Annotated in this window: 151 protein-coding genes (2 of these 151 running past the window's edge); 36 read left to right on the top strand and 115 right to left on the bottom strand. The window is 71.7% G+C overall.

Going from position 1 to position 230,686, the window contains the following annotated elements; all coding sequences use genetic code 11:
* Positions 1-605, top strand: partial view of a PspC domain-containing protein gene (locus tag HFP48_RS18430; RefSeq protein WP_168579850.1) — the end only. It extends 715 nt beyond the left edge of the window; the window shows 605 of its 1,320 coding nt (coding positions 716-1,320); its start codon lies off the left edge, out of view; the stop codon is at positions 603-605.
* Complete coding sequence (locus HFP48_RS18435; protein WP_006934962.1) at positions 598-831, top strand: hypothetical protein; 234 nt, start codon at positions 598-600, stop codon at positions 829-831. The genes HFP48_RS18430 and HFP48_RS18435 overlap by 8 nt, the downstream gene beginning before the upstream one ends.
* Before the next feature lie 54 nt (positions 832-885).
* On the opposite strand, the gene guaA is transcribed toward HFP48_RS18435, so the two are convergent.
* The 4 genes from guaA to guaB form a co-directional block, all read right to left on the bottom strand.
* Positions 886-2,457, bottom strand: a complete 1,572-nt coding sequence (guaA, locus tag HFP48_RS18440; RefSeq protein ID WP_006934964.1) for a glutamine-hydrolyzing GMP synthase — start codon at positions 2,455-2,457, stop codon at positions 886-888.
* A 48-nt stretch (positions 2,458-2,505) separates the two neighbouring features.
* Complete coding sequence (locus HFP48_RS18445; RefSeq protein ID WP_029544781.1) at positions 2,506-4,239, bottom strand: GMC family oxidoreductase; 1,734 nt, start codon at positions 4,237-4,239, stop codon at positions 2,506-2,508.
* Positions 4,240-4,438: 199 nt separating this feature from the next.
* Positions 4,439-5,578 (bottom strand): GuaB3 family IMP dehydrogenase-related protein, encoded by a 1,140-nt coding sequence (locus HFP48_RS18450; protein ID WP_006934969.1) that lies wholly within the window; start codon positions 5,576-5,578, stop codon positions 4,439-4,441.
* Between the two features lie 73 nt (positions 5,579-5,651).
* Positions 5,652-7,175, bottom strand: a complete 1,524-nt coding sequence (gene guaB / locus HFP48_RS18455; protein ID WP_029544783.1) for an IMP dehydrogenase — start codon at positions 7,173-7,175, stop codon at positions 5,652-5,654.
* A 289-nt stretch (positions 7,176-7,464) separates the two neighbouring features.
* On the opposite strand from guaB, the gene HFP48_RS18460 reads away from it, so the two are divergent.
* The gene (locus tag HFP48_RS18460; RefSeq protein WP_006934975.1) at positions 7,465-7,875 is read left to right on the top strand and encodes a DUF5319 domain-containing protein; all 411 of its coding nucleotides are present in this window, start codon (positions 7,465-7,467) and stop codon (positions 7,873-7,875) included.
* 67 nt (positions 7,876-7,942) lie between these two features.
* On the opposite strand, the gene HFP48_RS18465 is transcribed toward HFP48_RS18460, so the two are convergent.
* From HFP48_RS18465 to HFP48_RS18475, 3 genes are all read right to left on the bottom strand, one after another.
* On the bottom strand, positions 7,943-9,010 hold the full coding sequence (locus HFP48_RS18465; protein ID WP_044476137.1) for an anti-sigma-D factor RsdA: 1,068 nt from the start codon (positions 9,008-9,010) through the stop codon (positions 7,943-7,945).
* The gene (locus HFP48_RS18470; RefSeq protein ID WP_029544787.1) at positions 9,003-9,581 is read right to left on the bottom strand and encodes a sigma-70 family RNA polymerase sigma factor; all 579 of its coding nucleotides are present in this window, start codon (positions 9,579-9,581) and stop codon (positions 9,003-9,005) included. The genes HFP48_RS18465 and HFP48_RS18470 overlap by 8 nt, the downstream gene beginning before the upstream one ends.
* 121 nt (positions 9,582-9,702) lie before the next feature.
* Positions 9,703-10,545, bottom strand: a complete 843-nt coding sequence (locus HFP48_RS18475; RefSeq protein WP_006940032.1) for a hypothetical protein — start codon at positions 10,543-10,545, stop codon at positions 9,703-9,705.
* 523 nt (positions 10,546-11,068) lie between these two features.
* On the opposite strand from HFP48_RS18475, the gene HFP48_RS18480 reads away from it, so the two are divergent.
* Positions 11,069-11,362: a WhiB family transcriptional regulator gene (locus tag HFP48_RS18480; protein ID WP_029544792.1), complete on the top strand. Its 294-nt coding sequence runs from the start codon at positions 11,069-11,071 to the stop codon at positions 11,360-11,362.
* Positions 11,363-11,467: 105 nt separating this feature from the next.
* On the opposite strand, the gene groL is transcribed toward HFP48_RS18480, so the two are convergent.
* Both groL and groES read right to left on the bottom strand, forming a co-directional pair.
* Entirely contained in the window at positions 11,468-13,084 is a 1,617-nt protein-coding gene (groL, locus tag HFP48_RS18485) for a chaperonin GroEL (RefSeq protein WP_006940029.1), read from the bottom strand.
* 86 nt (positions 13,085-13,170) lie between these two features.
* Positions 13,171-13,473: a co-chaperone GroES gene (groES, locus tag HFP48_RS18490; RefSeq protein ID WP_003938034.1), complete on the bottom strand. Its 303-nt coding sequence runs from the start codon at positions 13,471-13,473 to the stop codon at positions 13,171-13,173.
* A 697-nt stretch (positions 13,474-14,170) separates the two neighbouring features.
* Here groES and HFP48_RS18495 point away from each other — a divergent pair.
* The gene (locus HFP48_RS18495) at positions 14,171-15,688 is read left to right on the top strand and encodes an Hsp70 family protein (RefSeq protein WP_029544794.1); all 1,518 of its coding nucleotides are present in this window, start codon (positions 14,171-14,173) and stop codon (positions 15,686-15,688) included.
* A 31-nt stretch (positions 15,689-15,719) separates the two neighbouring features.
* On the opposite strand, the gene tsaD is transcribed toward HFP48_RS18495, so the two are convergent.
* The 8 genes from tsaD to glmS are packed head-to-tail and all read right to left on the bottom strand — an operon-like array spanning position 15,720 to position 24,109.
* Positions 15,720-16,760 carry a tRNA (adenosine(37)-N6)-threonylcarbamoyltransferase complex transferase subunit TsaD gene (tsaD, locus tag HFP48_RS18500; RefSeq protein ID WP_006940025.1) on the bottom strand — a complete coding sequence of 347 codons (1,041 nt, stop codon included), beginning with the start codon at positions 16,758-16,760 and terminating at the stop codon, positions 15,720-15,722.
* Positions 16,757-17,248 carry a ribosomal protein S18-alanine N-acetyltransferase gene (rimI, locus tag HFP48_RS18505; RefSeq protein WP_168579851.1) on the bottom strand — a complete coding sequence of 164 codons (492 nt, stop codon included), beginning with the start codon at positions 17,246-17,248 and terminating at the stop codon, positions 16,757-16,759. Before rimI ends, tsaD begins: the two co-directional genes overlap by 4 nt.
* Positions 17,245-17,919, bottom strand: coding sequence for a tRNA (adenosine(37)-N6)-threonylcarbamoyltransferase complex dimerization subunit type 1 TsaB (gene tsaB, locus HFP48_RS18510; RefSeq protein ID WP_168579852.1), 675 nt, complete (start codon positions 17,917-17,919; stop codon positions 17,245-17,247). Before tsaB ends, rimI begins: the two co-directional genes overlap by 4 nt.
* Before the next feature lie 30 nt (positions 17,920-17,949).
* Positions 17,950-18,435 (bottom strand): tRNA (adenosine(37)-N6)-threonylcarbamoyltransferase complex ATPase subunit type 1 TsaE, encoded by a 486-nt coding sequence (gene tsaE, locus HFP48_RS18515; RefSeq protein WP_006940019.1) that lies wholly within the window; start codon positions 18,433-18,435, stop codon positions 17,950-17,952.
* Positions 18,428-19,486, bottom strand: coding sequence for an alpha/beta hydrolase (locus HFP48_RS18520; RefSeq protein ID WP_029544798.1), 1,059 nt, complete (start codon positions 19,484-19,486; stop codon positions 18,428-18,430). Before HFP48_RS18520 ends, tsaE begins: the two co-directional genes overlap by 8 nt.
* The gene (alr, locus tag HFP48_RS18525) at positions 19,483-20,667 is read right to left on the bottom strand and encodes an alanine racemase (protein WP_029544801.1); all 1,185 of its coding nucleotides are present in this window, start codon (positions 20,665-20,667) and stop codon (positions 19,483-19,485) included. The genes HFP48_RS18520 and alr overlap by 4 nt, the downstream gene beginning before the upstream one ends.
* 59 nt (positions 20,668-20,726) lie before the next feature.
* Positions 20,727-22,223: an NAD(P)H-hydrate dehydratase gene (locus tag HFP48_RS18530; RefSeq protein WP_006934938.1), complete on the bottom strand. Its 1,497-nt coding sequence runs from the start codon at positions 22,221-22,223 to the stop codon at positions 20,727-20,729.
* 20 nt (positions 22,224-22,243) lie between these two features.
* Positions 22,244-24,109 carry a glutamine--fructose-6-phosphate transaminase (isomerizing) gene (glmS, locus tag HFP48_RS18535; protein WP_029544805.1) on the bottom strand — a complete coding sequence of 622 codons (1,866 nt, stop codon included), beginning with the start codon at positions 24,107-24,109 and terminating at the stop codon, positions 22,244-22,246.
* 97 nt (positions 24,110-24,206) lie between these two features.
* Between glmS and HFP48_RS18540 the strand changes: the two genes are divergently transcribed.
* Positions 24,207-25,052: a dienelactone hydrolase family protein gene (locus HFP48_RS18540; protein ID WP_029544807.1), complete on the top strand. Its 846-nt coding sequence runs from the start codon at positions 24,207-24,209 to the stop codon at positions 25,050-25,052.
* On the opposite strand, the gene HFP48_RS18545 is transcribed toward HFP48_RS18540, so the two are convergent.
* The 10 genes from HFP48_RS18545 to eccCa form a co-directional block, all read right to left on the bottom strand.
* Positions 25,025-25,195, bottom strand: coding sequence for a hypothetical protein (locus HFP48_RS18545; protein ID WP_006934931.1), 171 nt, complete (start codon positions 25,193-25,195; stop codon positions 25,025-25,027). The two genes, HFP48_RS18540 and HFP48_RS18545, sit on opposite strands and share 28 nt — an antisense overlap.
* On the bottom strand, positions 25,192-26,511 hold the full coding sequence (locus tag HFP48_RS18550) for a hypothetical protein (RefSeq protein ID WP_168579853.1): 1,320 nt from the start codon (positions 26,509-26,511) through the stop codon (positions 25,192-25,194). Before HFP48_RS18550 ends, HFP48_RS18545 begins: the two co-directional genes overlap by 4 nt.
* A gap of 13 nt (positions 26,512-26,524) precedes the next feature.
* On the bottom strand, positions 26,525-26,851 hold the full coding sequence (locus HFP48_RS18555) for a hypothetical protein (RefSeq protein ID WP_006934927.1): 327 nt from the start codon (positions 26,849-26,851) through the stop codon (positions 26,525-26,527).
* A 190-nt stretch (positions 26,852-27,041) separates the two neighbouring features.
* Positions 27,042-28,379 carry a phosphoglucosamine mutase gene (gene glmM / locus HFP48_RS18560; RefSeq protein ID WP_006934924.1) on the bottom strand — a complete coding sequence of 446 codons (1,338 nt, stop codon included), beginning with the start codon at positions 28,377-28,379 and terminating at the stop codon, positions 27,042-27,044.
* A gap of 175 nt (positions 28,380-28,554) precedes the next feature.
* Positions 28,555-29,061, bottom strand: a complete 507-nt coding sequence (gene rpsI, locus HFP48_RS18565; protein ID WP_006934923.1) for a 30S ribosomal protein S9 — start codon at positions 29,059-29,061, stop codon at positions 28,555-28,557.
* Positions 29,058-29,501 carry a 50S ribosomal protein L13 gene (gene rplM, locus HFP48_RS18570; protein WP_006934922.1) on the bottom strand — a complete coding sequence of 148 codons (444 nt, stop codon included), beginning with the start codon at positions 29,499-29,501 and terminating at the stop codon, positions 29,058-29,060. The genes rpsI and rplM overlap by 4 nt, the downstream gene beginning before the upstream one ends.
* A 223-nt stretch (positions 29,502-29,724) precedes the next feature.
* Positions 29,725-30,024, bottom strand: coding sequence for a WXG100 family type VII secretion target (locus HFP48_RS18575; RefSeq protein WP_006934921.1), 300 nt, complete (start codon positions 30,022-30,024; stop codon positions 29,725-29,727).
* 81 nt (positions 30,025-30,105) lie between these two features.
* Positions 30,106-30,447 carry a WXG100 family type VII secretion target gene (locus HFP48_RS18580; RefSeq protein ID WP_246872434.1) on the bottom strand — a complete coding sequence of 114 codons (342 nt, stop codon included), beginning with the start codon at positions 30,445-30,447 and terminating at the stop codon, positions 30,106-30,108.
* Positions 30,448-30,578: 131 nt separating this feature from the next.
* Entirely contained in the window at positions 30,579-31,919 is a 1,341-nt protein-coding gene (locus HFP48_RS18585; protein ID WP_231385919.1) for a type VII secretion-associated protein, read from the bottom strand.
* On the bottom strand, positions 31,901-35,884 hold the full coding sequence (gene eccCa, locus HFP48_RS18590; RefSeq protein WP_168579854.1) for a type VII secretion protein EccCa: 3,984 nt from the start codon (positions 35,882-35,884) through the stop codon (positions 31,901-31,903). The genes HFP48_RS18585 and eccCa overlap by 19 nt, the downstream gene beginning before the upstream one ends.
* A 219-nt stretch (positions 35,885-36,103) precedes the next feature.
* On the opposite strand from eccCa, the gene eccD reads away from it, so the two are divergent.
* On the top strand, positions 36,104-37,588 hold the full coding sequence (gene eccD, locus HFP48_RS18595) for a type VII secretion integral membrane protein EccD (RefSeq protein ID WP_168579855.1): 1,485 nt from the start codon (positions 36,104-36,106) through the stop codon (positions 37,586-37,588).
* Position 37,589: 1 nt separating this feature from the next.
* A complete protein-coding gene (gene mycP / locus HFP48_RS18600; protein WP_029544892.1) occupies positions 37,590-38,978 on the top strand; it encodes a type VII secretion-associated serine protease mycosin in 1,389 nt (462 codons plus the stop codon).
* Here mycP and eccB read toward each other — a convergent pair.
* Positions 38,945-40,399: a type VII secretion protein EccB gene (gene eccB / locus HFP48_RS18605; protein WP_168579856.1), complete on the bottom strand. Its 1,455-nt coding sequence runs from the start codon at positions 40,397-40,399 to the stop codon at positions 38,945-38,947. The two genes, mycP and eccB, sit on opposite strands and share 34 nt — an antisense overlap.
* 105 nt (positions 40,400-40,504) lie before the next feature.
* Between eccB and eccE the strand changes: the two genes are divergently transcribed.
* Positions 40,505-42,142 carry a type VII secretion protein EccE gene (gene eccE, locus HFP48_RS18610; RefSeq protein ID WP_006947202.1) on the top strand — a complete coding sequence of 546 codons (1,638 nt, stop codon included), beginning with the start codon at positions 40,505-40,507 and terminating at the stop codon, positions 42,140-42,142.
* Here the strand turns inward: eccE and HFP48_RS18615 are convergent.
* Positions 42,130-42,696 (bottom strand): NAD(P)H-dependent oxidoreductase, encoded by a 567-nt coding sequence (locus HFP48_RS18615; protein WP_029544898.1) that lies wholly within the window; start codon positions 42,694-42,696, stop codon positions 42,130-42,132. The genes eccE and HFP48_RS18615 overlap by 13 nt on opposite strands.
* Before the next feature lie 18 nt (positions 42,697-42,714).
* Positions 42,715-43,296 (bottom strand): TetR/AcrR family transcriptional regulator, encoded by a 582-nt coding sequence (locus HFP48_RS18620; protein ID WP_006947198.1) that lies wholly within the window; start codon positions 43,294-43,296, stop codon positions 42,715-42,717.
* Between the two features lie 57 nt (positions 43,297-43,353).
* On the opposite strand from HFP48_RS18620, the gene HFP48_RS18625 reads away from it, so the two are divergent.
* Both HFP48_RS18625 and HFP48_RS18630 read left to right on the top strand, forming a co-directional pair.
* Positions 43,354-44,496, top strand: a complete 1,143-nt coding sequence (locus HFP48_RS18625; RefSeq protein ID WP_006947196.1) for an acyl-CoA dehydrogenase family protein — start codon at positions 43,354-43,356, stop codon at positions 44,494-44,496.
* A 167-nt stretch (positions 44,497-44,663) separates the two neighbouring features.
* Positions 44,664-44,831, top strand: a complete 168-nt coding sequence (locus tag HFP48_RS18630; RefSeq protein WP_155948273.1) for a hypothetical protein — start codon at positions 44,664-44,666, stop codon at positions 44,829-44,831.
* A 274-nt stretch (positions 44,832-45,105) separates the two neighbouring features.
* On the opposite strand, the gene HFP48_RS18635 is transcribed toward HFP48_RS18630, so the two are convergent.
* The 9 genes from HFP48_RS18635 to infA form a co-directional block, all read right to left on the bottom strand.
* Positions 45,106-46,110, bottom strand: a complete 1,005-nt coding sequence (locus HFP48_RS18635; RefSeq protein ID WP_168579857.1) for an alpha/beta hydrolase family protein — start codon at positions 46,108-46,110, stop codon at positions 45,106-45,108.
* Positions 46,111-46,201: 91 nt separating this feature from the next.
* Positions 46,202-47,149 (bottom strand): tRNA pseudouridine(38-40) synthase TruA, encoded by a 948-nt coding sequence (truA, locus tag HFP48_RS18640; protein WP_168579858.1) that lies wholly within the window; start codon positions 47,147-47,149, stop codon positions 46,202-46,204.
* 5 nt (positions 47,150-47,154) lie between these two features.
* Entirely contained in the window at positions 47,155-47,727 is a 573-nt protein-coding gene (gene rplQ / locus HFP48_RS18645; protein WP_029544902.1) for a 50S ribosomal protein L17, read from the bottom strand.
* A 31-nt stretch (positions 47,728-47,758) separates the two neighbouring features.
* Entirely contained in the window at positions 47,759-48,820 is a 1,062-nt protein-coding gene (locus HFP48_RS18650; protein ID WP_006947180.1) for a DNA-directed RNA polymerase subunit alpha, read from the bottom strand.
* A gap of 102 nt (positions 48,821-48,922) precedes the next feature.
* Positions 48,923-49,528 (bottom strand): 30S ribosomal protein S4, encoded by a 606-nt coding sequence (rpsD, locus tag HFP48_RS18655; RefSeq protein ID WP_006947173.1) that lies wholly within the window; start codon positions 49,526-49,528, stop codon positions 48,923-48,925.
* Positions 49,529-49,549: 21 nt separating this feature from the next.
* Complete coding sequence (gene rpsK / locus HFP48_RS18660) at positions 49,550-49,963, bottom strand: 30S ribosomal protein S11 (RefSeq protein WP_003938066.1); 414 nt, start codon at positions 49,961-49,963, stop codon at positions 49,550-49,552.
* Positions 49,963-50,331, bottom strand: a complete 369-nt coding sequence (gene rpsM / locus HFP48_RS18665; RefSeq protein ID WP_003938067.1) for a 30S ribosomal protein S13 — start codon at positions 50,329-50,331, stop codon at positions 49,963-49,965. The genes rpsK and rpsM overlap by 1 nt, the downstream gene beginning before the upstream one ends.
* Before the next feature lie 244 nt (positions 50,332-50,575).
* Complete coding sequence (gene rpmJ / locus HFP48_RS18670) at positions 50,576-50,689, bottom strand: 50S ribosomal protein L36 (RefSeq protein ID WP_003938068.1); 114 nt, start codon at positions 50,687-50,689, stop codon at positions 50,576-50,578.
* A 91-nt stretch (positions 50,690-50,780) separates the two neighbouring features.
* Positions 50,781-51,002: a translation initiation factor IF-1 gene (gene infA / locus HFP48_RS18675; protein WP_003886926.1), complete on the bottom strand. Its 222-nt coding sequence runs from the start codon at positions 51,000-51,002 to the stop codon at positions 50,781-50,783.
* Between the two features lie 172 nt (positions 51,003-51,174).
* Between infA and dtd the strand changes: the two genes are divergently transcribed.
* Positions 51,175-51,612 (top strand): D-aminoacyl-tRNA deacylase, encoded by a 438-nt coding sequence (dtd, locus tag HFP48_RS18680; RefSeq protein WP_006947171.1) that lies wholly within the window; start codon positions 51,175-51,177, stop codon positions 51,610-51,612.
* A gap of 84 nt (positions 51,613-51,696) precedes the next feature.
* Here dtd and map read toward each other — a convergent pair whose 3' ends face one another.
* From map to HFP48_RS18805, 25 genes are all read right to left on the bottom strand, one after another.
* The gene (map, locus tag HFP48_RS18685) at positions 51,697-52,494 is read right to left on the bottom strand and encodes a type I methionyl aminopeptidase (protein ID WP_006947169.1); all 798 of its coding nucleotides are present in this window, start codon (positions 52,492-52,494) and stop codon (positions 51,697-51,699) included.
* Between the two features lie 18 nt (positions 52,495-52,512).
* Complete coding sequence (locus tag HFP48_RS18690; RefSeq protein WP_006947168.1) at positions 52,513-53,058, bottom strand: adenylate kinase; 546 nt, start codon at positions 53,056-53,058, stop codon at positions 52,513-52,515.
* On the bottom strand, positions 53,055-54,368 hold the full coding sequence (gene secY, locus HFP48_RS18695; RefSeq protein WP_165037754.1) for a preprotein translocase subunit SecY: 1,314 nt from the start codon (positions 54,366-54,368) through the stop codon (positions 53,055-53,057). The genes HFP48_RS18690 and secY overlap by 4 nt, the downstream gene beginning before the upstream one ends.
* Positions 54,369-54,615: 247 nt before the next feature.
* Entirely contained in the window at positions 54,616-55,059 is a 444-nt protein-coding gene (rplO, locus tag HFP48_RS18700; protein ID WP_006947166.1) for a 50S ribosomal protein L15, read from the bottom strand.
* Positions 55,056-55,256 (bottom strand): 50S ribosomal protein L30, encoded by a 201-nt coding sequence (gene rpmD / locus HFP48_RS18705; protein WP_006947165.1) that lies wholly within the window; start codon positions 55,254-55,256, stop codon positions 55,056-55,058. Before rpmD ends, rplO begins: the two co-directional genes overlap by 4 nt.
* A complete protein-coding gene (gene rpsE / locus HFP48_RS18710; RefSeq protein WP_006947163.1) occupies positions 55,256-55,906 on the bottom strand; it encodes a 30S ribosomal protein S5 in 651 nt (216 codons plus the stop codon). The genes rpmD and rpsE overlap by 1 nt, the downstream gene beginning before the upstream one ends.
* A 31-nt stretch (positions 55,907-55,937) precedes the next feature.
* Positions 55,938-56,345, bottom strand: a complete 408-nt coding sequence (gene rplR / locus HFP48_RS18715; RefSeq protein WP_029544906.1) for a 50S ribosomal protein L18 — start codon at positions 56,343-56,345, stop codon at positions 55,938-55,940.
* A gap of 2 nt (positions 56,346-56,347) precedes the next feature.
* Entirely contained in the window at positions 56,348-56,887 is a 540-nt protein-coding gene (rplF, locus tag HFP48_RS18720; protein ID WP_006947161.1) for a 50S ribosomal protein L6, read from the bottom strand.
* Between the two features lie 14 nt (positions 56,888-56,901).
* Entirely contained in the window at positions 56,902-57,300 is a 399-nt protein-coding gene (rpsH, locus tag HFP48_RS18725) for a 30S ribosomal protein S8 (RefSeq protein WP_017681442.1), read from the bottom strand.
* A gap of 178 nt (positions 57,301-57,478) precedes the next feature.
* Positions 57,479-57,664: a type Z 30S ribosomal protein S14 gene (locus HFP48_RS18730; protein WP_006947159.1), complete on the bottom strand. Its 186-nt coding sequence runs from the start codon at positions 57,662-57,664 to the stop codon at positions 57,479-57,481.
* Positions 57,665-57,668: 4 nt separating this feature from the next.
* Complete coding sequence (gene rplE, locus HFP48_RS18735; RefSeq protein WP_006947158.1) at positions 57,669-58,235, bottom strand: 50S ribosomal protein L5; 567 nt, start codon at positions 58,233-58,235, stop codon at positions 57,669-57,671.
* A 1-nt stretch (position 58,236) separates the two neighbouring features.
* A complete protein-coding gene (gene rplX / locus HFP48_RS18740) occupies positions 58,237-58,554 on the bottom strand; it encodes a 50S ribosomal protein L24 (RefSeq protein WP_006947157.1) in 318 nt (105 codons plus the stop codon).
* Positions 58,554-58,922 (bottom strand): 50S ribosomal protein L14, encoded by a 369-nt coding sequence (gene rplN, locus HFP48_RS18745; protein WP_006947156.1) that lies wholly within the window; start codon positions 58,920-58,922, stop codon positions 58,554-58,556. The genes rplX and rplN overlap by 1 nt, the downstream gene beginning before the upstream one ends.
* Before the next feature lie 206 nt (positions 58,923-59,128).
* Entirely contained in the window at positions 59,129-59,413 is a 285-nt protein-coding gene (gene rpsQ / locus HFP48_RS18750) for a 30S ribosomal protein S17 (protein WP_026137932.1), read from the bottom strand.
* A complete protein-coding gene (gene rpmC, locus HFP48_RS18755; protein WP_003938084.1) occupies positions 59,410-59,646 on the bottom strand; it encodes a 50S ribosomal protein L29 in 237 nt (78 codons plus the stop codon). The genes rpsQ and rpmC overlap by 4 nt, the downstream gene beginning before the upstream one ends.
* Positions 59,646-60,062: a 50S ribosomal protein L16 gene (gene rplP / locus HFP48_RS18760; RefSeq protein WP_006947154.1), complete on the bottom strand. Its 417-nt coding sequence runs from the start codon at positions 60,060-60,062 to the stop codon at positions 59,646-59,648. The genes rpmC and rplP overlap by 1 nt, the downstream gene beginning before the upstream one ends.
* A gap of 3 nt (positions 60,063-60,065) precedes the next feature.
* Complete coding sequence (gene rpsC, locus HFP48_RS18765; RefSeq protein ID WP_003938086.1) at positions 60,066-60,863, bottom strand: 30S ribosomal protein S3; 798 nt, start codon at positions 60,861-60,863, stop codon at positions 60,066-60,068.
* A complete protein-coding gene (gene rplV, locus HFP48_RS18770) occupies positions 60,863-61,288 on the bottom strand; it encodes a 50S ribosomal protein L22 (RefSeq protein ID WP_037201025.1) in 426 nt (141 codons plus the stop codon). Before rplV ends, rpsC begins: the two co-directional genes overlap by 1 nt.
* Positions 61,285-61,566: a 30S ribosomal protein S19 gene (gene rpsS / locus HFP48_RS18775; protein ID WP_003938088.1), complete on the bottom strand. Its 282-nt coding sequence runs from the start codon at positions 61,564-61,566 to the stop codon at positions 61,285-61,287. The genes rplV and rpsS overlap by 4 nt, the downstream gene beginning before the upstream one ends.
* A gap of 19 nt (positions 61,567-61,585) precedes the next feature.
* Entirely contained in the window at positions 61,586-62,419 is an 834-nt protein-coding gene (rplB, locus tag HFP48_RS18780; RefSeq protein WP_003938089.1) for a 50S ribosomal protein L2, read from the bottom strand.
* A gap of 37 nt (positions 62,420-62,456) precedes the next feature.
* Positions 62,457-62,762 (bottom strand): 50S ribosomal protein L23, encoded by a 306-nt coding sequence (rplW, locus tag HFP48_RS18785; RefSeq protein ID WP_003938090.1) that lies wholly within the window; start codon positions 62,760-62,762, stop codon positions 62,457-62,459.
* The gene (gene rplD / locus HFP48_RS18790) at positions 62,759-63,442 is read right to left on the bottom strand and encodes a 50S ribosomal protein L4 (protein ID WP_006947148.1); all 684 of its coding nucleotides are present in this window, start codon (positions 63,440-63,442) and stop codon (positions 62,759-62,761) included. Before rplD ends, rplW begins: the two co-directional genes overlap by 4 nt.
* A complete protein-coding gene (rplC, locus tag HFP48_RS18795) occupies positions 63,439-64,092 on the bottom strand; it encodes a 50S ribosomal protein L3 (protein WP_006947147.1) in 654 nt (217 codons plus the stop codon). The genes rplD and rplC overlap by 4 nt, the downstream gene beginning before the upstream one ends.
* A 45-nt stretch (positions 64,093-64,137) precedes the next feature.
* Entirely contained in the window at positions 64,138-64,443 is a 306-nt protein-coding gene (gene rpsJ, locus HFP48_RS18800; RefSeq protein ID WP_003938093.1) for a 30S ribosomal protein S10, read from the bottom strand.
* Positions 64,444-64,877: 434 nt separating this feature from the next.
* On the bottom strand, positions 64,878-66,542 hold the full coding sequence (locus HFP48_RS18805; RefSeq protein WP_210432765.1) for an amidase: 1,665 nt from the start codon (positions 66,540-66,542) through the stop codon (positions 64,878-64,880).
* A 142-nt stretch (positions 66,543-66,684) separates the two neighbouring features.
* Between HFP48_RS18805 and HFP48_RS18810 the strand changes: the two genes are divergently transcribed.
* From HFP48_RS18810 to HFP48_RS18830, 5 genes are all read left to right on the top strand, one after another.
* A complete protein-coding gene (locus HFP48_RS18810) occupies positions 66,685-67,380 on the top strand; it encodes a GntR family transcriptional regulator (RefSeq protein WP_006947145.1) in 696 nt (231 codons plus the stop codon).
* 131 nt (positions 67,381-67,511) lie between these two features.
* Positions 67,512-68,513 carry a daunorubicin resistance protein DrrA family ABC transporter ATP-binding protein gene (locus HFP48_RS18815; RefSeq protein WP_006947144.1) on the top strand — a complete coding sequence of 334 codons (1,002 nt, stop codon included), beginning with the start codon at positions 67,512-67,514 and terminating at the stop codon, positions 68,511-68,513.
* Positions 68,510-69,361: an ABC transporter permease gene (locus HFP48_RS18820; protein ID WP_050035539.1), complete on the top strand. Its 852-nt coding sequence runs from the start codon at positions 68,510-68,512 to the stop codon at positions 69,359-69,361. Before HFP48_RS18815 ends, HFP48_RS18820 begins: the two co-directional genes overlap by 4 nt.
* 7 nt (positions 69,362-69,368) lie before the next feature.
* Entirely contained in the window at positions 69,369-70,226 is an 858-nt protein-coding gene (locus HFP48_RS18825; protein WP_006947142.1) for an ABC transporter permease, read from the top strand.
* Positions 70,227-70,344: 118 nt separating this feature from the next.
* Positions 70,345-71,319, top strand: a complete 975-nt coding sequence (locus tag HFP48_RS18830; RefSeq protein ID WP_006947138.1) for an alpha/beta fold hydrolase — start codon at positions 70,345-70,347, stop codon at positions 71,317-71,319.
* Between the two features lie 74 nt (positions 71,320-71,393).
* On the opposite strand, the gene HFP48_RS18835 is transcribed toward HFP48_RS18830, so the two are convergent.
* From HFP48_RS18835 to HFP48_RS18905, 15 genes are all read right to left on the bottom strand, one after another.
* Positions 71,394-72,422, bottom strand: a complete 1,029-nt coding sequence (locus HFP48_RS18835) for an alpha/beta hydrolase family protein (RefSeq protein WP_044476578.1) — start codon at positions 72,420-72,422, stop codon at positions 71,394-71,396.
* A 142-nt stretch (positions 72,423-72,564) separates the two neighbouring features.
* On the bottom strand, positions 72,565-86,229 hold the full coding sequence (locus HFP48_RS18840) for a non-ribosomal peptide synthetase (protein ID WP_168579859.1): 13,665 nt from the start codon (positions 86,227-86,229) through the stop codon (positions 72,565-72,567).
* Between the two features lie 226 nt (positions 86,230-86,455).
* Positions 86,456-92,272: a non-ribosomal peptide synthetase gene (locus tag HFP48_RS18845; RefSeq protein WP_168579860.1), complete on the bottom strand. Its 5,817-nt coding sequence runs from the start codon at positions 92,270-92,272 to the stop codon at positions 86,456-86,458.
* Between the two features lie 607 nt (positions 92,273-92,879).
* The gene (locus HFP48_RS18850; RefSeq protein ID WP_246872435.1) at positions 92,880-104,990 is read right to left on the bottom strand and encodes a non-ribosomal peptide synthetase; all 12,111 of its coding nucleotides are present in this window, start codon (positions 104,988-104,990) and stop codon (positions 92,880-92,882) included.
* Between the two features lie 184 nt (positions 104,991-105,174).
* Positions 105,175-112,605, bottom strand: a complete 7,431-nt coding sequence (locus HFP48_RS18855) for a non-ribosomal peptide synthetase (protein ID WP_246872436.1) — start codon at positions 112,603-112,605, stop codon at positions 105,175-105,177.
* Positions 112,606-112,823: 218 nt separating this feature from the next.
* Positions 112,824-142,370, bottom strand: a complete 29,547-nt coding sequence (locus tag HFP48_RS18860) for a non-ribosomal peptide synthase/polyketide synthase (RefSeq protein WP_168579861.1) — start codon at positions 142,368-142,370, stop codon at positions 112,824-112,826.
* 144 nt (positions 142,371-142,514) lie between these two features.
* Complete coding sequence (locus tag HFP48_RS18865) at positions 142,515-163,304, bottom strand: non-ribosomal peptide synthase/polyketide synthase (protein WP_168579862.1); 20,790 nt, start codon at positions 163,302-163,304, stop codon at positions 142,515-142,517.
* Positions 163,305-163,594: 290 nt separating this feature from the next.
* Positions 163,595-163,942 (bottom strand): hypothetical protein, encoded by a 348-nt coding sequence (locus tag HFP48_RS18870; RefSeq protein WP_006939718.1) that lies wholly within the window; start codon positions 163,940-163,942, stop codon positions 163,595-163,597.
* Positions 163,943-164,019: 77 nt separating this feature from the next.
* Entirely contained in the window at positions 164,020-165,984 is a 1,965-nt protein-coding gene (locus HFP48_RS18875) for an acetoacetate--CoA ligase (RefSeq protein ID WP_168579863.1), read from the bottom strand.
* Complete coding sequence (locus tag HFP48_RS18880) at positions 165,981-166,823, bottom strand: CoA ester lyase (protein WP_168579864.1); 843 nt, start codon at positions 166,821-166,823, stop codon at positions 165,981-165,983. The genes HFP48_RS18875 and HFP48_RS18880 overlap by 4 nt, the downstream gene beginning before the upstream one ends.
* A 139-nt stretch (positions 166,824-166,962) precedes the next feature.
* A complete protein-coding gene (locus HFP48_RS18885) occupies positions 166,963-167,841 on the bottom strand; it encodes a CoA ester lyase (RefSeq protein ID WP_168579865.1) in 879 nt (292 codons plus the stop codon).
* Between the two features lie 9 nt (positions 167,842-167,850).
* Entirely contained in the window at positions 167,851-168,345 is a 495-nt protein-coding gene (locus tag HFP48_RS18890) for a MaoC family dehydratase (RefSeq protein WP_006947103.1), read from the bottom strand.
* Complete coding sequence (locus tag HFP48_RS18895; RefSeq protein ID WP_006947101.1) at positions 168,342-169,502, bottom strand: acyl-CoA dehydrogenase family protein; 1,161 nt, start codon at positions 169,500-169,502, stop codon at positions 168,342-168,344. The genes HFP48_RS18890 and HFP48_RS18895 overlap by 4 nt, the downstream gene beginning before the upstream one ends.
* A gap of 9 nt (positions 169,503-169,511) precedes the next feature.
* Positions 169,512-171,644: an acetyl/propionyl/methylcrotonyl-CoA carboxylase subunit alpha gene (locus tag HFP48_RS18900; protein ID WP_203330184.1), complete on the bottom strand. Its 2,133-nt coding sequence runs from the start codon at positions 171,642-171,644 to the stop codon at positions 169,512-169,514.
* Positions 171,645-171,655: 11 nt separating this feature from the next.
* Entirely contained in the window at positions 171,656-173,188 is a 1,533-nt protein-coding gene (locus HFP48_RS18905; protein WP_230304576.1) for a carboxyl transferase domain-containing protein, read from the bottom strand.
* 190 nt (positions 173,189-173,378) lie between these two features.
* Between HFP48_RS18905 and HFP48_RS18910 the strand changes: the two genes are divergently transcribed.
* Positions 173,379-174,017, top strand: a complete 639-nt coding sequence (locus HFP48_RS18910) for a TetR/AcrR family transcriptional regulator (protein ID WP_006947096.1) — start codon at positions 173,379-173,381, stop codon at positions 174,015-174,017.
* 53 nt (positions 174,018-174,070) lie between these two features.
* Here the strand turns inward: HFP48_RS18910 and HFP48_RS18915 are convergent, their stop codons facing one another.
* The 6 genes from HFP48_RS18915 to HFP48_RS18940 all read right to left on the bottom strand — a co-directional run bounded on the left by HFP48_RS18915 (position 174,071) and on the right by HFP48_RS18940 (position 182,036).
* Entirely contained in the window at positions 174,071-174,337 is a 267-nt protein-coding gene (locus tag HFP48_RS18915) for a GlsB/YeaQ/YmgE family stress response membrane protein (protein WP_006947094.1), read from the bottom strand.
* A gap of 155 nt (positions 174,338-174,492) precedes the next feature.
* A complete protein-coding gene (locus tag HFP48_RS18920; protein WP_006947092.1) occupies positions 174,493-175,605 on the bottom strand; it encodes an NDMA-dependent alcohol dehydrogenase in 1,113 nt (370 codons plus the stop codon).
* Between the two features lie 34 nt (positions 175,606-175,639).
* Positions 175,640-177,139 (bottom strand): aldehyde dehydrogenase family protein, encoded by a 1,500-nt coding sequence (locus HFP48_RS18925; protein WP_006947089.1) that lies wholly within the window; start codon positions 177,137-177,139, stop codon positions 175,640-175,642.
* Between the two features lie 100 nt (positions 177,140-177,239).
* Positions 177,240-178,883: a helix-turn-helix domain-containing protein gene (locus HFP48_RS18930; RefSeq protein WP_168579866.1), complete on the bottom strand. Its 1,644-nt coding sequence runs from the start codon at positions 178,881-178,883 to the stop codon at positions 177,240-177,242.
* Complete coding sequence (locus HFP48_RS18935; RefSeq protein ID WP_168579867.1) at positions 178,880-180,538, bottom strand: AMP-binding protein; 1,659 nt, start codon at positions 180,536-180,538, stop codon at positions 178,880-178,882. The genes HFP48_RS18930 and HFP48_RS18935 overlap by 4 nt, the downstream gene beginning before the upstream one ends.
* Before the next feature lie 166 nt (positions 180,539-180,704).
* Positions 180,705-182,036 (bottom strand): MFS transporter, encoded by a 1,332-nt coding sequence (locus HFP48_RS18940; protein WP_043800490.1) that lies wholly within the window; start codon positions 182,034-182,036, stop codon positions 180,705-180,707.
* Positions 182,037-182,317: 281 nt separating this feature from the next.
* Here HFP48_RS18940 and HFP48_RS18945 point away from each other — a divergent pair, with 281 nt between their 5' ends.
* Complete coding sequence (locus HFP48_RS18945) at positions 182,318-182,749, top strand: protein-tyrosine phosphatase family protein (protein ID WP_168579868.1); 432 nt, start codon at positions 182,318-182,320, stop codon at positions 182,747-182,749.
* A gap of 13 nt (positions 182,750-182,762) precedes the next feature.
* Here the strand turns inward: HFP48_RS18945 and HFP48_RS18950 are convergent, their stop codons facing one another.
* The 12 genes from HFP48_RS18950 to HFP48_RS31655 all read right to left on the bottom strand — a co-directional run bounded on the left by HFP48_RS18950 (position 182,763) and on the right by HFP48_RS31655 (position 195,452).
* The gene (locus HFP48_RS18950; protein WP_006930889.1) at positions 182,763-183,311 is read right to left on the bottom strand and encodes a hypothetical protein; all 549 of its coding nucleotides are present in this window, start codon (positions 183,309-183,311) and stop codon (positions 182,763-182,765) included.
* 121 nt (positions 183,312-183,432) lie between these two features.
* Positions 183,433-184,197 carry an ethanolamine ammonia-lyase subunit EutC gene (gene eutC, locus HFP48_RS18955; protein WP_029544948.1) on the bottom strand — a complete coding sequence of 255 codons (765 nt, stop codon included), beginning with the start codon at positions 184,195-184,197 and terminating at the stop codon, positions 183,433-183,435.
* Positions 184,194-185,609 carry an ethanolamine ammonia-lyase subunit EutB gene (locus tag HFP48_RS18960; protein ID WP_029544950.1) on the bottom strand — a complete coding sequence of 472 codons (1,416 nt, stop codon included), beginning with the start codon at positions 185,607-185,609 and terminating at the stop codon, positions 184,194-184,196. Before HFP48_RS18960 ends, eutC begins: the two co-directional genes overlap by 4 nt.
* Positions 185,606-187,066, bottom strand: a complete 1,461-nt coding sequence (gene eat, locus HFP48_RS18965; RefSeq protein WP_029544952.1) for an ethanolamine permease — start codon at positions 187,064-187,066, stop codon at positions 185,606-185,608. Before eat ends, HFP48_RS18960 begins: the two co-directional genes overlap by 4 nt.
* A gap of 116 nt (positions 187,067-187,182) precedes the next feature.
* Entirely contained in the window at positions 187,183-187,719 is a 537-nt protein-coding gene (locus HFP48_RS18970) for a DUF779 domain-containing protein (protein WP_168579869.1), read from the bottom strand.
* A 164-nt stretch (positions 187,720-187,883) separates the two neighbouring features.
* Positions 187,884-189,407: an aldehyde dehydrogenase family protein gene (locus HFP48_RS18975; RefSeq protein ID WP_006930896.1), complete on the bottom strand. Its 1,524-nt coding sequence runs from the start codon at positions 189,405-189,407 to the stop codon at positions 187,884-187,886.
* A gap of 101 nt (positions 189,408-189,508) precedes the next feature.
* The gene (locus HFP48_RS18980) at positions 189,509-190,810 is read right to left on the bottom strand and encodes a helix-turn-helix domain-containing protein (protein ID WP_065922335.1); all 1,302 of its coding nucleotides are present in this window, start codon (positions 190,808-190,810) and stop codon (positions 189,509-189,511) included.
* 49 nt (positions 190,811-190,859) lie between these two features.
* Complete coding sequence (mftG, locus tag HFP48_RS18985; RefSeq protein WP_168579870.1) at positions 190,860-192,347, bottom strand: mycofactocin system GMC family oxidoreductase MftG; 1,488 nt, start codon at positions 192,345-192,347, stop codon at positions 190,860-190,862.
* 18 nt (positions 192,348-192,365) lie between these two features.
* Positions 192,366-193,754 carry a mycofactocin biosynthesis glycosyltransferase MftF gene (mftF, locus tag HFP48_RS18990; RefSeq protein ID WP_029544959.1) on the bottom strand — a complete coding sequence of 463 codons (1,389 nt, stop codon included), beginning with the start codon at positions 193,752-193,754 and terminating at the stop codon, positions 192,366-192,368.
* Positions 193,751-194,437 (bottom strand): mycofactocin biosynthesis peptidyl-dipeptidase MftE, encoded by a 687-nt coding sequence (mftE, locus tag HFP48_RS18995; protein ID WP_006930905.1) that lies wholly within the window; start codon positions 194,435-194,437, stop codon positions 193,751-193,753. Before mftE ends, mftF begins: the two co-directional genes overlap by 4 nt.
* Positions 194,434-194,874 (bottom strand): SRPBCC domain-containing protein, encoded by a 441-nt coding sequence (locus HFP48_RS19000; RefSeq protein WP_029544963.1) that lies wholly within the window; start codon positions 194,872-194,874, stop codon positions 194,434-194,436. Before HFP48_RS19000 ends, mftE begins: the two co-directional genes overlap by 4 nt.
* A complete protein-coding gene (locus HFP48_RS31655) occupies positions 194,874-195,452 on the bottom strand; it encodes a CGNR zinc finger domain-containing protein (RefSeq protein ID WP_235431079.1) in 579 nt (192 codons plus the stop codon). Before HFP48_RS31655 ends, HFP48_RS19000 begins: the two co-directional genes overlap by 1 nt.
* 99 nt (positions 195,453-195,551) lie before the next feature.
* Between HFP48_RS31655 and HFP48_RS19010 the strand changes: the two genes are divergently transcribed.
* On the top strand, positions 195,552-196,094 hold the full coding sequence (locus tag HFP48_RS19010; RefSeq protein WP_072635700.1) for a dihydrofolate reductase family protein: 543 nt from the start codon (positions 195,552-195,554) through the stop codon (positions 196,092-196,094).
* Between the two features lie 5 nt (positions 196,095-196,099).
* On the opposite strand, the gene HFP48_RS19015 is transcribed toward HFP48_RS19010, so the two are convergent.
* From HFP48_RS19015 to HFP48_RS19025, 3 genes are all read right to left on the bottom strand, one after another.
* The gene (locus HFP48_RS19015) at positions 196,100-197,110 is read right to left on the bottom strand and encodes an endonuclease/exonuclease/phosphatase family protein (protein WP_043800515.1); all 1,011 of its coding nucleotides are present in this window, start codon (positions 197,108-197,110) and stop codon (positions 196,100-196,102) included.
* Between the two features lie 223 nt (positions 197,111-197,333).
* Positions 197,334-197,687 (bottom strand): YtxH domain-containing protein, encoded by a 354-nt coding sequence (locus HFP48_RS19020; protein WP_006930917.1) that lies wholly within the window; start codon positions 197,685-197,687, stop codon positions 197,334-197,336.
* 58 nt (positions 197,688-197,745) lie between these two features.
* Positions 197,746-197,973, bottom strand: a complete 228-nt coding sequence (locus tag HFP48_RS19025) for a hypothetical protein (RefSeq protein ID WP_168579871.1) — start codon at positions 197,971-197,973, stop codon at positions 197,746-197,748.
* Between the two features lie 643 nt (positions 197,974-198,616).
* Between HFP48_RS19025 and HFP48_RS19030 the strand changes: the two genes are divergently transcribed.
* From HFP48_RS19030 to mgtA, 4 genes are all read left to right on the top strand, one after another.
* Entirely contained in the window at positions 198,617-199,723 is a 1,107-nt protein-coding gene (locus tag HFP48_RS19030) for a crosslink repair DNA glycosylase YcaQ family protein (protein ID WP_168579872.1), read from the top strand.
* A gap of 154 nt (positions 199,724-199,877) precedes the next feature.
* Positions 199,878-200,222: a YciI family protein gene (locus HFP48_RS19035; RefSeq protein WP_043800623.1), complete on the top strand. Its 345-nt coding sequence runs from the start codon at positions 199,878-199,880 to the stop codon at positions 200,220-200,222.
* Positions 200,219-201,490 (top strand): DUF6596 domain-containing protein, encoded by a 1,272-nt coding sequence (locus HFP48_RS19040; protein ID WP_168579873.1) that lies wholly within the window; start codon positions 200,219-200,221, stop codon positions 201,488-201,490. Before HFP48_RS19035 ends, HFP48_RS19040 begins: the two co-directional genes overlap by 4 nt.
* Before the next feature lie 217 nt (positions 201,491-201,707).
* Complete coding sequence (gene mgtA, locus HFP48_RS19045) at positions 201,708-204,365, top strand: magnesium-translocating P-type ATPase (RefSeq protein WP_006930934.1); 2,658 nt, start codon at positions 201,708-201,710, stop codon at positions 204,363-204,365.
* 98 nt (positions 204,366-204,463) lie between these two features.
* On the opposite strand, the gene HFP48_RS19050 is transcribed toward mgtA, so the two are convergent.
* Positions 204,464-204,907, bottom strand: coding sequence for a hypothetical protein (locus tag HFP48_RS19050; protein WP_168579874.1), 444 nt, complete (start codon positions 204,905-204,907; stop codon positions 204,464-204,466).
* 97 nt (positions 204,908-205,004) lie between these two features.
* Positions 205,005-205,802, bottom strand: a complete 798-nt coding sequence (locus HFP48_RS19055; protein ID WP_168579875.1) for a hypothetical protein — start codon at positions 205,800-205,802, stop codon at positions 205,005-205,007.
* A 41-nt stretch (positions 205,803-205,843) separates the two neighbouring features.
* Between HFP48_RS19055 and HFP48_RS19060 the strand changes: the two genes are divergently transcribed.
* A complete protein-coding gene (locus HFP48_RS19060) occupies positions 205,844-206,842 on the top strand; it encodes a GNAT family N-acetyltransferase (protein ID WP_168579876.1) in 999 nt (332 codons plus the stop codon).
* Positions 206,843-206,858: 16 nt separating this feature from the next.
* On the opposite strand, the gene HFP48_RS19065 is transcribed toward HFP48_RS19060, so the two are convergent.
* Positions 206,859-207,683, bottom strand: coding sequence for an alpha/beta hydrolase (locus HFP48_RS19065; protein ID WP_168579877.1), 825 nt, complete (start codon positions 207,681-207,683; stop codon positions 206,859-206,861).
* Positions 207,684-207,798: 115 nt separating this feature from the next.
* On the opposite strand from HFP48_RS19065, the gene HFP48_RS19070 reads away from it, so the two are divergent.
* From HFP48_RS19070 to HFP48_RS19080, 3 genes are all read left to right on the top strand, one after another.
* On the top strand, positions 207,799-208,437 hold the full coding sequence (locus HFP48_RS19070; RefSeq protein WP_246872437.1) for a TetR-like C-terminal domain-containing protein: 639 nt from the start codon (positions 207,799-207,801) through the stop codon (positions 208,435-208,437).
* A gap of 66 nt (positions 208,438-208,503) precedes the next feature.
* Positions 208,504-208,857 (top strand): GntR family transcriptional regulator, encoded by a 354-nt coding sequence (locus tag HFP48_RS19075; RefSeq protein ID WP_006930948.1) that lies wholly within the window; start codon positions 208,504-208,506, stop codon positions 208,855-208,857.
* Positions 208,854-209,858, top strand: coding sequence for a DUF1648 domain-containing protein (locus tag HFP48_RS19080; RefSeq protein ID WP_168579878.1), 1,005 nt, complete (start codon positions 208,854-208,856; stop codon positions 209,856-209,858). Before HFP48_RS19075 ends, HFP48_RS19080 begins: the two co-directional genes overlap by 4 nt.
* Positions 209,859-210,011: 153 nt before the next feature.
* On the opposite strand, the gene HFP48_RS19085 is transcribed toward HFP48_RS19080, so the two are convergent.
* A complete protein-coding gene (locus tag HFP48_RS19085) occupies positions 210,012-211,394 on the bottom strand; it encodes a PLP-dependent aminotransferase family protein (protein ID WP_168579879.1) in 1,383 nt (460 codons plus the stop codon).
* A gap of 87 nt (positions 211,395-211,481) precedes the next feature.
* On the opposite strand from HFP48_RS19085, the gene HFP48_RS19090 reads away from it, so the two are divergent.
* Entirely contained in the window at positions 211,482-212,708 is a 1,227-nt protein-coding gene (locus HFP48_RS19090; RefSeq protein ID WP_246872439.1) for a benzoate/H(+) symporter BenE family transporter, read from the top strand.
* Between the two features lie 120 nt (positions 212,709-212,828).
* Positions 212,829-213,293 (top strand): GNAT family N-acetyltransferase, encoded by a 465-nt coding sequence (locus tag HFP48_RS19095; RefSeq protein WP_006930966.1) that lies wholly within the window; start codon positions 212,829-212,831, stop codon positions 213,291-213,293.
* A gap of 470 nt (positions 213,294-213,763) precedes the next feature.
* On the opposite strand, the gene HFP48_RS19100 is transcribed toward HFP48_RS19095, so the two are convergent.
* A complete protein-coding gene (locus HFP48_RS19100) occupies positions 213,764-215,332 on the bottom strand; it encodes an HD domain-containing phosphohydrolase (RefSeq protein ID WP_161996437.1) in 1,569 nt (522 codons plus the stop codon).
* Positions 215,333-215,469: 137 nt separating this feature from the next.
* Here HFP48_RS19100 and HFP48_RS19105 point away from each other — a divergent pair, with 137 nt between their 5' ends.
* Both HFP48_RS19105 and HFP48_RS19110 read left to right on the top strand, forming a co-directional pair.
* Entirely contained in the window at positions 215,470-216,201 is a 732-nt protein-coding gene (locus HFP48_RS19105; RefSeq protein WP_161996438.1) for a hypothetical protein, read from the top strand.
* 75 nt (positions 216,202-216,276) lie between these two features.
* Positions 216,277-216,684: a hypothetical protein gene (locus tag HFP48_RS19110; RefSeq protein WP_239010578.1), complete on the top strand. Its 408-nt coding sequence runs from the start codon at positions 216,277-216,279 to the stop codon at positions 216,682-216,684.
* Between the two features lie 59 nt (positions 216,685-216,743).
* Here HFP48_RS19110 and HFP48_RS19115 read toward each other — a convergent pair whose 3' ends face one another.
* Genes HFP48_RS19115 through mftA form a run of 7 tightly spaced genes read right to left on the bottom strand, consistent with a single transcriptional unit; the run spans position 216,744 to position 224,401 of the window.
* A complete protein-coding gene (locus HFP48_RS19115) occupies positions 216,744-218,714 on the bottom strand; it encodes a mycofactocin system FadH/OYE family oxidoreductase 2 (RefSeq protein ID WP_161996440.1) in 1,971 nt (656 codons plus the stop codon).
* Entirely contained in the window at positions 218,711-219,523 is an 813-nt protein-coding gene (locus HFP48_RS19120) for a mycofactocin-coupled SDR family oxidoreductase (RefSeq protein WP_050035571.1), read from the bottom strand. The genes HFP48_RS19115 and HFP48_RS19120 overlap by 4 nt, the downstream gene beginning before the upstream one ends.
* A 37-nt stretch (positions 219,524-219,560) precedes the next feature.
* On the bottom strand, positions 219,561-221,459 hold the full coding sequence (locus HFP48_RS19125) for a mycofactocin system FadH/OYE family oxidoreductase 1 (RefSeq protein WP_006930975.1): 1,899 nt from the start codon (positions 221,457-221,459) through the stop codon (positions 219,561-219,563).
* Between the two features lie 15 nt (positions 221,460-221,474).
* On the bottom strand, positions 221,475-222,650 hold the full coding sequence (gene mftD / locus HFP48_RS19130) for a pre-mycofactocin synthase MftD (protein WP_006930976.1): 1,176 nt from the start codon (positions 222,648-222,650) through the stop codon (positions 221,475-221,477).
* 35 nt (positions 222,651-222,685) lie between these two features.
* Positions 222,686-223,933 (bottom strand): mycofactocin radical SAM maturase, encoded by a 1,248-nt coding sequence (mftC, locus tag HFP48_RS19135; protein WP_006930977.1) that lies wholly within the window; start codon positions 223,931-223,933, stop codon positions 222,686-222,688.
* 52 nt (positions 223,934-223,985) lie between these two features.
* On the bottom strand, positions 223,986-224,279 hold the full coding sequence (gene mftB / locus HFP48_RS19140) for a mycofactocin biosynthesis chaperone MftB (protein ID WP_235431229.1): 294 nt from the start codon (positions 224,277-224,279) through the stop codon (positions 223,986-223,988).
* Between the two features lie 26 nt (positions 224,280-224,305).
* On the bottom strand, positions 224,306-224,401 hold the full coding sequence (mftA, locus tag HFP48_RS19145) for a mycofactocin precursor MftA (RefSeq protein ID WP_065922321.1): 96 nt from the start codon (positions 224,399-224,401) through the stop codon (positions 224,306-224,308).
* A 124-nt stretch (positions 224,402-224,525) separates the two neighbouring features.
* Between mftA and mftR the strand changes: the two genes are divergently transcribed.
* Both mftR and mftM read left to right on the top strand, forming a co-directional pair.
* Positions 224,526-225,185, top strand: coding sequence for a mycofactocin system transcriptional regulator (mftR, locus tag HFP48_RS19150; protein WP_050035573.1), 660 nt, complete (start codon positions 224,526-224,528; stop codon positions 225,183-225,185).
* Positions 225,182-225,991: a mycofactocin oligosaccharide methyltransferase MftM gene (gene mftM, locus HFP48_RS19155; protein WP_050035574.1), complete on the top strand. Its 810-nt coding sequence runs from the start codon at positions 225,182-225,184 to the stop codon at positions 225,989-225,991. The genes mftR and mftM overlap by 4 nt, the downstream gene beginning before the upstream one ends.
* An 89-nt stretch (positions 225,992-226,080) precedes the next feature.
* On the opposite strand, the gene HFP48_RS19160 is transcribed toward mftM, so the two are convergent.
* A complete protein-coding gene (locus tag HFP48_RS19160; RefSeq protein WP_168579880.1) occupies positions 226,081-227,715 on the bottom strand; it encodes an anibiotic ABC transporter in 1,635 nt (544 codons plus the stop codon).
* Positions 227,712-228,674 (bottom strand): ABC transporter ATP-binding protein, encoded by a 963-nt coding sequence (locus HFP48_RS19165; RefSeq protein ID WP_006932880.1) that lies wholly within the window; start codon positions 228,672-228,674, stop codon positions 227,712-227,714. Before HFP48_RS19165 ends, HFP48_RS19160 begins: the two co-directional genes overlap by 4 nt.
* Positions 228,675-228,829: 155 nt before the next feature.
* On the opposite strand from HFP48_RS19165, the gene HFP48_RS19170 reads away from it, so the two are divergent.
* Positions 228,830-230,047 (top strand): lipase family protein, encoded by a 1,218-nt coding sequence (locus tag HFP48_RS19170; protein WP_168579881.1) that lies wholly within the window; start codon positions 228,830-228,832, stop codon positions 230,045-230,047.
* A gap of 63 nt (positions 230,048-230,110) precedes the next feature.
* On the opposite strand, the gene HFP48_RS19175 is transcribed toward HFP48_RS19170, so the two are convergent.
* Positions 230,111-230,449 carry a helix-turn-helix domain-containing protein gene (locus tag HFP48_RS19175; RefSeq protein ID WP_231385925.1) on the bottom strand — a complete coding sequence of 113 codons (339 nt, stop codon included), beginning with the start codon at positions 230,447-230,449 and terminating at the stop codon, positions 230,111-230,113.
* Between the two features lie 140 nt (positions 230,450-230,589).
* Here HFP48_RS19175 and HFP48_RS19180 point away from each other — a divergent pair, with 140 nt between their 5' ends.
* Positions 230,590-230,686 carry the 5' portion of a RidA family protein gene (locus HFP48_RS19180; RefSeq protein WP_029545001.1) on the top strand. 311 nt of this gene lie beyond the right edge of the window, so the window shows 97 of its 408 coding nt (coding positions 1-97); the start codon lies at positions 230,590-230,592; its stop codon lies beyond the right edge, outside the window.

A 230,686-nucleotide genomic window follows, 5' to 3' on the forward strand; every position in this document is an offset into this window, starting at 1 on the left:
CGGCGCCCGCGCCGTCGGTCGTGCCGGCGAAACAGCCCCGCTCACGGCTCACCACGACGGTGCTGGGCCTGGCGGTGCTCGCCGCGGCGGCCGCCGGCGCGGTGGCCTCCGCGGGTGAGGTCGCCTGGCTCACACCGGCGCGGATCGGCGCGATCGCGCTCGCGGTGATCGGACTCGGCCTGCTGTTCGGGGCGTTCCTGCACCGCGGCTACGGACTGCTGGTGGTGACGGGCCCGCTGCTCGGGTTCGTGGTGCTGGCCTCGCTCGTCGGACCGATCGACACCTCGTCGTGGGGGGAACAGCTGTACTCGCCCCGCACCGCCGCGGAACTGCAGCCGGCGTACTCGGTGCAGATGGGTGCCCTGCAACTGGACCTGCGCGGGCTCGAACTCACCGAGGACGAGACCGTCACCGTCGAGACCCGCTTCGGTGCCACCGAGATCATGCTGCCGAAGAACCTCGACGTCGACGTCGTCTGCACCGAGCGGGCCTCGAACCCGTGCGTGATGCAAGGCCTCGACGGCGGCGACGACGGCGTCGGCGGACCCGTCCTGACCCTGAACCTCGACACCGCATTCGGCAACTCGGAGGTGCGCCGTGGCTGACTTCGACACCGACCCCACCGACCCCACGACCGGCACCCGTCGGCGGGGCCCGTCGATCCTGATGCTGCTGTCCGCGATCGCGGCGCTGGCGGTCAGCGGGTGGGCGCTGATCGGGCCGTTCTCCCTCGAGCCGCTCGCGAACGTCGAATTCCGCTGGCTGCTCGTCGCGCTCGCCGTCGTCGTCGGCGCGGCCCTGGTGTTCGCGCCGGGCAAGAAGAAGCGCTGACATCCCGGAACGCACTGCGCCCTTCGGATCGGATCCGAAGGGCGCAGCCGCGTCTCACTCCCACTCGATGGTGCCCGGCGGCTTGCTCGTGACGTCGAGGACGACGCGGTTGACGTCGGGGACCTCGTTGGTGATGCGGGTGGAGATCCGCTCGAGGGTCTCGTACGGCAAGCGGGTCCAGTCCGCGGTCATCGCGTCCTCGCTGGAGACCGGGCGCAGCACGATCGGGTGACCGTAGGTGCGGCCGTCGCCCTGCACGCCCACGCTGCGCACGTCGGCGAGCAGCACCACCGGGCACTGCCAGATCTGTCCGTCGAGGCCGGCCGCCGTGAGTTCCTCGCGGGCGATGGAGTCGGCGCGGCGCAGGATCGCGAGGCGTTCGCCTGTGACCTCACCGATGATGCGGATGCCCAGGCCCGGTCCGGGGAAGGGCTGGCGGCCGACGATCTCCTCGGGCAGGCCGAGTTCGCGGCCCACCGCCCGCACCTCGTCCTTGAACAGCAGGCGCAGCGGCTCGACCAGCGCGAACTGCAGATCCTCGGGGAGACCACCGACGTTGTGGTGGCTCTTGATGTTGGCGGTGCCGGTGCCGCCGCCGGACTCGACGACGTCCGGGTACAGGGTGCCCTGGACCAGGAACTCGACGGTCTCGCCGTGGGCGGCGTTCTCGCCGAGCACCTCCGACACGGCGCCCTCGAAGCTGCGGATGAACTCGCGGCCGATGATCTTGCGCTTGGTCTCCGGATCCGTCACGCCGGCCAATTCCCGCAGGAAGGTCTCGGCGGCGTCCACCGTGACGAGCCGGGCCCCCGTCGCGGCGACGAAGTCCTTCTCGACCTGCTGCCGCTCGCCCTCACGCATCAGGCCGTGGTCGACGAACACGCAGGTCAGGCGGTCGCCGATGGCGCGCTGCACCAGGGCCGCGGCCACCGCGGAATCCACCCCGCCGGACAGGCCGCAGATGGCACGGCCGTCACCGACCTGCTCGCGGATCTGCTCGATCAGGGCCTCGGCGATGTTCGCGGCCGTCCAGGCGGCGGGGATTCCGGCGATGTCGTGCAGGAACCGGCTGAGCACTTGCTGGCCGTGCGGGGAATGCAGCACCTCGGGGTGGTACTGCACGCCGGCGAGACGGCGCGCGCGGTCCTCGAACGCGGCGACGGGGGCGCCGGCGCTGCTGGCGGTCACTTCGAAGCCGGCCGGCGCGGCGGTGACCCCGTCGCCGTGGCTCATCCACACCGGCTGCGTCGCGGGCAGGCCGTCGTGCAGGACACCGCCGGTGACGGACATCTCGGTGCGCCCGTACTCGCGGTTGCCGGTGTGCGCGACGGTGCCGCCGAGCGCCTGGGCCATGGCCTGGAAGCCGTAGCAGATGCCGAACACCGGGACGTCCAGATCGAACAGCTTCGGGTCGAGTTGCGGCGCCCCGTCGGCGTAGACGCTGGAGGGGCCGCCGGAGAGCACCACGGCGAGCGGCTCACGGGCCGCGATCTCCTCCACCGTCGTGGTGTGCGGCACGACCTCGGAGTAGACCTTCGCTTCACGGACGCGGCGGGCGATCAGCTGCGCGTACTGGGCTCCGAAGTCGACGACGAGGACCGGCCTGGACTGCTGGGTTTGCGACACCCGAACAGTCTAGAGGCCCGGTCCTCGCCCAACGAACGGCGGTTCGGGTCAGGCGACGCCGGAGGTGGAGCCGCTGCGGACCTCGACGATCGGCAGCGACAACGCGCCCGGAGCGCCCGCGGGCACCACCGGCTTCTTCGGGGCGATCGGGTCCAGCCGGCGGTAGCCCTCGCCCTGGGCGGGGCGCAGGTCCTGCTCCCCCTTGTTCGGCCACAGCGCCGCCGCGCGCTCGGCCTGCGCGGCGATCGTCAGCGACGGGTTGACCCCGAGATTCGCCGAGACCGCGGCTCCGTCGACGACGCTCAGCGTCGGATATCCGTACACGCGGTGGTACGGGTCGATGACGCCGTGCTCGGGGTCGGTCCCGATCACGCAGCCGCCGAGGAAGTGCGCGGTGAGCGGGATGTTGAAGATCTCCCCCCAGGTGCCGCCGGGGACGCCGTCGATCTTCTCGGCGATGCGGCGGGTGGCCTCGTTGCCGACGGGAATCCACGTCGGGTTGGGGTGCCCGTGGCCCTGCCGGCTGGTGACCTTGCGGCGGCCGAGCAGGCCCTTCTTGGTGTAGGTGACGATCGAGTTGTCCAGGTTCTGCATGACCAGGGCGATGATGGTGCGCTCGCTCCAGTCCTTGACGCTGAGCATCCTCCCCATCTGGACCGGGTTCCGCGCGGCCTGGCCGAGGAACTTCAGCCACCGCGGGACACGGCCGCCGCCGTCGGTCATCAGGGTCTGCAGCAGACCCATCGCGTTGGAGCCCTTGCCGTAGCGGACGGGTTCGATGTGGGTGTCCGCGGTGGGATGGAACGACGAGGTGATCGCCACCCCGCGGGTGAGGTCGAGTTCCGGATCGACGCGCATCTTGCCGGCACCGACGATCGATTCGGAGTTGGTGCGGGTCAGGTGCCCGAGCCGGTCGGACAGCTGCGGCAGGCCGCCGGTGTCCTTGAGGTGGTGCAGCAGGTGCTGGGTGCCCCAGGTGCCGGCGGCCAGCACCACGTGCCCGGCGGTGTAGGTGCGACGGTTCTTCCGCTTCCATGCGCCGGTGCGCTCGGTGTCGACGTCCCATGTGCCGTCGGCGGCCCGGCGCAGGCCGGTGACCGTGGTGAGGGGGACGATCTCGGCGCCGGCGCGCTCGGCGAGCCCGAGGTAGTTCTTCAGCAGCGTGTTCTTGGCACCGTGCCGGCAACCGGTCATGCACTCGCCGCATTCGATGCAGCCCGTGCGGTCGGGGCCGACACCACCGAAGTACGGGTCGGCGACGGTGCGGCCGGGCTCACCGAAGAACACGCCCACCGGGGTCTGGATGAAGGTGTCCCCGACGCCCATGTCCTCGGCGACGGACTTGACGATCTCGTCGGCGGGGGTCATGTGGGGGTTCTGCACCACGCCGAGCATGCGACGGGCCTGGTCGTAGAACGGGCTGAGCTCGTCGTTCCAGTCGGTGATGTGCGCCCACTGGCTGTCCTGGAAGAACGGGGCAGGCGGCTTGTAGAGGGTGTTGGCGTAGTTGAGGGATCCGCCGCCGACGCCGGCGCCGGCGAGAATGAGGACGTCGTGCAGCAGATGGATCCGCTGGATGCCGAAGCACCCCAGCTTGGGCGCCCACAGGAAGCGCTTGAGATCCCAGCTGGTCTTGGCGAAGTCCGCGTCGGCGAAGCGCCGGCCGGCCTCGAGAATGCCGACCTTGTACCCCTTCTCCACGAGCCGCAGGGCCGTCACACTTCCGCCGAACCCCGATCCGACGATGAGGACGTCGTAGTCCGTCGCGCGCTGCTCACCCACCGAAACACCTCCATGACGCTGGTTGTTACTCACCAGTATGCACAGACTCGCTGTGACCACTGCCACAAGGGTGCCCTAACTGTAACCTCGAGTTCTAGAAACCGCAGGTGGGCGCCGAAAACGGCTGTGGCCGAATGTCACATCACGTCGATCGGATCGAAGCGATGTGACATTCGGCCACAGCGGAAGAGGGGGACGGCTACGCGCGGACGGTCAGGCCCACCTTCTGGAACTCCTTGAGATCCGAGTAGCCCGACTTCGCCATCGCGCGACGCAGGCCGCCGACCAGGTTCAGCGAGCCGAACGGGTCGTCGGACGGACCGGCGAGCACCCGGTCCAGGCCCGGGCGCTCGTCGTAGGCGACCTGCAGCAGCGCGCCCCGCGGCACGGACGGGTGCGCACTCGCCGACGGCCAGTACCAGCCGCGGCCCGGCGCCTCGGCCGAGACCGCGAGCGGGGCCCCGAGCACGGCGGCGTCGGCACCGCAGGCGATGGCCTTGGCCAGATCGCCCGAGGTCTCGATGTCGCCGTCGGCGATGACGTGCACGTACCGGCCACCGGTTTCGTCCAGGTAGTCGCGACGGGCGGCGGCGGCATCGGCGATCGCGGTCGCCATGGGCACGCCGATGCCCAGCACCTCGCTCGTGGTGGTGCCCCCGGCCGTCGAGCCGTAGCCGACGATGACGCCCGCCGCGCCCGTGCGCATCAGGTGCAGCGCGGTGCGGTGGTCGCTCACACCGCCCGCGACGACGGGCACGTCCAGCTCGGAAATGAACGTCTTGAGGTTCAGCGGCTCGCTCTCGCCGTGGGCGACGTGCTCCGCGGAGATGATGGTCCCGTGGATGACCAACAGGTCGATGCCCGCCTTCACCAGGTGCGGGGTCAGCGCCCGCGCGTTCTGCGGGCTGACCCGCACGGCCGCGGTCACGCCCGCGTCGCGCACCTGCGCGACGGCGGCGGCCAGCAGGTCGGGCTGCAGCGGGGCCGCGTGGAGCTTCTGCAGGTGGGCGATCGCCGCAGCCGGGTCCGCGTCGGACTCGGCGATGCCGACGAGCCTCTCGATCTCGGCGTCGACGTCGGCGTGCCGGCCCCACAGGCCCTCACCGTTGATGACGCCGAGACCGCCGGCCCTGCCCAGCTGCACCGCGAAGGACGGCGAGACCAGCGCGTCGGTGGGATGGGCGAGCAGCGGGATGTCGAATCGGTACGCGTCGAGCTGCCAGGCCGTCGACACCTCCTTCGAGGAGCGCGTCCGGCGGGACGGCACGATGTTGATGTCGTCCAGCTCGTAGGTGCGTCGGGCGGTCCGCCCCATGCCGATTTCAACCAGGTCGCGCACGCGCGTCCCTTTCTTCTCAGGTAGATGCCCCCGCCGGACACTCCGGCGGGGGCCCGATCGCGGACTCGGTGCTCTAGCGAACCACGTAGTTCGGTGCTTCGGCCGTGATCGTGATGTCGTGCGGGTGGCTCTCCTTGAGACCCGCCGCCGTGATCTGCACGAACTGTGCCTCCTGCAGCTGTTCGATGCTGGCGGCACCGGCGTAGCCCATCGCGGCGCGCAGACCACCGATCAGCTGGTGCGTCACCTGCTGCAGCGGACCGCGGAACGGCACGCGGCCCTCGATGCCCTCGGGCACCAGCTTGTCCTCGGAGAGCACGTCGTCCTGGAAGTAGCGGTCCTTCGAGTACGACTTGGCCGCGCCCCGGCTCTGCATCGCGCCGAGCGAACCCATCCCGCGGTAGCTCTTGAACTGCTTGCCGTTGACGAGGATCAACTCGCCGGGCGACTCGGCGGTGCCGGCCAGCAGGGAGCCGAGCATGGCCGTGGAGGCGCCGGCGGCGAGAGCCTTGGCGACGTCGCCGGAGAACTGCAGGCCGCCGTCGGCGATGACCGGGACGCCCGCGGGCTTGGCGACCGCGACGGCCTCGAGGATGGCGGTGATCTGCGGGGCGCCGACACCCGCGATGACGCGGGTGGTGCAGATGGAGCCGGGTCCGACGCCCACCTTCACGGCGTCCACGCCGGCCTCGATGAGCGCCGCGGCGCCCGCCCGGGTCGCGACGTTGCCGCCGATGATCTGGACTCGGTCGCCGACCTCGGCCTTGAGCTTGGCGATCATGCCGAGCACACCCGCCGAGTGACCGTGGGCGCTGTCGACCACGAGCACGTCCACCCCGGCGTCGGCCAAGGTCATGCCACGGGTCCACGCGTCGTCGCCCACGCCGACCGCGGCGCCGACGAGCAGGCGACCGTCACGGTCCTTGGTGGCGTTGGGGTGCTGCTCGGTCTTGACGAAGTCCTTGACGGTGATCAGGCCGGTCAGGCGGCCCTGTCCGTCGACGATCGGCAGCTTCTCGATCTTGTGGCGGCGCAGCAGCCCGAGGGCGGCCTCGGCGGTGACCCCCTCCTGCGCGGTCACCAGCGGCGCCTTGGTCATGACCTCCGAGACCGGGCGGTTCTGGTCGACCTCGAAGCGCATGTCCCGGTTGGTGATGATGCCGACGAGCTGGCCGTCGTCGTCGGTGACGGGCAGCCCCGAGATGCGGAAGCGCGCGCACATGGCGTCGACCTCGGCGAGCGTGGCGGTCGGCTTGCAGGTGACCGGATCGGTGACCATGCCGGCCTCGGACCTCTTGACGGTCTCGACCTGCGCGGCCTGCGCCTCGGCGGAGAGATTGCGGTGCAGGACGCCCATGCCGCCGACGCGGGCCATGGCGATGGCCATGCGCGACTCGGTGACGGTGTCCATCGCGGAACTGACCAGCGGAACGCGGAGGCGGATGTCCCGGGTCAGCTGGCTCGACGTGTCCACCTGGCTCGGGATCACGTCCGACGCGGCCGGAAGCAGCAGCACGTCGTCGAAGGTCAGACCCAGCATGGCGACCTTGTTGGGGTCGTCACCGCCGGTATGCACGTGCCCTCCGGTACTACTCATGCGGTTCGGACCCTCCATGACGCGTCGATACGGTGCGGGCGGGTGGGCCCCGGCCCGGCAACGGTGATTACGGAACACAATGTCGTGAAAGACAATGGCGTGAGCGGTGCGCACATTCCCCGGACGCTCCGAGCAACGATGCCCTGCTCGTGGACTATCGTATCGGTTTACCGGAACAGGCACACACGCGCATCCGCACGCGTGGATCCGCCCGCGTACACCAAGCCCCGCGGGAAGTCCACGGTGTGACGGCTGGCGCAGACCCCGTCGGACTGCGTACCGTGGAGTCGTGCGTGATCAGTTGCCTCCCGGTCTGCCACCGGACCCATTCGCTGGAGATCCCGACGATCCGTCCGCCGCACTGGACGCGATCGAGCCGGGTCAGCCACTCGACCCTGCCGAACGGCTGGCCGTCGAGGAGGATCTCGCCGACCTCGCGGTCTACGAAGCGCTGCTGTCGCCGCGCGGCATCCGCGGCCTGGTGGTGTGCTGCGAGGACTGCCACCAGGACCACTACCACGACTGGGACATGCTGCGGGCGAACCTGCTGCAGCTGCTCGTCGACGGTACGGTCCGGCCGCACGAGCCGGCCTACGATCCCTCCCCCGACGCCTACGTGACGTGGGACTACTGCCGCGGCTACGCGGACGCCTCGATGAACGAGGCGCTGCCGGTCGACCCGTACGGCCTCGACTCCTAGAAGAAGCCTCCGCACGACGGGAAGGGCCCGCCGGGACGAATGTCCTGGCGGGCCCTTCCCGTCGTGCCTACGGCGAAGGCGGGGGAACGACCGTGGAAGGCGGGGGAACGACGGTGATCGTCTGGCTGATCGACTGCTGTTCGAGTGAACTCGACGGCGCCGGCGCCGAGGCCGACGCGGTCGTCGTCGGCGAGGCCGTCGGCACGGTGGTCGGCTCCGTCGTCACCGGAGCGCTCGTCGGTCCGGTTGTCGGCTCTGTCGTGACCGGCAGCGGTTCCTGGGTGGGCACCGGCTGCGACGACGTCGGCGGCGGCAGGAGATCGACGCTGGGCTCCTCGGTGGACGTCGGCGGCACGGTTCCCGTCCCGGGCGTCGTGCCGGCGATCGTGGGATCCACCGTCGACGGGGTGGTCGCAGTGGTCGGCACCGGCGCGGGAACCACCGGCGCCGACTGGGCCGGGGGGATGGGCAGCACGGGCGGGGGCGGCGGCGGAAGGAGCTGGCTCAGCTCGGTGGTGAGCCGCTGCATCCAGTCGCCCAGCTGGTCCCGCTGGCCGGCGTCGGTGACCGACCCGGAACGCTCCTGTGCCGACTGGAGCAGTTCCTGGGCGCCTTCGGTGTCGCCGACGGCGAGCCGCTGCTCGGCCTCCTGCAGTGTCGAGGCGGTGTCGATCCGGGCGACCGTCGACTCTGCCTGCTCGCTGAAGACGACCTGCTTGACGCTCCACAGCGGGTCGCCGGGTTCGGCCTGGTAGGAGACGGCGGTCGCGCCGCCCACGGCGATGGCGATCAGGGCGGCGGCACCGGCGATGGGACGGATCAGGCGAAGCTGGGTGCGGGAGCGGGACCGGCGCTCGGCGAGCGCGTCGCGGGCACCGATCTCTCGGTTGACCGCGGCGACGATCTCGTCCAGGTCCGGTTCGGAAGGAAGAGGGTCGGCGAGGATCTCGGCACGCCAGCCCGCGAGGAGCGTGGCCAGCTCGTATTCCTCGGTCGTCTCGGTGGGCACCGGTCCGTCCCCGGAGATCGCGTCGATGAGGGCATCGTCACGGCGCACTGCCGCAATGTCCACGGGGGTGCCGTCGTCGGCGAGATCGGCGAAGAAATCGTCATCCGCGCCGTGCTTCCTACCCATTTCTCTCACCTGCTCTCGTCACTTCCTTCTTCAGTCGGGCGATGGCACGGTGCTGCGCCACTCGAATGGCCCCTGCCGTACTTCCCACCGCTGCTGCCGTTTCTTCCGCGGACAGGCCCATCACGAGCCGCAGGATCAAGATCTCCCGCTGCTTCTCCGGAAGCGTGCCCAGCAGCTTCTTCATCTGCCGGCTCGTCTCCGAGTTGAGTGCCTGCTCCTCCGGACTGTCGTCCAGCGACATCGACTCGGGTACCTCCGCGACCGGGTCCGCCCGGTTGCGGGCGGCGCTGCGGTGCGCGTCGGCGACCTTGTGTGCCGCGATCCCGTACACGAATGCCATGAAGGGGCGTCCCTGGTCCTGATACCGCGGCAACGCCGTCATCACGGCCAGGCACACCTCCTGCGCTACGTCGTCCGCGGAGAGCTGGCCACGCTCCGCGGATCCGACCCGCGCCCGGCAGTACCGGACGACCAAGGGCCGGATGGTCCTCAGAACCTGAGCGAGAGCCGTCCGATCCCCCTGCGCAGCCGCAGCGACAGCGGAGTCCAACTCCTCACCCATGACAGTCATCGATTGCGCAAGTCCTGGCGTTACAAAGTGACACGACCCCCCGGCCGGGTGTGCTTCCACTCGCAGTGGAACACCCCCAGACTAACGACACGACCGGACGGAACGGACGCACGGATGACTTCTAGGCCCGGATCGTTGCGAATCTCCCGCCGCGCCGGACGATGAGGGCGGCCGACTCGTCGCGCACGCGCCGGGCCGCATCACCGCCCCCCAGTCCGTCCCACAGCATCGAAGCAGCCCAGCGGAGCGGGACCAGACCGTGCGCGGTGCTGCGATCGAGCACGTCCAGGCACAGGTCGCGGGCGGGGGTCGGATCGGACTCGCCGGTCCACGAGGCGGCCTGCAACAGGTCGGACTTGATCAGGTGCCGGACCGAACCGCTGCGCTCGGCACCTGCCGCTGCGGCAGCGGAATGACGGCGGGCGGTGGCGAAGTCCCCGGAGGCGAGCGCGGTCTCGGCGGTGACCCAGTGCAGGCGCACGCGCTGGCGCCGGAACGCCTCGGGGTGGACGCCCCCCGCTTCGTCGAGACGTGCGGCGCAGCGGTCCAGCAGCCGGGCGGCGAGCCGGAGCCGGCCGCACCCGAGCGCGTCCGCCGCCAGGCCCGTGAGGGCGTCGCAGTGAGCCTCGACGGCCCACGGGCAGTCCGCCGGCGCGCCGGCGAGCGCCGCGACCGCCCGGCCGTCGAGGACGGATGCCTCACGATGCCGGCCGAGCTGACGCAACAGCGACGCCTCGGTGCTCGTCGCGAGGGACGCGAGCGCTCCGCCGGGGCCCGTGGCGCGGCGGAGCCGGGTCAGTTCCGCCCGGGCCGCGCTGTAGCGGCCCTGCCCGCCCAGCGCGACGGCCCGGTGCCACGACGCGACGGGATCGCCGGTGAGGGGCAGGGGGAACAGGCCGGGCCGGGCGCCGAAGGCCGCCGAGGCCAGTGCGGACGCGTCGGACGGAAGGGCGATGTCGGGCACGCCCTCATGATCGCACCGCATCTCCCCCTCCCGACGCGGAGGTGGTCCGCATTCCGGGAAATATGCACCGGGGGCGCATGAATTACTCCGCACGACACTTGTGCTGCATCCGGTTGAACATTGGGTTTACGGCCTGTTAATTGCGGACATGGCGCCTGTACGCAAACCCGCGCACGCCGGGCCCGCCGACCCCGGCATTCTTGCCCCCGAGGCCCGGACGGGTGCCCTTCCGCGCCGACTGCAGGGCATATAGTCCCTGATCCGGGCTGTTCCGGGCACCGGACGGAGCCTCGAGCGGTCGAGGCGCACAACATCAAGACACAATCACGAATCGACCCCGATGTAAATATTTCGGTGGTTAATTCTCGCGGATCGGGATATGGAAATTGCCACTCCGCGAAACTGTTGACTCCATTTCGGCGGCCCCTTTACGGTTACGAAGCCTGAATAATTGCTTTGGGGGGAAAGACCTTCCGCCCACGGTCCGCTCGCCCCAGGCGAGCACGCTGCAAAGGAGTGCCCCATGCCTGCACCGAACCACTTGCCCGGACCCAACGCGGACGTCTGGGATTGGCAGATGCACGGACTGTGCCGTGGGGTGGACTCCTCGATGTTCTTCCACCCGGACGGGGAGCGTGGCCGGGCCAGGGCGCAGCGCGAGAGCCGGGCCAAGGAGATGTGCCGGCAGTGCCCGGTGATCGTGCAGTGCCGGGAACACGCTCTGGCCGTGTCCGAGCCGTACGGCATCTGGGGCGGCATGTCCGAGACGGAGCGGGAGATGTACGCGCGGCACCGACGACGGAGGGTCGCGGTCTGACCGGCCGCGACCCCCGGGACGACGAAGCCCCGCACGGAAGTTCCGTGCGGGGCTTCGTGCCACCCGGGCCACCGTTACGCGCGGCCGGCCCGGGCGTTCGGATCCCTAGTGCGCGTGGCCGTGGCCGTGACCGGCCTCGGCCTCCTCCTCCGGCTTCTCGACGACCGCGCTCTCGGTGGTCAGCACCATCCGTGCCACCGAGGAGGCGTTGACGACCGCGGACCGGGTCACCTTCACCGGGTCCACGACACCGTCGGCGATCAGGTCGCCGTAGGTGAGGGTGGCCGCGTTGAAGCCGGATCCGGCCGGAGCCTCGCCGACCTTGTTCACCACGACCGCCCCGTCGAGGCCGGCGTTGCTGGCGATCCAGTACAGCGGGGCCGTGAGGGCCGCGCGCAGCACGGCGACACCGGTGGCCTCGTCGCCCGAGAGCGAGTTCTCGAGCGCGTCCAGCTCACGGGCGGCCTGCACCAGCGCCGAACCGCCGCCGGGCACGATGCCCTCCTCGACCGCTGCCTTGGCCGCGTTGACGGCGTCCTCGACACGGAACTTGCGCTCCTTGAGGTCGGTCTCGGTGGCAGCGCCGACCTTGATCACCGCGATGCCGCCGGAGAGCTTGGCGAGCCGCTCCTCGAGCTTCTCGCGATCCCAGTCGGAATCGGTGGCCTCGATCTCGCGGCGCAGCTGCGCGACGCGGTTCTGGATGTCCTCCTGCGTGCCGGCACCGTCCACGATGGTGGTGCTGTCCTTGGTGACCACCACGCGTCGGGCCGAACCGAGCAGGTCGAGACCGGCATCCTTCAGGGTCAACCCGATGTCGGCGTTGATGACGGTGCCGGCGGTGACGACGGCGAGATCGTCGAGGAACGCCTTGCGGCGGTCACCGAAGAACGGCGCCTTGACCGCGACGGCCTTGAGGGTCTTGCGGATGGAGTTGACCACCAGGGTGGACAGCACCTCGCCCTCGACGTCCTCGGCGATGATCAGGACCGGCTTGCCGTTCTCGGCGATCTTCTCGAGCAGCGGCAGGAAGTCGGGCAGGGAGCCGATCTTGTCGCGGTAGATCAGGATGACGGCATCCTCGAGCACCGCCTGCTGTGCGTCGATGTCGGTGATGAAGTACGGCGAGAGGAAACCCTTGTCGAACTGGACGCCCTCGGTGACGACAAGCTCGGTCTGCAGCGTCGAGGACTCCTCGACGGTGACGACGCCGTCCTTGCCGACGGTGCTCAGGGCCTCGCCGACCATGGTGCCGATCTCCTCGTCGCGCGAGGAGACGGTGGCGACCTGGGCGATGGCTTCCTTGCCCTCGACCGGGGTGGCGGCGGCGAGGAGCGCCTCCGACACCTTCTCGGCGGCCTGGGCGATGCCGCTGCCGAGCGCGATGGGGTTGGCGCCGGCCGCGACGTTCTTCAGGCCGGCCTTGATGATGGCCTGAGCGAGCACCGTGGCGGTGGTGGTGCCGTCACCGGCGACATCGTTGGTCTTGGTGGCAACGCTCTTGACCAGCTGGGCGCCGAGGTTCTCGAACGGGTCCTCCAGCTCGATCTCCCGGGCGATGCTGACACCGTCGTTGGTGACGGTCGGACCGCCGAACGCCTTGGCGAGCACCACGTGCCGCCCACGCGGGCCGAGGGTGACCTTGACGGCGTCGGCGAGCTGATCGACGCCACGCTCGAGTGCCCGCCGCGCGGTCTCGTTGAACTCGATTTGCTTGGACATGTTCTCCGACTACTCCTGGAACGAAGGATCCGGAACGGATTCCGCCCCGGGTCCGAGACGGAACTCCGGGGCGGAATGCGTGCGGCTTACTTGGCGACGACGGCCAGCACGTCGCGAGCCGACAGGATCAGGTACTCCTGGCCGGCGTACTTGATCTCGGTTCCGCCGTACTTGCTGTAGATGACGACGTCGCCTTCCTTGACATCGAGGGGGATGCGCTTCTCACCCTCGTCGTCCCAGCGGCCGGGGCCGACGGCGACGACGGTGCCCTCCTGGGGCTTCTCCTTCGCCGTGTCCGGGATGACCAGGCCGGAGGCAGTCGTCGTCTCGGCCTCGTTGGCCTGGACGAGGATCTTGTCCTCGAGCGGCTTGATGTTCACGCTCGCCACGATGAGCCCTCCACTTTCAGGGGTTCGATGGTCCGAGGCCTCTTGTCGTCCTCGGACAGGGTTTGTTCAGTCACCACGGTGACTCCGCGCGCAGTCCCGTCGTCGCGGGTGCCGGAACTCGCTCGGCGTCGACTAGCACTCTATACACGCGAGTGCCAGCGCTCAAGGGCAGCGGGTGCTGAATGTCCCCGTGTCGCCCCGGGCGCCCCATGCTGCCATCGAAGGCCCCTCGGCCCCGGGCGGCCCTCCGGTCGACCGCGCCCGCCCGGCAACGACGGCCGGAGGCCGGCCCCCGTCCGCCCATGAGCCGGGCCCGTCCGCAACCGAGGAGACCGAATCGTGACCATTCGTATCCGGGAGCTGCCCGGTCGGCCACCCCGCCGGGCAGCGGTCCCCTCACAGCCCACTCCCCCGCCACTGTGCTCGCCCTGCGAGCCGGAAGAACGCCTCCGAGCTGGCACAACAGCGGCGCTGCCGGACTCGGCCCGCCTCCGCCACCGACGTCCGGCGGCCGGTCCACGGGCGGGGTAGCCGGGCCTGCGGCGCGGCCGGACGGACGGGGATCGCCGGTTTTCGACGAGCGCTCGCGGCCACCCGTCTGTTACGTTCGGATAACGGAGACCGAACGCGTGACCATTCGGTGACATTGCGGCCTCGTCCGCGTCACTGTCCGCCGGTCACGCACGGGAGGGGAACTATGCGCACGTCGCTGGGGATTTCCACCGGCGCTTCCGGAGTGGGCTCAGCCCTCGTCGTCGAGGGGTCCGGGGATCGCACCACCGAGTACCGATTTCTCGCCGCCGATCCCGACGCAGCCGGGGATCTGGGCGACCTCGTCATCGATGCCCTCTCCCTCATGAGCACCCAGATCGACGGCCACGCCGTCCCCGACGCCGTGGCGGTGGCCTACCGCACGCCCGAGCACGCGGAGGCGATCCGCTCCGCGGCGGTGCGCGACGGCCACATCGTCCACCTGGTTCCGGAGACGACCGCCGTCTTCGCCTACCTGCACGGCACCGGCCTCGTCGACACCGCCGACACCCTCGCCGTCGCCGACCTCGGGGCATCGGGATTCACCGTCTCCGTTTTCGACCGACGGTCCGGATCGGTGCTGCGCTCGGCCCGGACCGGGGACGTCGGGGGCGACGCCGTCCGTGGCCGCGTCTACGACCACGTGCGCCGCCAGATCGGCCGCACCCGCGGCCGCATTCCGATCGACACCGCCCTGTTGACGGTGCGCTGCCAGGGCGCCCTCGAGGCCCTCGGCTCCGCGTCGGCCACCAGGGTCGAACTCGGTGACGCCGGCCCCGCGGTGCCCCTGACCCGCGCCGAACTCGACGAGATGGTGGCCGATCTCGCCGACACCGCCGCGGCGTTCACGCGACGGATCTGCGGCGGCACCGAGCCGCGGCCGCAGATGCTCGCCCTCGTCGGCGGCGCCGCGGCCATGCCGGCTCTCGCCGGAGCCGTGACCTCCGCGTTCGCGGGGACCGCCGTGACGGTGCCGGAACCGGCCACGGCAGCGGCCCACGGTGCCGCGCTGCTCGCCGCGTCGTCACGCCTCGCGTCGTATCCGCCGGTGGGCGCCTCGGCGCCGACGCCGAGCACCCCCGGGGGCAAGGTCTCCGGCGCACTCGCCGGGGCGCTGGTCGTCGGTGCGCTCGTCGCCGGCTACGCGACCGACCGGATCGCGTCCGACGACACGCCCGTCTCCCCCGCCGGCACCAGCGACCAGGCCACCACCCAGCCTGCGGCGGCGGTTCCCGACACCGGACACACGCAGATCCCCTCCGAGGATCCTCACGCCACCGTCACCACGACGGCTCCGGACAACGGTTACGCACGCACGCCCGCGCCGGACCCCTACCCCACCGGGTCGCTACCCCCGACGAGCACCTCGGCGACGACCACGCCGCCCAGCACGCCGGAGTCGACCACCACCGACCGGCCCGAGTCGCCCCCGGAGGCCCCGGGCACCGACCGGCCGTGGCAGTTCCCGGGAACCCTGCCGAGCGTTTCGTTGCCGACCGTCCCGCTGCCGACACCGCCCGGTACGACACCGCCCGAGAGCACGACACCGAGCCCGACGACGTCCGCGCCGACGACCGAGTCCGCACCCGCCGAGACGACGACCGACACCTCCTCGACCGCCGCCCCGGCGGAGGGAACGACGAGTTCGTCCCCGTTGCGCATCGAACCGTCGCCGGTCGGCTGAGCCGCACCGGCCGATCCCCCGCAGCGGACGGTCAGGCCGGCACCTGAGCGATCTCGACCGGCAGCCCGGGGTCGGTCCCGACGGTGAGCGCGGACGGCTGCGCACCTCCGGCGATCAGGTGCGCCCCCAGCGCCGCGATCATCACCCCGTTGTCGGTGCACAACCGCGGCCGCGGCACCCGCAGCGTGATCCCCGCGGCGGCGCAGCGCTCCTCGGCGAGTTCCCGCAAGCGGGAATTGGCGGTGGCCCCACCCCCGAGGACCAGGGTGTCCACGCCCACATCCTGCGCGGCCCGCACCGCCTTCATCGTCAGCACGTCGGCCACCGACTCCTGGAAACCGGCCGCCACGTCCGCGAGCGGGACGGGCTCGCCGGCGCGCTCGCGCGCCTCGACGAACCGCGCGACGGCCGTCTTGAGCCCGGAGAAGGAGAAGTCGTGCCGGGCGTCGCGCGGCCCCGTCATCCCCCGCGGGAACACCACCGCGGTGCGGTCGCCGTCCTGCGCGGCCCGGTCCAGCGCCGGACCGCCCGGAAAACCCAGCCCGAGCAAACGCGCCACCTTGTCGAAGGCCTCCCCGGCCGCGTCGTCGACCGTGGTGCCGAGCTCGACGATCGGCGTGCGGCCGAGGTCCTCGACGTGTAGCAGGTGCGTGTGCCCGCCGGAGACCAGCAGCGCCACGCACGGCGGCATCGGCCCGTGCTCGATCGTGTCCACCGCGACGTGCCCGCCGAGGTGGTTGATCGCGTAGAACGGCACGTCCCACGCCGCCGCGTAGGCCTTGGCTGCGGCGACACCGACGAGCAGCGCACCGGCGAGGCCGGGACCGATCGTCACGCACACGGCGTCGGGCTTGGCGATCCCGGCCGCGGCGAGCGCCCGTCGCATGGTCGGGACGATCGCCTCGAGGTGTGCGCGGGACGCGATCTCCGGGACGACGCCGCCGAACCGGGCGTGTTCGTCGACGCTGGAGGCCACCTCGTCGGCGAGCAGTTCGAGGGTGCCGTCGCCGACCCACCGGACGATGCCGACGCCCGTCTCGTCGCACGAGCTCTCGATGCCCATCACGATCACGACTGTGACTCCTTCCGCCGGTCCGGCCGGCACATGGTGTACGCGTCGGCGCCGCTCGGCTGGTAGTACCGCTTCCTGGTCCCGACGATCTCGAAACCCTCCCGGCGGTACAGCGCGATCGCCGCGTCGTTGTCGGTGCGCACCTCCAGGAACACGGGGCCGCCCCAGGCGTCGGCCGCCCGCAACAGCTCGGCGAGCAGCGCGCCACCGACGCCGCGGCGCCGCTGCTGCGGGTCCACACCGATGGTGTGGACCTCGGACTCCGGATGGATTCCGGTGCCGAGACGGGCGAGACCGGCGTAGCCGATCAGCCGGCCTTCGTCGCGGGCGGCGACGTAGTGGTTCTGCGGCGCCGCCAGCTCGGCGCGGAAGGCGCCGGCGCTCCACGGGTCGTCGCCGGGGAACAGGATCCGTTCCAGCTCGGCGCACCGTGCGACGTCGGACGGCTGCAGCGCGTCGACGAGGGGAAGCGGGTCGTGGGGGCTCATTTCTTCTTCCGGTCCGCCGTCTCCACCGCATCGGGCCGGCGCAGGTAGAGGGGCACCAGGGGCTCGGGCTCCACCCCGGCGAGCAGGTCCGTGACGGCGACGGCGACCAGGCCCGCCGGAGACGGTGTGGCCACCGGATGTGCGGGCAGCGCGAAAAGGTCGGTGTGCGGGCGGGACCCGGCGATCCGCAGCGACGGCTCCGCCTTCAGCTCCGCCGGCTTGCACACGCCCGGCCCCTCGACGCGGTGGCCACCGGAGTACCGCGCCCAGTACACCTCGCGGCGACGGGCGTCGGTGACGACGAGCAGATCACCGTCGCCGTCCGTGCCGTGGACGTCGGCCGCGATCGCGTCGAGGCTGCACACGCCGTGCACCGGCACGCCGAGGGCGTCGCCGAAGGCCGCGGCGGTCGCCATACCGACACGCAGGCCCGTGAACGGGCCGGGGCCGACACCGACGACGACGGCGTCGAGGTCGGCCGGCGTGTGGCCGGTGGACGACAGGCAGTCGAGGATCTGCGGAGTCAGCACCTCGGCGTGGGCGCGTGGATTGTCCGTGACCCGCACGGCCAACGTCTCGATGTCGACGCCCCCGGGTTCACCGCCGTCGTCTACCCGGACGAGACCTGCGGTGACAGCGGGGGTGGCGGTATCCACGGCGAGAACGAGCACGAGTATCCAGAGTACCGCCGAGCGCGGCGGTCACCCCACCCAGGACCAGGTGGCGGTGCGCACGTCCGAGTCCGGTTCGCGGCGCAGCCGCACCCGCAGGTGCCGCTCGGTCAGTGTCTCGACCAGCCCCTCACCCCATTCCACGACGACCACGGCGGCGGTCAGGTCGGTGTCGAGGTCCAGGGCATCGAGTTCGTCGAGGGCGTTCGGACCGTCCCCGAGGCGGTAGGCGTCGACGTGGATCATCCCCACGGGTTCGCCACCGGCGCGATCGCCGGGGCGATGCTCGCGCGCGATGACGAAGGTCGGCGAGGTGACCCGGCCCTGTACCCCCAGGCCCGCGGCGATTCCGCGGGTCAGGGCGGTCTTCCCGGCACCGAGCGGACCGTCCAGGACGACGAGATCACCCGCGTGCAGTTCGCGTGCCAGGCGGCGGCCCAACGCCTCGGTGTCCTCGACCGTGGGCAGCTCGGCATACTGCTCGGTGCGTGTGCCGGTGGAGCGATCGTCACCCAATTGCGGCGCGCCTCCTGCCGGCGTCGTGGGCGAACCCGCGCTGGATGAGCCGGTCCAGCGCACCGACGACGACCTCGGGGAACTCGAGCTGGACCAGGTGCCCGGCCCCGCGGACCCGCTTGAGCTCGACGTCCGGCAACGCCGCTGCGAGCTCCTCGGAGCCGGAGAACGGGATGATCATGTCGGCGTCCCCGCACAGCACCAGCACGGGCACCTGTCCGAGCACCGGCAACGCCGCCGACTCGTCGTGCAGTTCGAGGGTGCGCAGGAAGTTCACGATGGTCAGCACCGAGGTTTCCGCCAGCATCCGGTCGGAGAACTCCACCAGCTTCGGGCTGACCACCGTCCCGTAGGACGCGGCGCGCAGGATCGGCGCGATGATCGCCTTGGCGGCCCCACGGGCGTACTGCACGAACCCCGGCGCGGTGCGGGCCAGATGCCGGAACGCGTCGATCACCGGGTTCTCGAGGTTACGGCCGATGCCGGTCTTGGTCAGCCCGGCGGCGGTGGTGGCGAGCAGGCCCACCCCGACGATGCGTTCGTCGAACAACTCCGGGCGCTGGGCGGCCAGGGCGATGGTCGTCATCCCGCCCATCGAGTGCCCGACCACGACGACCGGGCCGGTGGGGACGACGGTGTCGATGACGGTGCCCAGATCGCGGCCGAGCTGGGCGATGGTGCAGGACTTCGACGTCGACACGGCGGATTCCCCGTGGCCGCGCTGGTCGTAGAAGACCATCCGCACGTCCTTGCCCCACCGCTCCTGCAGATGGCGCATCTGCAGATGCCAGGACTGCATGCGCAGGCAGTACCCGTGCACGAACACGATCGTCAGCGGCGCCAGGGCCGAACCCACCTCCCGGACGGCGAGGTCGACGCCGTCCTCGGTACGCACGGTGCGCTTGGGCAGCGCGAGCATCGCGTCGAAATCTTCCTCGCCGTAGATCTCGTGCGCGGGCAGGCCCGCGGTGCGCACCGCGTACAGCCCCGCGTTCGAGCCGAGCGTGGCCAGGCTCGCACCCAACAGCCCCAAACTGCCCAACAGCGTCATCGCTGCTCGCCTCCTCCGCCACCGACGTAGGTGCGGACGGTGCGCCCGCCCACGCCGGTGACCACCTCGTAATTGATGGTGTCCAGTAGGTCGGCCCAGTCCTGCGCGGCGGGCTCGCCATGGCTACCGTCACCGAAGAAGAACGCGGTATCGCCTTCTTTTACTCCGTCCCCGTCCGGTCCGAGATCGACCACGACCTGGTCCATGCACACGCGGCCGAGCTGCGGTCGGCGGCGTCCGCCGAGCTGCACCTCGAACCGGCCGCTGAGATTACGCCGGATTCCGTCGGCGTATCCCATCGGCAGCAGGGCCACGGTGGTGTCGGCGGGCGCCACCCAGCGATGCCCGTAGGACACTCCGGACCCTGCAGTCACCTTCTTCACCAGCGCCACCCTCGTTCGCAACGTCATCGCGGGCCGGAACCCGAAGTCCCCGACCTCGGGGATCGGGGACAACCCGTACATCGCTATACCCGGTCTGACCATGTCAAAACGCAGGTCGGGGCGGGTAACGGTCGCTGCCGAGTTCGACAGGTGCACCACCTCGGGCTTCATGCCGTGGCGGCTCAGGTCGGCGACGGCCTCGCGCAGCCGGTCCCGCTGGCAGTCGATCTCGGGGTGGTCGAGTTCGTCCGCGTGTGCGAGATGGGAGAAGGCGCCGCGCAGCCGGATCGCCCCCTCCGCCCGGGCCCGGCCCAGATCCCGCAGGAACGCCGGCCACTCGTCCCGTGCCACGCCGTTGCGGTTGAGGCCGGTGTCGATCTTCGCGGTGAGCACCGCGGTCACACCCGTCTCCCGAGCCGCGGCGACGATCGACGCGAGATGCCGCGTCGACGACACCCCCAGCTCGACGCCGGCGGCGATGGCGGGGGCGAAGTCGGCGTCGACGGTGTGCAGCCACGACAGCACGGGCGCGTCGATCCCCGCGCGGCGCAGCTCGAGCGCCTCGGTCAGGGTCGTCACCCCCAGCTCCCGCGCGCCGGCGGCGAGCGCGGCCCGGGCCACCGGGACGGCACCGTGGTTGTACGCGTCGGCCTTGACCACGGCCATCACCGCCGCCTCCCCTGCGTACTCCCGCAGCCGCCGCACGTTCTCGGCCACGGCGTCGAGGTCGATCAACGCCTCGGCCTGCGGCAGGTCGTGGTGGAGGTGGTTGCGGGGTCGGGGTTCGGCCGTGGTCATGAATCTCGATCCTGCCACTGCGGACGAAGTGGCCCGCAGCACGGTGGCAGGTGTCGGGATCACGATTCGGCCATGCCCCGCAGGCTCCGCACCGCCGCGGGCACCCGATCCAGGATCGCGCTCGCCGAAGTTGGGGCGGCCCAACCGGGTTCACCGCCGCGAGCGGCGAGATCGCGACCGCCGCGAGCGGCGAGATCGTGCCCGCCGCGCGCGGCGAGATCCGCGGCGGTGGAGTGGGCGCGCGCGCCCGCCGCGGCCGCGAGATCCGGAGCCATCCCCGCGGACATCAGTGCCCCGATCATCCCGGACAGCACGTCGCCCGCGCCGGCGGTGGCCGCCCACGACCCGCCCGCCTCGTTGACGAACACGTGCCCGTCCGGGTTCGCGATCAGCGTCGACCGGCCCTTGAGCAGTACGTGAACCCGCCAGTCGGCGGCCAGTGCCCGCACCGCCGCCACCCGGTCCGGCTCGGGCCGGCGTCCGGTGAGCCGCGCGAACTCCCCGGCATGCGGTGTCAGCAGGGTCGGAGCCCGCCGGCCGCGGACCAGGTCCGGCTGCCGCGACAGCAGCGTCAGCCCGTCGGCGTCGACGAGGACGGGAAGATCGGTGGCCAGCACGTCGCGCAACGTGTCGGCCGCCTGGTGATCGGTGCCGCCGCCCGGCCCGATCACCCATGCCTGGACGCGGCCCGCCTCGGCGAACGACGGCGCGGCCACCACCTCGGGGAACCGGGCCAGCACGACGGGGGCGGCGCTGCCGGCGTAGCGGACCATGCCGGACGTCGCGGCCACCGCTGCGCCGGCGCAGAGCACGCCGGCGCCCGGGAACCGGGCGCTGCCCGCGACGATGCCCACGACGCCCTGGCTGTACTTGTCGTCGTCGGCGCCCGGGACCGGCCAGATTGCTCCGATCTCGGCGGGCTCGGCCGCCACCATGCACGGCGGCGGCAGCTCGAGACCGATGTCGACGAGCTCGACCCGCCCGCACCGGGTGGGCGCGAGGGCGTGGACCGGCTTGTAGGCGCCGAATGTGACGGTCACGGCCGCGGTCACGGCCGGCCCGTCGACGGCGCCGGTGTCCGGGTCGACGCCGCTCGGGGTGTCCACGGCCACGATCGGGGCGGTGATCTGCTCGACCACCGCGGCCGCGGCCGGGCGCAGCGGGCCCCGGCCGGAGATGCCGACAACGCCGTCGAGCACGAGGTCCGGGTCACCGATCCGGTCCGGATCCGCCGGTACGGCGCGCCCGCCGGCGGCGCGCAGCGCCGCCAGTCCCGCCCGGTGCGCCCGCTCGGGGTCGAGGAGCAGCGCCGTGACCGCGACCCCGCGGCGGCGCAGGAACGCGCCCGCCCACAGGGCGTCGCCGCCGTTGTCGCCCGATCCGACGAGCAGGGTCACGCGACGACCGGCGACGGCGCCGGTGCGCGAGCGCAGTTCCGCCGCCGCGACCCGGGCGAGCCCGAACGCGGCGCGGCGCATCAGCGTGCCCTCGGGCAGGGCGGCGAGCAGCGGCGCCTCCGCCGCCCGCACCTGCTCGCACGGGTAGTAGCTGCGCATCGGGCCTCCCGCCGGGGTCGCTATTCCACCGTCACGGACTTGGCGAGGTTGCGTGGCTTGTCGACGTCGTAGCCGCGCGCCTGGGCGACCTCGGCGGCGAAGACCTGCAGCGGCACGGTCGACAGCAGCGGCTGCAGCAACGTCGGCGCGGCGGGGATCTCGATCAGGTGGTCGGCGAACGGCCGCACCGCCTCGTCGCCCTCCTCCGCGATCACCACGGTGCGGGCACCGCGGGCCTGGATCTCCCGGATGTTGCTCAGCAGCTTCGAGTGCAGCACCGCCCGGCCCTTCGGCGACGGCATCACCACGATCACCGGCAGCCCGTCCTCGATCAGCGCGATCGGACCGTGCTTGAGCTCGCCGGCGGCGAAGCCCTCGGCGTGCATGTACGCCAGCTCCTTGAGCTTGAGCGCACCCTCGAGCGCCACCGGATACCCCACGTGCCGGCCCAGGAACAGCACCGTCGACGACGCCGCCAGCTCCCGCGCCAGGCGCCGCACCGGCTCGACCGTCTCGAGCACCCGCGCGATCAGGTGCGGCATCGCGGCCAGATCGGCGTACTCGCGGGCCACCTCGTCCGGGTACTTGGTGCCGCGGGCCTGCGCCAGCGCCAACCCCACCAGGTAGTTCGCGGCGACCTGCGCCAGGAACGCCTTGGTCGAGGCCACCCCGATCTCCGGGCCGGCCCGGGTGTAGAGCACCGCGTCGGCCTCCCGGGGGATCTGCGCGCCGTTGGTGTTGCACACCGCCAGCACCCGTGCCTTCTGATCCTTCGCGTGCCGCACCGCCTCGAGGGTGTCGGCGGTTTCCCCGGACTGCGAGATCGCCACCACCAGCGTCGACCGGTCCAGCACCGGATCCCGGTACCGGAACTCGCTGGCGAGCTCGACCTCCACCGGCAACCGCGTCCAGTGCTCGATCGCGTACTTGGCCACCAGACCCGAGTGGTAGGCGCTGCCACACGCGACGACGAACACCTTGTCCACGTCGCGCAGCTCCTGATCCGACAGCCGCTGCTCGTCGAGCACGATGCGGCCCCCGGCGAAGTGCCCGAGCAGCGTGTCGGCCACCGCGGCGGGCTGCTCCTCGATCTCCTTGAGCATGAAGTAGTCGTGGCCGCCCTTCTCGGCGGCCGCCAGATCCCAGTCGATCTCGAACGGGCGGGTCACCACGTCGGTGCCGCCGTCGAAATCGGACACCTGATACCCGTCGGCGGTGATCACCACCACCTGGTCCTGGCCCAGCTCCACCGCGTGCCGGGTGTGCTCGATGAACGCGGCCACGTCCGAGGCCACGAACGTCTCGCCGTCGCCGACCCCGACGACCAGCGGCGTCGACCGGCGCGCCGCGACGATCGTGTCCGGATGGTCGGCATGGGTGAACACCAGCGTGAAGGCCCCCTCGAGCCGGCGCAGCACCGACAGCGCACTGGCCTCGAAGTCCCCCGCGGTCGGCCCGTCCGCATACGCCCGGGCCACCAGATGCACCGCCACCTCGGTGTCGGTGTCGCTGGCGAACTCCACCCCGGCCTTCTCGAGCTCCACCCGCAGCGGCGCGAAGTTCTCGATGATGCCGTTGTGCACCACCGCCACCTTCCCCGACCCGTCCCGGTGCGGATGCGCATTGCGGTCGGTGGGACGACCGTGCGTGGCCCACCGGGTGTGCCCCATGCCGGTGGTGCCGGCGAAGTGCTCCACCCCCACCTCGTCGAGCTCGGCCTCGAGATTGGCCAGCCGGCCCGCCTTGCGCTCGACGGCCAGGCCGCCCGCACCGTCCAGGACCGCCACACCGGCCGAGTCGTAGCCCCGGTACTCCATCCGCCGCAGTGCCTCCACCACGACATCGAGAGCCGGGCGATGCCCGACGTACCCCACGATTCCGCACATGGTTAGCAGGGTACTGGTCCGCGACCCGCCGGTAACAACTCGTCCACGTCCCGGCGGGTGGCACGCTCGAAGCTGATCATCGGCTAACGTTCACGCCGTGGCGGCGAAACCGAAATCCCTGGCCCAGCGGCTCTCGAAGCGCGGACCGCACACGGTGCTGCGCGGCAACCTCGCTCTCGCAGGTCAGCCGGGCATCGTCTACACCCCCGCCGAGGGCTTCGGCCTGCCCGCCGTCGCGTTCGGCCACGGCTGGATGACCGGTCTCGACAAGTACTCGGCGCTGTTCGAACACCTCGCCTCGTGGGGCATCGTCGTGGCCGCCCCGAGCACCGAACGCGGGCCGATCCCGTCGCACCTGGGCCTGGCCGCCGACCTCGGCACCACCCTCGACATCTGCGTGGGCGTGCGCCTGGGCACCGGACGGATCAGCGTGCACCCCGACCGTCTCGGCCTGGTCGGCCACGGCATGGGCGCGGGAGCTGCGGTACTTGCGGCGTCCCGGCGCGACGTGGCCGCCGTCGCCGCGCTCTACCCGGCCCCGACGTCGCCGCCGGCCTCGGTCCTGGCCGCGCGTGTGCACGCGCCCGGGCTCGTGCTCGCCGCCGAGAAGGACCTCGGCTCGATGGGCAGTGATGCCGTCGCCGTCGCCCAGGCCTGGGGCGGCGAGATGCTGATGCGGTCCGTCCACAAGGCCACCGACGACGGCATGATCGAGGGCCGCCGCCTGCTCGCCTTCCTCGGCGTCGGCGGCGCCCAGCGCAACACCCAGAAGGTCACCCGCGCGCTGCTCACCGGATATCTGCTGTACCGGCTCGCCGGCGACAAGACCTACGCGCCGTTCGCCGACCCCGAGGCCGAGCTTCCCGGCTCGGAGGTGCTCACCGAGCCCGACGCGATCGACCGCGAGCTCGGCACTCAGATCAACCAGCTGCTCGGGCGGTAGAACTCCTCTTCGACGGCCGGCGCCGGCCCGCGCGTCGCGCCGGCGGCGAGTTCACGGGGTTCCCGGAGGCGCCGCAGGTTCTCGAGCCGGCGCTCGACCGCGTCCCGGTGCTCGGCGACGATGTGTTCGAACCGTCCGGTCACAGCGGCCCCGCCTCCGCCAGGACCACGCCGTCGGCAGGCTCCTCCTCGGGGCCCGCTTCGACGCTCTCACCAGCAGGTACCGCCGACGCGGGCCGCCGCGCGGGGGTGTCCGCCCGCGTGCCGGGCATCCCGGCCGGCGCGGGACCGAGCGCTCCGCCGTCACCTGGTTCGTCCGGTCGCCGCGGCTCGTCGGGCGGTGCGGGACCGAGCGCTCCGCCGTCACCTGGTTCGTCCGGTCGCCGCGGCTCGTCGGGCGGTGCGGGCGGCGTGTCGTCGCCCACACCGGCGCCGGGTGTGTCGGGGTCCGTTCCCGTCCCTCCGGCGGCGGGGGCCGGGGTCTCGGGGGCGGGTGTGCGCGACGGCGGATGTGCCGGATCCGGCGGCGGCGACGACAGCGGACGCTCCGGCTGCGGTTGCGGCGGGCCGGCCGGCTCGACGGCCTCGGAAACCTCTTCCACCACGGTCGTGGCCAGACCGAGGACCGCGCCTGTGAGTTCGCCCACGGCCGTCGCCAGCCGCAGCCCCGCGGCCACCAGGTCCGTCGCCGCCCCACACGGCGACCACGGATCGGTCATCGGAGCCACGCTCCGCGGGCCGGGATCCGGCGGCGCCAGCGTCGCGGCGAGTTCGGCGAGTACAGCCCGCACCGCTCGGTCGGTGTCGTCGCACAGGTCGAGGAACGACTCGACGGCCGTCTCCACCCCGGGCCGGAACACCTCGTCGCGCCACCGCCCGCACCATTGCGTGACAGCCGCGCGTGCGGGGGCCGGGCCCAGCGCCGAATCCCAGGCGGCGAGCTGGGCTGTCGTCGGGCCGTCGCCGCCCGCGGCGCCGGCCAGAATCGCGTCGATCTCCTCGACGGTGCGCCCGCCGACGGTCGTGTCGGCGAACTCGGCGGCCGCCCGGGACTTCTCCTCGACGATCGCGAGCACCGCGGCCGCCGCGTCGGTCAGCGCGCGACGTGCGGCGCCGAGCCGTGCCTGCAGGTCCTCGCCGACCGCCACATGACGGTCGAGCGCGTCGGCCGCACCCACCGCCCCGCCTCCGGTCCAGGCCGCCGCCAAGGCGTCGACGTAGGAGCGCTGCCGCGCGACCTCGGCACCCAGGGCACCCTCGAGCCGGGCGAACACGTCGGCGTCCGCGAGCAGGACGGCCGGATCCGTGCCGCGCTGCTCGTCGTAGCGTTCCCGCAACTGCGCACAGGACGGCAGGCCGGGGGCGCAGCGCTCGGCGCGGGGAAGATGCTCGGCGAAGAAGCGCAACCCGACGCGGCCCCCGTCGAGCACCAGGTCGAGCCGCTGCCCGCCCCCGGTCACCGGCCTCCTCCGGTCACCGGTGCCCCGTCGGCGGCAGGTCGACGGCCCGCAGGACCGACTCGGACTCCCGCTCCAGCCACGCGTACCCCCCGGCCGCGCGCCGCAGCGCCTCCGCGCGGGCGGCCGTCGCCGCCGACCACTCCGCGACCGCCCGATGCAGCCCGTCGTAGCGCGCTCGCACGACCTCGGCCTCGGACCGGTAGCGGTCGCCGGCCGCGTCCGGACCGAAGCCGACGGCGCGGCACGCACGCGCATGCCAGTCGATCTCGGCGGCCGAGTCCGCCAGGCCCTCGGCGATCACCCGGACCGCCGCACCGTCGAGCCCCACCCCGTCACGCACCGCGCCGCCCCCTCCCTCGTCCCCCCGGGTGGTTCGACGCAGCGGGAGGCGGATCGGTTCCCCGGCGGGGCAGAGCCGACAGATGGAGGCCGACAGATGGAGGCCGACAGATGGAGGCCGACAGATGGAGGCCGACAGATGGAGGCCGACAGATGGAGGCCGACAGATGGAGGCCGTCGGATCGGTGCCGTCAGACGGAGGCGACCGCTCCCGCGAGACGATCGGCGAGAGCACGGGCCACCGCGTCGTCGGCGGCCTCGACCATCACCCGGACCAGTTGTTCGGTGCCCGACGGACGCAGCAGCACCCGCCCGGTCTCCCCCAGTTCCCGCTCCACGGCGGCAACGGCGTCCGCGACGACGGAAGCCTTGGCCACCGCGGCCTTGTCCGACACGGGCACGTTCACCAGCACCTGCGGCAGGGTGCGCATGACCGCGGCGAGCTCCGCGAGGGGCGAAGCGGTCGCGACCATCCGTTCCATAAGGCGCAGGCCGGTGAGCACCCCGTCGCCGGTGGTTCCCAGGGCCGGCAGCACGATGTGGCCGGACTGTTCGCCGCCGAGGCTGAACGAGCCGCGGCGCAGCTCCTCGAGCACGTATCGGTCGCCGACGCCGGCGGTCACGACCGTGATCCCGGCCTCGCGCATCGCCAGGTGCAGGCCGAGGTTGCTCATCACAGTGGCGACGAGCGTGTCGGCGTGCAGCTCGCCGGCCTCGCGCATCCCGAGGGCGAGGATCGCCATGATCGCGTCGCCGTCCACCACGGTGCCCGTCGCATCGACCGCGAGGCACCGGTCGGCGTCGCCGTCGTGCGCGAGACCGAGGTCGGCGCCGTGCTCGACGACCGCGGCCCGGAGGCCGTCGAGATGCGTCGAACCGCAGCCGTCGTTGATGTTGAGCCCGTCCGGGTCGGCGTGCAGCGCGACGACCGTGGCCCCGGCCGCGGCGTACGCGGCCGGCCCGACGCGCGACGCGGCGCCGTTGGCGCAGTCCACCACGACCGTCAGGCCCGTCAGCGGCATGCGCACCGCCGTCGCGAGGTGGGCGAGGTAGCGGTCGGCGGCATCGTCGGCGGTCCGCACCCGGCCGATGCCCGCGCCGGTGGGGCGGGCGACCCCGCCCGCACCGTGCAGCATGGCCTCGATACGGTCCTCGACGGCGTCGTCGAGCTTGTGACCGCCGGCCGCGAAGATCTTGATGCCGTTGTCCGGCATGGGGTTGTGCGACGCGGAGATCATCACGCCGAGGTCGGCGTCGTAGGCCCCGGTCAGGAACGCGACAGCCGGGGTGGGCAGCACCCCGACGGACAACACGTCGACGCCGGCCGCGGTCAGGCCCGCGGTCACGGCGGCCTCGAGCATCTCCCCGCTGGCACGGGGGTCGCGGCCCACCACCGCGACGGGGCGCCGGCCCTCGGCACCGCCTGCCAGCACGGTCGCGGCCGCCCCGGCGAGCCGTACCGCCAGTTCGACCGTGAGCTCGGCGTTCGCCAAGCCTCGCACGCCATCGGTGCCGAACATCCGACCCATCGAGCAAAGTCCTCCACGTCGAGAAATGCGGTCTCCGCCGTCCGCGGGCGCCGCCTGCTGTCGCAAAAAGTACGTCAATGCACGAGAGCAGGCGTCCGGTAGGGAATTCTCTACCGGCGCCTGCTCTCGTGGTCGAACAGGAGCCGAGGCTGACGAGGTCAGCGTCGGCGGCACATCAGCGCTTGGAGTACTGCGGTGCCTTACGGGCCTTCTTCAGGCCGTACTTCTTGCGCTCGGTGGCACGCGGGTCACGCGTGAGGAAGCCGGCGCGCTTGAGCGCGGGGCGATCCTCGGCGGTGACCTCGATCAGCGCGCGGGCGATGGCCAGGCGCAGGGCGCCGGCCTGACCCGACGGGCCGCCGCCGTGCAGGCGGGCATGCACGTCGAACTGCTCGGTGCGCTCGACCGTGACCAGCGGCGACTTGACGAGCTGCTGGTGCACCTTGTTCGGGAAGTAGTCCTCGATGGTGCGGCCGTTGAGCACGAAGTTGCCGGTGCCGGGCACGAGGCGGACGCGGACGACGGCCTCCTTGCGGCGGCCGACGGTCTGCACCGGGCGGTCGAACACGATCGGCGCGGGAGCCGGAGCGGCCTCCTCGGCCACGTACTCGTCCGCGGCGACCTCGACGTTCTCGGCGTCGGTGTACTCGTCGCTGTAGTTCTCGTTCACGTTCTCGGTCACTGCGCCACCTGCTTGATTTCGAACGGCACCGGCTGCTGCGCGGTGTGCGGGTGGTTCGGGCCCGCGTAGACCTTCAGCTTCTTCGCGATCGCGCGACCGAGCTTGTTCTTCGGGAGCATGCCGGTGACGGCCTTCTCCACCAGACGGTCCGGGTTCTTCTCCAGAACCTCACCGACGGTGCGGGACCGGAGGCCGCCCGGGTAGCCGGAGTGGTTGTACAGGAGCTTGTCCTGCTTCTTGTTGCCGGAGATGGCAACCTTGTCCGCGTTGATGATGACGACGAAGTCGCCACCGTCCACGTGGGGGGCAAAAGTGGGCTTGTGCTTGCCGCGGAGCAGGTTCGCCGCCTGCACCGCGAGGCGGCCGAGCACCACGTCGGTGGCGTCGATGACGTGCCACTGGCGGGTCACGTCGCCGGCCTTCGGTGTGTACGTAGACACAGATCTTCCTCGTCTATCGTTTCGCTGCTGGCCCGCGCGCCGCCGATGATCGCTTCCGGCGGCCAGTTGGGACCCGAGAAGCGACGTTCGCCGCGCACGAGGCAACGACGACGGACGACACGCCAACGGCACACGATACCGGGGAGGTGTGTGCACGGTCAAAACAGCACGACGTCCCGGCGGCCTCTCCACCACCGGGACGTCGCTCGCTACTCGTGTCGCCTCAGGCCTGCCACCTCCGTGCCAGCTCGGATTCGACGCTGCGCATCTCGTCGTTGCCCCGCGCCACGGCGACGGCGATCTGGTCGAGCAGCAGATTCAGCTCGGCGGATGCCCGATCCCACTTCTGCTGGGTGACGTGGTACTCGGACCGGGCCTGCCCGTCCCAGGTCTGCACCAGCGGCTCGACCTGTGACCTGATCCGGTCGAGCGTGTCGTTCATGCCGCGCTGCAGTCCGACGACGCGGGTGTGCAGGTCGTCGATGCCACCGAAGTCCTGCCGGATCACATCGGGTCCACTCATTCGTTCGTTCTCCTCGAGTCGTGAGTCGTGTTGTGCGCACGGGCCGATGCGCGGTTCCGCACCGGCCCGCCCGCAGCGGCGTCAGTAGGTGCCGTGGAGGCTGTCGCCGAGGACGTTCAGCGACTGCGCCTGGGCCTGGACGGTGTCCTCGTACGCCCGGCCGTTGATTCGGATGCCGGCGACGATCGCGGCCAGTGCCTCGTTGAGCTGGAGGGCGCTGCGGTCCCATCGCGACATCACGTCGGTGAACGCGATCCCCGACCGGCCCTGCCATACGTCCGGCGACGACGACACGGTGGTGCGCAGCGCACCGAGCAGTTGCTCGAGTTCTCCGTGGGAGTCCTCGATCTGCCGCGCCGCCGTCTCCATGGTCGCGACGTCGGTCGCCACCCGATTCGAACTGCCCTGCCCTGGTTGCGTCACGCCTGTCTCCTCCGTCGTCCCGCGTCCCGTATCCCTCCGGCCCACCGTGGCCGAAGCCGGTTCGCGCCTACATCCGATTGGACGCAGCGCCTGTCCGCCGGGTTCCCCTGCTCGGCGAACGGGGCGATCCGCTACTCCACCGTCACAGTGTGGACGGCCTGCTCGCATTCGTTCTTGATTCCCGCCCATTCGTCGACGAGGAATTGGCATCCGACCGCCACCTGCATGCCGGACTCGACCACGACGAACCAACGCACGAGCGAGAATTCGTCCGGCGCCTCCACGTAGGCGATCACCGGGCGGTCCGCGAAGGTGGTGTCGGGGTCGAGGTCACGGATCACCGGGGAACGTTCGTCCGCGCGCCGGGCCAGCACCTCCCCCACGCCGGCCAAGTCCATATCTTCACGAAGAAGACTGTGCACCAGCACTATTCGCCGATCCCTCCCGCCGGCGGGGACGAGTTCGACGCGCTCGGCCCCGGCAGGCACAGGGTCGCGGACCCTCCAGTCCCCCGGCAGTTCCAGCCGGACGGGCCCGAGTTCGTGACGAACCGAAGGTGGGCGCGGCATGGGCTGTCTCGTCGCCGAGGACTCATCGGCCGAGTCGCCGGCGACGGGAACCTCCGCGCCCACCGCGGGCAGGTCCGCGCCCTGTCCTGCAGTCCACACCCAGCCGGCCGTCGCGGCCACGACGGCCACGACGGCCACGACGGCCCAACGGATCCGGCGGACGGGCCGGGTCGACCGGGAGGCCGGCACGGTGTGCAGCCACTGTGGGAGCGGCTCCGTGTCCCCCGACGGGACGGCCGGGGGTTCCGGCACCGCGGCCAGCACCTCGGACGCGGCGACCGGTATCACCCGGATGCCGCGGCCGAGCCGCTCGGCGATCCGCTCGCACAGCGGAATTCCGGGCGGCTCGCCCGGAATCCCCGTCACGAGGACGACATCCGGATCGACGGAACCGCACACGTTTCGCATCAGCCGGTCCAGCCGCTCGGCTCCCGCCGGCGAGTCGAGCAGTCCCTCGTCGAGGTCGGGGTCCCGCGCGATGCGGTCGACGTCGCCGCCGTCGGGGGCGCTCAGCACCGCCATTGTCACGCCGGCGCCGTCGACCTCCGCGACCGCGCATCGCTCGCCGTCGCCCACAGGCGCGGCGCGGCGCGCGGCCACCGCGGCGGTCAGGAGGACGGCATTTCGCGCGACCTGCCGGGCGGCCGTGTGCAACTCCTCCCGCCGACGTTCGCCCCACTCGGTGGGATGGACCACCACCACCGTGTCGAGGCCGGCCGGCGCGCCTGCCGTCGCCGCGACGTACCCGAGCAGGGTCGCCAGCGGCGCATCGTCGTCCGTGGGGACACGGCCGGGAGCCGATGCGGGAATCGTCACGGTCCGATCGGACCGCCGCGCGTACACCCGACCCGGGACGACCTGCAGGTGCAGCGCGTGGACGTCGCTCATTGCGGCGGCAGCCACGCCGTCTGCACGAGCGTCTCCCCGTCGCGTTGCACGAGGATGCCCCGTCCGGGCGGCATCGGGCGCGGACGCGCGGTGCCCACGAGCGCTCCCTCCTCTCGATTGCCGCTCATCACGAGGCCGGCCGCCGACAATTCCCGCAGCCGCGCGATGACCGGCTCGAAGAGAGCCCGCCCGGCTCCCCCGGAGCGGCGCGCCAGGACGAGGTGCAGCCCGACGTCCTTGGCCTGGGGCAGATACTCCAGCAGGGGCGTCAGCGGCGACTGGCTCGCCGCGGAGACGAGGTCGTAGTCGTCGACGACGACGAACACCTCGGGTCCCGACCACCAGGAGCGCTCACGCAGTTGCTGCTGGGTGACGTCGGGACCGGGCATCCGCCGCTCGAACACCGCCGCGAGGTCGCGGGCCATCGCCGACAACGTCACCGCGGACGGCGCGTATCCGCCGAGATGCTCACCCTCGACGACGCCGAGCAGGGTGCGCCGATAGTCCCCGACGATGATGCGGGCCTGTGCGCCGGTGTGGGACTCCACGAGGCTGCGGCAGATGCCGCGCAGCACGGTCGTCTTGCCGCAACCCGAGTCACCGAAAACGAGCAGGTGAGGCTGCTCGGAGAAGTCGATCCCCACGGGGGCCAGTTCGGCTTCGTCGATGCCGACGGGCACGAAAAACCGCCGCTCCCCGGGCGCGCCACCGGCAGCCGATCGGTCCGCGAGCGCCGCGAGCACCCCGGCCCGATCGACGCGATCGGGAAGCATGCGCACGGGCGGGGCGGGGCGGCCCGGTGCGGCCGCGGCGACGGCGGCCACCGCGTCGGCCAGTCCCGCCGCGAGGTCGACGACCTCGGAGCTGCCGTCCACACGCGGCAGCGCGGACAGCACGTGCAGTCCGTGGCGGTCGATGCCCCGGCCCGGGCGGCCCTCCGGCACCGCCGCCGCCTTCTTGCGGCCGTACTCGGAATCGGCGGGGTCGCCGAGGCGCAGCTCGAGGCGGGTCCCGAGATGGTCCCGCATCGCCGGCCGCACGTCGCCCCACCGCGGTGCGGTGAGCACCACGTGGATGCCGAAGGACAACCCCTGCGCCGCCAGCACGCCGACCTGCGGCTCCAGCGCCTCGAAATCCTGCCGGATGCTGGGCCAGCCGTCGATCACGAGGAACACGTCGCCGAAGGCATCGACGTCCGCGGCCGGACCGCCGCCCTCCCGGCGGCGGCGCAGTTCGGCCATCGACTCCAGGCCCAGCGCGCCGAAACGACCCTCCCGGCGCCGCAGCAGGGCAGTCAGTTCGGCGATCGTCCGGCGCACCCGGTCGGCGTCGAGCCGGTTGGCGACCGACCCGACGTGCGGAAGGCCCGCGAGCCCGGCGAGGGATCCGCCCCCGAAGTCCAGGCAGTAGAACTGGACCTGCTCGGGAGTGTGCGTCATCGCCATCGACAGGACGAGGCTGCGGAGCACCGTCGACTTGCCGGAGCGCGGCCCTCCGACGACGACCACGTTGCCCGCCGAGCCGGCGAGATCCACCAGCAGCGGATCCCGCCGTTGCTCGAACGGGCGGTCCACGATGCCGATCGGCGTGCGCAGGGTGCTCCGCGGCAGCACGTCGCCGGTGAGCAGAGACCGCGGGACCAGTCGGTCCAGGCTCGGCGCGGCGTCGAGGGGCGGCAGCCAGACCTCGTGCGCGGGGGTGCCGTGACCCCGCACCCGGCCGATCAGGACATCGAGCACGGAGCGGCTCTCCTCCGCCGGGACCGGATCCACGCCGGGCTCGGCCGGCCCGGGACCCGGTTCGAGGTGCGCGAGGGGTACTTCGGCCGTGGTGAACAGCCGCGGCCGGGAGGTCGCCGTGCCCGGCCTGATCACCGACCGGCCCGAGCGGCGGGGCTCGTAGGGACCCGACACGTAGGCGGCCGCGAACCGCACGATCTCCGCCGAGTCGCACTTGAGGTATCCGGTGCCCGGCGACGGCGGCAGATGGTAGGCGTCGGGGACTCCGAGAACGCTTCGGGACTCGTTGGCCGAGAAGGTCTTCAAGCCGATTCGGTAGGAGAGGTGACTGTCGAGTCCGCGCAGCCGGCCCTCGTCGATCCGCTGACTGGCCAGCAGCAGATGCATGTGCAGGGATCGTCCCAGCCGTCCGATCGCGGCGAAGAGTTCCGCGAATTCCGGTTGTTGCGTGAGCAGCTCGGAGAACTCGTCCACGACGACGAACAACGCCGGCAACGGAGCCAGCGCGGCACCGCCGGCCCGGGCGCGCTCGTAGTCGCCCACATTCGCGAAGTTCCCTGCCGCGCGCAGCAGTTCCTGCCTTCGGTTCATCTCGCCCTCGAGGGCGTCCTTCATCCGGTCGACCATGGCCAGTTCGTCGGCGAGGTTGGTGATCACCGCCGCGACGTGCGCGGCCGACTCGAGCCCGAGGAAGGTTGCGCCGCCCTTGAAGTCGACGAGGACGAGATTCAGTGCATCGGGGGGATGCGTCGCGATCAGACCGAGCACCAGGGTCCGCAGCAGTTCGGACTTCCCGGACCCGGTGGCGCCGATACAGAGTCCGTGCGGCCCCATCCCGCCCTCGGCAGCCTCCTTCAGATCCAGTTCGACCGGTGCACCGTCGGTTCCGATTCCGATCGGCACGCGCAGCCGGTCGCGGCCCCGTCGCGGCGACCACGCCCGCTCCGGATCGAACTGTGCGACGTCACCGAGACCGAGCAGGTCTTCCCATGGCGCCGAACGATTCTCCCCGTTGCCGGACTCGGCGACCCGCTGGGCGGCGCGGTACGGTGCCAGGCGCCGCGCCGCCGTCTGCGCCTGCGCGACGCTCGCTCCGTCCGGGACCGCGAAGGTCTCCACGCGTTCGCCGGCGCGCGCACCCAATCGGCCCTCACCGACGACGAGTTCGAGCCCGCGGGTGGCCGACAGCCGGGGCATCGACGCGGACAGGTCCAGGACCGTGACGGAGTCGAGCCCGTCGTCGAGGATCCCCGACCCGGAGCCGGGTACGCCACCGTCGATCACGATCACCAGTTGGGGCACACCGTCGACCGGTGGGGTGTTGCGGACGAACCGGCCGCGGCCCGTCAGGCGGTCGGCGAACGCGGTCTCGAGATCCCGGACCGAGCCGAACACGGTGCGGGCGCTGCCCGCACCGTCGGCGATCTCGGGGTTCTGGGCGTGCGGCAGCCACTTGACCCACTCCCACTCCGGGGCGGTGTCCGGACCGCACACCACGGCGATCCGCAGCACGTCCGTGCTGTGGAAGGTGCACAGTTGCAGCAGCATCGCCCGCACCAGATCACGGGCCGCGGGGCGATCGCCGCCGAGCGACACCGCCGCGAACCCCCGCAACGACACCGCGGTCGGCAGGGCCGGTACGACCGAGTGCGCGCGCACGAACCGGCGCAGCGACACGGCCGCCACCGGTTCGAGGTCCTCGACGGGACCCGTGTCGGGGGCGATCAGCCGGGTTGCGAGGCGCTGGCCGCTGAGCCCGACCCGCACGTGGCAGAAGTCGGCGTCGGCTCCGTCGCGTTCCCACATGCGCACCGTTCCCGCGAGCGTCCACAGCACGGCCGGGTCGGGGTGCGTCCACTCCAGGGCCCTCCGCTGCCGGTCTGCGGTGTCGTGGACCTCCCGCCGGAGCTGATCGAGATACCGCAGGTAGTCCTTGCGGTCCTCGTCGGCCTCGGCCGCTTTCGCCCCGCCTCCGCGGCCGCCGCCGGCGAGCATGCCCACCATCGAGACGATCATCATGAGCGGGAAGACGAGCGACATCGGACTTCGCGCCATCCCCGAACCGAACATCAGCGCCACCATGCCGATCATCGCGGCGACCATCACGACGGGCAGCAGCTTCGCCAGGAGATTTCCCGGCGTCGAACGCGGAATCTCCGGCGGGGCCTGCATTCTCACCTCACCCGCCGGGACGCGTGGCACCTCGCGCCGCGGCCTGCGCACGAACCGCACCGTGCTCACACCCCACCCCCGACCCGCACCGTGCCGGCCGTCCTCACGACGGCCGTCCCCCCACGGTCGACGAAGGGTAACGCACCCCTGCGACATCGGCACGCAGGCGGGCGCGAAGACGGCCTGCGCGAAGCGATGTCGTATCGTCTCCGCGAGGTCCGGGCGACACCGGGCGGGCGAGCCCGGCCCGGACCGCAGCACGGTCGGGGGACGACGGGGGGATGGACGATGACGGCTGCGCACACCGAACCGGGGCGGATCGGCGCGCCCGAACTCTGCCGCGTGACCGTGCTGGCCCAGCACACACAGGTCGACCTCGCGTTACCCGCGGACGTCCCTGTCGCGCTGCTCGTGCCGGGGGTCGTCGATCTCGTCACCGCCCACCGGTCCCACAACGACTTCGACGCCTCCTCCGAGCGGGTCGAGCCCGAGGCGTGGGCGCTGGCCCGTCTCGGATCGTCGCGTCTCGCCGCCGCGTTGAGCCTGCACGAGCACGGCGTCCGGGACGGGGACCTGCTGGTGCTCGAGCACGCGTCGGCACCTGCGCCACCCCCGCTGTTCGACGACGTGACCCACAGCGTCGCGACGGCGGACGAGGCCGGCGCGGGCCGCTGGTCGCCGCGTGCGGCGGCCGCGGTCGCGGCGGTCGTCGCCCTGTCCGCGACGGTCGTCGGGGTGGGGGCCCTGCTGCGACTTGCCTCCCCGGACGGCCGGACGGCCGCCGGTGCCGGCTGCGCCGCGCTCGCCGCCCTGCTCCTGCTCGCCGGGATCCTGCTCGGGCGGGCCCGCGACGACCACCGCACCGCGGCGCTCCTGTGCGCCTGCGCGGTCCCGGCCGCCTTCGCCACCGGAATTCTCGTGGTGCCCGGCTCTTTCGGACCGGCGCACCCCATGCTCGGGGCGGTCCTGTCGGGGGCGGTGGCGACCCTGGTCCTGCTGCTGACCGCCGTCGGAAGGGCGCCCTTCGCCGCGGTCGCCGCCGTCGCCGCGACCGCCGCGGCCGCATTTCTCGTCGCCGCCTCGACCGGGATCTCCGCCTCCGCGGTCGGCGCCGGTGTCGTCGTCACGGCCCTGCTGACGGTGACATTCGCACCCCGCCTCGCCATGAAATTCGCCGACCTGCCGTTGCCGCCGGTGCCCGGTCCCGGGACCGGGACCGGGACCCCCGCGCCGCAGACCGAAGACGGCAGGGACGGACCGGACTCCCCGGACGGCGGGGACCGGTCACTGCCCGATCCCAGCGAGCTGGCGGCGGCCGCCGCGCGGGCACGCGACCACCTCACCGGGCTGATCGGTGCGGGAGCCGTTCTCGTCGTCGCGGGCGCGTGGTGTGCCGCGGCGCCGCTGTCCGGCGGCGGTCTCCGCTTGCCCGGCACCGCCCTCGCCGTCGCCGCGGCGGCGGTGATCATGCTGCGCGGCCGCACCTACACCGATGCGCGCCAGGCGACGTTGCTGGTGGCAGGCGGCGCAACCGTGCCGGTGGGCCTCCTCGGCGCGGCCGCGGTCGGCGGATCCGCGCCGCCCGTCGTCGTGTTCGCCCTCGCCCTTGCCGTCGCGACCGCAGCGCTGGTGTTCGGCGTGGTCGCGCCGCGACGATCGTTCACGCCGGTGCAGCGCCGCGCCGCCGAAGTGGTCGAGTACGCGGTGATCGCGACGATCGTGCCGTTGGCCTGCTGGGTCACCGGGCTCTACGCCGCCGTCCGCGGGTTCTGACGTGGCCCGCGGCGCACGCCTCGTTGTCGTCGCCCTGGTGCTGACGGCCTCGTCCTTCGGAACGGCCCCGTCCGCCGCGGCGGAACCTCCGCCCGTCGATGCCGGGCGCCTGCCCCCGCCCGGGGAACCCGGGCCCGTCGACGACACCGGGCAGCGTTCGCCGTGTACCACGGTCGACGTCGCCGGCGACAGCGCCTCGATCCCGGAACCACAGCGCGTGCTGAACTTTCCGGCCGTGTGGCCGCTGAGTCGCGGGGCGGGGCAGCTCGTGGCGGTGATCGACACCGGGGTGGGCCGCAATGCGCGGCTGCCCGGGTTGGTACCGGGGGGCGACTATGTCTCCTCGGGCGATGGGACGCAGGACTGCGACGCCCATGGGACCCTGGTGGCGGGGCTCGTCGCGGCGCAGCCGGTCCCCGGGTCGGGGTTCGCCGGTGGCGCCCCGGATGCGCGGATCCTCACCGTGCGCCAGTCCAGCCGCCACTTCTCGGCGCGACGGTCGGATCCCGCCGACCACGATGCGCGTACGTCGCCCGGCTACGGCAACGTGCGCACGATGGCGATGGCGGTGCGCCGCGCCGCGGACCTCGGCGCCACCGTCATCAACATCTCCGAGGTCGCCTGCGCGCCGGCCGCGGAGGGCCTCGACGACCCCGAACTCGGGGCGGCGGTGCGGTACGCGACCGAGGTGAAGGACGCCGTCGTCGTGGCCGCAGCCGGCAACGTGGAGGACCGCTGCCAGGGGTCGAACCCGCAGGGGCTCGATCCTCTCCGGCCGGGAGACGATCCGTGGCGCGCGGTCACGACCGTGGCCTCGCCGGCCTGGTACGACGACTACGTACTCACGGTCGGCTCGGTCGAGCCGGACGGGTCACCGTCGAGCTACAGCCTGCCGGGGCCGTGGGTGGACGTCGCCGCGCCCGGCAGCGGGGTGGTTTCCCTGCATCCCACCGCCGATGGCCTCGTCGACGCCTACCGGGGAGCCGAGGGCCCGGTGCCGGTGTCCGGCACGAGCTTCGCCGCGCCGCTGGTGGCCGCGACCGTCGCGCTGGTACGGGCGCGGTTTCCGCACCTCGATGCCCGCGCCGTGGCGATGCGGATCGAGGCCACGGCGCACGCACCGGCGGAGGGCTGGAATCCGCGGGTGGGCCACGGCGTGATCGACCCCGTCGCGGCGGTGACCGCCCCGCCGAGGGAGCGGCGTCCGCAGGAGCCGGCCTCGGTGGCCGTCGCGGCGCCGATACCGCGGACGCCGCCGGATCACCGGCCCAGGGACGTCGCGGTCGTCGTGGCGGCGGTGGTGCTCGCGGTCCTGGGGGTGGCGGCGTCGGCGACCGCGCCGCTGCGGCGCCGTCGTCAGCGGCCGGCGCCGACCGGCGCCGGGTCGTGATCCGGCGCGACACCGTCGTGGGCGACGAGTGCCTCCGCCCGCCCGAGTGCAGGTCCCGGCGCGAACAGTTCGACGATCTGCCACGGCGCGGGCACCGGTTCGGAGAATCCCAGGGCGGTCGCGGCTTCCGCGTCGACGATCCCGTAGCGCACGCCGGTGTCGGCCACGTAGAAGAGGGCGCCGCGCCGCGCGCTGTCCGGCGCGACGGAGGTGGTCTGCACGAACGCCCCCCGGCCGGGCGCGAGGTAGGCGCTGTCGGCCTCGGGCCCGGCGCCGTCCGCCTGGGCCAGAGACACGGGCACCGCGCCGTCGGGCAGCGGCAGCACGGACCCCGCCGACACCTCGACGACGGACCGCGACCGTTCGGCCGCGCCGACCCCCGGGATCCACGTCAGGCAGGCGACGGGACGGTCGCGGGCATCGACGACGGTGGGCACGGTAGCGGGAAAGGTGTCCACCGCGAGACCCCGCACGGTCGGAGCCTCGCGCAGCACGTCCGGCGCGACGGCCGGGATCTCCGCGGCGCCCTGCGAGTCGGTGAAGTGGACGATCTGCGCTGTCGCCTCGGACACCTCCTGCACACCGTCGCGCAGCACGACGTAGAACCTCTTCCCGTCGGGCACCGCGACGCGGACCACCGAACCGACGGTCAGCGATCCGATCGGATAGCCGGGTTCGCCGCCAGCACCGGGGATCCGCGGGGCCTCGAGCCGCGGCACCTCCGGGATCGCGGCGAGCAGGCCCGGCCCGACGGGACGTGCCATGCCGGCATCGATGCCGAGGACGCGGGTGAGCGCCTGGTCCGCCAGATCCACCTCGGCGCGGGAGCCTCGGTAGACCAGATGGTGCCTGCCGTCGGCCGCGACGAGCAGGGCCTCGTCGTCGGCGAGAGGCCGCACGCGCTCGCCGTAGGCCGGCTCTCCCCCGGTGACGGTCGTTGTGACGGAACGACTTCCGTCGGTCGTCACGGTGTCGCACACCGTCCACGGCAGCGGTGCCGCGACGTGTGCCAGCGCGGACGGCGCACCGGGGATACCGACGAGGGGCCCCCGGGGCCGGGTTTCGAATTCGCCGTCGGCGACGACGGCGGGGGCCTCGGGCCGCCCGAGCACCAAACGGGCGGAGGCCAGGTTGAGTACCGGGTGGAAGGCGCCGTCGATCGTGACCAGCATCGCGCCGGAATCGCGTCCCACCACGATCGCCGCGTCACCGATCCTGTCCTGCGGGCGGAGCAGAGCGAGCGCGGCACAGCCGGCGAGGCCGACACAGGCGAGGACGGCGCCCACCGCCAGGGCACGCGACTGCGACCGCATCGGGTCGTGGATCATCCGCACGTCTCGCCGCACCAGTGCATGTTCCATGCGGCGCACCAGAAATCGGTAGCCGTTGACCTGCCAGCGCGTGGTCGGCTGCGCTCCCATCGATCCTCCCCCGTACGACGCCCCCTCCGCCGCAACACAGTACAGTTCCGCCCGGGAACGTCGGGGGGGCCGGGCCGTCGCTCGGGTGGGAACGGGGGAATCGTCGTGCAGGATGGGATCTTCCGGCGGCCGCGGCGCCGCTGCGTGGTGACGGTGGTGCGGGCGCAGTGCGCGGCGGTGATCGGCGCGACGACGGCGGCGGCGACGGGCGCTCCGCTTCCCGCTGCGGTGACCGTGGCGGTACTGGCCGCGCTGGCGGTGGCGGTGCCTGTCCACGGACTCGACGCCGTCGAATGGGGGCGGCTGTGGTGGCGGTTCCGGCGCCGTTCGCTGCGGTCCGGCCCGGTGATCGTCGACGTCGCGGCGGGCGACGATCGACCGGTCGGGGTGTGCTGGGACGGCACCGCCGTCGTGGCGGTGGTCGAGCTGGTACCGACGGCCGGCGAGCTCACCCGGCTGACACGAGATCGGGCCGAACCGCTGCGCCGGCTTCCGCTGGCCGCGATCGCCGCGTGCCTCGCCACGCACGACGTCGGCCTCGACGGAATCGACGTCATCGTGCACGGCAGCCGGGTGTGCGACGAGACCGCCGCCGGTGCGGCGTACGAGCGCCTGATCGGGCCGCTGCCCGCCGCCGCGACGTGCACCGTGTGGCTCGCGCTGCGGTTCGACTCCGTCGCCTGCCCGGCCGCAGTGGCCCGCCGTGGCGGCGGCTCGGAGGGCGCGGCGCGCGCGGTGACCGCCGCGGCGCGGCGCGTCGTGCGCGCGTTGGCGGAGCAGCACCACACCGCGAGGATCCTCGGCGCGGGAGAGATCGCCGGGGCGGTGGAGTCCGTCGCCGGGTGCGCGGATCCGGCGTTGCTCGAGGAGGATCGGGGCGCAGTACGGCTTCCCGGCGGCTACAGTCGCGCCGCGGTGGTGGAGCCGGGGCACCTCGACCGGGCGATCATGACCCGGGTCTGGTCCGAGTCACTGTCGTCGGCGACGATCGCGGTTCGGCTGCGCCCCGGCGCCGAGCCGGGAGCCGTGCGGGTGGGAGCGTCGGTGCGCGGCACGAGCCGCACGCCCGAGCCGAGGATCCGGATGCCGGGCACCCGACGGCTGTGGAGCCGCGAACTGGACGGGTTGCTGGCGTCGATCCCGACGGCCGCGGTGGGGCTCGAGGATCTGATCCCGCTGCGCACCAGGCACCTCGCCGACGTCGACGCCCTGGCGCTGCCGGTGACGGGATGCGGGCAGCTGCTCGGCGCGGACGAGTCCGGTGCGGCCGTGTCCGTCCGCCTGACCGGCCGGGGGGTGCGCACCGTGTATGTCGCCGGGGAGCTGTATCTGGCGCAGCAAGTGGTGTTCCGGGCGGTGGCGACGGGCGCCCGCGTGGTGATCCACACCGATCGCGCCCGGGCCTGGCGTCCCCTGCTGGCCGCGGCGGGTCCGGACCGGTTGCGGTTGGCCGGCGACGATCGGGGCTTCGACACGATCGTGTACGACGGCGTGCGGCCGGCGACGGTCCCGGCCGGGACGACCGCGATCCACGTGCACGCACATCCGGATCGGTGGCCGCGCGAGCGCCCGGACGTGTCGATCCTGCAGCCCGGAGCGGCCGGCGATCGGGTGGTGCTGGCGGCGGGTGGCCGACGGCTGTCGCTGTCGTTGGTGAGCATCGACGCCGAGGCCGCGTACATCGGCCGTCCACGTGCCGCGCAGCCGGCGCCCGCGCTGAGCCGGGTCCCTCAGCCGGGGTAGGGCTGGGCGGCCCGCCCGGCGCGCACGGTCCGCGCCCACCAGGCGAGCTGGTTCAACATGCGCTGCGCGGCGTCGATCGCGGCGCCGTCGGTGGTGGTGCCGTCGGCGGCGAAGGCGTGCTTGACGCGGTGGAAGCTGACCGATTCGCGGACCGGGACCATGTGCACCTCGACGACGACCTGCCGGAGTTGCTCGACGGCGCGCAACCCGCCGGAGAGCCCGCCGTAGGAGACGAATCCGATCGGCTTGGTGCGCCATTCGCGTTTGACGGTGTCGATGGCGGTCTTGAGGGCGGCCGGGTACCCGTGGTTGTACTCGGAGGTGACGACGGCGAATGCGTCGGCCGCCTCGATCCGCCGGGTGAACGCCTCGGCCTCAGGGCCGCCGGAGAGATCCTGCGGCAGCGGGGTGTCGGCGAGGTCGAGCACGCCGACGTCGAACTCGGGGCGCTGCCGTGCGGTGGCGGCGAACCAGTCGGCGACGACGGGGGCGATCCGTCCGGCGCGCACGCTGGCGACGACGATCTCGAGACGAATCGGGGCTTCGGCGTCCATGGGCCGATGGTAGGCGGCTCAGGCGGTGAGGCCGTGGGTCAGGAGGGCGGCGAGTTCGCGGTAGGCCTGGGCGTCCGGCAGGCCGGTGGCCTCGGCGACGTGGCGCTGCTGGATGCGGACCATGACAGCCGCGACGACGTCGGCGACGAACGCGGCGTGCACGTCGCGCAGTTCGCCGGCGGCGACGCCGTCGGCGATGAGGTCGCGGACGCGTTCGGCGGCGAGGCGGGTGTTGCGTTCGTAGACCTCGCGGGCGGTGGGGGCGGCGGCCATGTCCTCCATGAACTGCGCGGAGGCGGGTTCGAGTTGCCGGCCGACGGCTTCGAGGTAGGCGCGGATGCGGTCGGCGGCGCCGGTGTGGCCGTCGAGTTCGGCCTCGACGCGTTCGGTGGCGCCACGGAAGAAGTGCACGGTGGCCGCGCGGACAAGGCGGTCCTTGCTCTCGGCGAGGGTGTAGAGCGTCGACTTCGAGCAGTGCAGGCGGGCGGCGATGTCGTCGAGGGTGAAGTGGGCGAAGCCCGCGGCGAGGAACAGGGCGACGAGCTGGTCGAACAGCTGCGCCTGACGTGCCGTGCCGCGTCGGATCCCCGCTCTTGTCATACTTCATACAGTACTGCAGTATCGTTCTCAGTACTATTTCCGATCGAGGAGTCTGCCGTGCCTGTCGAGCGCCTGCTGCCCACCCCCGAGGCCTACGACCTCATCGAACTGACCCGCGACGTCGCGGACAAGGTTCTCGCCCCGCGGGTCGTCGAACACGAGCGCACCGAGACGTTCCCCGAGGGGGTCTTCCCGGCCCTCGGCGCGGCGGGGTTGCTGAGCCTGCCGTACCCGGAGGAATTCGGCGGCGGCAACCAGCCGTACGAGGTGTACCTGCAGGTGCTCGAGGAGCTCGGCGCCCGCTGGGCGGCGGTTGCCGTCGCGGTGAGCGTGCACGGGCTGTCGTGCTTCGCGCTGGCCACCCACGGCACCGACGAGCAGAAGAACAAGTGGCTGCCGGACATGCTCGGCGGCGACACGATCGGCGCCTACAGCCTCTCCGAGCCGCAGGCCGGGTCCGATGCCGCGGCCCTGGCCTGCCGCGCGACGGCCGTGGACGGCGGCTACCGGATCTCCGGATCGAAGGCGTGGATCACCAACGGCGGCAAGGCGGACTTCTACACGCTGTTCGCCCGGACCTCCGACGCCGGCTCGAAGGGCATCTCCTGCTTCCTCGTGCCGGCCGGAACCGAGGGCCTGAGCTTCGGTAAGCCCGAGGAGAAGATGGGTCTGCACGCCATCCCGACCACCACCGCCCACTACGACGACGCGTTCGTACCCGGCGAGCGCCGCATCGGCGCCGAGGGCCAGGGCCTGCCGATCGCGTTCAGCGCGCTCGACTCGGGCCGGCTCGGCATCGCGGCCGTCGCGGTGGGTCTCGCGCAGGCCGCGCTCGACGAGGCCACCGCATACGCCAAGGAGCGCAAGGCGTTCGGCAAGAAGATCATCGACCACCAGGGACTCGGGTTCGTCCTCGCCGACATGGCCGCCGCGGTGGACTCGGCCCGCGCGACGTACATCGACGCCGCGCGCCGCAAGGATGCCGGCCTGCCCTACTCGCGGCAGGCGTCGGTCGCCAAGCTCGTCGCGACCGATGCGGCGATGAAGGTGACCACCGACGCCGTGCAGGTGCTCGGCGGCTACGGCTACACCCGCGACTTCCCCGTCGAACGTTTCATGCGGGACGCGAAGATCACCCAGATCTTCGAGGGCACGAACCAGATCCAGCGGCTGGTCATCGCGCGGCACCTGGCCGGCTGACGGTGTGAACTCCCGGCAGCCCCGGGGCGCGCACTCCCGGTGGCGTCGGGGCGCGCGGCCGTCCTCCCCGGCGGCTCGCGCACCCCGACACCGCCCGGATAACTCCTGCCGTGGAATCTGAAACATCCTCCTGTCAGATTTCGCGAACCACCTGCTACCGTGCGCCGGTGGACAGACGCCGTAGGCGGGGCCGCAGAGCCGCGGACCGGATGGAGTGGGCGGCCGACGCCGCCGACACGGTGGCGACACTCGCCGAGCTCGGCGTCCTGTTCCTGCGGCTCCTGTCGCTGCCGTTCCGCGCGGTGGCGGCCCTGCTCCGGATGATCGCGGACTGACCTCCGACCCCTCGCCGTTCCCCTCGGTATCCTGCGTCACATTTTCTGGGCAAAGCGGACAGCCTGTACTTAGATCTTGTTGGACGTACGTCCAGGATTTGTACATCGACATCGGAGGTAATTCCCATGCTGCTCGGCTCGCTCGGCTCCCTGATCGACCACGTGCTCTCCTTCCTCAGCTGGCTGATCTGAGAGACGCCTCGACGCGTAGCGAAGGGGGCGAGGTCATCCGACCTCGCCCCCTTGCTGTTTCCGTCACGCGTGCCGGGCCGCGCTACGCGCCGATCGCCTCCGCGAGGATCGGCCAGGACTCGTGCAGCGCGTCCTGCCAGTAACCCCACGAGTGCGTGCCCTGCGCGCCCGTGCTGAAGGTCGCCTCGATCCCGAGTTCGTCGAAGGTCCGCCGCAGCCGCTCGGTGCACTGGGCCGTGGCCGCCTCGATGGATCCGAGGACGACCAGGTCGACCGGATCCACCTGCCCGCCCCACGCCGCCTCGTGCGGGCCGGGCAGACCGCCGCCGGACGAGATGTACAGCGTCGTGCCGCGCAACTTCTCCGCGTTCAGCGCCGCATCGTTGGCGATCCACCCCGGTCCGCCGATCGGCCCCCACATGTTCTCGACGTCGCCGCCGCCGAGGGTGACGACGGCCTCCACGTAGCTGCGCCCCGGGTCGCTGCTCGTCTGTGCACACCCGCTGTAGGACGCCACCGCCTCGTACAGCCCCGGCGACTGCTGGGCGAGGGCCAGCACCGAGCTGCCCGACATCGACATCCCCGCGACGGCGTTGCGGCCGTCGGCGCCCAGCACCGCGTCGACGACCGGCGGCAACTCCGACGTCAGGAACGTCGCCCACCGGTGCCGGCCGAGCTTCGGGTCGTCGCGGATCCAGTCCGTGTAGTACGCGAAGGCGCCGCCCACGGGAGTGACGACGTTGACGTTCTTGCCGTCGAAGAACTCGCGGACGTCCGTCTGGTCCCGCCAGTTGGCGGCGTCCTCACCCCCACCGGCGCCGTTGAGCAGGTAGAACGTCGGTCGCGCCGCGGAGGTGTCCGCGGGCCGGATCACCTCGACCGGGATCACCCGGTCCATGGACGGCGAGTACACGTGCAGCACCCAGTCGCGCGCGGTCCGCTCCTCCACGTGATCGACGTAGGCACCGGCCGGGTCCGCATCCGCAGCCGGCTGGGCGAGCGCCGGTGCCGTCAGCAGCGACGTCGCGGCGAGCAGTGCCACCGCCACCGTCGCACCCCGTCGCCGGATCGCGGGCAAGTCGAGCAATGGGTGCCTCCCTCTCACACGCCGATCCCCCGGCCGGGCCGGCCGGGGGACGTGCTCGTCGGAACATATCACCGGCCGGCCCGGCCGCAGGTCAGCAGCAGCCGGGGCTGATGGGCCCGCGCATCTCGCGGGTGGCCGCGTTGCGCGCCGCGAGGTCGTCGTCGGCGGGATAGTCGACGCCGACGAGACTGAGCCCGTGCGCCGGGGCCACGGCCACCGCCGCGGCACGCTCCCGTTCGTCGAGCAGTGCGGTCATCCATTCGACACTGCGCCGCCCCTCCCCCACGGCCAGCGCCGCGCCGACGAGGCTGCGCACCATCGACCAGCAGAACGCGTCCGCGCTCACGTGCGCGGTGAGGATCACGCCGACGTCCGGACCGGCGCCCGCCGCGCGACCGCCGGACACCGTCCAGTCGAAGCGCTGCAGTTCGCGGACCGTCGTCGCCCCGTCGCGCCGCTTGCAGAAGGCCGCGAAGTCGTGCAGGCCCAGCAGCGAGGTCGACGCCGCGCGCATCGCGTCCACGTCCACCGGCTTGGGCCAGGCGACGGTGTCGCGGGCCCGCAGGGGGTCCGCCCCGTACACGGCGGTGGTGAGCCGGTACTCGTAGTGCCGGCGGATCGCCGAGAAGCGGGCGTCGAAGTGCGGCGGGGCGACGGAGATGCCGGTGATGCGGACGTCGCGGGGCAGGAACCGGGCGAGACGGCGCACCAGGCGGACGAGGTCGTCCGGAATCGCGGCGGTGGGGACGTCGACGTGCGCGACCTGACCGGAGGCGTGCACCCCGGCGTCGGTGCGGCCGGCGACGGTGAGCTGCACCGGCGCGCGCACGATCGCACCGAGCTTCTCCTCGATCTCCCCGCACACCGTCCGCCGTCCGGGCTGACGCGCCCAGCCGGAGAAGTCGGTGCCGTCGTAGGCGATGTCGAGCCGCAGCCGGGTGGTGTCCACGGCGACGGCGGAAGGGTTCTCGAAAGCAACGGGCCCGCCGCCCCCGTGGGGGGCGACGGGCTCGTTCGCTTCAGCGGATGCCGAAACCAAGTGGACTAGTCCTTCTTGGCCTCGTCGGCGTCCTTGGCGTCGGCCGCGGTGGCGTTCTCGTCCTCGATCGCGTCGACGACGGCGTCCGCGTTCTCGACCTGCGCGTCGGTGGCGTCGGCCTCGACGGCCTCGACCACATTCTCCTCGGCCGGGGCCTCGGTGGCCGGCGCGCTCTGCGAGGCGGCGACGCGCCGGGCGCGGTCGGCCTCGGACGTGACCGTCTTCTCCTTGACGAGCTCGATGATCGCCATGGGAGCGTTGTCACCCTTGCGCGGCATCGTCTTGACGATGCGGGTGTAGCCGCCGTTGCGGTCCTCGTAGAACGGGCCGATCTCCGCGAACAGCGTGTGGACGACGTCCTTGTTGCGGATGACCTTCAGCACCTCACGACGGTTGGCCAGCGTGCCGGCCTTCGCGTGCGTGACGAGCTTCTCGGCGTAGGGCCGCAGGGCCTTGGCCTTGGCCTCGGTGGTGGTGATGCGGCCGTGCTCGAAGAGCGCGGTGGCCAGGTTGGCCATCAGCGCCTTCTGGTGCGAGGCCGACCCGCCGAAGCGGGCACCCTTCTTGGGCTTGGGCATGATGAATCTCCTAGTAACGGACCGTGAGCTGCTACAGCTGCTCGGTCTCGGCGTAGTCCTCGTTCCCCTCGGCGTCGCCGAAGGAACCGGCGTCCGTGTCGCTCCAGGTACCGGTCGCGGCGTCGTAGCCGGCGACGGTGCTCGGGTCGAAGGACGCGGGGCTGTCCTTGAGGGAGAGGCCGAGCGAGTGCAGCTTGACCTTCACCTCGTCGATGGACTTCTGACCGAAGTTGCGGATGTCGAGCAGATCGGACTCCGTGCGTGCCACGAGCTCACCGACGGTGTGCACACCCTCGCGCTTGAGGCAGTTGTAGGACCGGACCGTCAGGTCGAGGTCCTCGATGGGGAGTCCGAAGGAGGCGATGTGGTCGGCCTCGGCGGGCGAGGGACCGATCTCGATGCCTTCTGCTTCGACGTTCAGCTCACGGGCCAGACCGAAGAGCTCCACCAGGGTCTTGCCCGCCGAGGCGAGCGCGTCCCGCGCGGTGATCGAGTTCTTGGTCTCCACGTCGAGAATCAACCGATCGAAGTCGGTGCGCTGCTCGACGCGGGTCGCCTCCACCTTGTAGGTCACCTTGAGCACCGGCGAATAGATCGAGTCGACCGGGATGCGGCCGATCTCGGCGCCGGATGCCTTGTTCTGAACAGCGGGGACGTAGCCGCGGCCGCGCTCGACGACGAGCTCGATCTCCAGCTTGCCCTTGTCGTTCAGGGTGGCGATGTGCAGGTCCGGGTTGTGGACGGTGACACCGGCCGGGGGCACGATGTCGCCCGCGGTCACGGTGCCGGGGCCCTGCTTGCGGACGTACATGGTGACCGGCTCGTCCTCTTCCGAGCTGACCACGAGGCCCTTGAGGTTCAGGATGATGTCGGTGACATCCTCCTTGACCCCGGGGACCGTGGTGAACTCGTGGAGCACGCCGTCGATGCGAATGCTGGTGACGGCCGCGCCCGGAATCGAGGACAGCAGGGTGCGACGAAGCGAGTTGCCGAGGGTGTACCCGAAACCGGGCTCGAGGGGTTCGATGACGAACTTCGAGCGGTCGTCGGCGATGACCTCTTCGCTGAGGGTGGGTCGCTGCGAGATGAGCATGGAGTGCCTCCTTGTGGGCGTCCGCCATATGACGCCCTGGTCGGGGTGTGGTGTCCCCCCGGACCTCGGGAGGACCGGAAGGACACCACGGCGCGAAGCGCCTTACTTCGAGTAGTACTCGACGATCAGCTGTTCCTGCAGCGGGATGTCGATCTGCGCGCGCTCGGGGAGCTGGTGGACCAGCACCCGCAGACGCGGGCCGACGACCTGCAGCCAACCCGGGATCGGGCGGTCACCCTGGGTCTCACGGGCCACCTGGAAGGGCAGCGTGCCCAGCGACTTCTCGCGGACGTCGATGATGTCGTACTGCGAGACGCGGTAGCTCGGGATGTCGACCTTCTTGCCGTTCACCAGGAAGTGGCCGTGGCTCACCAGCTGGCGGGCCTGACGGCGGGTCCGGGCGAGACCGGCACGGTAGACGACGTTGTCCAGACGCGACTCGAGGATGACCAGCAGGACCTCACCGGTCTTGCCGGGCCGGCCGGCGGCCTCCTCGTAGTAACGACGGAACTGCTTCTCCATCACGCCGTAGGAGAAGCGGGCCTTCTGCTTCTCCTGCAGCTGGAGCAGGTATTCGCTCTCCTTGATCCGCGCGCGGCCGTGCTGGCCGGGCGGGTAGGGGCGACGCTCGAACGCCTGGTCGCCTCCGACGAGGTCGACGCGCAGACGACGCGACTTACGGGTAACGGGACCGGTATAGCGAGCCATGATTCAAACCTTCCTTTCCCGTTAGACGCGACGCCGCTTGGGCGGACGGCAGCCGTTGTGCGGCTGGGGGGTGACGTCGGAGATGGTGCCGACCTCGAGGCCCGCGGCCTGGAGGGAGCGGATCGCCGTCTCGCGGCCCGAGCCCGGGCCCTTCACGAAGACGTCGACCTTCTTGACACCGTGCTCCTGCGCCTTGCGGGCAGCGTTCTCGGCGGCGAGCTGCGCGGCGAACGGGGTCGACTTGCGCGAACCCTTGAAGCCGACGTGGCCGGAGGACGCCCAGGAGATGACGTTGCCGTTCGGGTCCGTGATGGACACGATCGTGTTGTTGAAGGTGCTCTTGATGTGAGCGGCACCGTGCGGGACGTTCTTCTTGTCCCTGCGGCGCGCCTTCTGGGTCTTCTTCGGACCGGTGCTGCGTGACTTGGGAGGCATTACTTCTTCTTTCCTGCGACGGTGCGCTTCGGACCCTTGCGGGTGCGGGCGTTGGTCTTGGTGCGCTGTCCACGCACGGGCAGACCACGACGGTGTCGCAGGCCCTGGTAGCAGCCGATCTCGATCTTGCGACGGATGTCCGCCTGGACCTCGCGGCGGAGGTCACCCTCGACCTTGTAGGTCTCCTCGATGAACTCGCGCAGCTTGGCGAGATCCTCGTCGGAGAGGTCCTTGCTGCGCAGATCCGGGCTCACGCCGGTGGCCTCGAGGATCTCCTTCGAGCGGGTACGGCCGATGCCGTAGATGTAGGTCAGTGCGATCTCCATCCGCTTTTCGCGGGGAAGATCGACACCTGCGAGACGTGCCATGTGGCATTCCTATTCGGTGTGCGGAGGTCTGCTCCCAGCCCGTCCCCTGCGTCGTGAAACTGTGTGGTCCCGCGGCCCGGCCGAAGCCGGAACGCCGGTAGTCCGAAACACAGTGGGGCCCCGGCCTCCGAACCGGGGGTGTATCGCGCGGCTCCCCGACGAATCGGGAATCGTGACCGAACGACTGGTGCTGGAAGGTCTTCTCTAGCTTGTTGCCAAGCCGATCTTTCGAAGAGCGGGTGGTCTAGCCCTGGCGCTGCTTGTGGCGCAGGTTCTCGCAGATCACCATGACCCGGCCGTTACGGCGGATCACCTTGCACTTCTCGCAGATCTTCTTGACGCTCGGCTGAACCTTCACGGTGCGTCTGATCTCCTGTGTGTACGCCTGCGGCAGAGCACGAGGCATGCCGCAGACATGGTTCTCCCCGACCGTGCGGCCGGGGAAGCTCTTACTTGTAGCGGTAGACGATGCGCCCACGCGACAGGTCGTAGGGCGAGAGCTCCACGACAACCCGGTCCTCGGGCAGGATGCGAATGTAGTGCTGACGCATCTTGCCGCTGATGTGAGCCAGGACCTTGTGACCGTTCTCGAGCTCAATGCGAAACATCGCATTGGGCAGCGGCTCGATCACGCGACCCTCGACCTCGATGGCTCCGTCTTTCTTGGCCATATCCTCCGCGATCCGTGTTGTTCGGCGTGTGGTTGCATCGGTTTCCGTTACCGTGACGCTCGACGTGACCGGCCTGCGGACAACCGCGGGCCGGCGCGCAGGGCGCACCATCGATCTATGTTACGGGAACTTTCCCACCGGGGCCAAATGCCGAGATGCGAGGAGGACAGCCGTGCGGGCGTTGGTTCAGCGGGTGACGGGTGCCGCGGTCGCGGTCGACGGGCGCGAGGTCGCCCGCATCTCGCCCCGGGCCGGCGGTCACGGGCTGCTCGTGCTCGTCGGCGTGACCCACGACGACGACGCGGCGAAGGCCGCCACGCTCGCCCGGAAGGTGTGGACGTTGCGGATCCTCGAGGACGAGAAGTCCGCGTCCGATCTGGCCGCACCGATCCTCGTCGTCAGCCAGTTCACGCTCATGGCCGACACCCGCAGGAGCCGCCGTCCGTCGTGGTCGGCGGCCGCGCCACGCGCGGTGGCCGAGCCCCTGGTGGACGAGTTCACGACGGCGCTGCGCGGCCTGGGCGCCGACGTGCAGACCGGCGTCTTCGGGGAGCACATGGAGGTGAGCCTGGTGAACGACGGCCCGGTCACCCTCCTGCTCGAGGCGTGAACCGGCGGCGCCCGCGGCCCGAGCGAATGTATCGTTCAGCTCCTTCACGGCAGCGAGCGATACATTCGCTCGCCGCCACCGCCGCTACTCCGGGCGCGGGGTCAGGATGCGCGGACCGTCCTCGGTCACCGCGACGGTGTGCTCCCAGTGCGCGGCGCGGCTGCCGTCGGTCGTGACGACGGTCCACTTGTCGCCGAGCACCTCGGTCTCGTAGGTGCCGAGGGTCAGCATCGGCTCGATGGCGAGCACCGATCCCACCACGAGACGGGGGCCCTTGCCGGGCGCGCCCTCGTTCGGCAGGAACGGGTCCATGTGCATCTCGCGGCCGATGGCGTGGCCGCCGTAGCCGTCGACGATGCCGTAGCTCCGGCCGTGCGCCGACTCCGCGGCGCGGGTACCCAGCTCGATGGCGTGCGAGACGTCGGTGAGCCGGTTGTCCGGCAGCATCGCCGCTATCCCCGCCTCCATCGACAGCCGCGTCGCATCGCTGAGGTCGGCGTCGGCGGCGGAGAGCTCACCGACTCCGAAGGTCCACGCCGAGTCGCCGTGCCAGCCGTCGAGAATCGCGCCGCAGTCGATCGACACGAGATCGCCCTCGGCGAGGATCTCCGTCGCCGAGGGGATGCCGTGCACCACGCGGTCGTTCACCGACGAACAGATCGAGCCGGTGAACCCGTGGTAGCCCAGGAAGGAGGGGACGGCCCCCGCATCGCGGATGACCGCCTCCGCCACCTGGTCCAGTTCCAGGGTGCTCACGCCCGGCTTCGCCGCCTTCCGTACCGCCACGAGAGCGGCGCCGACGACGGCACCCGCCGCCGCCATCGCATCGAGTTCGCCGGCGGTGCGGAACGGAACCACCTTGCGCTTGCGCCCGAAACCCATCTTCTTGCTCCTGCGTCCTTACTTGCCGAGGGCCGCGAGGGCGCGCGCGTTGATCTCGTCGACCTCGCCGACGGCGTCGACCGTGACGAGCGAATCGGCGTAGTAGTCGAGCAGCGGCGCGGTCTCCTCGCGGTAGACCCGGAGCCGGTTGCGGATGACGTCCTCGGTGTCGTCGGCGCGGCCGCGGGCGAGCATCCGCTCCACCACCACGTCCTCGTCGATGTCGAAGGACAGGACCCCGTCGAGTTGGGTGTCGAGATCCTTCAGGATGGCCTCGAGTTCGCGGGCCTGCTCCACGCTGCGGGGGAAGCCGTCGAGCAGGAAGCCGTTGGCGGCGTCGGGCTCGGCGAGGCGGGCGCGCACCATGTTGTTGGTGATCTCGGCGGGCACGAGCTCCCCGGCGTCGATGTACTTCTTGGCTTCGAGGCCGAGCGGGGTGCCCTGCCCGATGTTGGCCCGGAAAAGATCCCCGGTGGAGATTGCGGGGACGCCGAGCTTCTCCGACAGGATGGCGGCCTGCGTGCCCTTGCCGGCACCGGGCGGACCGAGGAGTACAAGTCTCACTTGAGGAACCCTTCGTAGTTGCGCTGCATGAGTTGACTTTCGATCTGCTTGACAGTGTCCAGCGCGACACTGACGAGAATGAGCACCGCGGCGCCGCCGAAGATGCTGGTGGCGGTCTGGCTGCCCGAGAGGAAGAAGTTGGGCAGCGTCGCGATGAGACCCAGGTACAGCGAACCTGGAACCGTGATGCGGTTGAGGACGTAGCTGAGGTACTCGGCAGTGGGGCGTCCCGGCCGGATGCCGGGGATGAATCCGCCGTACTTCTTCATCTCGTCGGCCCGTTCCTCCGGGTTGAAGGTGATGGCGACGTAGAAGAAGACGAAGAAGACGATCAGCGAGAAGTAGATCGCGATGTAAACGGGGTTGTTCGGATTCACCAGGTATTCGTTGATGATCCGCTGCCACCAGCTCGGGTCGGTGGCCGAGGTGGCTCCGGTCAGCTGGGCGATGAGGTTCGGCAGGTACAGCAACGACGACGCGAAGATCACCGGGATGATGCCGGCCTGGTTGACCTTCAGGGGCAGGTAGGTCGAGGAACCGCCGTACATGCGCCGGCCCACCATGCGCTTGGCGTACTGCACCGGGATCCGCCGCTGGCCCTGCTCGACGAACACCACGCCGGTGATGACCACCAGCGCGACGACGAGGACGATGGCGAAGACCAGGCCACCGCGGGACTCGAGGATGGTGCGGCCCTCGGACGGCAGCCGCGAGGCGATGCCGGCGAAGATCAGGATCGACATGCCGTTGCCGACGCCGCGCTCGGTGATGAGCTCACCGAACCACATGACGAGTGCCGCACCGGCCGTCATGACCAGCACGATCACGACCATGCCGAAGATGCTGTCGTCGGCCAGGATCGGTTCGGTACAGCCCTGCAGCAGCTGACCACGGGCCGCGAGGGCGACGATGCCGGTGGACTGCAGCACGGCGAGCGCCACCGCGAGGTACCGCGTGTACTGCGTCATCTTGGCCTGGCCGGCCTGGCCCTCCTTGCGGAGTTCCTCGAATCGTGGAATGACCACCGTCAGCAGCTGGACGATGATGCTCGCGGTGATGAACGGCATGATGCCGATCGCGAACACCGACAGCTGTAGCAGCGCGCCACCGGAGAACAGATTGATCAGCGAGTAGATCCCGGCGGAGTCGCCGCCGCTGAGCTGATCGATGCAGGCGCGCACATTGCCGTAGTCGACGCCCGGAGACGGCAACGTCGCGCCGAGGCGGTACAGGGCCACCAACCCGAGCGCGACGAGGATCTTCCGCCTCAGGTCCGGGGTCCTGAGGGCCGAGACGAAGGCGGAAAGCAAAGATCCTCCTGGCAGGGCGAAACGGGAGACTGTGGATCGACGCGCGGGGTCCGACGGTCGACAACTCTTGAACTCTAGCAGCGCGCCCCGGACCGGTGCCGTGGCGCCGGGTCGGGGCGGCTCGCACGCGCGGCGGATGTGCTCCGCCGCGCGGCATGCGGTGGGGTGCGAACGCCGAACGGCCGCACTGCGGGACGTGCTGCAGTGCGGCCGTTCTCGAGCTGTGCGTCACGCACGAGCGAACCGGTCAGGCCAGTTCGGTCGCGGTGCCGCCGGCAGCGGCGATCTTCTCCTTGGCGGAACCGGAGAACTTGTTCGCGGTCACCTGCACGGCAACCGTGAGCTCGCCCTCGCCGAGGACCTTCACGAGCTGGTTCTTGCGAACCGCGCCCTTGGCGACGAGCTCGTCGACGCCGACCTGGCCACCCTCGGGGAACAGGCGGGCGATGTCGCCGACATTGACGACCTGGTATTCGGTGCGGAAGGCGTTCTTGAAGCCCTTGAGCTTCGGCAGCCGCATGTGCAGCGGCATCTGGCCACCCTCGAAGGCCGCCGAGACGTTCTTGCGCGCCTTGGTGCCCTTCGTACCGCGACCGGCGGTCTTGCCCTTCGAACCCTCACCGCGGCCGACGCGGGTCTTGTCCGTCTTCGCGCCCGGGGCCGGGCGCAGGTGGTGCAGCTTGATGGTCACTTGGAGGCCTCCTCAGCAGTGACTTCCTCGACAACGACGAGGTGACGCACCACGTTGATCAAGCCGCGGTTCTGCGCGTTGTCCTCGCGGACCACGGACTGGCGGATCTTCCGCAGACCGAGGGTGCGCAGGCTGTCGCGCTGGTTCGACTTGGCGCCGATGGTGCTCTTGACCTGCGTGATCTTCAGCTCTGCCATTACTTCACGCTCCCAGCAGCCTGTGCCCGGGCGCGCAGCATGCCCGCAGGTGCGACGTCCTCGAGGGGCAGACCGCGGCGAGCCGCGACTTCCTCGGGGCGCTGCAGCTGCTTGAGGGCGGCCACGGTGGCGTGCACGACGTTGATGGCGTTGTCGCTACCGAGCGACTTCGACAGGATGTCGTGGATGCCCGCGCATTCGAGCACGGCACGCACCGCGCCACCGGCGATCACACCGGTACCCGGCGAGGCCGGACGCAGCATGACGACACCCGCCGCGGCCTCACCCTGCACCGGGTGGGTGACGGTGGAGCCGATGAGCGGGACGCGGAAGAAGCCCTTGCGCGCTTCCTCGACACCCTTCTGGATGGCCGCGGGAACTTCCTTGGCCTTGCCGTAGCCGACGCCGACCAGGCCGTTGCCGTCGCCCACGATCACCAGCGCGGTGAAGCTGAAGCGACGGCCGCCCTTGACGACCTTCGACACACGGTTGATCGAGACGACACGCTCGATGTAGTTCGACTTCTCGGCGGCACCGCCGCCACGCGAGTCACGATCGCGGCGGTCGCGACCACCACGCTGGTCCCCGGTGTTGGGGCCATTCTGTCCGGCGGGGCCGTTGCCGCCGTCACGCCGCTGACGTCCCGGCATCAGGCGTTCCTTCCGTTCGAAGAGATGGTCATCAGAACTTCAACCCGCTTTCGCGAGCCGCGTCTGCGAGGGCCGCGATCCGGCCGCTGTAGGTGTGGCCGCCGCGGTCGAAGACCACGGCCTCCACGCCGGCAGCCTTGGCACGCTCGGCGAGCAGCTGACCGACCTTGGCGCCGCGCGCCTTCTTGTCGCCCTCGACCGCACGCACGTCCGGCTCGACGGTCGAGGCCGCCGCCAGGGTGGTGCCCGTCAGGTCGTCCACCAGCTGGGCGTGGATGTGGCGCGAGGACCGGTTCACGACGAGACGGGGACGCTCGGCGGTGCCGGCGACCTTCTTGCGCAGACGGAAGTGCCGACGCTGCTTCGACAGCCGACGCCGGGTGGACGCGTCCTTGCCGAGCGGAATCCGCTTGGCCTTCTGGTTCTCGGTCTGGCTCATGATCACTTACCCGTCTTTCCGACCTTGCGGCGCACCTGCTCGCCCTCGTAGCGGATGCCCTTGCCCTTGTACGGGTCGGACTTGCGCAGCCGGCGGATGTTGGCCGCGATCTGGCCGACCTTCTGCTTGTCGATGCCCGAGATCGAGAACTTCGTCGGCGACTCGACCGCGAACGTGATGCCCTCGGGGGCCTCGATCGGGACCGGGTGGCTGTAGCCGAGCGAGAACTCGAGGTCCTTGCCCTTGAGCGCGACGCGGTAACCGACGCCGTGGATCTCCATCTTCGTGGTGTACCCCTGGGTGACACCGTCGATGAGGTTCTGCACGAGGGTGCGCGACAAGCCGTGCAGCGCACGGCTGCGGCGCTCGTCGTTCGGACGGCTCACGTTGAGCGCGCCGTCCTCACCCTTGGCGATGGTGATCGGCTCGGCGATGGTCAGCGAGAGGTTGCCCTTGGGGCCCTTCACTGCGACGTCCTGGCCGTCGATGGTCACCTCGACACCCGAGGGGACGGTGACCGGAAGCTTTCCAATACGCGACATTGTGGTGGCCTCCCTTACCAGACGTAGGCGAGGACTTCCCCGCCCACTCCCTGCTTGGCCGCCTGGCGATCGGTGAGCAGGCCGGAGGACGTGGAGATGATCGCCACGCCGAGGCCGCCCAGGACCTTGGGCAGGTTGGTGGATTTCGCGTACACGCGCAGGCCGGGCTTCGACACGCGGCGCACACCGGCGAGGCTGCGCTCACGGGAAGGGCCGTACTTGAGGTCGACGACGAGGGTCTTGCCCACCTCGGCATCCTCGGTGCGGAAGTCGGCGATGTAGCCCTCACGCTTGAGGATCTCGGCGATGTTCGCCTTGATCTTCGAGTGGGGAAGCTTCACCTCGTCGTGGTACGCCGTGTTGGCGTTGCGCAGACGCGTCAAGAAGTCTGCGATGGGGTCGGTCATGGTCATGGCTGACCTGTTCACCTTTCTCGTTGCGGTTCCCATGCAACACCGGCAGTGGTGACGAATCACCGGTGCGCCGGCCGTGGGCCTACGACGAACTTGGTTTCATGCGGACCGGACGCGGATGCGACCGGCCCCTGACAGTAGTGACGGTGGGTGACCCTGCGGTCACCCACCGTTCACGTCACCAGGAGCTCTTGTGAACTCCGGGAAGCTCACCGCGGTGTGCCATCTCACGGAGGCAGACGCGGCAGAGACCGAACTTGCGGAACACCGCGTGGGGGCGCCCGCAACGCTGGCAGCGGGTGTAGGCGCGCACCGCGAACTTCGGCTTCTTGTTGGCCTTGTTGACCAGTGCCTTCTTAGCCATGGGCTCAGTTCTCCTTGAACGGGAAGCCGAGGTGCTTCAGCAGGGCACGGCCTTCTTCGTTGTTGGTGGCGGTCGTGACGACGGTGATGTCCATGCCGCGCGGGCGATCGATCTTGTCCACGTCGATCTCGTGGAACATCGACTGCTCGTTCAGGCCGAACGTGTAGTTGCCGTTGCCGTCGAACTGGTTGCCGTTGAGGCCACGGAAGTCCCGGATACGGGGCAGCGCGATGGAGACCAGGCGGTCCAGGAACTCCCACATGCGGTCGCCGCGCAGCGTGACGCGCGCACCGATCGGCATGCCCTCACGGAGCTTGAACTGCGCGATCGACTTGCGGGCCTTGCGGATCTCCGGCTTCTGGCCGGTGATCAGGGCCAGGTCGGCGACGGCGCCGTTGATCAGCTTCGCGTCGCGGGCGGCGTCACCGACACCCATGTTGACGACGACCTTCACGACGCCGGGGATCTGCATGACGTTCGCGTAGTCGAACTCCGCGTTCAGCGCGTCGCGGATCTCCTCGCGGTACCGGGTCTTCAGACGCGGTGCGGTCTTGTTCTCGGTGGTGGTCATGTCAGATGTCCTTCCCGTTCTTCCGGGAAATCCGAACGCGCTTGCCGGTTTCCTCGTCGGTCCGGTAGCCCACCCGGGTGGGGTTGCCGTCCGAGTCGATGACAGCGACGTTGGAAACGTGGATCGGGGCCTCCTGCGTCACGATGCCCCCGGAGGAGGCGCCGCGCTCGTTGGCCGAGACCGCCGTGTGCTTCTTGATCCGGTTCACGCCCTCGACGAGGACCCGGTTCTCCTTCGGGTAGGCCGCGATGACCTTGCCCTTGGCACCCTTGTCCTTGCCCGAGATGACGAGCACGGTGTCGCCCTTGTGCACCTTCATCACAGCACCTCCGGAGCGAGCGAGACGATCTTCATGAACCGCTTGTCGCGCAGCTCACGGCCGACGGGGCCGAAGATGCGGGTGCCGCGCGGGTCGTTGTCACCCTTGATGATGACGGCGGCGTTCTCGTCGAACTTGATGTACGAGCCGTCCGGCCGGCGGCGCTCCTTGGAGGTGCGCACGACGACAGCCTTGACGACGTCACCACGCTTGACGTTGCCACCGGGGATCGCGTCCTTCACGGTGGCGACGATGATGTCACCGATACCGGCGTAGCGACGGGACGAGCCACCGAGAACGCGGATGCAGAGAATCTCCTTGGCACCCGTGTTGTCGGCGACGCGCAGTCGCGACTCCTGCTGGATCACTTACTTCTCCTTGACCTGGCTGAATTCGACAGATCCGGGTGCGTGCACCCTTTTCTGTCTGCACGGCGGATTTCCGACCCGACGTGCACGGTCCGTACCCACGAAGGTGGGGCTGTCCCGGCGCTGCCTGAAGCAGGCCGCTCGAGACAACCCCACCATCGTACTGGGTCCCTTCGTCACCCCCGCGGCGGGGGGTGGAGGAGGCCTTACTTGGCCTTCTCGAGCACCTCGACCAGACGCCACCGCTTGGTCGCGGACAGCGGACGGGTCTCCATCAGCTGCACGCGGTCGCCGATGCCGGCCACGCCGTTCTCGTCGTGCGCCTTCACCTTGGTGGTACGGCGGATGATCTTGCCGTACAGCGGGTGCTTCACCCGGTCCTCGAGCTCGACCACGATCGTCTTCTCCATCTTGTCGGAGACGACGTAGCCGATGCGGACCTTGCGGCTGGCGCGCTCTTCCTTCTGGGTCACTGCCTTTTCCTCACTCATGCCGCGTCACCCGCATCCGGGCCGGAGGCCAGGCCGAGCTCGCGCTCACGCAGCACCGTGTAGATGCGAGCGATCTCGTTGCGCACGACGCGCAGCCGGCGGTTGTTGTCCAGCTGGCCGGTGGCCATCTGGAAACGAAGGTTGAACAGCTCTTCCTTCGCTTCGCGGAGCTTGGTGACCAGCTCTTCCTCGGTCAGCTCGCGGAGCTCTGTGGCGGGGGTTCCGGTAGCCATCAGAACTGCTCCTCCCTCGTCACGATCCTGCACTTGCACGGGAGCTTGTGCATCGCGCGCCGAAGGGCCTCGCGGGCAATCTCCTCGTTCGGGTAGCTCATCTCGAACATCACCCGTCCGGGCTTGACGTTCGCGACCCACCACTCGGGCGAGCCCTTACCGGAACCCATGCGGGTCTCGGCCGGCTTCTTGGTGAGGGGGCGATCCGGGAAGATGTTGATCCAGATCTTGCCGCCACGCTTGATGTGCCGGGTCATGGCGATACGAGCGGACTCGATCTGCCGGTTGGTGATGTAGGCCGGCTCGAGAGCCTGGATGCCGTAGTCACCGAAGGTCACCTGGGTCCCACCCTTGGCGGCACCCGAGCGGCTCGGGTGGTGCTGCTTGCGGTGCTTGACCCGCCGTGGGATCAACATGCGTCAGCCCTCCTGATTCTCGGTCGGAGCGGGTGCATCGGCGGAGGCGGCGCGGCCGGCGTCGGTGCTCGTCGCGGTGGTGCCCGAGGCACCGGAGCGACGGGGACGGCTCGGACGCTCGCGACGGGGGCGGTCGGCCGGGGCGGCGGCCGCAGCGGCCAGCTCACGACGGCCACCGACGATGTCGCCCTTGTAGATCCAGACCTTCACGCCGATGCGGCCGAAGGTGGTCTTCGCCTCGTACAGGCCGTAGTCGATGTCCGCGCGCAGCGTGTGCAGCGGGACCCGGCCCTCGCGGTAGAACTCCGAGCGGGACATCTCGGCGCCGCCGAGGCGGCCCGAGCACTGCACCCGGATGCCCTTGACGTTGGGCTGGCGCATGGCCGACTGGATGGCCTTGCGCATGGCGCGACGGAACGCGACGCGGTTCGAGAGCTGCTCGGCGACGCCCTGCGCCACCAGCTGAGCCTCGGACTCGGCGTTCTTGACCTCGAGGATGTTCAGCTGAACCTGCTTGCCGGTCAGCTTCTCGAGCTCGGCGCGGATGCGATCGGCCTCGGCGCCGCGACGGCCGATGACGATGCCCGGACGCGCGGTGTGGATGTCCACACGCACACGGTCGCGGGTGCGCTCGATCTCGACCTTGGCGATGCCGGCACGCTCGAGGCCGGTGGCCAGGAACTTGCGGATCGCGACGTCTTCCTTCACGTACTCCGCGTACTGCTTGTCGGCGTACCAGCGCGACTTCCAGTCGGTGGTGATGCCCAGACGGAAGCCGTGCGGGTTGATCTTCTGGCCCACTACTGAGCTCCCTTCCGGCGGTTACGGTTTCCAGCAGACGCAGGCGCCTTGCTCTCGACGATCACGGTGATGTGGCTCGTCCGCTTGCGGATGCGGAATGCACGGCCCTGGGCGCGCGGCTGGAACCGCTTGAGGGTCGCGCCCTCGTCGACGTACGCCGTCGCGACGACAAGCGTGCTCGGGTCGAGGTCGAGGTTGTTCTGCGCGTTCGCGGCGGCGCTCGCGATCACCTTGGCGACCGGCTCGGCCGCGGCCTGCGGTGCGAACTTCAGGATCGACAGAGCCTCGTCCACGGACTTGCCCCGGACGATGTCGACGACGCGGCGCGCCTTCATCGGGGTCACGCGCACGTGGCGCGCAACAGCCCGAGCGCTGTTTGCGGGTGTTTCGGTGCTCAGCTGTGCCGAGCTCTTCGCGTTGCTCATCGGCGCTTGCTCTTCCGGTCGTCCTTGATGTGGCCCTTGAACGTACGGGTCGGCGCGAACTCGCCGAGCTTGTGGCCGACCATCGACTCCGAGACGAACACCGGCACGTGCTTGCGACCGTCGTGGACGGCGAACGTGTGACCGATGAAGTCGGGCAGAATGGTGGAACGGCGCGACCAGGTCTTGATGACCTGCTTGGTGCCCTTTTCGTTCTGCGTATCGACCTTCGCCAGGAGGTGGTCGTCGACGAACGGGCCCTTCTTGAGGCTGCGTGGCATTCTCTAACTCCCTCCTTGACTAGCGCTTCTTGCCGGTACGGCGACGACGGACGATGAGCTTGTCGGACGCCTTGTTCTTGCGGGTGCGGCCCTCGGGCTTGCCCCACGGGCTGACCGGGTGGCGACCACCCGAGGTCTTGCCCTCACCACCGCCGTGCGGGTGGTCGACCGGGTTCATGACCACACCACGGACGGTCGGGCGCTTGCCCTTCCAGCGCATGCGGCCGGCCTTGCCCCAGTTGATGTTCGACTGCTCGGCGTTGCCGACCTCGCCGACGGTGGCGCGGCAGCGCACGTCGACGCGACGGATCTCACCGGAGGGCATACGCAGGGTGGCGTAGGTGCCTTCCTTACCGAGCAGCTGGATGCTGGCGCCGGCGGAGCGGGCCATCTTGGCGCCGCCGCCCGGACGCAGTTCCACCGCGTGGATGGTGGTACCGGTCGGGATGTTGCGCAGCGGCAGGTTGTTGCCGGGCTTGATGTCGGCCTGCGGGCCGGACTCGACCGGGGCGCCCTGCACCAGGCCCTTGGGGGCGATGATGTAGCGCTTCTCGCCGTCCACGTAGTGCAGCAGCGCGATGCGGGCGGTGCGGTTGGGGTCGTACTCGATGTGAGCGACCTTGGCCGGGATGCCGTCCTTGTCGTTGCGGCGGAAGTCGATCAGGCGGTAGGCACGCTTGTGTCCGCCACCCTTGTGACGGGTGGTGATGCGGCCGTGCGCGTTCCGACCACCGCGGCCGTGCAGCGGGCGAACCAGCGACTTCTCGGGCGTCGAGCGGGTGATCTCGGCGAAGTCCGAGACACTCGCGCCGCGCCGACCCGGGGTTGTCGGCTTGTACTTACGAATTGCCATGAGTCTTCTCGTCCTCTATCTCTCGAGACCCGGCCGCCTACGCGACCGGCCCTCCGAAGATCTCGATGGGCTTGCTGTCGGCCGACAGGGTCACGAGCGCGCGCTTGGTGTCCTTGCGCTTGCCGTAACCGAACCGGGTCCGCTTGCGCTTGCCCTGACGGTTGGCGGTGTTGACGCTGGTCACCTTGACGCCGAAGACCTTCTCGACGGCAATCTTGATCTGCGTCTTGTTCGAGTCCGGGTGCACCAGGAAGGTGTAGGTGCCTTCCTCCATCAGCCCGTAGGACTTCTCGGAGATGACCGGAGCCAGCAGGATGTCGCGCGGATCCGCGATCGTGCTCACTTGCTCTCCTCCTTCTCTGCCTGGGCGGACTCGGCCGGCCCGTGGATGAACGTGTCGAGCGCCTCGACGCTGAACACGACGTCGTCGCTGTAGAGCACGTCGTAGGTGTTCAGCTGGTCCGGAGCGATCGCGTGCACGTTCTGCAGGTTCTGCACGCTCTTCCACGCCGCGAGATCCTCACGGCCGACGACGAGGAGCAGGTTCCTGCGATCGGTCAGCTCCGCGAGGAAGGTGCGCGCGCCCTTGGTCGACGGCGTCTGTCCGGCCACGAGCTCGGTGATCACGTGGATGCGCTCGTTGCGGGCCCGGTCGGAGAGGGCACCGCGGAGGGCGGCGGCCTTCATCTTCTTGGGGGTGCGCTGGCTGTAGTCGCGCGGCTGCGGGCCGTGCACGGTGCCACCGCCGGCGAACTGCGGCGCGCGGGTCGAACCCTGGCGGGCGCGGCCGGTGCCCTTCTGGCGGTACGGCTTCCGGCCACCGCCGCGGACCTCGCCGCGGGTCTTGGTGGCGTGCGTGCCCTGGCGAGCCGCGGCGAGCTGCGCGACAACCACCTGGTGGAGCAGCGCGATGTTCGCGGGGGCGTCGAAGATCTCGGCGGGGAGATCGACGGTGCCGTTGGTCTGGCCGCCGGGGGCCTTGACGTCGAGCGTCAGCTTGGTTGCGGTCTCGGTGCTGGTCATGCCCGTGCACCACCCTTCACTGCGGTCTTGACGATCACGACGCCGCCCTTGCGGCCCGGGATCGCACCCTTGATCAGCAGCAGGCCGTTCTCGGCGTCCACCTTGTGGACCGAGAGGTTCTGCGTCGTGATGCGGTCGCTACCCATGCGCCCGGACATGCGGGTTCCCTTGAACACGCGGCCCGGGGTGGCGCAGCCACCGATGGAGCCCGGACGACGGTGCACAGCCTGCGCACCGTGCGAGGCGCCCTGGCCGGCGAAGCCGTGGCGCTTCATGGTGCCGGCGAAGCCCTTGCCCTTGGAGGTGCCGGTGACGTCGACGAATGCGCCGTCCTCGAAGACCTCGGCGGTCAGTTCCTGGCCGATCTCGAAGCCCTCGGTGTCGTCGACGCGAAGCTCGACGATGTGGCGGCGAGGGGTGACACCCGCCTTGGCGAACTGGCCGGCGACCGGCTTGGTGACCTTGCGCGGGTCGATCGCACCGTAGGCGAGCTGCACGGCGCTGTAGCCGTCGCGCTCCTCGGTGCGGATCTGGGTGACCACGTTCGGTCCGGCCTTGACGACGGTGACCGGAACGACCCGGTTGTTCTCGTCGAAGACCTGGGTCATGCCGAGCTTGGTGCCCAGGATTCCCTTGATCTGGTTAGTCATGTGTTGTCTCCGCTGCGTCTTCTACAAGCTCGCTGGTCTCGAAAGTCACTGAATGTTGACGTCGACGCTCGCCGGGAGGTCGATGCGCATGAGCGCGTCGACGGTCTTGGGCGTCGGGTCGAGGATGTCGATCAGCCGCTTGTGAGTCCGCATCTCGAAGTGCTCGCGCGAGTCCTTGTACTTGTGCGGCGAGCGGATGACGCAGTACACGTTCTTTTCGGTGGGCAACGGCACCGGGCCGACCACGCGGGCGCCCGTGCGGGTCACCGTCTCGACGATCTTGCGCGCAGATGCGTCGATCGCCTCATGGTCATAGGCCTTGAGCCTGATGCGGATCTTTTGTCCCGCCACGCTTAGTGTCCTTTTCTTGCCGCGTTTCGTAGTACCCGAACGAGTCGGGAACCACCTCGTCTGCACAGTTCCACCCGAACGGCGACGGCGAACAGCACTCTTCACACTTCGTGACCGGGCGCACCCGATCCGCATGCCGCTGTTCATCTGTCATTGTTCTCCGGCACACGCGGTCGGGCGTGTCGCCCTACTGCTCGCTCCGCGGCGTCGAACCAACGCTCGACACCACGGATCGACCTGCCGGATGCACCCGTACGGGTACAGGGAGGTACTGCTTCCGTCTTGCATGTGGCCGCGACCAGGCCGTCAGGCTCGATCCGCGACTGTCACTCGATCTCGTTCCGAGCCGCGGAAAACCGTGACCCGGTCAAGGCAACCCGACCAGTATGCAGGACCCGGTCGGCATTCTCAACTTCGCCCCGGCCGCGCGACCGTCACCACCCTCCGGTCGACAGCGTCGCGGGCGTCCGCACGGGCGCCGCCGCCCCGAGCGTGTTGGTCGGATCGAGACCCGGTCCCGGCGCCGCCGGCGTGGCCACCGGCAGCTCGCGCGGCGCCGGCGCCACGGGCGGCACGTCGCGCCACACCGGCAACGCCTCCTGCAGGGCCAGCCCCACCGAGATCAACGCGGCCTCCTGCCAGGGCAGCGCGCCCAGCTGGACACCGAACGGCAGCCCGGTCACCGCCGAGCGGCCGACCGGGAACGAAACGGCAGGGGCGCCGGTGTAATTGGCCCACTGGACGTCGCCGGCCACCCCGGACAGCACGCTCAGGCCCGCGAACGCGTCGCGGGGACAGCCGTCGTCGAGCGCGCCCGGCAACGCGATCACGTCGAGATCGTGGTCCCGGAACATGGCGTTGTACTGGTGCTGGTAGCGCAGCCGGTCGCGCTCGAGCCCGAAGTAGTCGGCCACCGGCAGTGCGAGCGACGCCACCGCCGCGCTCACGAGCGGTGCGAGATCGATGCGATAGTCGCCGAGCCGGTCCACGAACTGCCGGTGGTAGGCCCCCATCTCCGCCGTGTCGCCGGCCAGGAGCGAATCCGGTGGGTGCGGCATCGACACCGGTACGGTTTCGGCGCCCAGCGCACGCGCCGTCGCGAGGAACTCGTCGAACAGGCGCCGCAGCTCCGGGGCAAGCCGGTCGGTCGCCCCGTGCGGCACGCCGATACGGACGCCCGCGAGCGGCGCGGTCCCGGCGGGCGGCACCAGCGGATAGCCGCCCTCGGGCACGCCCGGACCGGCGGCCGTCACCGGATCGTCCGCCTCCGCGCCGGCGAGGACACCCAGCAGCAGCGAGGCGTCCGCGAGACTGTGCCCGATGGGGCCGGGGTGGTCCCGGGTCCAGGTGAGCGGGATCATCCCGTGCGAGGTGATCCGCCCGTACGTGGGCTTGATCGCCGAGACGCCGCACGAGCTGGCCGGCAGCCGCAGCGAGCCGCCGGTGTCGCTGCCGACCGACAGGGGGACGAACCGGGCCGCCACCGCGGCGGCGCTGCCGCCCGACGAGCCGCCCGGGGAGTACTGCGGGTTCCACGGGTTGGCCACCTGCGGGGTGACCACGCCGATCGCGAACTCGTCGGTGTGCACGTGACCGAGCAGGACCGCCCCGGCCTCCTGCAGCCGGCGCCACACCCCCGAATCCCCGGCGGCCACGTTGTCCCGCAGCACGTTGCTCGACGCGGTGAGCGGGAGCCCGCCCACCGCGAAGAGGTCCTTGAGCGCGATCGGCAGCCCGCACACGGGCGAGACGGGCTCGCCCGACGCCCGGGCGGCGCTGAGCCGGGTCGCCGCCGCGTCGGCGGCGGCATAGGCGAGGTCTGGATAGAGGTGGATCCATGCGCCGACGCCGCCGTCGTGGTCCCGGCTACGGCGCAGGCAGGCATCGAGGAGTTCGCGCGGGTGCAACTGCCCGGACTGCAGCAGGCTCGCCGCTTCGACCGCGCTCAGCAGGGCCGGATCGATGACCGGGACGGTCCCCGGATCGGGCAGCCGGGCCGCCGGCCGGGCGCCCGCGCGCGCAGGGTGCATCAGGCCGAGCCCGACGAGGCCACCGGCCATGGTTCCGAGAAAACGACGTCGTGACGTTTCGAAACTCACCGGTCCGACCATAACGGCGGGTAGCGGAGGCCGCAGCGCACGCGCATCCCGCGCCCCTCCCCCACGGCGCACGACCGGTGCGGAATAATCCGTCGAACGGAAGCGACCCGCGCCCCGGAACGCGGGACTGAAGGAGCGCCGAATGACATCCTCTGCCCAGTCCCGGTCGCCCGGGTCCCGGCCGCTGCGCCGCAGGCCCCAGCTGTCCGACGACGTGGCGGTGCACGTCCGCAATCTCATCATGTCGGGTGGGGTCCGGCCCGGCGACTTCATCCGGCTGGACGAGACCGCGGCCGAGCTCGGCGTGAGCGTCACCCCGGTGCGTGAGGCCTTGCTCACACTGCGCGGCGAGGGACTCGTGGAGCTCGTCCCGCACCGCGGCTATGTCGTGGCCCCGTTGAGCCGGGGCGACATCGACGACCTGTTCTGGCTGCAGGGGCAGATCGCGGAGGAGCTGGCGCGACGGGCGGCCGCGGTGATCACCCCAGACACCGTGGCCGAGCTGGCCGACCTCAACGAACGCCTGGCCGAAGCGGTGCGCAGCGGGGACGGGGCGCGGATCGAGGACCTCGAGTTCGCCTTCCACCGCACACTCAACCGCGCGACCGGCGCGCGCAAGCTGTCCTGGTTCCTGCTCAACGCCACGCGCTACACGCCGGTGCACTTCTACTCGTCCGACCCCGACTGGGGTGCCGCGGCGGTGGCGTCGCACAAGCGCCTCGTGGACGCCCTGCGCCGCGGCGACGGCGATTCCGCAGGCCGGGAGACCCGCCGGCACTTCACCGACGGGGCCGGCCGGCTGGTCCGGCACCTCGACGAGATCGGCGTCTGGAGCTGACGGACGCACGGCCCGGCGCTCGCGGAAGACCGGGGCCGCAGGCACCGGCCGGTAACATCGCGGCGTGACGGCGGGATCTACTCGTCGACGGGTCCGCAAGCGGCCGACCGAGAGTTCCACGGCGGAGAGTGATGCTGAGATACCACGACGAAGCGGTCCTCGTCGACGACCTGCACAAGTCGTTCGGGGACGTCCATGCCCTCAAGGGCATCACGTTCTCCGCCCCACGAGGCTCGGTCCTCGGCATTCTCGGGCCCAACGGCGCCGGCAAGACGACGACGGTGAAGATCCTGTCCACGCTGCTGCGCCCGACCGGCGGGCGCGCGGTGATCGCCGGGCACGACGTGGTCGGCGACCCCGCCGCCGTGCGCCGCTCGATCATGATGACCGGCCAGTACGCCGCCCTCGACGAGACGCTGTCGGGCCGGGAGAACCTGATCCTGTTCGGCCGTCTGATGGGCCTCGACCGCGCGGCCGCGCGCCAGCGCGCCGACGAGCTGCTCCGCGAATTCGATCTGGTGGACGCCGGTAAGCGGGCGGTGCGGCACTACTCCGGCGGCATGCGCCGGCGCGTCGACATCGCATGCGGGCTCGTCGTGCGCCCCGAGGTCGTCTTCCTCGACGAGCCGACCACCGGCCTCGATCCGCGCAGCCGGCAGGGCGTCTGGTCCCTGGTGGGTGCGCTCAAGAAGCAGGGCATCACGGTGCTGCTGACGACGCAGTACCTCGAGGAGGCCGACCTGCTCAGCGACAACATCATCGTCATCGACCGGGGCACCGTGGTGGCGGAGGGGACGGCCAACGAGCTCAAGGCCTCCACGGGAGGCAGCTACTGCGAGATCGTCCCGGTCGACCCGAACGCGCTGCCGTGGGTGGTGCACGCCCTCGGCAACCTCGTCCCGCCCGACGTGCGCGCCGAGCTGGCCACCGCGGGCAGCAACGACCGCGTCTCGATTCCAGCGCCGCACGGCCCGGCGACGCTCGCCGAGGCGCTGCGCCGGCTCGCCCCCACCCGGATCGAGCTGGCCGACATCGGCCTGCGCCGGCCCTCCCTCGACGATGTGTTCCTCAGCCTGACCGGGCACTCGGCCGGCGCCGACACGACGTCCGCGACGACGGGAGAGCCCGCGTGACCGTCCACACGAAGAGCATCAGCGCCCAGCGGGTGCGGCACGACGCGAACATCTCGCTGCCGGAGAAGCGGGTGGGCTCGCACCGCCGGGCCGACCCGACGGTGCTCAACCAGTGGAGCGCGCTCACGATGCGCACGGTCCGCACCATGGCGCGGTACGGCGAACTCGTCGTCGCGGCGATCACCCCGGTGGTGTTCGGCCTGGGCTTCTACCTGCCGCTGAAGTTCGTGATGTCGTTGCAGGGCATCGACTACGCGCAGTACCTGATGCCGATCATCGTCCTGCAGGCGATGGCGTTCACGGCCATCTCCGCGGCGCAGCTGTCCTCGGGTGAGGCGATGACGGGACTGACGACGCGGTTGCAGACCATGCCCGTGTTCAGCGCGGTCCCGCTGATCTCGCGGATGTCGAGCGCGATGCTGCGGTCCGTCGTGTCCCTGGCGGGGGCGCTCCTGTTCGGCTACGCCATCGGCTTCCGGTTCTCGGCGGGATTCGCACAGGCGGTCCTGTTCTGCGTCACCGCCCTGGCCATCAGCCTCGTCCTGTCGCTGGGCGCCGACGCGATCGGCACGCTGTCGAAGAGTCCCGAGGCCACCGCGCAGGCCCTGACGCTGCCGCAGCTGATTCTCGGCATGCTCTCGTGCGGCTTCGTCCCGGAGGAGGGCTTCCCCGAGTGGATCCGGCCGTTCGTGCGCAACCAGCCGATCTCGCAGTTCTCGTTCGCCATGCAGGACATGGCCGAGGGCGGCGTCACGTGGTCGGTCCTGTTCCCCACCGTGGCCTGGTGCGCGGGTCTCGCGCTGGTGTTCGCCCCGCTCGCCGTGTGGGCCAGCACGAGGCGGGGGTGAGCGGCAGATGAACGGACCTCCCGACATCCGTCCCGTCGACGCCAACGGCGCCGCCTTCACCTTCCCGCCGCCCGAGCACGCTCGTCCGGAGCGATCGTGGGGCGCCCTGTGGGAGCACAGCCGCATCCAGTGCCAGCGGCTCCTGCTGCGCTGGGCGCGCGATCCCGCGACGATGATCCAGGCGCTGGTCTACCCGGCGCTCACCCTGCTCATGTTCCGGGTCGTCCTGGGTAACACGGTCACCGCCGCCACCGGACAGCCCGCGATCTACGGCACGGTCCCCATGATCATCCTGGTCGGTGCCATGTTCGGGTCGGTGGTCAGCGCCGTCGGCCTGCGCACGGAGCGGCAGAGCGGCCTGCTCGGCCGCTTCTACACCCTGCCGATCCACCGGGCGGCCGGGCTGCTGGGCCGCATGCTCGCCGAGGCCGTCCGTGTGCTCGCCACGACCCTCATCATCCTGGCGGCCGGCGTCGGCCTGGGCTTCCGCTTCACCCAGGGTCTCGCCGCCGGACTCGCGATCCTCGTCATCCCCGTTCTCTTCGGCATCGGGTTCGCCCTGATGGTGACGGTCCTGGCCACCATGTCGAGCAAGCTGCCCCTCGTGGAACTGGTGTCGATCGCGTGCACCCTGCTGATGTTCTTCAACTCCGGGTTCGTGCCGGTCATGGCCTATCCGAGGTGGCTGCAGCCGGTCGTGGAGAACCAGCCCATGTCGTGTGCGATCGACACGATGAAGGCCCTGGCGATGGGCGGTCCGCTCGCGGAACCGCTGATCAAGACGCTGATGTGGTCGGCCCTCATGATCGCGGTCTTCACGATTCCGGCGATCCGGGGCTACCGGCGCGCAGCCGAGGAGGGCTGACCTCGGCGACCCCGAACGGCCGTCCCCGGCTGTTATCCTGTCCGCCGACCCGCGGCCGCACAACGGCTGCTGCAGCCACGGCACTGTCACCGCAGTGCGGCCCCTCGGAGGAAAGCCGATGAAGTATGCCCGCCGGATCACCGTCGCGGTGATGGCCGCCGCCCTGACCGCCGCCGGGCCGGCGCTGCCCACGGCCGCCGCGGACACCACCGACGCCGCCTCGTTGCCGGTGCTGCTCGAATCGATGGGGCCGAGCCCCGCGGGGGCGAACAACCTCGACTGCGTGCCCTCCCCCGAACATCCCCGGCCGGTGGTTCTCGTGCACGGAACGAGAATGGACATGACCAGCTCGTGGGCCGTGGCGGCCCCGCAGCTCGCCGACCTCGGCTACTGCGTCTACGCCCTGAACTACGGGGGCATCCGCTCGCTCGTCGACCCCGGCCTCATGATCTGGGGCGTCGGGAGCATCGAGGAATCCGCAAAGCAGCTCGGCGAGTTCGTCGATGCGGTGCGCGCTCACACCGGGGCCGATCGGGTCGATCTCGTGGGCCACTCGCAGGGTGGACCGGTCTCCCGTCAGTACCTGCGGTTCGAGGGCGGCGCGGACCCGGCGGACCCGGCCCGCAACGAGGTCGACAAGCTGGTGATGCTGGGGGCGACCAACCACGGCACCACCTTCAACGGGATGCAGCAGCTGTATTCCCTGTTCGCCCGCCTGGGGCTGGGCAACCAGGAATGGGCCACCGAGCGCGTCGCGCAGATGGTGTTCGGTATCGCCGGTCGTCAGCAGCTGATCGGATCGCGCGTGCTGGCCCGGCTCAACTCCGGAACCGAGACCCTGCCGGGGATCGACTACACGTCGATCGCCACCCGTCAGGACACGGTGGCCACGCCCCCGGAGAATGCGTTCCTGCAACCGGGCGCGGACAGCGCAGTGCACAACGTGTGGGTCGAGGACGTGTGCCCGACCAGCCCGGCCGATCACCTCGCCCTCCTGGAACTTCCGGAGTCGCTGCACCTGGTGAAGTCGGCTCTCGATCCGCACTACGCCGAGACCGTGCCCGCGCCCTGCACGGCGCCGCCCGCCGGCTGACACCCGTAGATCCCCGGCATGCGAACGGCCCCTCCCGGCGGGAGGGGCCGTTCGCATGCTCACCGCGCCGGGTGTCAGACCCCGAGGGCCCGCTGCAGCACGGGCCACGAGTCCTTCAGGTCGTCCTGCCAGTAGCCCCACGAGTGGGTTCCGGTCTCGCGGAAGTTGTAGGTGGCGGGGATGCCGAGCGTATCGAGCCGGTTCTTCAGGTTGTGGGTGCAGTAGTTGGTGGCGGCCTCGATGACGCCACCGACGACGATCTGGTTCGCCAGGACACCGGCGTCCCCGTCGATCTCCGGTCCGGTCAGCGTGTCGTACGGACCGGGCAGACCGCTGCCGTTGGAGATGTACATCTCGAGCCCGCGCAGCTTCTCGGCGTTGACGTAGGGATCTTTCTCCGCCCACGTCGGGTCGTTCGTCGGTCCCCACATGTTCTCGGTGTCGCCGCTGCCCCACGTCTCGACCGTGGTCTTGACGAACTGCTGGCCGATCGGATCGGAGGTCTGCGCGCAGCCGCTGTAGGCGGCGACACCCCGGTACAGTCCCGGCGCGGCGAGAGGCAGCTGGAACACCGAGGTGCCCGAGGTGGAGATGCCCGCGATCGCGTTGACGCCGGTGGTGCCGAGCGCACCGTCGACCAGCGGCGGGATCTCCTTGGTCAGGAAGGTCTCCCACTTGTTCACGCCGAGCTTGGGATCGGGGTTCTTCCAGTCGGTGTAGTAGCTGAACATGCCGCCGACGGGCGAGACGACGTTGACGTGCTTGTCCTTGAAGAACTCGATCGCATCGGTGCGACCCCGCCAGGTGGCCATGTCCTCGCCGCCGCCGGCACCGTTGAGCAGGTACAGCGTCGGCGCGGGCTTGCTGGTGTCGGCCGGGCGCCACACGTCCAGCAGGATCTCCTCGTCCATGGACGCCGAGTAGACCCAGACGAGCAGCTGCTGCTCTCCGTAGTTCTCGATCCTGGTGATGTACGACCCGTTCTCGGACGTGACGGCCGTGATGGGCTGCAGGGTGTCGGCCACCGGGTCGGCCGAGGCGAACGAGGCGCCCGTGAACAGCGGCAGCGCGAGTACCGCCGCCGAGATCGCGGCTGTTCCCAGCCTCCGAGCGCGGCTCCGCGACTCGACAACACTCATTCCGTCAACCTCCTCAGGCCCGGCGGGCGGGCGTCCCCAAGCCCCGGCGAACCGGGGTGCGCCCTGCGGCGCAGCATGTACTGAATCGACAGCACGGGCGTGAACGTTACCTTGCGTACCGGCCGTCAGAAACCTCACCGTTCACATCCGTCACATCGATCGCGTCACGATCCAACGCCGGCACGATCACGTCGAGGGCGGGGGGATCCATCATCGCGCCGTGCGCTCCGGGCACGAACCGATTCCGGACCCGCCCGGACACGTACGGGACCCACAGAACCGCCGCGTCCGCCTCCGTCGGGTGCTCGTCCCGCGCGCTGAAGAAGTCGACGTCGCCGGCGAAGAGCCCCGGTTCGTGCCGGTTGATCAGCTCCGGGGAGAGCACCGCCGCGGCGAAGATGCGCTGCACCCGCGGCGCGTCGAGTTCGATCAGCTCCCGGGGCACCGCGGCGGCCACAGCGTTCGCCGCCTCCGCCGGCAAACCGTCGCGCAGCGCGTCCGGATCCGCGTCCACTCCGAGACTGCGGAGGTTCTCGGCGAACTCGGCGCCGAAGCGGTCCGTGTCGATCCGCGGGATGCAGTCGAGCATCGCGAGGTGCTCGACCCGGGCGCCGCGGGCCTGCAACTCCACCGCCACCGCGTGGGCGAGCACCCCACCGAGCGACCAGCCGGCCAACCGGTACGGCCCCTCGGGACGGACCCGCGCGATCTCGTCGGCGTATCGCTGCGCGAGCGCCTCGATCGACGCCGGGACGAATCCCGGGTCCGTGAGCGCCGGCGTCTGCAGCCCGAAGACCGGCCGGCCGGGAGCGAGCCGCGCCGCCAGGGGCGCATAGGGCCAGGCCAGGCCGATCATCGGATGGATACAGAACAGCGGGGTCACGTCGGGCTCGCCGGCGCGCAGCGGCAGGACCACGGCGAGCGCCGCGTCCCCGCCGGCGTCGTCGCCGCCGATCCGGGAGGCGAACGACTCCACCGTCGGCGCCGCGAGCAACCAGGGCACCCGCACCTCCACCCCGAGCGCGTCCCGCAGGCGCGCGACGACCTGCGTCGCCACCAGGGAGTTGCCACCGAGTTCGAAGAAGTCGTCGTCGAGCCCGACCCGGTCGAGGCCGAGCACCTCGGCGAACATATCCGCGACGGCCCGCTGCGCATCGGTCTCCGGGGCGCGGTACGGCCGCGTGGCCGTGTCCGGTTCCGGCAGCGCATCACGGTCGAGCTTGCCCACCGGCGTGAGCGGGACCTCGTCGAGGGCGACGATCGCCGACGGCACCATGTGTCCCGGCAGCGCCCTCGCCGCCGAGGCCAGCAACGCGGCGGTGTCGACGGTCGCCGACGGCCGCGCCGTCACGTACGAGACCAACCGCACGACGCCCGCCTCGGAGGTCCGTCCGACGGTGACGGCGAAGTCGACCGCCGGATCACGGCGGAGCACGGCGTCGATCTCCCCGAGTTCGATCCGGAAGCCGCGGACCTTCACCTGGAAGTCCGACCGGCCCACGTACTCGATCTCGCCCGCCCCGGTCCATCGCACGACGTCGCCGGTGCGGTAGAGGCGGCTGCCGGTGCCGTACGGATCGGCGACGAACCGGGACGCGGTCAGCGCCGGCCGGGCGTGGTACCCCCGTGCCAGCTGGACGCCGGACAGATACAGCTCGCCGGCCACCCCGACCGGCACGGGCCGGAGCCGGTCGTCGAGGACGAGCGAGCGCGTGCCCCGGAGCGGCCCGCCGATCGTGAGCGGCCCGCCGGGGGTCAACGGATCGCTGATGTTGGTCATGACGGTGGTCTCGGTGGGCCCGTACCCGTTGTGGAACGCCCGGCCCGGCGCCCATCGCGCGACGAGCTCCGGTGGGCACGCCTCGCCGCCGACTACGACGGTCCGCAGGTCGTCGAGGCCCGCGGGATCGACCGACGCCAGTGCCGCGGGCGTCACGAACGCGTGGGTGACGCGTTCGTGACGCAGCAGTTCCGCCAGGTCCGCGCCGCCGTAGACGGTGGGCGGTGCGATCACCAGCGTGGCCCCGGGCGCGACCGCGAGCAGCAGTTCGAGCACCGAGGCGTCGAAGCTCGGCGACGCGAAGTGCAGCGCCCGGGTGGCCGGTCCGAGGCCGTAACGCTCGCGCTGTTCGGCGGCGAAGTTGGCCAGGCCGGTGTGGGTGACGACCACGCCCTTCGGCAGCCCGGTGGAGCCGGAGGTGTAGATGACGTAGGCGGGGTTGTCCACATGCAGCGGACGCGCCCGGTCACGGTCCGTCACCGGCGCGGGCGACAGCACGGCGAGTTCGGACTCGACCTCCTCGTCGTCGAGCACCACCCACGGGATCGTGTCGGGCAGGCCGGTGCGTTCGGCGGCGACGGTCACTCCCGCCCGCGCCCCCGAGTCGGTGACCATGTGCACGACCCGGTCGACCGGGTAGCCGGGATCGACCGGCACGTACGCGGCACCGGTCTTCGCGACCGCCCACACCGAGATCACGGACTCGAAGGACCGGGTCAGCCCCACGGCCACGACGTCCTCGGGCCCGACGCCGCGGGCGATGAGCAGACGCGCGAGCCGCGACGAGCGGGCATCGAGGTCGGCGTAGGTCAGCTCGCGACCCCGGTACGACAGTGCGGTGGACTGCGGGTCGCGGGCGGCGGCCGCGGCCAGCAGGTCGGCCAGCGGCACGGCCGGTTCCGCCGGGCGTCCGGTCCGTCGGACGAGATCGTCGCGCTCGGCGTCGCCCAGGATCTCGAGCTGCCCGGTCGTGCCGGCCGTCCCGGCGACGAGGCCGCCGAGCACCCGGAGGTAGCGCTGCGCGAGGTTCTGCACCGCGGAGGCCGTGAAGGCGTCCCGGCGGTACTTGAACCCGAAGGCCAGCGACTCCTCGGCCGTGGCCACCACCGTGAGCGGATAGTGGGTCGCGTCCCGGGTGTTCACGCCGGCGACGGTCATGCCGTCGATCGAGCTGGCCTGCTCGAGGCCGCTCCGGTCGATCGGATAGGACTCGTACACGAGCAGGGTGTCGAACAACGCGCCGGTCCCCGCGAGCTGCTGGATCTCCGCCAGCCCGATGTGGTGATGGTCGAGCAGGTCGGCCTGCTCGGCCTGCAGGGCACGCAGCGCCGCGTCGACCGCCATGTCCGGGTCGAGGCGGACGCGCACCGGAATCGTGTTGATGAACAACCCGACCATCGACTCGACACCCTCGAGCCCGCCGGGCCGGCCGGAGACGGTGGTTCCGAACACCACGTCGTCGCGGCCGGTGGAGCGGGCCACCAGCACGGCCCACGCCGCTTGAAGAACGGTGTTGACGGTGACGCCGAGCCGGCTCGCGTACTCGGTCAGCGCGGCGGTGGTGTCGGCGTCGATCGCGACGCGGTGCTCCGCGCCGCCCACGGCTCCCGCCTCGCCGTCACCGAGCACCTCGGCGAGCATGGCCGGCTCCTCGAGGCCGGCCAGCGCGTCCGCCCAGGCCCGGCGGGACCGGTCGTGGTCGCGCGCGGCCAACCACTCCAGGTAGGTGCGATACGCGGGCACCCGCGGCAGGATCGTCGCATCGGCGTCGGTCGCGTAGAGGGTGAGCAGGTCCTTCAGCAGCAGCGGCATCGACCACCCGTCGAGCAGGATGTGGTGGCTGCTGACGGCCAGCGTCCACGCGTCCGGGGCGGTGCGCACGACGAGGAAGCGGATCAGTGGCGGGGCGGCCATGTCGAACGGGACGTCCTGGTCCGCCCGCACCATCGCCTCCAGGTCGGAGCCGTCCGCGCCGACGGCGTCGACCTCGCGCCACGGCAGGGAGACGTCGTCGAGCACCAGCTGCACCGGCTCGCCGGACTCGCCGGCGACGAACGCCGTGCGCAGGTTGGGATGCCGCTCGAGCAGTGCCTCCGCCGCCCGGCGCAGCCGGGCCACGTCGACCCGGCCCGCGAGGTGGAGCAGCACCTGGGTGGTGTAGACGTCGGGCCGGCCGTCGGCGAGCATCGCGTGGAAGAGCAGACCGGACTGCAGCGGGGCGAGCGGCCACACGTCGACCAGGGCGGGGTACCGTGTCTCCCACGTGTCGAGGTCGCTCTGGCCGACGTGCACGAGGGGGACGTCGGACGGCGTCAGACCGCCCGCGTCGGGCCGGGCGGCGTGGGCGGCGAGCGCCTCCAGGGCGTGCACCCACAGCTGCGCGAGTTCCTCGACGTCGCCGCGGTCGAGCAGACCGCTCGCGTATCCGAAGTTCGCGTCGAGCCGGCCGCCGATCACGACGGCGTTGATGTCGACCGTGGCCATCGCGGGCGCGTCGGCGTCGTCGCGCCCCGACAGGTCGCCGAGGTCCCCGGCGGGCAGCCAGCCGAGACCGGCCGCGCCCTCGGGGATCTCGCCGGCGTCGATCCGGCCGAGGTAGTTGAAGCTGATCTGCCCGGACGGCAGCGCCCGCAGCACGGGGCCGGCGGCCGGATCGAGATAGCGCAGCAGCCCGTAGCCGATGCCCTTGTCCGGAACGGCGCGCAGGTGCTCCTTGACGGCCTTGATCGCGGCGCCCGCGGCGCGGCCCCCGGCGAACGCGTCGTCGAGATCCACCCCGGACAGGTCGAGCCGGACCGGGTAGATGGTGGTGAACCAGCCGACGGTGCGGCCGAGGTCCGCGCCGGGGACGACCTCCTCCTCGCGGCCGTGCCCCTCGAGCCGGACCAGCGCCGACGGCTCGGCGACGCCCCGGTCGCGGCGCCACCGGGCGACGGCGAGTGCCAGCGCGGCGAGCAGTGCGTCGTTGACGCCCCCGTGGAACCGTGCGGGCAACGTCGTCAGCAATGCGTCGGTCGTCGCGGGATCGACCTGGATCCGCACCTTATCCACCGTGGAGGCGAGGTCGACGGTGGGATCGAAGGGGCGCGCGCCGAGCATCGGATCGGGCCCGTCGACGATCGAGCGCCACAGCCCGAGTTCGGCCGCACGGGCCGGGACCGCGGTCTCGGCGAGGGCGTGCGCCCAGCGCCGGAACGACGTGCCGACCGGCTGAAGCTCCGGACGTCCGCCGTTCGACAGCTGCGCCCACGCCGTGACGAGGTCCGGAACGAGGATGCGCCAGGAGACGCCGTCGACGACGAGGTGGTGCGCGACGACGACGAGCCGCCCGGTGCGCGCCGCGCCCGGGTCGAGCCACACGAACTGCAGCACGACGCCCTCGGCCGGCCGCAACCGCGACTCGGCCTCGTCGAGTGCCCGCGCGGCGAGGTCGGCGAGCGCCTGTTCGTCGGTCCCGGGCGCGACCTCGATGCGGGCGACGAGCGCGTCGACGTCGACGCTGCCCGGCGGCGTGGTCGACAGCTCCCAGTCGCCGGAGCCGTTGCGGCGCAGGCGCGCCCGGAGCATGTCGTGGCGGTCGACGACGGCCGTGAGGGTTCCCACGACGCCGTCGCGGTCGATGCCGGCCGGCAGTTCCAGCGCGAGCGTCTGGGTGTAGCGATCGAATCGGCCGCCGCGTTCGACCATGAACCGGACGATCGGCGTCAACGGCATGTCGCCGACGCCGCCGCCGGGAAGCTCGGCCAGCGCGGGTACCGCCGCCTCCGCACCGACGCGCGCGACCTCGGCGAGCCCGGCCACGGTCTTGCGTTCGAACACGTCGCGGGGGGTGAAGACCACACCGCGGGCCTTCGCCCGCGACACCAGCTGGATCGAAACGATGCTGTCGCCGCCGAGCGCGAAGAACGAGTCGTCGGCACCGATCCGCTCCGCGCCCAGGACCTCCGCGAAGACCGCCGCGATCGCGACCTCGGTGGGGGTGCCGGGAGCACGGAATCTCTTGTCGCCCTTGAATATCGGAGCGGGTAGAGCCTTGCGGTCGAGCTTGCCGTTCGCGGTCAGCGGCAGCGTCTCGAGCACCACGATCGCGTCGGGAACCATGTATCCGGTGAGGAACCGGGCCACCGAGTCCAGGACCGTCGCGGGCTCGAGGTCGTGTCCCGCGCGCGGCACCACGTAGCCGACGAGGCGGTCGCCGGTGCGTTCGTCGGTGCGCACGACCGCGACGGCCTGCGCCACACCGGCGACGCCGGTGAGAGCGGCCTCGATCTCGCCGAGTTCGATGCGGAAGCCGCGCAACTGGACCTGGGAGTCGCTGCGCCCGGCGTACTCGAGCTGTCCTCGCGCGTTCCAGCGGGCGATGTCGCCCGTCCGGTACATGCGGGTGCCGGGCGCGCCGAACGGATCGGCGACGAACCGGCCGGAGGTGAGGTCGGCGCGTCCCAGGTAGCCGCGGGTGAGCTGCGCTCCGCGCACGTACATCTCCCCCGGCACGCCGACCGGAACGGGCTGCAGGCGCGCGTCGAGGACGTAGATGCCCAGCCCGGGGATGCCACGGCCGATCACGCTCGCGGCGAGTCCCGCGTCGGCCGCGGCGAGCGGCAGGTGCGAGACGTGCACGGTGGTCTCGGTGATGCCGTACATGTTGACCAGACGCGGCGCGTCCTCGGCGTGCCGGGCGTACCAGCCGGCGAGCCGCCGCAGATCGAGCGCCTCACCACCGAAGATCACGTACCGTAGTGCCGGAAGGCCCGTCTCGTCGCCGTGTTCCGCGGCCGCGCGGTCCGCCTCGGCGAGCTGGTAGAACGCCGACGGGGTCTGGTTGAGCACCGTCACCCGTTCCCTGGCCAGCAGGGCGCGGAAGTCCTCGGGCGAGCGCGAGGTGTAGTGGTCGACGACGACGAGCCGGGCACCGTAGAGCAGCGGTCCCCACAGTTCCCACACGGAGAAGTCGAACGCGTAGGAGTGGAACATCGTCCACACGTCCCGCTCGTCGAACTCGAAGGCGGGCCACGTGTTCTCGAACAGTTCGAGGACCGGCCGGTGCGGAACCTGCACGCCCTTGGGACGGCCGGTGGAGCCGGACGTGTAGATGACGTACGCGAGGTTGTCGACGCGCAGCGGGGCCCGTCGTTCGTCGTCGCCGACCGGTGCGCCGGGGACCGCGGACAGATCGAGCGCCGACACGTCGATCACCTCGACGGCGGTGTCCGGCAGCGCCTCCCGATCGGTGCCGGAGACGAGCACGCAGACGGGAGCGGCGTCCGCGAGCATGAATTCGAGGCGGTCCGCCGGATACGTCAGATCCAACGGCAGGTAGGCACCGCCGGCCTGGAGCACGGCGAGGAGTCCGACGACGAGTTCCTCGGTGCGCGGCAGGGCCACGGCCACGAGGCTGTCCGGCCGCACTCCGCGGTCGATCAGGGTACGGGCGAGGCGGTTCACGCGCGACGCCAGCTCCCCGTAGGTCAGGCTGCGGTCGCCGGCGGTGACGGCGACCGCGTCGGGGGTCCGGCCGGCCTGCGCCTGGAACCGGTCGACGAGCGTCTCGCCGGCGGCGCGGGTGCCCGGCGCGTTCCACGCCTCGAGCACGACGGCCCGCTCCTCGTCCGGCAGCAGCGGGATGTCCCCGACCACCGTGGCCGGATCGGCGGCGACCGCCGCGAGCACCCGGGTGAACCGCTGGGCGAAGGCCTCCATGGTGCCGGCGTCGAACAGGTCGGTCGCATAGGTCAGCGCCACGGACAGCCCGCCCGGCGCACCGTCCTCGGCGACCACGTCCGAGACGGTCACCTGCAGATCGAACTTCGCCTGGTCGAAGGCGAAGTCGACCGGTTCGACGGCCAGGCCCGGAAGTTCGAGGCGGGTGCGCGCCAGGTTCTGGAAGCTGAGCGCGATCTGGAACAGGGGGTGCCGCGCCTGGGACCGTTCCGGATCGAGGACCTCGACGATGCGCTCGAACGGCACGTCGGCATGGCCGAACGCCTCGAGGTCGGTCTCGCGGACGCGAGCGAGGAGGGCGGCGAACGTGTCGCCGGGGCCGACCGGGGTGCGCAGCACCAGGGTGTTGACGAACATGCCGATGACGTCGTCGAGTTCGGCCTCGCCCCGCCCGGCGACGGGCGTGCCGATCACGATGTCCTCGGTGCCGGACAGCCGCGCCAGCACAGTGGCCAGTGCCGCGTGGACGACCATGAACAGCGTGACGCCGTGCTCCCGGGCGAGGGCCGTCAGCGCCGCGTGCGTGCCGGCGTCCACGGAGAAGCCGGAGACGGCACCGCGGTTCGACGCGACGGGCGGACGGGGCCGGTCCGCCGGCAGGTCGAGCTGGTCGGGGATCCCGGACAGCGTTCTGCGCCAGTAGCCGAGTTGCTGCGCGAGCACCGACCGGGGATCGTCCTCGGCGCCGAGAACCTCCCGCTGCCACAGCGCGTAGTCCGCGTACTGGATCGCCGGCGGCGCCCAGTCGGGTTCCCGGCCGGCGGCCCGTGCGGCGTAGGCGAGCATCACGTCGCGTGTGAGCGGCCCCATCGAGAATCCGTCGCCGCTGATGTGGTGCAGCACGACGACGAGCACGTGCTCCCGTTCGGACAGCCGGAACAGTCTCAGCCGCAGCGGGACTCCGGTGGTCACGTCGAATCCGGCACCGATCTCGGCGGCGACCGCGGCCGCGAGGTCGGCCTCGCTCACCGGCGTCGGCTCCAGTCCGGCGGCCGGATCCGCGGTGGGCAGGACGACCTGGCGCGCCACCCCGTCGACCTCCGGGTAGACCGTGCGCAGCGACTCGTGCCGGAACACCACGTCGTCGATCGCCGCGCGCAGCGCCCCGACGTCGAGGTCACCTCGGAGCCGGATGGCCAGCGGCAGGTTGTTCACCGCGGAGTCGGGGTCGAAGCGGTTGAGGAACCACATGCGCTGCTGGGCGAGGGACAGCGGGACGACCTCCGGTCGCGGCCGGGGGCGCAGGGCGACGCGCCCGGTCCGGCCGACCTCGGATTCGAGGCGGGCCGCGAGAGCCTCCACCTCGGGGGTCTCGAACAGCACGCGGACGGCCACCTTGGTGTCGAGCGCAGCACCGAGCCGCGCCGCGACCTGGGTCGCGACGAGCGAGTTCCCGCCGAGGGTGAAGAAGTCGTCGTCGAGACCGACGCGGGTGAGGCCGAGCACGTCGGCGAAGATGCCCGCGACGATCTCCTCGACAGGCGTGCGCGGCCCGCGGAACCCGCGGGTTTCGAACACCGGCTCCGGCAACGCCTTGCGGTCCAGCTTGCCGCTCGCGTTGAGGGGGAAGGCGTCGAGCGCGACGAGCGCCGACGGCACCATGTACGCGGGCAGGATCTCCTTGACGGCGCCGAGCAGCTGCGCGCTCTCGACCGCCGCGCCCGGGGCGGGGACGACGTATCCGACGAGCTGCTCACCGGTGGCCGTGGGCACGACGAGCGCCACGGCCTGACCGACCGTGGGCTGCGCGAGCAGAGCCGTCTCGATCTCCCCCAGCTCGATCCGCTGACCGCGGAACTTCACCTGGAAGTCGGTGCGGCCGATGTAGTCGAGGACGGGCTCGCCGCCGGCGGTGCGGCGCCACCGGACGAGGTCACCGGTGCGGTACATGCGAGCGCCGGGGGCGCCGGCGGGGTCGGCGACGAAGCGATCCGCGGTGAGGTCCGGGCGGCCCACGTAACCACGTGCGAGTTGCCCTCCGGCAAGGTACAACTCGCCGGGCACGCCGACCGGGACGGGGTGCAGCCGGCCGTCGAGAACGTACACGCGCACGTTCCACTCGGGCACGCCGATGGGCACGCTCTGCCGCTCGTCACCGGCGGGCCAGTAGGTCACCGAGACTGCCGCCTCGGTCGGGCCGTACAGGTTGTGCACCGCGGCGTCCGAGACCCGGCGGAACGCGTCGACGGTCTCGGGCGGCAGGGCTTCGCCGATCACGAACACGTGCCGCAGCGTCGAGCAGGTGCCGGCCGGCGCATGGGCGGCGAACACGGTGAGCATCGAGGGCACGAAGTCGGTCAGCGTCACGCCGTGCCGGGCAATCGTCTCGGCGACGTACACGGGGTCACGGTGACCGTCGTGGGTGGCGACGACGAGGGTGGCGCCGGCGCGCAGGGGCAGGAACCAGCCCCACAGCGACACGTCGAAGGTGGTGGCGGTCTTCTGCAGATAGACGTCGCCGCCGGTGATCTCGTACTCGTGGGCCATCCACTCGAGCTGGTTGACGATGGCCTCGTGCGAGACGCACACGCCCTTGGGGCGTCCCGTGGAACCGGACGTGAAGATCACGTAGGCGGGGGTGTCCGGGCGGATCGGGCCGGCCGGCTCGCCGTCCCGGATCGGGTCGGGCGCGTAGCACTGCAGGTCGAGGTCGTCGACCAGGACGGGGGCGACCGTGCCGGGCAGGTCCGCCGCGTCCGCGCGGGTGCTCAGGACGCACACCGGCTGTGCCGTGGCCAGGATGTGCCCGATCCGCTCGGCCGGATGGTCGGGGTCGAGCGGGACGTAGGCGCCGCCGGCCGCGATGACCGCGTAGATCGCGACCGGGAGTTCGATCGATCGCCGGATCGCGAGGGCCACCAGGGTTTCGGGTCCGACGCCGAGACCGATGAGGTGCCGGGCGAGCCGGTTGACGCGCGCGTCGAACTCGGCGTAGGTGAGCGACTCGTCACCGAAGACGACGGCCACCGCATCCGGGTGGCGGGCGACGGCGTCCCGGTACGCGGCGAGGAGCCCGGTCGCCCGGACCGGATGCACCGCACGGTCGTTGCCGACGGCGAGGGCGCGTCGCTCGGCGGTGTCGAGGAGGTCGACGTCGCCGACCACGCGGCCGGCGTCGGCGGTGAGCGCCGCGAGCATCCGCATCAGGCGGCCGGCGAAATCCCGCACCGTGGACTCGTCGAAAAGGTCTGTGGCGTAGGTGAACTGCGCCGACATTCCGGCCGGCTTCCCGGCGTCCTCCCGCGGCGAGACGGTCAGCTGCAGATCGAACTTGGCGATGGCCCCGCCGAGGTCGACGGGCTCGATCTCCACGTCCGGCAGGGTCACCTCGGCACGGTCGAGGTTCTGGAAGAACAGCGCCACCTGGAACAGCGGGTGGTGCCCGGTCGACCGCACCGGATCGAGCACCTCCACGAGCCGCTCGAACGGCAGCTCCGCGTTGTCGAACGCGGCGAGGTCGGTGTCCTTGACCCGGCCGAGCAGTTCGGCGAACGTGGCGGCCGGCTCGATGCGGGTGCGCAGCACGAGGGTGTTGACGAACATGCCGACGAGGTCGTCGAGCGCACGCTCGCCGCGGCCGGCGACGGGCGTGCCGATCGCGATGTCCGCGGTGCCCGACAGGCGCGACAGCAGCACCGCCAGCGCGGCGTGGACGACCATGAACGCGGACGTGCCGGTCGCCTGGGCGGTGGCCTCGACCGCCTCGTGCAGGGCGGCATCGACCTCGAAGTCCACGGTGGCGCCGCGGCCCGACGCCTCCACCGGGCGGGGCCGGTCGGTCGGCAGGTCGAGCCGATCCGGGAGGTCGGCGAGCGCGCCGCGCCAGAACTCGATCTCCCGCGCGGCCGGCGACGCGGGGTCGGACTCGTCACCGAGCACCGCGCGCTGCCAGAGGGCGTAGTCGGCGTACTGCACCGCGAGCGGTTCCCACGCGGGGGCCGCGCCGCCGGTGCGGGCGACGTACGCGGTGACCAGGTCCCGCACGAAGGGGGCGATGGACGCGCCGTCGGCGGCGATGTGGTGGACGACCACGACGAGGACGTGCTCGTCGTCGGCCGACCGCAGCAGTGCGACCCGCAGCGGCACCTCGGCGGTCACGTCGAAGCCGGCCGTCGCGAGCCGGGCGACCGCTCCGGGGATCTCGTCGGGCGGCGTCGGCACCGGGTCGAGGGAGTGCGCCGCCTGCTCCGGCGGGAGGACCAGCTGGGACCCGACGCCGTCGCGATCGGGATAGACGGTGCGCAGCACCTCGTGCCGGGCCACGACGTCGGCGAGGGCCCGGCGCAGGGCATCGACGTCGAGCCCCCCGCGGACGCGCAGTGCGACGGGGATGTTGTTCGCGGCCGACGCCGGATCGAACCGGTTGAGGAACCACATCCGCTGCTGTGCCAGCGACAGCGGGATCGGGTCGGGGCGCGGCCCGGCGACGAGCGGTTGCTGCGCTCCTTCCCCGACGGAGGGTTCGACGAGTGCGGCGAGACCCTCGACGGTGGACGCCTCGAACAGCAGCCGCGCGGGGACCCGGGTGGCGAGCCGCTCCCCGAGGCGGGCAGCCGCGCGGGTGGCGACGAGCGAGTTGCCGCCGAGCTCGAAGAAGTCGTCGTCGAGCCCGGCCCGCTCGGTGCCGAGCAGCTCCGTGAACACCTCGGCCACCGCGTGTTCCGCGGCGGAGCGGGGCGCGCGGTACTCGTGGGCGGGCAGCTCCGGTTCGGGCAGGGCCGCCCGGTCGAGCTTGCCGACCGGCGTCAGGGGGATCCGGTCGAGGGGCACGATCACGGTCGGCACCATGTGCGCGGGCAGCCGGCGGGCGACGAACTCGGTCAGCGCGTCGGGGTCGACGACCGCCCCCGGCACGGGGTGAACGTACGACACCAGCCGGGCCTCCCCCGACGGGGTCGGCCGTCCCACCGTGACGGCGAAGTCGGCATCGGGGTGTGCGGCCAGCGCGGCATCGATCTCGCCGAGTTCGATGCGGAATCCGCGGATCTTGACCTGGAAGTCGTTGCGCCCCGCGTAGATCAGGCCGGTCTCGCCCGATCGGACGAGGTCACCGGTCCGGTACAGGCGGGTGCCGCCGGGCCCGGCGACGAACCGCTCGGCCGTCAGCGCGGCGCGACGGTGGTAGCCGCGGGCGAGGCCGGGCCCTTCGAGATACAGCTCACCCACGACACCGGCCGGGACGGGGTTGAGGCGCTCGTCCAGCACGTGCGCGGTCATCCCGCGGACGGCCCGGCCGATGGTGACCTGCTCGCCGGGCTGCAGCGCGTGCGAGATGTTCGTCATGATCGTGGTCTCGGTGGGGCCGTACCCGTTGAAGAAGCGACGACCGGGCGCCCATCGCGCGACGAGGTCGGGTGGGCACGCCTCACCGCCCACGATCACCACGCCGAGGGTGTCCAGCCCGGCCGGGTCGACGGACGCCAGGGCGGCGGGCGTGACGAAGGCGTGGGTGACCTGCCGGCTGCGCAGCAGTTCGGCGAGGTCCTCGCCGCCGTACACCGACGGTGGGGCGATCACCATGGTGGCGCCCGCGCCGACGGCGAGCAGCAGCTCGAGGACGGAGGCGTCGAAGCTGGGCGAAGCGAAGTGCAGGGTCCGCGAGTCCGGGGTCAGCGTGTACCGCTCGACCTGCTCGGCGCAGAAACCCTCGAGGCCGGTGTGGGTGACGACCACGCCCTTGGGCCGGCCCGTGGAACCGGAGGTGTAGATCACGTAGGCGGGATGCTCCGCCCGCAGCGTCCGGACCCGGTCGTCGAGCGCGACGGGCGCTGCGGACTGCTCGGCGAGGGTGGTGCGGGTCTCGGCGGAATCGAGGGCGATCCAGGGCACGGAGCCGGGCAGGCCGGGCACCGAGGCCGCGAGGGTCAGGCCGGCCCGGGCGCCCGAGTCGTCGATCATGTGCCGGACGCGGTCGTCCGGATAGTTCGGGTCGACGGGCACGAAGGCGGCGCCGGTCTTGGCGACGGCCCACACCGACAGCACCGACTCGATCGAGCGGGGTACGGCGACCGCCACCACATCCTCCGGGCCGATCCCCCGCCGGATGAGCAGCCGCGCCAGCCGGGAGGAGGCCGAGTCGAGCTCGCCGTAGCTCAGGGTGCGGTCCTCGAACACCACGGCGGGTGCGCCGGGGTCCCGTTCGACCGCGGCGGCCAGGAGCTGGGGCAGAAGGGCGACGCGGGGTCCGCGCCGGCGTGTGGGCCGCTGCCGGACCGGCCGGCGGCTGCGTGATTCGTCCGGTCGTCGGTCCCCCGAACCGTCGACACTCATCCCCGCGTGCTCCGTCGCCGGTCGTCCTGCGCGTGCACTCCAGGCATCATCCACCTCGCGTATCCCTCATCGTCCCAGCCGCTGCCCTCTGCACACGACAGTGCAGGGTGGCACGCGCCAGCCCCATTAGACCATCGGGGCGTCGGGCGCTTCGTTACGGCCGAAACCGGGCGGTCGACCGCGGATCACCCGCCGCGGTCGCCGGGAGGACGACGGAGGATACGGGTCAGCGGGCGCCCCCGATCCAGCGGTCCAGCACCGGACCGATCCGGGCGAGGGCTTCCTGCGACGTCATCTTCCAGTGGGTGGCCTGGACCGATTCGACCGCCAGGGTGCCGGTGACGTGGGCCCGCCACTGCTGCGCGGCGCGGGCGGCCGAGGTTCCGTCCTCCCCCGCGGCGAAGAACAGCAGATCACCGTCGTATCGGGCGGGCCGGTGCTCGCCGAGCAGCCGGTAGGACAGGCGCACGCCCTCGAAGAGGCGTTCGAGCCGGGGCAGGGACAGCGCGTCGAACGGGGCCGGCAGGTCGGCGACCAGCCCCAGTGCCCGCGCGGGGGTGAACTCCGCCAGGTCGACGTCGGACCCGACGTCGGTTCCGATCGCGCCGAGCAGGTCGGCGACGGTGACCGCGGAGGGGGCGGTCCCGGTCGGCGCGGTGGGCGGATGCGCGTCGAGCAGGGCGAGGGTGGCGACCTCGTCGCCGTCGGCGCGCAGACGGACCGCGACGGCGTGGGCGAGGATGCCGCCGAGCGACCAGCCGACCAGGTGGTACGGACCGGCCGGCTGGACATGCCGGATCCGGGCCGCATAGTCGGCCGCCCACGCGTCGATGCTCTCGGGCAGCGGTTCGTCGTCGCGCAGGGCCGGGGACTGCAGTCCGAAGAGGGGACGCTCGGGGTCGAGGTGGCGGGCCAGGCCGGCGAAGCTCCACGACAGGCCGATCACCGGGTGGATGCAGAACACCGGTTCGGCGGAACCGCCCGGGCGCAGGGGCAGCACCGCGTCGAACCCTGCGGTGTGATCGGCCGGACCGGGATCGCCGGCGGATGCCTCGATCCGGGCGGCGAGGGCTTCGACGGTGGGCGTGAGGAACAGCCACTGCAGCGACACCGGCAGGCTCGTGCGCTCGCGCAGCCGGGCGATCACCCGCACGGCGCTGAGGGAGTTCCCCCCGAGGTCGAAGAAGTCGTCGTCGAGGCCGACCGGGAACGCCCCGGTATCGGTTCCCCCGGCCGGCGCGAGGACCTCCCGGTATGCGGCGGCGACCTCCGTCTCGAGCGGAGTGCGCGGCGGGCGGTGGCTCCGCGGGGCGATCACCGGCTCGGGGAGTGCCGCGCGGTCGAGCTTGCCGTGCGGGTTCAGCGGCAACGCGTCGAGGGTGACGACGCCGGCGGGCACCATGTAGGAGGGCAGGGTCTCGGCCAGCGCGGCGCGCAGCCGGGCGACGTCGACCGGCCCGGCGGCCGGGACCAGGAAGGCCACCAGCCGGTCCCCGCCGTGGACGGTGACCGCGGCGTCGCGGATCGCCGGAAGGGCGCGCAGCGCGGCCTCGATCTCCCCGAGTTCGATTCGGAACCCGTGCACCTTGACCTGGAAGTCGGCGCGCTCGAGGTATTCCAGGGTGCCGCGGCCGGGGTCGTCACCGTCGACGCGCCAGCGCACCACGTCCCCGGTGCGGTAGAGGCGTGAGCCGGGCACGCCGAACGGATTGGCGACGAACCGCTCGGCGGTCAGGCCGGGTCGGCCCAGGTACCCGCGGGCGAGCTGCACCCCGGCCAGGTACAGTTCGCCGGCCACGCCCGGCGGCACGGGGTGCATCCGCTCGTCGAGGACGAACGTCTGGGTGTTGGGGATGGGGTCGCCGATCGGCACCGACGTGTGCGCGAGTGCGGTGACCGCGTGCGCGGTCACCGAGACGGCCGCCTCCGTCGGGCCGTACAGGTTCACCAGGTCCGCGTTCGAGGCGCCGAGCGCGCGCTCCGCCGTCGGGGTGGGCAGCACCTCGCCGATGGCGAGGACGCGGCGCAGGGTGTCGGGCAGCTCGCCGGCCGAGTCCTCGAGCAGCGCCTCGAGCATCGACGGCACCACGTGCAGGGTCGTGACCTTCTCCCGGCGGATCAGGTCGTTGAGGTAGGACGGGTCGCGGTGCCCGTCGTGGGCGGTGATCACCAGGCGGGCCCCGCAGGTGAGCGCGGACCAGAACTCCCACACCGACAGGTCGAAGGTCGCGGCGGTCTTGAGCAGTACCGCGTCGTCGGGGCCGAGCTCGTAGTGCGCCCGCTTCCAGGCGATCTGGTTGACGATCGCCTCGTGCGGCACGGCCACGCCCTTCGGGCGTCCGGTCGATCCGGAGGTGTAGATGACGTAGGCGGTGTTCGCGGCGCGCAGCGGTGTCCGCCGGTCCGCGTCACCGAGCGGCGCGGGATCGACGTCGCTCAGGTCGAGGCGGTCGACGTCGAGCACCGTCCGCCCGGCCAGCGCGTCGACCCGGTCGGCGGTGGTCGACAGCACGCACTGCGGGGCCGCGGCGCCGAGAATGTACTCGTTGCGGGCCGCGGGGTGGTCGGGATCCAGCGGCAGGTAGGCGCCGCCGGCCTTGGCGACGGCGTACATCGCCACCACGAGGTCGACCGAACGCCGGATGCACAGGGCCACCGTGGATTCCGGTCCCACTCCCTGCGCCACGAGGTGGCGGGCGAGCCGGGTGACGCGCTCGTCGAACTCCCGGTAGGTGAGGGTGCCGCCGCGGAACACCAGCGCGGGTGCGTCCGGGGTGGCCGCGACCTGCTCGTCGAACAGGTCGACGAGGGTCCGGCCGGCGGTGAGGTCGGCCTGTTCGGCCTCCCATGCCCGCATCATCCCGGCGAGTTCCGTGGCGTCGTGCAGATCGATGTCGCCGACGACGGTGTCGGGTTCGGCGACGATCGCCCGCAGAATCCGCAGGTACCGGTCGAGCATGCGCTGGATCGTCGGCGCGTCGAACAGGTCGGTGGCGTAACCGAACTCGACGTCGAAACCGCCCGGGCCGCCGCCCGCACCGTGGTCGACCACCGTGACGTGGAGATCGAAACGCGCTGCGTACGAATCGCTCTCGACCGGCGCGATCCGCAGTTCCGGCAGCTCGAGGGCGTCGTGGGCGAAGTTCTGGTACGAGAACCCGACCTGGAAGAGGGGATGGCGCGCGGTGGACCGGACCGGGTCGAGCACCTCGACGAGGCGTTCGAAGGGCACGTCGGCGTGCGCGAACGCCTGCAGATCGGTGTCGCGGACCTGCTCGAGCAGCGTCGTGAACGACGCGGCGACGTCGACGTCCGTCCGCAGGGCGAGCATGTTGACGAACATGCCGATCAGGCCGTCGAGTTCGGGGGCCGTGCGTCCCGCGACGGGGGTGCCGACGACCACGTCGTGGGTGTTCGACACCCGCGCGAGCAGCACCGCGAGGACCGCGTGCAGCACCATGAACGGGGTCACGCCGTGCTCGCGCGCGAGAGCCGCGATCGCGTCGCGGGTGGCCTCGTCGACCTGCGCCGAGACCCGTTCGCCCGCATGGCCGATGACCGCGGGGCGCGGCCGGTCGGTGGCGAGCTCGAGGTGCTCGGGGATGCCGGCGAGCGCACGCCGCCAGTAGGCCAGCTGCCGGGCCGTCCCGGACCGGGGATCGTCCTCGTCGCCGAGGGCGTCGAGCTGCCACAGCGTGTAGTCGGCGTACTGGACGGGCAGGGGCTCCCACGACGGTTCCCGTCCCGCCGACCGTGCGGTGTAGGCGGTGACGAGGTCCCGGACGAGCGGCCCCAGCGACGAGCCGTCGCCGGCGATGTGGTGGAGGACCACGGCGAGCACGTGCTCGTCGTCGGCGATCCGGAAGAGCCGGGCGCGGACGGGAACCTCGCCGGTGACGTCGAAGCGCCTGCCCGCGAGGCCGGCGAGGCGGGCCGGGGCGTCGGAGTCGGTCGCGTCCTCCGGCCCGAGGTCGAGCGGAACGTCGCCGACGGCGAGGATGCGCTGCTCGCCGACGCCGTCGACCTCGGGGTACACCGTCCGGAGCGTCTCGTGCCGCGCGACGACGTCCCGCACGGCCGCGCGCATCGCGTCGACGTCGAGCCTGCCGGACAGCCGCACGGCGAGCGGGATGTTGAACACCGCCGAGTCCGGATCGAGGCGGTTGAGGAACCACATGCGCTGCTGCGCGGGAGAGAGCGGGATCCGGTCGGGTCGCGGGCGCCGCGGCAGCAGGCCGCGGGCGGCCGCCGGCGCGGCCTCGACCCGGGCCGCGAGCGACGCGACCGTGGTGGCGTCGAACAGGTCGGCGGCGGAGACGGTGACGTCGAGCGCCGCCCTGATCCGACCGATCACGCGAGTGGCGAGCAGCGAGTTGCCGCCCAGGTCGAAGAAGTCGTCGTCGACCGAGACCCGCGGCACCCCGAGCACGTCGGCGAACGCCTCCGCGACGGCCGCCTCCGCGACGGTGGCCGGCGCCCGGTACGGGGCCGACGCGATCTCGGGCTCGGGCAGGGCCGCGCGATCGAGCTTGCCCACCGGCGTCAGCGGAATGGCCTCCAGCGCGATCACCGACGACGGAATCATGTGCGACGGAAGCCGTTCGGCGACGAAGGCCGTGAGCGCGGCGGCGTCGATCGCGGAACCGGGGGCGGCGTGCACGTAGGTGACGAGACGGGTGTCCCCCGTCGCACCCCGGTGACCGACGGTGGCGGCGAAGTCGACCGTGGAGTGCGCGGCGAACGCCGCATCGATCTCACCGAGCTCGATGCGGAAGCCACGCACCTTGACCTGGAAGTCGTTCCGGCCCAGATACGAGATGCCCTCGCGGGCCGAGCGCGGGGACCGCACCAGGTCACCGGTGCGGTACCTCCGGGCGCCACCGGGCGCGGCGACGAAGCGCGCGGCCGTGAGTCCGGGACGAGCGTGATAGCCGCGGGCGAGGCCGGGCCCGGTCAGGTACAGTTCGCCGGCCGTGCCCGCCGGCACGGGCCGAAGGCGGGAATCGAGGACCTCGGCGGCGACTCCGCGAATCGGCCGGCCGATCGTGACGGGTTCGCCGGGCCGAAGCGGCCCGGAGATGTTCGTCATGATCGTGGTCTCCGTGGGGCCGTACCCGTTGTGGAACCGGCGGCCGGGCGCCCAGCGCGCCACCAGGTCCGGCGGGCACGCCTCGCCGCCGACCACCACCACCCCGAGGTCGTCCAGGCCGGCGGGCTCCACCGAGGCGAGGGCCGCCGGGGTCACGAAGGCGTGCGTGACCCGCTCGCTGCGCAGCAGTCCGGCCAGCTCGTCGCCGCCGTACACGGAGGGCGGGGCGACGACCATCGTCGCCCCGGCACCGACGGCGAGCAGCAGCTCGAGCACCGACGCGTCGAAGCTGGGGGACGCGAAGTGCAGGGTGCGGGCGCCGGGGGTGAGGTGGTAGCGCTCGACCTGCTCGGCGCAGAAGGCGGCGAGCCCGGCCTGGGTGACCACGACGCCCTTCGGCTGTCCCGTGGAGCCCGAGGTGTAGATGACGTAGGCGGGATGGTCGGGGCGCAGCGGCCGCACCCGGTCGACGAAGGCGAGCGGGTCGGCCGGGCAGGCGTCGAGTTCCGTCCGGATCTCGGCGCCGTCCAGGACGACGGTGTCGAACCCCTCGGGGACGACGTGCCGGTGCCCGGCCACCGTGAGGGCGAGGCGGGCGTTCGAGTCCGACAGCATGTAGCGGACCCGATCGGCCGGGTAGCGGGGGTCCACCGGGACGAACGCCGCGCCCGTCTTGGCGACCGCCCAGACGGCGAGAACGGACCGGATCGAGCGGGTGAGCAGCACCGCGACGCGGTCCTCGGGGCCGATTCCCCGCGCGATGAGCAGGCGGGCGAGCCGGGACGACTCGGCGTCGGCATCGCGGTAGGAGAGGGTGCGCCCCTCCGACGTGAGCGCCGGCGCGCCGGGATCGCGTTCGACGGCGGCCGACAGCAGGTGCGGCAGCAGTGCCGTGGGCGTCCGGCGGCGCGAACCGCGGAGATTTCCGCGGACGGTTCGGTCGATCACCTTCATCGGCTCTCCCCTCCGAATTCCGGAGCCGTTGCGCGCGTGCGCATCCCGGCTCCGTTCACCGCCGGGGTGTCAAGAACTACGGCGACGCCCGCCCTCCCCCCGGCGGTCGCCGCTCCACTGCGCCTCGCGCACCGGAACCCCGACGATTCCCGGCGCTAGAGCACTTCGTCACCATTCCACACGAAAACAAACCGTGCCACCTGTACGTATGTCCGGTAACTAAGTTACCGACGGGTAGACCGGCATTCCGGACAGGAGTCGCCGGCCCGGCGAGAGCGTCGGCGCGGCCCCGGCGCGACGTTCGTCGCGCGACACAGCGTCGCCCCGCACGGGACGAACGGCCCGGACCGCCGCACCCGACCGGCGGCGGGGAGATCCCGGCCCTCGCGCCGGATCCGCCTCGCCGCCTGCAGGTTCCGGCGGCGCGAGGCGAAGGACCTCGGCACCGCCTCCGGGCCGTTCGGCACCGCCTTCCGGCCATTCGGCCGTTCCGACCGCACCACGAACCCCGCCAAGGCTAGACAATGCACACGTTTCATCCAACTGTTGGACAGCAGACGTTCGATGTCGAATGTGAGCTCGAACACGGCCGCCGCTCACCCATGGGTCAGCGATCCACGCCGTCGCATTCCGGGCAGGAGCCGCCGGACGTCCAGCGCGCCAGCAGCGGCCCGAGACGAGCGCACGCACTCGGCCCGGTCATCTCCCAATGCGAGGTCGGCAGGTCGTGCCGGTGCACGCCGCCGGAGACGTACGGTGACCAGTCCCGGCCCGATTCGGGATCCGGCACGGTCTGCGGCGCGGCGCCGACGAAGAGAATGCGTCCCTCGTACCGGGCCGGCACGTGCCGCTCGAGCGCCTCGAACGAGCAGTCGATGCTCGTGAGGACGGACGAGGCGAGGGTGGGATCGATCTCGTCGGCGAGCATCCCGATGTCACCGAGGGCGTACGCCGGTTCCCCGCCGCCGGCGCGGTTCGCACCGAAGGCCGCCGCAGCCACCGCGACCGGATCCACCGGGCCGCGCACGGCATCGGGCAGATAGGCGTCGAGCAGCACGAGTGAACCGACCTCGAGTCCGGCTCGCTGGAGCTGGACCGCCATCTCGTGGGCGATCACCCCGCCGAGGGACCATCCGACCAGGTGGAAGGGACCGTCCGGATGGACCCGCCGGACCTCCGAGACGTACCGCGCCGCCCAGGACTCGATCGAATCCGGTAGGTCCGACTCCCCGGACAGCGCCGGGGACTGCAGTCCGTAGACCGCACGGCCCGGCTCGACGTAGCCGGCGAGCGAGGCGAAGCTCCAGGCGAGGCCGATCACCGGATGGACGAAGAACACCGGATCGCGTCCGTCGTCGCCCTCGCGCAGCGGCAGCAGCACGTCCAGGGAGGGGTCGGCGGACCCACTCGCCGGCGGCCTCTCCCCCGCCGACCGCTCGATCCGGGCCGCAAGGTCCCCCACCGTCGGATGGGCGAACACCCACTCGAGCGGCACCGGACGGCCGAGCCGGCGCGCGAGTTCCCGCGTCGCCCCCACGGCCACGAGCGAGGATCCGCCGAGGACGAAGAAGTCGTCGTCGGATCCGATCCGGTCCGCAGCGAGGACGTCCGCGAACACCTGCGCAACCGCACGCTCGACGGGCGTCGCCGCAGCCCGGTAGGACGCCCGCTCGGGCATCGGCGCGGGCAGCGCGCCGCGATCGACCTTGCCCGTCGTTCCGACGGGGAGCCGGTCCAGGCGCATGATCGAGGCCGGCAGCATGTAGTTCGGCAGCTCGTCCGCGAGCGCGCTCCGCAGGGCCCCCAGGTCGAGGTCCGACTCACCCTGCGCGGCAACGACATACGCGACGATCCGAGCGCCGGTCGCGGCGTCGTGGTGCACCGTCGCGACCGCGGCCGCCACGGCGGGCAGACGCAGCAGCGCCGCCTCGATGTCTCCGAGTTCGATCCGGAAACCGCGCAGCTTGACCTGGGAGTCTCCGCGGCCCACGTGCTCGAGGACGCCCGCAGGGGTCCACCGGGCCAGATCACCGGTGCGGTACAGACGGCCCCCGGCCCCGAAGGGGTCGGCAACGAACCGGTCCGCGGTCGCCCCGGGGCTGCCGCTGTAGCCCCGCGCGAGTTGCCGGCCCGCCAGGTAGAGCTCTCCGGTCACTCCCACCGGCACGGGCCGCAGCCGCCGGTCGAGTACGTACACGCGGGTGTTCCACCCCGGCACCCCGATCGGCACCTGGTCGGTGTCCGCGCCCGTGACCCGGTGCGCCGTCACCGACACGGCCGCCTCGGTGGGTCCGTACAGATTGACGAGCTCCGCCCGGCTCGACCGGCGCCACGCCCCGGCCACGGCACCCGGTAGCGTCTCCCCGATCGAGAGCACCCGCCGCACCGAGGTCGGCAATTCTCGGTCTGCACCCGCGATCAGGGCGCTCAGCAGGGACGGAACCAGGTACAGCGTCGTCACGAACTCCCGCTCGACGAGCGCGAGCAGGCGGAGCGGATCGCGGCGAGCCTCGGGATCCGCCACCACCAGCCGGCCGCCACATGTCGTGGCGCCCCAGAACTCCCACACCGACAGGTCGAACGTCGCCACCGTCCGCTGCACCGTCACCTCGTCCGGACCGAACCCGAACTCCGCATGCATCCAGCGCAACTGGTTGACCACCGCGCCGTGGGCCACCGCCACGCCCTTGGGCACCCCGGTCGATCCCGACGTGAACAGTATGTAGGCGAGGTTCGAGGGCCGCAGCGGCGCACTGCGATCGGCGTCGGTCACCGGGGCGGCCGAGTACCGCGACAGGTCCACACTCGAGGTATCGATCACCGGGATCGGCTCCGGCACAACCTCCCTCGCGACGCGCGTGGACACCGCCGTCGCGAGCACCGTCGCCGGCCGCGCCGCCTCGACCATGCGGGCCAGCCTGGTGATCGGCAGCGACGGGTCGAGCGGAACGTACGCGCCCCCGGCGGCGGACACCGCGTACATGGCGACGACGAGGTCCACGGAGCCGGGCATCATCAGACCGACCCGGGTCTCCGGCCCGACGCCGGCCGCCACCAGCGCGCGGGCCAGCCGGGCGACGCGAGCGCCGAGTTCCCCGAAGGTCAGCTGCACGCCGTCCCCGACGAGCGCGACCGCCCCCGGGCGTTCGTGCACCTGGTGCTGGAACAGCTCGGGGAGGCAGCCGCCGCCCGCAACCTCGACCCGGGTGTCGTTCGTCGCCTCGAGCAGCGCCCGCCGCTCGTCGGCGCCGAGCAGATCGGCGTCGCCGACCGCCCGGTCGGGAACCGAGACGAGTTCGCCCAGGATCCGAACGAACCGGTCCGCGATGGACGCGGCCGCGCGTACGTCGAAGAGATCGGTGGCGTAGGACAGATGCCCGCCGATACCCGCAGGCGTCCCGTCTGCGCCGTAACTGTCGCCGACGATCAGGTGCAGGTCGAACTGGGCGATCTCCCCTGCGACGTCGACCGGAGCCGCCACCAGGTCCGGGAGTTCGAAGGCGACCGCTCCGAGGTTCTGGAACGACAACCCCACCTGGAACAGCGGATGCCGCGCCATGGACCGGGCCGGCGCCAGCGCCTCGACGAGTCGTTCGAACGGGACGTCCGCATGGGCCAGGGCCTGAATGTCCTGCTCCCGGACCTGCGCGAGCAGCGACGCGAAGGAGACGGCGGGATCGACCCGCGTGCGGAACACGAGGGTGTTCACGAACATCCCGATCAGGTCGTCGAGGGCCGCCTCACCCCGACCGGCCACCGGGGTGCCCACCGCGACGTCCTCAGTGCCGGACAGCCGGGCCAGCAGCACCGCGAAGGCCGTGTGCACGACCGTGAAGGGAGTGGTCCTCGTGGCCGCCGCGAGCGCGGCCACCCTGCCGTGAAGGTCCGCGTCGATCGTGACGGGAACCCGGTCTCCCCGGTAGGACTGCACCGGAGGCCGCGGCCGGGTCGTGGGCACGGGCAACTGGTCGGGCAGCCCGGCCAGTTCGTCGGCCCAGTAGGCGAGCTGGCGGGAGACGCGCGAGGCGGGATCGGCTTCGCTGCCCAGCACCTCCCGCTGCCACAGCGTGTAGTCCGCATACTGCACCGGCAGCGGCCGCCATGCGGGTTCGCGGCCCTCCCGTCGCGCGCTGTACGCGAGGGCGAGATCCCGCACGAGCGGCCCCACGGAATAGCCGTCGGCGGCGATATGGTGCACCACGACGAGCAGGACGTGTTCGGCCGGGGACACCCGAAACAGCCGCACGAGAACCGGAACGGACCGGGTGACATCGAATCCGACCGCCGCCGCCGACCGGACGGCGGCCTGGAGCTCCGATTCGTCGACGTCCGCCGGGCGCAGGGCCGGCACACCGGCGCCCGCGGGCAGAATCTGCTGGACCGGGACCCCGTCGACCTCGGGGTAGACGGTCCGGAGGACCTCGTGCCGGGCGACCACGTCGGCGACCGCCGACTGCAGCGCGGCCGGATCCAGCCGTCCGGTCAGCCGCACGGCCATCGGGATGTTGTAGGCCGCCGCGGTCGCCTCGAACCGGCTGAGGAACCACATCCGCTGTTGGGCCGGCGACAGCGGGATCCGCTCCGGACGCGGCCGGGCCGCCAGGGCGGGCAGGCCGCCGGACCCGACGTGCCGTTCCACGGCTGCCGACAGCGACTCGATCGTCGACGCCTCGAAGATCACGCGGACGGGCACCGACGCGCGCAGCGCCGACCCGATCCGGGCGACCACACGCGTGGCGATCAGCGAATTCCCGCCGAGCGCGAAGAAGTCGTCGTCGAGACCGAGCCGCTCCGCGCCGAGCACTTCACCGATCACCGAGGCGACGGTCTTCTCGATCGCGGTGGTGGGCCCCCGGAACTCACGGACGGCCGGGACCGGTTCCGGCAGGGCCCGGCGATCCACCTTTCCGGATGTGGTGAGCGGGAGTTCCCCGAGCACGGTCACCAGGTCGGGCACCATGTACCGCGGCAGCAGGCGCCCCACTGCCGCGCGAACGGCGTCCGCGTCGGCCTCGGCGCCGTCCGCGGACACGACGTACGCGGCGATCTGCGCGCCGTGGGGCCCGTCGTGGACGGTCACGACGGCCTGCGCCACCTGCGGCTGCGCCAGCAGTGCCGCCTCGATCTCCCCCAGCTCGATCCGCAGACCGCGCACCTTCACCTGGAAGTCGTTGCGGCCCAGGAACTCGAGGGTACCGTCCGGCAACCACCGGACCCGGTCCCCGGTGCGGTACAGCCGCGCCCCGCCGGGGTGCGCGACGAACCGCTGCGCGGTCAGATCCGGGCGGGCGTGGTAACCGCGGGCAAGTTGCACCCCACCGAGATACAGCTCCCCCGGCACCCCGATCGGTACCGGGTTCAGCCGCTCGTCGAGAACATGCGTGGTGGTGTTGCGGATCGGACGGCCGATCGGCACGGTGCCGGCATCGGTGCGACGTCCGGCACAGCGCAGCACGGTCGCGGTGACGGTCGCCTCGGTCGGGCCGTACGTGTTGTCCAGCAGCGCATCCGAGCGTTCGGCGAACCGGGCCGCGAGCTCTCCCGGCAGCGCCTCGCCACCGACGGACAGGTACTTCAGCGCCGCCGGCAGTTCGAGTGCGGGATCGGCGAGGAACACGGCGAGCATCGCCGGAACGAACTCGAGGATGCCGACGGCCCACTGCCGCGACAGGCGGGCCAGGTACTCCGGGTCGCGATGGCCTCCCGGTGCCGCGACCACGAGCCGCGCACCGACCTGCAGCGGGAAGAACAGCTCCCACACCGACGCGTCGAACGTGATGGGGGTCTTCTGCAGCGCCGTGTCCCCCATGCCGAATTCGTAGCGCTCGCGCATCCACGTCATCTGGTTGACGACGGCGCCGTGGGTGACGGCAACGCCCTTGGGCCGGCCCGTCGACCCAGAGGTGTAGATCACGTAGGCGATGTTCGCCCGATGCAGCGGCGCCAGGCGCTCGTGGTCGGCGAACTCGGTGACCGGCGCCGGGGCGAAGTCCGATTCGTCGACCACGAGGGCCGGGACGGAATCGGGGAGCGTGCCCCGATCGCGCGTCGTGGTCAGCACCACCACCGGCTCAGCGGTGGCCAGGACGTATGCCGTTCGCTCGGCGGGGTGTTCCGGGTCGAGCGGCACGTACCCGCCACCGGCCCGGAGAACCGCATAGATCCCGACCATCATCTCGACCGATCGGCTCATGTGGACGCCGACCAGCCGATCGGGCCCGACGCCGCACGCGACGAGGCGCCGGGCGAGCCGGTCCACCCGAGAGGCGAACTGCGCGTAGGTCAGCGCGGTGTCCTCGAAGACGACCGCCGTCGCGTCGGGGGTGCGCCGCGCCTGCCGGGTGAACGCGTCCAGCACCAACCGGTCACCGAGCGGCGCGGCGGTCCGGTTCAGCTCGTCGAGCCGGGCACGTTCCTCCGCGGTGCGCAGGTCGATGCCGCCGACCGGAACGCCCGGATCGTCCGCCGCCGCCTCCAGGATCGACGCGAGTCGCGCGGCGAACGTCCGCACGGTGTCCTCGTCGAACAGGTCACACGCGTAGACGACGGATCCCGCGACCCCGTCCCGCCGCCCCTGCTCGTCGCGCATCTCGGTCAGGTGGATCTCGAGATCGAGTTTGGCGCCGCCCGTGGCTGTCCCGACCGGCGCGATGTGCAGGTCCGGCAATGCGATCTCGGAGCGGGTGAAGTTGTGCACCACGAGCAGCACCTGGAACAGGGCCGAATGCGCGGTGGACCGGACGGGATCGAGGATCTCCACGAGCCGTTCGAGCGGAACGTCGGGGTTGCCGAAGGCGGCGAGGTCGACCTCCCGCACGCCGGCGAGAAGCTCGGAGAAGGTGGCGTCCGGGTGGATCCGGGTGCGCAGCACGAGGGTGTTGCCGAACATCCCCACGAGATCGTCGAGTGCCTCCTCGCCGCGGCCGGCGACCTGTGCCCCGACGGGAATGTCGTCGGTACCGGACAGGCGGGCCAGCAGGACCGCGAGCGCGGCGTGCGCGAGCATGAAGAACGTCACGCCGTGATCCCGGGCGAGCCGATCGAGCCGGGCGGCCAACGCCTCGTCCAGGGTGAAGTCGAGGCTCGCGCCGCGCCCGGTCTGCACGGCGGGCCGCGGGCGGTCGGTGGGCAGTTCCACCAGGTCCGGCAGGTCCGCCAGCGCCGTGGTCCAGTAGTTCAACTGGCGCGCGAGCACCGACTCGGGGTCGTCCTCGGAGCCCAGCACGTCCTGTTGCCACAGGGCGTAGTCGGCGTACTGCACCGGCAGCGGAGTCCACTCCGGTGCCCGGCCCGCTCTGCGGGACAGGTACGCGGTGGCCAGATCCCGGGCCATCGGGGCCCGGGATCCGCCGTCGCTCGCGATGTGGTGAACGACGACGACCAGCACGTGGTCCCGGTCGGTGAGCCGCAACAGGGCCGCCCGGACGGGTACCGCACCGGTGACGTCGAACCCCCGGGAGACGAGGGCGGCGATCCGCGGGTGCAGGTCGTCCTCGGCCACGTCCTGTGCCGCCAGATCGAGTGGTACGTCCTCGAGCGGAACGATCACCTGGAACGGTCCGGAGTCGGAGTCGGGGAAGACGGTGCGCAGGGCCTCGTGCCGGGCGAGCAGGTCGCGCAGGGCGGCCTGCAGCGCCGGCACATCCAGCGCCCCGGTCAATCGCAGCACGAGCGGGATGTTGAAGGCGGCGGAGTCCGGGTCGAACCGGTTGAAGAACCACATCCGCCGCTGCGCGAGCGACAGCGGAATCCGCTCGGGGCGCCGCCGGGGGCGCAGGGGCATCCGGGACGGGACCGCGACCGGATCCCCCATCCGCGCCGCCAGGGCCGACACGGTCGGCGCTTCGAACAACGTCCGCACCGGGACCCGGACGCCGAGGGCGGCCTCGAGCCGCGCGATGACCTGCATCGCGAGCAGCGAGTTGCCGCCGAGCGCGAAGAAGTCGTCGGCGCGGCCGACCCGCTCGACCCCGAGCACCGCCCCGTACACGTCTGCGACCGCCTGCTCGTCGGACGTGGCGGGGGCGCAGTACTCGGCCGACTCGGGCAGCGGCACCGGCAGTGCCCGCCTGTCCAGCTTGCCACCGGGAGTGAGGGGCAGGGCGTCGAGCACGACGATGTGGCCGGGCACCATGTGGTTCGGCAGTTCCCCGGCGAGGAACTCGCGCAGGTGCGCCGGGTCGGGCACGGCGCCGGCCGCGCCGACGACGTAGCCGACGAGCCTGTCCCCGCCGCGCGGATCGGTGTGCAGCACCGTGGTGGCCTGCGCGACGGAGGGGTTCCGTTCCAGTGCGGCGTCGATCTCGCCGAGTTCGATCCGGAATCCACGCAGCTTGACCTGGAAGTCGCTGCGCCCGAGGTACTCCAGTTCGGCGACCGCGCCGGTGCTGCGCCATCGGACCACGTCCCCGGTCCGGTACATCCGCGTGCCCGGCGCTCCGAACGGGTTCGCCACGAACCGTGCCGCCGACAACCCGCTGCGCCGGTGGTAGCCCCGCGCGAGAGCGGCCCCGGCCAGGTACAACTCGCCGGCCACGCCGGACGGCACCGGCCGCAGCCGGGAGTCCAGCACCAGGGCGGCCACCCCCGGTACGGGCCGGCCGACGGTGACCGGGCGCCCGGGCTGCAGCCGCGCGAACGACGAGATGATCGTCGTCTCCGTAGGCCCGTAGCCGTTGAAGTAGCTCCGTCCCGGCGCCCACCGCGCCAGCAGTTGCGGCGATGTCACGTCCCCGCCGACGGACACGACCCCGAGACGGTCGAGTCCCGACGGATCGACCGTCCCCAGCACCGCCGGCGTGACAATGGTGTGGCTGACCCGTTCGGCCCGAAGCAGTTCCGCGAGTTCGGGTCCGCCGACGATCGTCGAGGGCACCACGACCAGGGTCGCGCCCTGGGAGAACGCGGCCATCCACTCGAGCACCGACGGATCGAAGCTGGGCGAGCACACGTGCAGGAACCGCGACCGTGACGTCACGCCGTACAGCGTCACCGCGGCACCGAGCAGCGGGTCGAGACCCGCGTGGGTGACCACCACACCCTTGGGGTGCCCGGTCGACCCCGACGTGTAGATGACGTACGCCGCGTGCTGCAGCGACAGCGGCCGTACCCGCTCGGCGTCGGACATCCGGGCGGCGGATCGTGTCGCGACGGCCCGCACGACCTCGGGATCGTCCAGTTCCAGCCGGGGCGGGGACGCGGGCAGCGCGGGGGCGTACGAGGTGGTGGTCAGGCACACCGCCGCACCGGAGTCGGCGAGCATGTACCGGACCCGCTCCGCCGGATAGGACGGATCCACCGGAAGGTGCGCGGCGCCGGCCTTCGCGACCGCCCACACGCCGAGCACCATCTCGTAGGAACGCGGGAACGCCAGCGCCACCACGTCCTCGGGGCCGACGCCGCGTGCTGCCAGTTCCCGCGCGAGCCGGGACGACGACTCGTCGAGTTCGCGGTAGCTGATCGTGCGGTCCTGGTACCGGACGGCCGGCGCCTCGGGGTCCCGGGAGACCGCCGCCGTCAGGATCTCGGCGAGCGTGCGGGCACCGCTCGGTGCGTCGTCCGGGGCACGGGTGAGCCGGTCGGCTTCGTCGTCGGCAAGGAGCGCCAGGTCACCGACCGGCACGGCCGGGTCCGCCACGGCGGCGGCCAGCAGCCGCACGAACCGCCGCGCGAATCCGGCCACCGTCTCGTCGTCGAACAGGTCCCTGGCGAAGACGAAGTCCGCCGACATTCCCGCCGGTCCCCCGCCGGGGTCCGTGTGTTCACGCAGCGTCAACGACAGATCGAACTTCGCGGTGGCCGCATCGAACGGCACCGCCGCCACGCTCAGGCCCGGCAGCTCGAGACCCGCGGGGGGCAGGTTCTCGAAGGCGATGGCCACCTGGAACAGCGGGTGCCGCGCGGTCGAACGCTCCGGGACGAGCAGTTCCACGACGCGCTCGAAGGGGATCTCCGCGTGGGTGAACGCCTCCAGGTCGCTCTCGCGGACCCGCGCGAGATGCTCCGCGAACCCGGAACCGGGATCGACCCGGGTGCGCAGCACCAAGGTGTTGACGAACATGCCGACCATCTCGTCCAGCGCGGCGTCACCGCGGCCGGCGACCGCGGTACCCACGGCGATGTCGTGCGACGACGACATCCGGGCGAGGAACACCGCGAGCGCGGTGTGCAGGACCATGAACAGGGTCGACCCGCACTGCTGTGCCAGTTCCCCCGCCCGCCGGTGCGTCGGGGCATCGATATCGAACGCGACCCGGCCGCCGGCGAAGGACTGCACCGGCGGGCGGGCCCGATCCGTCGGGAGGTGCAGTTCCGCGGGGAGATCCGCGAGGACCCGCCGCCAGTACTCCGCCTGTGCCGAGAGGGGACTGTCCGCGTCCCGCTCCGATCCGAGCACCTCACGCTGCCACAGCGCGAAGTCCGCGTACTGCAGCGGCAACGGCTCCCATCCGGGCTCCCGGCCGGCGGCCCGCGCGGCGTACGCGGTCATCAGATCGCGCGTCAACGGCGCCATCGACCAGCCGTCGGCGCTGATGTGGTGTGCCACGAACACGAGCACGTGCTCGTCGTCCGCGACCCGGAACAGCCGCACCCGGAACGGCACCTCGGCGGTCACGTCGAATCCGGTGGCCACCACGTCGGCGATCCGGTCGGCCAGCTCCGTTCCGGGCACCGATTCCGACGCCCAGTCGGGCGTGTATCCGGCGGCGGGAACGACCGTCTGGTACGGGCGCCCGTCCGTTTCGGGATACCTGGTTCGCAGGATCTCGTGCCGGACCGCGATGTCGGACACCGACTTTCGCAGGGCGTCGACGTCGAGCCGGCCCGTCAGCCGGATCGCCACCGGGATGTTGTCGGCCGCGGAGGCCGGATCGAACCGATTGAGGAACCACATCCGCTGCTGCGCGAACGACAGCGGTACGCGGTCCGGGCGCTCCCGCGCCACCAGCGGAACAGCGTGTGCCGCCGCGCCACCCGACTCCAGGTGCGCCGCCAATGCCGCCACGGTCGGCGCCTCGAACACCACCGGCACCGGCACCCGGGTCTCCAGGGCCGCACCCAGGCGCGCCACCAACCGGGTCGCGAGGAGCGAATTTCCCCCCAGCTCAAGGAAGGAGTCGTCCACGCCGACGCGCTCGCGCCCGAGCACCTCGGCGAACACCGACGCGACCGTCTCCTCGACCGGGGTGCGCGGCGCCCGGTATTCCCGCTCGGCGAACACCGGTTCGGGCAGCGCCGCCCGATCGAGCTTGCCCACCGGTGTCAGCGGCACCGCGTCGAGCACCATCACCAGGGCCGGCACCATGTGGCCGGGCAGCGTCTCGGCCAACCCGGCGAGCACCGCCGGCGCGTCCATCCGGGTTCCGGCCGCGGGCAGCACGTACGACACCAGTGCCGTCTCCCCCGACGGCAGCACCTTCCCGACGGTCGCGGCGAACTCGATGTCCGGCCGGGCCGTCAGGGCGGCGTCGATCTCACCCAGTTCCACCCGGAACCCGCGGATCTTGACCTGGAAATCGCTGCGCCCGAGATACTCGATCGGGCCGTCGGCCGCGCGGCGCACCAGGTCTCCCGTCCGGTACATCCGGGTTCCCGGATCCGACCCGAACGGATCGGCCACGAACCGCTCCGCCGTCAGTCCCGGCCGGCGGTGGTAGCCGCGCGCCACCTGGGCGCCCGCCAGATACAGCTCACCCACCACACCCGGCGGCACCGGCCGCAGCCGGCCGTCGAGCACGTACGCCGCCAGTCCCGGGATCGGGGTGCCGATCGTGATCGGCTCGCCCGCCACCAGCGGCGCGCTGCTCGTCGCCAGGATCGTCGCCTCGGTGGGCCCGTACGCGTTGAAGAACCGCCGGCCGGGGCCGGTCCACCGGCTCACCAGCTCCGGCCCGAAGGCCTCCCCGGCCGCCACCACCACCCGCAGGTCCGTCAGGCCCGTGCGATCCACCGAACTCAATGCCGCCGGCGTGATGAACACGTGGGTCACCGCGTCGGCCGCCAGCACCTCGGCCAGGTCGGCACCGCCGCCCACCGACGCCGGCGCCACCACCACCGTCGCACCCGCGGAGAACCCGATCAGCAACTCGAGCATCGAGACGTCGAAACTCGGCGAGCACACATGCAACACCCGCGCGTCCGCGCCGACCCCGTAGTGCTCCCGCTCGGCGGAGATCACGCCGGCGATCCCGGCATGGGTGACCGCCACCCCCTTCGGGCGGCCCGTGGAGCCGGACGTGTAGATCATCCAGGCGAGGTCCGGCCCTTCGAGCGCGCGCGTCCGGTCGGCGTACGAGACGGGATGCCCGGGCAGCTGCCCGACCTGCCCGGCCACCGCCGCATCGTCGAGCAGCACCTGTTCGACTCCGGCCGGCACCGCGGCCGCGAAATCGCGCACCGTCATGCACAGGGCCGCGCCGGAGTCTGCCAGCATGAATTCCACCCGCTCGAGGGGGTAGCGCGGGTCGACGGGGACGAACGTCGCCCCCGACTTCGCCACCGCCCACAACGCGAGCACCGACTCCACCGAACGGGGTATCGCCACCGCGACCACGTCGCCCGGCCCGACGCCCCGGCCGATCAGCCACCGCGCCCACCGCGACGACCTCTCGTCCAGCTCGCGATACGACAGGGCGGGGCCACCGGCGGCGCCCACCACCGCGGGATGGTCTCCGCGTTCCTCCACCGCGGAGGTCAGCAGAGTCGGCAGCAGTGCCACGCGCGTGGCCCGGCTACGCGACCGGCCCGGTTCCCTGCGCCGCACCCCCGGCTCTCGCCTCACGCGCCCGGACCTCGATCTGCCCGGACCGGGCTCCTGCGTTGCACTACGGATACAGCTCCTTCCACACGCGGGAAGAGCATGGAGAACTCGTCCCGCCCGGGAGGAATCTACCGGCCGGTATTCAGTTCCGCATACTCCATGGGTCGACGGCGGCCACTGTCGTCCACTGCCCACCCGCGGCAACGGACCCCGGCGGGACCTCGTCGCGGTCGGTGACGACCACGACCCCGAGGTCGTCGCCCGGTGCCTCGTTCAACGCGTCTACCAGCGAAGACGGCACGAACGCGTGGGTTACCCATTCGTCGGCCACGACGGCGGCGAGGTCGGCGCCGGGCTCGGGCACGATCACCACCGCCCCCGCGATCCCGGCAGCCAGGATCGCGAAGATGCGCCACTGCTCCGCCGTGAGGTCGCACACCAGCGACCGCGATTCGTAGTCCAGCTTCAGCGCGGCCGCACCGCCGCGGACCACGGCGACCAGTTCGCCGTGGTAGAGCACGCGGCCGGCCACCCACAGCGCGGGGTGCTGCGGCTGCAGGACCCGGACCCGCTCCGAGTAGTCGACCGGCCGGTGGGACAGCGTGTCCACGGCGGCCACCGTCGCCGGGTCGTCGAGGCACACCCAGCGCGCGGCGGCGGACCGACGGGCGTCCGACCCGGTCGTCGTCAACCCGAGCCCGGGTGTCTCCGCAGGCGTGGCGGAGCCGGACACGGCGGGCACGATCGCGGCACCCGCCTTGGTCACCGCCCAGAGCGCGGTGATCAGCTCGGGGCCCGCCGGCACGGCGACCGCGACGCCGTCGCCGGGCCCGACGCCCTCGGCGATGAGATACCGGGCCCACTGCGACGACCGGCGGTCGAGGTCGAGGTAGGTGACCTCGACGCCGTCCGCGACGAACGCCGGGGCCTCGGGATCGGACTCCACGGCGACCTGCCACTCCTGCGGCACCGTCCGCTCGACGCGGTCGGGGACCGCCACCGGCTCGGGCTCGATGACCGTGGGCGCCGTGCGCTCGGTCTCGGTGCGGATGTCGATGTCCCCGACCACCGCGTCGGAGGTTTCCGCGACGGCGCGCAGGACGGTCACGAAGCGTTCGGCGAACGTCGCGACGGTGCCGGCGTCGAACAGGTCCACGGCGTAGGTGAACCCGACGTGCATGCCGGCGGCCGAGCCGCCCGGGTGCTCGCCGGCGGCCGAGCCGCCCGGGTGCTCACGCGGATCGACGGTCACCTGCAGGTCGAACTTCGCGGCGAGTTCACCGGCGTCGAGCGCCTCGACGGTGAGACCCGGCAGTTCGAGCCGCGCGGCCTCGGTGTTCTGGAACGACAGCACCGTCTGGAACACGGGATGCCGGGCCGGGGAGCGCACGGCCACCACGTCGTCGACCACCCGCTCGAACGGCACGTCGGCGTGCCCGAACGCCTCGAGGTCGACGGCGCGGGCCCGGTCGAGCAGCTCGGCGAAGGTCGCCGCCGGGTCCACATCCGTGCGCAGGGCGAGGGTGTTGACGAACATCCCGACGAGGTCGTCGAGGCGCCGGTCACCGCGGCCCGCGACGGGCGTGCCGACGACGATGTCGTGGGTGCCGCTGAGCCGGGCGAGCAGCACGGCGAGCGCCGCGTGGACCACCATGAACAGCGAGGCCCGATGCGCGAGCGCGAGTGCGTCGAGCCGCTGCCGGGTCTGCTCGTCCACCTGCACGGCTACCGTGCCGCCCCGCAACGACGGCTGCGGCGGCCGGGGGCGGTCCGTGGGCAGATCGAGCAGTTCGGGCACCCCGGCCAGGCGCGAACGCCAGTAGGACAGCTGGGCACCGGCCGGCGACTGCGCATCGTCGGCGTCACCGAGGACCCGACGTTGCCAGAGCGCGTAGTCGGCGTACTGCACCTCGAGCGGCGCCCAGGCCGGCGTGCCGCCCGACAACCGCGACGCGTAGGCGGTCATCAGATCCCGTGCCAGCGGCGCCAGCGACGCACCGTCGGCGGAGATGTGGTGGACGACGAGAGCGAGCACGTGGTCGTCGGCGCCGACCGAGACGATCCGGCCGCGCACCGGCACCTGCGCGGAGACGTCGAAGCCCTCGGCGGCGAGCGCGACAACCTCGGCGAACGCCTCCTGCTCGGACGCCACCTCGACCGGCACGACCGCGGGCACCACCGCGTCGGCGTCGAGGACGTGCTGGTAGGGCCCCGTCTCGTCCTGCGGGTACCGGGTGCGCAGCGACTCGTGCCGCTCGATCACGTCGCGCACCGCGGCGGTGAGCGCCGCGGTGTCGAGGCGGCCACGCAGCCTGATCGCGAGCGGGATGTTGTAGCTCGCGGAGACGGGATCGAGCTGGTTGAGCACCCACATGCGTTGCTGGGCGAGCGAGAGCGGCACCCGATCGGGGCGGGGCCCGGCGGTCAGCGCGGGCCGGGGCGCCGATTCCGCGTGCGCGTCGGCCCGGGCCGCGAGTTCGGCGACGGTCGGTGCCTCGAACAGTTCGCGGATCGCGAGGGCGGTTCCGAGCGACTCGTTGATCCGCGCGATCACCCGCGTCGCGATGAGCGAGTTGCCGCCGAGCTCGAAGAACGAGTCGTCCGCACCGGCCCGCTCGACGCCGAGCACGTCGGCGAACACCTGCGCGACGGCGCGTTCGGCGGCGGTGGCCGGTTCGCGGCGCCCGCCCGCGGTGGTGGCGGTCGCCTGCGGCACCGGCAGGGCGCGCCGGTCGAGCTTGCCGTTGACGGTGAGCGGCAGCTCGTCGAGGACGACCACGAGGTCCGGAATCATGTAGCCGGTGAGGAAGGCACCGAGCTGCTCGCGCACGCGGGCCACGTCGACGTCCGCGCCGGCGCGGGGCACGACGTAGCCGACGAGCCGGTCGCCGAGACCGTCGTCGCGGACCACGGCGACCGCCTGGGCCACCGCGTCGGCACGCAGCAGCGCCGCCTCGACCTCGCCCAGCTCGATGCGGAAGCCCCGCAACTGCACCTGCGCGTCGCTGCGCCCGGCGTACTCGAGCTCGCCGTCGGCGTTCCACCGCGCGACGTCGCCGGTGCGATACAGCCGGCCCGGCCCGAAGGGGTCGGCGACGAACCGCGCGGCGGTCAGTCCCGGCCGGCCGAGGTAGCCGCGGGAGAGCTGGTCACCGGAGACGTACACCTCGCCCGGCACCCCGACCGGGACGGGCTGTAGCCGCCGGTCGAGCACCCGCAGCCGCAGCCCCGGCAGGGAGCGGCCGATCCGGCTGGCGGCACCGGGGCGCGCGGCGCCGCGGTCGAGGGCCAGGAACGACACGTGAACCGTGGTCTCGGTGATGCCGTACATGTTGACCAGCGTCGGCGCCACGGGCCGGCGCCCGTACCAGCCGTCGAGCTTGCCGAGGTCGAGCGCCTCGCCGCCGAACACGACGTATCGCAGTGCGAGCGGATCGGCGTCGGGACGCTCCACGGACGCGACCCGGTCGGCCTCGTCGAGCTGAAGGAACGCCGAGGGGGTCTGGTTGAGCACGGTGACCCGCTCGGCCCGCAGCAGCTCGAGGAACTGTTCGGGCGAGCGTGAGGTCAGGTAGTCGACGACGACGAGCCGGCCGCCGTACAGCAGCGGTCCCCACAGCTCCCACACCGTGAAGTCGAATGCGTAGGAGTGGAACAGCGTCCACACGTCGTCGGCACCGAACCCGAACAGCGGTTCGGCGTTGTCGAACAGGGTCAGCACGTTGCGGTGGGTGACCGCGACGCCCTTGGGGCGGCCGGTGGAGCCGGAGGTGTAGATGACGTAGGCGCGGTTGTCCGCATGCAGCGGCGCGCTCCGCTCGGCGTCGGTGAGCGGCCCGGACGGCGCGTGCGGGTCGTCGTCCTCGATGTACACCCGGGGCAGGCCGACGTCCGGCAGTGCGTCGCCGTCACCGGTGGTGGTGGTGACGACGCAGCGCGGACGTGCGTCCTCGAGCATGTACCGCAGCCGCTCCGCCGGATACGTGGTGTCGGTGGGCAGATACGCGGCACCGGACTTGAGCACCGCCAGCAGCGCCACGATCAACTCGGCCGACCGGGGCAGCGCGACGGCCACGAGCTCCTCCGGGCCCGCCCCGGCCGCGACGAGCCGGCGGGCGAGGCGGTTGGCGCGCGCGTCGAGCTCGGCGAACGAGAGGGTGCGTCCGGCGAACGTGACGGCCGGGGCGTCGGGGCTGCGGCGGACGACGGCGTCGAAGCGGTCGGCGAGGGTCGCCGCTGCGGGCACCCGGACCCCGGACCCGAGCGTGCTCCACTCGGTGAGGATCCGCTCGGCCTCGGCGTCGTCCAGGAACGGCAGCGCGCCGACCGGGGTGGCGGCGTCCACGGTGACGCCGCGCAGGATCCGGCTGAACCGGTCGGCGAGGGACCGCATGGTGGAGGCGTCGAAAAGATCGGTGGCGTAGGCGAGTTCGACGGTCATCCCGCCGGGGGCGCCGCGCTCCGAGAGCTGCTCGGCGACGGTGACCTGCAGATCGAACTTCGCGATGGCCGTGTCGAATTCGACCCCGGAGATGCTCAGGTCGGGCAGCTCCAGGGCGGACTGCGGCAGGTTCTGGAAGGTGAGCATCACCTGGAACAGCGGGTGCCGGGCCTGCGAGCGGGGCGGGTCGAGCACCTCGACGAGCCGTTCGAACGGCATGTCGGCGTTCGCGAACGCCTCGAGATCCGTGCCGCGCACCCGGGCGAGCAGGTCGGCGAACGGCTCACCGGGTTCGACGGCGGTGCGCAGCACCAGCGTGTTGACGAACATGCCGATCAGGTCGTCCAGGGCGGCCTCGCCGCGGCCCGCGACGGGGGTGCCGACGGCGATGTCGTCGGTGCCGGACAGCCGGGCCAGCAGCACGGCCAGCGCCGTGTGCACCACCATGAACACGCTCGCGTTGTGGGTGCGGGCCAGGTCGGCGAGCGCCGCGTGCAGTTCGGCGTCGATCGGGACACGAAGGGCGGCACCGTGATTGGACGCAACGGCGGGACGGGGCCGGTCCACCGGGAGGGTGAGTTCCTCGGGCAGGTCGGCGAGCTGCGCGCGCCAGTAGGCGAGCTGCCGCGACAGCACGGATTCCGGATCGTCCTCGTCGCCGAGCACCTCGCGCTGCCAGAGCGCATAGTCGGCGTACTGAACCGACAACGGCGGCAACGGATTCGGCTCGTCACGGGTGCGCGCCCGATAGGAGGCGACGACGTCACGGGTCAGCGGCGTCATAGAAAAACCGTCGCCGGAGATGTGGTGCACGACGAAGACGAGCACGTGCTCCTCGTCGGAGATCCGCAGCAGCGCGACGCGCCACGGCACGGCGGCGGTGACGTCGAACCCGGTGCCGACCAGCTCGAGGACGCGAGCGGGAACGTCCTCGGCCGCAACCTCGACGGGGGCGAGATCCGGCAGTACCTCGGCCACCGGCAGTACCACCTGGTAGCCGTCGCCGTCGGTCTCCGGGTAGACGGTGCGCAGCGACTCGTGCCGGGCGACGAGGTCGGCGACCGCGCCGCGCAGGGCCTCGACGTCGAGACGCCCGGCGAGCCGGATCGCGACGGGGATGTTGTCCACCGCCGACTCGGGCGCGAACCGGTTCAGGAACCACATGCGCTGCTGGGCGAGCGACAACGGGATCCGCTCGGGGCGGTCGCGGGCGACCAGCGCCACGGCACCCGAGCCGGCCTGCGACTCGAGCCGCGCCGCGAGCGACTCCACCGTCGGCGCCTCGAACACCAGCGGCACCGGCACCCGGGTGTCGAGGGCCGCGCCGAGCCGGGCGACGAGCCGGGTGGCGACGAGGGAGTTGCCGCCGAGGTCGAGGAACGAATCGTCGAGACCGACCCGCTCGACGCCGAGGACGTCGGCGAAGACGTCGGCGACGGCCTGCTGGGCCGGGGTCTGCGGCGCCCGGTACTCCCGGACCGCGAACACCGGGGCGGGAAGGGCCGCGCGGTCGAGCTTGCCGACGGGATTGAGCGGCACCTCGGCGATGGGGACGACCGCCGCCGGGAGCATGTAGTCGGGCAGGAAGCCGGCCGCGAACTCGACGAGAGCGCCGGTGTCGAGGTCCGCGCCCCCGGCGGCCGGCACGACGTAGGAGACGAGCGCGGTCTCCCCGGAGGGCAGGGCGCGGCCCACGGTGGTGGCGAACTCGACGTCCGGGTGCCGGACGAGGACCGCGTCGATCTCGGTGAGTTCGATGCGGTAGCCGCGGATCTTGACCTGGAAGTCGGAGCGGCCGAGGTACTCGATCACACCGCTGTCGTCCCGGCGCACGAGGTCGCCGGTGCGGTACATGCGCGCCCCGCCGTCCGCGAACGGGTTGGCGACGAACCGGTCGGCGGTCAGGCCCGGACGGGCGTGATACCCCAGCGCGAGCTGTGCGCCCGCCAGGTACAGCTCACCGGTGACACCGGCGGGGACCGGGCGCAGGTGCGTGTCGAGCACGTATGCCCCCACGCCGGGGATCGGGGTACCGATGCGGATCGGCTCGCCCGGGTGCAAGGGGGCACTGCTCACCGCCAGGACGGTCGCCTCGGTCGGCCCGTATCCGTTGAAGAAGTCGCGGCCGGGCGCGGCCCAGCGCTCGACGAGATCGGGACCGAAGCTCTCCCCCGCCACCACGACCACGCGCAGGTCGTCCAGGCCCTGCGGGTCGACGGACCCCAGCGCCGCCGGGGTGATGAAGGTGTGGGTGACGCGCTCGGCCGCGAGCAGCTCCGCCAGGTCCGCGCCGCCGACGATCGTCGGCGGCGAGACCACCAGGGTCGCGCCGGCGGTGAAGGCGCTCAGCAGCTCGAGCATCGACACGTCGAAGCTGGGCGAGCAGATGTGCAGCACCCGCGCCTCGGCGGTGACCCGGTAGTGCTCGCGTTCGGCGGTGATCAGGCCGGCGATGCCGGTGTGCGGGACGGACACGCCCTTCGGCAGGCCCGTCGACCCGGAGGTGTAGATCATCCAGGCCGGGTGCAGCTCGGACAGCGGCCGGATCCGATCGGCGTACGACACCGGGTGGCCGGGGCGGGCGGCGATGTCACCGGCCACGCCGGGATCGTCGAGCGCGGTCCACCGCACCGAGCCCGGCAGGTCCGCGGCGAAGGCCGTGAGGGTCAGGCCGACGGCCGCGCCGGAGTCGGACACCATGTGCAGGACCCGCTCGGCCGGGTACTTCGGGTCGACGGGCAGGAACGTCGCCCCCGACTTCGCCACCGCCCACACGGACAGGACGGACTCCGCCGAGCGGGGCACGGCGACCGCCACCACGTCGCCCGGGCCGATGCCCCGCTCGATCAGCAGCCGCGCCAGCTGCGACGACTTCTCGTCCAGCTCCCGGTACGTGAGCGTCGCCCCGCCCGCCGCGACGACCGCCGGGTGATCGCCGCGTTCCTCCACGGCCGATACCAGCAGTTGCGGCAGCAACGTCGCCTGGGTGCGGGTGCGGGAGCCCCGCTGGGGCCGGGTGGGGGCGGGACGGCGGCTGCGGGCGGGGCGTTCGCGGCGCTCGACGGCCGGCGACTGGGGAGCGATCGCCGGATCGCTCCCGCCCAGGCTGCCGTCGTGTCGAGAAGACCGCATGTAGATGCCCACATCCTTCGCTTCGGTTCCGTTGCTCGCGCGCGAACGAGCAAGCATAGTCACTGCGCCCGGCGCCCTCGGCGGGACCGTACCGGCCGGTAGCCGCCACTCGTTCATCCACCGATGCGCCCGCGACGTTACCCTCGGGCCCCCGCCGGGACCGGACGCGGTGAGGCTCCCCCGACGAAAAGGGGAGCCTCACCGCGGCGGGCCGGACCTCAGGCGACGACGACCCGATGGGCCGTGCGCCACCGCTCGAGCAGGTCCTCCGGCGCCCGATCGACCACGACCACCACCGCCAGATCCTCGAGCCCCCCGGGTTCGAGGGTGTCGAGCGCGTCGGCGGTCAGGTGGGCATGGGTGACCCACTCGTCGTACAGGGCGGCGTCGAGTGCCTCCCCCGAGTCGGCGCCCTCCGGCACCACGACGACCGTCGCGCCGGTGGCCGTGACCAGCATCGGCTCGAGCGCACCGGCCTCCGCCGCGGTCGACCCGACCGCGGCGCTGCGCGACTCGTAGGTCAGGCCGTACTGCTCGCGCAGCTCGCCGATCCGGTCGATCAGCTCGGCCTGGGTGAACGTGCGGGTCGCGGTGACCAGGGCCGGGCTCTCGGACCCGACGACCCGGAGCCGGTCCGCGTACGAGACGGGGTGTGCGGCCTGCGCCGCCTGCTCGGCGCGCAGCTGCTCGTCGTCGAGCGGCAGCCACGTGACGGTGCCGGGCAGGCCGGCGGTGAGTTCCGCCACGGTCAAGCCCAGCGTCACCCCTGCGGCGCCCGGCGCCCCGACGAACGGGCCGCCGGGATCGACCATCAGCAGGGCCGCGCCGGTCTTGGCGACCGCCCACTGCGCCACCACCGACTGCACCGACCGCGGGACGGCGACGGCGACGACGTCGCCGGTGCCGATGCCGCGCGCGATGAGCAGCCGCGCCAGCCGCGACGACCGCGCGTCCAGCTCGCGGTACGGCACCTCGGTGCCGTCGACGGCCACGGCCGGGGCTTCCGGATCCTCCTCGACCACGTGGGCCAGCACGGCGGCGAGCGTGCGGCCGGTGCTCGCGGCCGGAGCCTGCGCCGGCTCGGCCTCGGCGACGAGGTGTGCCCGCTCCGCGGCGTCCATGAGGTCGATGTCCCCCACCGCCGCCTGGGCGTCGGCCACGAAGGCGTCGAGGACCCGCACGAACCGCTGCGAGAGCACGGTCACCTCCGTCTCGTCGAAGTACCGCTCCAGGTACTTGAAGGTGAACACGATCTCCGACTGCGCGAGGGTGAGCAGCGTCAGCGGGTAGTGGGTCGCGTCGTCGAGCCGGACGTCCGTGACGGTCATGCCGTCGAGGTCCGTGGCGGCGGAGGACAGCGCGGCCCGGTCGATCGGGTACGACTCGAACACGAGCAGCGTGTCGAATCCGATCCGCCCGCCCGCCCGCTGCTGGATCTCGGTCAGACCCAGGTAGTGGTGGCCGAGCAGTTCCGCCTGCTGTGCCTGCACGCGGCGCAGCAGCTGCGCGACGGTCTCGTCGTCATCGGTGTCCACCCGCACCGGCAGGGTGTTGATGAACAGGCCGACCATCGACTCGACGCCGGGCAGCTCGGCCGGCCGGCCGGACACGGTGGCGCCGAAGGTTACGTCGGAGCGTCCCACGATCCGGCCGAGCAGCACCGCCCAGGCCGCCTGCACCAGGGTGTTCACGGTGACCCCGAGGCTCGCGGCCAGGGCGGTCACCGCCGCGGCGCGTTCCTCGTCGAACACCACGTGCACCGAGGAGATGGCGTCCGCGTCGGGATGCCGCACCGACGGGGCGAGGACGGTCGGCTCCTCGACGCCGGCGAGTGCCTTCGCCCACACCTCGAGCGACGCCTCCCGGTCCTGCTCCGCCAGCCACTCGAGGAACTCCCGGTAGGAGCGGACGGCCGGGAGCGCGGTGGTGTCCCCGTGCGTGACGTACAGCGCCATGAGGTCCTGCATGAGGACCGGCATGGACCAGCCGTCGAGCAGGATGTGGTGGACCGTCACCGCGAGCAGCGAGCGGCCCTCGGCCACGTCGACGAACAGGAACCGGATCAGCGGGGCGGTGCCGAGGTCGAAGCGCCGGACCTGCTCGTCGCGCAGGATGCGGGCCAGCTCGGCGTCGCGGGCGTCCTCGGCGAGGCCGCCGAGGTGCTCGTGCCGCCACTGCACGTCGACGTCACCCAGCACCAGCTGCACGGGATCGCCGCTGTCGGTGACGAACACTGTCCGCAGGTTCGGGTACCGGTCCAGCAGCGCCTGCGCCGCGGCGCGCAGCCGCTCCGGATCGACCGCACCGCCGAGTTCGAGCACCGCCTGCATCGTGTAGACGTCCACGCTCGCCTCGGTCATGAGCGCGTGGAAGTGCAGACCCGCCTGCAGCGGCGACAGCGGCCACGCGTCGGTCACCGACGGGTACCGCGACTGCCACACGTCGAGGTCGTGCTGGGCGACCGACACGAGCGGCACGTCCGACGGGGTCAGGCCCCCGGCGCCCGGCTCGCGGACGTGGCGGGCCAGCGCAGCCAGGGCCTCATGCCAGTGCTGTGCCAGCTCCTCGATCTCCGAGCGCTCGACCACCCCGGCGGGGAAACCGAAGCGCGCCTCGAGCTGCGGGCCCTCCGGGCGGTACGACACGGTCGCCGCGACGTCGATCGTCGCGGTGACGGGCAGGCCGGCGGGGCGGACCGTGAGGTCGCCGAACGCATCGGCCGGCACCCACGCGCCGCCCGGGACCGGCTCGCCGTAGTGGAACGCAACCTGCGGCCGCGGAGCGCCGAGCTCCCCGGCGGAATCGGGGTCGAGGTGCCGCAGCAGACCGAAGCCGGCACCACCGTCGGGCAGGGCCCGCAGCTGTTCCTTGACCGCCTTGACGGCGGCGCCCATCGCCGGTCCCCCGGCGAACGCGTCGTCGAGGTCGATTCCCTCGAACCCGGCACGGAACGGGAATACGGTGGTGAACCATCCGACGGTCCGGGACAGGTCGGCACCGGGGACCACGGCCGCGTCGCGTCCGTCCCCGTCCACCGCGAGCAGCGTGGACGTCTCGTCGATGCCCCGGTCCCGGCGCCACCGCACCAGCGCGAGGCCGAGCGCGGTGACCAGACCGTCGCGGACGGTGCCGTGGAACCGCTCGGGCACCGCGGTGAGCAGCGCCTCCGTGTCCGCGGCGGGGACGGTGCCGCGCACGTGCTCGACCGTGGCGCCGAGATCGACGGCCGGGTCGAGCGGGCGGTTCCCGATCGGGAAGTCCGGTCCGTCGAGGATCGAGCGCCACAGTGCGAGTTCCGTGCGGCGCTCGGGCCGGCCGGCCGCCTCGACCAGCCCGTGCGCCCAGCGGCGCAGGGAGGTACCGACCGGGGGCAGCACCACCGGGCGTCCGGCCGCGAGGGCGTCGTACGCGGCGGCCAGATCGTCGACCAGGATGCGCCAGGACGCGTCGTCGGCCACGAAACGGTGGGCGACGATCAGCAGCGTCTCGCCGCGCCCGTCGTCGATGCGGACGAACTGCACCATCCGGCCCGTGGCGGGGTCGAGTCGCTCGACGGCCGCCCCGAGGGCCCGCTCGGCGCGGGCCCGCACGTCGTCGGCCGCGTCCGTTGCCGGTTCCGCCTGCGCCAGCAGGGTTTCCGGGTCGACGGTGCCGGTGGCACGCACCCGCAGGGCGACGGCGCCGTCGGCGTCGTGCTCGACGATCGCACGCAGCGCGTCGTGATGGTCGACGAGCACGCCGATCGCCCCGGCCAGGGCATCGTGGTCGACGCCGGAGGGCAGGATCACCGCCGTGGCCACGGCGAGTCGTTCGACGTGGCCGGCGGCGTCGAGCGCGTCACGCATCGCCGGCGTCAGCGGGACGTCGCCGACACCGCCGCCGGGCAGTTCCGCGGGTGCACCCGCCCCACCGCCGGTGAGGGTGGCGACCTCCGCCAGACCCGCGACGGTCTTGCGTTCGAACACGTCCCGCGGGGTGAACACCACGCCGCGGGCCTTCGCGCGCGAGACCAGCTGGATCGAGACGATGCTGTCGCCGCCGAGGGCGAAGAAGTCGTCGTCGAGACCGACCTGTTCGAGACCGAGCACCTCGGCGAACACCCGCGCCACGGCCTCCTCCGTGACGGTGGTCGGGGCCCGGAACTCCCGGGCCTCGAACACCGGCGCCGGCAGCGCCCTGCGGTCGAGCTTGCCGTTGACGTTCAGTGGCAGCGCCTCGAGCACCACGAACGCCGCCGGCACCATGTACGACGGCAGGTCCCGCCCGAGTTGCGTGCTCACGTCGGCGACGTCGAGCACGACGCCGGGCTGCGGCACCACGTAGGCGATCGCCTGCGGTCCGACCCGGTCGTCCTCGCGGACGATCACCGCCACGTCCCGGATACCGTCGACGCCGCGCAGCGCGGCCTCGATCTCGCCGAGCTCGATGCGGAAACCGCGAATCTTGACCTGGAAGTCCGTGCGTCCGACGTACTCCAGGCGACCCGCCGGATCCCACCGCACCAGGTCACCGGTGCGGTAGAGCCGTTCGCCGTCCCCGAACGGCGAGGCGACGAACCGCTCCGCCGTCAGATCCGCCCGGCCGTGGTAGCCGCGCGCCAGCTGCGCACCCGCCAGGTACAGCTCGCCGGGCACGCCGGCCGGGACCGGATTCAGCCGCGCGTCGAGCACGTACACCCGCGAATTCCACTCCGGGACACCGATCGGCACCGACACCCCGGTGGCGTCGTCGACCTCGTGGAAGGTCACCGACACCGCGGCCTCGGTCGGACCGTACAGGTTGTCCAACCGGGCCGTGTTGTGCGCCAGGAACCGTCGCGCCGTCGCCGCCGGCAACGCCTCACCGATCGCGAGCACCTGCCGGAGCGAGTTCGTCAGCGTGCCGCCGGACTCGACGAGCAACGCCTCGAGCATCGACGGCACCACGTGCAGGGTGGTGACCCCCTGCTCGGCCGCCAGCGCGTTCAGATAGCCCGGGTCGCGGTGCCCGTCCGGCGCGGCGATCACCAACCGGCCACCGGAGACCAGCGCCGACCAGAACTCCCACACCGACAGGTCGAACGTCGCCGCCGTCTTGAGCAACACCGCATCGTCGGCACCGAGCTCGTACTCCGCCCGCTTCCACACCAACTGGTTCACGATCGCCCCGTGCGGCACCGCCACACCCTTCGGCCGACCCGTCGAACCCGACGTGAAGATCACATACGCCGTGTTCGACGCCCGCAACGGCGCCAACCGCTCCGCATCGCCGACCGGGCCGTCTGCGAACACCGACAGATCCGCCGCATCGAGTTCCAGAGTGCGGACAGACCTCTCCCCCGGCACCTCGAACGCGTCCCGCCCGGTGGTCAGCACCACCACCGGAGCCGCCACCTCGAGAATGTACCCGGTCCGCTCCGCCGGCTGATCCGGATCCACCGGCACATACGCACCACCGGCCTTGACAACCGCATACATGCCCACCAGCAACTCGACCGACCGGCGCATCGCCAGCGCCACGGTCGACTCCGGCCCCACACCCAGCGCAACAAGCTGCCGCGCAAGACGATTGACCCGGGCATCGAACTCGCCGTAGGTGAGCGTCACACCCTCGAACACCAACGCCGGCGCGTCGGGAGCGCGCCGCACCTGCTCGTCGAACAGATCCACCAGCGTCGCCGGCCCCCCGACCGCACGAGCGGTCTCGTTCCACGCCTCGAGCACCCGCACCCGCTCGGCCGCCTCGAGAATCTCGATATCCCCCAGAGCCACCGACGGATCGGCCACAATCGCCTCGAGCACCCGCACGAACCGCTCCGCGAACACCACGACGGTCGGCTCGTCGAACAGATCCGTGGCGTACGTGAGCACGCTCGTGATCCCCTCGGGGGCGCCGTCGTCGGCGTACCGGTCGGTGACCACGAGATGCAGGTCGAACTGCGAGGTCTGCAGGTCCGCGTCCACACCGGAGACGGTCAGTCCCGGCAGCTCGAGGCTCGTCGTCGCGAGGTTCTGGAACGACAGGCCCACCTGGAACAGCGGATGCCGCGCCGTCGACCGCTCCGGATTGAGCACCTCCACGAGCCGCTCGAACGGCACGTCGGCGTTCGCGAAGGCCTGCAGGTCCCGCTCCCGCGCCTGGTCGAGCAGGTCGGCGAAGGACTCGCCGGGCTCGACCCGGGTGCGGAAGACCAGCGTGTTGACGAACATGCCGATCAGATCGTCGAGTTCACGCTGACCGCGGCCGGCGATCGGCGTGCCGATCGCGATGTCGTCGGTGCCCGACAGCCGCGCGAGCAGCACCGCGAACGCGGCGTGGACGGCCATGAACAGCGTCGCCCCCCGGCCCCGGGCCAGCTCGACCAGTCGCCGGTGCAGGTCGGCGTCGATCGTGAAGTCGATCTTCCCGCCCGCGAAGGACTGCACCACCGGCCGCGGCCGGTCGGTCGGCAGATCCAGCTGGTCCGGCAGATCCGCCAGGGCCTGCTTCCAGTACGTCACCTGCTTCGCGGCCACCGACGCCGGGTCGTTCTCGTCGCCGAGCACCCGCCGCTGCCACAGGGCGTAGTCGGCGAACTGCACCGGCAGCGGTGCCCAGTCCGGAGCGTTCCCGGTCGAGCGGGCGACGTACGCCGCCACGAGATCGCGGGTGAGCGGCCCCATCGAGGAGCCGTCCGCCGAGATGTGGTGGACGACGAAGGCGACGATCATCTCGTCCTCGCCGACGGCGAACAACCGCACCCGGATCGGGGCCTCCGACGTCACGTCGAAGCCGGTGTAGGCCAGCTCGCGGATCCGATCGGCGACCTCGTCCCAGGTGGTGACGACCGGTGTCAGGTCCGGGACCACCGCCGTCACCGGCAGCACGACCTGGACCGCGCCGTCGTCGGTCTCCGGGTACGCCGTGCGCAGCACCTCGTGCCGGGTGAACACGTCCCGGATCGCGTCCTGCAGCGCCGCGACGTTCAACCGGCCCGACAGCCGCAGCGCCACCGGCAGGTTGTAGGCCGCCGACTCCGGGTCGAAGCGGTTGAGGAACCACATGCGCTGCTGAGCGAGCGAGAGCGGCACCCGTTCCGGCCGCGGCCCGGCCACCAGTGGCACCGCCCCGCCGGATCCGGCGTGCTGCTCGACCTGCGCCGCGAGCGCCTCGACCGTCGAGGCGTCGAACAACACCCGCACCGGCACCCGCGAATCCAGCGCCGCACCCAGACGCGCCACCACCTGGGTCGCGATCAGCGAGTTACCGCCGAGCGCGAAGAAGTCGTCGTCGAGACCGACCCGGTCCACGCCGAGGACCTCGGCAAAGATGCCCGCGACGATCTCCTCGATCGGAGTCGTCGGGGCCCGGAACTCCCGCGCGGCGAACGTCGGCGCGGGCAGCGCCTTGCGATCGAGCTTGCCCGAGGTGTTGAGCGGGAACTCCGCGAGCACCACGATCGCCGCGGGCACCATGTACGACGGCAGCGTCCGCGTCACGAACGCGATCACCTCGCCCGCGTCCACCTCGTGGCCCGGCGCGGGAACGACATAGCCGGCGAGCTGGTCGCCGGTCGGGGTCGGCACCACCAGCACCGCGGCCTGGTTCACCGACTCGTGCGCCAGCAACGCCGTCTCGATCTCGCCGAGCTCGATGCGCTGACCGCGGAACTTCACCTGGAAGTCGGTGCGGCCGATGTACTCGAGTTCCCCGGTTTCGTTCCAGGTGACCAGGTCGCCGGTGCGGTACATCCGCTCCCCCGGCGCCCCGAACGGGTTCGCGACGAACCGGTCGGAGGTCAGGTCCGGGCGGCGGACGTAGCCGCGGGCCAGCTGCACGCCCGCCAGATACAGCTCACCCGGGACCCCGACCGGCACCGGCCGCAGCCGGCCGTCGAGGACCAGCACCCGCACGTTCCACTCCGGGACGCCGATCGGCACCACGTCGACCGGTCCGGTGGCCGGCGCCTGCCAGAAGGTGGCCGACACCGCCGCTTCGGTCGGGCCGTAGAGGTTGTCGATCGCGGCCGTGCTGATGCGCCGCACGCCCTCGATCGTCTCCGGCGGCAGGGCCTCGCCGATCACGAAGATGTGCCGCAGCGTGGCGCACGACTCCCGGTCGACGTGGGCGGCGAACACCGTGAGCATGGACGGTACGAAGTCGGTGATCGTCACCTTCTCGCGGGCGATGACGTCCGCGACGTACACCGGGTCGCGGTGGCCGTCGGGTGTCGCCACGACCAGCTTCGCCCCCACGCTCAGCGGCATGAAGAAGCCCCACAGCGACACGTCGAACGTCGTGGCCGTCTTCTGCAGGTAGACGTCCTGCGCCGTCATCTCGAACTCGTCGAGCATCCACGCCGTCTGGTTGACGATGGCGCGGTGCGTGACGGCGACGCCCTTGGGCCGGCCGGTCGAGCCGGACGTGAAGATGGCGTAGGCCGTGTTGTCCGGGCGCAGCGGCGCACGCCGGTCCCGGTCGGTGACGGGCGCGTCCGAGACCGCCGACAGATCCAGCTCGTCGACGAGGACGGCGTCGACGGTGAGCCCGTCGGGAACGGTGAACTCGTCGCGGGCGGTCGTGACGATGCACACCGGGTCGGCCGTGTCGAGGATGTGCCGGACACGGTCGACCGGGTGATCCGGATCGATCGGCACCCATGCGCCGCCGGCCTCGACGATCGCGTACATGCCCACCAGCAGGTCGAACGACCGCCGGATCGCCAGGCCCACCAGGGACTCCGGCCCCACCCCCTGCGAGATCAGGTGCCGCGCGAGGCGATTGACGCGGGCGCCGAATTCGGCGTACGTCAGCTCGGCACCCTCGTAGGCCAGCGCCACCGCATCCGGGGTGCGCCGGGCCTGCGCCTCGAACCGGGACAGGAGCAGTTCGGTGCCGTCGAGGGCGTGGTCCGAGTCGTTCCACCCGTGCAGGATCTGCTCGAGTTCGGCCGCGTCGAGCAGATCGACGTCGCCGACGGGCAGCGCCGGCTGCTGTGCGATCGCTTCGAGGACCCGCACGAACCGCGACAGCAGCGTCTCGACCTGCTGCACGTCGAACAGCCTGCGCTGGTAGCGCAGGTCGAGTTCCATGCCGGATCCGACATGGATGAACAGGCTCAGCGGGTAGTGGGTGGCGTCGTTCGTGCCGACGCCGGTGACCGACATGCCGTCGATCGACGCCGCCTGGTCGGCCAGGCCCTTCTCGTCGAGCGGGTAGGACTCGAACACCGTGAGGGTGTCGAACGCCACGGTCGGCCCGGCGACCCGCTGGATCTCGGTGAGACCCAGATGATGATGCTCGAGCAACTCGGCCTGCTCCTGTTGCAGGCGCTGCAGGAACCGCTCGATCGGCTCCTGCGGATCGAACGTCACCCGCACCGGCAGGGTGTTGATGAACAGGCCCACCATCGACTCCACGCCGGGCAGGTCCGCCGGCCGGCCCGACACGGTGGCGCCGAAGACGACGTCGTCGCGTCCGGTCGACCGGCCGAGCAGCACGCCCCACGCCGCCTGGACGAGGGTGTTGACGGTGACGCCGAGCCGGGCTGCGGCCGAGGCGATCTCGGCCGTGCGGGCGTCGTCGAGCAGCAGCCGCACGCGGTCGGCGCCCTCGGCGCCGGGGTGCCGGTCGGTCGCCGGGGCGAGCAGCGTCGGCTCCTCGAACCCGTCGAGCACCCGGGCCCACGTGGCGCGGGAGGCGTCGAGGTCACGCTCGGCGACCCACGCCAGGAACGACCGGTAGGAGCGGGCCCGCGGCAGCGGCGACGCATCCCCGCGGGTGGCGTACAGCATCATCATGTCCTGCATCAGCAGCGGCATCGACCAGCCGTCGATGAGGATGTGATGCACGGTCACGCCGAGCTGGTAGCGGCCGTCGCCGAGCGACGCGAGGACGAACCGGATCAGCGGCGCCTCGTCCATCGCGAACCGGCGCGCCTGCTCCTCCCGCCAGAACGGGACCGTCGCGCGCACGCCCTCGGCGGCGACGAGCTGCGACAGGTCGGCCTCACGCCACGGCACCCGCACGTCGGAGAGCACCACCTGCACCGGGGCACCGGCGGCGTCGGCGACGAACACCGTCCGCAGGTTCGGGTACCGGTCGAGCAGCGCCTGCGCCGCGCCGCGCAGCCGCTGCGGATCGACCACGCCGTCGAGGTCGAGCACGGCCTGGATCGTGTAGACGTCCACGCTGGATTCGTCCATGAGGGCGTGGAACAGCAGGCCCGACTGCAGCGGGGACAGCGGCCATACGTCGGTCGCCGACGGGAAGCGCGCCTCCCACGCCTCGAGGTCCTGCTGGGTCACCGACACGAGCGGCACGTCCGACGGGGTCAGGCCGCCGGCGCCGGGCTCGCTCGCGTACCGGGCCAGCGCCGCGAGCGCGTCCACCCAGTAGGCGGCGAGGGACTCGATCTCGTCCGGGCCGAGAAGGCCGGTCGGGAAGGCGAATCCGGCCGCGAGCTGCGGTCCGTCCGCACCGTCGGACACGATCGCGTTGATGTCGACGACGGCGTTGGCGGGCATGTCCGCGTCGAGGGCGGCGTCGACCCCACCGAGCGCGTCCGTCGGAACCCAGCCGATCGCGGCGAGTTCCTCGGGCACGTCCGCGGCGGACACCCGGCCGAGGTAGTTGAAGCTCACCTGCGGCTGGGTGGTGTATGCGGACAGGATCTGCGAGCCGACCGGATCGAGGTGGCGCAGCAGGCCGTAGCCCATGCCCTTGTCCGGGATCGCCAGGAGCTGTTCCTTGACGGCCTTGACGGCGGATCCCATGGCGGTGCCGCCGGCGAAGGCGTCGTCGACGTCGATGCCGGTCAGGTCCACCCGCACGGGATGCGCGCTGGTGAACCAGCCGACGGTGCGGGACAGGTCCGCACCCGGCACGACCGACTCCTCGCGGCCGTGACCCTCGAACTTCAGCAGCGCGGACGTCGCGTCGACGCCGCGGTCGCGCCGCCACCGGGTCAGCGCCAGGCCGAGCGCGGCGATGAGCCCGTCGTTGACGCTGCCGTGGAACAGCGCGGGCACCGCGGTCAGCAGCGCCTCGGTGTCGGCCGCGGGGATGTTCACGTCGAGACGCTGCACGGTCGACGCGACGTCGACCGCCGGGTCGAACGCGCGGCCGCCGAGCAGCGGGTCCGGCCCGTCGAGCACCGACCGCCACAGCTCCAGCTCCGCCCGGCGTTCGGGCGCGCGCGCGGCGTCCACCAGACCGTGGGCCCAGCGGCGCAGCGACGTGCCGACCGGCGGCAGCGCGACGTCCTGTCCCGCCGCCACCTGACCCCACGCGACGGCGAGGTCGGGCAGCAGGATTCGCCAGGAGACGCCGTCGACCACGAGATGGTGGGCGACGACGAGCAGCACGCCGGGGCGTTCGCCGGGTCCGAAGTCGAACCACACGAACCGCAGCACCCGTCCCTCGGTGGGCGCGAGCCGGTCGAGCGCGGCGTCGAGCTCGCGCGACGCGACCGCGGTGAGCGCGGCGGCGTCGATGTCGGCGGGCACCTCGACGCGGGTGACGAGTTCGTCGGCGTCGACCGTGCCCGCGGCACGCACCCGCAGCACGGGAGCGCCGTCGGCGTCGTGCTCGAGGATCGACCGCAGCGCGTCGTGGTGGTCGACGACGGCGCCGATGGTGCGCACCAGCACGTCCCGGTCGATGTCCTTCGGCAGCGTCACCGCCACGGACTGGGAGAAGCGGTCGAACCCGCCACCCCAGCCGAGCACCTCGCGCATGATCGGCGTGAGCGGCACCTCGCCGACGCCGCCGCCGGGCAGTTCCTTCAGACCGCCGGGGCCCTCGCCCGCGGTGGTGCGGGTCGCGACCTCGGCGAGACCGGCGACGGACCGGCGCTCGAACACGTCACGCGGCGTGAACACGACGCCGCGGGCCTTGGCGCGCGAGACCAGCTGGATGGAGACGATGCTGTCGCCCCCGAGCGCGAAGAACGACTCGTCGACGCCGACCCGGTCGAGGCGCAGCACCTCGGCGAACACCTCGGCGATGATCTCCTCGAGATCATTGCTCGCGGCCCGGAATTCGCGCTCCTCGAGCTCCGGTTCGGGCAGCGCGTCGCGATCGAGCTTGCCGACGGGGGTCAGCGGGATCTTGTCGAGCACGACGAGCGCGGAGGGCACCATGTGCGCCGGCAGCGAGCGGCCGACGAACTCGGTCAGCGCGGCGGTGTCGATCGTCGCGCCCGCCTTCGGCAGCACGTAGGAGACGAGCACGGTGCCGCCGGAGGGCGTCGTGCGGCCCAGCGTGGCCGCGAACTCCACGGTCTCGTGGGACGTCAACGCCGAGTCGATCTCGCCGAGTTCGATGCGGAAACCGCGCACCTTGACCTGGAAGTCGCTGCGCCCGACGAACTCGAGTTCGAGCCGGTCGTCGTCCATGACGCGCCAGCGCACCATGTCGCCGGTGCGGTACATCCGCCCGCCGTCCGCCGTGAACGGATCGGCGACGAACCGTTCCGAGGTGAGCACCGTGCGCCGGTGGTAGCCGCGGGCGAGGGCGGCACCCGACAGGTACAGCTCACCCGCGACACCCACGGGGACGGGCCGCAACCGCGAGTCGAGGACGAGGGCGGTCGTGCCGCGCACGGGGCCGCCGATCGTGATCGGATCCCCGGGCCGCACGCGCGCATAGGTGGAGATGACCGTCGCCTCGGTCGGGCCGTAGCCGTTGAGCAGCGTGCGGCCGGGCGCCCACCGGTTCACCAGCTCCGGCGGCAGTGCCTCACCACCGACGACGACCACCTCGAGGCTGTCGAGGCCCTCGGGGTCGACGGTGCCGATCACCGCGGGGGTGATGATCGTGTGGGTGGGGCGTTCGGTGCGGAACAGTTCCGCGAGGTCGGGGCCGCCGATGATCGTCGACGGCACGACGACCAGCGTCGCGCCCTGGGAGAACGCCGCGATCCACTCCATCACCGACGGGTCGAAGCTCGGCGACATGATGTGCAGGAACCGCGAGCGGGACGTCAGGCCGTACAGATCGATGATCGTGTCCAGCAGCCCACCGAGGCCGGTGTGGGTGACCACGACGCCCTTGGGCCGGCCCGTCGAACCCGACGTGTAGATCAGGTAGGCAGGGTGCTGCGGGCGCAGCGGCCGGACGCGGTCGGCGTCGGTGATCGGTGCCGACGAGCGGGCCGCGACGTCCGGTGCGAGACCGGGATCGTCGACGACCAGCCACTCGGCGTCGTCGGGCAGGCCGGCCCGGTGTGCGGTCCCCGTGATACCCAGGGCCGCACGGGAATCGGAGAGCATGTAGCGCACGCGCTCCGGCGGGTACGACGGATCGACCGGCACGTGTGCGGCGCCGGCCTTCGCCACCGCCCACACCGCACGGACCATGTCGTAGGAGCGCGGGAACGCCACGGCGACGATGTTCTCGGGGCCTACGCCGCGCTCGACCAGCAGCCGCGCGAGCCGGGACGAGTCCTCGTCGAGCTCGCGGTAGGTGATCGACCGTCCCTCGTACCGCACGGCGGTGGCGTCCGGGTCCAGGGACGCGCCGGCCGTGAGGAGGTCGGCGAGGGTTCCGCCGCTGACGACGTCGGTGCCGCGGACGTGGGTCAGCCGCTCGAGCTCGTGCGGCGCGAGCAGCGGCAGGTCACCGACGGGCAGAGCCGGGTCGGCCAACGCCGCGTCGAGGAGGTGCGCGAAGCGGGCGGCGAACCCCTCGACGGTGCCGGCGTCGAACAGGGACCGCGCGTAGGAGAACTCGGCGGAGATCCCGTCCGGTCCGCCCTCGGTGGTGGTGTGCTCCCGCAGGGTCAGTGCGAGGTCGAACTTGGCGCTGTCCACGTCGAACGGCACCGTGGACACACTCAGCTCGGGCAGCTCGAGTCCGGTCTCGGGGAGGTTCTCGAACGACATGGCGACCTGGAACAGCGGGTGCCGGGCCGTGGACCGCTCGGGGTTGAGGATCTCGACGAGCCGCTCGAACGGAAGATCCGCGTGGGCGAACGCCTCGAGATCGCTCTCGCGGATGCGCCCGAGATGCTCGGCGAACCCGGCGTCGGCGTCGATGTGGCTGCGCAGCACCAGGGTGTTGACGAACATGCCGATCATCTCGTCGAGTTCGGCCTCGCCGCGGCCGGCGATCGGCGTGCCGATCGCGATGTCGTCGGCGGCGGACATGCGCGCGAGGAACACCGCGAGGGCGGTGTGCATGACCATGAACAGCGTCGTGCCGCTGCGCCGGGCGAGGTCGGCGGCCTGCCGGTGGGTGGCCGCCTCGATGCGGAACTCGACCGTGCCGCCCTCGAAGGCCTGCACCGACGGCCGCGGCCGGTCGGTGGGCAGGTTCAGCTCGTCGGGCAGGCCGGCGAGCGTCCGCTTCCAGTAGTCGGCCTGCGCGGAGACGAGGCTGTCCGGATCGTCCTCCGATCCCAGGACCTGCCGCTGCCACAGCGCGTAGTCCGCGTACTGCACCGGTAGCGGCGCCCGGTCCGGTTCGTGCCCCGCCGCGCGCGCGACGTAGGCGATCATCACGTCCCGCGTCAGCGGTGCCATGGACCAGCCGTCGGCACTGATGTGGTGCGCGACGAACACCAGCACATGGTCGTCGCCGGCGATCCGGAAGAGCTTGGCGCGCAGGGGGATCTCTTCGGTGACGTCGAAGCCGGCGGAGACCACCTCGGTGACCCGGGCGACGAGGTCGGCCTCGGAGACCGGTTCGGGCGTGAGATCGGGTGCGGCCTCGGCGACCGGGAGGACCACCTGGAAGGCGTGCCCGTCGGACTCCGGGTAGACGGTGCGCAGCACCTCGTGCCGGGCGACGACGTCGCGCACCGCGGCCCGCATGGCGTCCACGTCGAGCGTTCCGGTCAGCCGGACCGCCACCGGGATGTTGTTGACCGCCGACCCGGTGTCGAAGCGGTTGAGGAACCACATGCGCTGCTGCGCCAGCGACAGCGGGATCCGGTCCGGCCGCGGCTGCGGCACCAGCGGCGGACGACCGCCCCCGCCGGCGTGCTGCTCGACCGCGACGGCCAGGGCCTCGACCGTGGGCGCCTCGAAGACGACCCGGACGGGGATCCTCGCGTCGAGCGCGGCCCCCATGCGGGAGACCACCTGGGTGGCGAGCAGCGAGTTGCCGCCGAGCTCGAAGAAGTCGTCGTCGACGCCGACCCGGGCGAGGCCGAGCACCTCGGCGAACACGCCCGCGACGATCTCCTCGACGGGGGTGCTCGGAGCGCGGAACTGCCGCGCCTCGAACACCGGTTCCGGCAGCGCCTTGCGGTCGAGCTTGCCGTTGACGTTCAGCGGCAGCGCCTCGAGCACCACGAACGCCGCCGGCACCATGTACGACGGCAACGCGCCGGCGAGCCCGGACTTCACGTGCGCGATGTCGAGCACCGCGCCCGTCTCCGGAACCAGGTACGCCACGAGCTGCGTGCCCGCCCGGTCGTCCTCCCGGGCGATCACCGCCACGTCGCGCACCTCGTCGGCGCCGCGCAGCGCGGCCTCGATCTCGCCGAGCTCGATGCGGAATCCGCGCACCTTCACCTGGAAGTCGCTGCGGCCGAGGTACTCCAGGCGGCCGGTGGAGTCCCACCGGACGAGGTCGCCGGTGCGGTAGAGCCGCTCGCCGTCGCCGAACGGGGAGGCGACGAACCGCTCCGCCGTCAGATCCGCCCGGCCGTGGTAGCCGCGCGCCAGCTGCGCACCGGCGAGGTACAGCTCGCCGGACACGCCGACCGGCACCGGATGCAGGCGCCCGTCCAGCACGTAGACCCGCGAGTTCCATTCCGGCACACCGATGGACACCGAGACGCCCGCGTCGCCCACCACGTCGCCCGCGGTGATCGACACCGCGGCCTCGGTCGGGCCGTAGAGATTGACCAGCTGCGCGCTGTTGTGTCGCAGGAACCGCTGCGCCGTCGCCGCCGGCAGCGCCTCACCGATCGCGAGCACCCGGCGCAGCGGCCTCGGCAGCATCCCGTCGGAGTCGACGAGCAGCGCCTCGAGCATCGACGGCACCACATGCAGGGTGGTGACCTCCTGCTCGGCCATCAGGGCGTTCAGGTAGTCGGGATCGCGGTGACCCTCCGGCGCGGCGATCACCAGCCGGCCCCCGGAGACCAGGGCCGACCAGAACTCCCACACCGACAGGTCGAACGTCGCCGCGGTCTTGAGCAGCGCCGCGTCCTGCGATCCGAGGCCGAAGTGCTCGCGCTTCCACAGCAACTGGTTCACGATCGCGCCGTGCGGCACCGCCACACCCTTCGGCTTGCCCGTCGAACCCGACGTGAAGATCACGTACGCGGTGTTCGACGCCCGCAGCGGCGCCCGCCGCTCGGCGTCGGTGACCGGATCACCGGCGTAGGTCGACAGGTCGGCCGTGTCGATCGCCAGGCGCGGGACAGACCTGTCCCCCGGGATCTCGACCGCGTCGGCGGTCAGCACCACCACCGGAGCCGCGGCATCCAGGATGTACCCGGTCCGCTCGGCCGGCTGATCCGGGTCGAGCGGCACGTACACGCCACCGGCCTTGGCGACGGCGTACATGCCGACGAGGAGCTCGATCGACCGGCGCATCGCCAGCGCCACCGTCGACTCCGGGCCGACCCCCGCCGAGATCAGGCGACGGGCAAGCCGGTTGACGCGGATGTCGAACTCGCCGTAGGTGAGCGTCTCACCCTCGAAGAACAGGGCCGTGGCGTCCGGAGTCCGGCGCACCTGCGCGTCGAACAGGTCGGGCAGGGTCACCGACGCGTCCACGGCGTGATCGGTGTCGTTCCAGCCCTCGAGCACCCGGAGCCGCTCGGCGTCGTCGAGCAGCGGCACATCGCCCACCGGGAGCGACGGGTCCGCCACCACGGCTTCGAGCAACCGCAGGAACCGGCGGGCGAAACCGGCCACCGTGGACTCGTCGAACAGGTCCGTGGCATAGGTGAAGAAGCCGGTCACCCCGGCCGCGGCACCGTCCTCGGCGTGCCGGTCGGTGACGATCAGATGCAGGTCGAACTGGGAGATCTGCATGTCCGCGTCGACGTTCGCGATGGTCAGACCCGGCAGCTCGAGCCGGGACTGGGCGACGTTCTGGAACGACAGGCCCACCTGGAACAACGGGTGCCGCGCGGTGGAGCGGACGGGGTTGAGCACCTCCACGAGCCGCTCGAACGGCACGTCCGCATTGGCGAACGCCCCCAGGTCGGCCTCGCGGGCCTGTGCCAGCAGGTCCTCGAACGCCGCATCCGGCTGGACCTGCGTGCGGAAGACAAGGGTGTTGACGAACATGCCGATCAGATCGTCCAGCGCCCGCTCGTCACGCCCCGCGATGGGCGTGCCGATCGCGATGTCGTCCGTGTCGGACATCCGCGCGAGGAACACCGCGAGGGCGGTGTGCATCACCATGAACAGTGTCGTGTTGCTGCGACGGGCGAGGTCGATCAGCCGGGCGTGCAGCTCCGGATCGACGGCGAATCCGGTCCGGGCGCCGGCGAAGGACTGCACCGCCGGGCGCGGCCGGTCGGTGGGCAGGTCCAGCTGGTCGGGCAGACCGGCCAGCGCGTTCTTCCAGTACGCCACCTGCTTCGCCGCAACCGAGTCCGGATCGTCCTCGGACCCGAGGACCTCCCGCTGCCACAGCGCGTAGTCCGCGTACTGCACCGGCAGCGGCGCCCACGCGGGGAACTCGCCCTGCGAACGCGCGATGTAGGCCTGCATCAGGTCCCGGGTGAGCGGGCCCGCCGACGAACCGTCGGCCGAGATGTGGTGGACGACCAGGGCGAGCACGTGGTCGTTCGCGGCGAGCCGGAACAGCCGCACCCGCAACGGCACCTCGATGGTGACGTCGAAGGTCGTGGCGCCGAGTTCCCGGACGGCCGCGACGATGTCGTTCTCGCCGACCGCGATCGGGGTGAGATCCTGTTCGGCCTGGGCGGCGGGCACGACGACCTGGATCGGGCCCTCGGCCGTCTCCGGGTAGTAGGTCCGCAGGATCTCGTGCCGGGTGACGAGGTCACCGACCGCCGCCTGCAGCGCCGCGACGTCGAGCGTTCCGGTCAGCCGGATCGCCATCGGCACGTTGTACGCGGCGGTGTCCGTGTCGAAGCGGTTGAGGAACCACATCCGCTGCTGGGCCAGCGACAGCGGGATCCGCTCGGGACGCTGCCGCGCCTCGAGCGGCCGCCGGGCGTCGGCGCTCTGGTGCTGGACGGACACGGCGAGCGCCTCGACGGTGGGCGACTCGAACAGCGCGCGGATCGGCACCCGGACATCGAGCGCGGCACCGAGCCGGGATGCCACCTGGGTGGCGAGCAGGGAGTTGCCGCCGAGCTCGAAGAAGTCGTCGTCGAGACCGACCTGTTCGAGACCGAGCACCTCGGCGAACACCCGCGCCACGGCCTCCTCCGTGACGGTGGTCGGGGCCCGGAACTCCCGGGCCTCGAACACCGGCGCCGGCAGCGCCCTGCGGTCGAGCTTGCCGTTGACGTTCAGCGGCAGCGCCTCGAGCACCACGAACGCCGCCGGCACCATGTACGACGGCAGCTGCTGCGACAGGGCAGACTTGAGCTCCGCCGCATCGAATTCCGCACCGGCGGCCGGAACCACGTACGCCACGAGCTGCGCGCCCCCACGCTCGTCGTCCCGCGCGATCACCGTCACGTCGCGCACCTCGTCGATGCCGCGCAGCGCGGCCTCGATCTCGCCGAGCTCGATGCGGAATCCGCGCACCTTCACCTGGAAGTCGCCGCGGCCCACGTAGTCGAGCTCGCCGCCCCCGTCGCCCGTCCCGATCCACCGGACGAGATCGCCGGTGCGGTAGAGCCGTTCGCCGTCGCCGAACGGCGAGGCGACGAACCGCTCCGCCGTCAGATCCGCCCGGCCGTGGTAGCCGCGCGCCAGCTGCGCACCCGCCAGGTACAGCTCGCCGGGCACGCCGGCCGGGACCGGATTCAGCCGCGCGTCGAGCACGTACACCCGCGAATTCCACTCCGGGACACCGATCGGCACCGACACCCCGGTGGCGTCGTCGACCTCGTGGAAGGTCACCGACACCGCGGCCTCGGTCGGACCGTACAGGTTGTCCAACCGGGCCGTGTTGTGCGCCAGGAACCGTCGCGCCGTCGCCGCCGGCAACGCCTCACCGATCGCGAGCACCTGCCGGAGCGAGTTCGTCAGCGTGCCGCCGGACTCGACGAGCAACGCCTCGAGCATCGACGGCACCACGTGCAGGGTGGTGACCCCCTGCTCGGCCGCCAGCGCGTTCAGATAGCCCGGGTCGCGGTGCCCGTCCGGCGCGGCGATCACCAACCGGCCACCGGAGACCAGCGCCGACCAGAACTCCCACACCGACAGGTCGAACGTCGCCGCCGTCTTGAGCAACACCGCATCGTCGGCACCGAGCTCGTACTCCGCCCGCTTCCACACCAACTGGTTCACGATCGCCCCGTGCGGCACCGCCACACCCTTCGGCCGACCCGTCGAACCCGACGTGAAGATCACATACGCCGTGTTCGACGCCCGCAACGGCGCCAACCGCTCCGCATCGCCGACCGGGCCGTCCGCGAACACCGACAGATCCGCCGCATCGAGTTCCAGAGTGCGGACAGACCTCTCCCCCGGCACCTCGAACGCGTCCCGCCCGGTGGTCAGCACCACCACCGGAGCCGCCACCTCGAGAATGTACCCGGTCCGCTCCGCCGGCTGATCCGGATCCACCGGCACATACGCACCACCGGCCTTGACCACCGCATACATGCCCACCAGCAACTCGACCGACCGGCGCATCGCCAGCGCCACCGTCGACTCCGGCCCCACACCCAGCGCAACAAGCTGCCGCGCAAGACGATTGACCCGCGCATCGAACTCGCCGTAGGTCAGCGTCACACCCTCGAACACCAACGCCGGCGCGTCGGGAGCGCGCCGCACCTGCTCGTCGAACAGATCCACCAGCGTCGCCGGCCCCCCGACCGCACGAGCGGTCTCGTTCCACGCCTCGAGCACCCGCACCCGCTCGGCCACCTCGAGAATCTCGATATCACCCAGCGCCACCGACGGATCCGCCACGACCGCCTCGAGCACCCGCACGAACCGCTCCGCGAAACCGGCCACGGTGCCCTTGTCGAACAGGTCCGTCGCACATGTGAACGTCGCGTCGATGCGGGCGGGCGTCCCGTCCTCGTCGTAGCGGTCGAAGACCGTCAGCTGCAGGTCGGTCTTGGCGAGCTCGAGTTCGAAGTTCGTCGGCGAGACGGTCAGCCCCGGCAGCTCCAGCTTCGTCTGCGCGAGGTTCTGGAAAGACAGGCCCACCTGGAACAGCGGGTTGCGGGCCGTCGAGCGCACGGGGTTGAGCACCTCGACCAGGCGCTCGAACGGCACGTCGGCGTTCGCGAACGCCCCCAGGTCCGTCTCGCGCACCTGGGCCAGGAACTCGTCGAACGCGACGTCGGACTGCACTCGGGTGCGGAAGACCAGCGTGTTGACGAACATGCCGATCAGATCGTCGAGCACCCGCTCGCCGCGGCCCGCGATCGGCGTGCCGATCGCGACGTCGTCGGTGCCCGACAGCCGGCCCATCAGGGTCGCCAGGGCGGCGTGGATCACCATGAACAGCGTGGCGTTGTGCCGGCGCGCCAGCTCCTGCAGGCCCCGGTGGACGTCGGCGTCGACGGTGAAGTGCAGCGATTCGCCGCGGAAGCTCTGGCGAGGGGGCCGCGGCCGGTCGGCCGGGAGATCGATCTGGTCGGGCAGACCGGCCAGGGTCCGCTTCCAGTACTCGACCTGCCCGGCGGCGACGGAGTCGGGGTCGTCCTCCGAACCGATGACGTCACGCTGCCACAACGCGTAGTCCGCGTACTGCACGGGCAGCGGCTCCCAGCCGGGCGCCTCGCCGCGGGAACGTGCCTCGTAGGCGATCGTGACGTCGCGCGCGAGGGGCGCCATGGAGGCGCCGTCGGCGGAGACGTGGTGCACGACGAACGCCAGGACGTAGTCGGAGTCGGTGATCCGGAAGATCCGCGACGCCACCGGCACCTGCCGTGTCACGTCGAAGGTCGTGGACATGAATGCGACGATCTCGCCGGTGAGGTCGTCCTCGGTGACGTCGTACGGCGTCAGGTCGGGCAGCGCGTCGTCCACGGGGAGCACGATCTGGTGCGGCTCGCCGTCCGGGTCCGGGTAGTAGGTGCGCAGCATCTCGTGCCGGCCGATCACGTCGCGGACCGCCGCCTGCATCGCGGCCAGGTCGAGCTCACCCTGGAGCCGCACCGCGAAGGGGATGTTGTCCACCGCGGAGGAGGTGTCGAACTGGTTGAGGAACCAGTAACGCTGCTGGGCCAGCGACAGCGGCAGCCGCTCGGGACGCGGTGCCGCCTCGAGCGGGCGCCGGGCGCCGGTACCGATCTGGCGGCCGACCTCCGCGGCGAACGCTTCGACGGTGGAGGTTTCGAACAGCAGCCGCAGCGGCACCGACGCATCGAGCGCCGCACCGATCCGCGAGACCACCTGCGTGGCGATCAGCGAGTTGCCGCCGAGGGCGAAGAAGTCGTCGTCGAGGCCCACCCGGTCGAGACCGAGCACCTCGGCGAACACACCCGCCACGATCTCCTCCACCGGAGTCGTCGCGGCCCGGAACGCCTTGACCTCGAACACCGGCTCCGGCAAAGCCTTACGGTCCAGCTTGCCCGACGCGTTCAGCGGCAGCGCGTCCAGTTCCACGAACGCCGACGGCACCATGTACGACGGCAGGTGCGCCTCGAGGGCACGGCGGGCGAGGGTGTGGTCGAACGTCCCGGCCGCGGGGACGACGTACGCCACCAGCTGCTCGTTGCGGACCATCGCGACCGCCTGGGCCGCCTCGGTGTGTTCGACGAGCGCGGCCTCGATCTCGCCCAGCTCGATGCGCAGACCGCGCAGCTTGACCTGGAAGTCCGTACGCCCGATGTACTCGAGTTCCCCGCCCTCGGTCCACGTCACCAGGTCGCCCGTGCGGTACAACCGCTCCCCCGGCGCGCCGAACGGCGACGCGACGAACCGGTCGGCCGTCAGGTCCGCCCGACCGACGTAGCCGCGGGCCAGCTGCACCCCGGCCAGGTACAGCTCCCCGGCCACCCCCACCGGGACCGGGCGCAGCCGGGCGTCGAGCACAAACACCCGCGTGTTCCACACCGGCGCACCGATCGGCACCGACACCACGTCCGCGTCGGTCACCTCGTGGAACGTCACGTCCACCGCGGCCTCGGTCGGCCCGTACAGGTTGTGCACGCTCACACCCGGGACCAGCGTCCGCATACGCGCCGCGACCGCGCCCGGCAACGCCTCACCCGATGCGAAGACGTAGCGGAGCGCGGAGAGGCCGGCCACGGCCGGTTCGGCGACGAACACCGCCAGCATCGACGGCACGAAGTGCGCGACCGTCACCGACCGTGCGCGCATGACCGCAGCGAGATACCCCGGGTCACGATGGCCGTCCGGCGCCGCCACCACCAGCCGCGCCCCGACCTGCAACGGCCAGAAGAACTCCCACACCGACACATCGAACGTGAACGGCGTCTTCTGCAACACCACATCCTCGGCGGTCAGCCCGTACCGCCCCTGCATCCACACCAGACGATTGACGATCGCCGCATGCGGCACCGCCACGCCCTTGGGCCGGCCCGTCGACCCCGACGTGAAGATCACATACGCCGTGTTCGACGGCCGCAACGGCGCCGTCCGGTCCGCGTCCGCGAGCGGCGTATCGGAATACCCCGACAGGTCCACCGCGTCGACGCACAGGACAGTCGTCTCCCCCGGCGCCTCGAACCCGTCCCGCGTCGTGGTCAGCACCACCACCGGTTCCGCCACCTCGAGGATGTAGCCGTTGCGCTCCGCCGGCTGATCCGGATCCACCGGCACATACCCGCCCCCGGCCTCCACGACCGCGTACATCCCCACCAGCAGATCCACCGACCGGCGCATCGCCAACCCCACCAGCGACTCCGGCCCCACCCCCACCGACACCAGATGCCGCGCCAACCGGCGCACCCGCCCGGCGAACTCGCCGTACGTCAGCGACTCGTCCCCGAACACCACCGCCACCGCCTCCGGCGACCGGCGCACCCGCTCCTCGAACAACCCCACCAACGTCGCCGACGGCACCGGATGTGCCGTGTCGTTCCACACCTCGAGCACCCGCGACCGCTCCGCCGGCTCGAGGATCTCCAGGTCGCCCACCGCCACCGACGGATCCGCCACCACCTCCTCGAGCACCCGCACGAACCGCGCCGCGAACCCCGCCACCGTCGACGCATCGAAAAGATCCGTCGCATAGGTGATCCCGACCGCGTATCCGGCGGAATCGGCTGTCTCGGCAGCCGTTTCGGCGAGGGAGAACTGCAGGTCGAACCGGGCGGTCGCGGCGTCGAAGTCGAGGCCCGAGACGCTCAGGCCCGGCAGCTCGAGGGATCCCATCGCCTGGTTCTGGAAGGACAGCATCACCTGGAACAGCGGGTGCCGCGCCGTCGACCGGGCGGGATTGAGCACCTCCACCAGCCGCTCGAACGGCACGTCCGCGTGCGCGAACGCGTCGAGGTCGGTCCCGCGTACCCGCGCGAGCAGGTCCGCGAAGGACTCCCCACCCTCGACCCGGGTGCGCAGCACCAGGGTGTTGACGAACATGCCGACCAGGTCGTCGAGTTCCTGCTCGCCGCGGCCGGCCACCGGGGTGCCGATGGCGATGTCGTCGGTGCCCGACAACCGCGCCAGCAGCACCGACAGCGCCGCGTGCACCACCATGAACGGGGTGACGTTACGCTCCCGCGCCACCCGTCCGATCGCGGCATGGAGTTCCGGTCCGAGCGAGAACTCGTGCACCGCACCCGCATTGGATGCGAACGCCGGCCGGGGCCGATCCGACGGCAGGTCGAGCTGCTCGGGCAGCCCGGCGAGCGCGCCGGTCCAGTACGCTTCCTGGCTCGCGATCACCGAGTCCGGATCGTCCTCCGATCCGAGAACCTCCCGCTGCCACAACGCGTAGTCGGCGTACTGCACCGGCAGGGGCTCCCACTCCGGCTCCCCACCGGTGGCGCGCGCCGAGTACGCCACCACCACGTCACGCGTGAGCGGCCCCATGGAGAAGCCGTCGGCCGCGATGTGGTGCACGACGAGGACGAGAACATGCTCGGTCGCGGACACCTCGAACAACCGCGCCCGGAACGGCACCTGTGTCGACACGTCGAAGCCGGCCGAGGCCATCGTCAGGACCTCGCCGAGCAGCTCGGCCTCGGACACCGGGATCGGCGACAGATCGGGAATCACCCGCGAGGTCGGCAGCACCTGCTGGTACGCCACCCCGTCGGCGTCCGGGTACACCGTCCGCAGGGACTCGTGACGGGCCAGCACGTCGGCGACCGCCACCTGCAGCGCGTGCCGGTCCAGCAGTCCGGACAGCCGGATGGCCAGCGGGATGTTGTTCACCGCGGAGTCCGGTTCGAACCGGTTGAGGAACCACATCCGGCGCTGCGCCAACGACAGCGGGACCCGCTCCGGTCGGGTCCGCGCCACCAACGGCGCTCGGCTGCCGGAGGCGTCGGCCTGCTCGAGGCGCGCGGCCAGGGCGGCGACCCCGGACGCCTCGAACAGCGTCCGCACCGGAATCGTGGCGCCGAGCGCCGCGCCGAGACGGGAGATGACCTGCGTGGCGACGAGCGAGTTGCCGCCCAGTTCGAAGAAGTCGTCGTCCAGCCCGACGCGGTCCACGCCGAGGACGTCGGCGAAGACCCGCGCGACGATCTCCTCGACCGGGGTGGTCGGCGCCCGGAAGACGCGGGCCTCCTGCTCCGGTTCCGGCAGTGCACGCCGGTCGAGCTTGCCGCCGGGCGTCAGCGGGATCGAGTCCAGGACCACCACCGCATGCGGCACCATGTAGCTCGTCAGGAACTGCGCCACGGAATCCCTGACGGCGGCGCCGTCGAGTTCGGTGCCCGGTTCGGGGACGACGTACCCGACGAGCTGCTCACCACGCTGCCCGTCCCGGCGCACCGTCGCGACCGACTGGGCGACACCGGCGCACCGCGCGAGGGCCGCCTCGATCTCACCGAGTTCGATCCGGAAGCCGCGGATCTTCACCTGGTCGTCGGCCCGGCCGACGTACTCGACCACACCGGCCGCCTCGTCGCCGGGAGAGCCGAACCACCGCACCACGTCACCGGTGCGGTACATCCGGCTGCCGTCGGTGGCGTACGGGTCTGCCACGAACCGCTCGGCCGTCAGCCCGGCCCGACCCAGATACCCGCGGGCCACCTGGATTCCCGCCAGATACAGCTCGCCGGGGACGCCGACCGGCACCGGCCGCAACCGGTCGTCGAGAACGAGCACCCGCATGCCGCGGACGGGGCCGCCCATCACCACCGGATCACCGGGCAGCAACGCGTCGCTGATGTTCGACGCCACCGTCGACTCGGTGGGACCGTAGGCGTTGAAGAACGCGCGGCGCGATCCGTCGGGCAGGATCGTCGCCCAGCGCGACACCAGGCCCGGGGAGCACGCCTCGCCGCCCGTGATCACCACGCGGACGCAGTCGAGGCCCGCAGGGTCCACCGAGCCGAGGGCAGCGGGGGTCACGAAGGCATGGGTGACCGCTTCGTCCGCCAGCAGGCCGGCGAGTTCGGCGCCGCCGTACACGGAGGTCGGCGCGACGACCATCGTCGCGCCCGCGCCGAACGCCAGCAGCAGTTCGAGAACCGACGCATCGAAGCTCGGCGACGCGAAGTGCAACGTCCGGGAGTCGGCGGTGACGGAATACCGTTCCACCTGTTCGGCACAGAAGTTCACCACGCCGGCATGCGCGACGACCACACCCTTCGGCGTGCCCGTCGTGCCGGAGGTGTAGATGACGTACGCCGGATGCGCCGGAAGCAGCGAGCGTACGCGCTCGGCGTCGGACACCGGTTCCGACGGCAGCCCGGCGCCGGCCTCGACCGCCTCCTCGAGCACGAGCCAGGACACCGTGCCCGGCAGCGCGCCGGCGGATTCGGCCGATGTGATACCCAGCGCCGCACCGGAATCCGACAGCATGTACGCGATCCGCTCGATCGGGTACGTCGGGTCCACGGGGACGAACGCCGCTCCGGACCGGACGACCGCCCACAGCGCGACCACCGACTCGATCGACCGCGGGACGGCGAGCGCCACACGGTCTTCCGGTCCGATGCCGCGGGAGATCAGCAGCCGCGCCAGGCGCGACGACGCCGCATCCAGCTCCCCGTACGACACGGACCGGCCGTCGAACCGCAGGGCCACGGCGCCGGGATCGCGCCGGGCGGCGGCGGACAGGATCTCGTCCAGCGTGCCGGCGGGCTCGGCCGGTGCGCCGTGCACCGACGTCAGCGCCCGCCGCTCGGGCTCCGACAGGAACTCGACGTCGCCCACCGCCCGCGCCGGCTCGGCCGCGACGGTCCCGAGCACCCGCAGCAACCGCCGCACGAACGAGGCGATCGTCGCCTCGTCGAACAGATCGGTGGCGTACCGCAGGTCGCAGGCGAGGCCACCCGGCTCGCCGTCCTCGTCGACCGTTTCAACGAAGATGAACGACAGATCGTACTGGGACTGTTCGAGATTCGCGGTGACCGGGCTGATCGCGAGGTCGCCGAGCTCGAGGGTGGTCTGTTCGAGATTCTGGAACGCGAGCATCACCTGGAACAGCGGGTGATGGGACTGCGACCGGACCGGATCGAGCACCTCCACGAGCCGCTCGAACGGGACGTCCGCGTGCCCGAACGCCGCGAGGTCGGACTCGCGCACGCGCGCCAGGAGCCGGGTGAAGGGCTCGCCCGGCGCGACCTCGGTGCGCAGCACCAGGGTGTTGACGAACATGCCGATCAGGTCGTCGAGTTCCTGCTCACCGCGACCGGCGATCGGCGTGCCGATGGTGACGTCCGCCGAGCCCGACAGGCGGCTGAGGACGGCCGCCAGGGCGGCGTGCACCACCATGAACGGCGTCGTCCGGGTGTCCTGCGCCAGCCGGACGAGACCCCGGTGCACCGATTCGTCGACGGTGAAGGCGTGCACCGAGGCACGGTTGGTGGCGACGACGGGCCGGGGCCGGTCGGTCGGCAGGTCCAGCCGCTCGGGCACACCGTCGAGACGGCGCGCCCAGTACTCGATCTGCTGCGTGACGACCGACTGCGGATCGTCCTCCGAACCGAGGGCCTGCCGCTGCCAGATGGCGTAGTCGGCGTACTGCACGGCCAACGGCTCCCAGGCGGGTGCCTCGTGCCGGGTACGGGCGTCGTAGGCGACCATCACGTCCCGCGTGAGCGGACCCATCGAGAAGCCGTCCGCTGCGATGTGGTGCACCACGAGCACCAGCACGTGCTCGGTGTCCGAGACCTGCAGCAGACGGACGCGAACGGGCACCTCGGTCGTGACGTCGAACCCGGACGCGACGGTGCCCGCCACCGTCGACACGATCTCGGACTCGGTCACCCTCGCCGGCGTGAGGTCCAGTTCCACGCCGGAGGCCGGCAGCACCTGCTGGTAGCCGACCCCCTCCGTCTCCGGGTAGACGGTGCGCAGCACCTCGTGCCGCGCGACCACGTCCGACACGGCCGCCCGGAGCGCGTCGACGTCGAGCGTCCCGGACAGCCGCAGTGCGACCGTGATGTTGTTGACCGCCGAGCCGGGATCGAGGCGGTTGAGGAACCACATCCGCCGCTGCGCCAGCGACAGCGGCACCCGCTCCGGCCGCACCTGCGGCACCAGCGGAGGCCGGTGGGAGTCGCCGGCGGCCATCGCCGTGTCGACGAGCGTGGCGAGCTGCGCGGCGGTCGGGGCGTCGAAGAACTCCCGCACGTCGATGCGGACCTTGTGGTCGGCGTTGATACGTGCCACGACGCGCGTCGCACTCAGCGAGTTGCCGCCCAGGGCGAAGAAGTCGTCGTCGACGCCGAGACGCTCGACGCCGAGCACGCTCTCGAAGGCCGCGACGACCGTCTCCTCGGTGGGGGTGCTCGGTGCGCGGTATTCGGTTGCCAGAGAACTGAAGTCGGGCTCGGGCAGGGCCCTGCGCTCGAGCTTGCCCGACGCGTTGAGAGGGAACTCGGTCATCTCGACGAACAGCGACGGCACCATGTAGTCCGGCAGCCGCCGGCGCACGGCCGCGGCCAGTTCGGTGCGGTCGATCGGTTCGCCGTCGGTGACGAGGTAGCCGACGAGGTGGTCGCCGAGCGTCTCGTCGGAGTGCACGACGACGACCGCCTGCCGGACCCCGGGATGGTCGAGCAGGGCGGATTCGATCTCGCCGAGCTCGATGCGCAGGCCGCGCAGCTTGACCTGGAAGTCGGTGCGGCCGACGTACTCGATCAGGCCCTCGGCGTTCCACCTGACCAGGTCACCGGTGCGGTACATGCGGTCGCCGGGCGCACCGAACGGGTCGGCGACGAAGCGGTCCGCGGTCAGGTCGGGTCGGCGCAGGTAGCCGCGCGCGAGCTGGATGCCCGCGAGGTACAGCTCTCCCTCGACACCCTGCGGAACGGGTCGCAGGCCCTCGTCGAGGACGTAGAGGTCGGTGTCGGCGACGGCCGCACCGATGGGGACGACCGCGTCGTCGCCGTGGGTCGCGTAGTAGGTGACGTCGACCGCGGCCTCGGTCGGGCCGTACAGGTTGTGCAGCCCGGCCGTGGAGATCCGGTGGAATCGGGCGACGGTCTGCGCGGGCAGCGCCTCGCCCGAGGCGAAGACATACCGCAGCGAGGTGACGGCCGCGGCGGTGGGCTCGGCGAGGTAGACCGCGAGCATGGACGGGACGAAGTGGGCGACCGTGACCCGGCGCTCGATCATGGTCTGCGCGAGGTAGGCGGGGTCGCGGTGGCCGTCGGGCCTCGCGATCGACAGGCGCGCCCCTACCTGCAGCGGCCAGAAGAACTCCCACACCGACACGTCGAACGTGAACGGCGTCTTCTGCAGCACGACGTCGTCGCCGCGCAGCCCGTACTCGGCCTGTCGCCAGGCGATGTTCGCGACGATGGCCCGGTGCTCGACCGCGACGCCCTTCGGGCGGCCGGTGGAGCCGGAGGTGAAGATGACGTACGCGAGACTGTCGGCGGTCAGGGGGCCGAGCCGCTCGTCGTCGCGCACCGGGTCCGCGGATACGTCCGCGAGGTCGAGGGTGTCGACGAGCACCACGGGCACCGATCCGGGCAGATCCACCCGGTCGCGGGCGGTGGTGACCACCGCGACGGGTTCCGCGGTGTCGAGGACGTAGGCGATGCGGTCGGCGGGGTGATCCGGGTCCAGCGGCACGTAGGCCCCGCCGGCCTTGACGATCGCGTACATGCCGACGAGCAGGTCGAAGGACCGCCGCATCGACAGGCCGACGCGCGCGTCCGGGCCCACGCCGAGCCCGATCAGGTGCCGCGCGAGCCGGTTGACGCGGGCGTCGAACTCCGCGTAGGTCAGGGTCTCGCCGTCGAACTCGAGGGCGACCGCGTCCGGGGTCGCCTCGACCTGGGCGTCGAAGCGGCCCGCGAGGGTGCCGAGGTCGGGGCCGGCGGGGGCGGCCGCCGCGTCGCCGAGGACGGACGCGGCGTCGGCGAGGAGCAAGTCGAGCACGGCGGGCAGCCCACCGTCGGCGAGAAGCGCGGGCGCGAGGTTGGACAGCACGACCGGGACCAGCGCTTCGATACCGAGCACGCCCCCCATCGCGGCGTCGAGGGTGGCGATCTCCTGCTGGAGCCGGCTGTAGGTCAGCTGCGTGTCACCGTGGGCGAGGGCGACGCGGTCGGGCTCGCGGTCCACGACTCCGGCCAGCAACCGGGGCAGGTCTGCGATCGTCAGCGCCTGCTTGCCCGACGTGCCTTCAGCCATCTACTTCATCCTCCGATACCTCTGCGTGTCGCACACAGTCGTGCGCGCTCCGTCGACCCCGCGGCCACCTCGGTGCCCACGGGGTCGGACGACAGTCGATGTTCGATTATCCCGGTCGGACCGACAGCAAACGAAGCGCCCAGGTCAGAGCCCCCTACCGGTGATCTCGTCGGCCGCCGCGAGCACGGATCGGACCAGTTCGGCGAACCCGTCGGCGCCCAGCGCGGGCAGGACTCCGGGGATGAGGGTGTTCAACACCACGGGCACGAGCGCCTCCGCGGTGAGTGCCCCGCCCGTCGCGGTCGCCGTCGCGGCCAGTTTCTGCGCGAACTCCCCGAAGGTGACGTCCCGGCCGCCGTGGCTGAGCGCCACCGTGTCGGGGGCGGTCTCGGCGGCGGCGGCGACCAGGTCCGGCAGGTCCGCCACGGTCCGGGGCTTGCGCGGCGCGGCCACGCGGGCCCGTTCGGCCTCGGTGAGGATGTCGATCGCGCGCAGCCGCACCTGGGGGTCCGACGTCACCGCGTCCAGGACGCGGGTGAACCGCTCGGCGAACAGCTCGACCGTCTCCCGGTCGAACAGCGCGGTCGCGTAGGTGAAGATCACGTCGAGGCCGCCGAGGCCACCGCCGGGCGCGAACTGCTCGACGAAGGTGCACTGCAGGTCGAACTTCGCCTGATGGGCACCCGCCTCGAGCGGGGTGACCGCCAGTCCGGGCAGCTCCAGCGTTCCGGTCTCGATGTTCTGGAACGTGAGCATCACCTGGAACAGCGGCGTGTACGAGCTCGACCGCTTACGGCCGACGGCGTCGACGAGCCGCTCGAACGGCACGTCGGCGTTGCCGAACGCCGCCAGGTCCTTCTCCTTCGCCTGGGCGAGCAGGTCGGCGAACGTGTCCCCGCCGGCCACGCGGGTGCGCAGCACCAGCGTGTTGACGAACATGCCCACCAGGTCGTCGAGAGCTTCCTCGGCGCGGCCGGCGGTCGGGGTACCGACCGCGACGTCCTCGGCGGACGCGAGCCGCGACAGGAGCACCGCGAGGGCGGCGTGCACGACCATGAACACCGTCGCGTTGTGTTCGCGGGCGGTCTTCTCGATGCGCTGCGCGAGCGCCTCACCGATGGTGAACGCCACCGCGTCGCCCTGGGTCGACTGCCGCGCCGGCCGCGGCCGATCGGTCGGCAGCGCGAGCAGCTCGGGGCTGCCGGCCAGCTCGGCGGTCCAGTACCCGAGCTGGCGGGACAGCTCGCTGTCCGGGTCGTCCGGGTCGCCGAGCACCCGCTGCTGCCACAGCGTGTAGTCGGCGTACTGGACCGGCAGCTCCGCCCATCCGGGCACCTGGGCCTCGGCGCGGGCGGCGTACGCGACCATCACGTCGCGCACGAGCGGCCGCATCGAGTAGCCGTCGGCGCTGATGTGGTGGGCCACCAGGGCGAGCACGTGCTCGTCGTCGGCGACGCGGAACAATCGCGCCCGCACCGGCGGGGTCGGTGCCGTCACGTCGAAGCCGGCGCCGAGGACGCCGGTGAGCCGGTCGACGATCTCGCTCTCGGGCACGGGCACCGGGGACAGGTCCGGCAGCGCCTGCGCCGTCGGGAGCACCACCTGGACCGGGCCGTCCTCCGTGTCCGGGTACACCGTGCGCAGCACCTCGTGCCGGGCGATCACGTCGGCGACGGCGGCGCGCAACGCGTCGACGTCGAGGGAGCCGCTGAGCCGCACCGCGACGGGGATGTTGTAGGCCCCCGATCCCGGATCCACCTGGTTGAGGGTCCACATCCGCTGCTGCGCGAGCGAGAGCGGAACCCGGTCGGGCCGCGGCTCCGGCACCAGCGGCGGCCGGGCGCCGCGGCCGACGGACGGCTGGATCCGCCCCGCCAGCGCCGCGACGGTCGACGCCTCGAACACGGTCCGCACCGACACCCGGGTGTCGAGCGCGGCGCCGAGCCGGGAGGCCAGCTGCGTCGCGAGCAGGGAGTTGCCGCCGAGCTCGAAGAAGTCGTCGTCGAGGCCGGCGCGTTCGAGGCCGAGAACCTCGGCGAGGATGCCGGCGACGATCTCCTCCACCGGGGTGGTGGGGGCCCGGAACTGCCCGGCCTCGAACTCCGGTTCGGGCAGTGCCCTGCGGTCGAGCTTGCCGTTGGTGTTCAGCGGCAGTGCCTCGAGGACGACGAACACCGACGGCACCATGTACGACGGAAGCGCCTGCGCCAGCGCGGTCTTCGTCGCGGCGGCGTCGAGTTCGGCACCACCGGCCGGAACCACGTAGGCCACCAGCCGATCTCCGACGTGCGGGTCGTTGCGGACGAGGACGGCGACGTCCCGCACCTCGGCGCGGGCGCGCAGCACCGACTCGATCTCACCGAGTTCGATGCGGTAGCCGCGCACCTTGACCTGGAAGTCGGCGCGGTCGCGGTAGACCAGTTCGCCGCCGCGGTTCCAGTGCACGATGTCGCCCGTGCGGTACATCCGGCCCCCGCCGAACGGGTCGGCGACGAACCGGTCGGCGGTCAGGTCGGGACGGCCGTGGTAGCCGCGCGCCAGCTGGGCACCGGCCAGGTACAGCTCGCCGGCGACCCCGACCGGCACCGGACGCAGGCGCGCGTCGAGCACGTGGACCCGGGTGTTCCACTCGGGCACACCGATCGGCACGACCGTGGTGTCGGCGTCGTCGGTCTCGTGCACGGTGACGGACACGGCGGCCTCGGTCGGCCCGTACAGGTTGAACAGGACCGCCGCGTTGTCCGCGCGGAACTGCTGCGCAGTGGCCGCCGGCAGCGCCTCGCCGATGGCGAGCACGCGGCGCAGCGACGATGCGACCTCCCCGCCGGCGGCGGTCATGAGCATCGAGAGCATCGACGGCACCGAGTGCAGCGTGGTGACGCGCTCGTCGCGCAGCAGCCGCAGCAGGTAGTCGGGATCGCGGTGCCCGTCGGCGGTGGCGATCACCAGGCGCGCGCCGGAGGTGAGCGCCGACCAGAACTCCCACACCGACAGGTCGAACGTGGCGACGGTCTTGAGCAGCACCGCGTCGTCCGGTCCGAGGTCGAACGCGTCCCGCTTCCACAGCATCTGGTTGACGACGGCGGAGTGCGGAACCGCCACCCCCTTGGGCCGGCCCGTCGACCCGGACGTGAAGATCACGTACGCGGTGTTCGCGGCGCGCAGCGGCGCGCGGCGCTCCGCCGCCGTCACCGGCGCGTCCGGCAGCCCGGACAGGTCCACGCGGTCGAGTTCGACCACCGGCACGCCGGGCACGTCGAACCGGTCCGCCGCGACCGTGACCACACAGGTGGGGGCGGCGGTGTCGAGGATGTAGGCGTTGCGCTCGGCCGGCTGATCCGGATCGAGGGGCACATACGCGGCGCCGGCCGTGGCGATCGCGTACATGCCGACCACGAGTTCCGGCGAGCGTCGCGCGACGAGCGCCACCCGATCCTCCGGGCCCACGCCCAGGGCGATCAGGTGCCGGGCGAGGCGGTGGACTCGGGCGCCGAACTCGCCGTATGTGACGGCAACGCCCTCGTACACCAGTGCGACCGCGCCGGGATCCCGGCGCACCTGCTCGTCGAACAGGTCGACGAGCGTTGCGGCCGTGCCGGTCTCGTGGACGGTGTCGTTCCACGCCGTCAGGACGTCGTGCTGTTCGCGCGCGAGCAGCAACGGGTGGTCACCCACCGGCACGTCCGGCGCCTGCACGAGTGCACGGAGCAACTGCTGGAAGCGCTCGGCCACGGCACGGGCGGTGGACTCGTCGAACAGGTCGGTGGCGAACGTCAGGATCGCGTCCATCCCCGACGGGGCGCCCTGCTCGTCGTACCGGTCGCTGACGATCAGGTGCAGGTCGAACTGCGACGTGCCGCCCTCGAGGTCGATCGGCGCGACGGTCAGGCCCGCCAGTTCCAGTGCGGTGCGCTGCTGGTTCTGGAACGAGAAGCCCACCTGGAACAGCGGGTGCCGCGCGGTCGAGCGAGCCGGGTTGAGCACCTCCACGAGCCGCTCGAACGGCACGTCCGCATGCGCGAACGCCTGCAGGTCGGTTTCGCGGGCCGCCGCGAGCAGTTCGTCGAACGAGCGGCCGCCGTCGACGGAGAGCCGGAAGACCAGCGTGTTGACGAACATGCCGATCAGGTTCTCGACGGCGGCCTCGCCGCGGCCGGCGATGGGCGTGCCCACCGCGATGTCGGCGGATCCGGACAGGCGGGCGAGCAGCGTGGCGAACGCGGCGTGCATCGCCATGAACACGGTCGCGTTGCGGGCGCGGGCGAGATCGCGCAACGCGGCGTGCACGTCCGCGTCCACGGTGAACTCGACCCGGTCGCCGCGGAACGACTGCTGCGCCGGACGCGGCCGGTCGGTGGGCAGGTCGAGCTGGTCCGGCAGGTCGGCGAGCGCGGTCCGCCAGTGGTCGAGCTGCCGGGCGGCGAGCGACTCGGGGTCGTCCTCGGAGCCGAGCAGTTCCCGCTGCCACAGCGCGTAGTCCGCGTACTGCAGCTCGAGCGGCGCCCACGCCGGTTCGGTGCCGGCGGCCCGGGCGGCGTACGCGGTCATCACGTCGCGGACCATCGGGACCATCGACGAGCCGTCGGCGGCGATGTGGTGCACCACGGTGACCAGGACGTATTCGGCGGGCCCGAGGCGCAGCAGCGCGATCCGCAGCGGGATCTCGCGGGTGACGTCGAAGCCGGTCGACGCGAGTGCGCGCAGCCGCGACTCCAGCTCGGCCGCCGGGACGTCGACCGGCTCGAGACCGATCGGCACCGCGGTGGCGGGCCGGATCTCCTGCACCGGACCGGAGTTCGTCTCCGGGTACACGGTCCGCAGCGTCTCGTGGCGGGCCACCAGGTCGGCCACGGCGGCGCGCAGCGCGGCGACGTCGAGGTCACCGGTCAGCCGCAGGGCCATCGGGATGTTGTAGGCCGTCGACTCCGGGTCGAAGCGGTTGAGGAACCACATGCGCTGCTGCGCCGGCGAGAGCGGGATGCGTTCCGGACGCGTCCGCGCCGTCAGCGGCACCCGGCCGCCGCCGGTGGCGTCCTGCTCGACCCGCGCCGCGAGCGCGGCGACGGTCGACGCCTCGAACAGGGTCCGCACCGGAACCTGCGTGTCGAGCGCCGCCCCGAGCCGCGAGACGACCTGCGTGGCGATCAGCGAGTTGCCGCCGAGCTCGAAGAAGTCGTCGTCCGCACCCACCCGCTCGACGCCGAGCACCTCGGCGAACGTGCCGGCGACGATCTCCTCGACCGGGGTCGACGGCGCCCGGAAGACCCGGGTCTCGAACACCGGTTCCGGCAGCGCCCGGCGGTCGAGCTTGCCGTTGACCGTCAACGGAATCGCGTCGATCACCACGAACGCCGACGGCACCATGTACTCCGGCACCAGCGCGCCCACCCCGGCGCGCAGTTCCTCGACGTCGACGGTCGCGCCGTCCGCCGGCACCACGTACGCGACGATCCGCGCCGCCCCGGGGGCGTCCTCGCGCACGATCACCGCGGCCTGCCCGACCGGCTGCTGGGCCAGCACGGCCGACTCGACCTCGCCGAGCTCGATCCGGAAGCCACGGATCTTGACCTGGTCGTCCGCGCGGCCGAGGTACTCGAGGTCACCCGAGACCGCCCAGCGCGCCACATCGCCGGTGCGATAGAGCAATCCGCCGTCGGCGGAGAACGGATCGGCCACGAACCGGGCCGCGGACAGGTCCGGACGGCCCAGGTATCCGCGGGCCAGCTGCCCGCCGCCGACGTACATCTCACCGGCCACGCCCACCGGGACGGGGTTGAGACGGGTGTCGAGGACGTAGACCCGCAGGCCCGCGATCGGCACGCCCACGATGCTCGCCGAACCGGCCTCGGCCAGGTCCGCACCGATCTCCCGGTACGACACGTGCACCGTGGTCTCGGTGATGCCGTACATGTTCACCAGCCGCGGCGAGGTGTCCCCGTGCCGGGCGAACCAGCCCTCCAGGCGGCGCGGCTCGAGCGCCTCACCACCGAAGATCACGTACCGCAGGGCCAGCTCGCCACCGGTCCCGCCGGCCGTGCGGTCCGCCTCGGCGAGCTGGTAGAACGCCGACGGCGTCTGATTCAGCACCGTCACACCCTCGCGAACGAGCAACTCGCGGAACGCCTCCGGCGAGCGCGAGGTGAACCAGTCCACGACGACGAGGGTGCCGCCGTACAGCAGCGGACCCCACAGCTCCCACACCGAGAAGTCGAACGCGTACGAGTGGAACATCGTCCACACGTCCGACGGGCCGAAACCGTAGACCGACTCGGTGTTGACCATCAGCCGCACCACGTTCCGGTGCGGGATCAGCACGCCCTTCGGCCGGCCCGTGGACCCGGAGGTGTAGATGACGTACGCGAGGTTCGTGGCGTCGAGCGGCGCGGTGCGCTCCTCGTCGCGGATCGGCGCGTCGTCCACCCCCGACAGGTCGACGGTGTCGAGCTCGACCACCGGCACCGCGGTGGGCACGTCGACCCCCGTGCCGGAGAGGGTGAGCACCGCGGCCGGCGCGGCGTCGGTGAGCATGAACTCGATCCGGTCGGCCGGGTAGTTCGGGTCCACCGGCAGATACCCGCCGCCGGCCTCGAGCACCGCGACGAGCGCGACCACCAGATCCAGCGACCGCGGCAGCGCGACCGCCACGAGCGACTCCGGACCCACACCCACGGAGATCAGGTGCCGGGCCAGTCGCCGCGCCCGGGAGGCGAACTCGGCGTAGGTGAGCGCCTCGTCGCCGAACCGCACCGCGATGTCGCCGGGTGCGGCGGCGACGCGCGCCTCGAACATGTCCACCAGCGTCACGTCCGCCGGGGCGACGTCGTCGCCCAGCGAGTTCCACCGGGAGACCACGAGCTCGCGCTCGAACTCGTCGACGATCTCGATGTCACCGACCGCGACCGACGCGTCGGCCGCCACGGCCCGCAGGATCCGCAGCAGCTGCTCGGCGAACGCGGCGACCCGCAGCTCGTCGAACAGGTCGGTGGCGTAGGTCACGGCGGCATCGATGCCGGCGGCCGAGCCGTCCGGGGCCACCTGCTCCGAGAAGGTGAACTGCAGATCGAACTTCGCCGTGGGCGGGTCGTAGTCGAGCGCCTCCAGAGCGAGGCCGTCGAGTTCGAACTCGGCCTGTCCGATGTTCTGGAAGGTCAGCGCCACCTGGAACAGCGGGTGCCGGGCCTGGGAGCGTTCCGGATCGAGGATCTCCACCAGCCGTTCGAACGGCACGTCCGCGTGCGCGAAGGCATCGAGGTCGTTCTCGCGCACCGCGCTCAGCAGGTCCGCGAAGGACTGCCCGCCCCGCACGTCGGTGCGCAGGACGAGGGTGTTGACGAACATGCCGACGAGGTCGTCGAGGGCGGCCTCGCCGCGACCGGCGACCGGCGTGCCGATCGCGATGTCCTCGGTCGCGGACAACCGGGCCAGCAGCACCGCGAGCGCCGCGTGCACGACCATGAACAGCGACGTGTTCTTCTCGTGCGCGAGGTTCTGCAGGCGGTCGTGGAGCGCCTCCTCGACGCGGAAGCGGCTGGTGCGGCCGTGCCCGGAGGCCCGCTCGGGACGGACGCGATCGGAGGGCAGGTCGAGCTGGTCGGGCAGGGCGGCGAGGGTGCGCTTCCAGAACTCCACCTGCTCGGCGGCCACGGATCCCGGTTCGTCCTCGGAGCCGAGCACGTCGCGCTGCCACAGGGCGTAGTCCGCGTACTGGATCTCGAGCGGTGCCCAGCCGGGCAGCTCACCGCGGGTGCGGGCCGCGTAGGCGACCATCACGTCGCGGGCGAGCGGACGCACCGAGAACCCGTCCGTGGCGATGTGATGGGCGACGAACAGCAGCACATGCTCGGTCCGGCTCAGCTCGAAGACCACCGCGCGGAAGGGCACCTCGGTGGTGACGTCGAATCCGCGCGTCACCAGTTCGCGGGCGCGGTCCGGCAGGGCCTGCGCGTCGATGCGTTCGATCACGAGCCGCACCGGGGACTCCGGCAGGATCTGCTGGTAGCCGGTGCCGTCCACGTCGGGGTAGACGGTGCGCAGCACCTCGTGGCGCTCGGTCAGGTCCCGTATCGCCCCGCGCAGCGCGGGCACGTCGAGGGCGCCGGTGAAGCGCACGCCGATCGGCACGTTGTTCACCGCCGACTCGGGGTCGAAGCGGTTGAGGAACCACATGCGCTGCTGCGCCGGCGAGAGCGGGATGCGCTCGGGCCGCTCGTACGGGACCAGCGGCGTGCGGCGGCCGGCGCCGGCCTCCTGCTCGGCCCGCACCGCGAGGGCCTCGACGGTCGGGGCATCGAACAGGGCCCGCACCGGGATCGACGCGTCGAGCGCCTCGCTGAGGCGGGCCGCGACCTGCGTCGCGACGAGCGAGTTGCCACCGAGGTCGAAGAAGTCGTCGTCGCGGCCGACCCGCGGCACGCCCAGTACCTGGGCGAACACGCCCGCGACGATCTCCTCGACCGGGGTCCGCGGCGGGGTGAAGGTGCGCACCTCGAAGGTGGGGGCCGGCAGCGCGCGCCGGTCGATCTTGCCGCTGGCGTTCAGCGGGAAAGCGTCCAGTGCGACGAACGCGGAGGGCACCATGTACGACGGCAGCGTGGCCGCGAGCGCGTCCTTCGCCTTCGCGGGATCGAACTCCGCACCCGGCTCGGGGACGACGTAGCCGACCAGCTGCGGCCCGAAGCGCGGGTCCTCGCGCACCACGGCGACGGCCTGGCGCACCTCGTCGAGGGCGGCGAGCTGCGACTCGACCTCCCCGAGTTCGATGCGCAGCCCGCGTAGCTTGACCTGCAGGTCCGTGCGGCCCAGGTAGTCGAGCTCGCCCGCGGCGGTCCACCGCGCGAGGTCGCCGGTGCGGTACATCCGCTCGCCGGCGGCCCAGGGGTTCGCGACGAACCGCTCGGCCGTCAGATCCGCGCGGCCGTGATAGCCGCGGGCCAGCTGGACACCGGTGAGATAGAGCTCGCCGGCGACGCCGACGGGCACGGGGTGCAACCGTTCGTCGAGCACGAGCGCGTCGGTGTTCCACACCGGCGTACCGATCGGCACCGCCCCGGCGTCGTCGGCACCCGCCGTGCGGTGGACGGTCTGGATCGTCGTCTCGGTGGGTCCGTACAGGTTGTGGACGGGCGCGTCGTTCAGTGCGCGGAACCGTGCGACGGTTTCGGCCGGAAGGCTCTCGCCGCCGCAGAAGACCTGGGTCAGGGACGCGGCGGTCGTCCGGTCGAGGTGTTCGAGGACCGCGTCGAAGACGGCGGGCACGAACTGGGCCACCGTGACGGCGTGACGCGCGATCGCCGCCGCCATTCCGGCGGGGTCGCGGTGCAGGTCGGGCGCACCCACCACGATCCGCGCCCCCACCAGCGGGGGCAGGAAGATCTCCCACACCGAGGCGTCGAAGGTGGCGGGGGTCTTGAGCAGCAGGACGTCGCCGGCCGTCGGGCCGAACCGGTCCCGCATCCACAGCAACTGGTTGACCACGGCGGCGTGCGGCACGGCCACGCCCTTCGGCCGACCGGTGGAGCCGGACGTGTAGAGCACGTACGCGAGATGCTGCGGCCGCAGCGGCGCGAGCCGGTCGGCGTCGGTCAGCGGCGCGTCGCCGTACGGCGCGGTGTCGGCCTCGTCGAGCGCCACGACCGGCACCGCGTCCGCACCGGGCAGGCGGTCCCGCCCGGACCTGGTGAGAACCAGGACGGGCGAGGCGGATTCGAGGACGTACGTGATCCGGTCCGCCGGCTGGTCCGGGTCGAGCGGGACGTAAGCGGCCCCGGCGGCGAGGACCGCGTGGATCGCCACGAGCATCTCCGTGGAGCGGCCGGCGGCCACCGCGACCACCGTGTCCGGTCCCGCGCCGCGCGCGACGAGATACCGCGCCAGCGCGTTGACCCGGGAGCCGAACTCGCGGTAGGTCAGCGCCGACTCACCCGACTCGATCGCCACGGCGTCGGGGGTGCGGGCCGCCTGCTGGGCGAGGAGATCGACCAGCGTGGCCCCGCAGTCGAGCGTGCGGCGGGGCCCCCGCGCGAGCTGCTCGACCGCGTCGAGTTCCGCGCCCGGCAGCATCGGCAGGTCGCCGACCGGCACGTCGGGCTGCTCGGTCACCAGCCGCAGCAGCCGGACGAACCGGTCGCCGACGGCGGCCACGGTCGGGGCGTCGAACAGGTCGGTGGCGTAGGAGATCTCGACGGCGAGGTCGCCCGCGTCGGTGCCGGCCGCCTGACCCTCGAGGATCGTGACCATGAGGTCGAACTTCGACACGCCCGCGTCGAGGGGCAGCTGCGCGACGGACAGCCCCGGCAGTTCCAGGGCCACGTCGCCGATGTTCTGGAACGCCAGCATGACCTGGAACAGCGGAGTCCGGGCCTGGGTGCGTTCCGGCGCGAGCACGTCCACGAGACGCTCGAACGGCACCTCGGCGTGCGCGAAGGCCCCGAGGTCGACCTCGCGCACCCGGGCGAGCAGTTCGGCGAAGGTGTCGGCAGTGTCCACCTCGGTGCGCAGCACCAGGGTGTTGACGAACATGCCGATCAGGTTGTCGAGCGAGCGTTCCCCGCGGCCGGCCACCGGGGTGCCGACGGCGATGTCCCGGGACGTGCCGAGGCGGGCCAGCAGCAGCGCCAGGGTCGCGTGGACCACCATGAACACCGTCGCGCGCTGTTCCCCGGCGAGCCGGCCGAGCGCGGCGTGCAGCGACTCGTCGATGGTGAGGCGATGTGTCGCACCACGATTCGTCGCGACCCCGGGCCGCGGCCGGTCGGTCGGCAGGTCGAGCCCGTCCGGCAATCCGTCGAGCGCCTGCTTCCAGTACTCGAGCTGACGGGTGACGACGGAGTCCGGGTCGCCCTCGGAGCCGAGCACGTCGCGCTGCCACAGGGTGTAGTCGGCGTACTGGATCTCCAGCGGCTCCCAGGCGGGCTCGTTGCCGAGCGACCGGGCCGCGTAGGCGACCATGATGTCGCGGGTGAGCGGCCCCATCGAGAAGCCGTCGCCGGCGATATGGTGCATGACCGCGACGAGCACGTGCTCCTCGGGACTCAGGCACAGCAGGCGCACGACGATCGGGACGTCGGTGGACACGTCGAAGTGGGTGGCCGCCAGCGCCCGCAGCTCGCCGGGGAGCTGCGCCGGCTCGATCCGCACGGGCTCGAGCGAGACGCGAACCTCGGACGGGGCGAGCACCTTCTGGTAGCCGTACCCGTCGAGGTCGGGGTAGACGGTGCGCAGCGACTCGTGGCGGGCGAGGACGTCACACACCGCTTCCTCGAGCGCCGGGACGTCGAGCCGGCCGGACATGCGGACGGCGACGGGGATGTTGTTCGCCGTCGAGTCGGGATCGAACCGGTTGAGGAACCACATGCGCTGCTGGGCCAGCGACAGCGGCACCCGCTCGGGCCGGGGCTGCGGCACCAGCGGGGCCCGTCGCTCCGGGCCGTCGTGACCGTCGATCCGGGCGGCCAACGTCTCGACGGTCGAGTTCTCGAACAGCAGCCGCAGCGGCACCGACGCATCGAGCGCCGCACCGATCCGCGAGACCACCTGCGTGGCGATCAGCGAGTTGCCGCCGAGGGCGAAGAAGTCGTCGTCGACGCCCACCCGGTCGAGACCGAGCACCTCGGCGAACACACCCGCCACGATCTCCTCCACCGGAGTCGTCGCGGCCCGGAACGCCTTGACCTCGAACACCGGCTCCGGCAACGCCTTACGGTCCAGCTTGCCCGACGCGTTCAGCGGCAGCGCCTCCAGTTCCACGAACGCCGACGGCACCATGTACGACGGGAGCATCTGCCCCACCGCCGACCGGGCCGCGCCCTCGTCGAACACGGCACCGGCGGCCGGCACGACGTACCCCACCAGCTGATCCGACCGGACCAGTACCACTGCCTGCTCCACCGCCGGCACGTGCAGCAGCGCCGCCTCGATCTCGCCCAGCTCGATGCGCAGGCCGCGCAGCTTGACCTGGAAGTCCGTACGCCCGATGTACTCGAGTTCCCCGCCCTCGGTCCACGTCACCAGGTCGCCCGTGCGGTACAACCGCTCCCCGGGCGCGCCGAACGGCGATGCGACGAACCGGTCGGCCGTCAGGTCCGCCCGACCGACGTAGCCGCGGGCCAGCTGCACCCCCGCCAGGTACAGCTCCCCGGCCACCCCCACCGGGACCGGGCGCAGCCGGGCGTCGAGCACGTACACCCGCGTGTTCCACACCGGCGCACCGATCGGCACCGACACCACGTCCGCGTCGGTCACCTCGTGGAACGTCACGTCCACCGCGGCCTCGGTCGGCCCGTACAGGTTGTGCACGCTCACACCCGGCAGCACCGACCGCACCCGGGCGGCGACGGCGGCGGCGAGGGCCTCACCCGACGCGAAGACGTACCGCAACGACGAGATCCCGCCGACCGCGGACTCCGCGACGAACACCGCCAGCATCGACGGCACGAAGTGCGCGACCGTCACCGACCGTGCGCGCATGACCGCAGCGAGATACCCCGGGTCACGATGGCCGTCCGGCGCCGCCACCACCAGCCGCGCCCCGACCTGCAACGGCCAGAAGAACTCCCACACCGACACATCGAACGTGAACGGCGTCTTCTGCAACACCACATCCTCGGCGGTCAGCCCGTACCGCCCCTGCATCCACACCAGACGATTGACGATCGCCGCATGCGAGACGCCCACACCCTTCGGCCGGCCCGTCGACCCCGACGTGAAGATCACATACGCCGTGTTCGACGGCCGCAACGGCGCCGTCCGGTCCGCATCGGTCAACGGCGCATCCGACAGCGCCGCGACGTCCACCGCGTCGACCGCCAGCACACGCACCGACGACTCCGCCGGCGCCTCGAACCCGTCCCGCGTCGTGGTCAGCACCACCACCGGTTCCGCCACCTCGAGGATGTAGCCGTTGCGCTCCGCCGGCTGATCCGGATCCACCGGCACATACCCGCCCCCGGCCTCCACGACCGCGTACATCCCCACCAGCAGATCCACCGACCGGCGCATCGCCAACCCCACCAGCGACTCCGGCCCCACCCCCACCGACACCAGATGCCGCGCCAACCGGCGCACCCGCCCGGCGAACTCGCCGTACGTCAGCGACTCGTCCCCGAACACCACCGCCACCGCCTCCGGCGACCGGCGCACCCGCTCCTCGAACAACCCCACCAACGTCGCCGACGGCACCGGATGTGCCGTGTCGTTCCACACCTCGAGCACCCGCGACCGCTCCGCCGGCTCGAGGATCTCCAGGTCGCCCACCGCCACCGACGGATCCGCCACCACCTCCTCGAGCACCCGCACGAACCGCGCCGCGAACCCCGCCACCGTCGACGCATCGAAAAGATCCGTCGCATAGGTGATCTCGGCGACGAGCCCGTCGGCGCGGCCGTCGTCCGAGGACTCGGACAGCGTCAGCTGCAGGTCGAACTTCGCCACCGAGGTATCGATGGCCTGCGTCTCCAGGACGAGACGGGGCAGCTCCACGTGGGTCGACCCGAGATTCTGGAAGGCCAGCATGACCTGGAACAGCGGGTGCCGCGCCGTCGACCGGGCGGGATTGAGCACCTCCACCAGCCGCTCGAACGGCACGTCCGCGTGCGCGAACGCCCCGAGCGCCGCCTCGCGGGCCCGGGCGAGCTGCTCGGTGAACGGCCGGTTCGGGTCCACCTGGGTGCGCAGCACCAGGGTGTTGACGAACATGCCGACCACGTTGTCGAGTTCCTGCTCGCCGCGGCCGGCCACCGGGGTGCCGATGGCGATGTCGTCGGTGCCCGACAACCGCGCCAGCAGCACCGACAGCGCCGCGTGCACCACCATGAACAGGGTGGTGCCCTGCCGGCGCGCGACCTCGTCGAGCGCGGAGTGGATCTCGGAGGACACGACGAATCGTTCGGTCCCGCCGCGGAACGACTGCCGTGCCGGCCGGGGCCGGTCCGACGGCAGGTCGAGCTGGTCGGGCAGCCCGGCGAGGGTGTTGCGCCAGTACGCGAGCTGATCGGCGATCAGCGACTCCGGGTCGCCCTCGGAGCCGAGCAGTTCGTGCTGCCACAGCGTATAGTCCGCGTACTGCACCGGCAGCGGCGGCCACGCGGGGCGCTCCCACTCGATGCGCGCGGCGTAGGCGGCCATGACGTCGCGCGCGACGGGTCCCATCGACCAGCCGTCGGCGGAGATGTGGTGCATGACGATCGCGAGCACGTGCTCGGTCGGGCCGATCTCGAATAGGTGGGCCCGGATGGGCACCTCGCGGGTCACGTCGAACCCGGTGGATGCCAGCGCCGAGATCTCCTGCTGCAGATCCTCTTCCGTGATCAACGTGGGCGTCAGGTTGGGCACCGCCGTGGCGGCGTCCGTGACGACCTGCATCGGCCCGTCCGGCCCTTCCGGGTAGACGGTGCGAAGCGACTCGTGCCGGTCGATGACGTCCATGATCGCGACCTGCAGCGCGGTGATGTCGAGCTCACCGGACAGCCGCAGGGCGAAGGGCAGGTTGTAGGTGGCCGACTCGGGCTCGAATCGGTTGAGGAACCACATGCGCTGCTGGGCCAGGGACAGCGGGATCCGGTCGGGGCGCGGCCGGGCCACGAGCGGGATGCGCCGACCGGCGCCGGCCCGGTGTTCGACCCGCGCGGCCAGCGCGACGACGGTCGACGCCTCGAACAGCAGGCGCACGGGCACCTGGGTGTCGAGGGCCGCGCCGAGCCGGGACACGAGTTGTGTCGCGACGAGCGAGTTGCCGCCGAGTTCGAAGAAGTCGTCGTCCAGTCCGACGCGGTCGATACCGAGGACGTCCTCGAACGTGCCCGCGACGATCTCCTCGATCGGCGTGGTGGGGGCGCGGAAGGTCCGCGCCTCGAACACCGGCTCGGGCAGTGCCTTGCGGTCCACCTTCCCGTTCGGGGTGAGGGGGACGATGTCGAGGACGACGCACACCGAGGGGACCATGTAGGACGGCAGGAATCCGGCGACGTACTCGGTGAGTTCGTCGCTGTCGAGGCCCGCCTCGCCGTGGACATAGGTGACGAGAGTGGTCTGGCCCGAGGGCGTCTCGTGCCCGATCGTGGTGGCGAAGTCGACGGCGGGGTGGGACAGGAAGGCGGCGTCGATCTCACCGAGCTCGATGCGGTAACCGCGGACCTTGACCTGGAAGTCGGTCCGTCCGGCGTACACCAGCCGGCCCTCGTCGTCCCACCGCACGACGTCCCCGGTGCGGTACATGCGCTCGCCCGGCGCGCCGAACGGGGAGGCGACGAAGCGGTCCGCCGTCAGCGCCGGTCGCCGGTGGTAGCCACGGGCGAGGGCGTCCCCGGTCAGGTACAGCTCGCCGGACACGCCGACCGGGACGGGGTGCAGACGCGGGTCGAGCACCAGGGCACCGACGCCGGCGACGGGCGTGCCGATGGTGATGGGCTCCCCGGGGCGCAGTTCGCCACGGGTGGTGACGATCGTGGTCTCGGTGGGGCCGTACGCATTGAAGTAGCGGCGGCCCGGAGACCAGCGGGCGACCAGGTCGCCGGTGGAGACGTCGCCGCCGACGTTGAGGACGCGCAACGTGTCGAGGTCGCGGGGGTCGACCGAACCGAGCACGGCGGGAGTGATGACGGCGTGGGTCACCCCGTGCGCCTTGATCAGGTCGTGCAGTTCGGTGCCGCCCAGCACGTTCGCGGGGGTCACCACGAGCTCGGCGCCGGAGGCGCCGGCCATCAGCCACTCGAGCACCGACGGGTCGAAGCTGGGCGCGCACACGTGCAGCACCCGGGACCGGTCGGTGACGCCGTAGAGTTCGACGCTCTCCTGGACCAGCGCGGCGAGCCCGTGGTGGGTCACGGCGACGCCCTTCGGCAGGCCCGTCGAGCCCGAGGTGTAGATCATGTACGCGACGTGGTCCAGGCGCAGCGAGGCGAGCCGGTCCGCGTCGCGGACGGGCGCGGCGGACGCCCGCGCGATCGCCGCGACGGTCTCGGCGTCGTCCAGGGCGTTCCAGTCGAAGTCCGCGGGCAGCCCCGGCAGGTGCCCGGCGGTGGTCAGGCCGAGCACGGCGCCGGAGTCCCCGACGATGTGCCGGATGCGCTCGATCGGGTGCGCGGGATCGATCGGCACGTACGCGGCGCCGGTCTTGGCTACGGCCCACACGCAGTGCACCATCTCCGCCGAACGCGGGAATGCCAGTGCCACAATTGTTTCGGGACCGACGCCACTGTCGATGAGGACGCGCGCGAGACGATTGGACCACTCGTCGAGCTCGCGGTAGGTGAGAGCGGAGTCGCCGCACCGGACGGCGACCGTGTCGGGAGCGAGATCCGCACCGGCCGTGAGCAACTCGACGAGCGGCCGCTCGCTGCGGTGGAGCCCGGGGCCACGGACCGAGGCGAGCCGCGCCGACTCCTCGGGCGCAAGGATGTCGATGTCACCGACGGGCGTGGCGGCGTCGGCGACGATCGCCTCGAGGATCCGCACGAAACGCTGCCCGAAGACGTCGACGGTGTCGGCGTCGAACAGGTCGGTCGCGTACTCGAACACGGCGTCGACACCGGCCGGGCGGCCCGCGTCGTCGGTGCGCTCGACGAGCCACAGCTGCAGGTCGAACTTCGCGATCGGTACGTCCAGCTCGGCCGCGGTGGCGCGCACGCCGGAGAACGAGATGTCGCGCGTGCCCGGAGATTCCACGGCGAGCGCGGCCTGGAACAGCGGGTGACGGGCCGTGGAACGGGGCGGCTTGAGGACCTCCACGAGCCGCTCGAACGGGACGTCCGCGTTGGAGAAGGCGCTCAGGTCGGAGTCGCGGACCCGGTCGAGGAGTTCCTCGAAGCGCGCCCCCGGATCGACCCGGGTGCGCAGCACCAGCGTGTTGACGAACATGCCGATCAGGTCGTCGAGGAGACGATCGCCGCGGCCGGCGACGACGCTGCCGACGGTGATGTCGTCGGATCCGCTCAGCCTCGACAGGAGCACGGCGTAGGCGGAGTGCATCACCATGAACAGCGACGCCTGATGCGAGCGGGCCACCTCGGCCAGCCCCCGGTGGGTCTCGGGCGAGATCCCGAAGCGGCGCTTGCCGCCCCGGTAGGAGGCGACCGCCGGGCGGGGCCGGTCCGCGGGCAGGTCGAGCTGATCCGGGATGCCCTCGAGTTCGCGGGTCCAGTAGGCGATCTGCTGCGCAGAGATCGAGTCCGGGTCGGATTCGAGACCGAGCACATCGCGCTGCCACAGCGCGTAGTCGGCGTACTGCACCGGCAGCGGGGACCAGGCCGGTTCGGAGCCGGCGGCCCGCGCCGCGTACGCGGCCACGATGTCGCGCACGAGCGGCTCGAAGGACGATCCGTCCGCGGCGATGTGGTGCAGCACCATCGCCAGGACGAACTCGTCGTCCGCCAGGCGATACAGCGCGATCCGGAACGGCAGGTCGACGGTGACGTCGAATCCGCGCTCGGCCAGCGCCACGACCCGGGCGAGCAGATCGGACGCGGCGATGTCGAGGACGGGCACACGGCTGTCGACGTGTTCGACCGGCAGGATCACCTGCTGCGGTTCGCCGTCGACCGCCGGGTAGACGGTGCGCAGCGTCTCGTGCCGGGCGACGACGTCGCCGAAGGCGGCGTCGAGGGCAGCGGGATCGAGCGGACCGGTCAGCCGCACCGTGAAGGGCAGGTTGTAGGCGGCGGTGCCGACGTCGAACCGGTTGAGGAACCAGATCCGCTGCTGCGCCGTCGAGAGCGGCAGCACGTCCGGCCGCGAGCCCGCCACGAGCGGCCGGCGGGCCCCGGACCCGGACTGGCGCGCCACCCGGGCGGCGAGACCCACGACGGTGGACGACTCGAACAGCACCCGCACCGGCACCTGGGTGTCGAGTGCGGAGCCGATCCGGGAGACCAGCTGAGTGGCGACGAGCGAGTTGCCGCCGAGTTCGAAGAAGTCGTCGTCGAGCCCGACCTCGGCGACTCCGAGGACCTCGGAGAACGTCTCGGCCACGATCCGTTCGGCGGCGGTGCGCGGCGCCCGGAACATGCGGGCGCTGTTGAACACCGGCTCGGGCAGGGCCTTGCGGTCGAGCTTGCCGCTGGTGTTGAGCGGGAACGCCTCGAGCACCATCAGCGAGGCCGGCACCATGTACGACGGGAGCGCCCGCCCGAGCGCCTCGGTCAGCGCCTCGGCGTCGATCGCGTGCCCGGGGGCGGCGACGAGGTAGCCGACGAGCTGGTCGCCCGTCGCCGTGGGCACCACGAGCACGACGGCCTGCGACACCTCCGGGGCGGCGAGCAGGACCGTCTCGATCTCGCCCAGCTCGATCCGCTGGCCGCGGAACTTGACCTGGAAGTCGGTGCGGCCGATGTAGTCGAGGTATCCGCCACCGTCCGCGCCGAGGCGCCACAGCACGAGGTCGCCGGTGCGGTACATCCGGTCGCCGGGCGCACCGAACGGATCGGCGAGGAACCGGTCGGCGGTGAGGTCGGGGCGGCTCAGGTAACCGCGCGCGAGCTGGACACCGGCGAGATACAGCTCGCCGGGCCGGCCGGGCGGCACAGGGCGCAGCCGGTGGTCGAGGACGTAGGCGCGGCTGTTCCACTGCGGCACGCCGATCGGGACGGTGGTCACGTCCTCGGGTCCGGCGCGGTGGTAGGTGATCGAGACCGCGGCCTCGGTGGGTCCGTAGAGGTTGTGCAGCTGCGCGTTGCACAACTGGGCGAACGCCGCGGCCGTCTCCGCCGGCAGGGCCTCGCCGATCACGAACACGTGCCGCAGCGTGTCGCACGAGCCGGGGCGGGCATTGGCGACGAACACGGTGAGCATCGACGGGACGAAGTCGGTGACGGTGACGCCGTGCTCGGCGATCTTGTCGGCCACGTACATCGGGTCGCGGTGGCCGTCCGGGGTGGCGACGACCAGGGTCGCACCGACGCGCAGCGGCATGAAGAAGCCCCACAGCGACACGTCGAACGTCGTCGCGGTCTTCTGCAGGTATACGTCGGACGCCGACAGCGCGTACTGGTCGTTCATCCACCGGATCTGGTTGTCGATCGCCCGGTGGGTGACGGCGACGCCCTTGGGCCGCCCCGTGGAGCCGGAGGTGAAGATGACGTAGGCGGTGGTGTCGAGGCGCACCGGCGCGAGCCGGTCGGCGTCGGCGAGCGGGGGCGTGTCCAGGCCGGTGAGGTCGAGGCGGTCGATCTCGACCACGTCGAGGCCGGCAGGCAGGTCCACCTCGTCGCGCGCGGTCGTGACCACGCAGACGGGCCGGGCCGTCTCGAGGATGTAGGCGGTCCGGTCCGCGGGATGGTCCGGGTCGATCGGCACCCAGGCGCCGCCGGCCTTGACGATCGCGTACATGCCGACGAGCAGTTCCAGGGAGCGCCGCACCGACAGCCCGACCAGGGACTCGGGTCCCACGCCGCGGGCGACGAGCAGCCGCGCGAGCGCGTTCGCGCGGGCGTCGAACTCGGCGTACGTCAGGCTCTCGCCCTCGTACACGAGGGCCGGGGCGTCCGGTGTGCGCGCCACCTGCTCCTCGAACGCCTCCAGCAGCGTGCGGTGGTCGAGGGGGTGCTCGGTGCGGTTCCACTCGGTGAGCACCTGGGCGGTCTCGGTGCCCGTTCCGAGGGGCAGGTCCCAGACGCGCCGGTCGGGATCGGAGGCGACGAACCGGTCGAAGAACTCCACGAACCGGGAGTGGTGCGCACGGGACTCCTGCGCGCCGTAGAGGTTGGGGTTGGACTCGAAGTCGATGTGGGTGTGCGTGCCGCCGCTCTTGTAGACGTTGACGCCGAGGTCCTCGATGAGACCGGTGGACAGGATGTTGATCCGTCCCACCATGTCGCCGAGGCGGACCTCGTTGTCGAAAAGCATGATGTTGATCCACGGCCCGAAGAACGTCGAACGGCCGCCGGCCGCGTTGCCGGCGTCGCGGACGATGTCCTCGTGGCGGTACCGCTGGTGCCGCAGCGCACCGGAGACCGCGGCGGTGGCCGCCTCCACGAGCTGCCGCACGGTGGTGCCGGAGTCCACGTCGAGCCGCAACGGCACTACGTTGGAGACCATGCTGCCGGACCGGCGCAGCACCGCGGTGGTCCGCGCGGCGACGGGCAGGCTGAGCACGACGTCGGTGCGGCCGGTCATCTGGGCCATGTAGGCGGCGAAGGCGGCGATGACCGCGGTCGCGAGGCTGGTGTTCTCGCGTTCGGTGAAGCTGTCGACGAGCCGCTCGACGCGGTCGCCGAGGGCGGCGCTGTCGATCCGGCTGACGGGGGCCGGCGGGGCGGTGCGGCCGGCCAGGCTGGTGGGTTCCTCGATGCCCTCGATGACCGTCGACCAGTACTCGCGGTCGGTGTGGAACCGGGGTGAGTTCCGGTACGCGATCTCGGCCTCGTACACGGTGCGCACGTCCGAGGCCTTGTTGGGGCTGGGCTCGGCGCCTTCGACGGCGGCGGTGTAGAGCTCCGCGATGCGCGTCATGAAGGTGGCGGCACCGAAACCGTCCAGGGCGAGGTGGTGGACGCGGTTGTACCAGAAGTAGCGGCGCTCGCCGATCTGCAGGACGGTGGCCACGATGAGCCGGTCCTTGAGCACGTCGACCGGCGTGCTGCGGTCGGCGCGCATCCATTCGAGCGCGGCCTCGCGAGGGTTCTCCGCCGCCCGCAGGTCGACGAACCCGAGCGGCGCCTCGAGGCTGGGATCGACCAGCTGGTAGGGCTGCGCGTCGACCTCGAGGAAGCGCAGGAAGCCGGACCCCATCTCGAGGGCGGCGCGGGCGCTGGACTCCCGGAGCAGGTCGACATCGAGGTCGCCGACGAGCTCGACGTACTGGGCGATGTTCGCGGGCACGGAAGGATCGACGTGTTGCGCGAACCACATCCCGAGCTGCGCCGGGGAGAGGGGGAAGGCACCGTCCGGCACGTTCGCCGCGTTCGTGTTCGTCGCACCCGATCCGCCGACACCCAGCGAGTCCAAACCCCAACCTCTCTCTCACCGTCGGACGCAGGCCCGACCGTCGCGCCCGGTGGCCCGGGCGAGCACCGTGCTCAGGTATATCTGCAGTTCAGGGGAGGAGCGTTACACGGCGGACAACGGCGCGAACGCCGCGAGACCCGCCGGGACAACGATCCCCCCCGCCTGTCGGCGCGGAGCTGCCCGAGCAGGTTACTCGCCGGTCGCCTTCCGGCCGCGTGACTTGCGCACCGGACCAATCTACAGGGTCGGTAAGGTCGGCTTCATCTTCGCTGCCGGGGGTGTCGGAGCCGTCACCACAGCACGGCGATGACGACGTTGAGGACACCGAGAGCACCGGCCGCGTGTGCGAGGGCGGCGGTCGAGCCCGGGTTCTGCCGTTCCTTCTTCATGCCGACGATCGCGAGGACGAGGATGACGACGGCGACGACGAGCTTGATACCGATCTTCATGTGGTTCAGGTCGGCGTCGTTCGCCTCGTTGAGCCCGACCAGTGCGAGACCGGTCACCACCTGCAGGATCGCGCCGTGCAGCATGCCGGCCACCACGCGCGGTTCCTTGATCACGGCGAGCCAGGAGCCGATGATCCCGGCGAGGCCGATGAAGTGCAGGATGAGGAAGATCTTGATCGCGACGTCCATGCGGCCATCGGATCACCCGAGCAGGACGGATGTCCAATCAGGCTCACCCCACCGGATGCGCCGTCCGGTGACGCGGGTCACCGCGGCTCCTTCCGCTGCCCCGCGTACCAGTCGAGCAGCTCCGGCGCGTCGACCGCGCTGCGATCCACCGTGCGCGCCGCGTCGGCGCCCTGGAAGAGCCGCTTGATCGGCACCTCGAGCTTCTTGCCGGTGCGGGTGTGCGGCACACCGGGGGCGGCGACGATGTCGTCGGGGACGTGCCGCGGCGAGGCCTGCTCCCGGATGACCGCGCGGATCTTCTCCCGCAGCTCGTCGTCGAGCTCGACCCCGTCGGCGAGCACCACGAACAGCGGCATCCAGTAGCCGCCGTCCGGCTGCTCGGCGCCGATCACGAGCGCCTCGACGACCTCCGGGAGTTTCTCGACGGCCTGATAGATGTCGGCGCTGCCCATCCGGACGCCGTGCCGGTTGAGCGTCGAGTCGGAGCGCCCGTGCATCTCCACGGTCCCGCGCCCGGTGATCGTGATCCAGTCGCCGTGTCGCCACACCCCGGGATAGACGGAGAAGTACGCCTCGCGGTAGCGGTGCCCGTCCGGGTCGTTCCAGAAACGGACCGGCATCGACGGCATGGGTGCGGTCACCACGAGCTCCCCCACGTCGCCGCGGACCGGGCGGCCGTGTTCGTCGTACGCGTCGAGTGCGACGCCGAGGTACGGCACCGACAGCTCGCCCGGCCACACCGGGACGGTGCGCACCGCGCCGACGAAGGCCGACACCACGTCGGTGCCGCCGGTGATGGACATCACCGGGACGTGTTCGCCGACGTTCTCCGCCAGCCACCGCGACGAGGACGCGGGCAGCGTGGACCCGGTGACCCCGACGGCCCGCAACGCGGACAGGTCGTGGTCCCGCCGGGGTACGACGCCCGCCTTGATGCAGGCGAGCACGTAGCCGGGACTCGTGCCGAGGACGGTGACCCGTTCCTCCGCGGCGATCCGCCACAGCCGGTCGACCCGCGGGTGTGACGGGCTGCCGTCGTAGCAGACGATCGTGGCCCCGACGAGCAGCCCGGCCGCCTGGAAGTTCCACATCATCCAGCTCGGGCTGGTGTACCAGAGGAAGGTGTCGTCGGGCCCGAGGTCGGTGTGCAGCGAGACCGCCTTGAGATGCTCGAGCACCACCCCGCCGTGCCCGTGCACGATGCCCTTCGGCAGGCCGGTGGTCCCGGAGGAGAACACGACCCACAACGGATGGTCGAACGGCACCGGCTCGGGGTCGAGGGGTTGGGCCCCGACGGTCGCCGCCTCCCAGGTGAGCGCGCCTTCGAGGTCCTGCCGCGGACCACCGAGCCGGGGCACCACGACGGTCAGCGCCAGCGACGGCAACCCCTCCCGCAGCCGGCCGACCGCCTCGGCGCGGGGGTGGGTGCGGCCGGCGAACCGGTAGCCGTCGGCGGTGATCAGGGCAGCGGGGTCGAGTTGCCCGAGCCGGTCCAGGGCTGCGGGGGCCGAGTAGTCCTGGCCGCAGGCCGCCCACACGGCGCCGATGCTCGCGGTGGCGAGCAGCGCGACCACGGCCTCCGGGATGTTCGGCAGGTAGCCGACGACGCGGTCACCGACGCCGATGCCGTGCTCGCGCAGCGTGGCGGCCAGCGCGGCCGCCTGCCTGCGCAGTTCGGCCCAGCCCAGCTCGGTGCGTTCCCCGTCCTCGCCGACGTACACGATCGCCGGGCGGTCGTCGCGCGCGTGCCGCAGGGCCTGCTCCACGTAGTTCAGTCGCGCCCCGGGGAACCAGACCGCCCCGGGCATCGAGGCGTCGGCCAGCGCCGGTCCCGGATCGGTGCGCGACCGCACGTCGAACCAGTCCCACACGTCCTGCCAGAACCGCCCGAGGTCGTCGACGGACCACCGCCACAGAGCGTGGTAGTCGGGAAGAGAGAGGCCGTGGCGCTGCTCGACCCACCGGGTGAAGGCGGTGATGCGGGCGTCGGCGACGTCCTGTTCGGTGGGGGTCCACTGCGGCGGCACCGGGGTGTCGGTCATGCCGTCGCACCCCCTCGGTGATCGCCCGAGCGGGCCTCGACGGAGCGGTGCAGGATCTGCTCCGCGTGCCGCAGCACCGGCGCGTCGACCATCCGGCCCTCGAACTGGAACACCCCCCGCTCCTCCGGCACCGCCGCCAGCACCCGCCGCGCCCACGCCACATCCTCCGCGCTCGGCGCGTACGCGGACCGGATCACCGCCACCTGACCGGGGTGGATCGCCACCTTCGCATCGAACCCGACCGCCACCGCGTCCAGCGCCTCCGCCCGCAACCCGTCGTGATCCCTGATGTTCAGATACACCGAGTCCAGGGCGAACCGCCCGTACGCCTTCGCCGCCAGCAACGCCTGCGACCGCACGTGCCGCGCCACGTCCCGATACGTCCCGTCGCCCCGGCGGGACGACTGCCCACCCAGGCCGACCACGAGATCCTCCGCACCCCACATCAGACCGACCGTGCCCGCCGCCAGGGCGATCTCGTCGACCTTCAACGCCCCCAGCGGGGACTCGATCAGCGCGATCACCTCCCGCGGCGCCAGCGACGTCACCTGCTGCGCCGACTCGCACTTGGCCGGCATCACCCGCATGTAGTCGGTGGCCGCCAGCGCCTTCAGGTCCGCCTCGTGCTCGTCGGTGCCGACGGGGTTGACCCGCACCACCGTCCGGGCCGGATCGAGCAGGGTGTCCTGCAGGCACCGGCGCGCGTAGTCCTTGTCCCCCGGCGCCACCCCGTCCTCGAGATCGAGGATCACCACATCCGCCGTCGCGGCCGCCTTACCGAACCGCTCCGGACGATCGGCCGGACAGAACAACCACGCCGGGCCGCCGACGCTGTACATAGAGACCTCCTCGATCGGGTGATCTCTTCGATGATGCGGCCCGGGCACCGCACTGTCAGCACAATCGTGACCCGAGCGCGGGACGGGTGGTCGTCCGCGCGGGAATTCCGCGCGGACGACCGGCAAGAGCGCGGATCCGTCAGGCGCCGGCCGCTGCCTCCGACTGCCCGGCCGCTGCCTCCGACTGCCCGGCCGCTGCCTCCGACTGCACCGAGCGGTGCAGGATCTGCTCCGCGTGCCGCAGCACCGGCGCGTCGACCATCCGGCCCTCGAACTGGAACACCCCCCGCTCCTCCGGCACCGCCGCCAGCACCCGCCGCGCCCACGCCACATCCTCCGCGCTCGGCGCGTACGCGGACCGGATCACCGCCACCTGACCGGGGTGGATCGCCACCTTCGCATCGAACCCGACCGCCACCGCGTCCAGCGCCTCCGCCCGCAACCCGTCGTGATCCCTGATGTTCAGATACACCGAGTCCAGGGCGAACCGCCCGTACGCCTTCGCCGCCAGCAACGCCTGCGACCGCACGTGCCGCGCCACGTCCCGATACGTCCCGTCCCCCCGGCGGGACGACTGCCCACCCAGGCCGACCACGAGATCCTCCGCACCCCACATCAGACCGACCGTGCCCGCCGCCAGGGCGATCTCGTCGACCTTCAACGCCCCCAGCGGGGACTCGATCAGCGCGATCACCTCCCGCGGCGCCAGCGACGTCACCTGCTGCGCCGACTCGCACTTGGCCAGCATCACGCGGGAATAGGGGGTCTTCGCGAGGGACTCGAGATCGGCGAGGTGGTCGGCCGTGCCGGCCGGGTTGAGCCGCACCACCGTCCGGGCCGGATCGAGCGGGGTGTCCTGCAGGCACCGGCGCGCGTAGTCCTTGTCCCCCGGCGCCACCCCGTCCTCGAGATCGAGGATCACCACATCCGCCGTCGCGGCCGCCTTACCGAACCGCTCCGGACGATCGGCCGGACAGAACAACCACGCCGGACCACCCACGGAGTCGACGGAACCCATGCTTGTCCCCTATCCCTTCTGCGTGTCGTCGGCGGGCCGGCATTGCACGAGTGTCTGGCGCACCGCGACCGCGACGACGTCGCCGTGCTGGTTGCGGGCCGTGTGCTCGAGCGTGACGATCCCCTGCCCCGGACGGGACTTGGACTCGCGCTTGTCGGTGACCAGGGTCTCGGCGTACAGGGTGTCGCCGTGGCGGACCGGCGCGGGGAACTTGATCTCCGAGAAGCCGAGGTTGGCGACGATCGTGCCCTGGGTCAGCTGCGCCACCGACAATCCGACGAGGGTGGACAGGGTGAACATCGAATTCACCAGGCGCTCACCGAATTCGGTGCCCTCACTGTAGGCGGCGTCGAGGTGCAGCGCCTGCGTGTTCATCGTCATCGTGGTGAACGCGACGTTGTCGGCCTCGGTGACGGTGCGCCCGGGGCGGTGCTCGTAGACCGTGCCGACCTCGAACTCCTCGAACCACAGTCCCCGCTGGGTGACGCGTCGCTGAGCGCTCACAGGCCGAGCTCCCGCGCCACGAGCATGAGCTGGACCTCGGTGGTGCCCTCGCCGATCTCGAGGATCTTGCTGTCCCGGTAGTGCCGGGCCACCGCGTACTCGTTCATGAAGCCGTAGCCGCCGTGGATCTGCGTCGCGTCGCGCGCGTTGTCCATCGCCGCTTCCGACGCGACCAGCTTGGCGATGGCAGCCTGCTTCTTGAACGGCTTGCCCGCCAGCATGAGGGCCGCGGCGTCGTAGTAGGCGGCGCGGGCGGCATGGGCCCGTGCCTCCATCCGGGCGATCTTGAAGGCGATCGCCTGGTTCCGGCCGATGGGACGGCCGAACGCCTCGCGCTCCTTCGCGTACTTGACGGACTCGTCGACGCAGCCCTGCGCCGCGCCGGTGGACAGGGCGGCGATCGCGATGCGGCCCTCGTCGAGGATGCGCAGGAAGTTCGCGTAGCCGCGGCCGCGCTCGCCGAGCAGGTTCTCCGCCGGCACCCGCACGTCGGTGAAGCTCAGCGGGTGGGTGTCCGAGGCGTTCCAGCCGACCTTGTTGTAGGCGGGCTCGGCGACGAAGCCGGGCGTGTCGGTGGGCACGACGATCGTGGAGATCTCCTTCTTGCCGTCGCGTTCGCCGGTGACGGCGGTGACGGTCACGATCTCGGTGATGTCGGTGCCGGAGTTGGTGATGAACTGCTTGCTGCCGTTGATGATCCACTGGTCACCGTCGAGCTTGGCGGTGGTCTTGGTGCCGCCGGCGTCGCTGCCGGCGCCGGGCTCGGTCAGGCCGAACGCGCCCAGCGCCCGTCCCGCGGCGAGCTGCGGCAGCCACTTCTGCTTCTGCTCCTCGGTGCCGAAGCGGTAGATCGGCATCGCGCCGAGCGAGACGCCGGCCTCGAGGGTGATGGCCACGGACTGGTCGACCTTGCCGAGTTCCTCGAGCGCGAGGCACAGCGCGAAGTAGTCTCCGCCCTGCCCGCCGTACTCCTCGGGGAACGGCAGCCCGAACAGGCCGAGGTCGGCCATGCCCGCGACGACCTCGTACGGGAACGTGTGGTTGGCGTCGTGCTCGGCGGCGACGGGTGCGACGACGGTCTGCGCGAAGTCTGCGACGGTGTTCTTCAGGTCCCGGTAGTCCTCGGGAAGCTGTCCGGTGGAGAGGTAGTCGGTCATCGGGGTGTCCTAGCTGTCGGTGGTGTCGGTGGGGGCGGGAACGGAGTGGGTGGGAACTCCGCTGCCGGGGACGACGCGGGCGAGGAGCTGGTCGACCTTGACCTGGTCGCCGGGGGCGACGAGGAGTTCGACGGTGCCGTCGACGGGCGTGGTCAGGGCGTGTTCCATCTTCATCGCCTCGACGACGACGACGGTGCTGCCGGCGGTGACGGTGGCACCGTTCTCGACGGGGACGGCGATGACGGTGCCGGGCATCGGGCTGGTCAGCTCGGCCTCGCCGGCGTGGGCGTCGGCGTCGCGGATGTTCGGTTCGCGGGCCTCGCGCACCGGCCAGGTGCCGCCGTCACCGGCGAGCCACAGCTGCCCGTCGCCCTCGGCGACGAGGAACTCCGAGCGCACCCCGTCGAGGGTGACGGCGAGGCGGCCGGCGTCGAGCCGGGCGGTGAGTGCCCGCTCGGGGCCGTCCTCGATCCGGGCGGTGGCGGCCTCCGGGGTGCCGGTGAGGTGCACGTGATCGGTGCGGGTGGGGGTCTGCAGCCGCACGGTGGTCGGCGCGGGTCCTCCGACCCGCCAGCCGGTGGGCCGGTCCCACGGGTCCACTGCCGACGTCGTGGACGTCGCGGGCCAGCGGCGCAGCCAGCGGTGCGCGGCCGCGGCGACGAGCACCGCGTCGGGGGTGTCCGGGGCGGTGTAGTCGTCGAGGCGGCGATCGAGCAGCCCGGTGTCGAGGTTGCCGGCCTGCACGTCGGGATCGGCGAGCAGGAAGCGGGCGAAGTCGATGTTGGTGACCACCCCGAGGACCGCGGTCTCGGCCAGGGCCCGGTCGAGCCGGCGCAGCGCGGCGGCGCGGTCGGGTCCGTGCGCGATCACCTTCGACAGCATCGGGTCGTAGTCGCTGCCGACGACCGTGCCCACCTCGAGCCCGGAGTCGACGCGGATGCCCGCTGCGGTGACATTTCCCGTCGCTGCGCTCGCCCCGGTGACATTTCCCGTCGCTGCGTTCGCCCCGGTGTCGGCCTGGGCGCCGGGTTCGTCGAGCCCGACGACGGTGCCGCCGGTAGGCAGGAATCCGCGGGCGGGGTCCTCGGCGTAGACGCGGGCCTCGATCGCGTGCCCGGTCAGGGTGATGTCGTCCTGTTCGAAGCCGAGCGCCTCGCCGGCGGCGACGCGCACCTGCCACTCCACCAGGTCCAGTCCGGTGACCAGTTCGGTGACGGGGTGCTCGACCTGCAGGCGGGTGTTCATCTCCATGAAGAAGAACTCGTCCGGCGCGTCCGCGGAGACGATGAACTCCACCGTGCCGGCGCCGGTGTAGTCGACGCTGCGGGCGGTGTTGCACGCGGCCTGCCCGATCCGGGCGCGGGTGGCCTCGTCGAGCAGCGGCGACGGGGCCTCCTCGATCACCTTCTGGTGGCGGCGCTGCAGGCTGCACTCACGCTCGCCGAGATGGACGACGTTGCCGTGGGTGTCGGCGAGGATCTGCACCTCGATGTGCCGTGGGCGCTGCACGAACCGTTCGAGGAACAGGGTGTCGTCACCGAACGCGGAGGCCGCCTCGCGCCGCGCGGAGGCGAGCGCCTCGGCGAGCTGACCGGATTCGGTGACCAGGCGCATGCCCTTGCCGCCGCCGCCGGCGGACGGCTTGATCAGCACCGGGTATCCGATGTCGCCGGCCGCGGCGATCAGCTCGTCGTCGGTCAGGCCGGGCCGGGAGATGCCGGGCACGACCGGGACGTCGAACGCGGCGACGGCGTTCTTGGCGGTGATCTTGTCGCCCATGACCTCGATGGCCTTGGCGGGCGGGCCGAGGAACACGATCCCGGCGTCGGCGCAGGCCTGCGCGAAGCCCGAGTTCTCGGACAGGAAGCCGTAACCGGGGTGGATCGCCTGCGCACCGGTGCGCCGGGCCGCGTCGATCACCTTGGCGATGTCGAGGTAGCTCTCGCGCGCGGCGGCGGGGCCGAGGCGCACCGCGGTGTCGGCCTCACGCACGTGCCGGGCGCCGGCGTCGGCGTCGCTGTACACGGCGACGGACCGGATGCCCATGCGGCGCAGGGTCCGGATCACCCGGACCGCGATCTCCCCGCGGTTGGCCACCAGTACGGTATGGAACATCCCGGCTCGGCCGGTGGTATCGAACATGTTCATGTGCCTCACATCCGGAAGACGCCGTAGGAGACCGGCTCGAGGGGTGCGTTCGCGCACGCCGACAGGGCCAGGCCGAGAACTTCCCGCGTGTCGGCGGGATCGATGATGCCGTCGTCCCACAGCCGCGCGGTCGAGTAGTAGGGGTTGCCCTGGTGCTCGTACTGGGCGCGGATCGGCGCCTTGAACGCCTCCTCCTGCTCGGCGGTCCACGGGGTGCCGGACGCGTCGAGCTGTTCCGAACGCACCGTCGCCAGGACGGAGGCGGCCTGCTCGCCGCCCATCACCGAGATGCGGGCGTTGGGCCACATCCACAGGAAGCGCGGCGAGTACGCCCGCCCGCACATCGAGTAGTTGCCGGCGCCGTAGGAGCCGCCGACGACGACGGTCAGCTTCGGCACCCGCGCGCACGCGACGGCGGTGACCATCTTGGCGCCGTGCTTGGCGATGCCGCCGGCCTCGTAGTCCCGGCCGACCATGAAGCCGGAGATGTTCTGCAGGAACAGCAGCGGGATCGAGCGCTTGTCGCACAGCTCGATGAAATGGGCGCCCTTCTGGGCGGATTCACCGAACAGCACGCCGTTGTTGGCGACGATGCCGACCGGGTGGCCGTGGATCCGGGCGAAGCCGGTGACCAGGGTCTTGCCGTACTCGGCCTTGAACTCGGAAAAGCTCGAGCCGGGCCCGGCGGGGTCGCCGTCGACGATGCGCTCGATGACCTCGTGCACGTCGTAGGGGGTGCGCGGGTCGGTGGGCACCACGTCGTACAGCTCGGCCGGATCCGCGGCGGGCGCGAAGGTCGGCGCCACGTCCCACGGCCGGGGGTTGCGGGGCCCGAACGTGGCGACGATGTCGCGCACCCTGTTCAGCGCGTCGCGGTCGTCCTCGGCGAGATGGTCGGTGACACCGGAGACCTTCGAGTGCAGGTCGCCGCCGCCGAGTTCCTCCGCGGTGACGACCTCGCCGGTGGCGGCCTTCACCAGCGGCGGGCCGCCGAGGAAGATGGTGCCCTGGTTGCGGACGATGACGGCCTCGTCGCTCATCGCGGGCACGTAGGCGCCGCCGGCGGTGCACGAGCCCAGCACCGCGGCGATCTGCGGGATCCCCTTGGCGCTCATGGTGGCCTGGTTGTAGAAGATGCGGCCGAAGTGCTCGCGGTCGGGGAACACCTCGTCCTGCCGCGGCAGGAACGCCCCGCCGGAGTCGACCAGGTAGAGGCAGGGCAGCTGGTTCTGCAGCGCGATCTCCTGCGCCCGCAGGTGCTTCTTGACCGTGATCGGGTAGTAGGTGCCGCCCTTGACGGTGGCGTCGTTGGCGACGATCACGCACTCGCGGCCGGACACCCGGCCGATGCCGGCGATGATGCCCGCGCCCGGGCACTCGTCGTCGTACATGCCGTTCGCGGCCAGCGGCGCGATCTCGAGAAACGCGCTGCCGGGGTCGAGCAGGGCGTCGACGCGGTCCCGGGGCAGCAGCTTGCCGCGGGCGACGTGCCGATCCCGCGCCTTCTCACTGCCGCCGAGGGCGGCGGTCGCGAGCATGTCGCGCAGCTCGGCGACCAGCTGGACGTGCTGGTCGCGGTAGGTCCGCGGAGCGGTTGTTGGGGGGGTTGTCACAGTACCGTCCTCGCCATGGGGGTGAACGCCTGAGTTAATACTCGATAACTGAAAATAAGGTTAGCTGTGATTAACTGAGTTGTCCAGACCACATCAGGAAGGAAGGGTGCGGCCGATGACCGAGCTGAAGCCGGACACCGACGAGCAGCTGCTCACCGCGCGCGGCCGGGCCAAGGCCGACCGGCGGCGGCAACTGCTGCAGGCCGCGGCACGGCTCGTCGCCGAGCGCGGCTTCAACGGCGTGCGCCTCGAGGATCTCGGCGCGGCGGTGGGCATCAGCGGTCCCGCCGTCTACCGGCACTTCCCCAACAAGGACGCGCTGCTCGTCGAGCTCCTGGTCGACATCAGCCGCCGCCTGCTGGCGGGCGGTACCGACGTGATCGACCACACCGACGAGCCCCGGCGCGCACTCGACCGGCTCGTGGACTTCCACCTCGACTTCGCGCTCGGGGAGCCGGACCTGATCCGCGTCCAGGACCGGGAGCTGCAGTCCCTCCCGGAGGACGCCCGCCGGGAGGTGCGCCAGACCCAGCGGCGGTACGTCGAGCTGTGGGTGGGCGTGCTGCGCCGGCTCGACCCCGCCCTGGGGGAGTCCGACGCTCGGACCATGGCCCACGCGGCGTTCGGGCTCATCAACTCGACGCCGCACAGCGCCGACCGGGCCTCTCCCGCGGCGACCCGGGCGGTCCTGCGGCGCATGACCCTGGCCGCGCTCGGTGCTGATCGGCCGGGCACCGCGGCCTCCGGGACCTGAACAGGCACGGAGACCCCGTCCGGATCTCCGGACGGGGTCCCGTTTCGCCGCTGTTACCGGACCCTGCTCCTCGTCATGGAGGTGTAGGCCAGCGTCAGCACCGCGGCCACGGCGATACTGATGATCCAGCGGATCCAGTCGATACCTTCGGTGTCGCCCTGGTCGCTGATCATGCCCCAGATCCAGTAGCCGAGCAGGGCACCGATGATGCCGATGACGATGGTGATGAGCCATCCCATCGCCTGCTTCCCCGGTATCACCAGGCGTGCGAGCACACCGATGACCGCGCCGAAGATGATCGTGCCGATGATTTCTCCCATCACGGGCTCCTCTCTCGGAACATCGAACCGTGGGGACGGTATGCCACAGGGTGCGCGGAATATGCGCACTTCGGGTGAATTCCGGTGAATCTTCTGCAAAAAGTTGCGCGGTCCCGGAGGTGCGCCCTGCCCGGCGGGCGAGGCGCACCCCACGATCAGGCGTCGTGGACGATGACGCCGCGGATGTTCTTGCCGTCCCGCAGGTCCTGGTAGCCCTGGTTGACCTCCTCCAGGCTGTAGCGATGGGTGACCAGCTCGTCGAGCTTCAGCTGGCCGGCATCGTAGAGCCGCAGCAGCCGCACGATGTCGTACTGCGGGTTCGCCGAGCCGAACAGCGAGCCCTTGATGGTCTTCTGGAACAGGGTCAGTTCCGTTCCGGACACGTGCACGGTCAGCTTCTCGGGATTGGCCAGGCCGGTGATGACGACGGTGCCGCCCTTGCCCACGATCGAGGTGGCCGCCGAGACGACCTCCTCGTCGACGGTGCCGACGAGGATCAGGGCGGCGTCGGCGCCCTGGCCCCAGCTCAGCTCGTTGACCTTCTCGGCCGCCTCGGCGGCGCTCGCGAAGGCGTGCGTGGCACCGAACTTCAGGGCGGTCTCGCGCTTGAACTCCACCGGGTCGACGACCACCACGTACTTGGCGCCCGCGTGCACGGCACCCTGGACGGCATTGACACCGAGGCCGCCGATGCCGTAGATCACGACGATGTCCCCGGCACGGACGTCCCCGGCGTACACCGCGGTGCCCCAACCGGACGGCACACCGCAGCCGACGAGCACGGCGGTCTCGAGCGGGAGCCAGTCGTCGACCTTGACCACCGAGTGCTGCGAGATGGTGGCGCGTTCGGCGAACGTGCCGAGCATGCACATCGCGCCGAAGTCGGTGCTGCCGGAGTGGAACCGGAACGAGCCGTCCGGCATGCAGCCCTCGAGGATGGTGGCGCCCATGTCGCACAGGTTCTGCCGGCCCGTCGAGCAGTACCGGCAGGTGCCGCAGTTCGGGATGAAGCTGCACACCACGTGGTCACCGGGCTTGACCTTGGTGACGCCGGGGCCGACCTCCTCGATGATGCCGGAACCCTCGTGGCCACCGACGATCGGGAAGCGCGGGGGCAGGTCCCCGTCGGTCAGGTGCAGGTCCGAGTGGCACAGGCCCGCCGCGGTGTACTTGATCAGCACCTCGCCTGGGCCCGGGCCGTCGAGGTCGAGTTCCATGATCTCGAACGGCTTGCCGGTCTCGAGCAGGACTGCGGCTTTGGTCTTCATCGTTGTTCTCCTTGAGGGTGGCGGGTGACGGGGGTCAGAGGGCGATGTTCACGGCCTTGGTCTGGGTGTAGAGGTCCAGCGCTCCCGCGCCGAGCTCGCGTCCCCACCCGGACTGCTTGAACCCGCCGAACGGCATCGCGGTGTCGAAGCCGTTGTACTGGTTGATCCACACCGAACCGGCCTTGAGCCGCCGCGCGGTGCGGTGCGCCTTCGACAGGTCCCGGGTCCAGATGCCGGCGGCCAGCCCGTAGATCGAGTCGTTGGCCGCGGCGGTGATGCCCTCGTCGGCGTCGAACGGCATGGCGGCGACGACGGGACCGAAGATCTCCTCGCGCACCACGCTGAAGTCGGGCTGCACGTCCACCAGCACGGTCGGTTCGACGAAGAAGCCCTTGTCGCCCCAGCGCTTTCCGCCGGTGAGGGCGCGTGCCCCGTCGGTCAGGCCCTGGCGCAGGTAGCCGGTGACCCGGTCCAGCTGCTCCTGGGAGACCAGCGGGCCGAGCTGGGTGGCCGGGTCGAGACCGGGGCCGATCTTCACCTTGCTCGCCGCCTCCGCGACGGCCTCGGTGAACTTCTCGAAGATGGGACGCTCGACGAACAACCGGGTGCCGGCGACGCAGCACTGGCCGTGGTTGAACAGCCACGCATCGAGCGATCCGGCGACGGCGGCGTCGAAATCGGCGTCGGCGAAGACGATGTTCGGGCTCTTGCCGCCGAGTTCGAGAGAGACCTTCTTCAGGTTTCCCTTGGCGGCGTCGACGACCTTCTTGCCCACCTCGGTGGACCCGGTGAAGGCGATCTTGTCGACGTCGTCGTGGGCGGCGAGCGCGGCGCCGGCGTCGCCGAAGCCGGGCACGATGTTCACCACGCCGGGCGGGAAGCCGGCCTCCTCGAAGATCTCGGCGAGCAGCAGCGCCGTGAGCGGGGTCTGCTCTGCGGGCTTGAGGATGACCGTGTTGCCGGCGGCCAGGGCCGGCGCGAGCTTGAACGCGGCCATCAGCAGCGGGAAGTTCCAGGGCACGATGAGCCCGCACACGCCCACCGGCTCGCGCAGCGTGTAGGCGTGGAACTCACCGCCGGGCACGAACGGCATCGTGACGTTGACCGTGCTGCCCTCGATCTTGGTGGCCCACCCGGCGTAGTAGCGGAAGATGTCCGCCGACCACGCCGTGTCCACGGCCGCGGCGATCACGGCGGACTTGCCGTTGTCGAGGGCCTCGAGCTGGCCGAACTCCTCGGCGCGTTCGGTGAGCAGATCACCGACCCGCCAGATCATGCGCTCGCGCTCGGCGGCCTTCATGGTCGGCCAGGGGCCCTCGTCGAACGCCTTGCGGGCGGCCCGCACGGCCCGGTCGACGTCCTCGGCGGCGCCGTGGGCGACGTCGGTGAGCTTGTCCCCGGTCGCGGGATCGTAGGTCGCGAAGACGCGGCCCGAGGCGGCGTCGACCCATTCGCCGCCGATGTAGAGCTGCCTGGTCCCGGAGAGAAACTCCCGGACCCGCGGAGCGACGGTGTGCTCGGCAACAGCTGTCATGCCCAACCTCCTGAAGTAGTGTGACACGGGTCATACTGCTTCGGGCAGGCCTGCGGGAACTGTTCAAGGATTGGACAGTGCGCACATGCGCATACGACGGTCAGCCGGCGATGCCGAGGGCGCGGATCCTGCTGTAGAGCGTGGTGCGGCTGATGCCGAGCCGCGCCGCGGCGTGCACCTTGTTGCCGCCGCTCTCGCGCAGCGCCTCGATGATGGCCTCCCGCTCGGCGCGCTCGCGCCCGCCCAGGCGTGAGACCCGGCTCGTCGCGCGGTACTCGACCGGCAGATCCTCCACCCGTACCGGCAGCGGCGACTCCCGCTCCGGGATGGCGGCCAGCACCGCCCGCAGCTCGGCGAGGTTGCCGGGCCACGAGCGTTCCGACAGCGCCGTCAGGGCACTGGGGCCCAGGCGCAGGTCCGGCCGGTCGAGTTCCCGGGCCAGCGCGGAGGCCAGGTCGCCGAGTTCCCGGATCCGTTGCCGCAGCGCGGGCACCCGGACCTGACCGGGGCAGCGCGCCAACAGTTCTCGCACCGGCGGGCGGACGTCGTCCAGGGGGTCCGCGGTGAGCACGAGGCGGGCTGCGGCCGGGTCGGAGAGCATCGACGAGAGCAGCGCCAGCACCGGATCCGGCGCCAGGTGCACGTGTTCGACGACCACGACGCCGCCGTCCGCCCCAGCGGCGACCGACAGCAGCCCGGCCGACCACTCGTGTTCGCCCTCGCCGACGATCCGGGCGGCGTCGAGGAAGGTGACGGTGTCACGTACGAGTTCCCTTGCGGCCCAGGTCCGTCCGCTCCCCGGCTCGCCGAGGATCGCCACGCCACCGGTGCGCTCGCGCAGCCGTCCGAGCCGCTGCCGCAGCCGCGTCGTCGCGTCCTGCGCGACGTCGCTGCGGGGCACGGGTTCCCGCGCGGCGGCGGCGTCGAGCAGGAACAGCGCCCCGCTGCCGATGCCCGGGATGCGGTCGATCCGCAACCGGGTGCGCCCGCCGGCGGACAACGCGAAGTCCATCGTGCGGGACTCCCCCGCCGGCAGGTCGACCGCGATCGCGCGCAGCGCCGCGTGGTCGGCGGGCACGAGCAGTTCCACGGCGGCCTTGTTGGTGAGCATGATGTCCTCACCCATGGCCGCGACCGCGACGCCGCGCTGCTGCGCGGCCCGCTGGAACGCATCGACCACCCGCCGGTCCGATTCGCGGGCCCCCTCGAGCAACCGCGCCTCGATGTCGCGGGCCGCGCGGGCGAGGAACGGCACGAACAGCGGATTGGCGATCTTGCCGGCGGCGGTGATGTCGAGGATGCCTTCGATGCGGCGGGTGACGGGATGCACGAGGGGGTGCCCGTAGCAGCTGAAGTCCTTGAGGGACTCGAGGTAGTGCTCCTCGCCGTGCACCACGAGGCTCTGCCGCACCTCGAACGGGGTGCCGAGAGCGTTGGTGCCGTAGGTGTCCTCGCTCAGGGTCGCGCCGGGGACCACGCCGATCTCCTCCATGGCGCGCTGCATGGGTGCCGCGTCGAACAGCCGGGCCACGATCCGGCAGTCCCGGTCCACGAGGAGGATGCAGCAGCCCGTGCCGGCGAGCTGCGTGCGCAGCTCGTCGAGCACCGGCCGGGCGGCGTCGAGCAGCCGCCCGGCCGCGTCCGAGGGGCCCAGCAGGGTCGGCTCGGGGAGCCGTCCCGGGTCGATCCCGCTCAACTGCGAGCGTTTCCAGGACAGCGCGATCTCCGGCCGCAGACCGTTCACCCCCGCTCGGCCTCCCCGAGCAGGGCCGTGGACAGCTCCCGCATCTCGACCTTGCGGATCTTGCCGGTGACCGTCATCGGGAACTCGTCGACGATGTGCACGTAGCGGGGGATCTTGTAGTGCGCGAGCTTGCCCGTGCAGTACTCGCGCAGCGACTGCGCGTCGAGCGGCGCCGCCCCCTCCCGCATCCGGATCCACACCATGAGCTCCTCCCCGTACTTCTCGTCGGGCACGCCGACGACCTGCGCGTCGAGAATGTCCGGGTGGGTGTAGAGGAACTCCTCGATCTCCCGCGGGTAGATGTTCTCGCCACCACGGATGACCATGTCCTTGATGCGGCCGGTGACCGAGACGTACCCGTCGGCGTCCATGACGCCGATGTCGCCGGTGTGCATCCACCGGGCCTTGTCGATGGCCTCGGCGGTCTTGTCGGGCTGGTTCCAGTAGCCGAGCATCACCGAGTAGCCGCGGGTGCACAGCTCGCCCGGTTCACCGCGCGGGACGGTCAGGCCCGTGGCCGGGTCGACGATCTTGACCTCGAGGTGCGGGCCGACGCGGCCGACGGTGGACACGCGCTGGTCGATGGTGTCGTCGCTGCGGGTCTGCAGGGACACCGGCGAGGTCTCGGTCATGCCGTAGCAGATGGAGACCTCGGTCATGCCCATCCGCTCGATGACCTGCTTCATCACCTCGACCGGGCACGGGGAGCCGGCCATGATGCCGGTCCGCAGGCTCGACAGGTCGTGGGTCTCGAAGGTGGGGTCGGCGAGTTCGGCGATGAACATCGTCGGCACCCCGTACAGGGAGGTGCAGCGCTCCTCGGCGACGGCGGCCAGGGTCTGGGCCGGGTCGAAGGCGGGTCCCGGGATGACCATCGTCGCGCCGTGGCTGGTGCAGGCCAGGTTGCCCATGACCATGCCGAAGCAGTGGTAGAAGGGCACCGGGATGCACACCTTGTCGTTCTCGGTGTAGTGGCACAGCTCGCCGACGAAGAATCCGTTGTTGAGGATGTTGTGGTGGCTGAGGGTGGCGCCCTTGGGGAATCCGGTGGTGCCGGACGTGTACTGGATGTTGATCGGATCGTCGGCCGACAGGTCACGCTGGGCGGCGTCGAGCCGGGTGCGGTCGTCGGCGAGTGCGGCGCGTCCGGACTCGGCGAGTTCGTCCCATTCGGGGTATCCGAGCAGCACCACGTGCTCGAGGTCCGGGCAGTCGCCGCGCACCTCGGAGATCATTGCGGCGTAGTCGGACGTCTTGAAACTCGGCGCGGAGATCAGCATCCGGATCCCGGCCTGGGTGAGCACGTACTGCAGTTCGTGCGAGCGGTAGGCGGGGTTGATGTTGACCAGGATCGCGCCGATCTTCGCGGTGGCGTACTGGACGAACACCCACTCCGCCCGGTTCGGCGCCCAGATGCCCACCCGGTCGCCCTTGCCGATGCCGGCCTGCAGCAGACCGAGCGCGAGGGCGTCGACCTCCGCGGCGAGTTCGGTGTAGGTCCAGCGCCGGCCGGCGGCGCGGTCGACGAGCGCGTCCCGGTCGCCGTGCCGGGCGACGGTGCGGTCGAAGTTGTCGCCGATCGTGTCCCCCAGCAGCGGGGTGTTCCACGCCCCCGAGGTGTAGCTGGGCAGTTCGGGTGTGGCGAAACCGGTCATGGGTGCTCCTGCAGTGTGCGCGGCCCGGGGCGAGCGAGGGGATCTCGTGGACTCGTCCACCATGCTCGCCGATCCGGCGCCGCAGGTGTTCGGATTCTGGACAGTTGGCGGTGCGGTGGCAGCACGAGGCGCCCTCCCCGGGGTGTCGGGGAGGGCGCCGGTGGGATCAGAGCGCTCGGTCGCGGGTCTCGACGAGGGCCTTGGTGCACACGAAGCTCAGCACGCCGAGCACGGAGAGCATGATGCCGATGGCGATGCCGCCGTAGGACGCCGCGAGGGGCGCGGCCAGCATGGGCGGAATCGCGCCACCCAGGACACCGGCGAGGTTGTAGCCGAGTCCGGCGCCGGTGTACCGGTACCGGGTGTGGAACATCTCCGGCAGCAGCGCGCCGCACGGTCCGTAGGCGATGCCGAAGATGGCCAGGGTGACCATCATGCCGACGACGAACGCGACCGGCGAGCCGGTGTCGAGCAGCGGGAACAGCGCCAGCGCCCACACGACGGAGAAGCCGCAGGAGATCATGATGACGCGCCGGCGGCCGACCCGGTCGGAGTAGAGGGCGGAGAGCACGATCGCGGCGCCGAAGACGAACGAGGCGGCGATGCCGACGGTGAGGACGAACGGCCGGGAGAAGCCGAGGGTCTTGGTCGCGTAGCTGGTCAGGTACGCGGTGCCCATGTAGAAGAAGGCGAACATGATCGCCAGTGCGCCGGCCGAGAGGAGGATCTCCTTGGTCTGGTAGCGCAGGGCGTCGAGGAACGGCAGGGTGCGCTTCTCGGCCGGGGCGGCGGCGCGGGCCTCGCTCTCGGCCCGGAACACGGGGGTCTCCTCGATGGCGAGGCGCATGTAGAGACCGATGGCCACGAGAACGATGCTGAACAGGAACGGGATTCGCCAGCCGTAGTTGAGGAAGGCCTCGTTGGTGTCGCCGAGGGCCAGGCCGGTGAACAGGAAGGTGGCGCTCGACAGGGCGAAGGCGATGGCGGGGCCGAGCTGCGGGAACATCGCGTACAGGCCGCGTTTGCCCGGTGGCGCGTACTCGGCGGTGAGCAGCGTCGCGCCGGCCCATTCCCCGCCGACGGCGAAGCCCTGCGCGAATCGCAGCAGCACGAGGATGATCGGGGCGGCGACGCCGATCGTCTCGGCGCCCGGCAGCAGCCCGATGAGCAGGGTCGAGATGCCCATCAGCAGCAGCGTGGAGACGAGGGTCTTCTTGCGGCCGATGCGGTCGCCGAAGTGCCCGAACAGCATGGCGCCGACCGGGCGGGCGATGAACGCGACGGCGAAGGTCGCGAACGAGGCGACCGTGCCGGCGGTGGCGCCGAGAGCCGGGAAGAACACCGTCGGAAAGACCAGGGCTGCGGCGGTTCCGTAGATGAAGAAGTCGTAGAACTCGATGGTGGTGCCGATGCAGCTGGCGATGGCGACGCGTCGGATGCCGGGTCCGCCCGGGGCGGGGGCGGTCGGCGCGGCGGGCTTCTGTCCCGCCGGTACCACGGGGGGTTCGGCCCCCGGTGTCGACACTGTGGTCACGTCTGTCCTCCGTATTTCCGTCCGAGCCGCGGCGGCCCTGCGCCGCGCGATGGAAGGAAAGGTAGTGATCCGTCTCACTCCCCCACTACCCCCGAAAGGGGGGTGGCTGTGAGCCGGATCACGTAGTTCGCCGAACGAAGGACTTGATCGTCGCGGGGCGTCCACCCCGCACCACGCGCGGTTGTCCGCTCGGATTCCGGGACACCCGGTGGCCGAACAACTTTCGCGCCGTCTACGCTCCGTTCATGGCGACGACGACCTGGGACCCGCACGCCCCGGGGATCCTGGCACTACCGTCGGGCCGGTACGTCCGGGGCCGTGGCGTCCGACGTCCCCTTCCGGCCGGACCGCTGCCCGCCCTCGGGGTGTACCTCGCGGGCCGGACGCCGCCGGCGGTCCCGTGGGACGCCCGGTGGATCCGGTGGCCCGACTTCCGCCTCCCCACCGACCCCGCCGCTGCCCGCCGGATACTGCACGAGGCGTGGCAGCGGTGCGCGACCGAACGCGTCGAGGTCGCCTGCGGCGGTGGCCGGGGGCGCACGGGCACCGCCCTGGCCTGCCTCGCGATCCTCGACGGCGTACCGCCCGGCGAGGCCGTCGCCTATGTGCGCGAACGCTATTCGCACCGAGCGGTGGAGACGCCGTGGCAGCGGCGCTTCGTCGCTGCGTTCCGGTGACCGGCGGCGCCGGTCAGCGACCGGCGGCGCCGGTGAGTTCGGCGCGCATCTCGCTCCACACGGTCGCGTACGAGTCGATGTTCGGCGCCGTCGCCCACGCCAGCGCGCCGGACTTGATCTTCCCGAGCGCCTCGGCGAACAGGTCCTGATACCGCGACAGGCGCGGAACGAACGCCGACACGTCGTCGAAGAGGTTCTGCGCCTTGCGATCCAGCTCGATCAGTTCGTCGAGGAAGTTGGCGGATTCCGGGTCGGCGAGCAGCGCGGAGAGCTCTTCGTCGAGCGGGCCGAACTGCTCGAACAGCTCCGCGAGAGAATCCTCGTCGATCGAGACGCGCTCCGCGTCGAGCTGATCGGTCAGTTCCGCGACCCCTGCGTCGGTCAGGGAGATGCCGTTGCCGGTCTCCTTCGCCTTGCCCTGCGTGACCAGCGCGTCGTACGCCGCCCGCCCGGACGCGACCGACACCCCCAGATGCGCCGCGATCATCTCGGCGGTGACGGTCTCCTTCAACCGCACCGTCTGCAGCAGAGCCAGCTCGTCGACATTGCCAGCGAACGCCATCGTGTCTTCTCCTCGTCGCCCGGTCGCGGGCGGTACGTGTCACCCGGTCGGGCGGAGTACATGATTTGGCGCTTCCGGTCGCGATGTCAACCGCCCACGCGGGTACGTCACACTCTCGCCCCTACAACTCCCCCACCGTCGCGGAATCGAGCCGGTCCGCCCGCGTCGTGTCCTTCAGGTCCACACCGGAACGCCCGAGCCGGCGCGCCCCGTCGACCAGCCCCGCGACGACACGCGCGGCCGCGGCGTACCCGAGCCCCTCCGGGGGGTGGATGTTGGACACGCAGTTCCGCTCGGCGTCGGCCCGACCGGGCCGCGGCTCGTGGGTCAGGTACACCCCGAGGCTGTCGGCGACCGACAACCCGGGCCGCTCCCCGATCAGCACCAGCAGCGTGCGCACCCCCAGGGCGGCGCCGATGTGGTCGCCCAGCGCCACCCGTGCCGACGTCGCGATCACCGGCGGTGCCACGGACAGGTGCCGCGGCAGGGCCGCCACGACGGCCTCGAGCAGGGCGACGCCGTGCTCGGCCAGGGCTCGCGGCGAGAGCCCGTCGGCGAGGACCACCCCGACGTCGGCGCCGGTGCCGGGGACCGCGGACAGATCCTCGGGCAGGCGGCCCAGGTCCGGGCGGCGCAGGTACTCGCCGCGATCGCTCACCCGGCTGGTGACGACGATCGGCGCGCCGAGTCCGAGGCGTTCGACGTCGGTGGCCAGCGCCGGCACGTCGAGGGGCTGGTGCACCGCGTCGCGGGCCGCGGCGTGCGCGGCCCGGAACTCGAGCACCCGAGCGGTCGGGAGGCCGTCGCCGGCCCGGCCGAGCCCGATGCGGGCCTGGGTCGCCGACCGCAGCGGTGCCCAGAAGTCACGGTCGACGGACCCGCTCACGCCGCACCTCCCGCGAGGGCGCGCAGCGGGGAGGCCGCCGCGTCCACCGGCAGGATGTGCCCGGCTCCGTCCACCATGCCGAGACCGGAGAGCCACCGCTCGAACTCGGGGGCGGCGCGCAGGCCCAGCGCGCGACGCACGTACAGCGCGTCGTGGAACGACAGGCTCTGGTAGCCGAGCATGACGTCGTCGGCTCCGGGCACCGCGATGACGAACGCGGCGCCGGCCACCCCGAGCAGGGTCAGGAGGGTGTCCATGTCGTCCTGGTCGGCCTCGGCGTGGTTGGTGTAGCAGACGTCCACGCCCATCGGCAGGCCCAGCAGCTTGCCGCAGAAGTGGTCCTCGAGGCCGGCCCGGACGATCTGCTTGCCGTCGTAGAGATATTCGGGGCCGATGAACCCGACCACCGTGTTGATCAGCAGCGGGTCGAGCGCCCGGGCGACGGCGTACGCGCGGGTCTCGAGGGTCTGCTGGTCGACGGGGCGTCCGCCCGTGCCGAGGTGCGCGCCGGCCGACAGCGCCGAGCCCTGCCCCGTCTCGAGGTACATGACGTTGTCGCCGACGGTGCCGCGCCCCAGAGCGCGACCGGCCTCGTTCGCCTCCCGCAGCAGAGCCAGGTTCACGCCGAAGCCGGCGTTCGCCCCCTCGGTGCCGGCAATGGACTGGAACACCAGGTCCACCGGGGCACCGGCCTCGATGAGGCCGAGCGTGGTCGTCACGTGGGACAGGACGCAGGACTGCACCGGGATGTCGAAGCGCAGCCGCATCTCGTCGAGCAGGTGCAGCAGGTCGGCGGTGGCCTGTGGCGAGTCCGTGGCCGGGTTGATGCCGATGACGGCGTCGCCGCAGCCCATCAGCAGCCCGTCGAGGGTCGCGGCGGCGATGCCGCGTGGATCGTCGGTGGGGTGGTTGGGCTGCAGCCGGGTGCCGAGCCGGCCGGGCAGTCCGACGGTGGTGCGGAACGCCGAGGTGACCTCGATCGCGCGGGCCACCGCGATCAGGTCCTGGTTGCGCATGAGCTTGCTGACGGCGGCGACCATCTCGGGGGTCAGGCCGGGCGACATGGCGGCGAACGCCGCGGCCGCATCGGTTTTCGTGACGGTGTCGAGAAGCAGGTCGCGCAGTCCCCCGACCGTCAGGTGCTGCACGGACCGGTAGGCGTCGCGGTCGTGATCGTCGAGGATCAGCCGGGTGACCTCGTCGGTCTCGTACGGCACCACCGGCTCGGCGAGGAACACGTCGAGCGGGATGTCGGCGAGGACCCACTGCGCGGCCGCACGCTCGGCGTCGGATTCGGCCGCGCAGCCGGCGAGTTCGTCGCCGGAGCGGCGCGGGGTGGCCTTGGCGAGCAGGTCGACGAGGCCGTCGAAGGTGTAGGTGGTGCCGGCGAGATGCTGGGTGTAGACGCTCACTTCAGCTCGGCCTCCGCCTCGGCGAGCGCGGCGAACTCCTCGTCGGGCGAGTTCGCCACCAGCCGGTGCCGGCTGTAGAGCCCGAAGTAGGCCATGAACGCGGCGAAGGCACCGAGGGTCCACAGGGCGGCGACGGGATCGACCAGGAAGGTGGCCACGACGGCGGCCGCGGCCACGACCAGCGCGAAGGAGGTGGTGACGACGCCGCCGGGGGTGCGGTAGGGCCGCGGCATGTGCGGTTCGCGCCGGCGCAGCACGATGTGGCTGACCATCATCAGCACATAGCTCACCGCGGCGCCGAAGACGGCCATGTTGAGCAGCATCGCTCCCTCGCCGGTGAGCGAGAGCGCGAACCCGATCACGCCGGGGACGATCAGCGCCAGCATGGGCGCCTTGCGCTTGTTGGTCAGCGACAGGCTCGTGGGGAGGTACCCGGCGCGGGAGAGCGCGAACGTCTGCCGCGAGTACGCGTACATGATCGAGAAGAAGCTCGCGATCAGGCCGGCGAGCCCGATGTAGTTGACCACCTTCGCGGCGCCGGTGTCGCCGAGGGCCTCGACGAGCGGGTTACCGGATGTGGACAGGGCGTCGGCGCCGAGCGCGCCGGTGGCCAGGAACAGCACGGTCGCACCGGTGACGAGCAGCACCAGCATGGACACGATGATGCCCTTGGGCACGTTCTTCTCCGGCTCGGTCGCCTCCTCGGCGGCCAGGGGCACACCCTCGACGGCGAGGAAGAACCAGATCGCGAACGGCACGGCCGCCCAGATGCCGAACAGGCCGAAGGGAAGGAACGACGACGCTCCGGCGGCGGTCTCGTCGACGGCGATGTCGGTCAGGTTCGCGGTGTCGAACAGCCCGACGGCGGAGACGGCGAACACCACGAGCCCGACGAGAGCGATCGCCGTGATCACGAACATCGCCTTGAGCGCTTCGCCGGCGCCGGTGAGGTGGATGCCGATGAACACCGCGTACACGGCGAGATAGATCCACCATCCGTCGGTGATGCCGAACAGGTTCAGCGACTCGACGTACCCGCCGATGAACGTGGCGATCGCGGCCGGGGCGATCGAGTATTCGATGAGAATTGCTGTGCCGGTGGCGAATCCACCCCACGGTCCGAGGGCGCGGCGCGCGAAGGTGTAGCCGCCGCCGGCGGCGGGCAGCGCGGAGGACAGCTCGGCCATGCCGAGCACCATCGCGAAGTACATGGCCGCGATGACCACCGAGGCGACGAGCAGACCACCGAATCCGCCCTCGGCCAGGCCGTTGTTCCAGCCGGCGTAGTCACCGGAGATCACGTAGCTGACGCCGAGGCCCGCGAGCAGCACCCAGCCCGCCGAACCCTTTCTCAGAGTGCGCTTTTCGAGATACGCACGACTCTCGGCGTGGAAGTCCGCGCCGTCGTGGTGGGCCGGGGTCTCGGCCCCGGTCCTGGGCGGGTCGGTCAACGACATGATCTCTCTTCTCGACGGAGGATGGCGACGTGTCGAGCGGGCACGTCGAGGACACCGCGCGTACTCACGGTACGAGCGGTAGGTACACACCGCGTCAGTACGCGGTCACGGAAGTGTTACGAGGAGGCGCCCCGGGGCGTCGGCACCGGGCACGCGTCGGCGGCCTCGGCCACGACGATCGGCTCGGCGGCCGGCTCCGGACGGGCGCCGGCGGCCCACCGCTTGCCGAGCAGGGGTGTGTCGCGGGCGAGCGCGTCGTTCTCGTCGGCGGTGAAGGCGCGGCCGCGGCTGAGGAAGCGCAGCCCCTCGGGCGATTCCAGGCTGAACCCGGAGCCGCGGCCGGGCACCACGTCGAGAACGAGCTGCGTGTGCTTCCACGCCTCGAACTGGGACCCGGAGATCCACACCGGGACGGCGTCGGCGCCCGCGGGCAGGTCACCGGCCGTCGCCCCCACCTGCAGCCGCAGGTCCAGCACCCCCAGCAGCACGTCCAGGTCGCCGACGACGAAGTCGCCGTCCGGGTAGCACATCGGCGCCGACCCGTCGCAGCAGCCGCCGGACTGGTGCATCATCAGCGGCCCGTGCCGCTCGGCGAGACGGCGCAGGAGAGCAACCGCGTCGGCGGTGGCGACGAGGCGGAGCGGGACGGACATGGGGTGCCTTCCGGTTGTCGGCTTGCGCCTCCCCCGAGCGAATGTATCGCTCACCTCGACTGATCGAGTGGGCGATACATTCGCTCGACTCGGGGCAGGGCGGAATGGGAACGGCGCCTGCCACGTCGCAGGGGGGATGACGTGACAGGCGCCGGGTCTTCGGATCAGAAGAAGCCCTGGGCCTTCGGCGCGTAGGACACCAGGAGGTTCTTCGTCTGCTGGTAGTGGTCGAGCATCATGTGGTGGTTCTCGCGGCCGATGCCGGACTGCTTGTAGCCACCGAACGCCGCGTGCGCCGGGTACTGGTGGTAGGTGTTGGTCCACACCCGGCCGGCCTGGATGGCGCGGCCGGCCCGGTAGGCGACCCCGCCGTCGCGGGACCAGACGCCGGCTCCGAGGCCGTAGAGGGTGTCGTTGGCGATGGAGATGGCGTCGTCGAAGTCCTGGAAGGACGTCACGGAGACCACCGGTCCGAAGATCTCCTCCTGGAAGATGCGCATCTTGTTGTGGCCGCTGAACACCGTCGGCTGGACGTAGAAGCCGCCGGACAGATCGCCGCCGAGGTCGGCGCGCTCGCCGCCGGTGATCACCTGCGCGCCTTCGCTCTTGCCGATCTCGATGTAGGACAGGATCTTCTCGAGCTGATCGTTCGACGCCTGGGCACCGATCATCGTGTCGGTGTCGAGCGGGTCGCCCTGGCGCACGGCCTTCGTGCGCACCGCGGCCAGCGACAGGAAGTCGTCGAAGATGTCCTGCTGGACCAGGGCGCGCGACGGGCAGGTGCACACCTCGCCCTGGTTGAGGGCGAACATCGTGAAGCCCTCGAGCGCCTTGTCCTGGTAGTCGTCGTTGACCGAGAGCACGTCGGAGAAGAAGATGTTCGGGCTCTTGCCGCCGAGCTCGAGGGTGACCGGGATCAGGTTCTGCGAGGCGTACTGCATGATCAGGCGACCGGTGGTGGTCTCGCCGGTGAACGCGATCTTGCGGATGCGCGGGCTCGAGGCCAGCGGCTTGCCGGCCTCGACGCCGAAGCCGTTGACGATGTTCACCACGCCCGGGGGCAGCAGGTCGCCGATGACGGAGATCAGGTACAGGATCGAGGCGGGCGTCTGCTCGGCCGGCTTGAGGACGACGGCGTTGCCGGCGGCCAGGGCGGGGGCGAGCTTCCACACGGCCATCAGGATCGGGAAGTTCCACGGGATGATCTGGCCGACGACGCCGAGCGGCTCGTGGAAGTGGTAGGCCACGGTCTCGGCGTCGATCTCGGAGATCGAGCCCTCCTGCGCCCGGATCGCGCCCGCGAAGTAGCGGAAGTGGTCGATCGCCAGCGGGATGTCGGCGTTGAGGGTCTCGCGGATCGGCTTGCCGTTGTCCCAGGTCTCGGCGAGGGCGATCGACTCGAGGTTCTCCTCGAGGCGGTCGGCGATCTTGTTGAGCAGGATGGAACGCTCGGCGACGGACGTCTTGCCCCAGGCCGGCGCGGCGGCGTGGGCGGCGTCGAGGGCCAGCTCGATGTCTTCCTCGGTGGACCGGGCCACCTCGGTGAACGGCTGACCGGTGACCGGGGTGACGTTCTCGAAGTACTGACCCTTCACAGGCGGTACCCACTGGCCGCCGATCCAGTTGTCGTAGCGGGACTGGAAGGACATCAGGGCGTCGGGCGAGCCGGGACGGGCGTACACGGTCATCGGTGTTCACTCCTCGGATGGTCTGGCACCCCCCATGCGGGGCGTGTGATCCGGAACACTACGAACGTGTGGGTTGCAACTACGTTGCGTAGCTCCGAACCTCAGATCCCGAGCTGACGGTCCAGCAGCTCGATCCGGGCCTTGACCTGGGCGAACAGCGTCGAATGCGGATCGAGGGTGGTCAGGTACGCCTCCCACGCGGCGATGTCGTCGCGCCCGTGCACCGACGCGGTCCACCGCGCGAGCAACTGGGCGTCGCCGGCCCGGAGCAGCGCGGCCTGCACCCGGGCGCGCAGCTCGTCCCGGATCTCCTCGATGCCGGGCGCGGCCGATCCGGGCAGCACCGGTCCGGCATACAGACGCACCGCCGTCGCCACATCGCCGCGGTCGAGTGCGCCGCGGACCTCCGCGACGTCGGTGACGAGTTCGCCCAGGAGCCGGTATGGGCGCGAGCCGAGCCCCTCGGGTCCGAAAACCTTTCGCAGGCGCGACATCTCGGCACGGATGGTGACGGAGTCGAGCTCGGCCTCGTCGAGCAGCACCGCAAGCCGGTCCGAGCTCAGGCCCTCGGGGTGTTCGGCGAGCAGCAGCAGGATCTCGGCGTGGCGCTGGGAGAGCGGGATCCGTTCGCCGTCGCGGTGCAGAGTGGGCCGGCCCGACCCGAACGTGTCGAGGCTCGTCCGGGCAGCCGACAACAGCCGCGGCGAGCTGAGCAGGTGCAGTCGCAGTTCCGACTCCGCGGCGGCGACCGTGGCCCGCACGAGCTGCAACACCTCCGGCGCGGCGACGCGGAGCCCACCGGTGATGTCGATGGCGCCGAGGATCCGGCCGGTGCTCGGGTCGTGCACCGGCGCGGCCGAGCAGCTCCATTCGTGCACGGTGCGGTTGAAGTGCTCGGCGGCGACGATCTGGACCGAGTGGTCGACAGCGAGAGCGGTGCCGGGCGCGTTGGTGCCCACCCGCTCCTCACTCCAGTCGGCGCCCTCGACGAAGCTCATCGACAGCGCCCGGTCACGGGCGGCGTGATCACCCTCGACCCACAGCAGCCGGCCCTGTTCGTCGCTGATCGCGACGAGCAGCCCGCTGTCGGCGGCGTCCTCCACCAGCAGCTTGCGCACGACGGGGCGGATCAGCGCCATCGGGTGCCCGGCCCGGTACCGCTCGAGGTCCAGGCCCGTGAGCAGGCTCGGCTGTTCGACGGCGTCGGGACTGATGCCGTTCCTGCGGCTGCGCAGCCAGGATTCGCGGACCACCGAGCGCACGGAGGCAGGTACGACCGACGTGTCGGCCGCGTCGAGGAACGAGCTGTGCGCCGAGGACGCGCGTTGCGCCAGCTGCGACGGGTCGTCGCCGGGCCGCAGCGCCACCCAGGGGTTGGCCGCGCCGGATCGTTCGTCGGTCATGCGCTGCTGCTCATCTGCCGGTTCCTCCTCCGAACAACTGTAACCCGAGTCACAAGCACGTCCGGGTGCCCACCCGTTCGGCCAACATCACGGCCGTCGCGTGCGGCCCACGGCTGGGCACCTGCGGGAACACGGACGTGTCCACGACGCTCAGCCCCTCGGCGGCGTGCACCCGGCACCGCTCGTCGACGACGGCCGAGGCGTCGCCGCCCATCCGGCAGCTTCCGGACAGGTGCAGCGACGTCCCGAGGTGCCGCTCGAGCCACGCGTCGCCGGGGTCGAATGCGTCCGGGTCGAGGCCGGTGCGGTCGACGATGTCCGGCATCGCCGCGAGCAGGTGCGCGGCGCGCGCCACCCCCTCGCGCAGGTCGGCACGGTCGGCCGGGTCGTCGAGGTAGCGGTAGTCCAGCAGCGGCGGCCGGAACGGGTCGGCCGGGTCGAGCCGGATCGCGCCGCGGCTGCGGGGCCTCGTGAGCACCACCCCCAGGACCGGGTCGGCGACGCCGCTACCGGGGACGGACGCGGCGAACGGTGCGGTGTAGGGGCGCAGCTCGAGGTTGCCGGCGTGCAGGACGACCTGCAGCACGGGGGCCGGCCCGGGCAGCGGCGCGCGGTACCGGTAGGGGACGGCGACCTCCGGATGGTCGGTGTAACCCGTGCCCACGCCGGGGATCTCGATCCGGGGGGTGATGCCGTGGCGGGTGAGCTCGGCGCCGTCGCCGATTCCGGAGAGCATGAGCAGCTGCGGGGAGCCGATCGCACCGGCGGCGAGCACGACGTGGCCGGCACCGACGGTCTCGCCGTCCTCGGTCTCGACACCGACTGCGCGCGCGCCCGAGAGCACGACCCGCCGCACGCGCGTTCCCGTGCGCACGGTCAGGTTCGGCCGGGCCAGCGCCGGCAACAGGTACGCGTGGGCGGGACCGACGCGCATCCCGTCTCGGATGTTGAGCGGGACGGGGCCCACCCCGTCCGGGCCGGGCGCGTTGAGGTCGTCCACACGGCGATGGCCGGCGGCGAGCGCCGCGTCGTGGAACGCGGCGCTGGCCGGGTGCAGCCGCTCCCGGGGCGTGCGGGCGACGGGCACGGGGCCGGCCGCGCCGTGCCATCGCCGGCTCACTCCGGCCTCCACGGCGTCCGCCGCGTCGGCGTCGGTCTCGGTGGCGCGGAAGTGCGGCACCACCCGATCGAACGACCAGGACGGCGGCCATGCCTCGAAGTCGTCCGGGCGGGCCCGCACGAAATACGCGCCGTTCACTGCGCCGGAGCCGCCCAGCAACCGGCCGCGGGCGACGACGGAGCGACGACGTCCGGTCAGCCGGGCCGGGTAGGCGCAGGTCCACGGGCTGTCCGGACCGACGGGCAGGACGGTCGCGTCGAGCACCGCGGGCGGGGTGTCGGCGGTCGTGCGGTAGCCGGGGCCGGCCTCGAGCAGCAGGACCGTCCGGTCGGGGTCCTCGCTGAGCCGGGCGGCCAGCACGCAGCCGCAACTGCCGCCGCCGACCACGACCACGTCGGCGTGCACCGGATCGGCCATGGATGGGGGTACCCCGGCTCAGCCCCGGATGCGGGGCGCGAGCGCCGCCGGATCCCGGGCCTCGACCGCGCCCCACCACAGTCCGGCGCCGTAGGCGATGTCGTCGAGGCGCTTGTAGAACACGTAGCGCAGGGGGTCGAGGCCGCCCTCCTCACGGTGGCCGTACCAGTCCCACAGCCCCTCGGCGACGGCGAAGCCGAGGACCGCGCGACGCACCTTCGGCGAGACCACGGCGGCGACGAGCGTGACCGGCCAGTAGTGCCGGCACAGCGCGGAGGCGACCTGCCACATCCCGCCGACGAACCCCTGCGCGGTGAGCACCGCCGCGATGCGGGTCGGCTGGTCGAGTTCGGTGAACATCCGCCGCAGCCGGAGCATCGTCACCGACAGCGACGCGACCGAACCGACGACGCCGAGGCGGGTGCGGCTCGCGGCGGCCACACACGCGAACAGCATCGACCCCGACATCGACATGGTGGGCACCGAGCCGGGGTGCCGGCTCGCGAGGGGCGCCGCACCCGTGCCGTAGAAGGCCTTGCGGGTGAACCACTTCCGGAATCCGACGCGGTGGTCGTGGGCCACGTGCGCCACCGGTTCGTAGCGCAGCCGCCAGCCGGCCTCCTGCAGCCGCCAGCACAGGTCCACGTCCTCGGCGACGTGCATGGCCTCGTCGAAGCCGCCGGTCGCGGTGAGCACGTCGCGGCGGACGATGATCGCGGCGCTCGGTACGTACGAGACCGGGCTGCCGGACTTGACGGCGGCCTCGCGGCGGCCGAGATCCAGCGACGAGCGCGCGTGTTCGTAGCGCCCCAGGGCGCCCTTGTCGGGCTCGAGCGCGACGACGCGCGGGGCCACCAGGGCCACCGCAGGGTCGGAGAAGTGCCCGAGCATCACCTCGAGCCATCCCTTCCGCGGCACCACGTCCGAGTCGAGGAATGCGACGAACGGCGTTGTGGCGGCGCGCAGTCCGGTGTTGCGTGCCGCGGCCGGACCACGGGATCGCTCGTGCCGCAGCACCCGGACCGACGCCCTGGCCGGGGCGGGCACCGGGACGTCGGAGCCGTCGTCGACGACGATCACCGTCAGTCCCTCGACGGCCGCCAGCAACCGCTCGAGCCCGGCCGTGTTGTTCTTGACGGGAATCACGACGGTGACGTCGGACGTGGCAGGCAGGGCCGTGGGACGGGGGTTTCCGACTCCGGAGTCGAGCAGCCGCCGCGCCACGACGGCGGTCTGCGAGTCGACGACCTTCACGTAGCCGTCGCCGATCATCGCCGCGGCCGCCGGGGCGAGCTTGAGCATGCGGGTGGGCGAGCCGCCGATGAGCACGCGGCCGTCGGAGTAGGCGCGCACCCGCGGGTCGATACGGACGCCGAATCCGTCGGGCAGTCGGGCCGTGCTCGTCAACGGAGTCTTCCTTTCCCATCCGGCTCCCACCGGGTTACCTGTGCCGTTGCTCGATCGACGAGTTCGGCGAACCATCGTGCCCCCTGCGCCGCGCTCGCGGGCGTCGGATCCCCCAGCACGCCGTTCGCGGACACGGCGACGATACCGCCCTCGCGCATCCGTGGCATCAAGTCGGCGAGGGTGCCGGTGTTGCCCATCTCGGCGCGGGCGGTGTCCACCACGCGCGGGTCGAGGTGCAGCAGCAGGCTGGTCTCGGTGACCCCGGCGTGGGCGTCGCCGCCGGGCACGGCGAACGGCAGCCACGCCACGTCGCGGCCCTCGTAGCGCAGCAGGGACACCGCCCTGGTCAGCGGGTGCACGTTGCCGCCGTGCCAGTTGACGAACAGCAGGCGCGCGGCCCACCGGCACACCGAACGACCGTATTCGACGAGGACGGTCTCCATCGCCTCCGCGCCGAGCGAGACGGTGCCGGGGAAGCCCTCGTGCTCGCCGCTGGACCCGTACTCGAGGGCCGGCGCGACGAGCACGCCCGGTAGGGCGGCCGTCAACGCGCGGGCGATGCGGGTGTCGGTGTCGAGCGGCAGGTGCGGCCCGTGCTGCTCGAGCGCGCCGACGGGAACCGCGACCGTGGCCCGGCCCGGTTCGAGGTCGGGCCAGTAGGCGGTGGCGAGTTCGCGGGTCACCGGTCCGATGGTAGGGGTGCACCCTCCGGGTCGCCGTCGGCGGTGGCGAGAGCGCGCTCGACCCGGGCCAGCGCCCCCTGCCAGTGGGCGCGCTGAGCAGCGCGTTCGCCCGGGCCGGCGAGGCGCTCCTGATGGAAGCGGAGCACGGTGCCGCGGGGCGCGGCCGAGACGGCCACCTGCACGGTACTGTCGTGGTTCCAGCCCGCGGGCCGCCAGGTCAGGCGCACCCGGTCCCCCTCGTGGCGGCTGCGCAGCTCCCCCGTGACACCGTCGTCGCTGCGCCACTCGGCACCCGGGGCGCGCGGGACCGTCGCGCCGCGGCCGAGCCACAGCTCGGGTGTGCCGACGAGCAGCCGCCACACCGCGTCGATCGGATGCGGCAGGGTCTTCGACACCCCGATCTGCCATCCGGCGTCCTTCGTCTGTCCGACCGGCATCACTTCTCCTTCTTCCGATGGGCACGAACCTTGTCACGGTTGCCGCACCGCGCCATCGAGCACCAGCGCCGCGTTCCCGCGCGGGAGGTGTCGGCGAAGACGATGGCGCAGTCGTCGGCGGCGCACCGCTTGATGCGCTCGGCGTACGGACCGGTCAGCAGGCCGATCGCGTCGCGGGCCAGCGTCGACAGCACCTGACTGCCGGTGACGGGAGTGACCACGCCGGGCGGGCGCAGCTGCGGGGCGATGTCCGGCCGGGCGGCGGCCGCGTCGAGGGCGGCACCGTCGGCGGCCGCCGGCCCGTCTCCGTCCGCAGACCGGTTCGCGGTGCGCCACAACACCTCGCGTAGTTCCTTGGCGCGGATCAGATCCTCGGCGGTGACGTCGACCGCTGCCGCGGCGACGGCCCGCCCGAGCAGGTGCGTCGCGACCCAGCGCGCGAGGTCGCCCGGGGCGTGCAGCGTCTCCCACCGGGCCCGCTCCCCCTCGCCGCCGGTGTAGAGCAGATCCAGGCACGGCGCTCCGGTGTCGACGACGAACTCGGTGCCCTCGGCGGAGCGCATGTCGACCCGACTCACGTAACTACATTAACCAGTTACACGTCCTTGCGAGGAGTTTCCGTCCGTTCGGCGGTCGGTGCGGACAGAATCGAGACACCGCAAGCGGAAGGCAGGCCGATGAGCAAGCTGCTGTACTCGGCGACGATGTCGGTCGACGGATTCATCGCCGGTCCCGGCGGCGACATGTCGTGGCTGGTGCCGTACCTCGGACCGGATCCGGCGATCGACGAACTCGTCGGCGAGATCGGCGCGCTCCTCGTCGGCAACCGCACCTTCCGCGGCGACGACCCGCACAAGGGCACACCCGCCGAGGGCGAGGCGTTCGGTGGCGGCTGGAGCGGACCGCAGTTCGTGCTCACCCACCACCCTCCGGCCGAGCCGGTCCCGGGCGTGACGTTCGTCGGTGACCTCCACGCGGCCGTGGCCGCGGCCACCACGGCCGCGGGCGGGAAATACGTCAACGTGCTCGGCGCCGACGTCGCCCGGCAGTGCCTCGAGGCCGGCCTGCTCGACGAGATCTTCGTCTGCATCGCGCCGGTCCTGCTCGGCGACGGCGTCCGGCTGTTCGACCGCCCGGGCGGAACCCCGCTCGCGCTGGAACGTCTCGTCGCGACCCGCGGGCCCGTCGCGACCGACATCCGGCTGCGGGTCGTGCGGTGAGGCCGCTATCCACCTTCGACAGGACTCTCGTCGCCGGACGGCGGAGGGAGCCGGATCCCGGCGACGAGGCCGTGATGATCGGAGCCGGGCAGCTCGATCCGTTCGAGGGCGGTCGCCGTGGCGCCCCGCGTGAGGATGTGATCGATCCCGACGAGGGCCGGGTAGCGGCGGTCCGCCGGATACGTCGGCACGAGCCCGCCGCCGACCCGGTCCGCGGCGTGCACGTACCCGTCGTCGAGCAGGTCGCGGAAGCGGGTGTGCGAGTACGTCGCGTTGAAGTCCCCGCTGACCACGACCGGGGCCGTGCCGGACACCGACTCGAGCTCCGCGTCCAGTCGTTCCAGCTCGGCCGCCCACGCCGGAGCGGGTGTCAGGTACGGCGGCGCGGGATGCACCGCGTACAGGATCAGCGGGCGTCCGGGACCGGTGTCCAGAGTCGCGGTCAGGTTCGTCGGCCCGAACCCGTCGAGCTTCCGGCCGGCCGAGACGGGAAACCTGCTGTAGATCCCGGCGCCCGCACCGCCGGTCGGCGTCGGGGCCAGGAAGCGATGCGGTAGCAGGTCGTCGAGCCCCGCGACCTGCAGCGCGGCCACCGCGCCGTCGGTCAGCTCCTGCACGGTGAGGACGTCGATCTGTCGCTCGCGCACCGTCCGGACCAGCGCATCGGAGTCGGCCTGCCCGACCATGAGATTGGCCTGCATCACGCGGATGGTGGGACCGGATGCGGCGTCCGGCCCGTCGCCCGGGACGCCGGGCAGGTACAGCGGTCCCAGGGTCCATGCGCCGGCCGCGACGACGACGAGTGCCGACGCCAGCAGTACCGGTCGCCGGGCGAGCGCGGCGGCGATCGCGCCCGCCACCGTCCCGAGCAGCAGGTACGGACCCAGCGACGCCCATGCGATCACGGCGTTGTTCTCCACGTCCGACGCGAAGGCCATGAGCGCGGTGAGCCCTGACGCCGTCGTGACGACCGCGAAGAGGACGGCGATCCGTCGCGCCGGCGGCGGTCTCACCATCATCACAACCTCGCATGCCGCAACCGCGCCGAGTTGCCGACCCCGATCCGGGACACCCGCCGGCACCGTGACCGGGCAAAGCCGGCGTTCCGCCGGCGATCCTCAGTATCGCGGGCCTCCTTCCGGGGCGGGAGTGTGCAGCGACGTCCGCGCCCCGAACACACCCGCGTCCGTGATTCCGGCGCGCGGGGGGGCCGCGTCGCCGAGGGCCTCATCGGCGGGCTCAGTTGTTCGGACCGAGGCTCGGCTGGTCGTCCGTCGTCGGAGGAACAGTCGGTTCCATAGCCGCCGGAGCGGATGCCGCAGCCTCGGTCAGCGGTACACCGGTGGCAGTGCCGGTGCCCGTACCCGAACCCCGGTGGGCCGCCTTCTTCGCCAGCGCCTCGACCCTGTGCTGCACCTGAGGCACCTTGTCTTTCGCGGTCTGCGTCGCACCGCTCACCTTCTCGTGCACCGCGGGGTTGTGCCAGAGGCCGAGGGACTGATCCCTCATCTTCTCGTAGGTCTGCCGCCCGGCACGGGTACCGAGGACGAAGCCCACGGCCGTCCCGGCGGCGAAGATCACTGCTCGGACCATGATTTCTCTCCCTTGTTCGACGAGTGCCGAGATTCGATTCGAAGGCCGCGACGAACTCCTACGGACCGGTCGCCTCTACCCGGTCGGCGTCGCCACCGCCGCGGGTACGGCACCCGACGGCGTGTGTGCCGGCGCAGACCAGCACTACGACCACCGCCCACAGCAGTGATCCGAACACCCATATGCCGACGGTGATCCCGCTGCCCACCCACAGGCCGTCGAGCACCGCGATCGACAACGGCCGCAGCACCAGCGCGTCCTCGTCACCGACAGCTTTCCCCTGCATTCGACCGCTCCTCGCCCTGTCCCCCTGTGAACCGCGAGCCCCTGCCCCTTCTCAGCGCCGTCGCCTCACCCCGCAACCGCGATCGATCCCCCTGTCCCGGGAAGCCGATCCGAGGTAAGCCGACCACCCCGTTGCCATCCGGAAACTGCTGGGGCAAGACCGGGTTCAAGACCGGAGAGGTGGCGGTACCGATGTCGCCGCGCACGTGGATCGCCGGAGGCCGCCCGATTCGTCGATCCACCGCCGTATCGAACTGCTCGTGCTCGAGAACTCACCGAGCGCCCCGCTGAGGTCCGCACCGGCCCGTGCGCGAATACAACAGCACCATCGCAACCCTCCGGTCCCGGTCCCCTGCCAGGACGGCCTGGCACGTGGCCCTGCAACACATCCCGGAGTCGGCGACCGCCCGCCCTGTCACCCGTCACAACGATAGAGCAGGCAGCGGGGCTGTCGCAGAGGAACGGAGCCCACATATTCTGGGCGGACCCTGGACTCGCCGGTAGTCCGCGCGGCACCACGGGCGGGCCGAGGTCGCCGACAATGTCGTTGTCGGGATCGTCGTTGTCGGGATCGTCGTTGGCGGGAGCGCCCGCACCGGCACGTCCGGGTACACCACGGCGACGACAGGAGCGGAGGGCCGGAAGTGGTTGTCACGACACTCGGCCGACGTCGGATCCTCGGCTACCGGGCCGCGGCCCAGGGACTCGACCGGACCTCCGCCGGGCGAGATCGGGTGCTTGCGCTCGGGGTCCAGGACACCCCGTACGGATCGGCCCGCGACGCGCTCGCCGCACGATCGGACGACGCCGCGGCAGAACATGATTCACTCGTCCTCGTATGGTCGTGGCGCGGGGCGCCGCACCTGCATCGGCCCGGGGATCTCGCGTTTCTCGCCGCGGCCCTCTGGCCGGTGAACGACACCGACGCCACGACACGTATCGGGACCGGGCAGATCCGCGAGGGCGCCCAGCGCGGCCTGCGCGCATTCACCGAGGCGGCCGAGGCCATGGGCGCCGCGCTCACCGGTCCGATGACCAAGGGAGAGCTGAGTGCGGCGGTCAGCGCGGCGGTTCCCGCCGACCTCACCTATCACTGCCCCTCGTGCAGAACCCGACACATCTCCGGTGCGCTGTTCCAGCAGGTCGGCCTCGCGGCGCGCGTGCGGGTCTGCCCACAGGGCCGCAGCACCCACCTCGACGTCCTGCCCGCAGGGATCGGACCCGATGCGGTGCCCGAGCGCGCCGAGGGCACCGCTGCCGCCCTGCACCGGTACGCCGACGTGCTGGCACCGGTCACACCGGCCGGGCTGGCGGCCTTCCTGGGCACCGACATCGCAACGATTCGCGCGGTCCTGCCCGACGATCTGGTTCCGGTGAACGGCCCGGCCGGGAAGGGCCTGGTGCCGGCTGCGGCGGTCGCTGACCTCGACGGGGCCGCCGACGTGCGAGCGACTCGCCTGCTGCCGCCCGGCGATCCGTGGCTGCAGGCCCGGGACAGGGAGTTCCTGGTGCCGGAGCGAGCGCGCCGGAAGGCGATCTGGCGCCCGATCGGCAGCCCCGGTGTCGTCCTCGTCGACGGGGAGATACGAGGGATCTGGCGGGCGAGGGCCACGCCCCGGGACACGCTCGAGGTGTCGGTCGAGCCGTTCGAGCCGCTGTCCGTGCAAACGCGGGACGAACTCGAGGCCGAGGCACAGCGACTGGCCCGCGCCCGGGAGCGCACCGGCGCGACCGTGGGGTATGCCGGCTGACGATCCGGCGACCGCGCCCCGACGTGCCACCGGATGTCGGGGTCGCCGTCGACAATGAACCGGTACCCCTGTCGATCCGGCCCCGTCCCGTTCGTCGTCATGTCGTACGGCAACCCTGCCGCGCAGGACACTCACCCAACGAGAGGTGCTCACCATGAAGTACATGCTGCTGATCAACGCCGCATCGGCCGACGCAGGCGACCAGTGCAGCGTCGAGGAGTGGATGGTCTACGACAAGCAGATCCAGGAGACCGGAATCGTCGTTGCCTCGGAGTCGCTCGCGGACCTGACCACCGCGACGACCGTGCGGGTCGGCCCCGACGGTGCGCGTGCCGTCACCACCGACGGGCCGTTCGCCGAGACGCGCGAGGTCCTCGGGGGCTTCTACGTCGTCGACGTGCCCGACCTCGACGTCGCGCTGGACTGGGCGGCCCGCTGTCCCGGGGCGCGCGGCGGCGGATCCGTGGTGGTGCGGCCGATCGCCGACTTCGGGCAGTGACCGCGACGGACGGGCCGGGCGCCGGCGCCCGGGTCGACGCCGCCGTGGAAGCGGTGTTCCGGGAGGAGCGCGGTCGGCTGCTCGCCGCGCTCGTCCACCGCTTCGGCGACCTCGACCTGGCCGAGGACGTCGCCGCCGAGGCGATCGAGGCGGCGCTGGTGCACTGGCCCGTCCGGGGCGTACCGGCCAAGCCGGGGGCCTGGCTGCTGACGACGGCGCGGCGCAAGGCCGTGGACCGGCTCCGGCGGGATCAGGTGTACGCCGCCCGGCTCGCCGTTCTGCAGGTGGATTCGGAACGGGCCGCCCCCTCCCGCACCCCGGACGCCGGCAGTGAGATGCCCGACGAACGCCTGCAGTTGTTCTTCACTTGTGCCCACCCGGCGCTGCCGGCCGAGGACCGGGTGGCACTGACCCTGCGATGCCTGGCCGGGCTCGAGACACCCGAGGTGGCGCGCGCCTTTCTCGTCCCGACCGCGACGATGGCCCAGCGGATCGTACGGGCGAAGAAGAAGATCCGGCAGGCCCGCATCCCGTTCCGGGTGCCGGATCCGGACGAGTTGCCGGAGCGACTGCCGGGCGTGCTACAGGTGCTCTACTCGGTCTTCACCGAGGGATACGTAGCCAGCTCGGGGCCGGACCTGCAACGTCTCGACCTCGCCGAGGAGTCGATCCGGCTGGTCCGGATCCTGCGCCGACTGCTGGCCGGCGAGCGGGAGGTGACCGGGCTGCTCGCTTTGATGCTGCTGATCCATGCGCGACGCGCCGCCCGGACCGGCCCGGACGGCGAGATCGTTCTGCTCGCGGATCAGGATCGCGCACGGTGGGACCACGCCCTGATCGCCGAGGGCACCGCCCTCGTGCCCGTGGCGCTGACCGGCGGCCCGCCGGGTCCGTACGGAGTGCAGGCCGCGATCGCGGCGCTGCACGACGAGGCCCCCGACGCCGCATCCACCGACTGGCCGCAGATCGTCGCGCTCTACGACGTCCTGTCCGCCCTGGCACCGTCGCCGGTCGTCGCGGTGAACCGCGCCGTGGCGGTGGCGATGCGCGACGGTCCCGAGGCCGGCCTGGCGCTGCTCGACGCACTCGCCGACGAGCCCCGGCTGCGCGGCTACCACCCGTATTCCACCGCGCGCGGCGAACTGCTGCACCGGCTCGGCCGCGACGACGAGGCCGCCGTCGCCTACCGGCGGGCGCTCGAGCAGGCCGGAACCGAACCCGAACGGGAGCACCTGCGCCGGCGGCTGGACGAGACCGGCAGGTCGTGACCGGGACGAACCCGTGGTTGCCCGCGTCTGTACGCGGACCGCTCCGAACGTAGCCGGGACCGGTTAAGTTTGCGGCCATGCAGGCAGCGGCGAGGCGGATGCTGTGCCGGACAGGGTGCGGCGGTGCGGGTGACGTGCCTGCGCGGTTGAGCAGGGGCAGGATGTCCGTTGTCGTCGCACTGCACGGGCGAGTTGCGGCATCGATCGGTATGGCCGGATGACCGGCCTCCCGGTCCTGCACATCGCCGCGGCCGACGCCGCAGCCGGTGAGAGCACCGACGTGCTGTCCCGTCTGCAGAGTTCGTCCACCGGTCTGAGCAGCGCAGACGCGGCCGCCCGGCTGGCGGTGGCCGGACCGAATGCGGTGCGCAGCCACGGCGTGAGTGCCCTGGCGGTGTTGGGGCGGCAACTGCGCAGCGCGCTGCTGCTGCTGCTGTCCGCGACCGCGGTCGCATCGTTCTTTCTCGGCGACCGCAACGACGCCGTCATCATCGGGGTCATCCTGCTGGCGAGCATCGGGTTGGGCTTCGTCAACGAGTACCGCGCCGAACGCGCCAGCGCCGCACTGCACTCGAGGCAACGGCACACCGTGGTGGTGCTGCGCGACGGCGCCGCTGCCACGATCGACGTCACCGAACTGGTGCCCGGCGATGTGGTGCACCTCGTCCTGGGCGAGCTCGTGCCCGCCGACCTGCGCCTGCTCAGCGCGACCGGGCTCGAATGCGACGAGAGTGTCCTGACCGGCGAATCGGAGCCGGCCGCCAAGTCCGTGGACCCGGTGTCGCCGGGAACGGCCCTGGCAGATCTGGCCGGGTGCGCATTCATGGGCACCGTCGTCCATGCCGGCACCGGGACGGGGGTGGTCGTCGCCACCGGCGCGGACGCCGAGTTCGGGCGCATCGCGGTCGGGCTCGGTGAACGCGAGCCGGAGACCGAATTCCAGATCGGGCTGCGGCGCTTCTCGGTGCTGCTGCTGCAGGTCGCCGTCGCTCTGACCGCGACGATCGTGGTCACCAACCTGGTGCTGCACCGTCCGCTGATCGAGTCACTGCTGTTCGCCTTCGCCATCGCGGTGGGCATCACCCCGCAGCTGCTGCCGGCGGTGGTGAGCACCTCCCTCGCCGAAGGTTCCCGACGCCTGGCCCGCCGCAAGGTTCTGGTCAAACGTCTGGTGTGTATCGAGGACCTCGGCGACATCGACATCCTCCTCACCGACAAGACCGGCACCCTCACCGACGGACGGATCGGCTTCCGCGAGGCGCTGACCCCCTCCGGTGCTCCCAGCTCGGCGGCGCTGTTGCACGGCCTGCTCGCCACCGATACGGACACCGACACCGCCGGCGGTGTCCGTCTCGGTTCGAACGCGCTGGACACCGCCCTGTGGGCGGCGGCAGGTCCCACCGGCCCGGTCGCGGACGGGTACACCCGGCTGGCCACCCTCCCGTTCGACCACGAGCGGCGCATGTCCTCGACGCTGGTACGCGGTCCCGACGGCGAGTCCTTGATCGTGGTCAAGGGCGCGCCCGAGATCGTGCTCGATCGCTGCGCCGACGTCGGTGCCGCCGCGCACACCGTGCTCACCGGCCTGTTCGCCCAGGGGAGCCGCGTCGTCGCCGTGGCCTCCAAACCCGCGCCCGGCCACGCCGATCGGCTCGTCCCCGACGACGAACACGGCCTGATCCTGACCGGCTTCCTCGTGTTCCTCGACCGGCCGAAGACCTCCGCGACCGCTTCGCTGACCCGGCTCGCCGCCCTCGGCATCACCGTCAAGGTGGCCACCGGCGACAACCCGCAGGTCGCCGAGAAGGTCTGCGCCGACCTCGGGCTCGTCTCCGGCGGCAGCCTCACCGGCTCCGACCTCGCAGGTCTCGACGACGCGCAGTTCAGCGAGGCAGCATTGCGGGCCACCATCTTTGCCCGGGTCTCCCCGGAGCAGAAGGCGCGTCTGGTCGAGACCCTGCGCACCCACGGCCGGTCGGTCGGATTTCTCGGCGACGGCGTCAACGACGCGCTGGCCCTGCACACCGCGGACGTCGGCATCTCCGTCGATTCCGCCACCGATGTGGCCAAGGACGCCGCGGATGTGGTGCTTCTCGAGAAGGATCTCGGAGTGTTGGCGGACGGCGTCACGGAAGGGCGGCGTACCTTCACCAACACGATCAAGTACGTGCTGATGAGCACGTCGAGCAATTTCGGCAACATGTTCAGCGCCGCGGCGGCCTCGGCGGTGCTGGATTTCCTGCCGATGCTGCCGAGCCAGATCCTGCTCAACAACCTGCTCTACGACACCAGCCAGCTCGCGATTCCCGGTGATCGCGTCGACGAGGAACAACTGCACGCACCCTCGCATTGGGACATCGCGTTCATCCGCCGGTTCATGCTGTTCTTCGGCCCGATCAGCTCGCTGTTCGACTTCATCACCTTCGGGATCATGCTCGGGGTGTTCGCGGCCGGGCCGGAGCTGTTCCACACCGGTTGGTTCGTCGAATCCCTGGCCACCCAGACCCTGATCGTGTTCGCGATCCGCACCCGCCGCGTCCCGTTCCTGCGCAGCCGGCCCAGCCTGGGACTGGTGCTCACCGTCGCCGGGGTGCTTGCGGTCGGTATCGCGATCACGGTCTCCCCGCTCGGCGCGGACCTGGGGTTCACGCCCCTGCCGATCGGGTTCTTCCTCACCCTGGTCGTGCTGGTGATCGGCTACCTGGTGCTGATCGAGTATGCCAAGCGCGTGTTCTACGCCGAACCGATGCGGTATCTGCCGGCAGTGCGGTGGCGCGGTCACGAACACCGGATCCACCGGCGCGCAGCCCGGTTCAGCACCCCCACCCACCTTCGGGCGCCGACACCGCCCGCACCGGCACCGCCGGTGCAGTGACCACGGCCGGCTGCCGGCCGAACATCGCAGCCCGAGCATCGAACCGACGCTGGTGCCGGCGGTCGGCCCCCGATCGCCTCGGGGGCCGGGGAGGACGGTCAGTGTGGGGCGGCGGTCGACCCACCGGATCGATTGCCGAACGGATGGCGCCAATCGGTTGAGTTGGACGGCGAGCCCCCGGGCGGCGGCGGGACGGCGCTGCCGGGCTGCGGTGCGGAGGGCTGCGGTGCGGAGGACCGGTCGTACTCGTGCCTCGCGGCGGTGGTCTCGAGGCGGGATTCTTTCAGTTCGCGGCGAGCGAGCCGACCTCGACGCGAGGTCCGCTGCGCACCGGCGAGCAGGAGACTCAGCCCGACCGCTCCGATCGCACCGACGACGATGCCGTAGAGGAACAGTGCCCCGGTCGAACCGGTGACGTGGTACCCGAAGACGACGAAGCTGTCGTCGGTCAGTGCATGGGCGGCGCCGGTGTTGCCCAACACCCCGGCCACACCGATGATCACGGCGGCGAGCAGAACGACGAGTCCGAAGATGATGAGCATGACGGCCTCCATGGCCAGGGGAGTGTGTATCTCTCCAGTCAACGCCGGGTTCTCACCGTTGTCGACCCGGCTGTCGTGGAAGTCGTTGCTCCTGCCGCTAGCCGTCGAAGCCGCTGTGGGCGGCCCAGCCCGACGCGGCGAACGACTGTCGCAGGGCGGCGCGCAGGTCCGCTTCACCCGCAAGGGCTTTCATCGCGGACCGGTACTCGTGCGGGCGCCGGCCGACGAGTGCGGCGAACCCGGCACAGTGGCGCAGGAGCGCGGCGAACAGCGCCTCCTGGGACTGCAGCGGCAGCGGCGGCGCCCCCGGCGGCGCGAGGGCGCCCCACTTCGAGACGTACACGCCGAAGGACGCCGGCCGCTGTCCGCCGTCGATCTCCAGCCGGCACTCGTCGGCGGTCACGGTGCGTCGCGTGTAGTTCGGCTCCGTCGCGTCGAGGCACGCGAGCTGGTCTCGGTCGAGCAGCGACGCGAACACCGGGGTGCGGGTCCCCGGCCGCCGGAACGCGGTCGCCGCGACGTAGCCGGCCACGCTGACGTGGGCGCTGTGCCCGACGGCGATGCCCACGACCGTCGCGCGCAGGAACGGCACGGTGGTGTCGACGTTTCCGGCCGTGAACTTGCGCCGCACGACCACCGGGCACGCGTTCGAGCCCACCGCGACGACGAGGTGCCGGTCGCCGACGCCGGCGACGCCGGCCCGGCGCAGCGCCTCGTCGAGCGTCGAGTCCTCGCGCCCGTCCAGCCGTGCCGCACCGAGGCCGGCTCCCGGCAGGGGACGTGCCCGGTGATAGCCGTCCTCCCGGAGCAGGCCACTGCCCGGCGCGGCCGTCCCGGGATAGAGCCAGGGGGCGGCCGCGAAATCACCACAGTCCGTTCCGGCGGCAGAAGCCACCTTCCCAGTATGGCGCCGCGAACGCGCGGTACCCTCCGGCCGTGCAGATCGAACCGCGTCCCATCGACGACGCCGAGGTGCAGTCCCTGATCGACGAGGTGCAGCTCGAGTACGTCCGTCGCTACGGCGGACCGGACCACACGTCGCTGCATCCGGAGGAGTTCACCCCGCCGCACGGCGTCTTCCTGCTCGCCCGCGGCGGCGGTGCGCCGGCGGGGATCGGTGGCTGGCGGGCCCGCGACTCGGCGCATCCGGGACTGCGCGACGGCGACGCCGAGATCAAGCGCATGTACGTGCGGGAAGGCGCCCGCCGCCGGGGCGTGGCCCGACGGATCCTGGCCGAACTCGAACGCACCGCCGTCGAGGCGGGCCGGCGTCGGATGGTGCTCGAGACCGGCACCGAGCAGCCCGAGGCTCTCGCCATGTATGCCGCCGCCGGATACGAGCCGCTGCCCGAACGGTTCGGCAAGTACGCGTACTCCGCATCGTCGCTGTACTTCTTCAAGGACCTCGCGCTGCCCGGCGACGACGCGCCCCGCGTCCGTCCCGCACTCGCGGCGGAGCTGCCGGTTCTTCAGGACATCGAGCGCGCGGCCGGCCGCGCGTTCGCGGACCTCGGAATGGACGCCGTCGCCGCCGACCCGCCGCCCACGCTCGAGGAGCTGCACGAGTATGTGACCGGCGGGCGCGCCTGGGTGTGCCTCGACGGCCACGACCGCCCGGTGGCATACCTGCTCGCCGATGTCGTCGACGGCACCGCCCACATCGAGCAGGTGTCGGTGCATCCGGACCATGCTCGCCGCGGGCTCGGCCGGGCCCTGATCGACCACCTCGCCGGCTGGGCGCGTGTCCGCGAACTGCCCGCCCTGACGCTGACCACCTTCGCCGACGTCCCGTGGAACGGGCCGTACTACCGGCGGCTCGGCTTCCGGTACCTGCGCGACGACGAACTCGGCCCGGGGCTGCGGCAGATCCGGCGCGACGAGGCCGCCGGGGGTATGGACCGGTGGCCCCGCGCGGCCATGCGACGCGAACTCTGAAGTTCTGCAAGACGTCTCACGTACGGCGCGGTACCGCGGCGGCCCAGAATCGCCGCACCAGGTCCGTCGTCTCGGCCGGCGCCTCGAGCGGTACGAGGTACGCGGCGCCGTCGACGACGGCGCAGGACCCGTCGGGTAGCAGCAGGCTCGCCGCGCGTGCCTGCTCGGGCGTCCAGCCCTTGTGATCGCTGCCGGTGACGAACAGGGTCGGGACCGACACCCGTGGGAGCCGCTCGGTGAGGTCGGGCCGGTGCAGCGAGATGGAAACGACGGCGTTGCGCAGCGCGGCCCGGTCCGCGCGGACGAGACAGTCCTCGACGAGTGCGACCGCCTGCGGGTCGCGCTCCCTCGTTGCGGCGGAGAGCAATACGTTCGTCACGCCGGACCGGATGAACCCGGCGGCGCCGAGCGTCCTGTAGGCGGCGAGGAGGAACAGCGTGCGCGCGTGCTCCGCCCGGTTCAGCGCCTGGACGGGCGTTCCCAGCGTCACCAGCGTCCGGCACCTCGACGCCGTGTCGGTCGCGAAGACGATGCCGACGTGGCCGCCCCAGGCGTTGCCGACCCAGTCGACGGGTTCGTCGATACCGAGGGCGTCGAGCACGGTGACGGCCGCCGCGGCGCATTCCCCGGTGGTGTAGCGCCGGCCGGGGTCACCGCTCGCCCCGTGCCCGGGACCGGTGACCACGACGAGGCGCCGGTCGACTCCCAGCGCGTCTTCGACTCTGCTCCATGATCTTTCGTCGACGAACAGGCTGTGCCAGAGCACCGCGGGCCGGCCCTCCCCGTGCACGCGGACGGCGAGTGGACCCACCTCGGTCGAGATCTTCTGCATCCGTGTCATGACCGCCACCACCTCCGGTGCGACTCGGGTTGACACTGTCAATTGCTATGGTCCCGCGGTAGGTTGACACTGTCAATGCGCGGAGCCGCGCACGCCGGGAAGGGCTGGTGGACGGATGACCGACACGCTCGACGAACGGCTGCTCCGAGCCGCGCTCGAACTGCTGAGGGAGCAGCCGGCCGAACGCCTCAGCCTCCGCCGGGTGGCGCAGCAGCTGGACGTGAGCCACCAGGCGCCCTACGTGCACTTCGGGAACAAGCGCCGGTTTCTCGCGGCCGTGGCGGGCACCGGGCTGCAGGGCGCCGCGGCAGAGGCGGCCGCCGCCGTCGAGGCAGCCGGATCCGATCCACGGTGCCGGCTGCACGCGCTCACCGACGCCTACCTGCGGTTCGTCCGGGAGCGCCCGCACGTGCACGACCTGGCCTACGGGCCCACGGTCGACAAGGCCGATCACCCGCGCCTGCAACAGGCGGCCGCCGACTACTGGCGTCTGCTGCGCGACACCGTGGCGGCCTGCCAGCCCGAGGGTGTCGAGGAGGCCGAGGTGCTGCGGCGGTGCGCTGCCACGTGGGGCACCGTCTACGGCATCGCCCGGCTGACCACCCTGCACCAGATCCCCGCGTCGGTCCCCGGCGACCGCGACGGCCTGTTGCACGAGGCCGTCGACGTGCTCCACCGGGGCTGGCAGGCCGGCGACTCGGCCGGGATCCCGGGACAGGACCCGTCTTCCCCGTCGCCGCCGGGTCGCCGGTGACCGCACCGGCCCGATGCCGCCGTTAGCCGACTTGTTCTATTTCAAATAGAACAATATGCTTGTCCCGTGCTCATCAGACTGGACCCGAACTCGCCGGACCCGTTGTTCGTGCAACTGGCCGCGGCCGTGCGCGGCGCGGTGGCCCGGGGCGAGGTCCGGGCGGGCGAGCGCCTCCCCGGCGCGCGCGACCTCGCCGCATCGCTCGGCCTCAACGTCCACACCGTGTTGCGGGGGTACCAGCAACTGCGCGACGAAGGCCTGGTGGAGCTGCGCCGCGGACGCGGCGCGGTCGTCACCGACCGCGCCGAAACCGGGCATGCCGCTTTGCATTCCGCCGTCGCTCAGGCCGTCGCGCACGCCAAGCGCGTCGGCCTGAGCGCCGACGATCTCGTCGACCTGATCAGAACGGAGTACCGATGACAGACGATCCCGGCACCGACCGGCGCCCCACCGGCCGCATCCTCCTCAGCTCCACGGCCGCACCCCTGGCCGTCGCCGCCGCGGGCGCACTCGTGCTCCGGAGCTGGCATGCGCAGCTACCGGATCCGATCGCAACACATTGGAACCTCGACGGCACCGCGGACGGATTCGCCGGCCTCCCGGCGACGATCGCACTGTTGCTCGGGTTCGGTGTCCTGTTCGCCGCCCTCGGTTTCGGTCTCGCCCGGGCCGCCGACACCGACCCTGCCCTCACCCGCGCGGTCGCCGCGACCGTCACGGGGACGGTCGCTTTCGTGACCGCCCTGATCGTGCTGGTCACCGGCTCTCAGCGGGGACTCGCGGACGCCGCCGCAGCCTCGCCGCCGGGGGCGTCTCTCCTCGCAGCACTCGGCATCGGCGTCGCCCTCGGGGTCGTTGCCGCCGCGGCGGTGCCCCGGTGGTCGCGCGGACCTGCCGCTCCCCCGGCCGCCGATGCACCGCGAATTCCCCTCGGCGCAGACGAACTCGTCGCGTGGACCCGATCGGTGGCCACCGGCAACGTCACGACGATCGTGCTCGTCGCGGCGATCGGTATCGTCGCCGCCCTCAGCGTGCTCACACGCCTGTGGATCCTGCTGGGCCTGGCCGTGCTGCTCGCCGTGCTGGTCGCGCTGACCTGCTCGATCCGCGTCACCGTCGACGTCCGCGGGGTCACCGTCGCGGGCCTGTTCGGGTGGCCGCACCTGCACACCCCGCTCGGTGCCATCGCCTCCGCCTCCGTCACCGACGTGGCACCGCTGAAGCACTTCGGGGGCTACGGATACCGCATGGCGGTACTGGGCCCGCTGCGCGGCGCCCGAGGGTTCGTCCTGCGCGGCGGCCCCGCGCTGGTGCTGCACCGGCGCGACGGCGCACGCACCCTGGTCGTGGTCGACGATGCCGCGACCGCCGCCGGCCTCGTCAACGCCCTCGTCGAGACAGGACCGAGGCACCCCCAGTAGATTCCCGTGGAACATCTCACCTGCGGGCGGCGGAGAGTCCGGCACCGTCGATCATCCGCCGGCCACCACGTTGAGCGATCCGAGCTGCACAACACATCAACAACCAACCGGGCGCAATTCCCGGCGCGGGACGCTGCTTCGCACCACCGAACCTCACCGCTGGAGGATTTCGGAGAGCCGCCTGATGCCTTCGGCGATCTGGGCTTCGGTTGCGGCCCCGTAGGAGAAGCGCAGGAACGGTGCGGGTGGTTCGTCCACGAAGAAGTGACTCCCGTCTCCGATGAGTACCCCGGCCGCGTACGCGGCGGTGCAGATCTCGCGGGTATCTGCGCCCTGGGGCAGCCTGGCCCACAGGTGAAGGCCACCGCGCGGGACGCACGGGATGCGGATGCCGGGCGTCGTGGCGTGGATCGCGGAGGCAAGTGCGTCGCGTCGCGTCGCGAGCTCTGCGCGCAGGCGTTTCAGGTGCCGGGGCCACGCATTCGAGGTCAGGAGACCGCAGGCGATTTCCTGCACCAGCGGCGCGACGCAGAGGTCGTCGGCGGTGCGAGAGGCCCGGAGCCGTTCGCCTGCCGGGCCGCGCGCGATGACCGCGCCGAGCCTGAGACCTGGGGAGGCAGGCTTCGAAAGGGTGAGGATCGATACGACGTGTCCGTGGGGATCTTCGGTGAAGAGGGGGGGTGGGGCCTGTCCGTCGATGCCGAGGTGTCTGGCCCAGTCGTCCTCGATGATGAACGCGCCGTGTCGGGCGGCGAGTTCGAGCACCTTCTTCCGGCGCTCTGCACCGAGGACCGCTCCGGTGGGGTTCGCGTAGCTCGGCTGGAGGTAGACCACTCGCGCTCGCGTGCGTTCGAGTTCGTCGGCGAGACGGTCGACCAGGATCCCGTCGGCGTCGGCGGGTACCGACGAGAGGTTCAGGCCCGCGCTCTGCGCAGCGAGGATCGCGCCCGGATAGCTCGGGCTCTCGGTGATGACCGCCGACCCCGGCTCGGCGAGTGTGCGCATCGTGAAGACGAGGCCCTGCTGCCCGCCGGAGACCACAAGCACGTCGTTCGGGTCGGCGCGGTATTCGGAGGCGAGGATCCGCCGCAGTTCCGGCGATCCCGCTGGCGGCGTCATCATCCAGGCACGACCGCTCTTCGCCGCACGCGAGCCGATGCGATGCAGTTCCTCGTTCGGCTGTAGTTCGGGGGCGAGGTATCCCCAGGAGAGCGGGATGTGGTCGGGAGTACCGTAGCCGCCCAGGCGAGCGGCCCGGTCGGCGTCTACTCTGGCGCGGCCGAGCGCCTGAGACTGCCAGGAGAAGTCCGGTTCCGGTAGTCGTTCGCGGCCCGCCACGAACGTTCCCCGTCCGGGCTCAGCCCGGACCAGCCCGAATGCGCTCAGTTCCGAGAGAGCTGCCGAGACGGTGGCTGCACTCGCCGCGAACTCTCCGGAGAGTTCGCGGACACCCGGCAGTTTCTCCCCGATATGCATCGTCGCGATCCGCTGGCGGAGGCGTGCCGCAATTTCCGACGCTCTGTTATCATTCGACATGACGCTAGTGAATAACGTTACTCAAATTTCCGCAAGATTGTTACGCCATCGAGCGGGCGTGACGTCGGCAGTCTCGGCGGCACACCGATGAGCCGGGCTTCCTCTGTGCTGCGGGATGTCTCAGTCTCCGCGGTCGTCGCAGGCTTCCTCTCGGCGCTCATCAACTTCGCAGGCCCGTTCCTGATCGTGCTCGAAGCCACTCGCGCAGCGGGTCTGAACGAGGCGCAGACCGCGTCGTGGGTCTGGGCGGTCGCGATCGGCAACGGCGTGTGCAGCATCGCGCTGAGCCTGTTCACCCGTATCCCGGTGATCGTCGCTTGGTCGACGCCCGGAGCGGCGCTGCTGATCGCCTCGCTCGGCGGCTTCTCGTTCACCGAGGCCGTCGGCGCGTTCCTCGTCGCCTCGGTCGCCGCCGCAGTGGTCGGGTACACGGGCTGGTTCGGCCGGCTACTCGCCAGGGTGCCCGGCCCGGTGCTACAGGCTCTGCTCGCCGGGATCCTGCTGCCCTTCGTCGTGACCGCAGCGGGCGCCTTCACGAGCGCGCCGCTGATCGCGGGGAGCATCGTCGTCGCCTTTTTCCTCGGCAAGCGCTTCTTCAACCGATACGCAGTGCTCGCCGGACTCGTCGCCGGGCTCGCGGCGACCGGGGCGACCGGGTCGTTCCGCGAGGTCGCGCCGTCGCTCGCGCTCGGCGGCCCTGTGTTCACGATGCCGGCATTCACCCCGGCCGCGCTCGTGAGCATCGCGCTGCCGCTGTTCATTGTCACGATGGCCTCGCAGAACGCACCCGGGCTCGCACTGCTCCACTCGCAGGGGTACGAGCCGAACGACCGCCTGCTCGTCGGTGCCATCTCGACGGTCTCGGCGATCCTCGCGCCCTTCGGCTGTCACGGCATCAACCTCGGCGCGATCACGGCGGCGATCGCGCTCGGCCCCGAGTCGCATCCGGATCGCGCACAGCGTTACATCGCGGGCCTCTCGGGCGGCCTCACCTATCTGCTCGTCGGCTCGTTCGGGGGCGTGCTCGTGGCCGGGTTCCAGGCGATCCCGAGCGAAACGGTTTCGGTTCTTGCTGCCGTCGCCCTGCTGGGCTCTGCCCTCACCGCACTGAAGGGGGCAATGGGCGGCGATACCCGCACCGGGATCGCGGCCCTGACCACGCTCGCGGTCACCATGTCGGGCGTCGTGTTCTTCAGCGTCGGTGCCGCGTTCTGGGGCCTCGTCGCGGGCAGCGCCGTGTACCTCCTGCTGGCCCCACGCCAGCCGGGAACCCGAACAGGCAAGGAAAGAAAGGAGAACGCAGTGATGACGTGACCGAAGCCTGAGCGCGCCGCATCCCGCATCGAATATTCGATCCTCGCGGGCGGAGAACGCTCGGACAGTACCTGGCAGTACCGCTCTGCCGAGACCTTCAACCACCGATAGGAGCCACCCATGGCAACGACCACCATTCCGACGATCCGGCCGCTCGCCCCTGCCGACGAGTGCCGCTGGCGTGTCCTCTTCCGCGAGTACCGCGAGTTCTACAAGCTGCCCGAGTCCGAGGACATCGTCTCCCGCGCATGGGGATGGTTCATGGATCCCCGACACGAATGCAAGGCTCTCGTTGCGGAAGCGGACGGCGAGATCCTCGGGTTTGCACACCATCGCCGGTTCTCCTCGCCCTACACCGGCACCACCGGCCTCTTCCTCGACGACCTGTTCACCGACCCCGCAGCCCGAGGCCGGGGCGTCGGACGTGCACTGATCGGCCGTCTCACCGAGATGGCCACCGCCGAGGGTCGCGCCGTGGTGCAGTGGGTGACCGCCGAAGACAACCACCAAGCCCAAGCGCTCTACAACACCCTCGCCACGCGAACGAGCTGGGTCACCTACGAGGCCGAACCTTCTGCGAAGTGAGCACTGCACCATGAAACCGCTGCCGCCGGAAACCCTCCGAGTGGTAGCACAGGGCGGCGGAAATGCGAGTTGATCCATTCGCCTGTCCTCGACGGTATTGGGGCCGGCCCGGAGCCGGCCCCAATACCGTCCAGCCGTGCCCTGCCTGCGGATCCCCGACCGGTAGATCGCCGACGATGATCAGTGCGTCGACTCGTCTCCGCGCCAGACTCGAAAACCGTTGCTGCAGCACCACATCAGGCAATCCGACGGGGTGGCGGATCATCACAAGCAGTGGCGTCCACCAACCCACCTGCCGGTGTTGGTGACCGAGTTACCGGGTGAACGGCGCGTACCGGCCCGCCCGACCCGCTGAACCGTGCGCAGAGGCTACGGGCCGGCCGGGAAAACCTCGACGAGCGAACCGGGTTCGATGACGACCGGTCCGGCCGCGGTGCGGTGCTCCCGTCGCCCCACCGCGGGCCGGCGGGTCACCAGGCCAGCCCGAGATCGACGGCGGCCAGGCCGGCCCGCGTGCGGTTGTCCACCCCGAGCTTGGCGTAGACGCGCTCGACGTGGTTGCGGGCCGTCTTCTCCGCGATGCACAGCTCGTCGGCGATCTGCCGGTTGGACCGGCCCCGGGCGACGAGCCGCAGCACCTCCACCTCGCGGGCGGTCAGCCCGGCCGGCCATGGCGCGCGCCGCACCCGCCGGTGCCCGGCCGCCGTCAGCACCGCCTCGACCGCCTCGGCGTCGAGGCGCCCGCGGTGGGCCTCCTGCCGCAGGCGGCCCGCCGCGTGTTCGGGGGTGAGCGCACCGCGATGCGGCCGGGGTTCCCCGAAGCGCTGGTACGTCTCCGCCGCGGCGAGGAGGCGATCGGCGACACTCAGGTCGCGTCCGCGCACGCCGTTGGGATACCCGGAGCCGTCGAGGCGTTCGCGGTGCGTGGTTGCGACGGCGACGACGTCCTCCATGCCGGTGACGCGGCTGAGGATCCGCCCGGTCAGGTAGGGGTACAGCCGGACCCGCTCCCATTCGGCACCGGTGAGCGGACCGGGCTTCTCCCAGATCCGGTTGGACACCCCCATCCGGCCGAGACCGTGCACGAGCCCGGCCCGGTAGAGCACCTCGACGTCCGTCGCCGGCAGGCCGCGCAGGCGGCCCGCGGCCGCGGTCAGCTCGGCCACCGCCCGCGAATGCCCGAGCAGGCAGGGAACTTTCAGGTCGACGAAGTCTGCCATCGCACGAAGCAGCGTGTCGAGTTCGTCGCCGGCGAGGACGCGCGCACGGTCGGGCGCCCGATCCAGCGCCGCCGCCCACGCGTCCTGCTCGAGCAGACCGTCGGTGAGTTCGCCCGCGGCCTCCTGGAACACCCGCGCCACCCGCGGACAGAACTGGGTCCCGCTGCGCGCCCGCGCGACCTCGACGGCCCGCCCCGGTCCGCCGGCCCGCAGATGGACCTCGGAGACCTCCGCGAGGTGCACGATGTGCATCTCGAGGGGGATGTCGTCGCCGCGCACACCCGCGGGCAGCCCGGCGCCGTCCCACCGTTCGAACGCGTAGGCCAGGGCCGCGCCGACCTGCCGGTCGAGCCCGACCCGGTCGGACAGCGTCCCCGCCGAGGCGCAGTGCGAACCGATCAGCTCGGCCATGCGACGGCGGGCGGTCAGCAGGAACGCGACGACCTCGACCCCGCGACGCGCGCCTTCGAGCCCGCGCCCGACGTGGCTGGTCAGCATCCGCAGGAACGGCAGCCCCCTCATGTCGACCCCGTAGGTATCGGCGCGGAGTGCGATGTCGTCGCCGAACAGCTGCGCCAACTCGTGCGAGTCCGCGTGGCAACCGATCCAGGCGACGAGGTTCGCGTAGTAGACGACGGCCTGCTGCCGTGCGTCCAGGCCCATGCGCTCGGCGATCCGTCCGGCCAGCACGGCGGACCGCAGCATGTGCTCCATCGGCTGCCCCAGGCCCAGGTCGATCGCCAGGGACAGCGCCGCGAGCAGCTCGGCGCGCCGCGGCCCGTCCCGCGGGCCCGGAGACGACTCGCTCCTGCGCTGCACGGCCCCATTGTCCTCCGCCGCCTGAGCCGGGGCGCCCGGCCGGACGGATGCCGAAGATGAGGCATCGGCCCCATGCTTCCGGTCACGACGCGGCGCACGATCGGGAGGACCGTATTCGTACGCCGAGGGAGGACGAGATGAAGACCACACCGCAGGAAGCCGCCGAGGAGCCCCGCGCCCTGCCCCAGGTCGCCGGCGAGCGGTTCACCGGGTATGCCGTGATCGGGGCGCCGTTCGCCAGCGGGCACTGTCTGGCGCTGCGCCGGTTCACCGCCGGGTCGGTGGGCCCCGCCTTCACCGCGGTCTGGCACCGCGACCCGCAGGGCCACTGGACCGTCTACAGCGATGCCGCGCCGGAGCACGGATGCGCCCGCTACCTCGGCGCCGCCCTCACCCGGACGGTGCGCACCGACGTCGCTGCCGAGTGGACCGGCCCGTCCCGGTTGCACATCACGGCGGGCGACGACGTCGTCTGGGACGTGCGGGTGTCCTCGTCGCCGGCCACCACCCTGGCGACCCTGGCCGGCCGGCTGCTGCCGGGTGGGGCGCGGCACAACCCCGCGGTCCTGGCCGCCGTGGCGCGCGTCGCCGGCCCGGTCCTGGGCGCCGGCCGGATCCGGCTCACCGGCGACGTGCCGAACGGACAGTGGTTCCGCGCCGCACCGCGCCGGTTGTGGTCCGCCCGCACCCTCGCCGCGGTGGTGGGCGGCGTCGACCTCGGCGCCGACGGGCCGCTGCCCGAACAGGAGCGGCTCGGCGATTTCCGGATTCCTCAGCGCGCCCTGTTCGCGACCGTCGATGCCTGGTTCGAGCCGTTCGATCCGCGGCGGCACGCGCCGGCGTCCCCGGGCGGTGCGCTCACCTGCTGACCCGTGCCGGCACTTGCGCGTGCGATGATCTTGTGGACCATCGAGGGGGTGCCATTGTCTGAAAGCATCGTGCCGGTGACGGGTAGACGAACCACGCGGGGGGCGTCCGAGGACCCTGTGTACGTTCCGCTGCGCAGCATCTCCGAGGCGGCGGCGACGCTGCAGGAGTCGGTGGCGCGGCAGAACGCCACGGACTACTACGAGGTCCGCGCGGCGATGGATGCGGAGTACTACTGGCGCGCCGTGGTGCAGACCTTTCAGATCGCCGACGAGTCGTTCCTGCACGCCTCGCGCGGCACCCAGGACGGTGCCGACATCTCGGCCCACGTCATGGCCCGCGCCGCGGACTGGGTGGCGAGGACGGAACTGGCCGTGGAGGGCTCCCGGATGTACGGGGCGCTGGTCGCATTCACCCAGGGTGTGGGCGACGGGTACGCGGCGGTGGAGTCGTGGGCCGACGCCACCAAGCGAGCGAGCCGATAGGCCGCTGCGCGGCCGGTGCGTCCTTTGGGTTGCTCCTGCCGCCCAAAGGACGCACCGGGCTACAGCCCCACCGCCGCCCGCTCCCCCTCGACGATCGCGGCGTGCGCCCGTCGCGGCGTGACCGCGTCGCCGATCCGCACGACGTGGAAGGCACTGTCGCGCAGCGCTACCCAAAGATCGTCCACGGGGGCCTGATGGGTGGCCACGACCACCGCGTCCACCGTGCGGGTGTGCGCGACGGCGGTCGGGTGGTGCCACAGCGCGACGTCGAGCCTGCCGCCGGTCTCGGTGACGGCGGTGACGAGCGTGTCGGTGAGCTGCGCGATGCCCTCGGCGTGTGCCCGGCGGGTCCAGTCCTCCATGTCGAGGGTCAGGCCGAGGTCCTGTCCGACGATCATCCCGGCCGTGCAGACCGTGACCGCGGCGCCGCGGCCGGCGAGCAGTGCGGCCACCGACGTCGCCTGGTGGAAGCCGAGGTCGTCGACGACGAGGACGTCGCCCTGCGGGGACACGCGGCCGTCGAGCACGTCGCGGACGTCGACGACGAGCGCGGTGTCGCCGGCCCAGTCCGGGCGCCGCGGGCGCGCCCCGGTGGCGACGACGACCGCGTCCGGTCGGTGCTCCTGCACGAAGGCGGCATCGACGTGCACGCCGATACGCACATCGACGCCCGCGCGGCGGCATTCGACCTCGAGGCTGTCCACCATGCCGGCGAGTTCGCCACGGCCCGGAGCGGTGGCGGCCGTGCGGATCTGACCACCCAGGGCGGGGGTGCGCTCGCACAGGGTGACCCGGTGCCCGCGCTGCGCGGCGGTCGCGGCGGCGCGCAGGCCGGCCGGTCCGCCACCGACGACCAGCACGCGCCGGCCGGGGACCGCCGGATCGGGTAGCAGCTGCGCCTCGCGGCCGGCGCGGGGGTTCTCCACGCAACCGATCCACCGGCCGAGCCCTACCCGGCCGATGCACTCCTGGTTGCAGGCCAGGCACGGACGCACGGCCTCGTCGTCGCCGGCGAGAGCCTTGGCGGCGAAGTCGGGGTCGGCGATCTGGCCGCGGACGACGCCGACGAGGTCGCAGCGCCCCTCGGCGAGGGCCGCCTCGGCCTGGGCGGGGGTGGTGAAGCGTCCGACGCCGACGACCGGCAGCCGCACCCGCCGCCGGATCGCGTCGGGCACGAACAACGCGTAGCCGTGGGGCGTGGCCATGGACGCCTCGATCAGGTGCAGCGTCTCGGTGGCCACGCCGATCGAGGTGTTCAGGTAGTCGACGTGCCCGCTGTCTTCGATCATGGCGGCGACGGCGACGGCGTCGTCGAGGGTGATCCCGCCGTCGGTGCCGTCGTGCCCGCTGAGGCGGACTCCCACGACCAGGTCGGACCCGACCGCCGCGCGCAGTGCCCCGACGACCTCGAGCAGGAACCGCGCCCTGTTCCGGAGCGGTCCGCCGTACCGGTCGGTGCGCAGGTTGGTGCCCGGGGACAGGAATTGCCGCACGATCGACGCCTGCGAGCACTGCAGTTCGACCCCGTCGAATCCGCCGGCACGGCAGTGCTCGGCGACGCGGGCGTACCCCTCGACGAGGTCGCGGATCTCGTGCTCCTCGAGCGCCTTGGGCACCTCCCGGAACAGCGGGTCGGGCACGGCGCTGGGCGCCCACAGCGGCAGGCCGGTGTACATGCCGCAGCCCTGGGCGCCGTTGTGGTTGAGCTGGGCGAAGATTCGCCCGCCGCGGGCGTGCACGGCGTCGGTGATCCGCCGGTACCCGGGCACCACCGCGGGGTCGTACCCGCGGATCAGCTTCTCGTAGGGCCGGTCCGTCGGGTGCACGGTGTGCTCCTCCGAGACGATCAGCCCGGCTCCACCGCCGGCCCGCGCCGCGTAGTACGCGGCGTGCTGCGCGGTGGGCAGCCCGTCCTCGGCGAAGTTGGTCAGGTGCGCGGAGAACACCACCCGGTTGCGCAGCGTGACCGGGCCGAGCCGCAGCGGGGCGGCCAGCCGTGGGTGCGGTCCGGCGGAGCAGGTTTCGCTCACACCTTCGAGTTCCCCTGGTCGAGGGCCATCTGGCTGCCGGTGACGGTCCGGGCGCGGTTGCTCGCGAGATACAGCACGGCCTCGGTGATGTCGTCGACGTCGGCGATCGGCTTCTCGGTGAGGATCGGGGCGAAGCTCGGCAGCCAGTGCGGGTACTTCTCGAACAGCGTCAGCGCGCCCTGGTCGGTGCCCATCGGGGTGTTCACGCCGTACGGGTGGATGGAGTTGACCCGGATGCGGTACTCGCCGAGCTCCTTGGCGGCGCTCTGGGTCAGGCCGACGAGGCCGAACTTCGCGGCGGCGTAGTTGGCCTGGCCGGGCATGGCCTTCAGCCCGGCGACGGAACTCACGACGATGATCGACCCTCCGTTGCCGGCCTCGATCATGGCGGGCGTGGCGGCCTTGAGGGTCTTGAAGACGCCGGTGAGGTTGATGTCGATCAGTTCCTCGAACTGCTCGTCGGGCATCTCCCAGAAGCGGTTCCAGTTGCAGATGCCCGCGTTGGCGACGACGACGTCGAGGCGGCCGAACTGGGCGACGCCGTCGTCGACGACGGACTTCAGGGCGGCGCTGTCGCGCACGTCGGCGATGCGCGCGTGGATCTTCGCCCCCTCGGCCTCGACGAGCTGGACGGTCTCGTGGAAGTCGGCTTCGGTGACCGGGGCGTAGGAGTTGTACTCCGAGACGGGACCGGCGATGTCGACGCCGATGATCGACGCGCCCTCCCGCGCGAACCGGATCGCGTGGTTGCGTCCCTGACCGCGCGCAATGCCGGTGATGAACACGACCTTGCCGTCGAACTCGCCCATTCGTCGATCCTTCCGATCCGCAGCAGTCTGCAACAGGTTACAGTTCGGATCCGAGCGTGTGACCCTCCCGTACCGCCTGGTGGACACTTCGAGGCGCGAGGCAGTCGCCGATCCGTGTCAGCCCGGTGCGGTACAGGGTGTCCTCCGGCAGCCCCGGGGCGCAGTCGACGAGCAGCGCGCCGGCGACGTCGGTGCGCCGCCCGGTCAGCCGGTGCTCGAGTTCGACCGCGTCGGCGCCGACCCGTCGCACCGTGACCCCGAGGTGCCGGGCGACCCCGGCCCGCTGCAGCCGGGTGTTCGCCGCGACCAGGTCGCCCGTCGGCGCGAGCCGCGACCCGGCGATCGGGTCCGTCGTGGCGTACGAGACGGTATAGCCCTGGGCGGCAAGCTGTTCCGCGATACCCACCGCCACGGGACCCCCGACGGGATCCCACACCACGACCGGCCGCACGGCGATCGGGCCACCGGCCAGCAGGCCGGCTGCGGTGACGTAGTGGCCCTCCTCGGCCGGGTACTCGGGGGGCCGGTCCCGGCTGCCGGTGGCGAGCACGACGGCCTCGCCCGCGGCCACGGCGTCCTCGAGTTCGCCGGCGGTGACGGCACGACGGGTGTCGATCCGCACGCCGAGCGCGCGGCAGCGGGCCTCGAGCCAGTCGACGAGCGCGGAGAGCGTGTCGCGTCCCGTGCCCACCGCCGCGGTGCGCAGCATCCCGCCGACGCGTCCGGCGCGCTCGACGAGGCGGACCCGGTGACCGCGCTCCGCGAGGACCCGGGCGGCCTCGAGCCCGGCCGGACCCCCACCGACCACGAGGACGTCCCGCGCGGCGGCGGCCGGAGGCTGCGGCGCGCGCGTCTCGTGCCCGGCCTCCGCGTTGCCGATGCAGCCGACCCGGGGATTGCGGAAGTCGCGCACCAGGCAGGCCTGGTTGCACAGCACGCACGGCCGGGGCGAGCGGCCCTCGCGCACGGCGGTGACGAGGTCCGGATCGGCGATCTGCGCGCGGGTCATCTCGACGAGGTCGCCCACCCCCTCGGCGAGGGCGCGCTGCGCGGCGGCGGGGTCGACGACGCTGCCCTGCAGGACGACGGGGACGGCGCCCGCCACCGCGTCACGGACGGCGCGGCACAGTCCGGCGTTGAACCCGGCCGGCGTGTGCGCGTCGGGCCGGTACGCGCCGGGGGCGTAGAGGCCGCCTCGCACGACGGTGAGCAGATCCAGGTCCGGCGCGAGGTCGCGGGCGTGAGCGGCGGCGTGCTCCGGGGTGATGCCGGCCCAGGGCGCCTCCTCGTCGCAGCTCAGGCGCAGCGCAAGGATCCGCCCGGGGCCGAGTTCGGCGCGCACGGCCGCGACCACCCGCCGCAACAGCAACGACCGGTCGGCGCCGTAGCGGTCGGTGCGCCGGTTGGTCAGGCCCGAGAGGAACTGGCGCAGCAGCGCGGTCGGCCCGGCGTCCAGTTCGATCCCGTCGACATCGGCGGCGACCGCGACCGCGGCGGCGGCGCGGAATCCCTCGATCACCGCATCGATCTCGTCGTCGCCGAGTTCCATGGGCAGTTCCCGGACCGCGGGGTCCGCCACCCGCGACGGGGCCCACAGCGGTGCCTGGGTCCACGCGCTCGAGCCCTGCAGCCCGGCGTGGCCGAGGCCGGCCAGCACCAGGGTGCCGTGCGGCCGGCAGGCGGCGACGACGGCGGCCCATCCGGGACCGCACTCCGCGGCCAGGGGTGCCCGCTCGTAGGGCTGGTCGTGCGGGTGCACGGAGGCGACCTCGGTCACGAGCACCCCCGCGCCACCGCGCGCGCGGCGCTCGTAGTACGCCACGTGTTCGGACGAAAAGGTCCTCCCCACACCGAGATTGGTTTCGTGCGGCCCGAAGAGCACCCTGGCCGGCGCGTGGCGTCCGGCCAGGGTGATCGGTTCGGTGAGGGTGCCCATCGGCAGGTGGACCGCTCAGATTCCGAGGTCGCGCCGGAAGCCCGGCGGGACGACGATGTCGTCGGGGGTCAGCTCGTGGATCGACGTCTTGCCGAGGCCGATGAGCGCGGACCCGATGCCGCCGGCGAAGATGTCGAGGACGTTCTCCACGCCCGCCTGCCCGTTCGCGGCGAGGCCCCACAGGTAGGCGCGGCCGATCATCACGGCCTTGGCGCCGAGGGCGAGGGCCTTGACGACGTCGCTGCCGCGGCGGATGCCGCCGTCGAGCAGCACCTCGATGTCCTTGCCGACCGCCTCGGCGATCGCCGGCAGCGCCCGGATCGGGGCCGGCGTGCCGTCGAGGTTGTTGCCGCCGTGGTTGGACACCGAGATCGCGGTGACGCCCGCGTCGACGGCGCGCTTGGCGTCGTCGACCCGCATGACGCCCTTGAGCATGAACGGCGCGTCGCCCCACTGCTCCCGCAGCCACGCCACGTCCTCCCAGGTAGGCAGCGGGGTGCCCATCCACTCGCCGTAGGCGCCGAAGAACGTCGGGGCGCTGCCGCCGGGCGGGGTCAGGTTCGGGGTGGTCAGGTCCGGCACCTTGCCGGTCTTCGCCCAGTCGAGCAGCCAGCTCGGCCGCAGGATGCCCTCGGGGGCGAACCGGAACATGGCCTTGAGGTCCATCTTCTCCGGAATGGCGGGGCTGCCCCAGTCGCGGCCGCTGGAGAACGACCAGTCCAGGGTCATGATCAGGCCCTTCGCGCCGGCGGCGCGGGCCCGCTCCATCCGCTGGACCAGCACGTCGCGGCTGCCCACCCAGTACATCTGGAAGAAGGTCTTGTCGTTGGCCGCGGCGACCTCCTCGATGGACTTGCTCGCGAACGAGCTCAGCCCCATCGCGGTACCGCGGGCCGCGGCGGCACGGGCGACGGCGACCTCGCCGTCCGGATGCACCGCCTGCACGCCGGTCGGGGAGATCACCACCGGCAGGGCGATGTCCTGACCCATCACGTGGGTGCCCATCTCCCGCTTGTCGGACAACCCCGCCACGTGCGGGGCGAAGCCGAGCTCGCCGAATGCCGTCAGGTTGTCCTCGACGGTGATGCCCTTCTCGGAGCCGGCCACGAGGGCACCGTAGACGGACCTGGGGAGCTTCTTCTTCGCCCGTTGCTGCGCGACCGCAACGGTTTCGAACCATTCCTTGGACATGGATCTGCCTCTCCTACTTGCACGAACGGGGCCGGCTATTGCATTCCGGCGAGCGGGTTTTCGTCGCAGGCCCGCGACGGCGGGCGCACCATCAGCTGCAACGGGACGGGCGCGCGGGGGGTGCGGCGCTCACCGGTGCGCGAGTGGTCGACGCTGGACTTGGGCACGGTGCGGTCGGCGCTGAGCGCGGATTCGCCGTAGCCCTGGACGCATTCGGGATCTGGCCCGTCCATCGGCAGACCGGTGAAGAACTTCGCGGCCATGCAGCCGCCGCGGCACGAATCGTAGAAGGTGCACTTGCTGCAGGCCCCGCCGGTCTGCGGCGACCGGAGTTCGGTGAAAAGCTCGGAGTGCTGCCACACCTGCTGGAAACCGCCGTCGGACAGGATGTTCCCGGCAAGGAACTTGTCGTGGATGGCGAAGGGGCAGGCGTACACGTCGCCCACGGGGTCGATCAGGCACACCACCCGGCCCGCGCCGCACAGGTTCAGCCCCGGCAGCGCACCGGCGCCGTCGCTGCCACCGAAGGCGGACAGGTGGAAGAACGAATCGCCGGTCAGCACACCCTCGCCGTGTGCGACGAGCCAGTTGTAGAGCTGCCGCTGCTGCTCGTGGGTGGGGTGCAGGTCGTCCCACACGTCGACGGCACGGCCGGAGGGACGCAGGCGGGTGATGCGCAGCGTCGCGCCGTACTGGTCGGCCAGGGCCTTGAACTCGTCGAGCTGGTCGACGTTGTGCCGGGTCACGACGACGGAGATCTTCGCGTCGCGGAATCCGGCCTCGGCGAGGTTCTCGAGGGCACGCACGGCCATCGCGAACGAGCCGGGGCCGCGCACGGCGTCGTTGACCTCGGCGGTGGCGCCGTCGAGGGAGATCTGCACGTCGACGTAGTCGGAGGCCGCGAGACGCGCGGCGACCTTCTTGTCGATCTTGACGCCGTTGGTGGAGAACTTCACGCCCACCTGGTGCTCGGTGGCGTAGTCGACCAGCTCCCAGAAGTCCGAGCGCACGGTCGGCTCTCCGCCGCCGATGTTGACGTAGAACACCTGCATACGCTGCAGTTCGTCGATGATCGCCTTGCATTGTTCGGTGGTCAGCTCGCGCGGATCACGCCGGCCGGACGAGGACAGACAGTGCACGCACGACAGGTTGCAGGCGTAGGTCAGCTCCCAGGTCAGGCAGATCGGGGCGTCGAGACCCTTCTCGAACTGGTCGACCAGGCGGCCGACCTTGGGCGGGCCGGAAGCTTCTCGTACTGCGGCGGATTCGAGCACAGAGGTCATGGGCTGCGTCCTCGTCGGTGGGGCGGGCGGGCGGGAGGGGGACCGGCGGGGTCTAGGCCGGCACGATCATGTGGGAGTCGGCCAGGGTGGCCAGCGCCCGCAGGTACGGACGTGCAGCCGACTCGTCGATTCCGTGCGCGGCGAGCGCGGCCCGCACGGACGGATGCTGGTGCAGGGATTCGACGATCTCGACGATCGTGATGTTCTTCAGGAACGAGAGCTTGCGGGTCCCGAAGTGGTAGAGCAACGCCCCGAACGGCTCGGGGCGAAGCGCTACCTGCGGGTGCAGCCTCCACGTCGTATCCGGATCGAACCCTGCCGAGTCGACCTTCTGCGCGTCGAACACTGTGGTGGCGGCGTCGGCGGACACGATCAGTACACGCCGCACATGCCGTCGATGGACACCTCTTCCACGAGGGACTCCTCGACCAGGTCGGACTCGACGACGGTGTTGTCACGATCGGACATCAACTACCTCCTCGGATGGGGACTCCACGAGCGGAGCCCGGCGTCACAGACCCGTTGCGCTGTGACTCGGTTCACCACTGTAATGGCATCGAGTGCACAATGTCACCCATGGAAGGCTCACACCATGCGTAGCCGCCGGAAACCGTCCGCTCGGATAGGTCGCCGCCCCTCCACCACGAGAGAGGGACTGAGCGCGATCGGGATCGAACTGTTCCGCGCCCGGGGATTCGACGAGACCAGCGTCGACCAGATCGCCGAAGCCGCCGGAATCGCCCGCCGCACCTTCTTCCGGTACTTCCCGTCCAAGAACGCGGTGCCGTGGGGCGACTTCGACGGCCACCTCGAACAGATGCGCGCCCACCTCGACGCGCTGCCGGGCCACGTCCCCCTCGCCGAGGCGCTGACCTCGGCGCTGCTCGACTTCAACACCTTCCCCGAGTCCGAGGCAGCGCTGCACCGCGACCGCATGGACCTGATCCTGCGGGTACCGGCGCTGCAGGCGTACTCGGTGGTGATGTACGAGGGCTGGCGCCGGGTGATCGCCGAGTACGTCGCGCGTCGCGTCGGCGCCGCCGCCGACGACCATTTCCCGCGCACCGTCGGCTATCTCGTGCTCGGTGTGGCGATGGCGGCGTACGAGCAGTGGCTCGCCGACGACTCGCTCGCGCTGCCGGAACTCTTGTCCGCCGGCATGCGCGCCCTCTACAGTGGCCTCGACGCGGCCGTCCCGTCGCCCGACGGTCCCGACGCCTCCCCCTCCTCGAAAAAGGCTGCGCTGCAATGACTGTGCTCGACTCACTCGCCCCCTGCCCGCCCGGCCGGTGGTCCCACGCCCACGTCACCGTCGAGAAGGTGAGCTCGGGCCCGATCGCCCTGCGCCGCGAGGGCGACCGGCTGCACGTGACCCACTCGCTCGGGCCCGACGACCTGAGTGAACGTCTCGTCGCCGGGGTCACCGCGTCGATCGCCGGCAGCGACCTCGGACAGGAGGAGTTCGAGTTGACGATGGTCGGGCTGGTGCGCTCCACCCTGCCCGACGCCCTCGACGCGTGGGTCACCTACTACCGCAACTCGCTCACCGAACTGCTGGACGGCACCGCCGGGTTCGCCCCGATCCACGACAAGGCCGCCGAACTCGTCCGCGGCCGCGTGCTGGATCTCGGCTCCTGCTTCGGATTCCTCCCCCTGCGCCTGGCGCGCGCCGGGATCGCCGTGACCGCCACCGACATCCTGCCCGGCACCATGACCCTGCTCGACGCCGTCGCGCCGCGACTGGGCCTCGAGGTGGACACCGTCGTGTGCGACGCGGCCCACGTGCCCGTTCCCGACGACAGCGCCGACACCGTCACCGCAATCCATCTGCTCGAACACGTCGACGCCGCGACCGGTGCGGCCGTCGTCGCGGAGGCGCTGCGCATCGCCCGGGAGCGCGTGGTGATCGCGGTGCCGTTCGAGGACGAGGCCACCGCCTGCCACGGCCACGTGCGCACCTTCGACCTGCCCGCCCTGCGCACACTCGGCGAATCCACGGGTCTCGCGTTCGAGGCGTTCGAGCACCACGGCGGCTGGCTGGTGCTCGACGCGCGCTGATCCCGAGTCGGCCTCCTCCGCAGTGACCGAATGTCACATCGCGGCAGTCGGATCGCCGCGATGTGACATTCGGTCGCCGCCGCGGGCGGTCACTGGACGACGAGGTCGCGGCGGCGCATCGCGCTCACACCCGCCGTCGCGGTCGCCACGGCGACGAGCAGCAGCACCAGCAGCGGCAGCGGGCGCATGTCCGCGGCCGGCAGGGCCGGGACGTGGACGAACGGCGACAGGTCCAGCACCGCCTGGGGCAGGTCCAGCAGGGCGCCGAGCTGCCCGATGATCAACCACACGGCGAAGACGCCCCATGCGACGCTCGACGCCCGGCGCGGCGCCACCCCGACACACAGCACCGCCATCGCGCCGACCAGGAGCACGGCCGGCACGAACGCCAGCGCGGCGGGCAGCAGATTGCCGAGCGGACCGGTGATGTCGCCGATCGTCATTCCGTAGGAGACGGCCAACGCGACGCCCGTGACGACCTGCAGCACAATCACTCCCACCGTCACCACGGCGATGTGCGCGAGCATCCACGGCACCCGCCCGAGGGCCGTCGACAGCACCGGCTCGACCCGGCCGGACGTCTCCTCCCCGTGCATCCGCAGCACCGCCTGCACCGCGTATCCGCTGGCGAACAACGCCATCATCAGGAAGATCATCGCGAAGTACGCGTCGGTGATCGCCTCGGCCCCGCCGCCGAGCTGCTTCATCATGTCGGCGACGGCACCCTCCTCGTCGAGGAAGTTGTCCATCTCGTTCGCGACACTGCCGTAGGTGGCGGCGAGGACCGCAATGCCGAGCGCCCACCACATCAGCGTCGTGCGCTGCACCCGCCACGCGAAACCCACGGCGGTGGGCAGCCACGTCGCCGCCCGGTCCGGCCCCGGCCGCGGCTGCACCAACCCGGCTCCGTGATCCCGCCTGCCGGTCAGCACGTACGCGGTCCACGTCGTCGCGGCGGTGAATGCGGCGAACAGCAGCAGGATCCACCACGCGTCCACGTCGTACGGCCGGATCTGCTGCGCCCACCCGATCGGTGACAGCCACGACAGCCACATGCTCGTGACGCTGACCCCGCCCGGGTCGACGGTGCCCGCGCTGTCGCCGACGGCGCGGAGCAGGAACGCGACCCCCAGCGCCGCGCCTGCCAGCCCGTTCGCGGCCCGGGCGCCCTCGGCGACCTGCGCGGTCACGGCCGCGACGGCCGCGAACGCGACACCGGCCGCCCCGGTGGCCGCTCCGAGCGCCAGAGATCCGGACAGCGGCAGTCCGAAACCGAGAGAGACGACCGTGAGCAGCAACGCGAGCGCGACATTCGCCGCGGCGACAACGATCAGGGCGGCGGTGAGCAGGGCCCGCCGACCGACCACATTGGCCCCGACCAGTTCGGCGCGGCCGGTCTCCTCGTTCTGCCGGGTGTGCCGCACCACGGCCATGGTGCTCATCAGGCCCGCCGCCAGCGCCAGGAACAGCAGCGTCTGGGCCGCGACGACCGCTCCGAGGCTGTCGCCGGAGACCAGGCCGTTGGTGGCCAGCACCACCGGGGACACGGCGGAGCTGACGGCGATGAGGTGCAGGTCTTCCTGCGCCGGATAGAGCCCCTTCAGGCTCGACACCGAGATCGCGTAGACGATCGTGATCGCGGCCAGCCACACCGGCAGCTGCACGCGGTCGCGGCGCACCGCCAGGCGTACCAGCCGGCCGGTACCGACGAAGGCGGCACTCATGCGCCGGCTCCCTCGCCGGCGGCCGGCCGGCCGTGCGCGAGCCGCTCGCCGGGCAGGTGGATGTGCTCGCCCGGCAGTTCGTCGCCGTAGTGCCGCAGGAACAGCTCCTCCAGGGTGGGCGGGGTACTGGTGAGCGACGTGATGCCGAAGCCGAGCAGCTCGCGCAGCACCGGGTCCATGTACGCCGTGTCCACCTCGCACCGCACCCGCAACCCGTCCACCTGCAGGTCGTGCACCCCGGGCATCGTGTCCAGCCCGGCCACCGGGCGCACGGTGTCGGCCACCACCGAGGTGCGGGTCAGGTGCCGCAGTTCGGTCAGCGTGCCGGATTCGACCGTGCGGCCCTGCCGGATGATGGTGACCCGGTCGCACAGCGCCTCGACCTCCGCGAGAACGTGGCTCGACAGCAGCACCGAACACCCGTCGGCGACGGCCTCGCGGACGCAGTCCCGGAACACCTCGTCCTTGAGCGGGTCCAGGCCCGAGGTGGGCTCGTCGAACAGGAACAGCTCCACGTCCGAGGCGAGCGCGGCGACGATCGCGACCTTCTGCCGGTTGCCCTTCGAGTACGTGCGGGCCTTCTTGGTGGGGTCGAGCTCGAAGCGTTCGAGCAGTTCGGCTCGGCGGCGTTCGTCGATGCCGCCGCGCAGGCCGGCGAGCAGATCGATCGCCTCGCCACCGGTGAGATTGGGCCACAGATTGACTTCGCCGGGCACGTAGGCGAGCCGCCGGTGCAGGTCCACCGCGTTGCGCCACGGGTCGCCGCCGAGCAGTTCGGCCCGGCCGGAATCCGCGCGCAGCAGCCCGAGCAGGACGCGGATGGTGGTGGATTTCCCGGAGCCGTTCGGGCCGAGGAACCCGTGTACCTCGCCCCGGCGGACCTCGAGGTCGAGGCCGTCGAGAGCGCGGGTGGTTCCGAACGACTTGACGAGCTGTTCCACGGAGATCGCCGCCGACATGCTGCCGAGGCTACGCCCCTACCGGCGTCGGTGTGGCGACGAATCGCGGAGAGGGCGGGGTCGGGTGAACCTTCGCAAATCGGTCGCCTAGGCTTCGCCGGGATCACTGGTTTCGAGGAACGGCACCGGTCGGTGCGCTGGAAAGGTGGGGGGACGTGGCCGGACGGCTCGGTCGGGGAATCCGCAATGCGGTGGCGGGCGCGGTGGCGGCGTGCGCCGCGGTCGCCGGTGCCGGAACCGCCGTGGCCACACCCGTCTACCCGGCGCCACCGGCCGACCCGTTCTACCGCGCGGCCGCCGACATCGCCGTCGCCTCCGCCGGCGATGCGCTCGAGGTGCGGCGCGTGCCCGCGCCGCCGGGCATCGTCGACGTCGAGGCGTGGCAGGTGCGTTTCCGGTCGACGGATTCGGCCGGTCACCCGATCCCCGCGGTGACGACGGTCCTCGCCCCCGTCGGCAAGGCCCCGGACGGCCCGCTGCTGTCGTTCCAGCACGTCATCAACGCCCTCGGCACGCACTGCGCACCGTCGCAGACGCTGTGGGCGAGCGACCCGAACCTCGCCGTCCGGGAAGCCCCCGCCCTCAACCTCGTTCTCCGGCGGGGCTGGACGGTCGCGATCCCGGACCATCTCGGGCCGAACAGCGCCTACGGCGCGGCGCGCCTCGGCGGGCAGATCACCCTCGACGGCATCCGCGCCGTGCAGCGGGTCCCCGAACTCCAGCTCGCCCACAGCCCTGTCGCGCTGGCCGGCTACTCCGGCGGTGGGATGGCCACCGGGTGGGCCGCGGCGCTGGCCCCGACCTACGCCCCCGAGCTGAACCTGGTGGGTGCGGCGATGGGCGGCGTGCCGATGAACATCCGCAAGATGGCCGACGCTCTCGGCGAGATCCCGCACCCCGCCTTCGGTCTCGCGTTCGCCGCCGCGCTGGGTCTGGAACGGGAATATCCGGAACGGATGCGGATCAGCGCCGACCTGACCCCGGCGGGCGTGGAGATGCGTGACGCGCTGGCCAATGCCTGCACCAACGACATCCTCGCGCGCGGCGCGGGGGGCAGCCTGCGGCAGGTGAGCACCAACGCCCGCCTGGCCGACGACGCCGACGCGGTCGCCGTCGCGGAGGAGAACAGCCTCGAGCTGTATCCGGGCGTGCCGACCGTGCCGGTGTTCGAATGGCACAGCCCCACCGACGCACTCATCCCGGTGGGCGCCATCGACGCCACGCTCGACCGCTACTGCGCCGCGGGTGCGCCGGTACGCCGTGTCGAGACACCGAGCCCCGACCACATGTCGGCGGCGGTGCTCGGCCTGCCGGACGCGTTCGAGTTCCTCGGCGAGCGGTTCGACGGGGTGGCCGTCACCGGGACCTGCTGAACTACGCACCGGGCTTCCCACCCCCCGCCCGACGCAACGGTCGGGGCCACCCCCGCGGGCGGGTCAGGCGTCGAAGCGCCGGCGGGATTCTTCGATGTCGCGGAGGTATCGCTGCGTCCAGTCGCACATTCCGTCGACCGTCGCACGGAGCGCCCTACCCGGCTCGGTGAGGCAGTACTCGACCCGCGGCGGCACCGTGGGATACACCGTCCGCTCGACCAGGCCGTTGCGCTCCATCATGCGCAGGTTCTGGGTGAGCATCTTGTGGCTGATGCCGTCGATGCCCTTGCGCAACTCGCTGAAGCGCAGGGTGCCGTCACCGATCGTTTCGATGATCAACAGCGCCCACTTGTTGGCGACGTCGGAGAAGATCTCCCGCGCCAGCGAGTCTGCTCGCGTCAAGTCCGCATCTTCTGGCAGGCCGCTGAGCTGCTTGGTCACCATCGAGTTCCCCAGTCACTGAAAAGTGCGTTCTTCCACGTCAGGGAACACTCTCCTACGGTTACCGAGTAACCACAAGTGACCGAGAGAAAGTGGGCAGCATGTCCATCACCCTGGTGAACCCGAACGAACTGCCGAAGATCGACGCCTACCGCCAGGTATCCGTCGCCACCGGCTCGAAGCTGGTCTTCGTCGCCG

Source organism: Rhodococcus sp. DMU1 (assembly GCF_012272955.1).
Classification (GTDB): domain Bacteria; phylum Actinomycetota; class Actinomycetes; order Mycobacteriales; family Mycobacteriaceae; genus Rhodococcus; species Rhodococcus aetherivorans.

Bases quoted from the DNA above. Each gene is read 5' to 3' on its own strand.
- HFP48_RS19015 (WP_043800515.1), bottom strand. From the start codon at position 197,110: ATGGTGAGACCGCCGCCGGCGCGACGGATCGCCGTCCTCTTCGCGGTC.
- rplF (WP_006947161.1), bottom strand. From the start codon at position 56,887: ATGTCGCGTATTGGAAAGCTTCCGGTCACCGTCCCCTCGGGTGTCGAG.
- HFP48_RS18920 (WP_006947092.1), bottom strand. From the start codon at position 175,605: ATGAAGACCAAAGCCGCAGTCCTGCTCGAGACCGGCAAGCCGTTCGAG.
- HFP48_RS18935 (WP_168579867.1), bottom strand. From the start codon at position 180,538: ATGACCGGTTTCGCCACACCCGAACTGCCCAGCTACACCTCGGGGGCG.
- HFP48_RS19120 (WP_050035571.1), bottom strand. From the start codon at position 219,523: ATGGGCGAGTTCGACGGCAAGGTCGTGTTCATCACCGGCATTGCGCGC.
- rpsK (WP_003938066.1), bottom strand. From the start codon at position 49,963: ATGCCTCCCAAGTCACGCAGCACCGGTCCGAAGAAGACCCAGAAGGCG.
- HFP48_RS19165 (WP_006932880.1), bottom strand. From the start codon at position 228,674: ATGTCGGCGGCGATCTCCGTGGAACAGCTCGTCAAGTCGTTCGGAACC.
- eccD (WP_168579855.1), top strand. From the start codon at position 36,104: ATGACGGCTGCGCACACCGAACCGGGGCGGATCGGCGCGCCCGAACTC.
- HFP48_RS18945 (WP_168579868.1), top strand. From the start codon at position 182,318: ATGGCGACGACGACCTGGGACCCGCACGCCCCGGGGATCCTGGCACTA.
- HFP48_RS18870 (WP_006939718.1), bottom strand. From the start codon at position 163,942: ATGGACGTCGCGATCAAGATCTTCCTCATCCTGCACTTCATCGGCCTC.
- HFP48_RS18980 (WP_065922335.1), bottom strand. From the start codon at position 190,810: ATGACCGACGAACGATCCGGCGCGGCCAACCCCTGGGTGGCGCTGCGG.
- HFP48_RS19090 (WP_246872439.1), top strand. From the start codon at position 211,482: ATGAGCCGGGCTTCCTCTGTGCTGCGGGATGTCTCAGTCTCCGCGGTC.
- rplE (WP_006947158.1), bottom strand. From the start codon at position 58,235: ATGACCACCACCGAGAACAAGACCGCACCGCGTCTGAAGACCCGGTAC.
- HFP48_RS18465 (WP_044476137.1), bottom strand. From the start codon at position 9,010: ATGGGTAGGAAGCACGGCGCGGATGACGATTTCTTCGCCGATCTCGCC.
- mftA (WP_065922321.1), bottom strand. From the start codon at position 224,401: ATGTCCGATCGTGACAACACCGTCGTCGAGTCCGACCTGGTCGAGGAG.
- HFP48_RS18815 (WP_006947144.1), top strand. From the start codon at position 67,512: ATGCTGAGATACCACGACGAAGCGGTCCTCGTCGACGACCTGCACAAG.
- eat (WP_029544952.1), bottom strand. From the start codon at position 187,066: ATGTCGTTGACCGACCCGCCCAGGACCGGGGCCGAGACCCCGGCCCAC.
- rpsQ (WP_026137932.1), bottom strand. From the start codon at position 59,413: ATGAGTGAGGAAAAGGCAGTGACCCAGAAGGAAGAGCGCGCCAGCCGC.
- glmS (WP_029544805.1), bottom strand. From the start codon at position 24,109: ATGTGCGGAATCGTGGGGTACGTCGGGCATCGCCCGGCTCTCGATGTC.
- glmM (WP_006934924.1), bottom strand. From the start codon at position 28,379: ATGGGTCGGATGTTCGGCACCGATGGCGTGCGAGGCTTGGCGAACGCC.
- rpmD (WP_006947165.1), bottom strand. From the start codon at position 55,256: ATGGCAGAGCTGAAGATCACGCAGGTCAAGAGCACCATCGGCGCCAAG.
- HFP48_RS19070 (WP_246872437.1), top strand. From the start codon at position 207,799: ATGACCGACACGCTCGACGAACGGCTGCTCCGAGCCGCGCTCGAACTG.
- HFP48_RS18975 (WP_006930896.1), bottom strand. From the start codon at position 189,407: ATGACCGTGTACGCCCGTCCCGGCTCGCCCGACGCCCTGATGTCCTTC.
- rplB (WP_003938089.1), bottom strand. From the start codon at position 62,419: ATGGCAATTCGTAAGTACAAGCCGACAACCCCGGGTCGGCGCGGCGCG.
- rpsS (WP_003938088.1), bottom strand. From the start codon at position 61,566: ATGCCACGCAGCCTCAAGAAGGGCCCGTTCGTCGACGACCACCTCCTG.
- rplV (WP_037201025.1), bottom strand. From the start codon at position 61,288: ATGAGCAACGCGAAGAGCTCGGCACAGCTGAGCACCGAAACACCCGCA.
- rplC (WP_006947147.1), bottom strand. From the start codon at position 64,092: ATGACTAACCAGATCAAGGGAATCCTGGGCACCAAGCTCGGCATGACC.
- HFP48_RS18900 (WP_203330184.1), bottom strand. From the start codon at position 171,644: ATGTTCGATACCACCGGCCGAGCCGGGATGTTCCATACCGTACTGGTG.
- HFP48_RS19025 (WP_168579871.1), bottom strand. From the start codon at position 197,973: ATGCAGGGGAAAGCTGTCGGTGACGAGGACGCGCTGGTGCTGCGGCCG.
- rpmC (WP_003938084.1), bottom strand. From the start codon at position 59,646: ATGGCTACCGGAACCCCCGCCACAGAGCTCCGCGAGCTGACCGAGGAA.
- HFP48_RS18845 (WP_168579860.1), bottom strand. From the start codon at position 92,272: ATGAAGGTGATCGACCGAACCGTCCGCGGAAATCTCCGCGGTTCGCGC.
- HFP48_RS18915 (WP_006947094.1), bottom strand. From the start codon at position 174,337: ATGGGAGAAATCATCGGCACGATCATCTTCGGCGCGGTCATCGGTGTG.
- groL (WP_006940029.1), bottom strand. From the start codon at position 13,084: ATGTCCAAGCAAATCGAGTTCAACGAGACCGCGCGGCGGGCACTCGAG.
- HFP48_RS19020 (WP_006930917.1), bottom strand. From the start codon at position 197,687: ATGGTCCGAGCAGTGATCTTCGCCGCCGGGACGGCCGTGGGCTTCGTC.
- mftR (WP_050035573.1), top strand. From the start codon at position 224,526: ATGCGTAGCCGCCGGAAACCGTCCGCTCGGATAGGTCGCCGCCCCTCC.
- HFP48_RS18650 (WP_006947180.1), bottom strand. From the start codon at position 48,820: ATGCTCATCTCGCAGCGACCCACCCTCAGCGAAGAGGTCATCGCCGAC.
- HFP48_RS19050 (WP_168579874.1), bottom strand. From the start codon at position 204,907: ATGCTCATCATCTTCGGACTCGTCGTTCTGCTCGCCGCCGTGATCATC.
- rpsH (WP_017681442.1), bottom strand. From the start codon at position 57,300: ATGACCATGACCGACCCCATCGCAGACTTCTTGACGCGTCTGCGCAAC.
- HFP48_RS18840 (WP_168579859.1), bottom strand. From the start codon at position 86,229: ATGAGTGTCGACGGTTCGGGGGACCGACGACCGGACGAATCACGCAGC.
- guaB (WP_029544783.1), bottom strand. From the start codon at position 7,175: ATGAGTAGTACCGGAGGGCACGTGCATACCGGCGGTGACGACCCCAAC.
- HFP48_RS18825 (WP_006947142.1), top strand. From the start codon at position 69,369: ATGAACGGACCTCCCGACATCCGTCCCGTCGACGCCAACGGCGCCGCC.
- HFP48_RS18970 (WP_168579869.1), bottom strand. From the start codon at position 187,719: ATGTCCGTCCCGCTCCGCCTCGTCGCCACCGCCGACGCGGTTGCTCTC.
- HFP48_RS18495 (WP_029544794.1), top strand. From the start codon at position 14,171: ATGCGCACGTCGCTGGGGATTTCCACCGGCGCTTCCGGAGTGGGCTCA.
- HFP48_RS18575 (WP_006934921.1), bottom strand. From the start codon at position 30,024: ATGAGTGGACCCGATGTGATCCGGCAGGACTTCGGTGGCATCGACGAC.
- mftG (WP_168579870.1), bottom strand. From the start codon at position 192,347: ATGGCCGATCCGGTGCACGCCGACGTGGTCGTGGTCGGCGGCGGCAGT.
- HFP48_RS18470 (WP_029544787.1), bottom strand. From the start codon at position 9,581: ATGACTGTCATGGGTGAGGAGTTGGACTCCGCTGTCGCTGCGGCTGCG.
- rimI (WP_168579851.1), bottom strand. From the start codon at position 17,248: ATGAGCCCCCACGACCCGCTTCCCCTCGTCGACGCGCTGCAGCCGTCC.
- HFP48_RS18885 (WP_168579865.1), bottom strand. From the start codon at position 167,841: ATGGGTTCCGTCGACTCCGTGGGTGGTCCGGCGTGGTTGTTCTGTCCG.
- HFP48_RS18860 (WP_168579861.1), bottom strand. From the start codon at position 142,370: ATGGCTGAAGGCACGTCGGGCAAGCAGGCGCTGACGATCGCAGACCTG.
- HFP48_RS18620 (WP_006947198.1), bottom strand. From the start codon at position 43,296: ATGACAAGAGCGGGGATCCGACGCGGCACGGCACGTCAGGCGCAGCTG.
- eccB (WP_168579856.1), bottom strand. From the start codon at position 40,399: ATGGGAGCGCAGCCGACCACGCGCTGGCAGGTCAACGGCTACCGATTT.
- rplD (WP_006947148.1), bottom strand. From the start codon at position 63,442: ATGACCAGCACCGAGACCGCAACCAAGCTGACGCTCGACGTCAAGGCC.
- mgtA (WP_006930934.1), top strand. From the start codon at position 201,708: ATGACCGGCCTCCCGGTCCTGCACATCGCCGCGGCCGACGCCGCAGCC.
- HFP48_RS18730 (WP_006947159.1), bottom strand. From the start codon at position 57,664: ATGGCTAAGAAGGCACTGGTCAACAAGGCCAACAAGAAGCCGAAGTTC.
- HFP48_RS18910 (WP_006947096.1), top strand. From the start codon at position 173,379: ATGACCGAGCTGAAGCCGGACACCGACGAGCAGCTGCTCACCGCGCGC.
- rpsD (WP_006947173.1), bottom strand. From the start codon at position 49,528: ATGGCTCGCTATACCGGTCCCGTTACCCGTAAGTCGCGTCGTCTGCGC.
- rplQ (WP_029544902.1), bottom strand. From the start codon at position 47,727: ATGCCCAAGCCCAAGAAGGGTGCCCGCTTCGGCGGGTCGGCCTCGCAC.
- HFP48_RS18520 (WP_029544798.1), bottom strand. From the start codon at position 19,486: ATGACGCTGTTGGGCAGTTTGGGGCTGTTGGGTGCGAGCCTGGCCACG.
- rplX (WP_006947157.1), bottom strand. From the start codon at position 58,554: ATGAAGGTGCACAAGGGCGACACCGTGCTCGTCATCTCGGGCAAGGAC.
- alr (WP_029544801.1), bottom strand. From the start codon at position 20,667: ATGACCACGGCCGAACCCCGACCCCGCAACCACCTCCACCACGACCTG.
- HFP48_RS19080 (WP_168579878.1), top strand. From the start codon at position 208,854: ATGACAGACGATCCCGGCACCGACCGGCGCCCCACCGGCCGCATCCTC.
- HFP48_RS19010 (WP_072635700.1), top strand. From the start codon at position 195,552: ATGAGCAAGCTGCTGTACTCGGCGACGATGTCGGTCGACGGATTCATC.
- mftM (WP_050035574.1), top strand. From the start codon at position 225,182: ATGACTGTGCTCGACTCACTCGCCCCCTGCCCGCCCGGCCGGTGGTCC.
- HFP48_RS18810 (WP_006947145.1), top strand. From the start codon at position 66,685: ATGACATCCTCTGCCCAGTCCCGGTCGCCCGGGTCCCGGCCGCTGCGC.
- HFP48_RS18895 (WP_006947101.1), bottom strand. From the start codon at position 169,502: ATGACCGACTACCTCTCCACCGGACAGCTTCCCGAGGACTACCGGGAC.
- mftC (WP_006930977.1), bottom strand. From the start codon at position 223,933: ATGACCTCTGTGCTCGAATCCGCCGCAGTACGAGAAGCTTCCGGCCCG.
- HFP48_RS19125 (WP_006930975.1), bottom strand. From the start codon at position 221,459: ATGGGCACCCTCACCGAACCGATCACCCTGGCCGGACGCCACGCGCCG.
- mftD (WP_006930976.1), bottom strand. From the start codon at position 222,650: ATGTCCAAGGAATGGTTCGAAACCGTTGCGGTCGCGCAGCAACGGGCG.
- HFP48_RS19085 (WP_168579879.1), bottom strand. From the start codon at position 211,394: ATGTCGAATGATAACAGAGCGTCGGAAATTGCGGCACGCCTCCGCCAG.
- HFP48_RS18875 (WP_168579863.1), bottom strand. From the start codon at position 165,984: ATGACCGACACCCCGGTGCCGCCGCAGTGGACCCCCACCGAACAGGAC.
- rplR (WP_029544906.1), bottom strand. From the start codon at position 56,345: ATGAGCCAGACCGAGAACCAGAAGGCCAAGCGGATTCCGCTCGGCAAG.
- HFP48_RS19105 (WP_161996438.1), top strand. From the start codon at position 215,470: ATGAAGACCACACCGCAGGAAGCCGCCGAGGAGCCCCGCGCCCTGCCC.
- infA (WP_003886926.1), bottom strand. From the start codon at position 51,002: ATGGCCAAGAAAGACGGAGCCATCGAGGTCGAGGGTCGCGTGATCGAG.
- HFP48_RS19035 (WP_043800623.1), top strand. From the start codon at position 199,878: ATGAAGTACATGCTGCTGATCAACGCCGCATCGGCCGACGCAGGCGAC.
- HFP48_RS18615 (WP_029544898.1), bottom strand. From the start codon at position 42,696: ATGGACGCCGAAGCCCCGATTCGTCTCGAGATCGTCGTCGCCAGCGTG.
- HFP48_RS19095 (WP_006930966.1), top strand. From the start codon at position 212,829: ATGGCAACGACCACCATTCCGACGATCCGGCCGCTCGCCCCTGCCGAC.
- HFP48_RS19000 (WP_029544963.1), bottom strand. From the start codon at position 194,874: ATGCCGGTCGGACAGACGAAGGACGCCGGATGGCAGATCGGGGTGTCG.
- rpsM (WP_003938067.1), bottom strand. From the start codon at position 50,331: ATGGCACGTCTCGCAGGTGTCGATCTTCCCCGCGAAAAGCGGATGGAG.
- rpsE (WP_006947163.1), bottom strand. From the start codon at position 55,906: ATGCCGGGACGTCAGCGGCGTGACGGCGGCAACGGCCCCGCCGGACAG.
- HFP48_RS18880 (WP_168579864.1), bottom strand. From the start codon at position 166,823: ATGTACAGCGTCGGCGGCCCGGCGTGGTTGTTCTGTCCGGCCGATCGT.
- HFP48_RS18950 (WP_006930889.1), bottom strand. From the start codon at position 183,311: ATGGCGTTCGCTGGCAATGTCGACGAGCTGGCTCTGCTGCAGACGGTG.
- HFP48_RS18925 (WP_006947089.1), bottom strand. From the start codon at position 177,139: ATGACAGCTGTTGCCGAGCACACCGTCGCTCCGCGGGTCCGGGAGTTT.
- HFP48_RS19160 (WP_168579880.1), bottom strand. From the start codon at position 227,715: ATGAGTGCCGCCTTCGTCGGTACCGGCCGGCTGGTACGCCTGGCGGTG.
- HFP48_RS19065 (WP_168579877.1), bottom strand. From the start codon at position 207,683: ATGACACGGATGCAGAAGATCTCGACCGAGGTGGGTCCACTCGCCGTC.
- HFP48_RS18480 (WP_029544792.1), top strand. From the start codon at position 11,069: ATGCCTGCACCGAACCACTTGCCCGGACCCAACGCGGACGTCTGGGAT.
- HFP48_RS18855 (WP_246872436.1), bottom strand. From the start codon at position 112,605: ATGCGGTCTTCTCGACACGACGGCAGCCTGGGCGGGAGCGATCCGGCG.
- HFP48_RS18905 (WP_230304576.1), bottom strand. From the start codon at position 173,188: ATGCTCGCGACCGCCGCCCTCGGCGGCAGTGAGAAGGCGCGGGATCGG.
- HFP48_RS18830 (WP_006947138.1), top strand. From the start codon at position 70,345: ATGAAGTATGCCCGCCGGATCACCGTCGCGGTGATGGCCGCCGCCCTG.
- rplP (WP_006947154.1), bottom strand. From the start codon at position 60,062: ATGTTGATCCCACGGCGGGTCAAGCACCGCAAGCAGCACCACCCGAGC.
- map (WP_006947169.1), bottom strand. From the start codon at position 52,494: ATGGGTTTCGGGCGCAAGCGCAAGGTGGTTCCGTTCCGCACCGCCGGC.
- HFP48_RS18530 (WP_006934938.1), bottom strand. From the start codon at position 22,223: ATGCGCAGCTACTACCCGTGCGAGCAGGTGCGGGCGGCGGAGGCGCCG.